The sequence below is a fragment of the Streptococcus sp. LMAG:39 genome, assembly GCF_008680485.1.
Lineage (GTDB): Bacteria > Bacillota > Bacilli > Lactobacillales > Streptococcaceae > Streptococcus > Streptococcus pasteurianus.
The window spans coordinates 1,220,001-1,412,500 of the sequence record NZ_NALE01000001.1 but is presented as its reverse complement, the minus strand read 5'-3'; the positions used below and the strand labels follow the sequence as shown (position 1 = coordinate 1,412,500).

The 192,500-nt window shown below is 38.5% G+C and carries 187 protein-coding genes, 2 tRNA genes, 2 rRNA genes, 1 other RNA gene and 10 pseudogenes (2 of these 202 cut by a window edge); 60 read left to right on the top strand and 142 right to left on the bottom strand.

Features of this window, described 5'->3' with window-relative positions:
* The 3 genes from CCC20_RS07230 to CCC20_RS07220 form a co-directional block, all read right to left on the bottom strand.
* Positions 1-1,431 (bottom strand): 23S ribosomal RNA (locus CCC20_RS07230) (it extends 1,470 nt beyond the left edge of the window).
* A gap of 144 nt (positions 1,432-1,575) precedes the next feature.
* Positions 1,576-1,648, bottom strand: a tRNA-Ala gene (locus CCC20_RS07225).
* Between the two features lie 55 nt (positions 1,649-1,703).
* Positions 1,704-3,252: ribosomal RNA gene (locus CCC20_RS07220) — 16S ribosomal RNA — on the bottom strand.
* The 16S and 23S rRNA genes sit together here with 1 tRNA gene alongside, the layout of an rRNA operon.
* 523 nt (positions 3,253-3,775) lie before the next feature.
* On the opposite strand from CCC20_RS07220, the pseudogene CCC20_RS07215 reads away from it, so the two are divergent.
* Positions 3,776-4,027: pseudogene (locus CCC20_RS07215) on the top strand (IS3 family transposase); the annotation flags it as partial.
* Here CCC20_RS07215 and CCC20_RS07210 read toward each other — a convergent pair.
* The 8 genes from CCC20_RS07210 to CCC20_RS07175 are packed head-to-tail and all read right to left on the bottom strand — an operon-like array spanning position 4,005 to position 9,555.
* Positions 4,005-4,256: a hypothetical protein gene (locus CCC20_RS07210; RefSeq protein WP_058692715.1), complete on the bottom strand. Its 252-nt coding sequence runs from the start codon at positions 4,254-4,256 to the stop codon at positions 4,005-4,007. The pseudogene CCC20_RS07215 and the gene CCC20_RS07210 overlap by 23 nt on opposite strands.
* A gap of 4 nt (positions 4,257-4,260) precedes the next feature.
* On the bottom strand, positions 4,261-4,914 hold the full coding sequence (locus CCC20_RS07205; RefSeq protein ID WP_058692714.1) for an HAD family hydrolase: 654 nt from the start codon (positions 4,912-4,914) through the stop codon (positions 4,261-4,263).
* The gene (locus CCC20_RS07200) at positions 4,898-5,977 is read right to left on the bottom strand and encodes an SIS domain-containing protein (protein ID WP_058692713.1); all 1,080 of its coding nucleotides are present in this window, start codon (positions 5,975-5,977) and stop codon (positions 4,898-4,900) included. Before CCC20_RS07200 ends, CCC20_RS07205 begins: the two co-directional genes overlap by 17 nt.
* A gap of 56 nt (positions 5,978-6,033) precedes the next feature.
* Positions 6,034-7,032, bottom strand: coding sequence for an SIS domain-containing protein (locus CCC20_RS07195; RefSeq protein ID WP_058692712.1), 999 nt, complete (start codon positions 7,030-7,032; stop codon positions 6,034-6,036).
* Between the two features lie 28 nt (positions 7,033-7,060).
* On the bottom strand, positions 7,061-7,879 hold the full coding sequence (locus CCC20_RS07190) for a PTS system mannose/fructose/sorbose family transporter subunit IID (protein ID WP_069789201.1): 819 nt from the start codon (positions 7,877-7,879) through the stop codon (positions 7,061-7,063).
* Positions 7,866-8,642 (bottom strand): PTS mannose/fructose/sorbose/N-acetylgalactosamine transporter subunit IIC, encoded by a 777-nt coding sequence (locus tag CCC20_RS07185; protein ID WP_069789200.1) that lies wholly within the window; start codon positions 8,640-8,642, stop codon positions 7,866-7,868. The genes CCC20_RS07190 and CCC20_RS07185 overlap by 14 nt, the downstream gene beginning before the upstream one ends.
* Positions 8,643-8,652: 10 nt before the next feature.
* The gene (locus CCC20_RS07180) at positions 8,653-9,120 is read right to left on the bottom strand and encodes a PTS sugar transporter subunit IIB (protein WP_069789199.1); all 468 of its coding nucleotides are present in this window, start codon (positions 9,118-9,120) and stop codon (positions 8,653-8,655) included.
* Positions 9,121-9,135: 15 nt separating this feature from the next.
* Positions 9,136-9,555, bottom strand: a complete 420-nt coding sequence (locus tag CCC20_RS07175) for a PTS sugar transporter subunit IIA (protein ID WP_069789198.1) — start codon at positions 9,553-9,555, stop codon at positions 9,136-9,138.
* Between the two features lie 114 nt (positions 9,556-9,669).
* Between CCC20_RS07175 and CCC20_RS07170 the strand changes: the two are divergent.
* Positions 9,670-9,975 (top strand): annotated as a pseudogene (locus CCC20_RS07170) (tyrosine-type recombinase/integrase); the annotation flags it as partial.
* 141 nt (positions 9,976-10,116) lie between these two features.
* Here the strand turns inward: CCC20_RS07170 and rpsI are convergent.
* The 15 genes from rpsI to rpsO all read right to left on the bottom strand — a co-directional run bounded on the left by rpsI (position 10,117) and on the right by rpsO (position 24,402).
* A complete protein-coding gene (gene rpsI / locus CCC20_RS07165; RefSeq protein ID WP_003063193.1) occupies positions 10,117-10,509 on the bottom strand; it encodes a 30S ribosomal protein S9 in 393 nt (130 codons plus the stop codon).
* A gap of 22 nt (positions 10,510-10,531) precedes the next feature.
* Positions 10,532-10,978 carry a 50S ribosomal protein L13 gene (gene rplM, locus CCC20_RS07160; RefSeq protein ID WP_003063191.1) on the bottom strand — a complete coding sequence of 149 codons (447 nt, stop codon included), beginning with the start codon at positions 10,976-10,978 and terminating at the stop codon, positions 10,532-10,534.
* A gap of 201 nt (positions 10,979-11,179) precedes the next feature.
* The gene (locus CCC20_RS07155) at positions 11,180-12,136 is read right to left on the bottom strand and encodes a ketopantoate reductase family protein (RefSeq protein ID WP_117567442.1); all 957 of its coding nucleotides are present in this window, start codon (positions 12,134-12,136) and stop codon (positions 11,180-11,182) included.
* A 130-nt stretch (positions 12,137-12,266) separates the two neighbouring features.
* Positions 12,267-13,127: a DegV family protein gene (locus CCC20_RS07150; RefSeq protein ID WP_069789196.1), complete on the bottom strand. Its 861-nt coding sequence runs from the start codon at positions 13,125-13,127 to the stop codon at positions 12,267-12,269.
* Positions 13,128-13,289: 162 nt separating this feature from the next.
* Positions 13,290-13,802, bottom strand: a complete 513-nt coding sequence (locus CCC20_RS07145) for an NYN domain-containing protein (protein WP_117567440.1) — start codon at positions 13,800-13,802, stop codon at positions 13,290-13,292.
* 50 nt (positions 13,803-13,852) lie between these two features.
* Complete coding sequence (rlmB, locus tag CCC20_RS07140) at positions 13,853-14,602, bottom strand: 23S rRNA (guanosine(2251)-2'-O)-methyltransferase RlmB (protein WP_117567438.1); 750 nt, start codon at positions 14,600-14,602, stop codon at positions 13,853-13,855.
* Positions 14,603-14,664: 62 nt separating this feature from the next.
* The gene (locus CCC20_RS07135) at positions 14,665-15,069 is read right to left on the bottom strand and encodes a Mini-ribonuclease 3 (protein WP_058692700.1); all 405 of its coding nucleotides are present in this window, start codon (positions 15,067-15,069) and stop codon (positions 14,665-14,667) included.
* A complete protein-coding gene (gene cysS / locus CCC20_RS07130) occupies positions 15,062-16,408 on the bottom strand; it encodes a cysteine--tRNA ligase (protein WP_003063177.1) in 1,347 nt (448 codons plus the stop codon). Before cysS ends, CCC20_RS07135 begins: the two co-directional genes overlap by 8 nt.
* 83 nt (positions 16,409-16,491) lie before the next feature.
* Positions 16,492-17,085 carry a serine O-acetyltransferase gene (cysE, locus tag CCC20_RS07125; protein ID WP_058692698.1) on the bottom strand — a complete coding sequence of 198 codons (594 nt, stop codon included), beginning with the start codon at positions 17,083-17,085 and terminating at the stop codon, positions 16,492-16,494.
* A 15-nt stretch (positions 17,086-17,100) separates the two neighbouring features.
* Positions 17,101-17,856: an SseB family protein gene (locus CCC20_RS07120; RefSeq protein WP_058692697.1), complete on the bottom strand. Its 756-nt coding sequence runs from the start codon at positions 17,854-17,856 to the stop codon at positions 17,101-17,103.
* A gap of 44 nt (positions 17,857-17,900) precedes the next feature.
* The gene (gene pnp, locus CCC20_RS07115) at positions 17,901-20,084 is read right to left on the bottom strand and encodes a polyribonucleotide nucleotidyltransferase (RefSeq protein WP_058692696.1); all 2,184 of its coding nucleotides are present in this window, start codon (positions 20,082-20,084) and stop codon (positions 17,901-17,903) included.
* A 212-nt stretch (positions 20,085-20,296) separates the two neighbouring features.
* Positions 20,297-20,530 (bottom strand): GlsB/YeaQ/YmgE family stress response membrane protein, encoded by a 234-nt coding sequence (locus tag CCC20_RS07110; protein ID WP_003063169.1) that lies wholly within the window; start codon positions 20,528-20,530, stop codon positions 20,297-20,299.
* A gap of 11 nt (positions 20,531-20,541) precedes the next feature.
* Positions 20,542-20,895 carry a hypothetical protein gene (locus tag CCC20_RS07105; RefSeq protein ID WP_058692695.1) on the bottom strand — a complete coding sequence of 118 codons (354 nt, stop codon included), beginning with the start codon at positions 20,893-20,895 and terminating at the stop codon, positions 20,542-20,544.
* Positions 20,896-20,967: 72 nt separating this feature from the next.
* Positions 20,968-23,649, bottom strand: a complete 2,682-nt coding sequence (gene adhE / locus CCC20_RS07100; protein WP_013851441.1) for a bifunctional acetaldehyde-CoA/alcohol dehydrogenase — start codon at positions 23,647-23,649, stop codon at positions 20,968-20,970.
* 483 nt (positions 23,650-24,132) lie between these two features.
* The gene (gene rpsO / locus CCC20_RS07095; RefSeq protein ID WP_003063161.1) at positions 24,133-24,402 is read right to left on the bottom strand and encodes a 30S ribosomal protein S15; all 270 of its coding nucleotides are present in this window, start codon (positions 24,400-24,402) and stop codon (positions 24,133-24,135) included.
* 313 nt (positions 24,403-24,715) lie between these two features.
* Between rpsO and CCC20_RS07090 the strand changes: the two genes are divergently transcribed.
* Together CCC20_RS07090 and CCC20_RS07085 are read left to right on the top strand one after the other, a co-directional pair.
* Positions 24,716-25,561, top strand: coding sequence for a Cof-type HAD-IIB family hydrolase (locus CCC20_RS07090; RefSeq protein ID WP_058692694.1), 846 nt, complete (start codon positions 24,716-24,718; stop codon positions 25,559-25,561).
* A 17-nt stretch (positions 25,562-25,578) separates the two neighbouring features.
* The gene (locus tag CCC20_RS07085; protein ID WP_013851439.1) at positions 25,579-25,962 is read left to right on the top strand and encodes a VOC family protein; all 384 of its coding nucleotides are present in this window, start codon (positions 25,579-25,581) and stop codon (positions 25,960-25,962) included.
* Positions 25,963-26,078: 116 nt separating this feature from the next.
* On the opposite strand, the gene CCC20_RS07080 is transcribed toward CCC20_RS07085, so the two are convergent.
* Together CCC20_RS07080 and CCC20_RS07075 are read right to left on the bottom strand one after the other, a co-directional pair.
* A complete protein-coding gene (locus CCC20_RS07080) occupies positions 26,079-26,933 on the bottom strand; it encodes a MurR/RpiR family transcriptional regulator (RefSeq protein ID WP_069789190.1) in 855 nt (284 codons plus the stop codon).
* A gap of 12 nt (positions 26,934-26,945) precedes the next feature.
* Complete coding sequence (locus CCC20_RS07075; protein ID WP_003063152.1) at positions 26,946-28,106, bottom strand: MFS transporter; 1,161 nt, start codon at positions 28,104-28,106, stop codon at positions 26,946-26,948.
* Positions 28,107-28,199: 93 nt separating this feature from the next.
* Between CCC20_RS07075 and CCC20_RS07070 the strand changes: the two genes are divergently transcribed.
* The 3 genes from CCC20_RS07070 to CCC20_RS07060 all read left to right on the top strand — a co-directional run bounded on the left by CCC20_RS07070 (position 28,200) and on the right by CCC20_RS07060 (position 30,022).
* Complete coding sequence (locus tag CCC20_RS07070; protein WP_003063150.1) at positions 28,200-28,844, top strand: cyclic nucleotide-binding domain-containing protein; 645 nt, start codon at positions 28,200-28,202, stop codon at positions 28,842-28,844.
* 67 nt (positions 28,845-28,911) lie between these two features.
* The gene (gene def, locus CCC20_RS07065; protein ID WP_285394904.1) at positions 28,912-29,526 is read left to right on the top strand and encodes a peptide deformylase; all 615 of its coding nucleotides are present in this window, start codon (positions 28,912-28,914) and stop codon (positions 29,524-29,526) included.
* Between the two features lie 256 nt (positions 29,527-29,782).
* On the top strand, positions 29,783-30,022 hold the full coding sequence (locus tag CCC20_RS07060; protein ID WP_285394906.1) for a hypothetical protein: 240 nt from the start codon (positions 29,783-29,785) through the stop codon (positions 30,020-30,022).
* A gap of 123 nt (positions 30,023-30,145) precedes the next feature.
* On the opposite strand, the gene CCC20_RS07055 is transcribed toward CCC20_RS07060, so the two are convergent.
* The 12 genes and pseudogenes from CCC20_RS07055 to CCC20_RS07000 form a co-directional block, all read right to left on the bottom strand.
* The gene (locus tag CCC20_RS07055; RefSeq protein WP_003063143.1) at positions 30,146-30,691 is read right to left on the bottom strand and encodes an NADPH-dependent FMN reductase; all 546 of its coding nucleotides are present in this window, start codon (positions 30,689-30,691) and stop codon (positions 30,146-30,148) included.
* A gap of 106 nt (positions 30,692-30,797) precedes the next feature.
* On the bottom strand, positions 30,798-31,250 hold the full coding sequence (locus CCC20_RS07050; RefSeq protein WP_003063141.1) for a MarR family winged helix-turn-helix transcriptional regulator: 453 nt from the start codon (positions 31,248-31,250) through the stop codon (positions 30,798-30,800).
* A gap of 108 nt (positions 31,251-31,358) precedes the next feature.
* Entirely contained in the window at positions 31,359-35,753 is a 4,395-nt protein-coding gene (locus CCC20_RS07045; protein WP_285394908.1) for a PolC-type DNA polymerase III, read from the bottom strand.
* A gap of 178 nt (positions 35,754-35,931) precedes the next feature.
* On the bottom strand, positions 35,932-37,788 hold the full coding sequence (locus CCC20_RS07040) for a proline--tRNA ligase (protein WP_003063137.1): 1,857 nt from the start codon (positions 37,786-37,788) through the stop codon (positions 35,932-35,934).
* A gap of 161 nt (positions 37,789-37,949) precedes the next feature.
* Entirely contained in the window at positions 37,950-39,212 is a 1,263-nt protein-coding gene (gene rseP, locus CCC20_RS07035) for an RIP metalloprotease RseP (protein WP_009853340.1), read from the bottom strand.
* 100 nt (positions 39,213-39,312) lie between these two features.
* A complete protein-coding gene (locus tag CCC20_RS07030; RefSeq protein WP_003063131.1) occupies positions 39,313-40,107 on the bottom strand; it encodes a phosphatidate cytidylyltransferase in 795 nt (264 codons plus the stop codon).
* 12 nt (positions 40,108-40,119) lie between these two features.
* Positions 40,120-40,869, bottom strand: a complete 750-nt coding sequence (gene uppS, locus CCC20_RS07025) for an undecaprenyl pyrophosphate synthase (protein ID WP_003063129.1) — start codon at positions 40,867-40,869, stop codon at positions 40,120-40,122.
* A 153-nt stretch (positions 40,870-41,022) separates the two neighbouring features.
* Positions 41,023-41,394: a preprotein translocase subunit YajC gene (gene yajC, locus CCC20_RS07020; RefSeq protein ID WP_058692687.1), complete on the bottom strand. Its 372-nt coding sequence runs from the start codon at positions 41,392-41,394 to the stop codon at positions 41,023-41,025.
* A gap of 108 nt (positions 41,395-41,502) precedes the next feature.
* Positions 41,503-42,362: pseudogene (locus CCC20_RS07015) on the bottom strand (GNAT family N-acetyltransferase).
* A 59-nt stretch (positions 42,363-42,421) separates the two neighbouring features.
* A complete protein-coding gene (gene galE, locus CCC20_RS07010) occupies positions 42,422-43,420 on the bottom strand; it encodes a UDP-glucose 4-epimerase GalE (protein WP_003063121.1) in 999 nt (332 codons plus the stop codon).
* Positions 43,421-43,429: 9 nt separating this feature from the next.
* The gene (gene galT / locus CCC20_RS07005) at positions 43,430-44,899 is read right to left on the bottom strand and encodes a UDP-glucose--hexose-1-phosphate uridylyltransferase (protein WP_270619688.1); all 1,470 of its coding nucleotides are present in this window, start codon (positions 44,897-44,899) and stop codon (positions 43,430-43,432) included.
* Positions 44,900-44,918: 19 nt separating this feature from the next.
* The gene (locus tag CCC20_RS07000) at positions 44,919-46,091 is read right to left on the bottom strand and encodes a galactokinase (protein WP_117575443.1); all 1,173 of its coding nucleotides are present in this window, start codon (positions 46,089-46,091) and stop codon (positions 44,919-44,921) included.
* Positions 46,092-46,242: 151 nt separating this feature from the next.
* Here CCC20_RS07000 and CCC20_RS06995 point away from each other — a divergent pair, with 151 nt between their 5' ends.
* Positions 46,243-47,241: a LacI family DNA-binding transcriptional regulator gene (locus CCC20_RS06995; RefSeq protein WP_058692685.1), complete on the top strand. Its 999-nt coding sequence runs from the start codon at positions 46,243-46,245 to the stop codon at positions 47,239-47,241.
* 56 nt (positions 47,242-47,297) lie between these two features.
* Here the strand turns inward: CCC20_RS06995 and dexB are convergent, their stop codons facing one another.
* The 6 genes from dexB to CCC20_RS06965 form a co-directional block, all read right to left on the bottom strand.
* Positions 47,298-48,908 carry a glucan 1,6-alpha-glucosidase DexB gene (dexB, locus tag CCC20_RS06990; RefSeq protein ID WP_058692684.1) on the bottom strand — a complete coding sequence of 537 codons (1,611 nt, stop codon included), beginning with the start codon at positions 48,906-48,908 and terminating at the stop codon, positions 47,298-47,300.
* A gap of 116 nt (positions 48,909-49,024) precedes the next feature.
* Positions 49,025-50,470: a sucrose phosphorylase gene (gene gtfA / locus CCC20_RS06985; RefSeq protein ID WP_058692683.1), complete on the bottom strand. Its 1,446-nt coding sequence runs from the start codon at positions 50,468-50,470 to the stop codon at positions 49,025-49,027.
* 387 nt (positions 50,471-50,857) lie between these two features.
* On the bottom strand, positions 50,858-51,691 hold the full coding sequence (locus CCC20_RS06980) for a carbohydrate ABC transporter permease (protein ID WP_058692682.1): 834 nt from the start codon (positions 51,689-51,691) through the stop codon (positions 50,858-50,860).
* Positions 51,692-51,703: 12 nt separating this feature from the next.
* On the bottom strand, positions 51,704-52,570 hold the full coding sequence (locus tag CCC20_RS06975; RefSeq protein WP_009853329.1) for a carbohydrate ABC transporter permease: 867 nt from the start codon (positions 52,568-52,570) through the stop codon (positions 51,704-51,706).
* Positions 52,571-52,582: 12 nt separating this feature from the next.
* The gene (locus CCC20_RS06970) at positions 52,583-53,854 is read right to left on the bottom strand and encodes an extracellular solute-binding protein (RefSeq protein WP_058692681.1); all 1,272 of its coding nucleotides are present in this window, start codon (positions 53,852-53,854) and stop codon (positions 52,583-52,585) included.
* Between the two features lie 11 nt (positions 53,855-53,865).
* A complete protein-coding gene (locus CCC20_RS06965; RefSeq protein ID WP_058692680.1) occupies positions 53,866-56,028 on the bottom strand; it encodes an alpha-galactosidase in 2,163 nt (720 codons plus the stop codon).
* Positions 56,029-56,137: 109 nt separating this feature from the next.
* Here CCC20_RS06965 and CCC20_RS06960 point away from each other — a divergent pair, with 109 nt between their 5' ends.
* A complete protein-coding gene (locus CCC20_RS06960; protein WP_058692679.1) occupies positions 56,138-56,971 on the top strand; it encodes an AraC family transcriptional regulator in 834 nt (277 codons plus the stop codon).
* A gap of 359 nt (positions 56,972-57,330) precedes the next feature.
* Here CCC20_RS06960 and CCC20_RS11495 read toward each other — a convergent pair.
* The 13 genes and pseudogenes from CCC20_RS11495 to lacA form a co-directional block, all read right to left on the bottom strand.
* Positions 57,331-57,613: pseudogene (locus tag CCC20_RS11495) on the bottom strand (glycosyl hydrolase 53 family protein); the annotation flags it as partial.
* A 10-nt stretch (positions 57,614-57,623) separates the two neighbouring features.
* Positions 57,624-59,303, bottom strand: coding sequence for a PTS lactose transporter subunit IIBC (locus tag CCC20_RS06950; protein WP_058692677.1), 1,680 nt, complete (start codon positions 59,301-59,303; stop codon positions 57,624-57,626).
* Between the two features lie 241 nt (positions 59,304-59,544).
* Entirely contained in the window at positions 59,545-59,856 is a 312-nt protein-coding gene (locus CCC20_RS06945) for a PTS sugar transporter subunit IIA (RefSeq protein WP_003063087.1), read from the bottom strand.
* Positions 59,857-59,868: 12 nt separating this feature from the next.
* Positions 59,869-61,269, bottom strand: coding sequence for a 6-phospho-beta-galactosidase (gene lacG / locus CCC20_RS06940; protein ID WP_003063084.1), 1,401 nt, complete (start codon positions 61,267-61,269; stop codon positions 59,869-59,871).
* 10 nt (positions 61,270-61,279) lie between these two features.
* Positions 61,280-62,116 carry a PRD domain-containing protein gene (locus tag CCC20_RS06935; RefSeq protein WP_117575441.1) on the bottom strand — a complete coding sequence of 279 codons (837 nt, stop codon included), beginning with the start codon at positions 62,114-62,116 and terminating at the stop codon, positions 61,280-61,282.
* 195 nt (positions 62,117-62,311) lie between these two features.
* The gene (locus tag CCC20_RS06930) at positions 62,312-63,208 is read right to left on the bottom strand and encodes an aldose 1-epimerase family protein (protein WP_003063081.1); all 897 of its coding nucleotides are present in this window, start codon (positions 63,206-63,208) and stop codon (positions 62,312-62,314) included.
* Positions 63,209-63,317: 109 nt separating this feature from the next.
* On the bottom strand, positions 63,318-64,718 hold the full coding sequence (locus CCC20_RS06925) for a PTS galactitol transporter subunit IIC (RefSeq protein WP_003063078.1): 1,401 nt from the start codon (positions 64,716-64,718) through the stop codon (positions 63,318-63,320).
* A 35-nt stretch (positions 64,719-64,753) separates the two neighbouring features.
* On the bottom strand, positions 64,754-65,056 hold the full coding sequence (locus CCC20_RS06920; protein ID WP_003063077.1) for a PTS sugar transporter subunit IIB: 303 nt from the start codon (positions 65,054-65,056) through the stop codon (positions 64,754-64,756).
* 13 nt (positions 65,057-65,069) lie between these two features.
* Entirely contained in the window at positions 65,070-65,543 is a 474-nt protein-coding gene (locus CCC20_RS06915; protein ID WP_287179751.1) for a PTS sugar transporter subunit IIA, read from the bottom strand.
* Positions 65,544-65,555: 12 nt separating this feature from the next.
* The gene (gene lacD / locus CCC20_RS06910) at positions 65,556-66,533 is read right to left on the bottom strand and encodes a tagatose-bisphosphate aldolase (RefSeq protein WP_287179749.1); all 978 of its coding nucleotides are present in this window, start codon (positions 66,531-66,533) and stop codon (positions 65,556-65,558) included.
* 6 nt (positions 66,534-66,539) lie between these two features.
* A complete protein-coding gene (locus CCC20_RS06905; protein WP_003063073.1) occupies positions 66,540-67,472 on the bottom strand; it encodes a tagatose-6-phosphate kinase in 933 nt (310 codons plus the stop codon).
* 11 nt (positions 67,473-67,483) lie between these two features.
* On the bottom strand, positions 67,484-67,999 hold the full coding sequence (lacB, locus tag CCC20_RS06900; RefSeq protein WP_003063071.1) for a galactose-6-phosphate isomerase subunit LacB: 516 nt from the start codon (positions 67,997-67,999) through the stop codon (positions 67,484-67,486).
* A 16-nt stretch (positions 68,000-68,015) separates the two neighbouring features.
* Positions 68,016-68,441: a galactose-6-phosphate isomerase subunit LacA gene (lacA, locus tag CCC20_RS06895; protein WP_013851430.1), complete on the bottom strand. Its 426-nt coding sequence runs from the start codon at positions 68,439-68,441 to the stop codon at positions 68,016-68,018.
* A 305-nt stretch (positions 68,442-68,746) separates the two neighbouring features.
* Between lacA and CCC20_RS06890 the strand changes: the two genes are divergently transcribed.
* A complete protein-coding gene (locus CCC20_RS06890) occupies positions 68,747-69,517 on the top strand; it encodes a DeoR/GlpR family DNA-binding transcription regulator (RefSeq protein WP_013851429.1) in 771 nt (256 codons plus the stop codon).
* Positions 69,518-69,651: 134 nt separating this feature from the next.
* Here CCC20_RS06890 and CCC20_RS06885 read toward each other — a convergent pair whose 3' ends face one another.
* The 7 genes from CCC20_RS06885 to CCC20_RS06855 all read right to left on the bottom strand — a co-directional run bounded on the left by CCC20_RS06885 (position 69,652) and on the right by CCC20_RS06855 (position 76,959).
* Positions 69,652-70,785, bottom strand: a complete 1,134-nt coding sequence (locus tag CCC20_RS06885; protein ID WP_003063066.1) for an ABC transporter ATP-binding protein — start codon at positions 70,783-70,785, stop codon at positions 69,652-69,654.
* Positions 70,786-70,885: 100 nt separating this feature from the next.
* Positions 70,886-71,734, bottom strand: coding sequence for a helix-turn-helix domain-containing protein (locus tag CCC20_RS06880; RefSeq protein ID WP_013851428.1), 849 nt, complete (start codon positions 71,732-71,734; stop codon positions 70,886-70,888).
* A gap of 88 nt (positions 71,735-71,822) precedes the next feature.
* Positions 71,823-72,266, bottom strand: coding sequence for a D-aminoacyl-tRNA deacylase (gene dtd / locus CCC20_RS06875; protein ID WP_003063063.1), 444 nt, complete (start codon positions 72,264-72,266; stop codon positions 71,823-71,825).
* 59 nt (positions 72,267-72,325) lie between these two features.
* Entirely contained in the window at positions 72,326-74,545 is a 2,220-nt protein-coding gene (locus CCC20_RS06870; protein WP_013851427.1) for a RelA/SpoT family protein, read from the bottom strand.
* Positions 74,546-74,697: 152 nt separating this feature from the next.
* Positions 74,698-75,339 carry an SGNH/GDSL hydrolase family protein gene (locus tag CCC20_RS06865; protein WP_020916052.1) on the bottom strand — a complete coding sequence of 214 codons (642 nt, stop codon included), beginning with the start codon at positions 75,337-75,339 and terminating at the stop codon, positions 74,698-74,700.
* A gap of 9 nt (positions 75,340-75,348) precedes the next feature.
* On the bottom strand, positions 75,349-76,212 hold the full coding sequence (locus CCC20_RS06860; RefSeq protein WP_058692671.1) for an ROK family protein: 864 nt from the start codon (positions 76,210-76,212) through the stop codon (positions 75,349-75,351).
* 33 nt (positions 76,213-76,245) lie between these two features.
* The gene (locus tag CCC20_RS06855; RefSeq protein WP_020916050.1) at positions 76,246-76,959 is read right to left on the bottom strand and encodes a GntR family transcriptional regulator; all 714 of its coding nucleotides are present in this window, start codon (positions 76,957-76,959) and stop codon (positions 76,246-76,248) included.
* Positions 76,960-77,424: 465 nt separating this feature from the next.
* Here CCC20_RS06855 and CCC20_RS06850 point away from each other — a divergent pair.
* Positions 77,425-77,676: pseudogene (locus tag CCC20_RS06850) on the top strand (cellulase family glycosylhydrolase); the annotation flags it as partial.
* Between the two features lie 54 nt (positions 77,677-77,730).
* Here the strand turns inward: CCC20_RS06850 and CCC20_RS11490 are convergent.
* The 4 genes and pseudogenes from CCC20_RS11490 to celB form a co-directional block, all read right to left on the bottom strand.
* A pseudogene (locus tag CCC20_RS11490) lies at positions 77,731-77,817 on the bottom strand (transposase); the annotation flags it as partial.
* 97 nt (positions 77,818-77,914) lie between these two features.
* Positions 77,915-78,865, bottom strand: coding sequence for a mannose-6-phosphate isomerase, class I (gene manA / locus CCC20_RS06845; RefSeq protein WP_058692886.1), 951 nt, complete (start codon positions 78,863-78,865; stop codon positions 77,915-77,917).
* A 73-nt stretch (positions 78,866-78,938) separates the two neighbouring features.
* Positions 78,939-79,664 carry a GntR family transcriptional regulator gene (locus CCC20_RS06840; RefSeq protein ID WP_020916047.1) on the bottom strand — a complete coding sequence of 242 codons (726 nt, stop codon included), beginning with the start codon at positions 79,662-79,664 and terminating at the stop codon, positions 78,939-78,941.
* Positions 79,665-79,716: 52 nt separating this feature from the next.
* On the bottom strand, positions 79,717-80,985 hold the full coding sequence (celB, locus tag CCC20_RS06835) for a PTS cellobiose transporter subunit IIC (protein ID WP_058692669.1): 1,269 nt from the start codon (positions 80,983-80,985) through the stop codon (positions 79,717-79,719).
* A 158-nt stretch (positions 80,986-81,143) separates the two neighbouring features.
* Between celB and CCC20_RS06830 the strand changes: the two genes are divergently transcribed.
* Positions 81,144-82,544, top strand: coding sequence for a glycoside hydrolase family 1 protein (locus CCC20_RS06830; RefSeq protein ID WP_058833280.1), 1,401 nt, complete (start codon positions 81,144-81,146; stop codon positions 82,542-82,544).
* 173 nt (positions 82,545-82,717) lie between these two features.
* Here the strand turns inward: CCC20_RS06830 and CCC20_RS06825 are convergent, their stop codons facing one another.
* Both CCC20_RS06825 and CCC20_RS06820 read right to left on the bottom strand, forming a co-directional pair.
* Entirely contained in the window at positions 82,718-83,035 is a 318-nt protein-coding gene (locus CCC20_RS06825; RefSeq protein WP_270619670.1) for a PTS cellobiose transporter subunit IIA, read from the bottom strand.
* 16 nt (positions 83,036-83,051) lie between these two features.
* Positions 83,052-83,366 (bottom strand): PTS cellobiose transporter subunit IIB, encoded by a 315-nt coding sequence (locus CCC20_RS06820; protein ID WP_013642654.1) that lies wholly within the window; start codon positions 83,364-83,366, stop codon positions 83,052-83,054.
* 241 nt (positions 83,367-83,607) lie between these two features.
* On the opposite strand from CCC20_RS06820, the gene nrdI reads away from it, so the two are divergent.
* The gene (nrdI, locus tag CCC20_RS06815; protein ID WP_270619669.1) at positions 83,608-84,096 is read left to right on the top strand and encodes a class Ib ribonucleoside-diphosphate reductase assembly flavoprotein NrdI; all 489 of its coding nucleotides are present in this window, start codon (positions 83,608-83,610) and stop codon (positions 84,094-84,096) included.
* Between the two features lie 84 nt (positions 84,097-84,180).
* Here nrdI and CCC20_RS06810 read toward each other — a convergent pair whose 3' ends face one another.
* The 5 genes from CCC20_RS06810 to CCC20_RS06790 are packed head-to-tail and all read right to left on the bottom strand — an operon-like array spanning position 84,181 to position 89,820.
* On the bottom strand, positions 84,181-85,647 hold the full coding sequence (locus tag CCC20_RS06810) for a glycoside hydrolase family 32 protein (protein ID WP_202902962.1): 1,467 nt from the start codon (positions 85,645-85,647) through the stop codon (positions 84,181-84,183).
* 17 nt (positions 85,648-85,664) lie between these two features.
* Complete coding sequence (locus CCC20_RS06805) at positions 85,665-86,753, bottom strand: ABC transporter ATP-binding protein (protein ID WP_058692666.1); 1,089 nt, start codon at positions 86,751-86,753, stop codon at positions 85,665-85,667.
* A gap of 5 nt (positions 86,754-86,758) precedes the next feature.
* Positions 86,759-87,610, bottom strand: coding sequence for a carbohydrate ABC transporter permease (locus tag CCC20_RS06800; RefSeq protein WP_058692665.1), 852 nt, complete (start codon positions 87,608-87,610; stop codon positions 86,759-86,761).
* 1 nt (position 87,611) lies between these two features.
* On the bottom strand, positions 87,612-88,487 hold the full coding sequence (locus CCC20_RS06795) for a carbohydrate ABC transporter permease (protein WP_058692664.1): 876 nt from the start codon (positions 88,485-88,487) through the stop codon (positions 87,612-87,614).
* Entirely contained in the window at positions 88,474-89,820 is a 1,347-nt protein-coding gene (locus tag CCC20_RS06790) for an ABC transporter substrate-binding protein (protein ID WP_058692663.1), read from the bottom strand. Before CCC20_RS06790 ends, CCC20_RS06795 begins: the two co-directional genes overlap by 14 nt.
* A 180-nt stretch (positions 89,821-90,000) precedes the next feature.
* Here CCC20_RS06790 and CCC20_RS06785 point away from each other — a divergent pair, with 180 nt between their 5' ends.
* Both CCC20_RS06785 and CCC20_RS06780 read left to right on the top strand, forming a co-directional pair.
* Positions 90,001-91,023, top strand: a complete 1,023-nt coding sequence (locus tag CCC20_RS06785; RefSeq protein WP_058692662.1) for a LacI family DNA-binding transcriptional regulator — start codon at positions 90,001-90,003, stop codon at positions 91,021-91,023.
* 67 nt (positions 91,024-91,090) lie between these two features.
* Entirely contained in the window at positions 91,091-92,128 is a 1,038-nt protein-coding gene (locus tag CCC20_RS06780; protein WP_287179739.1) for a M42 family metallopeptidase, read from the top strand.
* Positions 92,129-92,180: 52 nt separating this feature from the next.
* Here CCC20_RS06780 and CCC20_RS06775 read toward each other — a convergent pair whose 3' ends face one another.
* The 7 genes and pseudogenes from CCC20_RS06775 to CCC20_RS06745 form a co-directional block, all read right to left on the bottom strand.
* Positions 92,181-92,351, bottom strand: coding sequence for a DpnD/PcfM family protein (locus tag CCC20_RS06775; RefSeq protein WP_020916034.1), 171 nt, complete (start codon positions 92,349-92,351; stop codon positions 92,181-92,183).
* A gap of 205 nt (positions 92,352-92,556) precedes the next feature.
* On the bottom strand, positions 92,557-93,372 hold the full coding sequence (locus CCC20_RS06770; protein WP_009853287.1) for an endonuclease/exonuclease/phosphatase family protein: 816 nt from the start codon (positions 93,370-93,372) through the stop codon (positions 92,557-92,559).
* Positions 93,373-93,475: 103 nt separating this feature from the next.
* Positions 93,476-95,659, bottom strand: coding sequence for a PTS transporter subunit IIBC (locus CCC20_RS06765; protein WP_287179738.1), 2,184 nt, complete (start codon positions 95,657-95,659; stop codon positions 93,476-93,478).
* Positions 95,660-95,923: 264 nt separating this feature from the next.
* A pseudogene (locus CCC20_RS06760) lies at positions 95,924-96,940 on the bottom strand (LacI family DNA-binding transcriptional regulator).
* A 702-nt stretch (positions 96,941-97,642) separates the two neighbouring features.
* Positions 97,643-98,386 carry a 16S rRNA (uracil(1498)-N(3))-methyltransferase gene (locus tag CCC20_RS06755; protein WP_101774281.1) on the bottom strand — a complete coding sequence of 248 codons (744 nt, stop codon included), beginning with the start codon at positions 98,384-98,386 and terminating at the stop codon, positions 97,643-97,645.
* On the bottom strand, positions 98,387-99,340 hold the full coding sequence (gene prmA, locus CCC20_RS06750) for a 50S ribosomal protein L11 methyltransferase (protein ID WP_287179737.1): 954 nt from the start codon (positions 99,338-99,340) through the stop codon (positions 98,387-98,389).
* A gap of 270 nt (positions 99,341-99,610) precedes the next feature.
* Positions 99,611-100,081, bottom strand: a complete 471-nt coding sequence (locus tag CCC20_RS06745; RefSeq protein WP_058692658.1) for a DUF3013 family protein — start codon at positions 100,079-100,081, stop codon at positions 99,611-99,613.
* A 63-nt stretch (positions 100,082-100,144) separates the two neighbouring features.
* Between CCC20_RS06745 and CCC20_RS06740 the strand changes: the two genes are divergently transcribed.
* From CCC20_RS06740 to CCC20_RS06725, 4 genes are all read left to right on the top strand, one after another.
* Positions 100,145-100,639, top strand: coding sequence for a GNAT family N-acetyltransferase (locus CCC20_RS06740; protein ID WP_101774283.1), 495 nt, complete (start codon positions 100,145-100,147; stop codon positions 100,637-100,639).
* A complete protein-coding gene (locus tag CCC20_RS06735; protein WP_058692657.1) occupies positions 100,629-101,897 on the top strand; it encodes a replication-associated recombination protein A in 1,269 nt (422 codons plus the stop codon). Before CCC20_RS06740 ends, CCC20_RS06735 begins: the two co-directional genes overlap by 11 nt.
* Positions 101,898-102,018: 121 nt before the next feature.
* Positions 102,019-102,210: non-coding RNA, 6S RNA (ssrS, locus tag CCC20_RS06730), on the top strand.
* A gap of 1 nt (position 102,211) precedes the next feature.
* A tRNA-Lys gene (locus CCC20_RS06725) sits at positions 102,212-102,284 on the top strand.
* Between the two features lie 126 nt (positions 102,285-102,410).
* On the opposite strand, the gene CCC20_RS06720 is transcribed toward CCC20_RS06725, so the two are convergent.
* The 4 genes from CCC20_RS06720 to CCC20_RS06705 all read right to left on the bottom strand — a co-directional run bounded on the left by CCC20_RS06720 (position 102,411) and on the right by CCC20_RS06705 (position 107,617).
* Positions 102,411-102,635, bottom strand: a complete 225-nt coding sequence (locus CCC20_RS06720) for a DUF4649 family protein (RefSeq protein WP_101774284.1) — start codon at positions 102,633-102,635, stop codon at positions 102,411-102,413.
* Positions 102,636-102,850: 215 nt separating this feature from the next.
* Positions 102,851-103,882 (bottom strand): aldose epimerase family protein, encoded by a 1,032-nt coding sequence (locus CCC20_RS06715; RefSeq protein ID WP_101774285.1) that lies wholly within the window; start codon positions 103,880-103,882, stop codon positions 102,851-102,853.
* A gap of 255 nt (positions 103,883-104,137) precedes the next feature.
* The gene (gene leuS / locus CCC20_RS06710) at positions 104,138-106,639 is read right to left on the bottom strand and encodes a leucine--tRNA ligase (RefSeq protein ID WP_101774286.1); all 2,502 of its coding nucleotides are present in this window, start codon (positions 106,637-106,639) and stop codon (positions 104,138-104,140) included.
* A gap of 132 nt (positions 106,640-106,771) precedes the next feature.
* Positions 106,772-107,617, bottom strand: a complete 846-nt coding sequence (locus tag CCC20_RS06705; RefSeq protein ID WP_003062997.1) for a patatin-like phospholipase family protein — start codon at positions 107,615-107,617, stop codon at positions 106,772-106,774.
* 110 nt (positions 107,618-107,727) lie between these two features.
* Here CCC20_RS06705 and CCC20_RS06700 point away from each other — a divergent pair, with 110 nt between their 5' ends.
* A complete protein-coding gene (locus CCC20_RS06700) occupies positions 107,728-107,955 on the top strand; it encodes a hypothetical protein (RefSeq protein WP_003062994.1) in 228 nt (75 codons plus the stop codon).
* Between the two features lie 55 nt (positions 107,956-108,010).
* Here the strand turns inward: CCC20_RS06700 and nusG are convergent, their stop codons facing one another.
* From nusG to pbp2a, 4 genes are all read right to left on the bottom strand, one after another.
* Positions 108,011-108,550 carry a transcription termination/antitermination protein NusG gene (gene nusG, locus CCC20_RS06695; protein WP_013851412.1) on the bottom strand — a complete coding sequence of 180 codons (540 nt, stop codon included), beginning with the start codon at positions 108,548-108,550 and terminating at the stop codon, positions 108,011-108,013.
* Between the two features lie 199 nt (positions 108,551-108,749).
* The gene (gene secE / locus CCC20_RS06690; RefSeq protein ID WP_003062989.1) at positions 108,750-108,926 is read right to left on the bottom strand and encodes a preprotein translocase subunit SecE; all 177 of its coding nucleotides are present in this window, start codon (positions 108,924-108,926) and stop codon (positions 108,750-108,752) included.
* A gap of 71 nt (positions 108,927-108,997) precedes the next feature.
* Positions 108,998-109,150: a 50S ribosomal protein L33 gene (gene rpmG, locus CCC20_RS06685; protein ID WP_003062986.1), complete on the bottom strand. Its 153-nt coding sequence runs from the start codon at positions 109,148-109,150 to the stop codon at positions 108,998-109,000.
* Positions 109,151-109,201: 51 nt separating this feature from the next.
* Positions 109,202-111,526, bottom strand: coding sequence for a penicillin-binding protein PBP2A (pbp2a, locus tag CCC20_RS06680; protein WP_287179733.1), 2,325 nt, complete (start codon positions 111,524-111,526; stop codon positions 109,202-109,204).
* 184 nt (positions 111,527-111,710) lie between these two features.
* On the opposite strand from pbp2a, the gene CCC20_RS06675 reads away from it, so the two are divergent.
* A complete protein-coding gene (locus CCC20_RS06675; protein ID WP_003062980.1) occupies positions 111,711-111,908 on the top strand; it encodes a hypothetical protein in 198 nt (65 codons plus the stop codon).
* Between the two features lie 57 nt (positions 111,909-111,965).
* Positions 111,966-112,826, top strand: coding sequence for an RluA family pseudouridine synthase (locus CCC20_RS06670; RefSeq protein ID WP_117508770.1), 861 nt, complete (start codon positions 111,966-111,968; stop codon positions 112,824-112,826).
* A gap of 89 nt (positions 112,827-112,915) precedes the next feature.
* Here the strand turns inward: CCC20_RS06670 and CCC20_RS06665 are convergent, their stop codons facing one another.
* The 20 genes from CCC20_RS06665 to CCC20_RS06570 form a co-directional block, all read right to left on the bottom strand.
* Positions 112,916-114,535, bottom strand: coding sequence for a zinc ribbon domain-containing protein (locus tag CCC20_RS06665; protein ID WP_117508771.1), 1,620 nt, complete (start codon positions 114,533-114,535; stop codon positions 112,916-112,918).
* A 1,123-nt stretch (positions 114,536-115,658) separates the two neighbouring features.
* Positions 115,659-116,564: a helix-turn-helix domain-containing protein gene (locus tag CCC20_RS06660; protein ID WP_013851410.1), complete on the bottom strand. Its 906-nt coding sequence runs from the start codon at positions 116,562-116,564 to the stop codon at positions 115,659-115,661.
* Between the two features lie 169 nt (positions 116,565-116,733).
* Positions 116,734-118,362, bottom strand: coding sequence for a chaperonin GroEL (groL, locus tag CCC20_RS06655; protein ID WP_003062970.1), 1,629 nt, complete (start codon positions 118,360-118,362; stop codon positions 116,734-116,736).
* A gap of 69 nt (positions 118,363-118,431) precedes the next feature.
* The gene (groES, locus tag CCC20_RS06650; protein WP_003062968.1) at positions 118,432-118,716 is read right to left on the bottom strand and encodes a co-chaperone GroES; all 285 of its coding nucleotides are present in this window, start codon (positions 118,714-118,716) and stop codon (positions 118,432-118,434) included.
* A gap of 211 nt (positions 118,717-118,927) precedes the next feature.
* Complete coding sequence (locus tag CCC20_RS06645; RefSeq protein WP_058692648.1) at positions 118,928-119,731, bottom strand: ABC transporter ATP-binding protein; 804 nt, start codon at positions 119,729-119,731, stop codon at positions 118,928-118,930.
* Positions 119,731-121,707 (bottom strand): ABC transporter substrate binding protein, encoded by a 1,977-nt coding sequence (locus tag CCC20_RS06640; RefSeq protein WP_058692647.1) that lies wholly within the window; start codon positions 121,705-121,707, stop codon positions 119,731-119,733. The genes CCC20_RS06645 and CCC20_RS06640 overlap by 1 nt, the downstream gene beginning before the upstream one ends.
* 568 nt (positions 121,708-122,275) lie before the next feature.
* Positions 122,276-122,563, bottom strand: coding sequence for a hypothetical protein (locus CCC20_RS06635; RefSeq protein ID WP_003062957.1), 288 nt, complete (start codon positions 122,561-122,563; stop codon positions 122,276-122,278).
* A gap of 69 nt (positions 122,564-122,632) precedes the next feature.
* Positions 122,633-123,466 carry a PTS system mannose/fructose/sorbose family transporter subunit IID gene (locus CCC20_RS06630; RefSeq protein ID WP_013851407.1) on the bottom strand — a complete coding sequence of 278 codons (834 nt, stop codon included), beginning with the start codon at positions 123,464-123,466 and terminating at the stop codon, positions 122,633-122,635.
* Position 123,467: 1 nt separating this feature from the next.
* A complete protein-coding gene (locus CCC20_RS06625) occupies positions 123,468-124,316 on the bottom strand; it encodes a PTS mannose/fructose/sorbose/N-acetylgalactosamine transporter subunit IIC (RefSeq protein ID WP_003062954.1) in 849 nt (282 codons plus the stop codon).
* A gap of 211 nt (positions 124,317-124,527) precedes the next feature.
* Positions 124,528-125,022, bottom strand: a complete 495-nt coding sequence (locus tag CCC20_RS06620; RefSeq protein ID WP_058692644.1) for a PTS sugar transporter subunit IIB — start codon at positions 125,020-125,022, stop codon at positions 124,528-124,530.
* Between the two features lie 15 nt (positions 125,023-125,037).
* The gene (locus CCC20_RS06615; protein ID WP_003062950.1) at positions 125,038-125,466 is read right to left on the bottom strand and encodes a PTS sugar transporter subunit IIA; all 429 of its coding nucleotides are present in this window, start codon (positions 125,464-125,466) and stop codon (positions 125,038-125,040) included.
* 166 nt (positions 125,467-125,632) lie between these two features.
* Complete coding sequence (locus CCC20_RS06610) at positions 125,633-126,937, bottom strand: ABC transporter substrate-binding protein (RefSeq protein WP_003062949.1); 1,305 nt, start codon at positions 126,935-126,937, stop codon at positions 125,633-125,635.
* Positions 126,930-127,613 carry a response regulator transcription factor gene (locus tag CCC20_RS06605; protein ID WP_003062946.1) on the bottom strand — a complete coding sequence of 228 codons (684 nt, stop codon included), beginning with the start codon at positions 127,611-127,613 and terminating at the stop codon, positions 126,930-126,932. Before CCC20_RS06605 ends, CCC20_RS06610 begins: the two co-directional genes overlap by 8 nt.
* Positions 127,610-128,935 carry a sensor histidine kinase gene (locus CCC20_RS06600; RefSeq protein WP_370695861.1) on the bottom strand — a complete coding sequence of 442 codons (1,326 nt, stop codon included), beginning with the start codon at positions 128,933-128,935 and terminating at the stop codon, positions 127,610-127,612. Before CCC20_RS06600 ends, CCC20_RS06605 begins: the two co-directional genes overlap by 4 nt.
* Complete coding sequence (locus tag CCC20_RS06595) at positions 128,926-129,891, bottom strand: sugar ABC transporter substrate-binding protein (protein WP_013851405.1); 966 nt, start codon at positions 129,889-129,891, stop codon at positions 128,926-128,928. The genes CCC20_RS06600 and CCC20_RS06595 overlap by 10 nt, the downstream gene beginning before the upstream one ends.
* A 153-nt stretch (positions 129,892-130,044) precedes the next feature.
* A complete protein-coding gene (locus tag CCC20_RS06590; RefSeq protein WP_058692643.1) occupies positions 130,045-130,851 on the bottom strand; it encodes a Cof-type HAD-IIB family hydrolase in 807 nt (268 codons plus the stop codon).
* Positions 130,852-130,969: 118 nt separating this feature from the next.
* Positions 130,970-131,365, bottom strand: a complete 396-nt coding sequence (locus CCC20_RS06585; protein ID WP_013851404.1) for a single-stranded DNA-binding protein — start codon at positions 131,363-131,365, stop codon at positions 130,970-130,972.
* Positions 131,366-131,459: 94 nt separating this feature from the next.
* Positions 131,460-132,086, bottom strand: coding sequence for a YtpR family tRNA-binding protein (ytpR, locus tag CCC20_RS06580; protein WP_003062937.1), 627 nt, complete (start codon positions 132,084-132,086; stop codon positions 131,460-131,462).
* Between the two features lie 8 nt (positions 132,087-132,094).
* Positions 132,095-132,412 (bottom strand): thioredoxin family protein, encoded by a 318-nt coding sequence (locus CCC20_RS06575; protein ID WP_009853246.1) that lies wholly within the window; start codon positions 132,410-132,412, stop codon positions 132,095-132,097.
* Positions 132,405-132,698, bottom strand: coding sequence for a DUF4651 domain-containing protein (locus tag CCC20_RS06570; protein ID WP_041974068.1), 294 nt, complete (start codon positions 132,696-132,698; stop codon positions 132,405-132,407). Before CCC20_RS06570 ends, CCC20_RS06575 begins: the two co-directional genes overlap by 8 nt.
* 448 nt (positions 132,699-133,146) lie before the next feature.
* Between CCC20_RS06570 and CCC20_RS06565 the strand changes: the two genes are divergently transcribed.
* From CCC20_RS06565 to CCC20_RS06475, 19 genes and pseudogenes are all read left to right on the top strand, one after another.
* Positions 133,147-133,656, top strand: coding sequence for a GNAT family N-acetyltransferase (locus CCC20_RS06565; protein ID WP_058692642.1), 510 nt, complete (start codon positions 133,147-133,149; stop codon positions 133,654-133,656).
* A gap of 42 nt (positions 133,657-133,698) precedes the next feature.
* Positions 133,699-134,313 (top strand): annotated as a pseudogene (locus CCC20_RS06560) (zinc-binding metallopeptidase family protein); the annotation flags it as partial.
* Positions 134,314-134,617: 304 nt separating this feature from the next.
* Positions 134,618-137,662 carry an SrtB-anchored collagen-binding adhesin gene (locus CCC20_RS06555; protein ID WP_287179723.1) on the top strand — a complete coding sequence of 1,015 codons (3,045 nt, stop codon included), beginning with the start codon at positions 134,618-134,620 and terminating at the stop codon, positions 137,660-137,662.
* A gap of 234 nt (positions 137,663-137,896) precedes the next feature.
* Entirely contained in the window at positions 137,897-138,223 is a 327-nt protein-coding gene (locus CCC20_RS06550) for a YdcP family protein (protein WP_004843348.1), read from the top strand.
* Between the two features lie 15 nt (positions 138,224-138,238).
* Entirely contained in the window at positions 138,239-138,628 is a 390-nt protein-coding gene (locus CCC20_RS06545; protein ID WP_009319862.1) for a YdcP family protein, read from the top strand.
* Between the two features lie 69 nt (positions 138,629-138,697).
* A complete protein-coding gene (locus tag CCC20_RS06540; protein ID WP_117508783.1) occupies positions 138,698-139,114 on the top strand; it encodes a 2-thiouracil desulfurase family protein in 417 nt (138 codons plus the stop codon).
* 82 nt (positions 139,115-139,196) lie between these two features.
* Entirely contained in the window at positions 139,197-140,582 is a 1,386-nt protein-coding gene (locus CCC20_RS06535) for an FtsK/SpoIIIE domain-containing protein (protein WP_445585637.1), read from the top strand.
* Positions 140,583-140,765: 183 nt separating this feature from the next.
* Positions 140,766-141,962, top strand: a complete 1,197-nt coding sequence (gene mobT / locus CCC20_RS06530) for a MobT family relaxase (RefSeq protein WP_119362474.1) — start codon at positions 140,766-140,768, stop codon at positions 141,960-141,962.
* Positions 141,963-141,974: 12 nt separating this feature from the next.
* A complete protein-coding gene (locus CCC20_RS06525; protein ID WP_117578419.1) occupies positions 141,975-142,088 on the top strand; it encodes a DUF3789 domain-containing protein in 114 nt (37 codons plus the stop codon).
* 21 nt (positions 142,089-142,109) lie between these two features.
* Positions 142,110-142,331, top strand: coding sequence for a hypothetical protein (locus tag CCC20_RS06520; RefSeq protein ID WP_002323342.1), 222 nt, complete (start codon positions 142,110-142,112; stop codon positions 142,329-142,331).
* A gap of 100 nt (positions 142,332-142,431) precedes the next feature.
* The gene (locus tag CCC20_RS06515; RefSeq protein ID WP_117508872.1) at positions 142,432-143,091 is read left to right on the top strand and encodes a hypothetical protein; all 660 of its coding nucleotides are present in this window, start codon (positions 142,432-142,434) and stop codon (positions 143,089-143,091) included.
* Between the two features lie 89 nt (positions 143,092-143,180).
* Entirely contained in the window at positions 143,181-143,477 is a 297-nt protein-coding gene (locus tag CCC20_RS06510) for a conjugal transfer protein (protein ID WP_117508871.1), read from the top strand.
* Positions 143,396-143,899 (top strand): antirestriction protein ArdA, encoded by a 504-nt coding sequence (locus CCC20_RS06505; protein ID WP_117508870.1) that lies wholly within the window; start codon positions 143,396-143,398, stop codon positions 143,897-143,899. The genes CCC20_RS06510 and CCC20_RS06505 overlap by 82 nt, the downstream gene beginning before the upstream one ends.
* Positions 143,900-143,919: 20 nt before the next feature.
* Positions 143,920-144,420, top strand: a complete 501-nt coding sequence (locus CCC20_RS06500; RefSeq protein ID WP_445585638.1) for an antirestriction protein ArdA — start codon at positions 143,920-143,922, stop codon at positions 144,418-144,420.
* Positions 144,421-144,537: 117 nt separating this feature from the next.
* Positions 144,538-144,936: a conjugal transfer protein gene (locus CCC20_RS06495; protein ID WP_111920363.1), complete on the top strand. Its 399-nt coding sequence runs from the start codon at positions 144,538-144,540 to the stop codon at positions 144,934-144,936.
* Positions 144,911-147,364: a conjugal transfer ATPase TcpF gene (gene tcpF, locus CCC20_RS06490; RefSeq protein WP_390137708.1), complete on the top strand. Its 2,454-nt coding sequence runs from the start codon at positions 144,911-144,913 to the stop codon at positions 147,362-147,364. The genes CCC20_RS06495 and tcpF overlap by 26 nt, the downstream gene beginning before the upstream one ends.
* A complete protein-coding gene (locus CCC20_RS06485; RefSeq protein ID WP_119362477.1) occupies positions 147,364-149,574 on the top strand; it encodes a CD3337/EF1877 family mobilome membrane protein in 2,211 nt (736 codons plus the stop codon). The genes tcpF and CCC20_RS06485 overlap by 1 nt, the downstream gene beginning before the upstream one ends.
* Entirely contained in the window at positions 149,571-150,578 is a 1,008-nt protein-coding gene (locus tag CCC20_RS06480) for a C40 family peptidase (RefSeq protein ID WP_095890686.1), read from the top strand. The genes CCC20_RS06485 and CCC20_RS06480 overlap by 4 nt, the downstream gene beginning before the upstream one ends.
* 16 nt (positions 150,579-150,594) lie before the next feature.
* Positions 150,595-151,506, top strand: a complete 912-nt coding sequence (locus CCC20_RS06475) for a conjugal transfer protein (protein ID WP_095890687.1) — start codon at positions 150,595-150,597, stop codon at positions 151,504-151,506.
* Between the two features lie 55 nt (positions 151,507-151,561).
* On the opposite strand, the gene CCC20_RS06470 is transcribed toward CCC20_RS06475, so the two are convergent.
* The gene (locus CCC20_RS06470) at positions 151,562-151,924 is read right to left on the bottom strand and encodes a helix-turn-helix domain-containing protein (RefSeq protein ID WP_021414781.1); all 363 of its coding nucleotides are present in this window, start codon (positions 151,922-151,924) and stop codon (positions 151,562-151,564) included.
* 149 nt (positions 151,925-152,073) lie between these two features.
* Between CCC20_RS06470 and CCC20_RS06465 the strand changes: the two genes are divergently transcribed.
* Entirely contained in the window at positions 152,074-152,298 is a 225-nt protein-coding gene (locus CCC20_RS06465) for a sporulation initiation factor Spo0A C-terminal domain-containing protein (protein ID WP_009319960.1), read from the top strand.
* Between the two features lie 19 nt (positions 152,299-152,317).
* Positions 152,318-152,671, top strand: coding sequence for a hypothetical protein (locus tag CCC20_RS06460; RefSeq protein ID WP_021414777.1), 354 nt, complete (start codon positions 152,318-152,320; stop codon positions 152,669-152,671).
* A 37-nt stretch (positions 152,672-152,708) separates the two neighbouring features.
* On the opposite strand, the gene CCC20_RS06455 is transcribed toward CCC20_RS06460, so the two are convergent.
* The 4 genes from CCC20_RS06455 to CCC20_RS06440 are packed head-to-tail and all read right to left on the bottom strand — an operon-like array spanning position 152,709 to position 156,066.
* Positions 152,709-153,587, bottom strand: a complete 879-nt coding sequence (locus CCC20_RS06455; RefSeq protein WP_021414776.1) for a sensor histidine kinase — start codon at positions 153,585-153,587, stop codon at positions 152,709-152,711.
* Positions 153,588-153,613: 26 nt separating this feature from the next.
* On the bottom strand, positions 153,614-154,435 hold the full coding sequence (locus CCC20_RS06450; protein ID WP_004611593.1) for an ABC transporter permease: 822 nt from the start codon (positions 154,433-154,435) through the stop codon (positions 153,614-153,616).
* The gene (locus CCC20_RS06445; protein WP_021414783.1) at positions 154,428-155,345 is read right to left on the bottom strand and encodes an ABC transporter ATP-binding protein; all 918 of its coding nucleotides are present in this window, start codon (positions 155,343-155,345) and stop codon (positions 154,428-154,430) included. The genes CCC20_RS06450 and CCC20_RS06445 overlap by 8 nt, the downstream gene beginning before the upstream one ends.
* 55 nt (positions 155,346-155,400) lie before the next feature.
* Positions 155,401-156,066: a response regulator transcription factor gene (locus CCC20_RS06440; RefSeq protein ID WP_004611595.1), complete on the bottom strand. Its 666-nt coding sequence runs from the start codon at positions 156,064-156,066 to the stop codon at positions 155,401-155,403.
* A 395-nt stretch (positions 156,067-156,461) separates the two neighbouring features.
* On the opposite strand from CCC20_RS06440, the gene CCC20_RS06435 reads away from it, so the two are divergent.
* The 6 genes and pseudogenes from CCC20_RS06435 to proC all read left to right on the top strand — a co-directional run bounded on the left by CCC20_RS06435 (position 156,462) and on the right by proC (position 160,504).
* Positions 156,462-156,881 carry an RNA polymerase sigma factor gene (locus CCC20_RS06435; protein ID WP_021414782.1) on the top strand — a complete coding sequence of 140 codons (420 nt, stop codon included), beginning with the start codon at positions 156,462-156,464 and terminating at the stop codon, positions 156,879-156,881.
* Between the two features lies 1 nt (position 156,882).
* Positions 156,883-157,131 (top strand): helix-turn-helix domain-containing protein, encoded by a 249-nt coding sequence (locus CCC20_RS06430; RefSeq protein WP_004613734.1) that lies wholly within the window; start codon positions 156,883-156,885, stop codon positions 157,129-157,131.
* A 439-nt stretch (positions 157,132-157,570) separates the two neighbouring features.
* Positions 157,571-157,765, top strand: coding sequence for a hypothetical protein (locus CCC20_RS06425; RefSeq protein ID WP_004614488.1), 195 nt, complete (start codon positions 157,571-157,573; stop codon positions 157,763-157,765).
* Between the two features lie 104 nt (positions 157,766-157,869).
* A complete protein-coding gene (locus CCC20_RS06420; protein WP_021414780.1) occupies positions 157,870-159,090 on the top strand; it encodes a tyrosine-type recombinase/integrase in 1,221 nt (406 codons plus the stop codon).
* 124 nt (positions 159,091-159,214) lie between these two features.
* Positions 159,215-159,673, top strand: a pseudogene (locus CCC20_RS06415) (zinc-binding metallopeptidase family protein); the annotation flags it as partial.
* A gap of 60 nt (positions 159,674-159,733) precedes the next feature.
* On the top strand, positions 159,734-160,504 hold the full coding sequence (gene proC / locus CCC20_RS06410; protein WP_058692640.1) for a pyrroline-5-carboxylate reductase: 771 nt from the start codon (positions 159,734-159,736) through the stop codon (positions 160,502-160,504).
* Between the two features lie 43 nt (positions 160,505-160,547).
* On the opposite strand, the gene CCC20_RS06405 is transcribed toward proC, so the two are convergent.
* From CCC20_RS06405 to pbp1b, 17 genes are all read right to left on the bottom strand, one after another.
* The gene (locus CCC20_RS06405; RefSeq protein WP_058692639.1) at positions 160,548-161,183 is read right to left on the bottom strand and encodes a CPBP family intramembrane glutamic endopeptidase; all 636 of its coding nucleotides are present in this window, start codon (positions 161,181-161,183) and stop codon (positions 160,548-160,550) included.
* 11 nt (positions 161,184-161,194) lie between these two features.
* Entirely contained in the window at positions 161,195-161,647 is a 453-nt protein-coding gene (locus CCC20_RS06400; protein ID WP_058692638.1) for a hypothetical protein, read from the bottom strand.
* A complete protein-coding gene (locus CCC20_RS06395) occupies positions 161,638-161,844 on the bottom strand; it encodes a hypothetical protein (protein WP_058692637.1) in 207 nt (68 codons plus the stop codon). Before CCC20_RS06395 ends, CCC20_RS06400 begins: the two co-directional genes overlap by 10 nt.
* A gap of 9 nt (positions 161,845-161,853) precedes the next feature.
* Positions 161,854-162,054 (bottom strand): helix-turn-helix transcriptional regulator, encoded by a 201-nt coding sequence (locus CCC20_RS06390; RefSeq protein ID WP_058692636.1) that lies wholly within the window; start codon positions 162,052-162,054, stop codon positions 161,854-161,856.
* 166 nt (positions 162,055-162,220) lie between these two features.
* On the bottom strand, positions 162,221-163,420 hold the full coding sequence (locus CCC20_RS06385; protein WP_058692635.1) for an acetate kinase: 1,200 nt from the start codon (positions 163,418-163,420) through the stop codon (positions 162,221-162,223).
* Between the two features lie 37 nt (positions 163,421-163,457).
* On the bottom strand, positions 163,458-164,429 hold the full coding sequence (locus CCC20_RS06380; protein ID WP_117479470.1) for a class I SAM-dependent methyltransferase: 972 nt from the start codon (positions 164,427-164,429) through the stop codon (positions 163,458-163,460).
* A 54-nt stretch (positions 164,430-164,483) separates the two neighbouring features.
* Positions 164,484-164,834, bottom strand: a complete 351-nt coding sequence (gene comGG, locus CCC20_RS06375) for a competence type IV pilus minor pilin ComGG (protein ID WP_238374707.1) — start codon at positions 164,832-164,834, stop codon at positions 164,484-164,486.
* Entirely contained in the window at positions 164,788-165,255 is a 468-nt protein-coding gene (gene comGF, locus CCC20_RS06370) for a competence type IV pilus minor pilin ComGF (protein ID WP_058692632.1), read from the bottom strand. Before comGF ends, comGG begins: the two co-directional genes overlap by 47 nt.
* Positions 165,209-165,502, bottom strand: a complete 294-nt coding sequence (gene comGE, locus CCC20_RS06365) for a competence type IV pilus minor pilin ComGE (RefSeq protein ID WP_081048608.1) — start codon at positions 165,500-165,502, stop codon at positions 165,209-165,211. The genes comGF and comGE overlap by 47 nt, the downstream gene beginning before the upstream one ends.
* Positions 165,456-165,887, bottom strand: coding sequence for a competence type IV pilus minor pilin ComGD (gene comGD / locus CCC20_RS06360; RefSeq protein ID WP_058692630.1), 432 nt, complete (start codon positions 165,885-165,887; stop codon positions 165,456-165,458). The genes comGE and comGD overlap by 47 nt, the downstream gene beginning before the upstream one ends.
* Positions 165,871-166,164, bottom strand: a complete 294-nt coding sequence (gene comGC, locus CCC20_RS06355) for a competence type IV pilus major pilin ComGC (protein ID WP_003062921.1) — start codon at positions 166,162-166,164, stop codon at positions 165,871-165,873. The genes comGD and comGC overlap by 17 nt, the downstream gene beginning before the upstream one ends.
* Positions 166,164-167,207, bottom strand: coding sequence for a competence type IV pilus assembly protein ComGB (comGB, locus tag CCC20_RS06350; protein ID WP_003062919.1), 1,044 nt, complete (start codon positions 167,205-167,207; stop codon positions 166,164-166,166). Before comGB ends, comGC begins: the two co-directional genes overlap by 1 nt.
* On the bottom strand, positions 167,131-168,072 hold the full coding sequence (gene comGA / locus CCC20_RS06345) for a competence type IV pilus ATPase ComGA (RefSeq protein ID WP_003062917.1): 942 nt from the start codon (positions 168,070-168,072) through the stop codon (positions 167,131-167,133). Before comGA ends, comGB begins: the two co-directional genes overlap by 77 nt.
* A gap of 70 nt (positions 168,073-168,142) precedes the next feature.
* On the bottom strand, positions 168,143-168,505 hold the full coding sequence (locus tag CCC20_RS06340) for a DUF1033 family protein (RefSeq protein WP_058692629.1): 363 nt from the start codon (positions 168,503-168,505) through the stop codon (positions 168,143-168,145).
* A 165-nt stretch (positions 168,506-168,670) separates the two neighbouring features.
* A complete protein-coding gene (gene rpoC / locus CCC20_RS06335; RefSeq protein ID WP_003062914.1) occupies positions 168,671-172,309 on the bottom strand; it encodes a DNA-directed RNA polymerase subunit beta' in 3,639 nt (1,212 codons plus the stop codon).
* 176 nt (positions 172,310-172,485) lie between these two features.
* On the bottom strand, positions 172,486-176,058 hold the full coding sequence (gene rpoB, locus CCC20_RS06330) for a DNA-directed RNA polymerase subunit beta (protein ID WP_058692628.1): 3,573 nt from the start codon (positions 176,056-176,058) through the stop codon (positions 172,486-172,488).
* A 342-nt stretch (positions 176,059-176,400) separates the two neighbouring features.
* On the bottom strand, positions 176,401-178,725 hold the full coding sequence (gene pbp1b, locus CCC20_RS06325) for a penicillin-binding protein PBP1B (RefSeq protein WP_058692627.1): 2,325 nt from the start codon (positions 178,723-178,725) through the stop codon (positions 176,401-176,403).
* A gap of 159 nt (positions 178,726-178,884) precedes the next feature.
* On the opposite strand from pbp1b, the gene tyrS reads away from it, so the two are divergent.
* On the top strand, positions 178,885-180,141 hold the full coding sequence (gene tyrS / locus CCC20_RS06320; protein WP_058692626.1) for a tyrosine--tRNA ligase: 1,257 nt from the start codon (positions 178,885-178,887) through the stop codon (positions 180,139-180,141).
* 75 nt (positions 180,142-180,216) lie between these two features.
* Here the strand turns inward: tyrS and CCC20_RS06315 are convergent, their stop codons facing one another.
* The 7 genes and pseudogenes from CCC20_RS06315 to CCC20_RS06290 form a co-directional block, all read right to left on the bottom strand.
* A complete protein-coding gene (locus tag CCC20_RS06315; RefSeq protein WP_003062905.1) occupies positions 180,217-181,035 on the bottom strand; it encodes a metal ABC transporter permease in 819 nt (272 codons plus the stop codon).
* Positions 181,025-181,735, bottom strand: a complete 711-nt coding sequence (locus tag CCC20_RS06310) for a metal ABC transporter ATP-binding protein (protein WP_058692625.1) — start codon at positions 181,733-181,735, stop codon at positions 181,025-181,027. The genes CCC20_RS06315 and CCC20_RS06310 overlap by 11 nt, the downstream gene beginning before the upstream one ends.
* Entirely contained in the window at positions 181,732-182,178 is a 447-nt protein-coding gene (locus tag CCC20_RS06305) for a zinc-dependent MarR family transcriptional regulator (RefSeq protein WP_003062900.1), read from the bottom strand. Before CCC20_RS06305 ends, CCC20_RS06310 begins: the two co-directional genes overlap by 4 nt.
* Positions 182,179-182,253: 75 nt before the next feature.
* Positions 182,254-183,102 (bottom strand): 4-(cytidine 5'-diphospho)-2-C-methyl-D-erythritol kinase, encoded by an 849-nt coding sequence (ispE, locus tag CCC20_RS06300; protein ID WP_003062897.1) that lies wholly within the window; start codon positions 183,100-183,102, stop codon positions 182,254-182,256.
* A 313-nt stretch (positions 183,103-183,415) separates the two neighbouring features.
* Positions 183,416-183,660: pseudogene (locus CCC20_RS11485) on the bottom strand (IS30 family transposase); the annotation flags it as partial.
* A 326-nt stretch (positions 183,661-183,986) separates the two neighbouring features.
* Positions 183,987-184,265: a hypothetical protein gene (locus CCC20_RS06295; RefSeq protein ID WP_058692624.1), complete on the bottom strand. Its 279-nt coding sequence runs from the start codon at positions 184,263-184,265 to the stop codon at positions 183,987-183,989.
* Between the two features lie 6 nt (positions 184,266-184,271).
* Positions 184,272-184,778: a hypothetical protein gene (locus CCC20_RS06290; protein ID WP_029186897.1), complete on the bottom strand. Its 507-nt coding sequence runs from the start codon at positions 184,776-184,778 to the stop codon at positions 184,272-184,274.
* A gap of 276 nt (positions 184,779-185,054) precedes the next feature.
* Here CCC20_RS06290 and CCC20_RS06285 point away from each other — a divergent pair, with 276 nt between their 5' ends.
* The 10 genes from CCC20_RS06285 to CCC20_RS06240 all read left to right on the top strand — a co-directional run bounded on the left by CCC20_RS06285 (position 185,055) and on the right by CCC20_RS06240 (position 191,752).
* Entirely contained in the window at positions 185,055-185,336 is a 282-nt protein-coding gene (locus tag CCC20_RS06285; protein ID WP_058692623.1) for a hypothetical protein, read from the top strand.
* A 231-nt stretch (positions 185,337-185,567) separates the two neighbouring features.
* Positions 185,568-186,932, top strand: a complete 1,365-nt coding sequence (locus CCC20_RS06280) for a P-loop NTPase family protein (RefSeq protein ID WP_058692621.1) — start codon at positions 185,568-185,570, stop codon at positions 186,930-186,932.
* A 101-nt stretch (positions 186,933-187,033) separates the two neighbouring features.
* Positions 187,034-187,348: a hypothetical protein gene (locus CCC20_RS06275; RefSeq protein WP_024403292.1), complete on the top strand. Its 315-nt coding sequence runs from the start codon at positions 187,034-187,036 to the stop codon at positions 187,346-187,348.
* A gap of 41 nt (positions 187,349-187,389) precedes the next feature.
* A complete protein-coding gene (locus CCC20_RS06270; RefSeq protein WP_270619660.1) occupies positions 187,390-187,779 on the top strand; it encodes a hypothetical protein in 390 nt (129 codons plus the stop codon).
* A gap of 9 nt (positions 187,780-187,788) precedes the next feature.
* Positions 187,789-188,112, top strand: coding sequence for a hypothetical protein (locus CCC20_RS06265; protein WP_058692619.1), 324 nt, complete (start codon positions 187,789-187,791; stop codon positions 188,110-188,112).
* 24 nt (positions 188,113-188,136) lie between these two features.
* A complete protein-coding gene (locus tag CCC20_RS06260) occupies positions 188,137-188,898 on the top strand; it encodes a metallophosphoesterase (RefSeq protein ID WP_058692618.1) in 762 nt (253 codons plus the stop codon).
* An 11-nt stretch (positions 188,899-188,909) separates the two neighbouring features.
* Complete coding sequence (locus CCC20_RS06255) at positions 188,910-189,431, top strand: metallophosphoesterase (protein ID WP_058692617.1); 522 nt, start codon at positions 188,910-188,912, stop codon at positions 189,429-189,431.
* Between the two features lie 181 nt (positions 189,432-189,612).
* Positions 189,613-190,395, top strand: coding sequence for a rolling circle replication-associated protein (locus CCC20_RS06250; RefSeq protein WP_058692616.1), 783 nt, complete (start codon positions 189,613-189,615; stop codon positions 190,393-190,395).
* Positions 190,396-190,408: 13 nt separating this feature from the next.
* Positions 190,409-190,615, top strand: coding sequence for a DUF3173 domain-containing protein (locus CCC20_RS06245; RefSeq protein ID WP_018368484.1), 207 nt, complete (start codon positions 190,409-190,411; stop codon positions 190,613-190,615).
* Between the two features lie 3 nt (positions 190,616-190,618).
* Positions 190,619-191,752 carry a tyrosine-type recombinase/integrase gene (locus CCC20_RS06240; RefSeq protein ID WP_058692615.1) on the top strand — a complete coding sequence of 378 codons (1,134 nt, stop codon included), beginning with the start codon at positions 190,619-190,621 and terminating at the stop codon, positions 191,750-191,752.
* On the opposite strand, the gene CCC20_RS06235 is transcribed toward CCC20_RS06240, so the two are convergent.
* Positions 191,749-192,500 carry the 3' portion of a DUF2971 domain-containing protein gene (locus CCC20_RS06235; RefSeq protein WP_058692614.1) on the bottom strand. 31 nt of this gene lie beyond the right edge of the window, so the window shows 752 of its 783 coding nt (coding positions 32-783); its start codon lies off the right edge, out of view — the gene reads right to left on this strand; the stop codon is at positions 191,749-191,751. The genes CCC20_RS06240 and CCC20_RS06235 overlap by 4 nt on opposite strands.

Sequence of the window (192,500 nt, the reverse complement as noted above, 5' to 3'; positions counted from 1 at the left end):
GTACAGGAATATCAACCTGTTGGCCATCGGATACACCTTTCGGTCTCTCCTTAGGTCCCGACTAACCCAGGGCGGACGAGCCTTCCCCTGGAAACCTTAGTCTTACGGTGGACAGGATTCTCACCTGTCTTTCGCTACTCATACCGGCATTCTCACTTCTATGCGTTCCAGCGCTCCTCACGGTACACCTTCTTCACACATAGAACGCTCTCCTACCATACCTATAATAGGTATCCACAGCTTCGGTAATATGTTTTAGCCCCGGTACATTTTCGGCGCAGGGTCACTCGACTAGTGAGCTATTACGCACTCTTTGAATGAATAGCTGCTTCTAAGCTAACATCCTAGTTGTCTGTGCAACCCCACATCCTTTTCCACTTAACATATATTTTGGGACCTTAGCTGGTGGTCTGGGCTGTTTCCCTTTCGACTACGGATCTTAGCACTCGCAGTCTGACTGCCGATTATATCTCATTGGCATTCGGAGTTTATCTGATATTGGTAATCCGGGATGGACCCCTCAATCAAACAGTGCTCTACCTCCAAGAGACTTAACATCGACGCTAGCCCTAAAGCTATTTCGGAGAGAACCAGCTATCTCCAAGTTCGTTTGGAATTTCTCCGCTACCCACAAGTCATCCAAGCACTTTTCAACGTGCCCTGGTTCGGGCCTCCAGTGAGTTTTACCTCACCTTCACCCTGCTCATGGGTAGGTCACATGGTTTCGGGTCTACGACATGATACTAAAGCGCCCTATTAAGACTCGGTTTCCCTACGGCTCCGTCTCTTCAACTTAACCTCGCATCATATCGTAACTCGCCGGTTCATTCTACAAAAGGCACGCTCTCACCCATTAACGGGCTCGAACTTGTTGTAGGCACACGGTTTCAGGTTCTATTTCACTCCCCTCCCGGGGTGCTTTTCACCTTTCCCTCACGGTACTGGTTCACTATCGGTCACTAGAGAGTATTTAGGGTTGGGAGATGGTCCTCCCGGATTCCGACGAGATTTCTCGTGTCTCGCCGTACTCAGGATACTGCTAGGGTTTAAGATTATTTCGATTACGAGGCTATTACTCTCTTTGGCTTACCTTCCCAGGTAATTCTTCTATAATCTTGCGTCCCACAACGCAGTCCTACAACCCCGATGTGTAAACACATCGGTTTGCCCTCTTGCCGTTTCGCTCGCCGCTACTAAGGCAATCGCGTTTGCTTTCTCTTCCTGCAGCTACTTAGATGTTTCAGTTCACTGCGTCTTCCTCTTCATTACCTTAACAGTAATGAGTGACATGCTTCACATGCCGGGTTCCCCCATTCGGACATCTCTGGATCAATGTTTACTTACAACTCCCCAAAGCATTTCGTCGTTAGTCACGTCCTTCATCGGCTTCTAGTGCCAAGGCATCCACCGTGCGCCCTTATTAACTTAACCTTATTTTGGTCTATTGACCTTAAACTCATTAAATCACAGCGTTTCGGTTTATTTCTTGTTACTTTCTACAATTATTTCTAATTGTGGAATTTGATATAGATATTCAATTTTCAATGGACAATCACTTTGAATCTTTCGATTCAATGGAGCCTAGCGGGATCGAACCGCTGACCTCCTGCGTGCAAAGCAGGCGCTCTCCCAGCTGAGCTAAGGCCCCACAAGACCTCTCAAAACTAAACAAGACTACCAAACGTGCTTCCGTTTTTCCTTAGAAAGGAGGTGATCCAGCCGCACCTTCCGATACGGCTACCTTGTTACGACTTCACCCCAATCATCTATCCCACCTTAGGCGGCTGGCTCCTAAATGGTTACCTCACCGACTTCGGGTGTTACAAACTCTCGTGGTGTGACGGGCGGTGTGTACAAGGCCCGGGAACGTATTCACCGCGGCGTGCTGATCCGCGATTACTAGCGATTCCGACTTCATGTAGGCGAGTTGCAGCCTACAATCCGAACTGAGATTGGCTTTAAGAGATTTGCTTGCCGTCACCGACTTGCGACTCGTTGTACCAACCATTGTAGCACGTGTGTAGCCCAGGTCATAAGGGGCATGATGATTTGACGTCATCCCCACCTTCCTCCGGTTTATTACCGGCAGTCTCGCTAGAGTGCCCAACTAAATGATGGCAACTAACAATAGGGGTTGCGCTCGTTGCGGGACTTAACCCAACATCTCACGACACGAGCTGACGACAACCATGCACCACCTGTCACCGATGTTCCGAAGAAACTTTCTATCTCTAGAAATAGCATCGGGATGTCAAGACCTGGTAAGGTTCTTCGCGTTGCTTCGAATTAAACCACATGCTCCACCGCTTGTGCGGGCCCCCGTCAATTCCTTTGAGTTTCAACCTTGCGGTCGTACTCCCCAGGCGGAGTGCTTAATGCGTTAGCTGCGGCACTAAGCCCCGGAAAGGGCCTAACACCTAGCACTCATCGTTTACGGCGTGGACTACCAGGGTATCTAATCCTGTTTGCTCCCCACGCTTTCGAGCCTCAGCGTCAGTTACAGACCAGAGAGCCGCTTTCGCCACCGGTGTTCCTCCATATATCTACGCATTTCACCGCTACACATGGAATTCCACTCTCCCCTTCTGCACTCAAGTTTAACAGTTTCCAAAGCGAACAATGGTTAAGCCACTGCCTTTAACTTCAGACTTATTAAACCGCCTGCGCTCGCTTTACGCCCAATAAATCCGGACAACGCTCGGGACCTACGTATTACCGCGGCTGCTGGCACGTAGTTAGCCGTCCCTTTCTGGTAAGTTACCGTCACTGTGTGAACTTTCCACTCTCACACACGTTCTTCTCTTACAACAGAGCTTTACGATCCGAAAACCTTCTTCACTCACGCGGCGTTGCTCGGTCAGGGTTGCCCCCATTGCCGAAGATTCCCTACTGCTGCCTCCCGTAGGAGTCTGGGCCGTGTCTCAGTCCCAGTGTGGCCGATCACCCTCTCAGGTCGGCTATGTATCGTCGCCTTGGTGGGCCGTTACCCCACCAACTAGCTAATACAACGCAGGTCCATCTACTAGTGATGCAATTGCATCTTTCAAGCATCTAACATGTGTTAAACACTGTTATGCGGTATTAGCTATCGTTTCCAATAGTTATCCCCCGCTAGTAGGCAGGTTACCTACGCGTTACTCACCCGTTCGCAACTCCTTCTACTCTAGCAAGCTAAAGTAGTCAGCGTTCTACTTGCATGTATTAGGCACGCCGCCAGCGTTCGTCCTGAGCCAGGATCAAACTCTCATTTAATCTTGTTCTCATTCTGTCACTGACAGATTTATTTCTTTACAGGTCGATTTCTCAACCCGCACGTTTGGTTCGTCTTGTTCAGTTTTCAAAGGTCTTTGTCTCTCGTGAGACAACTTCTATATTCTATCAAATCTAAAACAGATTGTCAACTATTTTTTAAGTTTTTTCAAATCTGTTTCATTCTGATTACTGCCGACCATCTCGGACAACAGCTATATTAGTGTATCATCTCAAACTTACTTTGTCAACATCTTTTTTAGATTTTCTGTAAGCCTGACTCCTGCTCTCTTACGACAGCTCAATTAGTATACTAAACTTAAGATAAACTGTCAACTACTTTTTGCATTTTTTACTGTAGCGATATTAACTCCTAGTGGTATGCTCAACCCTTAACGGCAGTTATATCTTCCTATATTTGATTTTTTCCTATCATAAAATATTATGCACCACAGAGGACTTATATTGTGAACTGCACCCCAAAAGTTGGACAGAAAAAAAATCTAACTTTTGGGGTGTTATTTTTATGAAATTAAGTTATGAAGATAAAATCAAGATTTATGAACTACGGCAAAGTGGTCAGTCTATCAAGTCCTTGTCAAAGCAGTTTGCTATCGCAGAATCCAGCGTAAAATATATGATTCGATTGATTGACCGATACGGAATAAACATTATCCAGAAAGGGAAGAACACCTATTATCCTCCAGAACTCAAGCAGGAAATGATTGATAAAGTTCTGATTGATGGTCACTCTCTCAATCAAGTAGCTCTTGAGTACCTATTTGTTTATCATCCTTTAGTTTTAGATAAACATTTAAAAGTAAGTATTCTCTATTAAATGGAGGAATACATATCTTAGCTAGTTTAGTTGCTATTAAGTCTTCTATTGCCTTAATATCATTGTTTTGAAGTAATGCAAGACAGATTTTTAGGAGTTTCTTTCTGATGATCACTGGAATAATTCCAATAACAGCAATCACTATAACAGCAACTAACATAGCATTCATACTTTTATGCCCCTTTCTCAATCAACTTTATAATATCATTTAATTCATCAATAATTATATCTGCTTGGCTTTGATCCAAGCCAAACTTATCATCTTTTAAAGCCAATACCTTAATACCAGCTCTATTGGCAGCTAATATTCCTTTAGGTGAATCCTCAATAATAATACCTTCATCTTTATTCACATTCAATTCTTTGATTGTATGTAAATATATTTCTGGATTGGGTTTACTTTCTTTGAATTGTTCACCACTTACTATAAGTGTGAAATACTTTCTTAAATCAGCTTGATCTAATGCAGTATTAATAGTATTTAAACTTGAAGAGGACGCTAACGCAATTTTATAATGTTCACTTAAGCTTTCTAAAACAGAATAGATCTGTGGTCTAACGACTGCTTTATAATCACAATCAAATGAACGAAAATATTCTTGAAGCATATTTTTAAATGTAATGAAATCTGTTTTGTTGTTCCACATTGTGTATGCTTGTTCATAATATAATTTACTATCAATACCAATAAGAGGAATACAATCACTTACTTGTATTTCTATATCATGTTGTTTAAAAAATCTTATCAAATCATTTATATACATGGTTTCACTATCAAAGATGACACCATCCATATCAAAAATTATCGTTTTAATCGTCTCCATCATAATTCACAAAATTCTCCGTTTTTGCAGCTGCGATAGCCTTAAATTCTTTTAATAATGGATGTTGATAAATAGAGTGTAAGTCATTTGAAACAATATAACTTAATAATTGTACAAATGGTAGATACACAAGTGGACTTAATTCACTTGATACCGTATCACTCAAACTTAAAACATGCTCATCACTCGATAATTGAGGGTTGTTTGAAATCAAATAAACTCGATTTGTGACTTTTCGTGTAGCCTTATATACTTGTTCTACACGTCGACTTGCACCATCGTTTCCATCAAAGAAAATCACATTGTATTGTGGCGTTAATTGAAGGTTTGGTCCATGGATATACTCTTCAATTTCATAACAGCAACTTGGAATATGAATGGTTTCACCCATTTTTAATGCACTTTCAAGTGCTGTTCCATAATTAGCACCCGCTCCACAACTGTAAACCCAGGACATAGATGAGAAATTCTTATAATGTTGCTGAATAAAGTTTGTAGCCTGATCAATCATTTCTTCATTTAAATCAGCTGCTTTCTTTAATTCATCCAAATACTCCGTCTTTCCAGAATACGCAATTGCGAATAAATCTAAGAATAACGCAAGTGAAGAAACACCCTTTGTAACATAGCCAACTAATTCTTCACCAACGCCATATTCAATCACAATATCCGCAACATCTTTTACATCGCTGTTTTTATTTCCTGTTAAACAAATAGCTCTACATTCTTTTTTCTTTATGATTTTTAATGCTTCTATTGCATTTGTACTTAACCCACTCTGTGTAAGCACTAAAACTAAGTCGTTCTCCTTAATGTTATTTTCATAATACGTAAACGTGTATGGCGTAATGATTCTTACTTCTAAACCACTTACTTTTTCCACAAAGCTTCTTGCACAATAACAAGCATTATGACTTGATCCGGAAGCTACAAGTAAAATACGTTTGATTTCCTTTTGTTGCACTTCCTTCATCAATGGTTCAACCAATGTAGTATATTGTTCAATATTCGTTCGTAATACGCCTGGTGTTTCTTTTACATAGTCAAGCATTGTTAATTTTTCCATAATGTACCCCTCTAATCATTAATACATAAAAGGTGGAATAAATCCACCTTTGTATTTTAGTATTCTAATCTTCTGTAGTAACGACGGATTTCCATTGGGTGACGAGTTTCGATTTCCATGTGAACATCAATTCTGTTGTTTACAGCATGCATTACGTGGTGAGATAAATGTTTACGATATTTTTCACTGATTCCCTTTAATTCGTAATCTTTAGAGTCAATAATTGTGTAGTTTTCACAAATTCTTGGAATAAAGTTGGCTACACGTTCAGATAATGGACGTTGAGCATCTTCACCGATATAAATTGTAACTGGTGTTTCTTTCGTTACGATTTCAAACATACCGTGGAAGAATTCATTAGATGTGATTGATTTAGTTTTTAACCATAATTGTTCTTCCCAATAGCACATTGCGTATGAATAAGTAGCTCCCCATTGATTTCCAGCACCTACAAAGTAGTGCATTTCATCATTCCAGTGTTTTTTAGCAAATTCAACAGCAAATGGTTCAGCTTTCTTCTCTACTTCTACTAATGCTTGTGCCAAGTGTTCTTCGAATTCTTTATACATATCTTCGTAGTCAGCAAATTCGCCATTATTGAACATGAAGCGGTCAGCAACCATGAAGAACTTTAATTGCTCGTTAACTGGGTAAGAGATCTTGTAGTCTCCTAGGTCTAATAAGATTGCTTCTTTAGCATCAACAAATGAGATAACTGTAGCGCCAACTTCTGCTTTGATCTTTTTAATAGCATCAACTACTTCTTTAGTGTTTCCAGTTACTGAAGAGATAATAACAACTGTATCTTTAGTAATACGTTTGTTTCCTGTAGTTAAGTATTCAGCAGCATTTTCTGCCCAAGTTTCAATAGCACTCATTTCTTTCATGTGTACTGTAGCCTGCATAGCACTTGCCCAAGTACCACCAACACCTAACCAGCAGATGTTTGAATATCCACGTTCGCAGATTTCATCAACGATTTCGTTGATTTGAGGGCGTAGAGCCAATGCTCCATTTACGCTATCGATTTTTTCTTGTTCATTAAATTTAATCATTTTATTGTCCTCCATATATTTAAATTTATTAACAACCTAAGATACCAAAGAATGATCCGACCAATCCGATCACAACACAAATTAACAACAATGTAGTTGTCTTAATATTTTTCTTCTTCAACAAATAGTAAACCAATAATGTGAATAATAATGGCATCAAACCAGGCATGATATTGTTGAATACATCATTTAATGTAGTGGCTTCATCACCAGAACCAAATGCCAATGGGAATTTGATTGAAACGTTTTCAGCTGTCATACCACCAACAACCATCAATCCTAAAACGCTTGCTGCATAAGTAAGTTTTGACATCAATCCATTTTCCTGGATCTTAGCCAAGAATCCACTACCTAATTTATAACCAGCGTTCATTAAGTAATAACGTAATCCTTGAGCAGGAATATTGAAAATCAATAAGAATAAGATAGGTCCTAAGATATTTCCTTGATTCGCTAATGATAGACCCACACCCGTAGCGATAATACGTAATGTTCCCCAAATGAATGAGTCACCAATACCAGCTAAAGGTCCCATCAATGAAACTTTTACACTGTTGATACTTTCTGTATCAAATTCAGGATCATTTGCATTACTTTCTTCCATAGCAGCACTAATACCTAAAATTAATGTTGCCAATTGTGGAGTTGTATTGAAGAATTCCAAGTGACGCTTCATAGCTACAGCCTGGTCTTCTTTATTTGAATATAATTTTTTAATTACTGGCAACATACTGTAGCAGTATGACATATTCATCTGTCTTTCATAGTTCCAAGACCATTCCAATCCAAATGAACGCCAGAATACTTGATTTAATTCCTTTTTAGTTAATTTATTAGAAGTCGTCATCTTCGTCTAATCCTCCTTCTGTAGCTGTTTGAGCTGAATTGCTACGTAATTGAGTTAATACGATGGCAATAATAGCTCCAAAAATTGCGATTGCAGTTACTGGAATTCCTAAGTATACGCTTAATGCGAATCCTAAGAAGAAGAAACATGCAACTTCTTTGTCCATAATCATCATCAACAATAAACCGAATCCAATTGCAGGTAATAAGCCCATTGTGATTTGTAAACCATTTGAAATCCATTCAGGAATTACATTTAATAAAGCCTGTACAGCAGGTCCACCAGCATAGTAACCACATGCTACGATAACACCGATAATTAAGTTAACACCGAAGAATCCACCTAATAAGTGCATTCTCGCAACTCCAACCATATTTCCTTCAGCTGCATATTTATCTGCTTTGTGAACAAATGGAGGTAAAATGAATACCATTCCAACGTTTTTTGCGATCAACACTAATGAAGCAACTGGTAAACCTACAGTTAATGCAGTTTCTGGTCCCGCTCCTGTTGTAATTGTGAAAGCTGTTCCTAATACAGTTCCTGAAATCATTTCAGGTGGAATACTAGCACCGATTGAGAAAGCTCCCATAAACGCTAATTCTAATGTTGCACCTAAAGTAACACCTGTTTGAACATCACCAAGTACAATACCTGTTAAAGTACCCATAACCAATGGTCTTGACAGCAAACTTGTACCGAACAAATACTCAGCATTTCCAAGCATTGCTACCAAGCCAAGTAAAATCGCTTGTAGTAACATATTTCTCCTCTTATAATACTTTTTCTACATTTACTGGACTATCTTCTGGAACCATCTGAATTGTTACATCCACACCTGATTCACATAATCCTTTTAAAATTGTTTCTTCTGCTGGAGTAATATTCATTGCCTTTGAAATATTACGAGTTTCCGCAGTAGCCTTAGTACCACCAAGATTTAATTTGTTGATGTTGCACTCTTTACACAATCTTTCAGCGTCCTTAATAGATTCAACGACAGCCAATAATTTGTATTTGTCTGTAACACCACTGTTGATCGCATTCACTGCATCATCCATACTTTTAATAACTAATTTCACACCACTTGGCTTTGCCATCTTGATTGATGTTTTTCTTAAATCATCTTTCATAACTGCATCACACGCAATTAAGATACAATCTGCTTCAACTGCATTTTTCCAAGAAAAAGCAACTTGACCATGTAACAATCTGTGATCCACTCTTAATAATTTAATCATTTTCTTCTCCTCCTATTAGAAATCTTCATCATCTTCATCTTCGCTTGTCATTCCATTCATAACAGTCATTCCATCTTTAGCTGCTTCGATCAAATCGTTCGCTTCTGCTAGTTCAAGTTTTCCGTTCAAGCCTTTCATTACTGCATCTAATACTAGTCCCATGTTCATTCCTGAAAAGACCAGTACATTATCTAATATTGCAAGTTTAGATAATGCTGTGTGAACACTTCCACCTTTAATATCACACAAGATTAAGATTTGTTCTTCACACTTTTTTGCTTCTTTCAAAACTTCTTGATAAAAATCTTCAGGATTTTGTCCAGGAAGCAAGCTATATGTTTCTATATCCCTAGCTAAATCTCCAACAATCATAGAAACTGAATCTTTCATCCCTTTAGATAATCCTCCATGCGATGCAAGTATGATTTTTGCCATATTCTCTACACTCCTTTCTTTTTCATTGAATAGTGTCAATGATTTTTTCACCAAATTGGACATCTTTATTTTAATACTATTATCCGTGAATTGCAAGCGATTTCGAAAAAACTTTCTAATGAGTACATGTTTACCTACTTGACAAACTCGGACCAGATTGAACCTTTACATGCGGACTATCTCAATAATACCCTCAAACGGATTATCAGAAAATACAAGTTAAAATCTATCAGTCCACACGGATTTCGATATACTCATGCTACCCTTATGACAGAAATCGGAATTGACCCAACTAATACCTCTAAACGTTTAGGGCATGCAAGTAATCAAATGACACTTGATATTTATACCCATACAACAAAAACTGGAGAGCAAAACTCCATCAAAAAATTTGCGGAGTATCTCAATCAAGCAAAATAATATCTCTTGATTGAGATTTTTTCTAGAATAAAGTTTCTAAAGGGTTATCAAAAAGGTTATCACAAGTTCAAAAACATCAAAAAAAGCACCCTGCGAAATCTTCGCAAAGTGCTCTGAAACGTTGATATAGAGCGATTTTGATTAACGTTTTGAGAATTGACTAGCTTTACGTGCTTTCTTAAGACCTGGTTTTTTACGTTCAACCATACGAGCGTCACGTGTAAGAAGACCAGCGCGTTTCAATGAATCACGGAAATCTGGATCTACTTGAAGCAATGCGCGAGCGATACCGTGACGGATAGCTCCTGATTGACCTGCGTAACCACCACCTACAACGTTAACGAAAACGTCGTATGAACCTTCAGTTGATGTAACTGCAAATGGTTGGTTAATAACAAGACGAAGGTCAGCATGTGGGATGTATTCTTCTACATCTTTTTTGTTAACTGTAATTTTACCAGTACCTGGAACTAAACGTACGCGTGCAACAGCATTTTTACGACGACCAGTACCTGTGTATTGTGCTTGTGCCATTTAATAGATGCTCCTTTCTCTCTTAGATAAGTCCTTTGATATCAAGTACTTCTGGTTGTTGTGCAGCATGTGTATGCTCGCTACCTACGAAGACTTTCAATTTCATGCCTTGTGCACGTCCAAGAGTGTTGTGTGGAAGCATGCCTTTAACTGATTTTTCAATCAAGCGAACAGCATTTTTAGAACGAAGTTCACCAGCTGAAATTTGTTTCAAACCACCTGGATACATTGAGTGAGTGTAGTAGATTTTATCAGTTGCTTTTTTACCAGTTAATTTAACTTTTTCAGCATTGATAACGATAACGAAATCACCTGTATCAGTGTGTGGTGTAAATGTTGGTTTGTTTTTTCCGCGAAGTACGCTAGCAACTACTGCAGAAAGACGTCCAAGAGGTACATCTGTTGCGTCAACAACGTACCATTTACGTTCAACTTGGCCTGGTTTAGCCATGAATGTTGTTTTGTTCATGAGTTCTCCTATACGAATTCGTTTTTGTTTACAAAGTGTGGATGTTCCGGTCCACGAGTTATTTGAAAGGTTCCGGGGCCTTACAAATGGGGTAAACAATACCGTTTATTATAATACCAAAAAAAGTGGTACCAAGTCAACACTTACCTACCATCTTTTCTAAGTTTTTTGCGATTTTTTCTTCTTTTTCATAGAAAACGCTTAGCGGAATTTACGGGTATTTTCTGCTAAGTGAACTAAGTGGCGTAAAAAGTCATGCGTTTTTGCTTGGTAATCATAAGTCCTGCCTAAATCATAGATATAACCATTGATATAATCAACTTCTGTCTGACGTCCTTTGTTCATATCTTGGTACATTGACGGATAATGCAGAGGACTTGTTTCCGTGCTAACATACCGAATGATCTCCCATTCTTCATCACGACTATTCAGAGGAGTAATGCCAGCTAATTCGGCAACGTTATAAGCTTCATCAATTAATTGACGTCCTAGTTTTTCGGCACCTTCGTAATCAATGAATTGTCCCATACGAATTTCAAAAAGGGTGCAAATGGTATTGATGACAGAATTGAACACTACTTTTGTGTAAAGTGTTCCTAAAAAATTATCAGTCAGATTTGGATTGAGGTTTGAGGATTCAAATTCAGTTATTATCTGCTTTTGAATATCATCGACCGTTCCTGATTGAGCGGCAATATTAATAGAACCAGCACCTGCTTTTCCAATAAAATCAACATTTCCTGCGTCTTTCAAGACCGTTCCAATCAGACAAGTTCCTGCTAAAACTTTTTCAGGCGCAAAATAGCGATTGATTTTCTCGATATGTCCCATGCCGTTCATTCCTGTGAAAACATATTGATTTTTGTGGAAGAAATGCTTACTTCGTTCGAGTAATTGCGACAAATTCATTTGTTTATCAAAAATGATAAAAACATCTGGTTTTCCTTGGTATTCTTCTGGTGTCTTAATGCTAATCGGAATCAGATGACAATTTTTACCATCACGTGATTGATAAACACCACCTTGTTTTCTAACCGTGTCGATTTGCTCTTCCCACGTATCAATAAAATCTACTTGAGCACCGAGGTGTTCTTTTAATAGCAGCCCAAAACGTAGTCCCATTGCACCACTTCCAAGTACAGCATAAGTCAAAGCCATGTCTTTTCCTCCTTTGATTTTAAAAATTATATCACTTCATCAGTCGAATATCGAGGAAATCAGGTATAGAATTTTCTTATGGCTAGCTATAAATAAAAAGGCTAGAACTTACGATTCTAGCCTTTCTCTATTATCTTGCTTCTTTTCCGACTGAAAAGACGGCTAATGTTCCTGGTCCTACGTGGGCAGAAATGACTGGTCCTAGTGGCATGATGAGGACATGGTCAACATCTTCATGTTCTAGTAATGATTTTTTGAGTGTTTCAGCACCTTCGATGTCATTAGCATAGGCAACAACGGCTGTGTCATGTGCTAATGATTGTGTTGCTTGGAAAACGACTTCTTTCAAGGCTTTTTTGCGGCCACGAACTTTGGTTAATGGAACTAACTTTCCAGATGGATCAATCCACAAAAGTGGCTTGATATTTGCTAAACTTCCCATAATAGCTGACGTTTTTGATAAACGTCCTCCACGCATAAGATGATAAAGGTCATCAACCAAGAAATAGGTTCTTAAACGTGGCAAAATATCAATAATCATTGCTTTGGTTTCTTCAAGAGATTTTCCTTCATCACGCGCTTGCGCTGCTAAAATAGACAAGTAACCTTCACCACCAGCAGCAGCCAAAGTATCAACAATTTCAATAGTAGCTTGCGGGAATTCTTCCAAAACGATATCACGCGCAATCATAGAGCTTTGATACGTTCCTGAAAGAACAGATGAAAATGCCAAATAAAGCACTTTGTCCCCATTTTGAGCATGACGTCGGAAGCTTTCTTCAAATTGTCCCACATTAACTTGACTAGTGGTTGGTTTGCCACCATTTTTCATGCTTTCAAGCAATACTTCACTCGTTAAACGGTTCTCACCGACAGTTTCGTATGTTTTTCCGTCTAATTGAATGGTTAATCCTAAAATTTCAACATCGTGAGCGTTTGCCCATTCTTCATCTAAATCAGCTGTTGAATCTGTTATTAATTTAAAAGTCATAATTCTTCCTTTACTATCAAACACTGATTTTTCTGACATTTTACCGTCAAATCAGTTTTCATTTCCAAAATAATACTTTGATAATCAAATGATTTTAAATTATTATACCAAAAAAGCTCACACTGCGCGAGCTTCTTTTTTAAAAGTCTGTTTCTGATTAAACTACATATCGTCTAGCAATTGCTTCAATTTATCCAATTGTCCGTCGTTCCAAGGGCGTAATTTGGGTGTTGTTAAATCAATATGTTGAGACATTTTATCCAAATCTGATTTGACTGTATTAACACGTTGTTCGAGTTCACGGGCCGAGACGCGTAAAGCTCCCTGCGAGAAAACTGTCCACTGCTCATTCAAATCACTGGTTGCAACTTCAACAAGATTACGGGGTGTGTTTAATTCAGCGACGGTACGTTCAATGTAAGAATCTGCAGTCTCGTCTTCTTCTGTAAAGATGACTTGAATTTTATATTGGTCATAGCGTTGACGAACTCCAGGGACATATTGCGCATCAAAAACACAGATGATGTCAAGATTTTCAAAATGAGCGTAGTTATTTAACTTACGTAGCAAGATATTTCTGGCTTCGTCTAGTTGATTTTTCTTAAACAGTTGACGTGTTTCCTGCCAAAAGGCAATCATATTATAACCATCAACTAAGAGGATTTTTTTCTTCAATTGTTCTAGTCCTTTCATAGATGGCTAGCTTTTTTCGGCTTTACAAGGTTTTAGTTGATTTTATGGCGGAAGACTTCGTACATTAATACTGCCGCAGCGACGCTGGCATTTAAACTTTGCACATGACCGTTCATCGGAATGGTAATCATTTCATCAACTTGTTTTTTGACGTTTTGTGAAATGCCTTTTCCTTCGTTTCCGATGATTAATGCTAATTTACCTGAAGTATTCCATTTGTGAGATGGGGTTCCATTCATGTCTGTTCCAAATACCCAAAAGCCCTGTTCTTTTAATTTATCAAGGGTTTGGCTGAGATTTGTCACACGTGCAATCGGCACATGCTCAACGGCACCTGTTGATGTCTTGGCAACAACTGGCGTAACACCAACCGCACGGTGTTTTGGAATGATAACACCTGTCACGTTTGTTGCATCAGCTGTTCGCAAGATTGAGCCAAAATTATGTGGGTCATTGAGTCCGTCCAAGATAAGAATGAGCGGATTTTCTTCCTGCGCAGCTTTATCCAAAATCATGTCCAATTCTGCATAGGCGAATTCTGAAACACGCAAAACAAATCCTTGGTGAACAGCTCCATTTGTCATATCGTTAAGTGTTTTTTTAGGCATCCAAGAGATAGATACTTTTTTCTCTGCTGCTAAGTTTTTTATCTTATCAACATTTTTTCCGCGTAAATCGTCTTGAATGTAGAGTTTATTTCCTGTATTAGCCGTCAAACTCTCCGTTACGGCATGAACACCGTAAACAATGTCATTAGTTTCATTAAATTCTCTGTTTTTCATAGTGTTATTATATCACGAAAACCAGCTCTCATGCGAGAACTGGCTGTTATTTTTATTTATAGCTAGTCTTCTATTTTCTCAATGGCTTGAATACACCAGTCGATTAGTTCTTCGAGGCGTTCGATTTGGCCAGTCATATGAAGATATCCCATGACTGCTTCAAAGCCTGTTGACATGCGATAAGTCACGACATCCGCATTTTTGGCTTTGGTGTGGCTATTTGTGTTGCGACCGCGTTTATAGATGTCTTCTTCTTTTTCGGTCAATAGCTGAGCTTCTAACATAAGATTAATTAGCATAGCTTGCGCCTTAGCAGAGACATATTTGGTTGCTTTGCGGTGCAATTGATTTGGCTTTGTTAATCCTTGAAAAATCAAGTGCTTACGAATATACATGGAATAAACCGCGTCACCTTCAAAAGCAAGGGCAATACCATTAATTAGATTGACATCTACCTTGTTAGTCACGTGTCCACCTCACACCATCCTTGGTATCAAGAAGCTTAATACCTTGCGCTGCTAATTGGTCACGAATGGCATCTGCTGTTGCGAAATCTTTATTGGCACGCGCAGCTTGGCGTTTTTCAATAAGTGCTTCAATATCAGCATCCAAGACTTCTTCTTCAAACACAATACCAAATACAGCAAGCATCTTAGCAAAGGTATCTTTGACTGCTTGATTATAATTACCTGAATTAATCCATTTTGCCATATCAAAAATGACTGTAATACCATTTGCCGTATTGAAATCATCATCCATAGCTGCTTCAAAATCAGCTTTAAATTTTGCCAATTCAGCAGCATCGGCTTCTTCAGTAAGTGGCAATGTAAAAGTATTTTTCAAATATTTAAGATTAACAGAGGCGTCATGAACAGCTTTTTCAGTGAAATTCACTGGCTTGCGGTATTGTTGTGTCGCAAGGAAAAATCTTAAAACTTGTCCATCAACGTTTTTTAACATATCATGAACAGTTACAAAATTTCCAAGAGATTTTGACATTTTTTCATTATCCACATTTACAAAACCATTGTGCATCCAATAATTGGCAAATGTTTTTCCTGTTTTGGCTTCAGATTGGGCGATTTCGTTGGTATGGTGAGGAAATTCCAAGTCGGCTCCACCACCGTGAATATCAATCGTATCACCAAGAATGGTTGTCGCCATAACCGAACATTCAATATGCCAACCAGGGCGTCCTTCTCCCCATGGGCTTTGCCATGAAACCTCGCCTGGTTTGGCTGATTTCCAAAGGGCAAAGTCTAAGGGATTCTCCTTGATTTCTCCTTCGCCATCAACACGACCACTAGCTCCAACTTCTAAGTCAGCAAGTGTTTTATTAGCGAGTTTTGCATAGTTTTGGCTTTTTGCAACGCGAAAATACACATCACCATTAGCTTCGTAAGCAAAACCTTTATCTACCAAAACTTTCACAAAGTCAATAATTTCATCCATATAATCAATGACACGAGGATTTTTAGTTGCTGGTTTCACACCGAGTTGTTTGACATCTTCCATGAAAGCGGCGATAAATTTATCTGAAAAAGCTTTGGTGTCCATACCAACTTCAGCAGCTCCTTTGATGATTTTGTCATCAACATCTGTGAAGTTAGAAATGTAGTTAACCTTGTAGCCTCGGTATTCAAAATAACGACGAATGGTGTCAAACGCCACAACGCTACGAGCATTTCCAATATGAATGTAGTTGTAAACCGTTGGTCCGCAGACATACATATTAACCGTATTTTCAGTAATCGGCACGAAATCTCGCAAACTTCTGGTCATTGTATCATAAATTTTAATTGTCATGTCTGTTTCTCCCCTTTTATAGTTCATTCTTAAACTATTGTTTAAACTGTTCATATTGTCTAAATTTTTGAGGAATGCAGGCTTTAATAGCGTGATTCTTCAAGTTTAGACGTGTAATATTCACGATTTTCTTCCATGTTATGAATAGCATCCACGTCTTTCTTACCGTGGACACGAACAACTTTTGCAGGAACCCCGACAACTGTGACATCAGCAGGAACATCCGCAACTACAACGGCAGCAGCACCTACCCTAGCATTTTTTCCAATTTCAATAGGACCAATGACTTGAGCGTGAGCAGAGACAAGCGCTCCTTCACGAACGGTCGGATGACGTTTTCCCACATCTTTACCTGTTCCACCAAGGGTTACACCATGATAGAGCATAACTCCTTTTTCCACGATAGCTGTTTCTCCAATAACAAGCCCTGAACCGTGGTCAATAAAAACTCCTTCAGCGATTTCAGCTCCTGGGTGAATTTCAATTTGTGTCCAAAAGCGCCAAAATTGACTGTGCATACGAGCAATTAATTTAAAACTATGTTTCCACAAAAAGTGCGATAAACGATGTGCAGCTAGTGCTTTAATACCGGGATACGTTAAGATAATTTCCAGAGAGCTACGAGCCGCTGGATCATTTTTCTTAACAATGTCTATGGTTTCTTTCCACCAACCCATATCTTCTCCTTTCCTTTATTCGTCTTCGTCAATTTCAGACCAATCCACTAAGATTTGTTGGTCGTCAAATGGATTAATCGCAACTCCTACGGTTTCATCAATGTCATTTTCGCCATGTCCTGGTTGGTAAATATCTGCCAAACGCCACGTTAAAACACTTCCTTGTGCTTTACGGAATGGCAAACCAAAATCGTTGTGGTTATACCATTTAGCAAAACTTTGAAGGTTTGAGAAAGCAGGCACATAGCTTTTGCCTTCTGGTGTTGACATTGTTGGAAACATGCGATCAAAACTTTTGTCATCACGTGGGTGAACAAAAGCAGGTACTAAATAATATTTATCCAAAACATCTGCGGCGAGATTTTCTTCTCCCATGAGTTTGTTTAGGATAGTTGTGTAAACATTCAAAAATTGAATCAATTCACTGCTTTTAAAAATGGTTGAATTGCCAAAATCACCTGTCTTTTTGAGGTTAAAAACAAGTCCTGTCAATCCTTTTTCAACAACTTCTCTCAAAACATCTAGCGTTGAACGTTCCACCCAATTTTGTTGTAGAGCACTAGCTTGTTCTGTTTTAAATGTTTCAAGGTCATCTTTGTCTGAAAAAACAGGTGTCACCTTTTGCCCATCAATTTCAAGAGTATAAGGCTGATCACTGGCTAAGACAGAGTTGTTATGCAAGGCATTAACAAGAGCAACACTATCTAAAAAATTGTCTGGTGCGTTAATAAAGGCACGCAAACGGATATCAAGTTCATTTGTATTTGTCATGATAAAACTCCAAAATTATAAAGAATGATCTTTAAGACAGACAATCAGTCGATTTTGTCATGCTTTTCTTTACGATCACGCAAGTGTCCACCAAATGGTGAATGTTCTTTGTATTCTTTCTCAGATCTTGGTGGACGTGGTAACAAAGCCTTCATTGAAGCATCAACGCGACCTTTATCATCAACTTTAATGACTTTAACATCGACTTCTTCACCGACTTCTAAAACATCAGAAACATTAGCCGTACGTGACCATGAAATTTCTGAAATGTGAACAAGGGCATCTGTTTTATCAAAGAGATTAACAAACGCACCGAATTTTTCAATACGAACAACTTTGGCATGGTAAACTTCACCAACTTTAGCCTCGCGAACTAAACCAGCAATGATTTCTTTTGTGCGGTCAATTGCAGCTTGGTCAGATGAATAAATAGATACATTTCCTTCATCGTCAATATCGATTTTAACACCAGTTTCTTCGATAATTTTATCAATCGTTTCGCCACCTTTACCGATGACAACTTTGATTTTATCAACGTCAATCTTGATTGTATCAATTTTTGGTGCTGTTGGAGCCAATTGAGCACGTGGTGCTGGGATAGTTGCTTCAATCAAATCAAGGATTTCAAAACGAGCTTTTTTAGCTTGAGCAAGAGCTTCTTTTAAGATTTGAGGGGTGATTCCTTCAATCTTAATATCCATTTGAAGCGCTGTAATTCCTTCACGTGTACCAGCAACTTTAAAGTCCATATCACCAAAGTGATCCTCAAGACCTTGAATGTCTGTCAAGATTGTGTAATTGCTACCGTCTGAAATTAATCCCATGGCAATACCTGCTACTGGAGCTTTGATTGGTACACCACCAGCCATAAGAGCAAGAGTACCCGCACAGATTGAAGCTTGTGAAGATGAACCATTTGATTCCAATACTTCAGCTACAAGACGGATTGCATATGGAAATTCTTCTAAGCTAGGAAGAACTTGCGCAAGAGCACGTTCACCAAGGGCACCATGACCGATTTCACGGCGACCTGGAGCGCCATAGCGTCCTGTTTCACCAACTGAATATTGTGGGAAATTGTAGTGATGTAAGAAACGTTTCTTGTATTCTGGGTCAAGACCGTCAACAATTTGTGTTTCTCCCATTGGAGCAAGGGTCAAAACTGATAATGCTTGTGTTTGTCCACGTGTGAAAAGACCTGAACCGTGAACTTTTGGTAAATAATCAATTTCAGCATCCAATGGACGAATTTCATCAACACGACGACCATCAGGACGAATTTTGTCTTCAGTAATCAAGCGACGGACTTCCGCATGTTCCATTTGTTCAAGGATTTCAGCAACGTCACGCATGATAGTTTCGTAATTTTCATCTTCAGCGTAGCGTTCTTCGTAAACAGCAATGACTTGTTCTTTCACAGCTTCTGTCGCTGCTTCACGCGCTTTTTTCTCTTCAACTTGAACTGCTTTTTGAAGGTCAGCGTTATAAGCTGCGATGATTTCAGCTTGCAATTCTGGGTCAACTTGAAGCAATTCAACCTCAGCTTTTTCTTTACCAACAGCTGCGACGATTTCTTCTTGGAAAGCAATCAATTCACGAACAGCTTCGTGCCCTTTAAGAAGCGCTTCAAGCATGATGTCTTCTGACAATTCTTTGGCACCAGACTCAACCATATTAATGGCATCTTTTGTACCAGCCACAGTCAACTCAAGAAGTGATGCTTCTTTTTGTGCAGCTGACGGATTGATAATAAATTCACCGTCAATGTAAGCTACTTGAACGCCTGCAATAGGTCCGTTAAATGGAATATCTGAGATAGATAAAGCAAGTGAACTACCAAACATAGCCGCCATTGGCGCACTAGCATCTTCATCGTAAGAGAGAACGGTATTAATCACTTGAACTTCATTACGGAAGCCTTCTGCAAACATTGGACGAATCGGACGGTCAATCAAACGCGCTGTCAAAGTCGCATCAGTCGTTGGGCGTCCTTCACGTTTATTGAAACCACCAGGGAATTTTCCAGCTGCATACATTTTTTCTTCATAGTTAACTTGAAGTGGGAAAAAGTCACCTGTTGACATCTTCTTAGACATGACAGCTGCACTAAGAATGGTTGATTCACCATAACGTACCACAGCAGCGCCATTGGCTTGTTTAGCAACTTGACCAATCTCAACAACAAGTGGTCTGCCAGCAAAAGTTGTTTCAAAAGTTTGTTTTGACATATTTATTCCTCTGATATTTTATTTTGATACGTCCGTTTTCTACAAAAACCAGTCTGTAAAAGACTTATAAACTCGTCTTTGCATAAAACCACGTATCTCTATCATTTTATCACATTTTATGGGAAATAGCAGAGCTTGTAGCATAGTTTTTTAAGAATACTAAAAAGCAGTTGTCAGTTGACAACTACTTCTTACCAAAATATATCATTGTTTTACTTGCCAAAGAATAAATCAACGACTGCAATAACAATGATAGCTCCTAAAATCGATGGTAAAATTGCCATACCAGCTAACGATGGTCCCCAAAAGCCAAATAAACTTTGACCAACAAAAGAACCAACTAAACCAGCAAAAATATTGTAAATGCAGCCCATAGACTCTCCTCTATTGGTAATTGCACCAGCCATCATCCCAATAAGCGATCCGACAATTAATGACCAAATCATAATATTCTCCTTTAAATCGTTGTCCCACTAGAAATATTTGAAAGAACTCCACTAATTATCCAAAAGACGATTAGATAAAATACCAAAACCAAAATAGCCACGACAAATAAAGCTATTCGACTCCGTTTGCTAAATCGATTCGGGCAAGTAAATCCCATTCCAAAAGAACCTAGTATCATCAGTATTAAAAAAACAATTGTTTGTTCTGCCATGAAAATAAAGGAACTTAAAAACACAATTCCGAATGCTAGTGACAAAAGCCACATATATTTCCAACGGTGACCAATTGACAAACTCAAACCAAGAAAAATCAACCCTAGCGGTCCCATTAAAACAAAACAAAATGCTAAAATTCCAAATATCATACCCTTATTGTAACATAAAAGCCTCCCAAATGGAGGCTTTTATGGTATTGACTGCTAACTAAACAACTAATATTAGAACATATCAATCAAAAGTTGTTTCAATTCTGAAATGTATGGTTGACGTGGGTTTGCTGGAGTACATTGGTCATCATATGCCAAACTTGCCAAACGATCAACTGCTGCATCAAAGGCTTCTTTTGTAACACCATTAGCAGAAAGTTTTGGTTCAACGTCAACAGCATGCATCAATTTATCAATGCGATCGCAAAGTGCTTCAACTAATTCTGCATCATCTTTACCTTTAAGACCAATATAACGCGCAATATCTGCGTAATCTTTTTGAGCACGGTATTCTTCATAACGTGGGTAAACTGAGCGTTTAACATTACCAGATACAGCGTTATAGCGGATAACATGTTGCATTGCGATTGAAATAGCTAAACCGTGTGGAAGTCCAAATTCACCACCTGTTTTGTGAGCAAGTGAATGGTTGATACCTAAGAAAGCATTACCAAATGCCATACCAGCAATAGCTGCTGCATAATGCATGTTTTCTTTAGCTTTTTCACCACGAAGTGTTGGGTTCTTAGGATCGTAGTTATAAGCATCTTCAAGATTTTCAATAATCAACTTGATAGCTTCAAGAGACCATGGACGTGTAAAGTCAGATGCCATAACTGATACGTAAGATTCAAGAGCATGTGACAAAGCATCTAATCCTGACCAAGCTGCTGTACGTTTTGGCACAGTCATAACAAATTCTGGATCAACAATAGCAACTTGTGGTACCAATTCATAATCAGCAAGTGGGTATTTCACGTGTGTATAATCATCAGTAATAACCGCAAATGGTGTTACCTCAGCACCTGTACCAGATGTGGTTGGGATACAGAAAAGGCGTGTTGTTGTTTGATGTTTAAATTTCACAATACGTTTACGAATATCAATGAATTTTTGTTGCAATTCAAGGAAAAATTCGCTAACAGCATCATAACTATCAAGGAATTCATCACCACGGTCAAGATAAACTTCATAAATTAAACGTGCAATTTTAGATGCATCAATAGCAGAGCCACCACCAATTGCAATGACTGTATCTGGTTTGAAATCACGCATTTGTTTTGCAATTTCGATTGTTTGTCCAAGAGTTGGGTCTGGTTTGATTGTTCCGTAAATTGATGTTGCGACTTTTTCATCACGCAATGCCAATTGAGCAAGGACAGTGTCAACAAAGCCAAATTGAACCATACCTGGGTCTGCTACAATTAAAGCACGTTGCATTGGTTCATATTCATCTTGCAAATATGAGATAGCATTCTTTTCGTAGTAAGTTTTTTCTGGTAAGCGAATCCATTGTGGACGGTTACGACGTTTCGCAACAGTCTTGATATTTAAGAGATCGCCAGTTGAAAGATTGTGTGACAATGAATTTTTCCCCCATGATCCTGTTCCAAGTGTTAAGCTGGCTTTAAGTGCGTCTGTATAGACATCACCGATACCTCCGACTGAATCTGGTTGGTTAACCAAGACACGTGATGCTTTCACGGCATCGCCATATGTTGCTACAAATGGATCTGCTTGTGAACCAATTTGGATACCGGCATTGTGTCCTGCACCTTGATAATCAAGAAGCGCTTCAACAATTTCGATACCTTCTTCACGATCTTTAGCTTTGTATACTGAAAGGAGTGGAGACAATTTTTCTGATGATAGTTTTTCACCGATGTTTTGCTTGTCAAGTTCAAACAAGAGAACGTCCTTGCCTTCTGGCAATTTCACACCAGCTTGTTCACAAATCCAAGTTGCTGGCATTCCGGCAACAGGACCGTTTACACCATGGTTGTCATTGAAAACAAAGTCTTCAATTTTCTTGTAGTCCTTCTTAGGTACTAAGTAAGCACCTTTATCTTGCATTTTTTGCAACCATTCCTTGTAAATTGGCGCTTCAACGACTGCTGAATTTTCAGTCGCACAAATCATACCATTATCAAAGCGTTTTGATAACAGCAAGTCTTCCACAGCGCGGTCAATATGAGCAGTTGCATCAACATAGATAGCACCATTACCTGCACCAACACCCATTGATGGGTTACCTGATTTAAGGGCTGCATTTACCATACCAGGTCCACCAGTTGCCAAAATAGAAGCAATTTTCTTGTTTTGGATAAGGGCTGTTGTGTTAGCGATTGATGGTGTTTCAATCCATTGGACAATATTTTCCGGAGCACCAGCTTTCACCGCAGCATCGTAAAGAATTTTTGCTGCATGAGCTGAACATTTTTGTGCTTGTGGGTGGAATGCAAAAACAATGGCATTACGTGTTTTCAACGCCACCAAAATTTTAAACATTGTTGTTGATGTTGGGTTTGTTGTTGGGACAATACCTGCTAAAACACCGAGAGGGGCTGCAATTTGAATACTTCCAGAAACCCTATCTTCACCAATGATGCCAACTGTTTTTTCATTTTTGATACGTTCATAAACGTATTCTGTTGCGAAGTGGTTTTTAGTATCTTTATCCTCAACGACACCACGACCAGTTTCGGCATGTGCTTCTTTTGCCAATTCTAGCGAAGCTTCAGAACCTGCGAGAGCCATAGCTGCTACAATTTTATCAACTTGTTCTTGTGAATAAGTTGCATAAACGCGCTCAGCTTCAAGAGCTTTATCGACAAGAGCCCCTGTGTACTGCTGAGCTACTTCTTCAGCGCTCAACTCGTTATTCTTTACATCTGCATTTGTTGCTTTAGCCATTAAGAAAACCTCCATATAAGTACCCTTAAAATAAGTGCCTCAATTTTTAAGAAGAACAATGAATGAATGACACCAAGATAAAAACAAAGCCTGTATAGTCGTCTAAAACCTCAACAGAGGTCAAAAAACTCTCTTCACTACACAAAATCAAAGGTTAAGTTCTTCAACTATCAATCATTGTGATATTCTTCACCAACTATATTAAACTTTTTTCAAAAAAAGTCAAGTATTTTTTGTAAGCTTTTTCATTTTTATTATAAAAGCATTGTAAGGGAATACAAATAAAACGCCACAAACCTTATTCCATTAATTTTTTTATCACTTTTGACACGATTATCTCATTTTATTTAATCATCTCAAGGTTATTATTGTTTGTTTTCATCTTTTGTGAAATTTACCATTTTAAAGGAGAAATCATTTTGGAAAATACAAAAAAGCCCCTTGGAAAAATCCAAGAAGCTTTTAGTTGACTTGGGCGTCTGATTAACGACGAAGTCCGAGTGATGCGATCAATTCGCGGTAACGGTTAACATCTGTGCGGCGAAGGTATGCCAACAAGTTACGACGGTGACCGATTTTTTTCATCAATCCACGGTAAGTTGCGTGGTCTTTTTTGTGTTGTTTAATGTGCTCGTTAAGATGGTTGATTTCCCAAGTAAGAACAGCTACTTGAACTTCAACTGAACCTGTGTCACCTTCGTGACGTGCGTATTGAGCAATGATTTCATTTTTTTTCTCTTTTGAGATTGCCATAATATTTTTCTCCTTTATATTGCTTCATCCGAGTCGTAGGTTTTTGGCGTCTCCTACAACCAAGAAAAAGTTACTTGTCATACGACAGTCCTTATTGTAGCAGATTACTGCTGCTTTTGTCAAAGGTTTTTAATGTTTTTAGCTAAGGTCATCTAAAAGTTATTTGGAAGTCATCTGTTTGAAAAACTTTTTTCAAAAATTTATCAAGAACGTCAGAAAAAATGACAAGAACATTCTAAACAACGCTCAGCTATTTTCATCTTTTCCAAAATCAACTATACTGAAATCAAACAACAAGAAAGTGAGAACTCTTATGACAAAATCTTTAATTATCATGGATATTGACGGAACATTGACAAACAGCGAGAAAAAAATCACTCCTAAAACAAAAGAAGCTCTTTTAGCCGCTCAAGAACAAGGAGCACGTCTCATCTTGGCTTCTGGTCGTCCTGTAAGTGGTATGCAGGATTTTGCTAAAGAATTAGCAATGGACAAGCACCACGGGCTTTTAGTGGCTTATAATGGCGCTGTGGTAGTGGATTGTGAATCTGGCGATATTCTTTTCAATCAAGCCATGACAGTTGAAGAAGGACAAGCAGTTCTTGAACACGTGAAACAATTTGATGTCATCCCAATGATTAGCAAAGGGGATTATATGTACGTCAACGACGTCTATAACAACATGGTTCATTGGGAGAAAAAGAATCTAGACATTAATATCATTGAATACGAAGCACGTGGCGGTAAATATTTGCTAGCTGAAAAGCGTGATTTGGCTGCCTTTGCTGATTTCCCGCTCAATAAAATCTTATTGGCTGGCAGTAGCGATTATCTTGCTACACATTACAAAGAAATTGCTGCACCATTTGAAGGCAAACTCAGTTCAATGTTTACGGCAGATTTTTATTATGAATTTACTGCTCAAGGAATCGACAAGGCAAAAGCCTTGGATACTGTTTTAGCACCGCTTGGTTATCAACCAGAGGATATGATTGCTTTTGGTGACGGACAAAACGATGCTAGTATGCTGACTTATTCTGGAACTGCGGTAGCAATGGCAAACGCTGTGCAAGAATTGAAAGATATTGCCGATATTATTACCCTTTCTAACGACGAGGACGGTATCGCTGAAACGTTACGAGATTACTTTACCATTTGATTAAACGGGAGATAGAAATGATAAAAATTGAACACATCGGTGTTTGGGTACGTGATTTAGAAACGATGAAAGAGTTTTTTGCTAAATACTTTCAAACAACGGCATCCAAACGCTATCACAATCCACGAACAGGTTTTTCTTCCTACTTTTTAAGCTTCCCTGACAATGCTGCTCGATTGGAATTGTGTCATCGCGAGGACATTTCTGAAGGCGTTGATGAGAGTCTTGGCTTTGCTCATTTAGCCATTTCACTTGGTAGTAAAGAAACCGTTGATCAGTTAACGGCACAGCTTGAAAACGATGGCTATCATGTTTTAGGTCAACCCCGAACAACTGGTGACGGTTACTACGAATCCGTCATTTGTGACCCCGAAGGGAATCGTTTAGAATTGACCGTTTAATAGACTTTGCTGTGGGTAGATTACCTATCCAGCATTTGCGAATCTCACCTATAGCAAACAAAAAAGCTTGGGCTAAATCCTAGTCAGATAGGGATTAGGAGTAGTTACCAAGTTTTTTATTCTTTTTTCGTTTTGGTCATTCGCTCGTAAGCTTCCAATTTGAATGCCAAATTTTGGTCGTAATTTAATTGGAAATACAAAGAGTACAAACTATCTAACAAATAAAGTAAGGTCATTCGTGTCGAAAATGACGACATCTTATTGTAGTGATTTTCAGAAGAAGCCATGTAAATAATATCGTCAGCATAAGCTGTCAAGGGATTTCCTTGTGTTGATGTCAAGAGAATAATAGGTACCTGATTTTTCTTCAATATCTTGCAAAAGGCCTCCATTGAAGAGCCACGACCACCAAACGAAATCACGAAAGCCAAGTGACTACTATCACTGTTTGTCGCTGTCAAACTCTTGATATAGTCGTCTTTTGGTACCGTCACCAGCTGATTAATCTCCTGCATTTGAAATTGAAAATTCTCCGCAAAATACAAATTCGCTGATGAAGTATAAATGTCGATGATGTTTGCTTTTGACATTTTTTCAACGGCAGAAACCAACGTTTCTGGGTCTGCTAAACCCAAGGTATCCTCGATTGTTCGCTCATAAACCTCTTTTAACCGCAACATCACTTCATAGTGCGTATCCGTTTCTAAAATTGGAAAATCAATATCTGAGACTTGGTGATTTTGACCTTGTTGGAGATCTGTTCGCAAAAGTAATTTCAAGTCATTGACCCCACGCAATCCCAGCTTATTAATCAAGCGGTAAATGGTCGAAACAGAAATAAAAAGTTTATCTGAGACTTCCTTTGGTTTTAAACCAATAAATTCTTCTGGATTTTCTTTTAAATAATCTACTAAAATCTGTTCTGTTGGTGTTAGGTGTTCTAGTAATTGTAACCTTTGTATCATTTTCATAGGTTTATTGTATCATTTTTGACTTAAAAAGCGTGTTTTAAACATCAAGATAAGGCTGATTATTAGGCTAATAATAGCATAAATCACAAAGGCAAAACCAGGTTGTGGATTGATTTTTGAAAAAAGACTGAGGACAATGGCTGCGCTAGCTCCGCCAAAATTACAAAATAACAGAACCAAAGTTGTCGCATGTCCAATCAATTGTGGCGATATTTTATTTGACACATTGCTAAAGACGCTTGTAACCACAATGCTGTACCAGAACCCTGAAAGCATTGTTCCGATAAGCATTAACCAGAGATTGTGTGCCACACCAAGCATAAACAACCCAAGAGCAAATGGAAGCAAGGAAACAATTATCAGCTGTTTCTTAAATCGTGCTAATAAGCCTTCAAAGCAAATACCAGAGAGAATTCCCATTAACATCATGCCGCTCAAAATTAAACTAGCTTGGCGTGGACTTCCAAGGTGCAGTTGGTCAACGATAACTGGAATTCTAAGGCTATTAGCACTATTAATATTAATCACAAATCCTGCCAATAAAGACAATCCGACAATATACACAATATCTTTTTTCGTAAATTTAGCTGATGTTTTTTGGCTAGCCACTTCCGCTACAACGGCTCGTTTTGGAGCAAACAGCAAATAAAACAGTAAAATAGGTAAGGCAAAAAGATAAACGATAAACGCCCATGACCATCCAAACGGCACTAAAAAGCCTACCAGAGCTGTTAAAAAAGCATTGCCTAGCACTTCAAACGACCCACGAAAGCCAAGCATTTGTGCGCGCTCATTTCCTTGGTAATTTTCGCTAATGATACTAATCGCACGCGCGTTAATCAGACCAATTCCCATTCCTAGAAGCACACGTGAGACAACAACCAACGCATACGTTTTGCCAACAACAGGCAAACTTCCACCAAATGCAATGAATGACAGCCCTAAAATGATACTGCTGCGTTCTGACAGAAAACGGTCCAAGAATGGATTTATCACCAACATTCCCATAATGGCAAAAGAGGAAATGGAAAACAGCATTTCAACCTGACTTGCAGCATAGCCTTGTTGCTGAAAAGTTGAAATCATTTGCGGCAGAGCTGTTGACGTCGAAAAGGTCGAAACCAACATAAGAGACAGCGACAAAAGACTAAGTTTCTCCAAAAGTGCTTTCATACGAACTCCTTACTTGTTTTTTTCATCAAATCAAGTATAATCAAAGTTAACGCATAAAAATATGACTTTTGTCACAATTAAAAGGAGATATACGTGTCATTAGAAGCCTATATTAAAGAATATCAGCTAGAAAAAATCTTCCCTACTCATTATTTTGATAAATTGCAAGTCTTGCAACTATCTGCTGGGGATGCCATTTGTCATCAAGGCGAATCATTAACAGCACTCTCTTACTTTGCCAATGGAAAACTCAAAATCGTTCGCCGACTTTTTAACGGAAAAGAACACATTCTTGACATTAAAGAAAAGCCAACCTTAATTGGTGATATCGAGTTATTAACAGACCAGCTTGTCGTATCATCTGTCATCGCTCTTGAGGATACTCTCATTATCCAATTACCTTTAGCTGGTATTCGTGAACAATTGCTTTCTGACAATGCCCTACTTTTAAACTTGAGCAAGGGCTTAGCACAATCTCTCTACGAGCAAAATATTCGCGCATCAACGAATTTAAATTACACATTGAAAGAACGCCTAGCAACGCATATCTTGGCTATCGAGGAAAAAGGTGTTTTCAAATTAGAATTGACAAGCCTTGCTGATTCATTTAGCGTCAGCTACCGTCATTTACTGCGTGTCATTCATGAACTGATTGATACAGGAATCATTGAAAAACGCAGACCCTATTATTACATCAAAGACATGACACAATTGATTGACCTAAAAATCACTAATTAAGCCTTTAACTTTCTCGTTCCGCATTTTTGTGCTATATTGTTATTATAGAATAAATTGAGGAGAAAATATGTCAGTTATTGAAAAATTAGCAAAACCAAGTCATTTAATCAATATGGATGACATCATTCGTGAAGGCAATCCGACACTTCGTGCGGTTGCCGAAGAAGTAACGTTTCCTTTGTCTGATGAAGAAATTATTCTAGGCGAAAAAATGTTGCAATTCTTGAAAAACTCACAAGACCCTGTGACAGCTGAAAAAATGGGCTTGCGTGGTGGTGTTGGTCTAGCAGCCCCACAATTAGACATTTCAAAACGCATCATTGCTGTTCTCGTTCCAAATCCTGAGGACAAAGACGGTAATCCACCAAAAGATGCTTATAGCTTACAAGAAGTCATGTACAATCCAAAAGTTGTGGCACATTCTGTTCAAGATGCTGCGCTTGCTGATGGTGAGGGATGCTTGTCTGTTGACCGTGTTGTCGAAGGCTATGTGGTTCGTCACTCGCGTGTAACCGTTGATTACTTTGATAAAAATGGTGAAAAACATCGCATGAAACTCAAAGGTTATAATTCAATCGTCGTTCAACACGAAATCGACCACACCAACGGTATCATGTTCTACGATCGAATCGATGAGAAAAATCCATTTGCCATTAAAAAAGGTATGCTAATTATCGAATAAAACAAAAAGCTCATTGTCTTTCGCAGAAATTGATAATGAGCTTTTTTGTGGCTAAGGTGAGCTTAAATACCATTTTAGCAAAACCATTCGTAATAAAAAAACATCTTCACTTAAAAGTATATATTTATTTTTTGAATATGAGATTTTTGGGGACATAAATTTCATATTTGAGAATATCGTAAATCACACCTTCGTTGTGATAGAGTTAGCTTATTAGTATTAGCAATAAATAATACTATTCAAACAGAGAAAGCTCTTGAGGAGAAAAGTTTATGGTGAACATAATCAAATGTTACTCTTGTCCCTTGCTTTGACGGCAATGAGTTGGTTGTCACTTAACCTGATTAGCTTGCTAAGTCGCATAGGTACCCATGGTATTATCTCTAGCGCTGTCACCATAATCGGTGTTATCGCTGGCATTGGTGGCTTTGTCTCTGGAATCGTGGCAATTGTGTTGTTCCTTGTCGGGCAAAAAAACAACACTACTCTCTATTAATTAATAATTTGATATAGAATATAGTTGTTAATATCATCAATTTGATATTTCGATGTATCCCCAATATAAAAAAGCTCATTATCAACTATTACGGCTGACAATGAGCTTTTTATATGACTTGACTTAGTCGATTGCTGATAGAAGGGCTTGAGCTTGTTTGTCAAGGTTTGCAAGAACTTCTTCTGTTGGAACGAACACACCATCTGCCCAAGCTGAATCATTTACGCGTGTCGTTGTGATTTCATCGACAAATTGTGTACGAATGAATGGAAGCAAGGCACGATAGCTTTCTGCTACTTGTTCGTGACCACCATTAGCAAGAATAGAAACCGTAGTTACTTTTTCGTTTATTGCTGATGGACCTGTTGGATCTGAAAGATCAATAGCACGTGACAACCAGTCTAGCAAGTTTTTCATAGAACCTGGGATAGCAAAGTTGTAAACAGGTGAGAAAATCCAGATAGCATCAGCTTCTGAAACAGCTTGACGAGCTGCCTGAACAGCTGCTGGAATATTAGCTTCTAAATCTTGTGAAAAGACTGGTACTTGTGACCAATCAAGATAGCTAATCTCTGCTTTTCCTTCAAGCACTTTTTCAGCATTTTTAGCGAATTGAGCATTGAATGAACCGCTACGTAATGAGCCAACAACAAATAGAACTTTTTTCATATTAGTCTCCTTAAAAAGGTTATTTATTTAGTAATGATTAATTTTAAAGAAATCAAAGTATCATTTATCACTAAATAGTGCTTTTTATATGCTGCCATTGTACACTTTATTTTTGATTTTGTAAATTATTTTGCTCACAAGGTTTAAATTTTTTCAAAAGTCGAATGAGTTCTGCTTGTTCGTCCTCTGTTAGCACTGAAAAAGTTTCCTCAATTTTAGCAATATGAAGCGGTAGAGCGTGTTCAATGACCTGGCATCCTTGCTCTGTTAATCCAACTAGATAGGCTCGTTTATCGTGAGGGCAAGTGGTACGTGTCACCCAACCTTTTTTCTCCATATTTCTGATGACAACCGTCATATTGCCAGAAGTTGCCAACATACTGTCTAGTAGTTCTGCGATTTTCATCGGTCCTTTGGCATAAAGAACGTCTAAAACACCAAATTGAGTCGGTGTCAAATGGTCAACTTTAAACGACTCTGATACTCTAGCATCAATCGTGCGAAAAGCTTTTCGCATCACAACCATTGATTTTACAGCATTATTTTTGAAATTCGCCATTTCGTCTCCTTAAAAATTCCCCTTTATAAATGTCATAAGAAAACGAACAAACCACGTCCGTTTTTCTGAAAGCAATTTGTTCGTTTCTATCCTAGTTAAGTTTCTATCTTAAAAGAAATCATCAAATAGACTTAATTGGTTATCTTCTGGCATATTGCCGAGGATTCCCATTTCGTCCATTTTTTCAACTAATGTGGCTGAAACGCCACCACGTTTGCGGAGTTCCATTTTTGAGAGGAATTCTCCTTCTGTACGTGCTTTAACAATTTGCTTAGCAACGTTTTCACCAAGACCGTCCATCGCTACGAACGGTGGAATAAGCGTATCACCGTCGATGATAAACTCGATTGCATCACTACGGTAAAGGTCAAGTTGACCAAATTTATAACCACGTTCGAGCATTTCATTGACAATTTCAAGTGTGGTGTATAAATCAATTTCAACATTTGAAGCTTCGTTATTCTTACGCTTATTAGAAATATCAGCCATGCGTTCTTTCACCGCATCAAGCCCAGCACTCATTGTCTTAATGTCAAAGGCCTTAGCACGGATTGAGAAATAAGCACAGTAGTAGTAAATCGGATAATGTACTTTAAAGTAAGCTACACGAAGCGCCATTAAAACATAGGCTGCCGCATGGGCTTTGGGGAACATGTACTTGATTTTACCACAGGATTCAATGTACCAGTCGGGCACATTATTTTCTCGCATAGCTTCAATGTATCCATTACGTTCTTCGTCAGAGATTTTAAGCCACATTCCCTTACGCACACGTTCCATAATAGTAAAGGCCATTTTTGGCTCCAAACCTGCGTGCATGAGGTAAACCATGATGTCGTCACGACAACCGATAACGGTTTTCAGCGTAGCAATTCCTTCTTTAATCAAGTCTTGAGCATTTCCTAGCCAAACGTCGGTACCATGAGAAAGCCCTGATAACTGGAGCAATTCGGCAAATGTTGTTGGGTGAGTTTCTTCAACCATACCACGAACAAAGTTTGTCCCAAATTCTGGAATACCAAGCATTCCTGTCGGCGTTCCGATTTGTTCAGGGGTGACACCAAGCACTTCTGTGCCTGAGAAAAGCGCCATAACGTCTGGGTCATCAGCTGGAATATCCTTAGGATCGATACCAGATAAATCCTGCAATTTACGAATCATGGTCGGATCATCATGACCGAGAATATCAAGTTTCAAGACGTTTTCATCGATATCGTGGAAGTTAAAGTGAGTGGTTTGCCATTCTGCTGATAAATCGTCCGCTGGGTATTGAACAGGGGTAAAATCATACACATCCATGTAGTTTGGAATAACAACGATACCACCTGGGTGTTGTCCAGTCGTACGTTTAACGCCAGCTGCACCTTGTGCCAAGCGTTCCACTTCTGCTTCTGGATAGAATTTGCCATAATCACGCTCGTAACCTTTAACAAATCCGTAAGCAGTACGGTCTGCCACCGTACCTACGGTTCCAGCACGAAAGGCGTATTGTTCACCAAAAATATCACGAACGTCCAAGTGAGCTGACGGTTGGTCATCACCAGAGAAGTTCAAATCGATATCGGGAACCTTGTCGCCATCAAAACCAAGGAAGGTTTCAAACGGAATATCGTGTCCATCTTTCTTGTAACGTGTGCCACATTCTGGGCAATCCTTGTCAGGCAAATCATAACCAGAACCGACAGAACCATCGGTGATGAATTCTGAATGCTGACAATTTGGACAGACATAATGTGGTGGCATTGGGTTAACTTCGGTAATCCCAATCATGGTTGCCACAAAACTTGACCCAACCGAACCACGCGAACCAACCAAGTAACCACGGTCGTTGGAACGAATTACCAACATCTGCGAAGCCAAGTAAATCACGGCAAATCCATTACCCAAAATTGACGTTAATTCTTTTTCAATACGTAAATCGATGATATCAGGAAGTGGATTACCATAGATTTCAAAGGCTCTTTGATAGGTCATTTCAGCGACACGTTCTTCTGATTTTTCAAGGAAAGGTGTGTACAAGTCTTTCTTAACAACCTCGACTTCCTCGAAACGGTCAGCAAAATCATTGGTATTCTTAACAACAATTTGATACGCGACATCTTCGCCAAGAAAGGCAAATTCATCTAACATTTCATTGGTTGTACGGAAATGCGCTTTTGGTAACGGAGCAGGTTGGGCATTTTCACCACGACCAATCGGACGGTTAATCGGTGCCCCTTGCCCTAAACTACGGACAATGATTTCACGGTAAATCTCATCTTCGGGCTCGATATAATGGACATTCCCAGTCGCCAAAACAGGCTTGTTCAGACGACGTCCAACCTCAAGCAAATCTCGGATGACTTGTCGAATACCTTCTTCATCTTTGATTGTTCCTTGCGCCAATAGCGGAGCGTAAAGCGCTGGTGGCATAACTTCGATGAAATCATAATATTTTGCTACTTTAACCGCAGCATCTACCCCTGAAGATAAGACCGCATCAAAAACTTCGCCCTCTGAGCAGGCTGTTCCTAGCAAAAGCCCTTCACGGTGAGCGTCAAGAACCGTTCTTGGAATGCGAGCTACACCTTCAAAATATTTGACATTAGAAAGGCTGACGAGTTTGAAAATATTTTTCAAACCTGTTTGGTTTTGAACATAAATCGTCGCGTGTTTGACACGTGCTTTCTTGTAAGAATCCTCAGCAACTAATTTCGTATTCAAATCCATCATGTTAGCTAAACTGTGGTTTTCACGTGCTTCTTTCAGGAAAATAAAGAGCAAGCGCCCCGTTGCTTCCGCATCATAGTTCGCCATATGATGGTGTTCTAGCGAAACTTGGAAACGTTTGGTCAATGGTCCCAAACCATGACGTTTGTATTCTGGATAGAGATTTCGAGCAAATTCCAAGGTATCAATGACAGGTTGTGTAATAATTGGCATGCCATGACGTTCATAATTGGCATTCATAAAGCCAACGTCAAAGGTTGCATTGTGGGCAACTAGCACAGTATCCTGACAAAAATTTTGGAACATTTGAAGGACTTCTTCAATCGGTTTAGCATTGCGAACATGATTATCCGTAATACCAGTCAATTCCGTTGTAAAAGCTGATAAATGATGACCTGGGTTGATGAACTCATCAAACTGCTCAACAATATTTCCCTTGTACATTTTTGAAGCCGCAATCTGAATCAAGTCATTATTAACCGCAGAAAGCCCAGTCGTTTCCACGTCAAATACGACGTAGGTAGCTTCGTTTAACTCAATATCTTGAGGATTGTAGGCAATCGGCACTTTGTCCTCAACGATATTAGCCTCTAAACCAAAAATCGCCTTAATACCATTTTTACGTGCTCTGTGATAACCGTGTGGAAAACTTTGCACATTTCCGTGGTCAGTAATAGCAACAGCCTTGTGCCCCCACTTCGCCGCTGTATCAATTAATTCTTCAACCGTTGGCAAAGCATCCATGGTTGACATATTCGTATGGGCATGGAATTCCACACGTTTTTGACCTTCTGGCATTAAATCCTTGCGGTCATGATGAACAATCTCTTTGACATCTTGTACATTCATGGTCAATGCATGGGTGAAATTATTATTTTCAACATTCCCACGAACTCGAAGCCATGCCCCTTTGGCGATCATATCGTATTTTTTCAACTCATCATCATCTTTTGCCCATTTCTGCATGGCAAAACTTGATGTGTAGTCAGTCATTTTAAAATTAATAATGTGACGTCCTGTACGAGTTGTTTTCTTCTCAACGTCAAAAACCATCCCCTCAAAAACAATTTGGTTTTCTTCTGTTGTGACTTCAACCATTGGTGTGATTTCGGCATTTTCAAAACCTGCACGGCGCTGTTTGGCACGTTCTTTAAAATCAAATTTAATTTTTGGTGTTTCTTCATCTGGAGGCATAGAAGCTTCCAAAGATTTAACCGCCTCACGATTTTCTTGCACCGCTTTTTCCACCATAGCTTCGCGATTTGACGTAAAATCTTCTCGTAAAGCTTGCGTCATCGCTTCATCAGAAACCATGTCTATGGTAAGCTTGCCAAAACCAAACGCTTCAAACTGACGCGCTAGATTAGGTAGATGATTTTTGCGAAAATGGTCATTATTAACAAATGCTGGTGCTTCAATCAATAATTTGGTACCATCATAAGAAACCTTCAATTTGCTAAAAGAAGCCTTGAAACTGGTGCTATCACACGGAGCATGCTCAAAAGCCTCTTCATAGTAGGTTTGCAATAAAGGTTGTGAAAAATCGACAGTTTCTGCCTGAATATCAAAAGTCACTCTGATATCCGCTTGTTTAAAAGTGTTCACCAATCGATAAGACAATTCACGATAGATTTCAATTGGCAAAATTTCCGCAAATGAAAAATGGAACTCCCAGAGGCGAGATACAGAATGTACCTTAACTTCACGAATATCTGCAGATGAAAAAGCAGAAGATTGTCGCATGTCAAGCGGCATATCGATTTGCTCCATCAATTTTTTAAATAATTCTGACATAATGCGTAAACTACCTCAATTCCAAAAACTAAATTTATCTACTAAGGCAAAATACACCTCTTGGTTACCCTATTTTGCCTTCTTTTCTAGTTACGTTATCTCTTAATTTTACCACAAATGAAATCTTTTTTCGACACAAAAGAAAAAGGTCAGAACTGACTGCCTGACCTTGTTATCATTAATTTTCTTTTGTCAAAATTTCAAGAGTTTCGATAAGGTTTTCTGCGTTAACTTCGATAGTATCGCCAGTTGCTTTAATTTTCACTTCAACGATACCGTCAGCAGCTTTCTTACCTACTGTGACACGAATCGGGAGACCGATAAGGTCGCTGTCTGAGAATTTAGAGCCGACACGTTCGTTACGGTCGTCAACCAAGACTTCGTAACCTTTAGCAACCAATTCAGCTTCAACTTTCGCTGTCAAAGCTTGTGCTTCTTCATCTTTCACATTGACAGTGATGACGTGTACATCAAACGGTGCCAATTCTTTAGGGAAGTTGATACCCCATGCAAAGCGGTAAGCGCCTTTTGGTGTTTTAGAAACAAAGAGACGGGCATGTTGTTCAATAACAGCTGACAAGATACGGCTAACACCGATACCATAGCATCCCATAATAATTGGAATAGCACGTCCATTTTGGTCAAGGATTGTTGCTCCCATGCTTTCTGAATAGCGAGTACCGAGTTTGAAGATGTGTCCAATTTCGATACCACGAGCAAATTTAAGAACACCTTTACCGTCTGGTGAGATTTCACCTTCTTTAACTTCACGAATATCAACGTATTCCGCTTCAAAATCACGTCCTGGGTTAACACCTGTCAAGTGATAGCCGTTTTCGTTTGCGCCAACAACTGCATTGGCAACATCTTGCACTTTGCGGTCAGCAACGATGCGGACATTTTCAGGAAGGTTAACTGGTCCAAGTGAACCAAAGTTAGCACCAAAGACTTCAACAGCTTCTTCTTCGCTTGCAGGTTCAAGGAAATCAGCTCCAAGATAGTTTTTCAATTTAACATCATTGACTTGGTCATTTCCGACAAGAAGAGCAACTACTGGTTCATTATCAGCAACGAAGAAAAGTGTTTTGATTGTTTGTTCTTCGTCAACTTTCAAGAATGCAGCAACATCATCAATTGATTTGCAATCTGGTGTTTCCACACGTTTGACATCTTCTTGAGCGACAACTTTTGTTGTTGGTTTATATTCATTGCTTGCCATTTCAAGGTTAGCAGCGTAGCTTGATTCTGTTGAGTAAGCAATGGTATCTTCACCTGAAACCAACCATGATGCCAATTCTTTTTTGATATCTTCTAAAACATCAGCTGGAATTTCATCAATTGAAGCGATTGATTTATCAAGAACCAACCAACGGTCAAGGTCTGTACGGTCTGGAGTGATAGCCATAAACTCTTGAGAATCTTTACCACCCATGGCACCACCGTCACCAATGATACCTTTGAAATCAAGACCAGCACGTGTAAAGATAGCTTCATATGCTTTACGGTAATCTTCGTAAGTTGTGTCCAATCCTTCGTAGTCAGCGTGGAAACTATAACCATCTTTCATGATAAATTCACGTGTACGAAGAAGTCCATTACGAGGACGTTTTTCATCGCGATATTTAGATTGGATTTGATAAAGGTTCAATGGCAATTGTTTGTATGATTTTACCGCATCACGGACAAGACTTGTGAATGTTTCTTCGTGTGTTGGACCAAGAATGAAGTCTGATTTATCACGGTTTTTAAGTTTATAAAGGTCTTCACCATAAGTTTCGTAACGACCTGATTCACGCCAAAGATCAGCATTCAAAAGTGCTGGGGCAAGCATTTCAACCGCACCAATTTTTTCAAATTCTTCACGCATGATTGCTTTGAATTTTTCAATCGTACGGTTAGCAAGTGGCAAGTAAGCGTAAATACCTGCTGAGACTTGGCGAACGTAACCAGCACGTACCATAAGGGCATGACTGATAACTTGGGCATCGCTTGGCATTTCGCGAAGCGTAGGGATAAGCATTTGTGATTGTTTCATAACAAAATATAACGGTCAAATCATGAAAATAAGTAAGCTCTTCAATCAAACAAGTAGCTCACTTATCTTCTTTTTATAAAAGGCCGTATAAATTCCTTTCTAAAAAATAGGTTTTATTTATAAATTATTGTACTACATCATTTAGGCGTAACCAGATATATCTAAAAGAAAACTCGCATAATATCGTTCCAAGTGACAGCAATCATCAAAACAAGCATGATAACAACGCCAACTAGGGTGATATAAGTTTCGGTTTCTTGTTTAAGCGGTTTACGACGAACAATTTCGATAAGGTTCATCAAAATTTTTCCGCCATCCAAAGCTGGAATCGGAATCAAATTCACAATTCCTAAGTTCATTGACAATAGCGCCAATAAGTAAAGAACTGAAGTCAATCCATTTGAAGCAGCTTGACTTGAAGCTTGGTACATAGCAACAGGACCACCTAATTTATCCAAACTAAAGTTTGAAATCAAGCCTTTCAAAGCTGTCAGAATAGCGGTCGCGCTTTGCCAAGCCATTTGGAAGCCACCAGTGACCTTGTCCCAGAAACCTGTTTTCAATTCTGGCGAAACACCGATATAATAACTACCATTATTTTCTTTCGGTGTTATATCAAGCGTTTCAGTCTTTCCTGAGCTGGTTTCAACGGTTACGGAAATCGTATCACCACTTGAAATATTTTCAGTTGCTTTTGTGACAGCCTCCGTCAAATCAGACCAATTAGAGATGTCATAATTTTCGATGGATAAGACACGGTCACCACTTTCAACACCAGCTGCCTGCATGGCACCACCGTCAGTTACTTGAATAACATTCGTTGACGTATCTTGAACACCACCTTGCATGAAAACAAGAAGGATAAAGACAATTGTTCCCAAAATAAAGTTATTCAACGGACCAGCAAAGTTTGTGATTAAACGTCCCCAAACTGTTGCATTTTGATATTGTACATCTAGCGGTGCAATACGGATTTCTGTACCATCTTCCTCGACAATAGTCGCATCATGGTCAACAGAATAGGTTTTCGTTTCATCAAGCACTAGACCTGTGATTTCCAACTTATCCTCTAAATCATAAGCTGTGACATTCATCGGAAGAGCGGTGTTGTCCAACTGCTTTTGTGATAAATTAATACGTGTCACTAAACCGTCTTGATTTAGTGTCAAACTGGCAGGCGTTCCAGTCTTGATTTCCGTCGTATCATCACCCCAACCAGCCATGCGTACATAGCCACCCAGAGGTAGGATACGAATTGTATAAGCGGTACCCTCTTTATCAATATGCGAAAAGATTTTCGGGCCCATTCCGATAGAAAATTCTCGTACTAAGATGCCAGACTTTTTAGCAAAGTAAAGGTGCCCAAATTCATGGACAATAACTAAAATTCCAAAAACGATAATAAAGGTTAAAATTCCGAGCATTTTACTCCTTTCCATACCAGTAAATTTGATATTATCCTAATAATCATTCACTAGCCATTAAGCGACAAGAGTGACTTGTCAGCGTTAACTCACAATCAAATTAGAAAAGACCAAGGAGATGCATCATTGGAAAGACAAAAATCATTGAATCAAAGCGGTCCAAAATACCACCATGACCAGGGATTAATTTGCCTGAATCTTTCACGCCAAAGTGACGTTTGATAGCACTCTCAACCAAATCACCGAATTGACCAAAAACACTAAACAACACAACATAAATAAGCATTGCAAAAAGATTATGCGGTGTATAGACTGCCTTATCAACAAGCATGAAAATCAAAGCAACAATAACAGCACAGACAATTCCTCCAAGGCTACCTTCAATTGTTTTATTCGGAGAAACTTTCGGTAACAATTTACGACGTCCAAAACGACGTCCAATCATGTAAGCACCGATGTCAGTCGCCCAAACGATAAACAAAGCAAATAAAACTTTATCTAAACCGCTGATACGAGCATTAACAAGGTTTTGAAAACCGATGCCGACGTAAAGACTAGCCGCAATCGGATAAGAAACATCGTCAAATGAATAATCATCACTGTTTAAAACAGTTCCAGCCAAGAGTAGAAAAACTAGCAAGCCATAAACTGAAAAACTTGAGTCCAGCGGTAGCGATGTAAAATAATTATCCAAAGGCACAGTAAGAACAAAAGCTCCCAACATCGCTAAAACACCTTCAATTGAGAAAAATTCTAGACGTTTCATGCGCAACATTTCTGCCACACCAATCATCGCTAAAAGACCAGCAAAAACTTGGAAAGATAAGCCTCCTGACAACAGAAACGGCAGTAAAATTAGTAAGGCAATCGCCCCCCAAATCACACGTTGTTTCATGACATTTCCTTTCTATATTCCACCAAAACGACGATGACGTCGATTGTATTCAGCAATTGCCTTAATCAGCTCATCTTTTTTGAAATCAGGCCATAAAACTGGTGTGAAATAGAATTCACTATAAGCTGACTGCCAAGGCAGAAAATTACTTAGGCGAAGCTCACCGCTTGTTCGAATAATCAAATCAGGGTCACGGTATAAATACGGTAAGTGGTTTGTCATCAAGTGGTTTGAAATCACATCTTCTGTAATGTCATCAGGATTGATTTTAGCTTCAAGCACTTCTTGGGCAATGTTTTTTACTGCTTCTGTGATTTCTGAACGTCCACCATAATTAAGCGCAAAATTCAAAATCAAACCAGAATTGTGCTTTGTTTTCTCGCAAGCACGTTTCATCGCATCAAAAGTATCTTTTGGCAGGCGGTCTGTTTCACCAATAACTTGAACTTTGACATTATTTGCGTCCAATTCAGGGACATATTTATCAAAGAATTCGACTGGTAAATTCATAATGAATTTAACTTCATCTTCGGGACGAGACCAATTTTCAGTTGAAAAGGCATAGACCGTCAAAACTTTAACACCAAGTTCAGAAGCCGCAATAGTGACGTCTTGCAGAGCATCCATTCCTGCTTTGTGTCCCATGACACGTGGTTGCATACGCTTCTTCGCCCAGCGACCATTTCCATCCATGATGATTCCGATGTGTTTTGGAATCTTTTCAAGGCTTATCGCCTTTTCTTTTTTTCTAAATTTAAACATAACATTTCCTTAAAAGCATACTCGCTATAATATTTTATCATAAATCAGCAATTTTTTCTCCACTTATTACACGCTTTTAAGCAGATTATGCTAGAAAATTCTCCAAATATTGCATTTAAAAAGCCAGACGTTTTTCACATCTGACTTCATGTATTAATCTTTACTTTCAATAGCAGCATCTGTGCTTACTTCCTCAGCAGCTTCTTCAACAACTGCTTCTGTTTCTGTTACTTCTTCGATAACAGTTGTTTCAGGTTCAACAGTTTCTGGTTCTGCACGGTTAATAACACGTTTCAAAGCGCTCAATTCAAATGTCAAGTAAACACCATCAATGTCTAAAACCATTTTTTGGTTATCTTCATCTACTTCGTCAATGACTCCGTAAAGACCACCGATAGTTACAATTTCATCACCTTTAGCTAGTGCTTTAAGCTGATTTTGACGTTCTTGAGCTTGTTTCTTTTGTGAACGTTGCATGAACCAAATCATACCAACCAACACAACCAACATAATAATTGTTCCCATATGTTTCCTCCAAATTTATAATGTCAAAATTTACTATACCAAATTTAAGTTATCAACGCAAGAATTGACCGTTAAATATAGTAATAAAGCAGGGGTTCAACGTGTGAACTATGTCAATGTTTTCACATAAAACACTTGAGTCTGTTCTTTGAATCCTAATTTTTCATATAGATGCTTAGCTGCAATGTTGGCTGACTCAACTGCAATCTGAAAGGCTTTCTCATTTTCAGCAATCAATTGATTCACCAACCTTTTCATAAAATAAGTGCCAATTCCTTGACCGCGACAATCCTCAACCACCGCAAAACCGTAAAAATAGTTATAATCCGTGCTAAAATCAACTGTACAAGAGGACAAAACTGTATCTCCTCTCATGACAGTATACAGCTTGCCATTCTCATCTTCCAAAGCCCCTTTGGCATAATGAAGCGCTTGTTCTTTCGATTCTTTAAAAGCCTTCATTTGGAAATCAGCAATAACTTCAATATGTGCTGTACTAGCCTCAAGAACGGTTAAATCCGTGCGTTCTTCTAAAGGATATGGTTCTCGCTCACGTATCAACCAATATTCAAAAATCAGGTTCTAACACCATGCCCAAATGCCTGATTAAGTAAGGATTTTTGTCTAAAAAAACACTTCTCAGTCATGATGATTGGTCTTAGTTGATAATCACGTCTAATCTCATCAAATTCACGCCAGAGCGCCTTTGCATACCCCTTTCGACGATGATTTGGGTGAACCAAAATAGCAAGCTCGGCTTCTTGGCAATCAGCATAAACGGTTAATAAAACCACTAATTTTCCCTCATCATAACCCAAGAAAAACGCTGGCATATCCGCATCAAAATTAAGCTGATTAGACAAATACGGTGTGCGATGTGTCTGGTCAAACGCTTGAACAACCTTGATAAGTACATTAGCTGCCAACAATTCCTCATCTGTTAAAACATTAGTCCTAATAATTTCCATAATATCTCCTTTTATAATCAAGAACAGGACACCAAGTTGAACTTGGTGTCCTATTATATTTATCTGTCATTATAGCCATTTGGGTGGCTTGAGTGCCATGCCCATGCTGAGGCAATGATTTTTTCAATGTCGTCAAATTGTGGTTTCCAACCAAGGACTTCACGCGCTTTGTCAGATGACGCGATAAGAGTATCTGGGTCACCAGGGCGACGGTCAGCCAGTTCAGCTGGAATTTCTTTGCCAGTCACTTTACGAGCTGCTTCGAGAATTTGAAGATTTGAAAATCCTGTTGAAGAACCAAGATTGAATGCCGTTGACGGATTACCTTCACGAAGGTATTTAACCGCAAGTAAATGCGCATCTGCTAGGTCAAATGGGTGAACATAATCACGGACATTTGTGCCATCTGGCGTGTTGTAATCATTACCAAAAATCATGATTTTTTCACGTACACCTTGTGCCACTTGCAAAATAATTGGTAACAAGTGTGTTTCTGGACCGTGGTCTTCACCGATTGAACCGTCTGGTTTTGCACCAGCAACATTAAAATAGCGAAGCGGTACAAATTTAATACCGTAAGCTTGGTCAGACCATTTCATGATTGTTTCCATCATGAGTTTACTTTCGCCATACGGATTGATTGGGCGTTGTGGTGTTGTTTCTTTGATTGGAATTTCATCTGGAATGCCATAAGTTGCTGCTGTTGATGAGAAAACAATGTGCTTCACGCCAAATTCATTCATCACTTCAAGCAATTTGACCATGCCTGCTGTATTGTTATCAAAGTATTTTAAAGGTTTTTCCATTGATTCAGCAACCAATGAATAAGCCGCAAAGTGAATGACAGCATCAATATCTGGATTTTCTGTAAAGACTTTACGCATAAAGTCTTGGTCAGCAAGGTCGCCTTGATAAAATATCGCATCAGGGTGAACCGCAGCACGGTGCCCTGTCACCAAACTATCAACCACGACGACTTCTTCGTCACCTTTTTCAACCAAACGGTCAACCATGTGAGAACCGATATAACCAGCCCCACCAAGCACTAAAATTGACATGTATTTCTCCTATTCTAACCCCACGCTATCTACAAAACGCATAAAGGCAGCTTGACCTTTTTCATCACGTTTGTAAACACCTGCGTCTTCTAAAACACGAACAAAAACTTTTCCGACTTCCTCTTGTACAATATTATACACTGATTTAGCCGTAATATCCGTACGTTTTTTAATATTATCTGCCCAATCTTTGTGATAGTCAGCGATTTCATTATACTGGTTCAAAAGATATTTTTCAACTTCTGACAGTTCATCTTTCAGACGCGGAGGTAAAATAGCTAAGCCCATAACCTCAATCAGACCGATATTTTCTTTTTTGATGTGTTGCACATCAGCGTGCGGATGATAAACACCGTCAGGAAATTCAGCAGTCGTGTGATTGTCACGAAGGACAATGTCCAATTCAAACAAGCCACGACGTTTACGAGCAATCGGGGTCACGGTGTGGTGCGGTGTGTCTCCTGTATAGGCGACAACATCAACGCTATCATCAGAATAATCACGCCAAGCCAAGCGAATGATTTCAGCTAGTTCAACCAAACGATTTTTATCAGCGCTACGCAAACGAATAACAGACATTGGCCAGTCGACAATACCAGCTGTCACATCAGAAAAGCCTTTGAAATGAAACTCACGGTCTAGCTCTGCTATTTCCATAGGAAAGACATGATGCCCACCTTGATAGTGATTGTGTGTCAAAATTGACCCACCAACAATTGGTAAATCAGAATTTGACCCTGCAAAATACCCTGGAAAAATATCAACAATGTCCAATAATTGCGCAAAAGTATCCTTGCTAATAACCATTGGCACATGCTCAGTATTTAAAATAATGCAGTGTTCATTGAAGTAAGCATAAGGTGAATACTGGAAGCCCCATTTTTCATCACCTAACTTCATACGGATAATGCGGTGGTTAGCACGGGCAGGGTGGTTAATCCTACCTTGGTAACCTTCATTTTCCATGCAAAGTTGGCATTTTGGATATGAGGAAGCTTTGACCAGTTTAGCTTGTGCAATAGCTTTGGGGTCTTTTTCAGGTTTTGATAAATTGATTGTGATTTGAATATCGCCATATTGTGATGGTGTTGTAAAGGCAATATTTTTTGCGATTGCAGCAACTTTAATGTAATCGTTGCGTTTGCTGAGGGCGTAAAAATCTGCGATAGCTTGTTGAGGAGATTTTGCATAAGTATCCCAGAATTCACGGTTCACCTGACTTGGAACAGGTGTGATAAAATTCATTAACTCAGCACCCAAACAATCTTTTTCGGTCACCAATTCACCAACCTTGCCATTTTGCACAGCTAGGTCAACCAGTTCATCTTTGAGGGCAATAAGTTCTGTTTGCTTCGTTTCTTGCTGTGAGCCTTCTTCGCCAACAAGGGCAAGGACACGATTACACAAGTAAAACATATCATCTTCTGTGTAGTCGCTAACTGCAATAACTTTAGCAACAAAAGTATCTAAAAGTTTCATTTTTCTTCTCTAATCTTACTTATTTTCGAGACAAGACACGTGAGCCACCTGCAATTTCGGCAATGTAGAAAGCTGGCGCATAGCCAATGGTTTCTGTATAAGCCTTGCCGACATTTTGGGTGAATTCATCAACTTTATCTTTAGCGACAATGGCAATACCGCAACCACCAAAGCCCGCTCCTGTCATACGAGCTCCAAGGACACCTTCTTGTTTCCAAGCGGTATGAGCAAGGGTATCAAGCTCAATACCAGTCACTTCGTAATCATGCTCAAGTGACACATGTGAGGCATTGACCAAACGACCAAATTTTTCAAGTTCACCTGCAATCAAAGCTTCTTTGGCTTGAAGAGTGCGTTGATTTTCCCAAACAGCGTGACGAGCACGTTTGAGACGATTAGCATCTTTAATGAGGTAACTGTATTCATCAAAAGCTTGCAAATCAAGTTCACCAAGTGTCTTGATATCAAGCACTTGATTCAATTCTTCAACGGCTTTTTCACATTCGGCACGACGTTCATTGTATTTTGAATCAGCCAATTCACGGCGTTTGTTAGTATTCATGATAACAATGACATTGTCACCTAAATCAAGCGGCACAAGGTCGTATTCTAATGTGTTGGTATCAAGGTAAATAGCTTGTTTGTCAGCTCCCATACCAATAGCAAATTGGTCCATGATTCCTGAATTAACGCCGATAAATTCATTTTCCGTTTGTTTACCAATTTTTACTAAGTCAAGACGGTCTAAGTTGAGGTCAAATAATTCTTCAGCAACAATTCCGACCAAGAGCTCTAACGAAGCTGATGATGACAAGCCTGAACCGTTTGGAATATTCCCATTGACGTAAAGGTCAAAACCAGTATTAATCGTATACCCAGCTTCTTGCAAGAATTTGATAACTCCTTTTGGATAATTCGTCCAGCTGTCTTTTGTATCAAAGACAAGATTAGCAAGGTCAACCTCGATAATGCCTAAATCAGCAAAGTTTGCTGAATAAAAACGAAGTGTTTGGTCATCACGTTTGCGAGCTGCACCGTATGTTCCAAGGGTGATAGCCGCTGGGAAAACATGACCACCATTGTAGTCTGTATGTTCACCAATCAAATTGATACGTCCTGGTGAGAAAAAGGTTGCGTCTGCTTCATTGCCAAATACGGCTGTGAAGGCTTCTTTTAATTCTGTAACTTTCATGAGGGTCTCCTTTTTTTACTTCTTCTATGATTACGGTTTCATTGTACACCTAATGATGTTCCAAGTCAATAAATTTTACTAAAGTTTTACTTAAAATTTTCTTTATATTAATTTTTGTGCTATAATAAAGATAAGAAAGAAGGGATGACTTATGGCTACATTAAAAGACATTGCAAAGTTGGCAAAGGTTTCATCAGCAACCGTTTCTCGGGTGCTTAATCAAGACGCTACCCTTTCTGTTAGCGAGGAAACACGGCATCGCATTTTAACCGTTGCTGAAGAGTTGGGGTACGAAAAGCACAAACGCAGCACAAATATCTTACAAGAACGGCAAAAAATTGCTATTGTGCAATGGTACAGTGAGCAAGAAGAACTCAATGACCTCTATTATTACAGCATTCGTATCGGACTCGAAAAACGCGCTCAAGAGTTGGGTTATGATATTGTTCGTTACTTTAATAATGATACTTTAACGATTTCTGAAAACATCTGTGGTATTATTGCCATTGGTAAATTTTCTAGCGCACAAATTTCAAAACTCGAAAAATTGTCTCAAAATCTTGTGTTTGTTGACAGCGACACACTCAATGCAGGACACCCTTGCGTGACCACTGATTTTGATAATGCTGTTATCAAGGTGCTTGATTACTTTATGGACCAAGGGTTCACAAAAATCGGGATGATTGCTGGCGAAGAACGCACAACCGACCAACAAGAACTCATTGTTGATCAACGCTTCCGTACTTTCAAAAATTACGTCTATGAAAATAATCTCTACAATCCTAACTACGTATTTGTCGGAGATTTTTCAGCACAAGCAGGATATGAATTAATGAAAAAAGCCATTACCGAACTTGGTAATGACCTCCCTCAAGCTTTCTTTGTTGCCAATGACACCCTTGCAATCGGTGCGCTTCGCGCTCTCCAAGAAGCTAGTATCATTGTTCCAGACCGTGTTAGCCTCATCTCTTTTAACGACACCCCACTAACTAAACAAGTCTTTCCAGCCTTATCAAGCATCACTGTCTATACTGAAGAAATGGGACGGACTGCCGTTGACATCCTTAACCGCCAACTTATCAACCATAACACTATCCCAACAATGACAAGACTTGCAACCACCCTAACATTGCGAGATAGCACGAAATAAAAGACGTTAATAACGAGCTCCAAATTTAAATTTGGAGCTCGTTTTATTTCATATTTTTACCCAACTTTAACGCAAAAGGCATCCCATGGTTGAAGTTGATGATTTTCAAAATCAGCAAGTTCTGCGGTATTGCTGATAATAGTTGCTTGGTAGCTAAGGTCGCATTCAAATGGTTGCACTTGGTTCGATAGGTTAGCCACAACAAGATAAGTAGCGTCCGCAGTTTTTCTGAGATAGGCAAAGACCTTATCTGCTGTCTCTAAAAGTTCAAAATCCGCATCAATCAACCACTCATTTTCCTTGCGAAGCTTGATGAGTTTTTGATAAGTATAGAAAATAGATTCTGGATTGTCTAAAGCAGCTTGGACATTGATGTCCTGATAGTTTGGATTAACTGGCAACCAAGTCTTATCAGCTGTTGAAAATCCTGCATTCTTGCTACTATCCCATTGCATTGGCGTTCTAGCATTATCGCGTCCAATCATGCGAATACTGTCTAGCACTTCTTCTGACGTCTTACCATTTTCAAGCGCTTCTTTGGCAAAATTGAGTGACTCAATGTCATCAATTTCTCCTAAATCCTTGAAAGGATAGTTAGTCATGCCGATTTCTTCTCCTTGGTAGATGTAAGGCGTACCACGCATTAGGTGCAAGCAAATCGCTAGCGCTTTGGCTGATTTTTCACGATAAGTGTCTGTGTCTCCCCAAATTGATAAAACACGTGGCAAATCATGATTGTCCCAAAAAAGCGAATTCCACCCCTGACCAAGCTCAAGCTCTGTCTGCCACTTGTTGAAAATGGCTTTGAGTGCGGGAACATTTAATTCTTTTTCGTATTCCCATTTTGAAGCATTTGGCTTGTGTTGCAGACCGATATGTTCAAATTGAAAAACCATTGATAATTCTTTTTCATCTGGGGATGAGTACTGCTTAGCAATTTCTGGTGTTGCGCCCCAAGTTTCGCCAACCGTTAACAAATCCTTTCCAGCCAAGGTTTCTTGATGCATTTCTTTGAGATAATCATGCAATTTTGGTCCATTATTAGAAATTAATTGGTCTGGCATTTTCCCAATCATGTCAATCACGTCCATACGAAAGCCAGAAATACCTTTGTCAATCCAGCGATTCATCATGTCGTAAACAGACTTGCGTAATGCGAAATTTTCCCAATTCAAATCTGGCTGTTTCTTGCTGAAAAAGTGCAAATAATATTGCCCAGTTTTGCCATCATATGCCCAGGCAGAGCCACCAAAAATAGAATCAAGCTCATTTGGTTCATCACGCCAAATGTAAAAATCACGGTATGGGCTGGCAGGATTTTCACGCGCTTCAACAAACCAAGCGTGTTCATCTGATGTGTGATTAACCACCAAATCCATGATAATGCGAATACCACGCGCTTTTGCCTGCGCTAGCAATTCTTCCATGTCAGACATATCTCCAAAAATATCCGCAATCGCCTCATAATTTGAAATATCATAACCATTATCATCCATTGGAGACTGATAAACGGGAGAAAGCCAAATCGCTGTAATACCAAGCTTTTGTAAGTAGTCAAGTTTACTGATAATCCCTTGCAAATCACCAATCCCATCACCATTTGAATCCTTAAATGATTTTGGGTAAATTTGATAAATGGTTGCTTTATGCCACCAATGTTTTTCCATAGTACACCTCTATTTTGATTTATTTGTCTTTATTTTAACGCTTTCTTGTTATTTGCGCAAGCGTTTGCGTTATAAAAATAAAAAGGAAGCTAGGAGTTTGCCCAGCTACCTTTAGATTATAAGAAAGTAACTTCTTCCCCGTTTTCTTTAACTGCGTAGCTTAACTCTTTTAAATTAATTTGGGCTTCCGCAACCACACTGCTACCTTGATTACGGCGAGTGATTACAAGCGTATTTTCATCTAATATCTCTACATCAATACTGCCATCAAGGTCAAAAGCAGCTGATTGATTTCGAAAAGTAAAGAGTTTGAGCAAAGCTTGAACTACTGGGCGTCGGACTTCTTCAGCAATTTCTTCATTCGTGTAATAATGACGATTGATGTTGCGGCCTTCTTTTGTTTTTTCTAACAAATCAAGATCATTTTTTCCTGCTAAAAATCCAACATAATAAACTTGTGGAATACCCGGGGCAAAAACCTGAATCAAGCGTGCTAAGAAATATTTCTTGTCATCATCACCAAGTGCAGAATAATAAGTCGAATTAATCTGATAAATATCGAGATTATTGTATTCAGCAGATGAGTATTTACGTTTGACATTAGCACCAACTTTATAAAGTTCACTGGAGGTATAATCAATTTCATCATCTGTCAAAATATCTTTGACATCAACCACACCAATTCCATCATGTGTATCAAGCGTTGTAAATTGCTTCATCGGCGACATTTTCAACCATTTTGCCAAACGGTCAACTTTTCTGCTATATAGGCTATAAAGCGTCACCATTGGAAGTGCAAAATCATAGACATAATAGTCATGCTCAGCAATCTTAAACTGGATTGAATAGTGCTCATGAATTTCTGGAAGCAATTCTGTGCCAGATTCCGCTGCAATGCTACGCACTTTATCAAGTAATTCCCAAATGTCTGGCTCCACAAAGAAATCATTGGTATCCAATTTCTTAACTGCATAAGCAAATGCATCTAGACGAATGAGGTCACATCCATTTTCTGCTAGGTGTTTGATGGTTTTTCGAATGAAATCTATGGTCACTTCTTTTGTCACGTCAAGGTCAATTTGTTCCTCACCAAATGTATTCCACAAATGCTCAACCGAACCATCTGTAAAATGAATTTCTTGTTTTGGTGCGCGGTCTTTACGCTTGTAAATCAAGTCCACATCAACTTGTGTCGGACGATTTTCTGGCCAAAATTTATCCCAGTTAAGAAACATATCCTTGTAAGCACTAGCTTCGTGTTTTTCTTGATAATCTTTGTAATATTTTGATTGACGAGAAATATGGTTAATCATGAAATCAAACATAAGATAATAGTTTTCACCCAAGCCTTTCACATCATCCCAAGTACCAAATGTAGAATCTACCTCATCATAATCGACAGGGGCAAAACCACGGTCACCAGTTGACGGAAAGAATGGCAATAGATGGATACCACCAACTGCCTCCCCGAAATACTTATCAAGATTTTGTTTAAGTTCTTTTAAATTTTTACCCAGACTATCCGAGTAAGTGATTAACATTGTTTTATTTTGAATTCCCATAGTTATTCCTTTATTTTATTTTCATCATTTATATTGTGATATCGTTGAACTCGGGCTACGGGCTTGGTGAAAAAGATGAGCCTCCTTGTGCCTTAATGACACCGTGTCACTTCCTTATTTTTTCACTGTCCCCGCTATACGCCTTATATATTACGACGTGAGAAAACAAAATCGATAATATTTTGTTTTCGAGCTAGTAAGGTGGTTAGCTAAGCCGCAATAGCGGTTAGCGTTAGTTGATGAGTTGCTTTAGCAACCATCAACTATACCAAGTTAAGTTGAACACGACCTACGAGCAGTGCAAAAAAGATAATTTTTTCCTAGAACGTACACGTTCTTCGTCAAAATTCCTATTTTTGCTACGCTCGCTATACGGCCTCTGTATCCTTACTTCACTGCGCCATTGCTCATTCCTGAGATGATGTGTTTTTGGAAGATAAGATAAACAATTGTGATGGTAATAATACCGACGATATATGAGGCAAAGCTTGGTCCGTAATCGCTGAGGTATTGTCCTGTGTAGTTGTATTGGAAAAGCGGCAATGACCATGACTCTGAAGATTTATTCAACATTAAGAGGGGGAGCATAAAGTCATTCCAGAACCAAAGGGCATTAATAATCAAAGTTGTGGCATGCATTGGTTTTAACATTGGAAAGACCACTTTGCGGTATGTGGTAAATTTATCAGCTCCGTCAATTTCAGCAGCTTCATCCAAACTTTCAGGAACACTTAGCTTAATGTAACCAACATACAAGAATAAAGTTTGTGGTACAGCATAAGTCAGATACAAGATAATCAAGCCCCAAATATTTGTCAAACCAAGTCGGCTCATCATAACTGTGATTGGAATCATGATAACTTGAAATGGCACGAAAATTCCCAAAATTAGCAAGCTATACATGATGTTAAAAGCGCGTTTTTTGCTCATGTTACGCGCAATTGAATAGGCTGCCGCAGGAATAAATAGGGTTACCAAAATCACCGAAACAACTGTAATAATCGTTGAATTCCAGAAATAATGTCCAATACCGTCAGCCAACAAGCGTGTGTAGTTACTCAAGGTGACAGGATTTGGAAAAGCAAAGAAATGTTGCATGATATCTTTAGTCGTCTTAAATGAACTAAAGACTGTTGCTAGCAATGGAATCAAAATCAAAATTGATCCCATGACTAAGAGCACATATTTCCAAAAAGTATGATAACGTTCTTCTTTTTTCATATTTCACTCCATTTATACTTCGAAACGACTTGATAATTTCAATTGCAACACTGATACCAAAACAATAATAGCAAAGAGAATCAAGGCAATGGCGTTAGCATAACCATATTGGTTACTTGAAAAGGCGTAATTGTAAACCAAAAGCCCAATTGAAGTTGTTGAATTGCTTGGTCCACCACCAGTCAAAGCAAAGATCTGGTCAAAAGCTGTCAAACCAGCTTTAAGCGCCATGATAAAGACCATTGAAATACTTGGCAACAAATATGGCAATTCAATATTCCAGAACGTTTGTTTGCTATTTGCACCATCAATTGCTGCTGCTTCTGTGATTTCACTTGGGATAGTTTGAAGCCCTGAGAGGAAAAGGATAATTGGCATTGCGACACCTTGCCATAGCATGACAAAAATTGCTGCAAAAATGGCGCCGCCAGATGTCCCTAGAAGACTTGTTTTCAAGAATTCAATGTTCAAAACTTCACCAATGGCAGGTAATCCATAGTTAAATACTTGTTTGAAAATCAAAGATACTGTTAACCCTGATAAAACAGCTGGGAAAAAGAACCACGCTCTAAAAAAAGTTTGTCCTTTGATTTTAGCATTCAAAGCTCGCGCTACCCAGATACCAATGACAATTTCTCCCACAATTAAAGCAAGAGTTAAAATTAAGGTAAACCCAAGCGCCTTAAAGAATTTGCTATCAGTCATCAAAATTTTATAGTTATTAATCCCTACAAAATCAAAATTATAAGTCAAGCCAGTCCAGTTCGTAAAACTATAAAAAGCTCCCTGAAACATTGGAAAATAGAAGAAAATAGCTTGTAACATTAAAGGAATAATCAGAAATGTCCAGCCCCAATACTTATTTAAAAATTTTCGCATTCTATTCTCCTCCTATTTATTTACGTCAGCTTTCATTGGATTGAAGAATGCATTTAACTCACTAACATATTGATCAGTATCTTGATTCAAAACATAGTTAGCTGTCAAACTAAAGAAATCATCTTCGCTTGTCCAATTTTCACCAAGCCAAACATAGTGTTTATCTGTAAATGCTAGCTGATAAAGCGGAGCAAGTGGAGAATTGTCATCTTCAACCACACCCTCTACAGACACTGGCGAACCATCAACATCATAATATTTTTGCATAGCCTCAGCTGACGCCATATAAGAAATAAATTTTTCACATTCTTTTTTGTGCTTTGTTGATGATGAAATTGATAGCGCCAAATCTCCCGCTCCAACTGTAGCTTCTTGACCAGTTTTTTCACCAGGAAAGGCAAATGTTGAAATTTCAAAATCAGGATCTTGTTGTTTAATCGCCGCTAATACCCATGAACCACCTGGTATCATCAAGGCTTCTTCAGTCGCAAATGCCACAACAGAATCGTTGTAAGAAGCACCTTCCCAATTACTTTGCTGGTTCCCCTTATCAGCAAGCAAATCCAAACGAGTTAGAACTTCCTTAACTTCATTATCAGAAGTTGAGATAGAATTAACGGGAGAAAAACGAAGGTAATCATTTGCCTTATCACCACTACCAGTCACGCTAATGTAAGCCAGTTGATGATAACCATTTAAAGTCCAACCTTCACTACCAGCAAGCGCAAATGGTGTTTCACCGTCAGCCTTGATTTGTTTTACCAAAGTTGCAAATTCATCCCAAGTTTCTGGAACTTTGAGTCCTAATTCGTCAAATTTTGTTTTATTAAAGTAAATTCCTGAAACATTGGCTGATAAAGGCACGCTATAAATTTTTCCATTTACTGCATAGTTTTCTGCATAGTTATTTTTGATATTCTCAAGATAAGACTTACCTGTCATATCTTCAAAATAACCAGCTTTTGCCCACTCTTTAAAATCCACATTCTGAGGATAAATGTTAATGACATCTGGGACGTCACCTGCAAGCATACGTGTTTTTAGAACTGTTCCAGGACCTGGAACATTTGTCATTTTAACGTGGATGTTAGGATTTTCTGCTTCAAAATCCTTAATGATTTCTTTTAACGTATCCGCCATTTCTCTCTTTTGATTGAAATATTCAATAGTTACCTTGCCAGCAGCCGATGTGTCATCCTCTTTTGAACACGCCGTCAATATTAAACCAGCAGCGGTAGCTAAAGCTACTATGCCAGCAGCTATCAATTGTTTACGCCATTTCATTGAAAACCTCCTTATTGTTTCACAAAATAGTATTGTTTGCTGAGATAGTCACCTTGTGGGAGAGTTACGGTCAAACCTGCATACATGAGTTCAGCCCCGGAGAAAACTTGTCCTGTTTCTTGTAAGCGATAGGTATCTGCTTCCTCTAAACCTTTCAGTTTGAGCGTCGTTTCAATTGTTTCAATCATTGAAAGTGTGCGAACGTAAGTTACAACGACTTTATCTTCATAGACAAATTGCACAGCCGCTTCATTTGCGCCTTGTTCTGGATTGATAAGACGATAATGCTTCCCAAATTGGACAACTGGACGAATATCTTTGTAGTGAGAAACCTGAGTAGCAATCACTTCTTTGTCACTTTCTGGTAGGCTTGTCAAATCAAGTTCGTAGCCAAGATTTCCCATCATAGCAACATTTCCACGTGTTTCAATTGGTGTTGTGCGTCCCATTTGGTGATTTGGGCTTGCTGAAACATGGGAACCCATAGAGATAGTTGGGTACAGATAGCTTGAACCATATTGAATTTGCAAACGAGAAATGGCATCTGTATTATCACTAGCCCAAACTTGTGGGAAATAGCGCATCATACCAAGGTCATTTCGACCACCGCCACCTGAGCAAGATTCAAAGAGAATGTTACTATGCTTTTCTGTCAAATAAGACACCAAATCATACAAGCCTAGCATGTAAGCATGAGATTGCATTTGGGTCGCAAGATAAGTATCACCATTTCCGATATTTGTGATGTTACGGTTATAATCCCATTTAACATAATCAATAGCATTTTCTGTCAAGATTTCATCGATAGCTAATTTAATATAAGCTACCACATCAGGGTTGGCAAGGTTAAGTACTAATTGATTACGAGAATAAGTATGAGCACGACCCTCAGCTTGAATAGCCCAATCTGGATGCGCACGATAAAGGTCACTATCAACAGAAATCATTTCTGGTTCAAACCACAAACCAAATTTCAAACCTTTGGCATGCACTTCAGCAATCAAGTCATTCAAAGGTCCACCGAGTTTTTCTTCGTTGACAACCCAGTCACCAAGCGCACGATTATCATCAAATCGATTACCAAACCAACCGTCATCAAGAACAAAAAGCTCGATACCAAGTTTGCTTGCTTCGTCAGCTAAATCAAGCAATTTTTCTTTTTTGAAATTAAAATAAGTCGCTTCCCAATTATTGATAAGAATCGGACGCTCAACATGAGCAAATTGTTTTGGCATGATATGATTTTGCACAAACAATTGACTTTCTTGGCTCAAGTGTGTCAAACCTTTTGCCGAATAAGTCATCAAAGCCACTGGCGTTTCAAAACTATCACCTGCTGCTAATTGCCAAGCAAAGTTATCATCATTAATACCAATCCCTAAGCGAACTTCATTCAATTGATTTTTTTGAACAAAAGCTTGAAAATTACCACTATAAAGCAGTTGCAAAGCAAGGGCACTGCCAGCATCCTCCGTCGCTGTCCTATCACACAAAATCACAGCTGGAGTCTGAGCATGACCTGAAGCACCGCGATTTGAAGCAACTGTGAAAATACCTTGTTCAACTTTTTGACGACGAACCGTTTTTTCACGTGCATAAGCACCTTGCAATGTCACCACATCATAATCAGAAGCTGGCACATCAAGCATGGTTGACAAAGCACGATTGATAACAACTGCTTTATCTGATAAATTTCGAACCTCAGCATGAGTTGAAATAGTGCTGCAATCAGCATAAGCAGTGTAGTAAAGTTTTAATTCTAGCGAAGCGACTTTGTCTTCAAGTGTCAAAACTAAAGTTTCGGCATCTTCTGTTGAATGTGGATTAGGTAATCCTGTTGCTTCTTTTGCACCATGTAAAATCTCACTAGATGTTAACTTAAATTGTGTCAATTCGTTATTAGCGTGTGCTATTTTTAGAGATGGTTGTCGGAAATCTCCGAACCCGTGAACGCCAAAAACTTGGCGTTGGGTATCATAACTAAAGGTGCGGTTATCTGGAGTTGGATTTCCTGAAAAAGCGTGGTCCTTCTCCAAAATAGCGTTTGAGCCGTGGTATTTGGCGATTTTGCCTCCAATATGACGAAGAAGCAAATCCCCTTCTTTATTTTCTATAATCATTGACATCTCTTTACTTTGAATGTAAAAAAGATTTCCTTCGATGCGAATTCCCATGATAATTCCTCCCTTTGTTTACTAAAATTTTACCATCATTTATTTACCTCTTGAATGGTATCATGTTGGGCAAATATGGTAAAATGTTGTTTATAAAGGAGTTGATACTTTGAATATTCTAAATACCTACAACGAATTTGGCACGAATAATTTTGACCTGAACGTCGACCATTATGGTGCTGAGATTTGTGATAAAAACTACTCTTTTGGACCTACTGTTAGGGATAACTACGTCCTTCATTTCATTGTTGATGGCAAGGGAACTTTCAAAATTGATGGCACAACGACCGAACTTAAAACAGGTGATATGTTCATTTTGCCAAAAGGAAAAGTGACCTTCTACCAAGCTGATAGCAAGCACCCTTGGACTTATCTTTGGGTTGGATTTAGTGGCTCAAAGGCTGAAAGTATTTTAAGTAAAACTCAGCTACTAGAGCAATACTTCTGTCATTCAACACTTAAGTCCAGGGTTCTTGATCAAATCGTCAAATTAACTCAATTTCGCGATCAAAAACTTGATGACGTGACTGAACTCCAACTGATTGCTGAACTTTACAAACTACTTGCTTACCTAATAGAAGAATCTCCCAGTAAAGCAATTTCTGATGGTAGTATTCTTATTCAAAATTATATTAGACAAACTAAAAAAATAATTCATTCACAATATGGAACTTCTTTAAAAGTGGGAGAAATTGCTGATAAACTCAATCTCAACCGCAGCTACCTCTACAAGATTTTCAAAGAAGAAACTGGCTATTCGATCAAAGATTATATCATCCAAGTCCGCATGAAAAAAAGTGCTGATTTACTTACCAACACTACTTTTCATATCTCAGAAGTCGCAAACGCCGTAGGCTTCACGGATGGTCTCACATTCAGCAAAGCCTTCAAAAAATACTTCAACCAAAGCCCAAGCAATTACCGCAAAACACTAAAAAATTAAGCAAAAAGCGTTAGGATTTTCTTACCTAACGTTTTTTTACAACACCCAAAATCCCCAAGGGACTAAGCTCTTGGGGGTGAAATGAAATATATAACTAATCGACTTTAACAAGTCTGACGTTATCGATGTTTAACCATTTGTTAGCAGAGGCATTGACGTAAATGCCGATTTCACATTGTCCGTTTGTGATTTGGATGTTATCAATCGTGTACATTTTGAGTCTTTTAGGGAGATGTTTTGCTCACTGCCGCCATAGTTTTTGATATAAAGCTGAGCAGTCTCAAGGCTAGTGTCCCTCATGGTGTCAATGCTTAATTTGTAAGTACCTGAGCTGAGGTTGCTAATCGTTTGATAAATGGAACTTTTTTGTTATAACGCTCGCTGATATTATCCATATTTTCAGAGAGTTCTGCTAATGTGCCATGCCAATATGGGGAATAGGAAATGCCGACAATATCAAAATCAACGGATTGATTGGTAATTTCATCAAGCCACCATTGGAAAGTTGCTTTGTCACCACCGTCTGCTAAATGGATCATGATAGGTGTTATTACTTGTCTGCGTATCTTTCACAGCTTGAACACCAGATTTTAGGAAAGTTGCTAGGCGAGTGAATTCTTGACCATCACCACCCCAGCTTTTCTAGAATAGGTTAGGCAAAATAAGACATTACGAAGGCTACGGCACCTTCTGGGTCACGTGTTAATTTAATGTATTCAGCACCTTTTGTAGCTGCTAACTTAATACCAAGCGCATCCGTATCTTTCTTAATATCTTCGTAGAATGAATTAACTTGCGGAGCAAGTACAATCATGTCAAAATCTTTCATAATCTCATAATGTGAACCGTAAGCACCTGCTGACGCTGTGATGTTTGCACCTGTGGCAGCGGCACCTTCAGTAAGAGCATTAGCAAGCATAGCACTTGTACCAGCACCAGCACAAAGGACCAAAACGTTGATTGGTTTGTCAGTTGTGACTTTAACAGCTGGTTTTTCCTCAACAACTTTTTCAGCTGCAGCTTTTACTGGAGTTGCACTTTCAGCAGCAGTTTCTTGCGCAGCAATTTCAGCTTCTTCTTCAAGAAGTGATGCATCATAAGCTTTAATGAACGGGAAGTAGATAATCGCATCAACAGCGATTAAAACAAGGACAAGAACAACAGCTAGAAGGCTAACGCCTGTACCAAGAATAAGTCCGATTGGCGCTGGTGTTGCCCAAGGAAGAACATACATGAAGCTATTCATCTGAAGCACATCAACAAAGAATTTGAAAATCCAAACGTTGGCAATTGGTGCCAAAAGGAATGGAACAAAGAAATAAGGGTTAAGAATAATTGGTGTTGCAAAAAGCAAAGGTTCGTTAACGGCGAAGCTGACTGGGATAAATGAAGCTTTACCAACAGCTTTCAATTGTTTTGATTTGGCAAATAGCAAGAAGAGATATGGAACGACAAGTGTTGCACCAGTACCACCCATAGTACCAACGAAGTTACCAAGACCAACAGTCAAAACGTTTGAAGCATGTTCACCAGCTTTGAATAATTGAAGATTCGTTTCAACATTAGCATAGATAATAGCTGCGATAGCTGGCTCTACGATTGACGGACCATGCACACCAACGAACCAGAAGAGCGCCATAGCACCCCAGATAATAGCAATTCCAAGATAACCGTCTGCTGCTGTAAACAATGGTTGAAGAAGTGTAATAACAGCTTCTGCAAATGATGCTCCAAAGAAATAACGAATGATAGTATCAATGATAACAGCTGCAAATACGGCAAATGAGAATGGGAAGATATCACGGAATGTTTGCGAAATCGTTCCTGGTACTTCTTTTGGCATCTTGATAGTGATGTCACGAATAACACAGAATTTGTAAACATTAACAGTGATAAAGGCGGCTACAAAGGCGGCGAGGATACCTTTTGTCCCCATATAACCACTAGCAAAACCACCGTCAAGCTCATCAGCACTCAACATCAAGAAGCTGACAATTGAGGCAAGCATAACAGAAACCGCATTGATTTTCTTATTACCTGGCATCTTACGGTTAACAGATTCTGCCAAGCAACGTGCAGTTGTTGCTGAAACCAGAAGCGCAACGACACCCATTGAGTAGTTATAAATCTTCCAAAGCCAATTTGAGAAATCTTCTGGCAAAGTCACTCCGAACACATCTGGAATCGATGCAATCAAGATAAAGATACTAGAAAAGAGAATCGCTGGCATTGCCGCAAGGAAACCATCACGAATGGCACCTAAATAAATGTTACGAGAAACTTTTTCAAAAAAAGGTTTCCCTTTTTCAATTTGTTGAATGAGTTTGTTCATGATACAACTCCCTAAGAACCTAGGCTTGGCTAGTCATCTCTAATACGTCTTAAGGGTAAGCAAGACCTGTCAGAAATGACTATTGAGAATAAGGATACTCACTGAAAATCGAAGTCAGGCTAGGCGATGCTGATACAGATTAAACTGAAGTTCATCAAATCAAGTCAACAACGCCTGCATTTGATTTTCAAAGAGTGTAAGATTTTACCAAGCCATGTTCCGTCCTTTCTTTTTTCAAAAATTAGCGATTTTTATATAATTCAATAAAATCCGTAATGAGGTCACGTAGCAACAAGGTTGTCATCAAGTGGTCTTGACCGTGAACAAAGATGAAACCAAGTTCCAAATCTTCACCGCCTGCTTCTTGTGCTAACAATTGTGTTTGAGCATTGTGAGCTTTAGCCAAATTTTCGTCAGCATCTTTAATCGCTTTATCAACATTATCAAAGTTGCCAGAGCGAACTTCCTTAAGCAATTGAAGAAGTGTGCTCCTTGCATCACCTGAGTAAGCCACAATTTCAAAACCTAACATTTGTAATTCTTTTTTATCCATTTTCTAAATCTCCTATTCTACAATTTTTGTATCGCTAATGTGTTTATACCAGTAAGCTGACGCTTTTGGATAACGTTTTTGTGTTTCAAAATCCACATAGAACAAACCATAGCGTTTATTATAACCATTTGACCATGAGAACAAATCCATCAATGACCAAAGGAAATAACCTTTAACATTAACCCCAGCATCAATTGCTTTGGCAAGAGATTGCAGGTAAACTTTCAAATAATCAATACGCGGTTGATCTATGATGATACCATCGTCAAATTCATCTTTATAGCCCATACCATTTTCTGTGATATAGATTTTATTGTAATGTGGGTAATCTGCTTTGATACGAAGAAGCAAGTCATACAGACCTTCTGGATAGATAATCCAATCCCAGTCCGTTCTTGGAATACCTTCTTTGTAAATGCGTTCGCCAATACCTTTAACTTTGTAAACAGATGTTCCTTTGTCACCTGTACCGTTGTGATGAATGGCATTTTCGCCATTGTAGGCTTTAACAAAGTGACATTGGTAATGATTGATACCAAGATAATCGTTGCGGTGACTGGCTTTTTTCATTTCCTCAAAGTCACTATCAAGGAAATCGTAGCTGGCATTGTTAGCTGCGCAGATTTCGTTAAGCGCTTCCATTGTTTCGTTTGAATAATAACCTAAATAAGTTGCATCCAGTAAAAATCGAATAGAAAGAGCATCATCTAAGAAAGCAGCATGTTTATCTTCTTTACTATCTGTTGCTGGGTATTTTGTTTCAAGAGAATGTACCACACCGATTTCACCTTGGTAGCCACCATCTTTGAACAAATTAACCACACGCGCATGCGCATACATCATATTGTGCAGACATTGAATGACTTTTGACAGGTCATATTTGATTCCTGGTGGGAAAATACCAAGCAAATATTGGTTGGTTGCTACTGGGTAAATTTCATTGAATGTACTCCAATGACGAACTTCTGTAAATTCTTCAAAACAGAATTTTGCATAGTTAACAAAAGCTTCAATCGTATCACGGTTTAAAAAATCACCATTGTCAAACAAAACTTTTGGCGTGTCAAAGTGATGAAGCGTGACAAAGGCTGTGATGTTACGTTTTTGACATTCCGCAAACACTTTGTGGTAATAATCAACTCCTTCTTGGTTGACCTCACCAGTACCATTTGGGAAGATACGGCTCCAAGCAATGGATAACCGAAGTCCGTTGACACCAAATTTTTCACAAAGTTCAATATCTTGTGGGTATTGATGATAAAAATCACTAGCAGGGTCTGGACTGAAACGCCCTTGTTCTGCTAAGAAATCATCCCAAGCTACTGGACCTTTACCGCCTTCTTTAGTAGCTCCTTCAACTTGGTAGGCTGCTGTTGCACCACCAAAAATAAAATCTTCTGGTAATTGATACATAATTTTCTCCTTATTTCAATAAGCGTTGAATGTGAATCACAAGGTAAACACGTTCACTACGCGATAAATCTATTTTTAATTCTTGTCCAATCAAATCATAAATGGCTTGCCCAATTTGATAGGCTTTCGGATAATCTGTTTTCACATATTCTTCCAAATTAATCAACGATGCATTGTCTTGCTGGTTCATCTGCAATCGATTAATAAGGTAGGTTAAATGAATCATCAAACGGTCGTAAAGATTACTATTTTCTGTGCTCCGCTTGATATTATTTTTTGCCAATTTGTCCTCAATCAAAGCTAGTACTTTTTTAGTTGCATCCTCTTTGTTATTATCAGAAACTTCGTAATCACCTTTAGCATTAATGAAATGCAGAGCCATTCGTCCGACTTCATCATCTGGAAAAGTTACTGACAACTTTTGACCTAAAATAACAACAGCTTCTTGCGCCATTTGAAACTCGGTAACATACGCCGCTGAAATATCTGGTAAATGACTTTCCTGATAAGCTCCCTTTAAAAGCTTTTGATATACCGAATAAACGTGGTCGGTAAGGGTTACATACAGGTATTCCTGAACCGGAAAATGATATTTGGCTACCAAATCATCAATCATATTATAAGTCACCGTTAGAATATCAAGCGGAATATTTTTCAAAAGGGTTAAAAAATTTTCTTTGGATTCCTCTGTTTTCAAAAGGAAAACTTTCTCGACTTTGCTTGGAGTGATTAAATCACCTTTTTTCTTTTGAAAGACTATCCCTAGCCCCATGACAACGGCTTGTTCATCCTGCTCATTTTTTACCAGAGCAACATTATTGTTGAGCGCTTGTACAATCCGAAACATTCTACTCTCCTCACGTGGTTCCTAGACAAATAAAAAAACCACAAACAAACTAGAATTTTCCCTCCTAGATCATTTGCGGTCTTGCCTAATGTCTTAGTTACAATCCACTCTATTAATTTCTACGGTTATAATATAACACACAACTTTAATTTTGTAAACCCTTTCTTTGTATTTTTTTGTTTATTTTAAACAAATTCAAAAAATCGTAATATCAAAGGATTTTTCACTCATTTCGCCACTCGCCACAAAAGTCACTTGGCGTTTATCTTCTAAAATATCACTTTCATCAAGTGACGTTGACAAGCCGCTCCACGGCTCTAGAGCAATAAAAGGACTCTTATTGACGGTTGACCATAAAATCAAATTTGGAAAATCTTCAAAATCCAAACGCAATCCTTTTTCGTGTTTATGAGATTTCAAAGAAACGCTGCGTGAAGCTAATTTATCCAAAGTAACAACGTCTTTGGCAAACAAAGCATAATCCAAATTTAGAATGTTTTGCTTTTCCAAAAAAGGCGTACGCTTGTTCACATCAAGAAGCCCTGTTTCTGGAAACGATTCTGGAACAGTACAAGTTTCCTCTTTTTCAAATTCGAGATAATAATCTTCATAACATTCATCAGCAAGCAATGGGCAATTAAACCCAGGGTGCCCACCAATAAAGTAAGGCATAGCCTTTTCTGTCTCACGATTGGTCACTTGGTAACTTGTTTTAATCGTCTTTCCAGTCAAAGTGTAAATGATTTTCAACTCAAAATCATAAGGATAATTTGCCAACATTTCCGCATCAGGGGTGATTGAAAAAGCAAGGCTATTTTCAGATAATGGTTCATAAGTAAAAGTCTTCTTACGCACCAAACCATGTCGCGGTATCACACCTGTAAAATGGGGACGGCTACTAGGACGATAAATAGCTTCATCATCACGTAAGCTCCCACAAATCGGAAATAATACTGGTGCTTGTGAACTCCAATACTCTGGATTTCCTTGCCACAAATATTCGACGCCGTCTTTATCTTTTATGGATGACAAAGCACCACCAAATTCCTTAAACTGAACTGTTAAGAAATCATTTTTTAATTCAATAACCATTATTTTCTCCTAAATAAAATGAGAATGAACAGCTTCATAACTGCCATTCTCATCACGCGTAAAAACAAAATAATAAAAGAAGTTTTAGTGAGTTAGATTAGATGTATTACTATTTGGCTTCTTGATAAGCTTGATTACGTTTTTTCATTTCTCCTTTATACCAGAAGAAGAGTAACGTGTAAACAACTAAAGCAATTGCTGCATAAAGAACGTAAGTCAAATCACCAGTTGAAGCTTTACCAACAAAGAATGCCAAGAATTTTTCAATTGGACCTTCCATTGTTGTATGAGAAATCATGGTCGAAGCATCTAAACCACTTGGAAAGGCACCCACTTTTTTAGCAGTTTCTGTGATAAATGGTGCAATCAACGTTCCTGACCACAAGAATAGCGGTAATTCAATAGCACCAATGACAATCATGCGGATTAATTTACCACGTGTCACAACTAGCAAAGCTGGAGTAACCCCCATCGCAATAATACCTGCGAGCGGTAATAATTTATTTCCTGGTAAAACAATTGCTTCTAACAACATAATTGGAGCTAAAATATTAGCGGCAGCCCATACTTCTGCACGACCTGCAATGAATGGCCAGTCCAAACCAATATTTAATGTGCGTCCTTGTAATTTTGAAGAAGCAAAGTCAGTAATACCTTGAGAAAGTGGTTCAACAGAAGCGATAAACCATGATCCAATCAATGAGAACAATTCCAAGCAGACAGCTGCTGTAAAAGCTAAAGAAGCAATTTCTGTTGGTGTTTGACCTGCTAATAGGCCAACAAAGATTCCTAAATAAATACCAATTGCAAATTTTGAACCCCAGAAACCAATTTTAGCATTTAATTTAGCAGCATCGAAGTCATATTTATCAAGCCAAGGGAAAAGCTTGTCAAAAATTTTATCGAATACCATAATAATTGGATTCATCATGTAGTTCATGTGAGTTGTTGTCATCGGATTTTCATCACCAGCACCCAATAAATCATTAAAAGTAGGTTTCATAAGGTCTGAATTGATAATTTTTAAAATACCGATAAAAATAACCAAAATCGTTGCAATCATGAGGTTTGCTCCACTATAAATAGCAAACAAGCCAACAATTGATAAGTGCCAAATATCGAAAATATCAACATCAAGCGTATTGGTTTTATTCAATACCAACATAATGATATTTACAATGACCATTACCATCAAAAAATATAGGGTATAAGGTGAGCCCCAAGTGATAGTTGCCAACGGTGCCCAACCAACGTCAGTGATATTTAATTCCAAACCAGTTCGGGCAACAAAGTCAGCCATAGCACCCGAAAATGCCGTTGACAAGATATTGATAATTGCGCTAATACCTGTTAAGGCAATTCCTAGTTTAATACCGCCTTCTAATGCTCTAGTGAATTTCACTTTAAAGAAGAGGGCAATGACAGTCAGGATGATTGTCATTAACGGAGCGGCGCCAAGATCAATAATTGGTTGGAAAATCGTATTTGCAAAGTCGATAATTACATTCATTTCATCTCTTACCTTTCTTTCGAAAGCGCTTTAATTTATTTGTTTAAGCTATTAATAACGTCTTCCATTTTCTTATAAACAGGTTCTGCCATTGCTGGAATACGATAAAGAATAGCACCAGCATCAACAACTGGAAGCTTAACATCAAAACCTAAATCAGTCTTAGAAATTTGTGCAAAGATGTCATAATGCGATAACAATTCTTCATTAATATCTTTAATCATAACAGCATCACACGACACTTGATAACCACGTTTAGTCAATTCTGTTTCTAGGGCGTTTTTAATTTGATGGCTTGAGTTAACCCCGGCTCCACACGCTGCTAAAATTTTAATCATGAGAAATTCCTCCTTAAAAATTATTTTTCAAAAATTGATAAATTCTTTCTGTATTTTCAGAATTAAAAAATTTAATTAATGCTTCCTTATCTTGTCTATTAATAAAATCCATTATTGCTGCCAATAAACCAGCTTGCTCTTTTTCTTCATTGTTTAAAATCATGAACAAAAATGAAACCTCTAGTTTTTCATCTGGCAAAATCATATTATGAAATGTTATCGCATGTTCCAGTTTAACTGGAACAATACGAGTAACATTTACAAACTGACTTTCTGTATGTGGAATAGCAATATTAGGAAGACTCGAATCAATTGGACTTAACGGTAAGGCAGTCGGATAATTTTCCTCTCTATCGATTAAATTATCCAAGTATTCTTCTGTTACAAGAGCTTTTTCAAATAATTTCTGAGCAATTTCTTTAAAAACACTTTTTTGATCTTGTTGTTCAGATATATATACCGTATCTTCTGCAAATAATTGAGTCATTTAATCACCTTCTTACACTTTCTCAGTCCAAGAGCTAGCTGTTTTGGCAAGGACTTCATTAAGTTCTTCAATGTTTTTACGTCCTTGTGTTCTTAACCAATCACGGGCTGCTGCTTCGCCTTCTTCGATATACACTTGTACAGAGCCAGCCCAAGTAGCACGTCCACAAAGGACACCGTTGAATTTTGCACCTGACTCAGCCGCAAATACCAACGTTTCTTGGAAAAGTTTTGCTGAAACACCCGCGCTAAGATAGATATATGGCAAATGACTTGCTGCTTCTTGATCTTTGAAAGCTTTAGCGGCTTCTTCTTTAGTGTAAACCACTTCACCTTCCGCAAAACCTTCAACATATGTCATGTTGACAGGGACTTCAACCTTGAGCACATCAATACCAAAGCGGGCATCAGAGAAAACTTTCATGGCTTCGTTAACTTTGTGAGGTTTTACTTTGGCAAAGGCTGCGCTTGTATTGTCAGAGATACTTTCATCATAAGTTAAGATTTCAAGGAAGAATGGCACATCTTCAGCTTTACACTCTGCACCAATGCGTTCGATATAAGCTTGTTTTTGAAGATTAACGTATTCGTCACCATCAACGTCATAATAAAGCAAGAATTTCACTGCATCAGCTCCCGCTTCTTTAAGACGTTTAGCTGACCATTCTACCAAACAATCTGGTAAACGACTTGTTGTTGTCGCATCGTAACCTGTTTTTTCATAAGCTAACAAGAGACCTGAATCCGCATCACGAACCTTACTTGCTGGCAAACCATACTCAGGGTCAAGAAGAATAGATGACGCATACGGTGTCAATTCTTCTGAAACCAGGGCTTTCAATTGTTCGATTTGTTCAACACTTGGTTCTTCTGTTTGATAGTTTGCCATCATGCGTTTAAGTGCTCCTCGTTGGTCAAATGCCAAAGCAGAAATCACGCCATCACGACTAAGCTTTTCAAGCAAGTTACGTTTTTCTTGTGTTAATACCATGTTTTCTTATACCTCTTCTACCTGAATCTGATTAAATAAGTTTTCGTAATTTGTCATATTGACATGACCTGTCATTTTTTCTTGAGCATTTAGCATGCCGAGGGCATTCGCATGACGTAAGAAATCTTTGTCGGAAAGATTATGAACAATCGCTGACGCAATACCAGCCACCGTTGAATCACCAGAACCAACAGGATTGACCACATTGATTTTTGGAATGATAACACGGTAATAGTGGTCACCATGTTTCGCAAAAGCTCCTTTGCTGCCTAGTGAAACAACCACCCAATCAATCCCTGCAAACAAATCATCTTGCAAGATTTGTTTTAACTCATCCACATCATCGCTCACTTCTCTTCCAACAAGTTGTGATAATTCTTCTGTGTTTGGCTTGATAACAAACGGTTTATCATTACCTGTTAAAACAGCTTCCAAAGCCTTACCAGAACAATCTAGCACTACTTTTTTGCCTTGGGAATTAGCAAGTCCAATGACTTTTTGATAATAATCGCTTTCAAGCCCCGCTGGAAGGCTACCCGAAATTGTGATGACATCATAAGACGGGCAAAGGTAACGAAAATGATTAAGAAAACCATCTGCCTCATCTTGGTCAATCATCGGACCTGCTTCCAAAACTTCTGTCTGCAAGCCTTCATGCAAAATCGCAATGCAATTGCGGGTTTCCCCATGAATCGGAAAGAAACGATGTTGGATACCATTTTGGTCAAGCCTACTTGTTAAAAAGTCACCTAGCTTTCCACCGATAAAACCTGTCGCAGTCACATTATCGCCAATTTCTGACAATACACGTGTGACGTTCAAACCCTTACCACCTGCTGTTTTTTTAACCTCGGAAACACGATTGACCGTATCCAAAGTTAGCTCATCAAGCGGATAAGAAATATCAATTGACGGATTCAATGTTACAGTAAGAATCATCTGATTTTCTCCTAATCCTGATATTCGCCACGATTCCATTTTTCAAGAAATTCATCAAAGAAATCTGGTGATGTTTGGTCCTCATTGACCGTTTCGACTTGTGCAATTTTTTCAATCAAAGCTTTATTTTCTGCTGTTGGTTTGTATTCAGCTTTGATAAATGCTTCAATAATGTCGCACATGAGTAATTCACCTGTGATTTTACCACCAAAACCGATGACATTAGCATTTAATTCTTCTTTGGCGTAAATCGCTGTTGTCATGTCGCGAACCAAAGCTGAGCGAATACCTGGAACTTTGTTGACAGAGTTGTTGATTCCAACACCTGTTCCACAAATACAAACACCTAGGTCTGCTTGACCGCTTGTCACCGCTTCACCGACTTTTTTACCAAAGATAGGATAATGTGTGCGTGTGTGGTCATATGTTCCACAATCAATAACCTCATAACCTTTTGATTTCAAGAAATCTGACACTGCCATTTTTTCTGTTGTTACGATATGGTCACATCCAATTGCAATTTTCATTTTATCTTCCTCGCTCCTAACACATTTTATTCAACATATCAACACGGATTTGGTGACGACCACCGTCATAGTGACCTTCCAAGAACCCTTTGGCAATATTTTTAGCTAATTCAACACCGACAATTTCTGCCCCCATAGTAATCATACGAGCATTGTTGTGAGCACGTGTCATGTAAGCAGAGCGTTCATCTGAAACTTCCGCTGCGACCATCCCTTTGATTTTAGTTGCTGTCATAAAGCTACCAGCACCATAAGCATCAATCATAATGCCAAGATTGCCTTCAGCCGCATTGACACCCGCTGCAACAGCAAGCGTATTATCAACAAAATCTTTAGTCACATCTGTCACATCATTAACATCATAATCATTTGCAAGCAAGTATTCTTTGATAATATTTTTCAAAGTTTCACCTGCGGCATCTGAACCAAGAATAACTGTCATTTTAACACCTCAAAATTCTTCTTTTATCTAGATAATTTTTAAAAACGTTTTTTTATATTTATATAATAAAACCAAAACAAACATTTGTCAACACATTTGTTTAATATTTTTTGTTTTGTTTGTTGTTTTATGTTTACCAATAATGTAATTATATCCACAAAACTAATGATAACATCAGAGTTATCAGCTTTATTACAGTTTTATTTCGTAGTGTTTCTTTTTTTCTTATTTGTTGAGTTCGTCTATTTTTTATGATAATATGGAAGTAAGATATCATTTATTATGCAAATGGAAAGGAGATTATTATGCTAAAAAAAGAACGCCTCCAGTGGATTCTTGAAAAAGTCAATGTCAAAGGCATCATTACCGTTAATGATGTCATTAAAGAGCTTGGCGTTTCAGATATGACTGTCAGACGAGACTTGGATGAGCTTGATAAAGACGGCTTACTTATCCGCATCCACGGTGGTGCACAGAGCATTGATAGCCCAAAAATCAGAAGTAAACACGAAAAATCAAACACTGAAAAACAAGAACTTCAAATTGAAGAAAAACGTGCTATCGCTAAATTCGCTAGTCAGCTTGTTCAAGAAGGAGAAACAATTTTTATTGGACCAGGAACGACACTCGAACATTTTGCAAGTGAACTCGTCGCCAAAAATATTCGAGTTATTACAAACAGTTTGCCTGTTTTTAACATTTTAAATGAAAATAAAAACACCGATTTAATCTTAACTGGTGGAGAATATCGTGATATTACAGGCGCTTTTGTCGGATCTTTGACTGCCAACTACCTCCAAAACCTAAAATTCTCAAAGGCTTTTGTGAGTGCCAATGGTGTATTTGGTGATTCTATTGCCACATATAGTGAGAGTGAAGGAGAAATTCAACGTATCGCACTTGATAACGCCATTGAAACATTCTTGCTCGTTGACCATGAAAAATTCGACAAATACGACTTTTACGATTTCTATCGCATTAGCGATATCAATCATCTGGTAACCGATTCTGCTATTACCAGCGACACCAAAGAAAAATTCGGTCCACTAACCGATATTATCGTTGCCACAGACTGATTTTAGTCACAAAGAAACTGCTTATCCCCTGATAAACAGCTTTTTTATGAATTTATCAATCAACAAAAAATCCCTACACTTGCTGGTGTAGGGATTTTTATATTGTATTCTAGAATAGTTTTGTTTTGGAAAAATTAGCGAATAGCTGCTTCTGTTTCAGGGTCGAAGAAGTGACCTTTAGCCACATTTAAAGTCAATTCAACTTGTTCACCTGGTTCATAAGTATCACGCGCATCTGTACGTGACACGAGTTCAACATCACCAGATTTGACATAAAGCATTGTTTCAGCCCCAAGCAATTCTGACACAGTTACTTCTGCTTTGATTGTTGCACCAGGATAAGTATCGCGGACCAATGGATTGTTTGAAATATCTTCCGGGCGAATACCAAAGATAACTCTTTTACCATTATACCCTTTTGTTTCAAGCAATTTCTTTTGACCTTCTGGCAAAGTTATCTTGAAGCCAGCATCATTGACCAAAGCATCGCCTTCAACCATTGCTTCAAAGAAGTTCATGGCGGGGCTACCGATAAATCCTGCAACAAATTTATTAGCAGGACGGTTATAAAGTTCTTGTGGTGTACCAATTTGTTCGACACGACCAATTGTTCCTGAACCGTCAGGATTTTTTGTAGAACTCATGATAACAATACGGTCAGCAAGTGTCATGGCTTCTGTTTGGTCGTGAGTAACGTAGATTGTTGTTGAACCAATACGACGGTGGATTTTGGCAATTTCAGCACGCATTGACACACGCAATTTAGCATCCAAGTTTGACAAAGGTTCGTCCATCAAGAACACTTTGGCATCACGGACAATGGCACGCCCCATGGCAACACGTTGTCGTTGACCACCTGAAAGGTCAGCAGGTTTACGTTGAAGAAACTCTGTCAAGCCAAGAATTTCAGCAGCTTCACGAACACGTTTGTCAATGTCATCTTTTTTATATTTTCTAAGTTTTAGCCCAAATGCCATGTTATCGTAAACAGTCATGTGTGGGTAAAGGGCATAGTTTTGGAAAACCATGGCAATGTCACGGTCTTTTGGTGCTTTGTCATTAACAACTTCACCATCAATTTTAAGTTCACCTTCTGTGATGTCCTCAAGACCAGCAACCATACGAAGTGTTGTTGATTTACCACAACCTGAAGGTCCTACGAAAACGATAAATTCTTTATCTTTGATGTCAAGATCGAAATCTTCAACAGCATAATGACTTGCATTTGGATATTTTTTGTAAATGTGGTTAAGGTTTAATTCTACCATTTTGTAACTCCTTTAATCTATGTGGCTTTATTATAACAAAGATAACGCTTACATACTATAGACAGAAATGACAAGATTTTTTGTGCAAAGTGCCCAAAAATTATGGCATCATGATTAGGAGATAGCAAAAAGCAAGGCTATCAAGATTTTTCAAATTCAAACCAGACAACAATCGAAATTTTTCTAATTTATATTGAAGTGAATTTCGATGAATATAAAGACTTTGTGCCGTTTTGGCAAGATTTCCCTGCTCCTGCCACATGGCAACAATGATAGCTCGAATATCCTTGCTATCATCAATAGATTGCAATATTTTGTGTTTTATCGTTGGAATATCAAGATGACGTGCAAAGTCTAACAACAACATTTCAGAAAACGTCGCCACCCGTTCGTTACCACGATAGTGACTCACATCAGAAAAAAGCTTGGTTTCTTCATCGAAATAAGCCTGCAAATCATTTGCTTGCAATTTACTCCAGCCATTGCCAAAGAAAACAGTCAATTTAATCCCAAAATCATTTTCCAAAGTTGGTAAAACATCTTTTACCAATTCTTCTACCTCAATCAGCTCTGATTGATCCAGCAAAAGAATGGTCCGATTATCTGAAAGACTGACTTCTGTAATCATATTTGGTAAAAGAGTTGCTAAAAAATCAACCAATTCTTCTGGTAATCGATATTGATGGTCAATGTAAATCATCTGAAGGCGTTTGTACTCTTGGGGTAAACTGCCCTTTTTTTGCACCAAATACTGATACCAAGGATTTTCAGAAACACGACTAGCTGAAATCGTCATCTTTTTAAGCGTCAGCAATGCTTTTTCACGCTCACTAAGACTGGCTAGAGGAAGATAATAAGACGTTCCATTTTCTTCTAAAATAAGCCATTCTTCTGGATTTTGGATATTTCCTTTTGATGTCGCTTCAGGAAACAATTCATCTAGTGACATGATTTACCTCCATTTTTAATAACTGTTGCGAAATTAATACCAGTTTTATATTAATTCAATGCAATAAGTCTCTACTTCAATCAAGGGATTAGCGTGCCTTAGTATCCAAGATAATGGTAACAGGACCATCATTGACAAGACTAACATACATATCAGCTCCGAAAACGCCTGTTTCAACAGGAACGTATTGCGCTAGTGCTTCATTGAAGGCATTGTATAATTGCTCGGCTTTGTCAGGTTTGGCAGCACCAGTAAAGGCTGGTCGGTTACCCTTTTTCGTATCCGCAAACAAGGTAAACTGTGACACCGATAAAATGCTTCCCTTGACATCTTGAACAGATAAATTCATTTTTCCCATATCATCTGAAAAAATCCGCATATTCGTGATTTTTCGCACCGCATAATCAAGGTCCTCTTGCTCATCATCTGGACCGACCCCAACCAAAAGCAACAAGCCTTGTTTAATATCACCGACAAGCTCCTCATCAATCACGACTTGGGCTTTCTTGACACGCTGAATAACAACTTTCATATACAATCCTTTCTAAAAAAGCGGGCTGACAAAGTCAACTCGCTTGAAAAACGCACTCATTACCCATTTGTTCGTTTGACAGAGTAAACATCTGGAATAATTTTGATTTTATCAACGACAGTTGTCAATGCTGTTAAGTTTGGAATGGCAAAGCTGACGTGAATATTAGCAAATTTCATATCTTTACTTGGTTGGGCATTGACAGTTGAAATATTCTTAGTGGCATTTGATAACACTTGAAGCACATCATTGAGCAAACCTGAACGATTAAGTCCGTAAATGTCAATTTCAGCCAAGTAATCATTGCTGGCACTAGTATCATCCCATTCAACTTCAATAAGACGTTGTTCGTAACCCTCTTGGCTCTTGATATTATGACAATCTGCACGGTGAATAGCCACCCCACGCCCCTTAGTGATATAACCTTCGATTGGGTCTCCTGGGACTGGGTTACAACATTTGGCAATACGCATCAAGAGACCTGAAGCTCCTTGGATAATAACGCCATTTTCGCTACGAACTTTCAGAACATCTTTGTTTTCGGTTTTAACTTCGCCACCGTTCATCAGTTCTTCGGCTTCAGCTTTCGCCTTCGCACGTTCTTCTTCACGGCGTTCTTTTTCTGTCAATCGATTAAAGACAGAAGCAGCGCTAATTTCACCAAAACCGACAGCAGCGTACAAGGCTTCTTCGCTACGAACGCTAAAGCGTGGCAAAATTTCTTCAATATGCTTTTTATCAAGGTATTTGTTAGCCACATAGCCTTGCTCTTGGAAATAATCCACTAAAAGCTCGCGACCTTTATTAATTGAGGTTTCTTTATCTTGATTTTTGAAAAATTGGCGAATGCGATTGCGAGCTTTATTGGTTTTGACAATTTTAATCCAATCACGACTTGGACCAAATGAATTAGGATTAGTGACAATCTCAACCACATCACCTGTTTTCAATTTAGCGGTCAGTGGCACCATACGTCCGTTAACCTTAGCACCAACTGCTTTTTCCCCAACCTGCGTATGGATAGCATAGGCAAAGTCAATCGGACCTGAATCTTTTGGCAATTCTTGCACGGCACCTGTTGGTGTAAAGACATAGATACGTTCTGAGAAAATATCCTGCTTAACCGAATCAACGAAATCAACCGCATCACCGTTTGAAGCGTCTTGCAATTCCACCAATTCCTTAATCCAGTTCATGCCGACGGCTTGTTCTTGGTTGTCAACTTTCCCTTTGATACCTTGCTTGTAAGCCCAGTGAGCAGCAACCCCGTATTCGGCAACTTGGTGCATTTCTTTGGTACGAATTTGAATCTCAATCGGACCTTTTGGACCATAAACTGTCGTATGAATAGATTGGTAACCATTAGCTTTAGGCGCAGCAATGTAATCCTTAAAACGACCAGGCATTGGACGCCACAATTCATGAATATAGCCGACCATGGCATAAACATCGCTCGGCGTTTCCATAATACAACGAATGGCAATCAAATCGTAAATTTGGTCAAAACGTTTTTTCTTGTCACGCATTTTGCGATAAATCGAGTAAATGTGTTTTGGTCGTCCGTAAACTTCACCATAAAGCCCTTGTTCTTGCGTGTAATCCTTGATTTTCTTAACAATTTCATCAACCAAAGCTTCACGTTCACGACGCTTTTCTTTCATCATGTGAGAAATCTTGTAGAACTCAATTTCATCAAGATAACGGAAGGACAAATCTTCCAATTCCCACTTGATACGGCTAATCCCCAAACGATGAGCTAGGGGTGCATAGATTTCCATTGTTTCTCGTGAAATACGCTCTTGCTTATCTTTACGCAGATGTTTTAAAGTGCGCATATTGTGGAGACGGTCTGCCAATTTAACCAAAATAACACGAATGTCCTTAGACATCGCCATCAACATTTTACGGTGATTTTCTGCCAATTGTTCTTCATGTGATTTGTACTCAACTTTACCAAGTTTTGTAACACCATCGACAATATCACGAACATCTTTGCCAAATTCCGCTTCAATGTCATCTAAAGTAACTTCAGTATCTTCAACAACATCATGCAAAAAACCGCAAGCTACCGTCACCACATCAAGATGCAAATCTGCTAAAATACCTGCAACTTGGATAGGGTGAATAATGTAAGGCTCACCTGATTGCCTAACTTGAGAAATATGTGCTTTTGTTGCGTAATCCAATGCCTTTTGAACAATTGCCACATCAGATTCGCTCATGTATTGGGCTGTGAGTGCAACCACCTCTTCGCCCGTTAAATTCACAGTTTTTGCCATAAAGACCTCTTCTTTTCTCTCGCATACAGATTTATATTGTTACTATTTTAACACTAAACGCCCCAAAATACCAATGCATTAGATAAAAAGACCTGAACCAAAAACTGTTCAGGTCAACTTTTTAGTTTTCAACCAAAATCTGGTGCATTATGTCAGTAAACAAAAGTCAGGCGTTTTAAAATTTCTTGAGCGATAACGGTTGCTCCTGCCAAGGTTGGATGAACACCGTCTTCACCTGTCAGTTCGCGTCTGCCATTAAGCAAAGCTTGCTCATTCATCAAACCATCAAGCGGAACTAATTTAAGACTGAATTCACGCGCCAAGTGGCGGACAATCTGAATCTTTGGATCAAGGTCTTTACGCCAAGTCATACGGTCTTCTGGGTAATCTAGAACATAAGGTTCCATCAGCAAAATTCGCTCAACTCCCGCACTCTTCAAACTTTGCAACAATTGTCGATAAATCGTCTCAAAACGCTCTTGCTCGCTATCGCTAGCAAAACCATCTTTACCAACTAAATGCCAAACATCGTTAATCCCAACCATTAAAATCACAACATCTGGCTTCAAAGAAAGGCAGTCAGTATCAACGCGGTCCAACAAATCTTGAACTTTATTGCCACCGATTCCTCGGTTGAAACATTGTAAATGAAAATCTCTATGATGCTCCAACAAATCAGCTGCTACTAAGCTCACAAAGCCAGTTCCGAGACTTACTGGGTCCGCTTTGTCACGTCCCCACTCAGTGATACTATCACCAAAAAAGACAATACGGTCATTCTTTCTAATTTCCATATGGCTGCCTCACTTTGTGTTTAAAAAGTTAGAAACAGCTCCAAATAGATTGGCATCATTCCTAAATTGACAGACTTTTAATTGATAGTCTAATTCACGCGCATTTGTTATTTCAATTAAAGCTTTGATACGTTTATCAAGCTCTGGCACCACATCTTCACGCGCAGAAATACCGCCACCAATACCAACCAAATCAGGGTTAATGCTGACAAGGCAGTTGAAAATACCGATAGCAATGACATCATACATTTCTGACAAGGCAGCCTTAGCATCACTATTGCCAGCATCTGCTAAATCAAATAAATCTTTGCCAGTAAAATCAGTCAAGCCATGCTCTTTAGCGTATTTTTTAGCTACGGCAACGGGACTAGCTAGGTTACTAAGCGTAATGCCGTCTTTGATAATCATGAAACCAAATTCACCACCGTAAAGACTACTTCCTTTGTACAATTTACCATCAAGGCAAACTGCACCACCAATACCTGTCCCAAGAATGAAATAAATTGATTTTTTGCTATCTTTTCCGATACCAAATTGACTTTCAGCAAGGCCAGCACAGTTAGCATCATTTTCGATAGTCACAGGTAGGCCAAACATAGCTTCCAATTCATCAATAATCTTGAAGTTATGAATGTATGGAATAGCACTAAATCCTTTAATCACACCTTCTTCAGTATCCACAGCACCAGGGCTTGAAATAGCAACCCCTTTGGTATCTGCATCTGACAATTCTGTAAAGACACGATGCAAGTTTTCTTTCATTTCTTCCCAAGTTTTGGGAGTTGGAAAGGAACCTTTTTTATCAATGGCACTATCTTGGTAACGGCCATATTTCACAGAAGTTCCACCAATATCAAACACGACTAAATTCATTTTCTTCTCCATTTCTACCTAGCAAAAACACTGCTAGCGGTGTGTTAAAACAATCTCTAATGAAAATTCATCATAGCGATGTGTACTAATTGAATATTCAAACGCAGCACCATTTGTTAAATAACCCGTTTGAACAGCTACTGCTACTGGGTCACCTTTTTCAAGTGACAAGTAATTAGCTTCCTCATCCGTCGTACGACGAACAGTAATCGTACGGTGGCCTGATTGAATTTTTAAACCAAGATCATTTTCAATATAATCATAAATCGAATTTTCCACATGCTCGATTTTCAAACTTGTAATCAAATCGATTGGCATGTAAGTTTCTTCGATAACCGTTGGTTTATCATCAACTAAGCGGACACGATGAATTTTATAAACGAAGCTTGTTTCCTTAATTTTTAGTTTTTCTGCAATTTTCGCATCTGCTTTCACAACCGTAAAATCAATCACGCGACTTGTAATTTTTTTGTCTGGATAAAATGCTGTTGTCCCCATCATTTGGATATCCATCAACATTTTCTTCATTTTTTCAACTGACAGGTCCATAACAAAAGTCCCTGCCCCACGACGTTTGTAAATCAAGCCTTCTGTAACGAGAATATCTAAGGCTTTTTTGACCGTCATCTTACTAACCTTGTACGTGCGACAAAAATCTTTTTCAAAAGGCAGTTGTTCATTCGGTTGATAAACACCTTCTAAAATTTTCTTACGCACATCATTTGCAATAAGGTTATATTTTTCCATTACTTCTCCTCTAAATCTAATATATAAACTAATGCATATTATTATCTATATTTTAAACTAGAAGAGCTAAAGTTCCAAATGTTAATTGATAATTTCTTGCAAATGATACATTTTCCCATAAAATGTAACCATAAAAAATCAAAACAGCCCAGGAGATTTTAAAAGTTGCTCTGATTTTTATGGTTAACTAATAAAATTTTTCAATTATCGGATAATAAATTTGTCAATCAATAAGCTATTCGCCACCTCTTTCTTTTGACAGCTCCATTTTATCATCTTATTTTATAAAAGTATATATTTTTACAAAAAATTATGTTATGCTTTTTTTGAATGCGCTTCCTGAAACTTTTTTTGATTATTTTTATACAATTACTTTATTAACCGCGGAAAAAAGTTACATTCAAAACATAAGGGCCTAAAACTTTTTTAGGGGGAGAAAACTAATAAAACTGTATTCGTATCGTTATGGGAGACGGGCAGCAATACAGCAAAACTTCACTAACAGAAATTCAAAAACTCATCACACTTTGTAAAGACAACCACTTGATTGCTATCGTCGAAGCACACGATGCTACTGGTTCAGAGAACATTCAATATTTGGAAAATACTGCTAATTACTGGATGGAAATGAAAGATGCTCTCATTGGAAACGAAGACCACGTCATCTTAAATATTGCCAATGAATGGGGCGGAGCTTGGGATAGTTCAAACTGGGCAGCAGGTTATCAACAAGTTATCCCCAAACTTCGTAACGTTGGAATAAAAAATACCATCATAGGTTTGACCCAGCTGAGGCCAAGACACACCTTGTTTTCTGAGTTTATAGATTTCTAGTTTATCTTCATAAGTTAATTTCATACAAAAAGCACCCCAATCGTTAGATTTTGTGTCTAACTTTTGGGGTGCGGTTCAGAATGTCTCTCGGATTTTTTATTTCACTCATGCTTACGAACATTTATTTTTCATTTGGATGGCTAGCGATAATTTCTAAATCGCCATTAAGTTGCCATGATTTTACATCGTTTGGCAAGATGAAATGATCACCTTTTTTAAGGTTATAAACACGGTTATCCACAGTCAAGCTACCTTGACCTGAAAGAACACTTACTAACAAATATGGCGCTGTTTGGGTAAAGTTTACGGCACCTGACACAACCCATTTGTAAACAGCGAAGAATTCATTTGACACCAAAAGGCTTGAACTCAAGTTATCCACATCTACAGTCACAGGTGTGCTGTTTGCAGGTTCACCAATTGTTAGAACATCAATTGATTGTTTAATGTGCAAGTCGCGAAGGTTTCCAGCCGCATCACGACGGTCAAAATCGTAAACACGATAAGTTGTATCACTTGATTGTTGTGTTTCCAAAATCAAGATACCTTTACCGATAGCGTGCATTGTACCACTTGGTACGTAGAAGAAATCACCAGCTTTGACTGGAACTTTTGTCAACAAATCGTCCCATTTGCCTGCTTCAATCATCTCAGCAAGTTCTTCTTTTGATTTGGCATTATGACCATAAATGATTTCTGAATCTTCATCAGCAGCAATGACATACCAACATTCTGTCTTACCGAGTTCACCTTCATGTTCAAGGGCATAAGCATCATCTGGGTGAACTTGTACACTAAGCCAATCGTTAGCATCAAGAATTTTTGTCAATAATGGAAAGACTTCTGATTTTGGACTTCCAAAAAGTTCTTTGTGCTCACGATAAAGTTTATCTAAACCTTCACCTTTATATGTACCATTATCCACAATTGAAACACCATTTGGGTGAGCTGAAATAGCCCAATATTCACCAGTCGTTTCAGTCGGAATATCGTAACCAAATTCGTCGCGAAGTTTTGTTCCGCCCCAAATTTTATCATGCATTTGTGCTTTTAAAAATAATGGTTCTGCCATAAAAAATTTCCTTTCTTCAAGCAAATCTGCTTGTCTACCACGAAGAAACCCAAAGTTCTTTTGGGTTTCCCAGCTAAATATTCTTAACATCCAACAGTGAATATCCGCGTACATCATAACGATTTCTCGTGCGTGAATACTCAATTGGTCTACCATTTTCCAAATAAACAACTTGTTCCACTTGCAAAATAGGATCATCATCCCGACAAGCTAAATGGTCTTTATCGTATTGATCAGGTTTTTCAGCAGTAATATGACGATAAGATCCAGCAAATTTAAGATGCAAAGTGTTCCAAAGATAATCATAAACCGATGCCAACAAAATGCTATCATCCAATCCAGGAACCAAGTCACACGCCATATAAGTATGCTCAAGAGCATATGGTTTACCATCTAGCAAACGTAGACGAATAATTTTGTAAACTGGTGCTGATTGTTCGACCTGAAGACGTTCAGCAATCTCCACATCAGGAAATTCAACGGTAAATTCAATGATTTTGCTCGTTAATTTGCGAGAATCATCCTTCATGTCGTGGCTTAAGCCATTGTAGTTGTTCAATCGAAATCTCGAATCCTCTTTATCCCAAAACGATGAATTTAAAACTTTCGTTCCATTACCTTGTTTTGAAAGGACCAAACCTTCAATGGTTAACATCTCAATAGCTTTTTTGATAGTCATTCGACTTACCCCAAATTCTTTTGCCAAGTTAGATTGAATCGGCAGCATCGAATCAATTGGGTAAGTTCCGTCTGAAATCCTTGTTCGAATAATCCCTGCAATCTCTTCATATTTTGACATAGATCGCTCCTATTCCACTTATATAGACTAATTTTTAAAACTTATAGTCTTATTATAGCGCAGAATCAGGTTGTTTGTCCAGCATATGCAAGAATGGTAGCCAGATAAATCCGACAATCAAGCAGTCAATAATTTGAAGAAGACCGCCAGCAAGTGAGTTTGTCGCAATTATACCACTAAAGAAGACTGGCACAGTCCAAGGAACAGATACTCCTGTTGGTGCAGGAACAAGGCCAATTGCCATTACGAAGTAGTTAAGAGCTGTAACGATGATTGGTGAAATCACCCAAGGAATAAGAATTGTAGCATTCAAAACGATTGGCAAACCAAAGATAACAGGTTCATTAACGTTAAAGATACCAGCACCAAGTGCCAAACGACCAACGTCACGGTATTGTTTTTTCTTCATGATAAATGCCATGATGATAACGACCGCAAGAGTCATCCCTGAACCACCAAGACCAACAGTGAATGTTTCCATGAATGGTTTTGAAATAATGTGAGGAATATGTTCACCTGCTTTATAAGCATCCAAGTTATCATACATCAAAGTGTTCCAAATTGGGTCCATAACAGAGTTAACAAGGATTTGTCCGTGAAGACCAAAGAACCACAAGAATTGGATAAAAAAGATGGCAATAAGTGTCGCCCAAATACTACTACCAAGACCAACCAAAGGCATTTGGATAACATTATAAATCACATCGTGAAGGTTTGTATTGAAAGCACCTGTTACGATTGCATTAAGCGCTGTGAAGATTGATAATGTCAAAACTGCTGGAATCAAAGCAGCAAATGATTTTGCAACTGCAGGTGGCACGCTGTCAGGCATTTTAATTTGCCAACCTTTTTTGCTGACGCGGCAGTAAATTTCAGTTGCGATAAATGACACAATCATTCCTAGGAACATGCCTTTTGCCCCTAAGCGATCTAGGCTAAGAACGTTAGATACTTCTTGACCTTTATCTGTCAAAGTGTAAAACGGTGTTAAAAGAAGGAAACTTGCAAATGCAATTGCTCCGCCAAAAATACCATCTTCATCATATGATTTAGATAGGTAGTAACCAATTCCCCAGGTTACAAAGACGGTCATAATCGACATTGTCGCATTTTGTGCATTACCAAACAGATTTGATAAAAGCGCTTTCGTGCCATCGTTTAAAAAAGGAAGGTTAGAAATAACGACAACAATTGATCCAAACATGGTCAACGGGAAGGCAAGCATGAAGGCATCACGTAAAATCGACAAGTAGCGATTGGAAGCCAATTTGTTTGCCAAAGGCAAAAGTTTGTCACTGATAGCATCTAGAAACTTGTTCATAAACACTCCTCTTTCCATTAAGTTTGTTTTTACATTATCATTATAACTTATTTTTTATAAAAGTCTAGTCTTTTTATATAAAAATATTGTCTTTTATTTTAAAAAGTGTATAATTGTACTTGTAAAATCAAAAAATATATATTTTTAAGGAGAATCTTATGGCAACTTACACATTTCCAGAAGACTTCTGGTGGGGAGCTGCGACATCTGGTCCTCAAAGCGAGGGTCGTTTCCATAAAAAACATGCCAATATGTTTGATTACTGGTACGAAATAGAACCTGAAGCTTTTTACAACCAAGTTGGTCCAGACACAGCATCAAACTTCTATAATAGTTACAAAGAAGACATTGCTTTGATGAAGAAAATCGGTCTCAACAGTGTTCGTACTTCTATTCAATGGACACGCTTGATTGATGACCTCGAAAAAAATACCGTTAATCAAGATGCAGTAGACTTCTATAATGACGTTATTGACTGCTTCATCGAAAATGGCATTCGTCCAATTATGAACCTACACCATTTTGATTTACCTGTCGAGCTTTATCACAAATATGGAGGTTGGGAATCACGCCACGTGGTTGACCTTTATGTTGGTTTTGCTGAACAAGCTTTCAAGGCTTTCAGTGACCGCGTCAAAGACTGGACAACTCACAACGAACCAATGGTTGTTGTCGACGGTGAATACCTCTATCAATTCCACTATCCAAAATTAGTTGATGGTAAAAAAGCTGTTCAAGTTGCCTACAACTTAAACATCGCTTCAGCAAAAGCCATCGCTAAATTCAGAGAACTTGGTTTAGACAAAGACGGTGGTCGCATTGGTACAGTTTTAAACTTAACACCAACTTATGCTGCTTCTGATTCTAAAGAAGACCAAGCTGCTGCACACTTTGCTGAACTTTGGAACAACAAAATGTTCCTTGAGCCAGCAATCAATGGGCATTTCCCAGAAGAACTTGAAGAAGTTCTCAAAAAAGATGGCGTCATCTGGCAAACAGAACCTGAAGATGCTCAAATTTTTAAAGAAAATACCATTGATTTCTTAGGTGTTAACTTCTATCACCCAAATCGTGTGAAAGCACCAGACATCGCACCAAATTCTGTCGGTGCTTGGATGCCAAATCGTTACTATGACGAATACAACATGCCAGGTCGTCGCATGAACATCGACAAAGGTTGGGAAATCTACCCAGAAGCCATTTACGACATCGCCATTAACATTCGTGATAACTATAAAAATATCCCTTGGTTTGTCTCAGAAAATGGTATGGGTGTTTCTCGCGAAGAACGCTTCATGGATGAAAATGGAAAAATCCAAGATGATTACCGCATCGACTTCATCAAAGAACACTTGGCTTGCCTTCACCGTGGTATCCAAGAAGGTTCAAACTGCTTTGGCTATCACCTTTGGACACCAATCGATTGCTGGTCTTGGATGAATGCTTACCGTAACCGCTACGGTTTCATCTCAAATAATATCCATACACAAATCAAAACTATTAAAAAATCTGGTGAATGGTTCAAACAAGTAACCATCGATAACGGATTTGAAGATTAATTCACTACCTTAATCCCAGTAGAATTCAACAATTCCTAGCTCTACTTACTCCTCAAAGAAGAGCTTTCCTCATAAATCCTTTTATTAATTTCACAAAAACACCTTATCAGATAACGATAAGGTGTTATTTAATGCAATTCATTTAAGAAAACACCATCAAAGATGGTGTTTGTTTAAGCGTTGATTTTTTTGTACATGTGCATCATTTCGATGGCAACTTCTTTCAAAGTCATTGTAGTCATCAAATGATCTTGTGCGTGAACCATAATAATCTCGATTTTAACTTCGGTACCGCTTGCATATTTCTGTAACAAATCAGTTTGAGCATGATGTGCTTCCAAAAGTTCTGCATCAGCAGCATCTAGTTTTTCTTTTGCTTCGTCATATTTGCCTTCTTTCATTGCAGCAAATGCTTCGTGAACAGAAGTGCGGGCGTTACCGCTGTGCAAGATAATTTCAAAAGCAGCAAGTTGCAATTCTTCTTCAGTCATCTCTAACAACACCTCATTAAATGTTTTCTACGATAAGATTAGCCATTTTCTCAACACCCATTGGGATTGGAACATAAGCTTGTGGCGGAACTTTAACAACTGGACGACCTGATTTTTCACCAGCAGCTGCAAATTGGTTATAGTACATACCAGCTTGTGGGCTAACTAGATATAAATCGTAAGTTGCGTCAGTAATAACTTGTTCACCTTCGTTAGAGCTGATAGCTTCAACAGTGATGTCTTTACCTTGGTTTTTGAAAAAGTCTGTTGTTTTTTGGGCCATTAGTGATGATGACATTCCAGCTACACAGATAATCAATGCTTTTGACATAGTCATTCTCCCTTTTAAAATATAAAATAGTTGTTTAAGATGTTTTACGCTCCCCAACATCTTTACTAAAAGTATATCACAGACTTTTTGAAATGTCTAGTCTTTTCTTTTTAAAGTGTAAACTTTTTAAAAAATTTAAACGCTTTCTAAATCATCTAAATTGCAGAGCTAAATTCTTGTTTATAACCATATATTGTGTTATATTACTATGAGAAGCACAATATATAGTAGGATGGTTATTATGTCACAAGAAAAAAGGTTAGCTCCGTTGAGCATTGTTTATATCAGTTTAAGCGGTAACACACAAAGCTTTGTAAAACGATTAACTGAACACTTACTGAACCATTATTCCCTAGATACACAAACCATTAATATCAAGGAACTCAATCATGAAACATTTCCAATCACGACACCTTTTGTTGCTGTATTGCCAACCTATCTTGAAGGTGGTAATGGTATTGATTCAGGTGATGTTGAAATCTTGACGAATCCGCTAGGTGATTTCATTGCTGCTCATGACAACTACAAACATTGTTTTGGTATTATTGGTTCTGGCAATCGTAATTTCAATGAACAGTATTGCCTGACAGCCAAACAGTACGCCAAACGTTTTGGTTTTCCGATGTTGGGTGATTTTGAATTACGAGGAACAAGTGCTGATATTGAGTGCCTAGCAAAGATTATTGTAACAGCACAAAAAGAAAGTGAAATCTATCCAAGGGGATTATGAGTCTTGGATGTCTCACTTTCTTTTTTCTATGATTAAATTATCTACCTTGAGGAGATTAAGATTATAGATAATTTAGCCGAAAGGTTAAGGAATAATATCGTGTTTCACCAAAGAGAGTTTGGTTTCACCATCACTGAAGAAACGAATTGATTGTGAATCAAGCGGCGTTTGAATCTCTGTCGACATGACTTTTTCACCATCATTAACAAATAACTCAATCGAATGGCTATCCAAAATGAAGCGTAACTCAATGCTATCAGCAGATGAAACCGTCATTTTGCGTTGGCAATTCAAATCAGCCTGCAAGCCAGAATAAGTACGGTCAACCTCAATCGTATTAAGACTGCGATTGTAAGTAAATCGTGTATAATGATTGACACCAACTGCCAAATCAATGGTAAATGATGTATAAGCAGTTCCAGATAAACGCAAGGTCATATCAATCTGGCGACCAGAAACCCCTTCAATCATTTTAAACGACTTGCCAATAACTCCTGAAAATTCAAGCGTATTGGCATGGTAATCAGATAATTCGCGAATTGGTCGTTGGACGAGTTGGCCATTTTCAAGAGATAATTCACGTGGAAGAGTCATCATGCCATGCCATTCTTGCCCATCAGGAATAGCTAGCGAATCCCATGACTTCATCCATGCCACCAAGATGCGACGACCATCTGGCAATTGAGTCGTCTGAGGCGCATAAAAATCTAAACCATAATCGAGCGCACGTGGGCAACCTTTGTCAAAGGTGTGTGTGTCTTCATCATAATCACCAACAAAATAAACCGCGTTGTGTCCATTATGAAATTCATACGCTGTCGCTGACATGTTTTGTGGCGAAGTGATTAAGACATGTTTTCCATCTAATTTGAAAAAGTCAGGACATTCCCACATTTTTCCGATAACACCATCTTCATCGCCTGCCAAAACATTTTCATACTGCCAGTGGCGTAAATCGTCACTCGAAAAGAGAACAATCTGTCCATGCTTTTCTTTGCTTAAATTACCTGCAACCAACCAATATTTACCATCTTCGAACCAGACTTTAGGGTCTCTAAAATCTGATTGATTGAAGCCTTCTGGGAGTTGGTTGCCAAGGATAACAGGGTTTTCGGGAACTTTGTGGTAATTTTCGCCGTCACCGATTGCAAGAGACTGTGTTTGGTAAGCAGTTTTATTGCCAGTGTCATCTTCTTTTTCTTCGACACTTGTGTAGATAAGAACATGTCCTTCTGGCGTTTCCAGAGCACTTCCTGAAAAAACACCAGCATGGTCGTAAGCTTGGTCCGGCGCCAAAGCAACAGGGCGCTCTTCCCATTTAATCATATCAGAGCTAACAACATGCCCCCAGTGCATTGGTCCCCAGTTTGTCGAATAGGGATGATATTGATAAAACAAATGTACTTTATTTTGGTAAGTTGAAAAACCATTTGGGTCGTTAATCCAGCCAACCGGTGCCGTCACATGAAATGCTGGGCGCTTTCTTTTATCAATACGATTTTGTTCAATATAACTTTGTGCTTCTTCAAGCGTGTGCATAAATTTAAACAATCCTTCCTACTACTTTTCTAAATCACTTCTTCAGTTTCAATGTCAAAGAAATGCAATTTATGTGGCATGAAGACAAATGTTATGTCGTCACCAATTTGACTGACGTCGTATTTTGTCACACGTGCAACAGTAGTTTCACCACCAAATTCAAAATAAAGGTTATTTTCATTTCCCATAATCTCAGTGTTGTTGATAACAGCCTTTTGTTCATTTCCTGCATAAACTTCAAGGTTTGCTGGGTCAAATTTGATATCTTCACCGCGGATTCCCATAATCACGCGCTTGCGACCAGCTAATTTCTTAGCAATAACCTCAGGGATTTCCATGCTATTGCCATCTTCAAATACAATGGTTTGACCATTAACAGACACATTGTAAAAATTCATTTGTGGTGCGCCAATAAAGCCAGCAACAAATTTATTAACAGGATGTTCGTAAAGATCCATCGGTGCCCCAACTTGTTGAACAACTCCATCTTTCATAATAACAATACGGTCTGCCATAGTCATCGCTTCAACTTGGTCATGGGTAACATAAATGGTTGTTGACCCCAATTTACGATGAAGTTTACTGATTTCATTGCGCATGCTGATACGCAATTTGGCATCCAAGTTAGACAACGGTTCGTCCATCAAGAAAACTTTTTGGTCTTTGACAATCGCACGACCAAGCGCTACACGTTGGCGTTGACCACCAGAAAGATTTTTCGGTTTACGTTTGCGATATTCTTCAAGTCCCAAAATATCAATCGCCCAATCAACTTTTCGTTTGATTTCATCGGCAGGTACTTTCATATTTTTAAGACCGTAAGAAATGTTTTTTTCAACTGTCATGTGAGGATATAGGGCATAGTTTTGGAAAACCATTGAAATCCCACGATCAGCCGGCGCCACTTCATTCATACGTTTGCCATCAATGTACAAATCACCGCTAGTAATTTCTTCAAAACCAGCCATCATACGAAGCGTTGTTGATTTTCCGCAACCAGAAGGCCCAACAAATGCAATAAATTCTTTTTCATCAACATCCAGTGTAAAATCAGTCACTGAATTTTTATCATTACCTTTATATTTTTTTGTGATATTTTTAAATTCAATAAAACTCATAAGATTTATCCTTCCTTAGATCCTGTTGAAATCACACCTTCGACAATATATTTAGAGAAGAATGAATAGATGATAATAACAGGAATGGTAACAAGTGTAATCACAGCAAGAGTTTGACCAACAGTTGTTGCATCATTTGATGTAATCGCATTTAAACCAATTTGTGCTGTTAATAAGTCGCTTGATGTAAATACCAATGATGGCCAGAGATAATCATTCCAAACACCTAGGAAAGTAAAGACGCTGACCGTTGCAACTACTGATTTAGACATTGGCAAAACCATGGTAAAGAAATATTTGACCGGTCCACAATGATCCAATTGAGCAGCTTCGTAGACATCATCAGGAAGTCCAACAAAGACTTGGCGGAAAAGGAAAATATTAAACGGTGACACAATCATCGGTAAAATATAACCAAGCATGGTGTTCAAAAGCCCTGCTTTAGCAATAATCAAGAAATGAATAGTGATTGTTGTTTCCATTGGAACAATCATCAAAGCTAGAATGATTAATAACCATTGGTCTCTAAATGGAAATTTTATTTTAGCAAGCGCATAGCCGGCAAGTCCGTTAACAACGATACTAAGCACAATCAAAATCGCTGCATAAAATAATGTATTCACCATGTAACGAATAAACTGTGTATTAAAGAGAATGGTCACATAATTATCAAAAAATGAACCTGTTAATGCTGGTGGTACAAAAGCTCTAAAGGCATTCATATCAGCGGTGATAGCCGCATCACCTTTAAAGGAATTAGCCAACATCCAAATAACTGGAAAGAGGAAGAACAAGGACAAAATGAGCAAAATTATTGAAAATATCCAACTCCATCTCTTTTGCTTTTGTGTTAACATATTATTTTTCCTCCTTGTCTTTGGTTAAGATATTTTGGATAACAGTTAAAATGATAACAAAGACAGCAAAGACAATTGCCATAGTTGAAGCAAGTCCCATTTCCCAGTTAACAGTACCCGTTTCGTAAATATCGTACACAACAGTATAAGTTGAATTAGAAGGACCACCACCAGTCATAACCATTGGTTGAACTAACATACGAAAGGCTCCAATTGTTACTGTAATTAAGACGAAAACAAGCAATGGTTTTAATTCTGGTAAAGTAATATCCTTGAATTTTTGCCATGGTGTCGCATGATCCATTTCAGCTGCCTCATAAAGTGATGGGCTGATTCCTTGAAGACCACCAAGGAAGATAATCATTTGATAACCAACACCTTGCCAAGCACTCATGATGGCAATTGAAGGTAGCGCTTGGTCAGCACTATTGATAAAAGGCTGAGCATCAATACCAAAGAATCCTAAAATAGCATTAAGAATTCCTTCTGGGCTATAAATTTGAATCCACAAGGTTGATACAACAGTCAAAGACATAACAACCGGAACAAAGAAAGCCACCTTGAAATATTTTTTAAAATGGGTAACCTTGTTAATAATCAAAGCTAGTAACAAAGCACCGCCACCCTGTAGTGGAACAATGATTAAAACAAATTTAACCGTGTTCCAGAAGGCCTTGCGGAAAGTATCATCTTTAAAGACTTCTTTAAAATTATCCAGACCAACAAAGTGAGTCATACTCGGATTTAATGCAAAGAAATCCGTAAAACTAAAGACAAACGTCAAAATCAAAGGAATGAATAGGAAGACCGATAACAAGACCAGAGCTGGGCCAAAGAAGGCCATCCCCATAATAGATTCAGCTTTATTCTTTTTCATTTTCTTTCTCCTCAAGAACATAACGCTTCAATTTAGCATCGATTTTATCAACTGCGTAATTAAGTTCTTCCTTGGCATCTACACCAGAGAGAACACTATCTTCTAGAACCGCCTGAACACGGTCACTAACTTGCGGATAAACCGGTGTGATTGAGCGAGGATGTCCATAATCTTTCAATTGGTTATAAAGTGCGGCATAGTTTGCATCTTCAGAGAATGTACTGATATGATTGTAAGCTTCGTAAGTTGAAGGGAAACCCTTGGTTTTATCCCAAAGACGTTCGCCACTTTCAACGCCACTCATCCACTTAACCAATTCTGTTGCCCCTTTAATATTTTTTGTCGTTTTAGAAGCTGCAAATGCCCAAGCTCCTGTTGGCGTGTAACGACCACCATCCCAGTTATCTGAAACAACGTATGGAGCAACACCAAGATTTAATTTTTCATAACTTGTATAAACCGAATTAACTTCCCACGCGCCATCGATTTTGAAGGCTGCACGTCCACTTTCAAATAAATTACTAATAGCAACTTTTGACATGTAGCCATTTGCTAGAATTTGTTTAAAGTAGTTAACCGTTTCTAGATTTTCTTTTGAATTAAAGATGCCATCAACTTTCAAACCACTCTTGTCAACAAAGTCACCTCCATTTGACCAGAAAAACGGTGCATAAAAATAAATCGTTGTCTCACCCGTTGGGAAAGTCATATCCAAAGGATACCCCCCTTTTTCTTCACAAATCGGTTGAACTTTCTTCAAGACCTCTAAAAACTCTGACCAAGTCCATGGGTGATTAGCGTCAGGTACACTAACACCAGCCTCAGCTAAAATATCTTTATTGTAATAAAGCCCCACGCTAGACTCTATAGCTCCCAGAGCGTAGAGTTTATTATCATAAGTTCCTTGAGCAATGATCGAGTCAAGATAAGCACTCTTTTCCTTATTCGATAATTTTGCCAAAGGTTGAATAATACCATTTTCTGCATAAGCTGCGATATTGGGACCATCTACCGTCAACACATCAGGTAATCCTCCAGACATAACAGAGGCATTGATTTTATCAGAATAACCACCACCGCTATCATTTCGAGGAATAAATTCAATATCTGCAAAATATTTACCGTCGTATTTTTTATTGAAGGCATTGACCGATTCTTTATAAGCCTGTCCTTCATCGGTATCTTCAATTGAATGAACCCAGATTGATAGATACTCTTCTCCCTTGTCATACCCCTTTATACTGCCAACTTCAGGTTTGCTGCTGCCGCATCCTGTTAACAAAAGCCCTGCAGAAAGTGATACCATTAATGTTTTTAAGCCCCTTCTACACATAACACCCTCCAAAGTTATTCTTAATGTAACCGGTTACTTTAACTAAAGTTTACACCTTAATTATTTCCTTGTCAATAGTATTTTTAAAAAAGTTCTAAAAAATATAACCGGTTACTTCTTTGACTAAAAAGGATTTTAGAGATATACTGTAGGTTATAAAGAAGACTTAAGGAACACTGTATGAGCAAACAAAAAATCACTTTTTCCGATATTGCAAAATATACCAATTTTTCAAAAACAACAATCTCGCGCTATTTTAACAACCCTGACTCACTGACTGAAAAAAACCGTAGCATTATCAAAAAAGCGCTTGATGATTTGGGGTACCAAGAAAATAAAATCGCTCAAGTTCTAGCTAAGGGACAGACTGAATTCATCGGAATCATCATTCCAAACCTCTACTTTCACTATTACTCAGCCATTTTAAATCAAATTTTGACTAGCTACTCAGATAATCATTATAAGTTTCTGGTCTTCCTTGGCGATGATGATATCGAGGTAGAACGTCAGTATATCCAAGAACTCCAAGCCTACAACATTCAAGGCTTGATTACCCTTAGTCATACGATTCCATCAGAAGAACTAGCATCCTACAATATCCCTATCGTTAGCATCGAGCGCGAAGCGCAATTTATCAGTAGCGTCAATGCCGACAACTACCTTGGCGGGGTACAAGCAACCAGCCATTTGATAAAAAACAATTGTGATATTCTCATTCACATCAATAACTTCGTCGATGAGAGCATCCCTGCTTATGGTCGTATCGCTGGATTTAAAACCATTTCTAGCGATAGCGACATTCCTTATCAAATCTATCAAAAAGACCTTGGTAGCAACTACAGCGCAATCAGTCAAAGTATCACTCGTTTATTTAAAGAAATCGATAAAAACTACGCTGGCAAACGCAAAGGAATTTTCCTAGCCAATGATACTTATGCCAACATTTTCTTAAATGCTGTTTTCCAAAAATACGGTTACTTGCCAGACGATTACAAAATCATCGGTTTTGACGATTCGCCAATCGCAAGCGAAGCTATTTTACCTTTATCAAGTATCAAACAAGACATCTCTAAAATCACAGAAACTGCCCTTGATATTTTACAAGATTTAATCCAAGAACACCGTAAAACCAAAGGCAAACAGCAGACGATTCAACATAGAGAAGTTGCACCAAAACTAATCAAACGAAATACAACTGATTAAGAATACCTAAAAATTAACAGAAAAATGGTATAATGAGGTCAGTTATAAGAAATGTATTGGAGAACTCATGAAAACTACGGTTGATTATATTACAAAACTTGCAAATATTCCTTCACCTACTGGCTACACAAGCCACATTATGAATTACGTGATTGCTGAGCTTGAAAGTTTCGGCTATGCGCCTGTCCGCACAAATAAAGGTGGCGTTATGGTCACTGTCACTGGTAAAGATGACAGCAAACACCGCGTGGTCACAGCTCACCTTGATACCCTTGGTGCCATGGTTCGTGCTGTCAAACCAGATGGCCGCCTTAAAATGGACCTTATCGGTGGCTTTGTCTACAACGCTATCGAAGGTGAAAATTGTACTATCCACGTTGCCAAAAATGGTAAAAAAATTAGTGGTACAATCCTTATGCACCAAACTTCTGTTCATGTCTACAAAGATGCTGGAACTGCTGAACGCAATCAAGCTAACATGGAAGTTCGTCTGGACGAAAAAGTAACCAACGAAAAAGAAACACGCGCCCTTGGTATCGAAGTTGGAGACTTTATCTCATTTGACCCACGCGTGGTTGTTACCGAATCAGGTTTCATCAAATCACGTCACTTGGATGACAAAGTATCAGCAGCTATCTTAATTGAATTGCTTAAAGAATATAAAACGCAAAACATTACTTTGCCATACACGACACACTTCTACTTTTCTGCTTTTGAAGAATTAGGTCACGGAGCAAATTCGAGCATCCCAGTTGAAACCGTTGAATACCTTTCGGTCGATATGGGAGCAATGGGTGATGACCAACAAACAGATGAATACAGCGTTTCAATCTGCGTCAAAGACGGTTCTGGGCCTTATAACTTCGAACTTCGCCAACATCTTGTTGCCCTAGCTGAAGAAAATAAAATTCCATACAAATTAGACATCTACCCATACTATGGTAGTGACGCCTCTGCTGCTCTTCGTGCAGGTGCCGAAGTCAAACACGCCCTCTTTGGCGCAGGTATCGAATCAAGCCACTCATACGAACGCACACACATCGACTCTGTCCAAGCAACAGAACACCTCGTTGATGCTTACCTAAAAAGCCCAATTGTGGAATAATGACTAAAATTATATAACAATAAGAGCGGTCATAATGTCCGCTCTTATTTTATTAATCTGAAATCACCCTAATTTCATAACCTTTATAATCATTTTCATTCAAAACAATCTCTTCTTGTCTGTAGCGTTCACTTATCAATCTCAATGCTTGAGCTTTATCTTCTGCCTCAACTTCTACAACCCTTTGAAGGACTTCTTCGATTTCTACATTAAATACTACCATATCTTCTCCATATAATTAATCTCTTTATTTTAATACTCTCACAGCGGATCCATTATATCACACAATAACCAAATCGCATGCTACATTTTACTACTTCATCAGAGAATTTTTTAATCAATAAAATCCATACTTTTACACATCAAAAGCGCCCCGGGACAAGGGCGCTTTTTATAAAAACAAACAAATAAATTAGGAGGTAGTGTTATTAGTAGTTGAGCTCAACGGCAAGACCGAAATGGTCACTGACGATTGGCGCTTCACCGCCGTCAAATGTGACGGTTGATGATAGAATATCAATATCTTTACTTGTGAAAACATGATCAACTTTGAGGGATTGTTTATTGCCCTCCCAGCCGTCAATGTCTTCAATAATCGTGTGGTCGCCTTGGACTTTCTTAGCCACTTTGTGGCTGTCTTGTAAATCAAGTGGGCTGTTTAAAATCATATCATAGCCAGCAGTATCCGTTGGATTGTTAAAATCACCCATGAGTACCAATGGTTTGGGGTAATCAAGCAGCGCTGTCTCCAGCTTTTGCCATTCACTTTCAAAGCCTTTACCAAACCAAGACATGTGTAAGCTGACAACCGTAATTGGTTTCTGGTCAATTTCTGTCTCCGCAACGAGAACACGTCTTGTGTGAAAATCAGTTTCGTCATCAACATCAGATACCAGAATATCATTCACTTTGATAGGTGTTTTTGATAGAATAACAACACCCTCATTGTACTTTTCGTATCCAATATGATTATATGCCCAAGACCAATAATAATATCGTCCTTGACTTCTCAGATAATTCACGAGTTGTAAAGCGTAGTTATCGCGATGCAAAGCTGGGCTGCCTGGTAATTTTTCATAGCCATCAACTTCTTTGGTTAACAGTCCACGAATATCTTGGTTAATTTCTTGAAGGCAAATGACATCATAATTTTCACTATAAATCGTTTCTGCCAAGTCGAATAATTTCTTTAATGAATTTGCCTCCAACCAAGAATGCGTATTAAGTGTTAAAAATTTAGCCATATCTGTTCCCTTCAAGTCAAAGGAGAGTCCGTGATTCCTATCTCAGACTCCCTTTTATTTAGATTTAACCTAAACATCTCTTATTCATATGCGTAATATTAGCTTAAAGTTCTACTTTGGCAACAGGTGTGTTAGCAGAAACTTTTCCTGTTTGGGTTAAATTGACTGCTTTGATTTCTGCTGTATTTGTGAAGGCAACAATAATTGTTGTTTCACGACCTGCTGAACGAATAGCTGCTAAATCAGCTACCACCAAAAGCTCACCAGCTTGAACACGTTGACCTTCTGTAATCTTAACTGAGAATGGTACTCCATTAAGAGCAACAGTATCTAAACCAATGTGAACAAGAACTTCAAGTCCATTGTCTGTTAATAGACCAAAGGCGTGTTTTGTTGGAAAGACGCTTGTTACAATACCTGAAACTGGTGCGTAAACATTGCCATTTTCTGGTTCAACAGCGAAGCCATCACCCATCATTTTACCAGCAAAGACTGGGTCTTTAACTTCTGTGATAGGTTTTACATCACCGTCTGCAACTGCATTGACATCTTCTGTCACACCTTTATAAGAAACTTTTGTAACATCGTTTCCTTCAACTTCTGACAAGTTGACAGTTGGAATTTCTACACCAGAATCAAGAAGGTCTTGGATATCAGATTTCAAAATATCTGCTTTTGGTCCATAAACCGCTTGAACACCTGAGCCTTTGATGATAAGTCCCATAGCGCCAGCTTTTTTCCAAGTGTCCTCATCACCGACTTTAGCGACATCTTTGACTGTAACACGAAGTCGAGTCATACAAGCATCAACATCTTCGATGTTATTGCGTCCACCAAGGAGATTAATGATTTGAACGATTTGTGAGTCTGCAGAGACACTAGCACCGTCTGCTGATGCACTAGCTTGGTCTTCATCCATATCGTCATAATTACCATTACGACCTGGAGTAGCAAAGTTGAATTTCTTAATCATGAAGTCTGCAATAAAGTACATCACAACTCCTGATAAAATACAACAGATGACAAAATTAATCAAATCACCGCCAAGTCCAGCTTTGAGAGCCATAGGCGTACGTGTTAAAAGTTCAATATTACCAAATGAATGAAGACGAAGGTTAACTAAATCAGCTAAAGCAAATGTCACCCCTTGAACAACTGCATAAACAACGTAAAGTGGCATTGCAACGAACATAAACATGTATTCGATTGGTTCAGTAACACCTGTTAAGAATGTTGCTGCTGCTGTTGAGAGGAACATAGCAGTGTATTTTTTCTTCTTGTCAGGGTCAACATTACGGTACATAGCAAGACTAAGTCCCATAAGTGTACCAGTTGCACCAATCATTTGCCCAACTTTAAAGCGAGCTGGTGTTACATTTGTTAAAAGTTCTTGGTATGCTGAAGCATTAGACCCTTTCAGATTGATAAGGTCTGTTACCCATGCTAACCAAAGTGGGTCTTGACCAAAGACTTCTGTTCCTTTTTGAGCACCTGTCAAAATTTCATAAGTACCACCAAGTGATGTGTAGTTCAGTGGGATAGTAATCATGTGGTGAAGTCCAAATGGAAGAAGCAAGCGTTCCAAAGTACCATATAAGAATGGTGCTAAAAATGGTGCTGAATTTTGTGAAGATGCAATCCACATACCAAATCCATTGATTCCTGATTGGATGATTGGCCAAACAAGTGACATAAACAAACCAACAAGAACTGAACGATAGATAACAACGAATGGTACGAAACGTTTACCATTGAAGAATGAAAGAACGTCTGGCAATTTGCGGTAGTTATAGTATTTATTGTAAGCTGTTGCCCCAACAAAACCAGAGATAATACCGACAAACACACCCATATTAAGGGCAGGTTGACCAAGAACGTTGACAAAGTAGTCAGCTACAAGCATTTTGCCACCAAGAACATTGTGAACCGTACTTGTACCATCGGCAATCATATCAAGTGAAATACCGTAAACGTGACCTGTGATAAGGTTGATGAGAATAAATGCGATACCTGCTGCAAACGCACCACCAGCACGTTCTTTTGCCCAACTACCACCAATTGCTAACGCGAAGAGGATATGAAGGTTATTGATAATTCCCCATCCGATTTGAGCAATAACATTACCAACCGTAGCAAGAAGGGCTGAGTCTGCATTGATTAGCGGAAGTGAGTTCCCAATACTAACCATTAAACCTGCTGCTGGCATAACAGCAATAACAACCATCAAGCATTTTCCGAATTTTTGCCAAAATTCGAAGCTGGTTAAATTTTTAAATGCCTTCTTCATGAAATACTCCTTAAACCATTTTATAGGAAACCAATTGCTTTAATTTATAAAAAATAATGCCACTTCTATTTTCAAACTCCTTTAAAGTATTGGTTTGAGCTTTGTTTTAAATTTACGCAAACGTTTGCGTTGTTTTGATGATTTTATTATAACACATATTTTTAATTTGTAAAGCGTTTTCCGTAATTTTTTTAAAAAAAGACATCTCAACAAATACCTCCTTGGCAAAAAAACTCCAACGGAGGTTTTAGTTAGTAAAAGCTGTTAACCCAAATCTGGTGTTGATTCGCGTTCAATGATTTTATGTGGAATAACAATCGTTTGTTCAGTTAAATTTTTAGAGTCAGCTAATAATAATTTGGCGGCATTCTCCCCCAGCTCATATGGAAAAATATCCACGGAAGTCAAGGCAGGGCTCGCAATTTCTGTAATCAATGAATTGTTAAAACCAATCATAGCATAATGATTTTCAAGGTCACTATCCTTAAATAAACGTTGCAAACGAATCGCCATGATGTCATCACAGGCAACAAAAGCTTCTGTTTTGGGATTTTCAGCAAGAAACGTCTGCAACTTCACCGCATTTTCCTCGTCGCTTAGGCGTGATAATTGCAATGTACTCCCTTTTTTACCGTATTCTTGCAAGGCTTCACAGTAACCTTGATAACGTTCGGTTTGCACTAATTCATCCATATCAGTATAGGCAAAAACAAGATGATTATAGCCTTTGGCTAACATGAATGTCGTTGCATCTTTACCAGCTTGGTCATTATTATTATCGACAAAACGCACCGTTTTTTGCGGAGCATCTTCGTAAGAACGACCAACGACGACACAAGAAACCTTCTTTTTTTGTTTGACAAATTCAAAAACTGGATCTGCTTTTCTTGAATAAAGAAAAATAAGCTTAGTGATGTTGCCGCTACGAATTAAGGTTTGGATATTTTTTTGCAATTCGTCATCTGTTCGTCCTGTTGCCAAGCTGACCATGTAGTCATTCTCGCTACACACGCTTGAAATACCTTGAATAATTTGCATGAAAAATGGGGTATTTCCAAGTGAATCCTGACTTTCTCGCACAGGCAAAATAATCCCTATTGTATTGGTTGTGCGATTGACTAGATTTTATGCCGAATAGTTTGGAGAGTAATCCAGTTCTTTCATCGCACGACGCACACGTCTTTTAGTCGCCTCGCTAATCATACTACTATCATGTAGAGCACGTGAAGCTGTCGAAGTTGATACCCCCGCAACCCTTGCGACATCCTTAATTGTTGCCATTATATTATCCTTATCTGTAATTTGTATATATCTAGAATAAAAACTTTTTAAAGCGCTGTTAACCCAAAACCTTCACAAGCACCAGTAAAAAATAAGTAAAATCAAGTAGGGGCTAACATGTAGCCCCTCTCACACCACCGTACGTGCCGTTCGGCATACGGCGGTTCCATTAAATTTAAACAAGAGTTTTAGTGATAGCTCTCTCACCTATTCACTAAGCTTCGTTCCGCTTGTGCCGTCTTATATGGGTGAACAGCCTCTTTCGTCATACGTTACGCGAGTGCCGTCGCTTCAAACCAGGTCTATTAGGGCAGACAAAACTATAGGTTCTAGGTATTCTCTAATAGTTCACCCCTTCGCTCCCCTTCCATTACGGAAGTTTCAACGCTACTATGGGTTCGGCTGACTTCTCATTGTTCGTTGTTACTAGGAGTACCTCCTCAATGAGACCTCACGGGATAAGTCATACATCTTTCATCGATTACTCTCGTGATTTACGTCAACAGGTTACGACTACCTTTTGGGACTTTAGTGTTTTTAGCTGCCTCACGATAGTCAGGCTTGGGAGTCGCTATTGGGTTCACCGGTAGCAGGTGCCCCAGAGGACTTGCACCTCAGATATACAACATGCCCGTCGTACTAAAAAGAAAACACCTATAACAGTGTTTTCCATTATAAATTGTTAACAACCTAGGTTTCTAGCTACTTCATCAATTCCAAGGCATAGCTAACGCTCGCTAAAGCATATAGCGGTGCGGTTTCAGCGCGCATGATACGTGGTCCTAAACCGATTTTCAAACCACCTTTTAATTCAAATGTTTCGATTTCTTCTGGCGAAATGCCGCCCTCTGGTCCAAAGATAAAAAGAATTTTCTCTCCTGCTTTCATTTGTGACAATTCACGCGCTAGAACAGCCGTCTCACCTTCCTTGGCTGATTCCTCATAAGCAATAAAAATCCTGTCAAATTGCTCAAGTTCTGCTAAAAAAGCTTCTTTTTTCTCAAAAAGAGTAACTTCTGGAATCACATTACGTTTGCTTTGTTCCGCAGCACCTAGTGTGATTTTTGCCAGCTTATCGGCTTTTTTGGCTAATTTTTTGCCGTCCCATTTGACCACTGACCAATCCGCTGGAAATGCCCAGAGCTTTGCCATACCAAGTTCAGTCCCTTTTTGTGCTAGAAATTCCAATTTATCACCCTTTGGAAATCCTGCGACAATCGTCACCTCAACAGGCAATTCAACATTGCTATCTAGTTCTTCAATGATTTCAAAACGGTGTTCAGCACTATCAATGACTTTTGCCAAACGCTTCACGTGGTCATCAAAGACAAGGACAACTTCGTCGTTTTCTGTCAAACGCATGACGTTAAACATATGCTTAATCGTATCTTTATCTGTGATTGTAACGACATCTTGAGCTTGTCCTGCTACAAAATACTGTTGCATTTATCCTCCAATTACACCTGAAATATCATCTGTTTTTTTGAAAACACAAGCATTCCATTCGCCTTGAACCATGTGTGTTTCAAGGAAGAAACCTGCGTCCTCAGCTGATTTACGAACCATATCCCATTTATCAGAAATAATGCCTGACATGATAAGGTAACCTTCATCTTTAACAAGACGATAAGCATCTTCTGTCATATTGACCAAAATGTCCGCAAGGATATTTGCCACGATAACGTCTGCTTGAATGCCAACACCTTGCAAAAGATTTCCAGTAGCCACATGGATATTTTCAGTATTGGCGTTAAGGTCAATGTTTTCTTGTGCCACGCGCACGGCTACTTCATCAAGGTCATAAGCATAGATATCTTTTGCCCCAAGAAGTGAACTTGCAATCGAAAGCACACCTGAACCAGTACCCACATCAATTACAGTTTCACCACCACGAAGCACCTGCTCGAGCGCAAAAAGACTCATTTTTGTGGTTGGGTGAGTTCCTGTACCAAATGCCATACCAGGGTCGAGACGAATTATTTTCTCACCCTCGCTAGCTTCATAATCAGTCCAACTTGGAACGATTGTCAAATCATAGCTGATACGCGTTGGTTCATAATATTTTTTCCAGTTTTCTGCCCAATCCTGCTCTGCCAATTCTTGCGTTGCGTAGTGAACATCACCAGCATCAACGCCAAAATCAGTCAATTCCGCTAAGCGGTCAGCCACTTCTTTTTCAACAGCCTCAATATCAACATTTTCTGGGTAGTAAGCTGTGATTTTAACAGTTTCCACTTGTTTGATTTCTGGAAATACTTCGCCATATTTGCCAACATGACCGAAATAGTCCGCACTATCATCAATCGCCACACCTTGACTACCTAATTCAATCAAAATATTCGATGCAGCTTCTTCTGCATCACGTAAAACCTCAACAGTTAACTCTTGCCATTTGTCCATAATTAAGATACCAAGCCCGTAAAATACAAAACCAAAATAGGAAAGTCACCGATGACGCTTGCGTCTAGGGGAACTTTATCTTTTTGGCACAGTATTTCGGGCGGGTTCAGTTTAAAATTACCTGCCCCTTTTTCCTTTCTATCTGTATTAAAAGGTCATAAGTTCGTGCTCAAAGCAAACACTTATCCTTTTCCTTTCTTGCTTTTTATTTGAAATATATTCAGTTCGAGATATTAACTAACCCTTCCCTGTGTTTTATCCGATTACACCTCAATACCTCGGATAGGCAAAGTATTCTGTTTCTTTCAGAGCTACTTTCCCATTTTCAAAGCTTTTAGCGTCCCATTCGAGCGCAAAGTCAGTCGTATTTTCGTCTGCTAAAAAGTCCATTAAATCATCAAGACCTTTGGTTGCTACGTCGTTCAATGTTTCAGCAAAATAAGCTAAAAATTCACGTGAAAAGCCTTTTTTGGCATCAAATGGAATAGTCACCAAATAATCATCTTCATCAACTTTTGATTTTGCTTGATTGTAAAAAAGCACATAATCTTCAAAAACGATGTCGTCGTTGTTGATTTCACCTTGGTCATCCACAGTTTCAACCGCAGATTGATTCTGCGCTTCCAAAATAAAAGTCACTTCCACCGCATGATTTTTCTTATTCCAATCAATAGCATAATCAAACGTGAAGTACTTGTCCATTTCTTCTTCTAATACTGATAAAAAGCCAAATTTAGCCATTAAAAATTTCTTCCAATCTTCTTTTGTGTTACAATTATTTTATCATACTTAAGGGGAAATGACATGCAAATACGACCAATGGAGCTAGAAGATGTTGAACAAGTGGTTATACTAGAAAACCAAACATGGAATGCAATTAACACACCAGCTCCACTACCTATTGCAAATAAGGATAAAATCATCAAAGATTTTGAAAATGGAACACATTATCTTGTCGCTGAAGAAAATCAGGATATTTTAGGTGTTCTTGATTACCATACTTATTATCCTTTCCCTAGCGGTCATCACGTGGTAACCTTTGGCATTACCATTTCTGAAAAAACGCGCGGTCAAGGTATCGGACGCAAACTTATCCAAACTTTCTTTGATATAGCAAAAGCTGACGGCTACCAAAAAGTTCTCATTCATGTGCTATCATCAAATGAAAAAGCCTGCATATTCTACGAAAAATTAGGCTTTAAACAAGAGGCTATTTTGAAAAATCAATTTTACCTAAACCATACTTACGTTGATGACCTCGTTTACAGTTATTATCTGGAGGATAGCCATGCCAAATAATCTCGCTTTGCGAATGCGCCCTAAGAATATTGACCAAGTGATTGGGCAGAAACATCTAGTCGGTGAAGGAAAAATCATTCGCCGTATGGTGGAGGCCAATATGCTGTCATCAATGATTCTCTACGGTCCTCCTGGTATCGGGAAGACCTCAATCGCTAGCGCTATCGCAGGAACAACCAAATACGCTTTTCGGACGTTCAACGCTACAACAGATAGCAAAAAGCGTCTGCAAGAAATTGCCGAGGAAGCTAAATTTTCTGGCGGTTTAGTCCTACTGCTCGACGAAATTCACCGCTTAGATAAAACCAAGCAAGATTTCTTGCTACCTTTACTTGAAAATGGCAATATTATCATGATTGGGGCAACAACTGAAAATCCTTTCTTTTCGGTGACGCCAGCCATTCGCTCAAGGGTACAAATTTTTGAATTAGAACCCTTGTCAACAGATGACATAAAGACAGCTTTGCAAACAGCTTTATCTGATAAAGAGCGCGGATTTGACTTTGATGTTGATATTGATGCCGATGCGCTTGATTTCATTGCAACGGCAACCAACGGCGACCTACGCTCAGCTTTTAATTCGCTTGATTTAGCGGTCATGTCAACCAAAGCAGATGATAACGGGCTGCGCCACATTAGCCTTGACACCGTTGAAAATAGCTTGCAGCGCAGTTATATTACCATGGATAAAGATGGTGATGGTCACTATGATGTGCTGTCAGCTTTGCAAAAATCCATTCGTGGCTCTGATGTCAATGCTAGTCTGCACTACGCTGCTCGTCTGATTGAAGCTGGTGATTTGCCAAGCCTTGCTCGCAGGCTGACTGTGATTGCTTACGAGGATATTGGGCTTGCTAATCCTGACGCTCAAATTCATACGGTTACGGCCCTTGATGCTGCCCAAAGAATTGGTTTTCCTGAAGCACGTATCTTAATTGCCAACGTCGTAATTGACCTTGCCTTATCACCAAAATCAAATTCTGCCATTACAGCGATTGACAAGGCTATCAGCGACCTTCATCAAAACGGAAATTTGCCAATTCCACGCCATCTACGCGACGGACATTACGCTGGCAGCAAAGATTTGGGAAACGCACAAGGCTACAAATACCCTCATGATTATCCTGAAAAATGGGTTAAACAGCAGTATTTACCAGATAAGTTAGTCGAAAAAAATTATTTTGATGCTAACCAAACCGGGAAATACGAACGTGCCCTCGGTGCTAACAAAGAGCGAATTGATGAACTGTCTAAATAATGATAATATGGTACTTTCTCATTTTAATAGTTTTCATTAATGCTTAAAAAGAAAACCGCTTTCTAAAAAATAAGATTTGCCCTTGAAATATTTTTTAAAAATGCTATTATAGATATATAGATTATTGCTGTGGCATACGAATTCACATCAATGTGTTGACCGACTAAATATTTGTATTTCGGGAAACAGTAGTCTTTCTCCAGTATGCAGGCCGTTACACGCGGAAGCAACTAAGGAGAAGCGAGTTGCCCACCTGCTTGTAGATTGCGGGTTCAATACAAATCGTGAATCACGGTGCCAATACAGCTTCTTATCCTTCCTTAGCTCAGTTGGTAGAGCAGTGGACTCTTAATCCATGGGTCATAGGTTCGAGCCCTATAGGGAGGATTAAATATCATAAGAAAAAGCCCTTTGTTTAGGGCTTTTTGCTTGTTCTAAAATCGATTTGTTGCGATTTTATCATAAATTTTTGACGGTCTACTGGTCGTCTTTATTCAAAAATGAAAAACGTCGTTAAATACGATACTGTGTTAAATCTTGTTTTAAAAAGTAGTAAAATAAGTTGCCATAATTTCCTGAATAGTCCAGTACATGACCATTATAAACGACCTTAGTGACTTTGTAATAGTCAGCAATATCGATTGAGCAAGCTTGCTGTGAACGTTCGAATTCCTCGTATGAGTCAAACATCACCACTCGTTCTTGGTTTCCTGCGTTTAAAAATGTAATTTCAATCATTATTTACATTTCCTTTCTAATTCGTCATACTATATTACTTCGATGTTGGAATACAGTATGTAGAATTGTATAACGCTATGCTACTACAAAGTGTGTTTTCACACAACTATTTTGCTCTGACTGGATTTTTTCAATCATAATGCAAGAATCAATTATAAATAATAAAAAGAGATTCCAAACAGAAATCTCTTTTTAACTGAGTTTGTAAAACGATATTATCCTTTATGATACTCAAAAGCGATTGTGTAGCTTTTCTCCTCATTTGCTTGCAGGGTAATGTCACCAAAATTATCATGATTAATAGCATCTGGGAGAAATTGTGCTTCAAGTGCTAAGGATTCAAATTCTTTAGCCATTTTGCCCTTATCACGCGCTGGATAAATACCTTCAGGAATACCACCCATGCTGTAAACGACCCAAGCATCACGGTCAGAATAAAGGTGAACAGAATCGCCACTTTCCTCATCTTTCAATTCTCCACAAGGTTTATCAAGCGAAGCATTTACCAAGAAAGCATCGTCAAGCCCGCCTGTATCAGCGATAGCCTCTCCAAGGTTTTGCCCAGTTTGAAAATCATAAGCTGTGCCAGCAACGTCAATGAATTTTCCTGTCGGAATCAAATCATCACGAGTCTCTAAATAATGGTCTGCTGCCAAAGTGAAGGTGTGCTGACTTAAATCTTGACGATTTCCCAAGTTAAAATAAACATGGTTGGTTGGGTTAAAAAGCGTTGTTTTAGTAGCATTTTTGCCCGTATAAACAATCGTAAAACGATTTGCATTGTCTAGCGTAAATCGTACTTCTACCTGCATATCTCCTGGGAAATGGTCAATTTCCTCTTTAGCGTCATAAGTCATCACCACACTAAGCGCATTTTGACCAGCTTCGATAAATGCAGTCCAGATTTGCTGATGAAATCCTTGAGGTCCACCGTGAAGAGTGTTTCCTTTTTCATTTTGTTGTAGCTGAATTTCTTTGCCATCAAGGTTAAATTTCCCTTGATTAATACGCCCTGCAACACGTCCGATTGATTGACCTGCACATAAAGGATTTTTCAGATAATCACTTGGCTTATCAAAACCAATGATAAGATTTTTCTGACCTCCTTTGTCATCTGGCACTAAAAATTCTTGCCAAGTTGCTCCCAGCGTTAGTAAACCAACTTGGACACCATTATCATTAATAATAGTGTATTTTTCAACCTTTTGCCCATTAATTGTCTCAACAATTTCTTGTTTGACTTCCATTTTTTGCCCTCTTTCTTAGATTCTTTCTTTTATTTTACTCTTTAGCTAATTTTTTGTAAACGTTTACCATGAGGTTTTACCAAGTTTTACCAGACATCATCTTCATAAACCAAAAACTCCTACCCATTGGACAGGAGTTTTTGGTTATATATAGTGATTATTTTACCACGAGATTCAAGTTTGTTAGGCACTGCTCAAAAGCTCTGGGAGAGGGGGTGAGGTTGGAAATAAAGCTAACAAACTTGTATCAAAAATCTATTTCACAACAATATTTACAAGTTTGTTAGGTACCGCAATTACTTTAATAATGTCTTTGCCAGCGATTTCTGTTTGGATTTTGTCGTTAGCAAGGGCAAGTTTTTCAAGTTCTTCACGGCTTGAATCTTTTGGTACAACAAGTTTAGCACGTACTTTACCTTTGATTTGGATAACAATTTCAACGTCGTTTTCAACGAGTTTTGCTTCGTCCCATGTTGGCCATGCAACGTATGAAATTGATTCACCTGATTGTGTCAATGTTTGCCACAATTCTTCAGAAAGGTGTGGTGCAAATGGTGCTAACAATTGTACAAATCCTTTAGCGTAGTCAGCAAAGAGTTTGTCCTCTTTGTTAGCAGCGTTGACGAATACCATTAATTGCGCAATAGCTGTATTGAATTTCATGGCTTCAAGTTGTTCAGTTACAGCTTTGACTGTTTCGTTGTAAACTTTATCCAAATTGCCATTGTTTTCTGCAACAATTTCTTTTGTTGTCAACAAGCGATAGACGCGGTCGAGGAATTTACGTGAGCCTTCAAGACCTTCTTCAGACCATGCGATTGAGGCATCAAGTGGTCCCATGAACATTTCGTACACGCGAAGTGTATCTGCACCATAATGTTCAACCACATCATCAGGGTTAACAACGTTTTTAAGTGATTTAGACATTTTCGCTGGTGCTTGTTCAAGTTCTTCACCAGTTTCAATGTGGAAGAATGAACCGTCACGTTTTTCAACTTTGTCAGTTGCCACAAGTGCACCACGGTGATCGCGGTAGCTTGTTCCCAAAATCATCCCTTGGTTAAAGAGTTTTTGGAATGGTTCTTTGGTTGGAACAACACCTAAATCATAAAGGAATTTATGCCAGAAACGAGCATAAAGAAGGTGAAGCACAGCGTGTTCTGCACCACCGATGTAAATATCAACTGGCAACCAAGCTTTTAGAAGCTCTTCATCAGCCAATTTTTCATCGTTGTGTGGATCAATGTAACGCAAGAAGTACCAGCTTGAACCAGCCCATTGTGGCATTGTATTGGTTTCACGGCGACCTTTAACGCCGTCTTCGCGTGTCACTTCAAGCCAATCAGTCAAGTTAGCAAGTGGTGATTCACCTGTACCTGAAGGTTTGATGTCTTTTGTTACTGGCAATACAAGTGGTAATTGCTCCTCTGGAACAGCTGTTGTTGTACCGTCTTCCCAGTGGATGATTGGGATTGGTTCACCCCAATAACGTTGACGTGAGAAAAGCCAGTCACGCAAGCGATAAGTTACTTTCTTGTTACCAACGCCTTCTGCTTCAAGCCATTCAACCATTTTATCAATAGCTTGCGCTTTATCAAGTCCATCTAGGAAACCAGAATTGACGTGAAGTCCGTCTTCTGTGTAAGCTTCCTCTTCAACATTTCCGCCTTCAAGAACTGGAATGATTTCCAAGTCAAATTGTTTTGCGAATTCCCAGTCACGTGTATCGTGAGCAGGAACAGCCATGATAGCACCAGTACCGTAGCTTACAAGAACATAATCAGCAATCCAGATTGGCATTTCTTTACCAGTTACTGGGTTAATGGCATAGCTACCAGTCCAAACACCTGTTTTTTCTTTAGCAAGGTCTGTACGAGCAAGGTCAGATTTAAGGCTTGCTTGGTGTTTGTAGTCAGCAACTGCTTGCGCTTGTTCTGGTGTTGTAATAGCTTCAACAAGTGGGTGCTCAGGCGCTAAAACAGCGTAAGTCGCACCAAATAATGTATCTGGACGAGTTGTAAAGACGGTGAAATCTTTATCCGTATCTTTGATTTTAAAAGTAACGTTAGCACCAGTTGATTTACCAATCCAGTTACGTTGCATATCTTTGATTGATTCTGGCCAATCAAGGTCTTCTAAATCTTCGAGCAGACGTTCAGCGTAAGCTGTGATTTTAAGCATCCATTGGCGCATCGGTTTACGAACAACTGGATAACCACCACGTTCAGATGTCCCGTCAGGCAGCACTTCTTCGTTGGCGATAGCTGTCCCTAATTCTTCAACCCAGTTAACTGGTACTTCAGCTTCGTACGCCAAGCCTTTTTCGTATAATTTTGTGAAAATCCACTGAGTCCATTTGTAATAATTAGGGTCAGTTGTGTTCACTTCACGATCCCAGTCATATGAGAAACCAAGTGAGTTGATTTGGCGTTTGAAGTTTGCAATGTTTTTAGCTGTAAATTCAGCTGGGTCATTACCTGTATCCATTGCGTATTGTTCGGCAGGAAGTCCGAAAGCATCCCAACCCATTGGGTGAAGAACGTTGTAGCCTTGAGCGCGTTTGAAACGGCTAAGAATATCAGTCGCAGTGTATCCTTCTGGATGTCCTACGTGCAGACCAGCTCCAGATGGGTAAGGGAACATATCCAACGCATAAAAATTTGGTTTATCAGCGTCTGTTCCTGTTTTAAACGTATGATTATCAGCCCAATAGGCCTGCCATTTTTTCTCAATTTCTTTATGATTATAAGTTGCCATGTCATTCTCCATGTTCTTAGTGTTGGTTACTATTATACCACGAAAAGAATAAAGAAAAAAGGCGAAATCACAAGGGATTTCATGCCTGTTTTCAGTTGATAAGAAGAATTTTTAGTCAAATCAAATGCTCATTTAGTCATTTGCTAAATAATCTTTCAATTGTTCCATGATTGCTTTGGTATCTTTGACACCGATTTGGTAAATTTCTTCGTATTTGTCGGGGTTGGTTTCAAGTCGTCCGATTTCCAGATTTTGGCTTGGGCGAATGGCAAAAAGTTCGCCTTCATTTTCCAAATTGCTAATGTGTTCAATGGTGTCGTTATAGTGTTGATAACGTTTTGAAGCGACTTCTACAAACTTAGGGTATTTTCTGTAAAAAAGTTTATAGACACGACCATTACTTGGCTTTTTACGGTAATCAATTGGACGTGTTAAAACAACAATCAATTTATCAAAACCAAGGCTTTTGGCAAAATCGACTGGAATACTGTCTGACAGACCACCATCAAGGTATTTATTGCTTTGCCACTCAACGATTTTTGACGCCAAAGGCAATGCTGAACTCGCACGAAGTAACTCCATTTGTTCAAAGACATTGTCAACCTTATGATACTCAGCTTTTCCTGTTGCTAAATTAGTTACTGTTACATAGAAAGGTACACCTGATTTTTCAAAAGCTTCCTCGTCAAAAATATCCAGTTCCATCGGAACTTTGTAGTAGGCAAATTCTTTATTGACCACATTTCCTGTTTTCAACCATGAACGAAGTCCCATGTACCCCGGATTTGTGGCATATTTTTTATTGTAACGGAGGGCTCTGCCTTTTTGTTTTGACAAAAAATTCACCCCAAAAAGGGCCCCAGCAGATACCGAGACAACACCATCCACCTTAATTCCCGCATCTAAAAAGGTATCCAAGACACCAGCGGTGTACAAACCGCGCATGCCGCCACCCTCTAATACTAAACCGACAGCCATCCTTATTCTCCGTTCTTTCTCACTTTGTTACTTAATTATAGCAAAAAACATGCTATTTAGAGTGTTTTTGCTATGTTTATAATAGTCCTAACAACATCAGGGAAACATTTATGAAAAAACAGCTTTTTGATATTATCAAACCTTCTGATAACCTAGCAACCATTGAAAAAATTTACGATGTTTTTATGGTTTGTACTATTGTGATTAACTTATTGCCACTAACAAGCAAGTCAACAACGTCATTTTATATCACGCTTGATACTATCACGAAGAAATCGAAAAAGAAGATATTGAATCAAAATAGCATTCAAATACAAAAAACGCCGAATTCCGTCTAAGAGTTCAGCGTTTTAGAATGTAAGCCAATATACACGTTAGGCTTGTGAAAAATCATTACAATTCAGCGATTTGGTAAAGCTCCAATTCAGCTTGTGTTTCAGTTCCGAACATGTTAATCATCAATTTCACTTTGTTGTTTTCGATTTCAACAACACGTCCTTCTTGTCCTGCAAAGGCGCCGTCAATGATTTGAACCACATCACCTGGTTTGATGTTTGTGTCAATGACATCAACAGTTTGTCCCATTGAGATAAGAATTGAACGGATTTCTTCTTCCAAAAGTGGTGTCGGTTTTGAACGGTTACCGTGTGACCCAACAAATCCAGTAACGTTTGGTGTGTTACGAACAACGAACCAAGCTTCGTCTGTCATCACCATTTCAACTAAGACATAACCTGGAAAACGATTTTCTTCAACTTCTTTGACTTTCCCATTTTTTTCAACATTAACTGTTTGTGTTGGAATTTCAACGCGCAAGATGTTATCTAACATATTGTAAGTTTGCGCACGTTGCAACAATGTTTCTTTAACTTTGTTTTCGTAACCAGAGTAAGTTTGTAAAACGAACCAACCCTTATCAAATGAATCTAACATAATTTCCTCCATTATAAAAAAGCCCCGCAAGGCTCTTTGGGTGTTTTTCTTTATTTTATTATAGGAAAAATAATAAGCGCTGTCAACGAATTGATGCCAAATGTGCACAAAAAAGCCTGAGAAAGGACTTCTCAGACTTCTTTTGACTTAATCATCAATCAGAAGCTTGCTATTGCAAAACCTCCAATCAAACTCAATCTTAAAAACGATTCAATAAATCTGTCACTCCAAGTGAGAGCAATTTATCGAAAATGAAAATAACAATGGTAAAGAATGCTGTATATTCAAGTACAGAAATAAAATCTTTCCAACGTTGTTTACGATTTGGCCATGTTGTGTCTTTTAAAATCGTAAAAACTCCCTTAATGAATGCCACGGGCGCCTCCTTTTTCTATCATCTCCGCTCATTACTCTAAAGCTGAGAATGCCAGTTGCTACATAAAATGATTAACGTGTTTCTTTATGTAGTGTGTATTTTTTACAATGTTTACAAAATTTATTAACTTCTAGTCGTACAGGCTTTGGATTACTACTAACTCCGATAGAGTAGTTACGGCTTCCACATTCTGTACAAGCTAAACTTGCTTTTTTCTGTGCCATAATGCCTCCGAGTCCTTATTTTATCATGTTTTTGATAAGTTGGCAAGTTCGTTAGTTCGTCTGGCTGTTAAACCAACTTGAGAAACTATCCCAAGCGTCTTTAACCGCTCGTCCAATCGTGTCGCCAGCGTTTTGTGCGGATTCTTGCACTTTATCAAGGATACTGTCAGAGCTTGATGACGAACTGCTACTGCTTGTATCTGTTGAATCATCGGTGCTATAAACTAAATCGTATCCATTCTGGCTATAAGCATTTTCGACGGTAAACTCTGTTCCTGCCGTATATGGTAAAATGCTACTTGCTACCGCACTAAAGATGGTCGATGCCGTTCCCGAACTTGCGTCGGTTAGGTAGTGATTTTCATCAGTCGAATCATAACCAATCCATTGAGCAATAACGACATCAGGCGTATAGCCAATTACCCATTGGTCACTTGTCAAGTCTTCATTGAAGCTTGCTTCCACGGTACCTGTCTTACCTGCCATCGTGTAACCATAAGCATTAGCGTTAATAGCAGAGCCGTTTGAAAATGTTCCAAGCATCATGCTTGTCATCTTATTTGCTACGGATTGACTAATGACACGTTTATTGGACTGTTTAAATTCTGCAATCACATCACCACTAGCATTTTCAATTTTGGTAATCAAATGAGCTTTTGGCATCACACCACCATTAGCAAAGGTTGAATAGGCTTGCGCCATTTCAAGTGGATTCGTTGTGACACCACCACCGAGTGCAATACCCAATTCCTCGTTGACGTTGTCCATGTTGAGGCCAAATTTCTTACCGTAACCAATTCCCTTACTGATACCAATTTCATTTAATAGGTAAACGGCAGGGATATTGTAAGAATTAGCTAATGCTTGATACATCGGCAAATCGTCTGTCTCAATGCCACCATAGTTTGTTGGTGCATAGCCATCGTAGTCCTGAACCGTATTTGGCAATTCAGTTGTAATTGAATAACCTGAAGCAACTGCTGGTGAATAAACCACCAGAGGTTTGATGGTTGAACCAGGGCTACGTGATGCTTGTGTCGCATAATTGAAACTTCGGAAGATTGCAGAGGTTGAGCTAACACGCCCTACCAAACCACGAACAGCCCCCGTTGATGGATCCATAGCAACACTTGCACCCTGGGCGCTTTCACCGTCATAATCTGATGTTGGGAAGTAAGAAGTATTATCAAAAACAGCCTGCATATTGGCTTGATAATTTTGGTCAAGCTCTGTGTAAATTTTATAACCATTATTGACAATATCATCTTCTGATAAGCCATATGTTTCCTCAGCTTCCTGAATAACCGCATCAAAATAAGAAGCGTATTGGTAATCATCAGAAGTCCCTGTATAGGTATCGTTAAGCTCGCTGGAAATATCAACTTGCTCAGCTTCATCAGCTTCTTCCTGCGTGATTTTACCGGCATCAACCATAACATTTAGAACCGTATTACGGCGATTTGTCGCATTTTCAATAGAATAATAAGGATTGTAAATTTCAGGACCTTTCAACATCCCAGCAAGAATCGCTGATTGTTCAATGGTTAAATTTGCTGCGCTAGTGCCAAAATATTTTTGACTTGCGTCCTCAATCCCCCAGACCGAATTTCCAAAATAAGCATTGTTCAGATACATGGTCAATATTTCATCTTTGGTGTATTTTTTGGTTAACTCGAGCGCGAGGAAAAATTCCTTGGCTTTTCGGGTGATTGTCTGTTCTTGACTCAGATAAGCATTCTTAGCTAATTGCTGGGTGATTGTCGAACCACCACCAAAGTGCCCAAAGGTGAACAGAGCCAAGAAAAAACGTGAATAATTAATCCCGCTATTTTCATAGAAAGTTCGGTCCTCGGTTGCAATAACCGCATTTTTCATGTTATCACTAATAGCGTCTAATTCGACATACGTTCCTTTTTGACCTGAAAGCGAACCAACTTGATCACCATTTTGGTCATAAATGACAGTTGTTGCTTTCAAAGCATCTTGCAAATCCGAAACATTCGTTGATTTGGCGACAAAGTAAAGGTAAGAACCAATCGCTAAAACACCAATTCCCGTTAAAATAAGCAGAATTTTTCCGATACGGTAGCGACGCCAGAAACGTCGGATTGGATTTTTGGTGGAGGGCATGAAGCGAGTGATTTTTTGCACCCAAGCAGGTGATTTTTTCGCCTTTTTGTGGTGTCCTTTGCTTCGCTGATACGTTGGTGTTGCTTCTTTCTCTTCCGTTTTGTCTGTTTCAAATTCATTGACAGTAGCACCTGATAACTCCTCCTCAGATGAGTTACGCTTACTGTGATTGTGAGAAGATATTCTCTCCTTGATGTCGTTAAACAAAGAAAGAATTTTTTCTTTAATCATTTTTAATTTTGTCATAGCTACATTATATCAATTTCTTTTAAAATCGTCAGAGATAAAGGGATTTCTTAAATAATACAACGTTTTCATTTCATTTTAGTCTTTTTGTGATAAAATAAAAGCATAGAAAAATAGGCACAACTGGTCTCAAACAGCCACTCATTCCCACAATACTTCTACGATTATTAGAAAGGATTTCACGATGAACAAAGGATTTGAAGCATTTAAAAAAACATTGTCACACGAAAGTTTAAAAGCCGTTTATGATGAAACAAAAATTGAAGTTTCTGAAAGCGAGGCCGAAGGCACTGAAGCCTATTCAATAGCAGTCGCAACTCAAATGGCAGTTAATTTGTTGGAACAATACCACGATTGGTTGCATGAAAACGACAAAAAATAAACTACCTACGCACCAAACAAGGTGCGTTTTAACTTGTAGTCATGCTATAATAGAGCTATGACTTTATCATTTACGCTTAAAAATTCTTATCCAGACTGCACGGTCAAAGAACTTTTAGAGGAACATTTGCTCATTCCACGAAAAATTCGCCACTTTTTGCGCACTAAAAAACATCTTCTTATCAACGGAAAAATGATTAATTGGCAAAGTTTGGTCAAAACTGGTGACACGATTCATTTAATTTTTGATGATGACGATTATCCCCAAAAAGAGATTCCTTTTGGACAAGCTGAGCTGGTTGATTGTCTTTACCAAGACGAACACCTCATCATCGTTAACAAACCAGAAGGCATGAAAACCCATGGCAACGAACCCAATGAAATTGCTCTGCTTAACCACGTCTCTGCCTATGTCGGACAAACGTGCTATGTGATTCACCGTTTAGACATGGAAACTAGCGGAGCTGTCATGTTTGCCAAAAATCCTTTTGTTTTGCCAATCCTCAATCGCCTGCTAGAAAACAAAGACATTGCTCGCGAATACTGGGCTTTGGTGCAAGGAAAATTCGAACCCAAACACCAAGTCTTTCAAGATAAAATTGGGCGCGACCGTCATGACCGTAGAAAGCGCGTGATTGACCGCAAAAATGGGCAAACTGCCTTAACCATCGTTGACCGACTCAAAGTTTTTCCAAATGGAACTCTGGTCAAATGCCGCTTAAAGACGGGACGCACTCATCAGATTCGTGTGCACTTATCAGCTCACAACCATGCCATTATCGGCGACCCACTTTATAGCAAAATCCCTGCCAAACGTCTTATGCTACATGCGCACAAATTAAGTTTCACCCACCCATTTACCCTTGAAAAAATCAGCGTTGAAGCCAAATCGCAAACCTTTGAAGCAGGCTTATCATAAAACAAAAGCACCCCAATCGTTAGATTTTGTGTCTAACTTTTGGGGTGCCGTTCTTTGTGCGCTTTTCAACTGTTAAACAGAATAACTTTCTATTTTTTCGTTAATGTGTTGCCGTAAAGTGGTTTACTGTAATCAAAATCGTCATTTGTTCCAGTTTGCCAAAGGACTAATTTCAAATGTGACCCATCAATTTTAATACCGAAGGCATATTTGACACCGATACCGCCAATACCGCTAGTAATAAAGGCTGATGTATCGGTACCGTCATCGTAAACATAACGATAAATATTATCCCCCTCTTCTTCAAGTTTAGTAACTTTTGCTGTTTTGACTTCGTTATCTTTCGTTGTTTTAGTAATCATACCGTCAGCCTCAAACTTGAAAGTGATGTCATCCTTATCATCAACCTTCCATGTTCCCAAAATTTTTTCTGGGAAGACTGAATCTGATTTTACTTGATTATTCTCACCTGTCACGGTGATATTTTTTTGCCCAGAATTAGCCACAACATAGCTTGAACCTGATTTTTTCAAGGTCATCTTGCCTTCCAAGGTCTGAATAACATCACCAGATGTATTTTTCTCGCTATCTGTTGATTTATCATAATAAAAATCATAAGTTGCTGAAAAGTTAACGAGATAGGACTCCTTGCCAATCTGAGACAGACTCGTCAGCGTGATGGCTGGCACAGTCAGACTTGACGCCTTACGAGTATCTGTCTGCATTTTCGCCTTAATGCTCTCTTTTAAGCCTTTATAAAACTCATTATTCGCTCCATCTTCAAATACCGTAGAGACAGTTGATGAATCTTGACCCGTGCTTAAATACGAAATCAATTGGTCAAAAGCTGACACAAGAATCTGACCAGCACTTGCTTCATCTAAGAGATTTTCAGCATCTAAAGCCACCGTATCACCATCAGAAATGCCAGAAAGAGCCTGCTTTTGTGATGTCAATTCTCCGTCTGAATAATTCTTTTTAACATAAGCTTGTGCAGAATCCGTCAAAGGATAATCACTCACATCATACTCACCATTTGACAAAGTCCCAATGCGTGTGTCATCAAAATAAAGCTCACCGTCAGTCAAATTACTTGTTACTTTGAATGTTTTAAAACTAACAGTCAAATCCAACAAGCTATTCTCACCGTCATAAGCCTTACTTAGCTCTACTGACTTCCCATTGTAAGTGCCTGAAATACTCGCCGTATAATCCGCAATTGGTAGACGCTCAAGTGTCAGCGTATAATCTTCCGAATCACTAACCGCTACTTTTTTCTCGTTTAAAAGAACATCAACCTGATTAATATTTGTCTTAATGGTTAAACTCATTGGTTTTAAAGCTACTCGGTAAGCGGGGAAAAAGAGAAATCTTCGCCCCACTTTTTTAATGTAGGAATCATCCGAACTGTCTGCCTTCTCTAGCGTCTCTGACAGTTTTTGGGCTTCACTTTTAGAAAGCTTTGTAAACATCGTATATTGCGCTTGGTCATTCGTCACTTGTTGATTGGTATCCGACCAGACGACATATCCCTTGATATTTTCAAACGTATCGCCAGACTGACGGTAAGCGGAGACATATTCCTCAATCAAATGTTTCTTTGAATAATGAAAACTCCCCCACACCAAAAATAGTACCAAAGCAAGTCCTAAAATAAGACTAGGTATCCAAACTTTTTTTAATCTTAAAATGCTTTTTATCTTTTTCATGACTTTTCTCCATTATTCTTACTATTTCACATATTATATCAAAAATTCTTTAACTTCTTGTTACAAAATAGCCACACCACATTACAGTAAAAAACAGAAAAAACGACTCAAAAAGCCGCCATTAGTCAAAAATCATCTTTATTATCACTCCTAACAATATAAATAGCACCCAAAACAGCACCAACAACACCTAACCAAAAGAACATAAGCTTACCCCTTTCACCTCAAAAACTCCTACACTCACGAGTAAACTGTTATTGTTGCTTTTAGTATACTACACCTTCTATTATTTTTCGACCATTTTAATGCTTCGTGGAAAAATTGATGCAAAAGAAAAACGAACCCCACCAAATCAAAAAGTTCGCTTTTTCTTTAAGTTTTTTAGTGTAGCTTATCAGTCTTTTCAGAAGGTAATCATTCATCAAGCTGCACCAACATATTTTCAGCTGCCCCCAACCGAAAATACGGTATCAAATAAATATAAGGTCTACGAGGATGTCTAGGTTAGCTATCAATACTTTTATTAGGTGAACAATCATGTCTAAAACAAACCTTATAAACCGTTCTTAATGTTATCATACCTCATGGATATACTAATTTGTAATTGAGTAAATAATACTACTACGAATACTACAGATGGTGTCACTCAATTGAAAAAGGTATGATTTGTTAACTTGAACCGGTCATTGTTCAAGTCTTATTTAGCAATTCTGCTAATTTTCTCCTAGGAAAGTCCAATTCCCTTAGAACAATATCTTGGTTTTCGAGTATGCTCCCAAAATCAAAAGCTCCCAATCAATTGATTTTCATACTTGAAACTTCTTACATATAAGAACGACATGGTTCCATTAAGCATTAATCAAAATACTTATGGATATAATATATCATAGAAAACTGCCGATATTAAAAATTCTCAAATACGAAAATTTAAAAATATTTTTTTCATATTTGAGAATTTTAGCTTTTTTTCTTATTTTATTCTATAATAAATAGAAAAGGGAGGTAATGTTATGCTCAAAAAATTGATTGCTGTAGCAGCTGTTCTTCTAACTTTTAGAATTTGGCCATTTTAATTAGTGCCAACTATTTCCGAACACAGAGAGTAGATAACAATTATCCACTATTAGGTTAGCGGTGGTTGTTTATCTGCTCTTTTCTTGTCTTTTAGGCAAAATGCTTCTAACCGTTCTCTTAACACCAAAGCAGTTGTAGGGTTACCTAGTTTTTCTACCATTTCAATATATTCTTCCATTGGTTCGGTCGTTGTTATTTCACCTTTTAAATAAGCTAGAATTTGCCTTAAGAAATTTAAAACAACAATCGCAAACATATCTTGATAATTTAATAATTTTTCCAGTTTATCAATAAAAAAAGTGGTGTAATAAAACTCTTCGCGATCAATTAGCGCAAAGATGATATTTAAAAAAGTTAGCTCTGCTGTTTTTTTATGCTGCGGCAACGATAAATAAAACTTATCACGTTCTGCAAAAGCTTTCCCTAAGAAAATCAAATCTGCATCTGACAAAATAGCCATTGTATTTCCAAAAATGTACAGCTCATACTCCGTCCATTCTTCTATACCATAAAGATAGTCTGTCAAAAACTTCTTGTCCTCATCGGCGATTTCATAATTTGGGTCTAGTGAATGAATAGCGCTAGCGACATCTATCCTATTTAGCCGGTTATAGGTGTCAAATGTTTCCGTATCTTCCAAAGTGTTCAGCAATTGTTTTAATCCTTCAACATCACCCTTTAACTGTAATTTTGCAATCTGTTTACCAACAGCAAAAAAAGGGCTTTCTTGATAATGATTTAAAGCATGCCCGAACTCGGCGAAACTCATGTGAATACCAGAAATAGCTACTAACAATTTATCAGCTGCTAACATTGTTTGCCCATTTTCAAATTTTGATAATTGTGAAAGAGACACATTGCCACGTGCCACATCTTTTAATTTCAGCCCACGCGCCACTCTGAGTTCCCGATAAAGTTCACCTAAATTCATTAATTCTTTTTCGTTCAATATCATTTTTCTCCATAATTAATGAGCGCTAGCTCTTTTTCACGTTATCTATACTTTGCCTTATTATATCAAATTTTGTTATAAAACTCTTAAATAAAGACATTGCTTTCAAGGCAAATGAAAACTCCTCAGAATTTGAGGAGTTTTCGTTATTTTTAATAATCATTTATCTAGCTTAGAAGCCACCCATCATTGATGGATCCATACCTGGAGCTGCTGGCGCTGGTGCAGCTGGTTCTGGATGATTAGCCACAACGGCTTCAGTTGTCAAAATAAGACTTGCAACTGATGCGGCATTTTGAAGGGCTGAACGTGTTACTTTAACAGGGTCAATGATACCTGCTTCAACCATGTTTACCCATTCACCATTGGCAGCGTTAAATCCTGTACCAACTTCTGAGTTTTTCAAGTGTTCGATGATAACTGAACCTTCGTAACCAGCATTGAATGCAATTTGACGAACCGGTTCTTCAAGAGCACGAAGAACAATGTTACGACCAGTTGCTTCATCACCGTCAAGTTCAAGTTCAGCAACTTTTGAAATGACATTGACAAGTGCTGTACCACCACCTGCAACAATACCTTCTTCAACGGCAGCGCGTGTGGCATTAAGCGCATCTTCAATACGCAATTTCATTTCTTTCAATTCTGTTTCTGTCGCTGCACCAACTTTGATAACAGCTACTCCACCAGCTAATTTAGCCAAACGTTCTTGTAATTTTTCACGGTCAAATTCTGATGTTGTTGCTTCGAGTTGTGATTTAATCACATTGACACGATTAGCGATAGCTGAAGCCTCACCAGCTCCTTCAACAATAACTGTGCTATCTTTATCAACAGTTACTTTAGCAGCTTGTCCAAGAGCTGTCATGTTTGCATCTTTCAAATCAAGACCAAGGTCTTCTGTGATAACAGTACCACCAGTTAAAATGGCAATATCTTCAAGCATTGCTTTACGACGGTCACCAAATCCAGGAGCCTTAACAGCTACAACGTTGAAAGTACCACGAATTTTGTTAAGCACAAGTGTTGGAAGAGCTTCACCATCAACATCATCCGCAATAATAAGAAGTGGACGACTAGTTTTAAGCACTTCTTCAAGAAGTGGCAAAATATCTTGAATGTTTGAGATTTTCTTATCTGTAATCAAGATGTATGGATTTTCGAGGTCAGCAACCATTTTTTCATTGTCAGTAACCATGTATTGTGAAAGGTAACCACGGTCAAATTGCATACCTTCAACAACGTCAAGTTCTGTTTCCATACCACGTGATTCTTCGATAGTGATAACACCGTCGTTGCCAACTTTTTCCATAGCTTCTGAAATGTATTCACCAACTTTTTCAGAACGTGATGAAACCGCAGCAACTTGAGCAATCGCTTCTTTATTAGCAACTGGTTGAGCAATAGCTTTCAATTCGTCAACTGCAACAGCAACAGCTGATTCGATACCACGACGGATACCAATTGGGTTTGCACCCGCAGTAACGTTTTTAAGACCTTCACGAACGATAGCTTGCGTCAATACTGTGGCAGTTGTTGTACCATCACCAGCGATGTCGTTTGTTTTTGAAGCAACTTCTGATACAAGTTTAGCTCCCATATTTTCAAAATGGTCTTCTAATTCGATTTCTTTGGCGATTGTCACACCATCATTTGTGATAAGTGGTGAACCAAATGATTTTTCAAGAACCACGTTACGACCTTTAGGACCTAAAGTTACTTTAACGGTATCTGCCAAAATATCCACACCACGCATCATGCTTGCACGTGCATCTGCTGAAAATTTAATATCTTTTGCCATGATTAGTTTCCTCTATTTTTATTTCTATTTGATAAATTTTCTAAATAAACATTAATAGCACAATTTCTCTTATGCTAGAATAGCCAAAATATCTGCTTCACGAACGATAGTTACTGTGTTATCGTCGTCTTTGACTTCAATTCCAACACCGTTTTCAATAATGACTTTATCTCCTGCTGCAACACTTGGCGCTACCAGTTCACCTGTCAAGGTACGAGCACCGTCACCGACTGCTACAACAGTTGCTACTTGAGTTCTTTCTTTGCTTGCGCCAGCAAGGACAAAACCACCAACTGTTTGCTCTTTTTCTTCCTCAACTTTCAAGACCACACGGTCACCTAATGGTTTTAACATGCTTTTGCCTCCAATTATCTCTTAATTTTTGTTTGAAAATAGCAGAGCTAAATTCTTTTTTAGCACTCTAATATAACGAGTGCTAATTCCTACAAAAACTATTCTAACACTTGGTCATAAATAGTCAAGAAAAAAACACTAATTCTCAGAAAAAGAAAACTGAGTTGAAATTGTTCCTATTATGAAAGTAATTTTTCTCAATTAATCTATGTCACCCCAGCACTAGGGCATCGTCGTTTAGGGCTTGACCGCTATTTTTGTGGAAGAGGTCCATGAGTTGAGCAACGGTGAGGTTTTTCTTTTCATCGCCACGAACATCAACCACGATTTTGCCATGATAAAGCATGATAAGACGATTACCATACTCGATAGCGTGTTCCATATTATGAGTAATCATTAGGGTTGTTAGCTCTTGTTCTTCAACGATTTTTTTCGTTAAATGCATAACCATGTCACTTGTTTTTGGGTCAAGGGCTGCTGTGTGTTCATCTAAGAGAAGAATTTTGGGGCGTACCAAGGTTGCCATAGCAAGCGTTAGTGCTTGGCGTTGACCACCTGATAAGAAAGCCGCATCTGTTTTCATACGATTTTCCAGTCCTAAACCAAGTTCTGTCAACGTTTCTTTGAACAATTCACGTTCTTGTTCGGTGACAGATTTTTTGAAGAAGCTGCGCTTTTTACCACGACGGTAAGCAATCGCCATATTTTCTTCAATCGTTAAATTGGTTGCTGTTCCCATTCGTGGGTCTTGGAATACACGGCTAATATCTTTTGAACGTGCGGCAACAGAAGCTTTACGAATAGATTCTCCTTCCAGAAGAATGTCTCCTTCGTCAATGTCAACGACGCCAGCAATGGAATTCATAAGTGTTGATTTCCCAGCACCATTTCCTCCAATGACAGAGATGAAATCACCTTGTTCAATGTCTAAATCTAAGCCACGCAAAACGTGATTTTCGTTAACAGTTCCTTTTTCAAAGGTTTTATGAATATTTGATAATGTTAAAAGTGCCATTAATCTTTACCTCCTGGAGTTAATGTTTTTGAGGGTTTGATATGAAGTTTGTTGCGAATTTCTGGAACATAGAGAATCAAGGCAAGCAGAATCGCTGACGCTAATTTGAGCATTTGCGCATCGACATTCATGGCTAGAATGATAACAAGCACCAGACGATATAAGATTGAACCAAGAACAATTGACCAGAGACGTTTGCCAAGTGGCAAATATTTCACGATAACTTCAGCAAGGATAATAGATGCCAAACCATTAACAATCGTACCTGTTCCCATATTCATATCCGCGTAGCCATTATTTTGCGCCAAAAGTGAACCAGCAAGGGCAATCAAACCATTTGAAATCATGTAACCCAAAATCTTCATGCGGTCAACCTTGATACCATTAGCCTCACCCATAGCAATATTATCACCTGTTGCACGAAGCGCGAGACCGACTTGCGTATTTAACAGAACCACCAGCAAGATAATGACTAATGCGACAAAGATAACACCAATCAAAATCACAGCATATAGTTTCGACAAGTTAAGTGCTGATGTCATTAAGGTCACGAGTGTTTCTTGACCTGCTAACGAAACATTGGCACTACCTAGCACCAAAAGATTGATAGAATAAAGTGCCGTAAGGGTAATAATCCCTGTTAACAGAGCTGGAATTTTCATCTTGGTGTGCATGAAACCAGACACTGCACCAGCAACCATTCCTGCAACAAAACCACCAATAGTAGCAATTAAGGGATTAATGCCATTGACAATCATAATCGCTGTTGAAGCTGCCCCGAGTGGGAATGAGCCTTCGGCAGAAAGGTCAGCAATATCTAAAATACGGAAAGTAATAAAGACACCAATTGCCATGATTGACCACAAAAGACCTTGTGAAATTGCCGATAAAACAATATCAAGCCAACCGTTCGTACTTGATGAATCTGACGTTTGTGTTGACGTGCTTGATGAACTGGTTTTCGTTGTGCTTGAGCTTGCTGATGTGCTTGTTTCGGTCGTATCAGAAGACGATTCTGTCGTGTCGTTCTCAATACTGCTTAAATCAATTCCTAAAGTCTCAGCCATTTCATCATTAGTAACGACGTTTAGTGTCTCTGGGTATTCCGCAGCAACATCACTAACATCTTCACCTTCAAGGATACGAATGGCTAATTTTGCCGTTTGACGACCAAGGGCTTCGTAATTGGCACCGTACGTAAAAAGGACACCTTGTTCCACAACATCTGCTGAACCACCGACAACTGGGATTTTTGTTTCTTTCGATAATTCTGTAATGAGCGAGATAGCACTAACAATCATGTTATCCGTTGGGATAAATAGAACTTCTGTCTGGCTCATCAGGCTTTTAGCGGTATCTTGAACATCGTTCGTTGATGAAATACCTTTGGTAATGGCCTCGATACCTGCCTTAGCAAACGCTTCTTTTGCTTCTTCAACTTGAACTTCGGAATTGCGTTCATTTGTCGTGTACATGATGCCAACTTTTGTTACATTCGGCATAACTTTTTGTAATAATTCGACTTGTTTTGAAATAGGTGACATATCGCTTGTCCCTGTTGCAATACCCCCAGGATTTTTCATTGAATCAACTAATTTTGCTGATACTGGGTCGGTAACTGCTGTAAACAAGACTGGAACGTCGGTTGATAAATTAGCCAAGGTCTGTGCGGCTGGTGTTGCAATCCCTAAAACAAGGTCATTATTAGCAATCAAATTGGTTGAAATGGTTTGTAAATTTGACTGGTCACCTTGTGCATTTTCATAATCAATGACAATATTATCCCCGTCAATATACCCTTCTTTTTCTAATTCATCCACAAATCCCTTGCGAGCTGCTGTTAGCGATTGATGTTCAACATACTGAAGAATCCCAATATGGACACCATCGTCACTAGTACTTTTTGATGATGAACATCCAAATAATGTGAGCACAGCTAACATCAAAACCATAATAGTTGCCATGTTTCTTTTCATACTACTTACCTCCGCTTTTCTTGCTCCCAATCTTGCTGTCGAAATTGGAAAACTTTCTCAATATTAGAACTGCCTAGTTCTACATCAGCCACAATAAATAAAACCAGCTAGGCTCAAAAGTCTAACTGGTTTCCAATACATGCGTAAAAACATATCTTACTTGCCAATTAGAACTCAAAGTATCTAATCGGCTTTTCTCAACAGTAAAATGCTTTAGCTTCATAGATACAAACGGTATGACGTTTGCATCCATGATTGGCTACAAACGTCTATCTAAAGAAACTAAAGTAATAGTAATGATTTAGTTTTTCAGTCATTACAGACGCCTTTTTCAGCATATTTCCTCCTGTTAAGTTGTAAACCATGAGACATTTCACATGGCTTACTATCATTGTTTTTGATTGTTTACAGTTTACCCTTATTTTTGCTTTCTGTCAATATATTTTTAAAATTCAGAAAAAAGAGTTATTAAAAAAGTCCCTAGCAAAGAGATTATGTACTAGAAACTTTTTGTTTTTGAATAAGTATTGTAATGAGATTAAAAAGGTATCTTTAAAGGAATTTATATTTAAAAGGATTGGAGTTTCATTTCAAAATCATCAATGAGTTTGGCGACATTCTGTTTGCCACGGTAAATGCCGTAACCAAAAAGCAACATTCCCGAAACACCGACAAAAGCTAGGACGTAGCCAAGAATAGATAAAATGAGATTGGTTTGACGAAAGAAATATACTAGCAAAAATCCAATACTTGCTACTAAAAAGAGCAAAGTTAGCCAACGTCCGAGATTTTCAATCATATGTTTTTGGTAGGCTATTTCTGTTTGATAACCATTAAGCACTTCTGATTTTGTCATGAATTTTTCCTCTTTTGATTGATATGATACGCAAGAAAGCCCTAGTAAGGTTGATATTTCTAAAGCGTGTTAGTAAGACAAACCTGGATCGAAGAATCCAACGAGAACACCAACAAAGGCAATAACGACAAGTAATAGCATGACTTTAATTGGTGAGATATTTTTCTTAGCCATTAGCCACCAGCAAAAGACGATGAAGATTGCTGTTAGCAAACCTGGATAAACAGCGTCTAATTTATCTTGAAGAACCAAGTACGGATTTTTAGCACTACCAAGTTGGAATGATGTTTGGACAGATACCCAAGTGGCAGCAACACCACCGACAACCATACCACCAACGATAGAAACGGCTTTACGAATGGCTTGACCTTGAGCACCGACGAGAAATTCAACAGCTTTATCACCGAGTTCATAACCTTTGAAATAGGCAAATCTCATACCGAGATAAGCTAACAAGTTCCAAACGACAATGTAGAAAACGGCACCGATTGGTGAGCCACCAGTGGAAAGACCAAGGGCAATCCCTAAAATAACTGGAATCAAAGTTCCAACAACAAGTGAGTCACCGATACCAGCCACGGGTCCCATAAGCCCTGCACGAAGTCCGTTAATGGTTTCGTCATCAACCTCTTCAGAACCATTAGCACGCGCTTCTTCAAGACCTGCTGTGATTCCGACAATGAGTGAACCAAGCTGTGGTTCTGTATTGAAAAAAGCTGTGTAAGTTTGCATTGAACGCGCTTGGTCTTCTTTATTGTCATACAATTCTTCCACGATTGGAAGCATTGATGTCAAATAACCAAAGGTTTGCATATGCTCTTGTGAGAAGCAAGTAAGGTTACCATAATACCAATGATGGAAAGATTTCATCAAGGTTTTCTTTGTTAATTTCTTTTGAGCCATTTTAGATATCCTCCTCATCATCGTCATCAAAGTCATCAGCTGCTGTGGCTGTTGCTCTTACAGTTTTAACCATTTCAAGCTCATAGAATAATACGGCAAAGATTAATGAAATCACTGCACATGAGACCAAATTCAAACCAAGTGAAGCTGCCAAAGTAAAACCAACAAAGAATGGAATAAAGTCAGTCACTTTTTCAACAATTTGTTTCAAAAGAATGGCAATTCCGACACATGGTAACAAAGCCCCTACTGTAAAGAGGGTTTTCATTGGAATACCATCCATTGGAAGTGCATCTTTCATTGCTGTAACAGCAGTCGCACCAAGTTTACACATTACCAATGTTGGGATAAATGAGAATACAAAATGTGATACCCAAGGATAGAGCCAGTCAACTTGATAAAGTTTTCTAAATTGACCTTTTTCTACCGCACGCCAACCAATGTGTTGCCAAATAAGATTCATGGTTGCTGTTCCGTAGAAAAGAACCGTACCGACAGTACCAACAAGCGTACCCATTGATTTAGCCAAGTTAGCCGCATCAGCTGAATCAGCTGATAAACCTTGAGAATGGATGGCTACCATTGCCAAAGGAATACCGATATAAGACACCGCACGCACGTCAGCTGAAACAGTACCACCAGGTGTTACAAGGGCAATGTAAACCAACTGCATAGCAACACCACAAATGATTCCTGTTTTAACATCGCCAAGAATAAGTCCACAGACAAGGCCACCGACAAGAGGACGACCAAGCGTATAGTTACCAATGGTTGTACCACCAAGACCTGGCATTGAAGACAAACATGCAAACAACCCTAACAAAGCTGCTTGAAACCAAGAAATTGTCATAATACATCTCCTATACTAAGATACAAAGAGCGTCAGCGAGCAAAGGGAAAATAGGAGTTTTGACGAAGAGTCGCTAGACTCTAGGAGAAACTATCTTTTTGACACAGCTCGCAGCTCGTGTTCAATTAACAAGATACAAAGAGCGCAAACGAGTTTTGGCATCAAAAATAGCTATGCCAACTCACTTTATTCGCTGCTAAGTAACAATAAATTAATAACCAAATTTTGATTTGAAATCTGACCAGTAACCGATTGAAACATCTGGCAATAATTGGAATTTCACTTTGTATCCAGCTTTTTCAATTGCTTCAAGGGCATCTGCTTCTTCTTGGGTGATAGATTGATTATTCCCAAGCTTGACAGCACCTGGTCGGTCATTACATGGACCAACGATAATTTCTTTTACATCACTAGGAACAAAACCTTGGTCAACCAGAATTTTTTTCATGTCAATTGGATTCTTGGTAATCACAAAATAGCGCGTGTCAGAATCCAATACTTTTTGAGATTTTTGTCCAAAAGCATCTACCGACCAAACAAAGGTTTTCTTGTCCGAAGCTCCTTTGTAAGCTTGGGTTAAAACTTTGTTTTTTGAAGCAGCATTGTTTACGGCAATCAAACCGTCACAAGGGTATTCTTTTGCCCAACGTGTTACAGTTTGCCCATGAATCATGCGGTCATCAATACGTACAAATGATACAGTCATTTTTTATCTCCTTTTTTAAATATCATCGTCATCATCATCTGAAGTGATTTTGAATTCTTGAAGAGCCGCTTGAGCTTCTGGCAAAACGGCTTGTACAAAATCATCGCCCTCAAGCATATCTTTCATCACTGCAGAAGTAATTGCCATTGGTAAATTCATACCACCTAAAACAACAGCATTTTCCAATTTTCCGAGTTCGTCCAAGACGTTACAAGCAGTTGTCAAAGGGCTACCGCCAATAATATCAGCAAGAACAACAACGGAATCGTCAGCTGTTAAACCTGAAATAGCTTGTCTGAAATCTTTTTCAAAGTCATCAACTGTTTTGCCATTTTTTAGACCGACAGCGATGACTTGATCAATTTTATCTTCCGCAAACATCGCCAAAGACGTTTTTAGACCCGTCGCAAAGTCTCCATGACTGACTAGTAGTAAATACTTCATAGAACTTATCTCCTTATCTGCCTTTTATTTTAGCTTTAAATAAAACGTTTTCACACTCTCGTTTGTCACTTTATTCTGATGACATTTATCACCTCGAATATGACATTTGTCATTTTGAAAACAAACAAAAACATCTGGAGATCAAACTCTCCAGATGTCATCAAGATTATTTCAAACTGTCTTCTATTGTCTTTTGGATTGTAAATAAATCTGTCTCGATACTGTTATTGGCAATAGATTTGGTAATCAGATAGTCTGCTTGTTCCAGTACGGTGTTATACGTTTTAAACGTTGGCTGGGTAATTCCTTGGCTAAGCATTGAATCTAATGTTGAAACCGTCAAAGAATCTGAACCAAAACCATCCTCTTTTAGTTTTTCTTTCGTGGCGTCACTTTGCATCACACTTTTCAAAACAGATGCCCCTTGCGAATAATCAAAGACTGATTGTTGAATGTCTTCATCGGTACAGAGTAATTGCAAAAATTCCCACGCCAAGGTACGGTGTTTGGTTTTTAAGGACATGGCATAAAGCGATGTTGCGACTTGCGTTGCATCGCCGTCCTCACTACTTGCTGGCATTGTCACACAAGACCATGAGAAGCTAGAATATTTCGCAACATGATAAGGATAAGGCTTATAAGTGCGATATTCTGCCAAAGTCATTGGCAAAAAAGCAACCTTTCCTTCGTCAAAATCTTGTGAAGTGACCTCATAATTTCCACTAAGAGCATTGAGTTGCGTAATCAAGGAAAGGGCATTTTTCACGTCATCACTGTCAAAATAAGCTTTCGTTCCCGTTGTGTTAAATAGCTTCGCACCATAGGCAGCGACAGCTTGTTGCCAAGTGTAGCCTATACAACCATACTGGTCAATCACCCCATCACCGTCAGTATCCTTAGTCACTTGCTTGCAAATATTGTAAAAGTCCTCTAAAGTCCACCCAGAATCTGGAATCGAAATTCCCTCTTTTTCCAAAAGGTCAATATTAATACACATCATGGTTGGATTGCTTTCAAATGGCAAAGCGTACTGCGTATTATTATAATTTCCTGCCTTATAAGAGGATTCATAAAATATCGAATCATCAAAGCTTGTACTAATATGCTCATCTAACTTGGCAAGTACGCCTGTTGATGACAAGAGGTTAAAGTCATCTTCTGGCACGATAAAAACATCTGGTTGTGTTCCTGCAACAATCTGGTCTGTTAACCAATCAGAATAATCATCCTTTGAAATACCACTCTCATAGACCACCTCGACATTTGGGTACAATTTTTCAAAGCGTGAAATCGCAGTATCAATGACTTTATAATCATTTCCATTCGGCACATCCCAGCTACTTCCTGCATAAATGCCGATTTTTAAAATGATTTTCTGGTGTGTTTGATGATAAATAAAAGCAGCACTCCCAACGACAATTACTAGTAGTGGTAGCAATAACCATTTGTAATATTTTTTGAGTTTAGTCATGGTCATCTTCCTCAAATGATTTCAAGGTGACACCTGTCTGCACCGCCCAAATAGCAAGCTGCGTACGGTCACGTAAATTCAACTTAGAAAGGATGCTAGATAGATAATTTCTAACGGTTCCTTCTGACAGATACAGTTTGGCAGCAATTTCTTTATTGGACAATCCAAAACCAATCTGCTGTATAATACGCCACTCCATTTTACTAATGTCGGTCGTTAACGCATCATCAACTTGGATAGCAAAGTTTGATTGCGCCATTTGTGAAAAAAGTTTAAAAACTTTTGTGGCAATATCTGGATTTAGCATGGCACGTCCGTCATTAACCGTCACCACCGCATCATGCAATTCATCCATCGAAGTTCCCTTCAGCAAATAACCACTGGCACCATATTTTAGAGCGCTATAAATAAAATCATCATCATCAAAAGTCGTTAGGATAATCACCTTCGTATTTGGGAAATGTTCTTTAACAGCTTTGGTACACAAAACACCGTCCATTTTTGGCATACGAATATCCATTAAAACCACGTCTGGTTTGCTAGTCGGTAGAGCTTCCAAAACCTCTGTCCCATCACTCACCGCGCCAACAACTTCGATATCAGGATAGGCAGACAAGACAATTTTTAACGACTCTCTAATCAATTCTTGGTCGTCAGCAATTAATACTCGTATCATTCTTCTTCTCCTTTTATTTTAGGGATATGAATCGTTGTGGCAAAACCATCCTCACCTGAAAATTGGACACAACCACCAATAATGGCTAAGCGTTCCGTCATTTGGGTCAACCCAAAACCGTATTGAATCGTTTCACTCCCCACTCCATTATCTTTAATGAGCAAAACGTAATCATCTTTATTTAGCATACTAATCTTAATTTCAGTTGCTCGTCCATGACGCAAAGAATTGGTCACAGATTCTTGAATGACACGGAAAATGACATCTTCTTTTGTTTTGTCAAAATCAACATTATCCCACTGATAATTCAAATCAATCTGCAAATGCGATAATTCTTGATACTCGGCAAGCATTTTTTCAATAGCGTCTTTTAAACTACGATTTTCCAGAGCACCTGGACGCATTTTATTCAGCGAGCGTCTAACATCAACAATCCCTTCTCGCACAACGTTGGAAACATTGGTCAATTGCTTTTTAGCGTTATTTGGGTCAAGGTCAATCAAGACAATCACCGCATCAATTCCTGCAGAAATGCCTGTCAAGGCATGACCAATAGTATCGTGAATTTCACGCGCAATACGCCTGCGTTCCCTATCCTCAGTAATTTTTTCAGACACCGCCACGTATTCTTTCAAACGCGTATTTGCCTGCGAGGCCATGAGCAATTCTTCCTCAATCTTATGGTTTTCAGTCACCGAATAAACAATGTAAGTCACTAAAGAAATAATGAAAATGATAATATTTAGCGACACCAGACAATTTTTGATGAAAAGAATCACTAAACGCGTGCTTGCAGGGAAAAATCCGATATAAACATCCAAATCAGGCGTTCTAATCAGAAGCGACAAGACGTCATAATTTGACAGCAAAAGCGCACCGAAACTAGCGACAATAAAGAGCAACCATGACTTTTTCTCACGAAACGTGTAAAAATCCGTGTAAGAGAAAAAGATATCCATAAAAACAAGCAAAATTAAACCGTTATAGGAAAATTGCAGCGCTACAAAGGTAGCTAACAACAAGAGCACCTCAAAAATCGCAAACCAATCACGCGCCGTTGTCCCTTTTTTAAACTTTTGATTTCTGATATAAATAACAAGTAAAAGCCCTGCAAAAAAGAGATTTGACAACCAAAAAATTCGCTCTGGTGAACTTGGAATGACGCTAATTTCTTCTAATAAAGAACGACTCAAACCATTGTCAATAATGTACTTTGTAGCTGACAAATAAACTGAGCTATAAAATAACACCGCCAAGAAATTAATAATAATCAGGGCACGTTTTGCAAAATCAATATTTTTCAAAGCTTTCATCATTGCCACCCTGCTAAATCAAAGTCAGAAACGTTCTCACTAGTCATAAATTCAACTGGAATGACAATTTCCTTATCTACTGATTTGTTGTGATATAGCGAGTAACCCGCCTGAATCGCTCGTTTACCGATTGTTAACGGCGATTGCGCTACTGTTGCTTGAATCGAACTCGTCGTTGCCAATAAATTTTTCATATCTGGCGAACCATCTACACCATAGATTTTAATCGATGTTGTCACATTTGAATTTTCAATTGCAGCCAAAGCTCCGATAGCCACTTGGTCATTAAGCGCCATCACCGTGTCAAATTCGACCCCTGAAGCGATGACCGATTCCACTTGCGGCATCGCTATTTCGGTTTGCCCTAAGCAATCCTTGCGGTCAACCACTTGATAGGTATCATTTCCTTCAATCGTATCTAAAAATCCATTGATACGATCTACTGCTGATACTGCATTTTGATGTTCCAATAACAAAATTTTGGCACTTGATTGCGTCTGCATTAAATTTTGAGCGCATAAAACACCAGCTTGATAATTATCCGATACAATTGTCGTATCTACTGAAGAATCATCTGATAGTTGACTATCGACAACAACAATTTTTATCCCAGCTCTTTTCGCTTTCTTCAAAGCTTTTATTAATTTTTGACTGTTTGCATCAACAGGATTGATGATAATGATATTAACACCCTTTTCAATAAACGATTCAACCTGTTGCGTTTGTTTATCAACGTCCAAAGCAGGGTCTCTAGTGTACAAAATATCATTATTTTCCTCAACAATTTTTTCAACCTCGTTGTTTAATACCTTGTAAAAATCATTGTTCATGGTCATGTAGGTCGCACCAATCTTAACCTGATTTTCATTTGAAGGAACCATTTTATAGTTCCAATAAACTCCCACAATGGCAAGAACCCCAATAAAAGCGCTTACCAAAACACCGACATATTTCCGTTTTTTCATCTCATACCTTTTCAATAAAATCAAGAGACCACTGATAGCTATATTTGCCTTAATTATAACACGTTTAAATTGTACAGACAATTCAGTCAGAAATAGCCCCTCATTCTATCTAACGAATTTAAAAAACACCCGCAGGTGTTTTTTATACTCTATTTATTCGAAACTACTTATGCCAAGTTTTTCCAGAACTAAGGCAATACCGTCATGATTGTGACTAGCTGTTACGTGTCCGACTTGCTCCTTGACTTCTTGAGGCGCATTTGCCATAACATAAGCTTCACCTACTGCCTCTAGCATGTCTAAATCGTTAAAATTGTCACCAAAAGCAAGCGTATCTGCCATATCAACCTCGTAATGCTGCGCCAAAGTCTGGACTGCCCTTCCTTTATGAATCCCACTTGCCATAATTTCAATATAATAAGGCAGCGACCTTGCAATTGATAAATCTGAATAGAGACTTTTTAGCTTATTTTCCAAAGCTTCCATGCGTTCTGGTTCACCCATTAACAAGATTTTATGAACTTCTGGCAATCGACCGATTTGTTCCAAGTTCGCTTCCTTAGAGGCTAAGTCCACCACGCGCTCTTCACGTGAAATCCAACGATTAGCACGGTTTTGGGACAACCACTTTTCACCGCTGTAAACATTCCAAGCAACGTCAGAGACTTCTTTTTCTAAATACTGACAAATCGCTTGCGCTTCTTGTGGACTCATCGGACAACTATCAATTACTTGCCCTTGTTCATCTTGGATGAGGGCACCATTATAGGAAATCATGGGTACATCAGGTAAAAAATCTTTCAAAATTGGCTTAATCGCCTCTGGCATACGCGCCGAAACTGGAACAAATAAAATACCTGTATCAACAGCATGACGAAGGGCTTGGCGTGTCCTAGGCATCACTTTTAAGGCATCATTAATAAGAGTGCCGTCAATATCACTAAAAATTATTTTTACCATTGTACTTTTCCTCCTATTTTCTCTCAGTATAGCATTTTTTGAAAAGGTTTTCAAAAAAACTATTTCCTGATAATAACAAAAAAAGCTCAAGTCAAAAACTAACTCGAGCTTGGGTTGGTTAAAATGGTAATTCTTCCTCTTCCAAAACTAAATCAGCGAGGTCGTTTGCCACATTATTTTCTCGCATAGCACGTTGGGCACGGCTTTCTAAAAGTTGGAAAGAATGGCAAAGCACTTCTGTCACATAATTCGTGTGACCATCTTTTTCATATTTGCGTGTGCGAAGCTCGCCATCAATCGAAATCAGACTTCCTTTTCCAGCATAAGAAACAAGAGTTTCTGCTAAACGTCCCCAAACCACAATTGAAATAAAATCAGCCTCACGCTCACCATTTTGCGATTTAAAACGGCGGTTAACTGCTAATGTTACACGTGTAACAGATTTCTCATTTGACGTCGTCACAAGCTCAGGCTGCGCCGTCAAACGACCAATCATAATAACTTTATTGTACATCATTACCTCCTTATCTTATTATTCGAAAAAGAATCTAGAAAACAGTAAATTAATGTAACAAAAAAGTCCTAGTTTCCTAGGACTTTCCTATTTCTTACCCTTTCCAGTGTTTTTCTGGGTTAAAGGCTTCGCCGACTAGGGCTGTGTCATCAAGTTCGATGATACCACGTTTTTGTGGGGCGTTTGGAAGGGCTAATTCGCGAGGTGAGCACATCATACCAAAGCTCTTTTCGCCACGAAGGGCACCTGGGAAAATAAGGCTTCCGTTTGGCATCATAGCACCTGGAAGGGCTACGATTGTCTTCAAACCAACAGCGGCATTTGGCGCACCTGCAACGATTTGAACGATTTTGTCATCTGAGATTTGTACTTGGCAAATGTTCAAGTGGTCGCTGTCTGGGTGAGCAACCATTTCTTTGATTTGACCAACAACAAATTTTGGTGAAGGCTCATTTTCCAATTGTTCGCTAAAACCTTCTTTTGTCAATTCAGCGTTCAATGTTGCAACGTCTTGGTCAGATAGAGTGACTTGACCAACACCTTCAATTGTAACCAAGCTTGACACTTCAAAAATATTCCAAGCAACTGTTTCACCATTTTTCTCAAGGAAAACGCGTGAGACATTGCCTTTGCGTTCATAGTCAAGTTTAGCACCTTTGCTATCTTTGACAATTACCATGAGGACATCACCGACATGTTCTTTGTTGTACGTAAAAATCATTTTCTCTCCTATTTCAATCCAGCTAAAAAGCTGTTAATTTCTGCTTTGGTTTTGCGTAATTTATTAACCAAACGACCAATTTCTTTTCCATTTTCAGTCACCACAAAACTTGGAATCCCAAAAATATTCCAGCGTTGTGCTACTTCCATGAAATCATCACGATCCACACGGACAAAGGTGAATTCTGGATTTTCTGCTTCAATTTCAGGCATGACTGGATAGATGAATTGGCAATCTGGACACCAATTTGCCGTAAAAAAGAAAACCACTTTTTCAGGTTTTTCTAGATAGGTAGCCATTTCTTCATAGGATTTTGGGCTAATCATTTTTCTCCTCCTCATAGCTAATCTCACCATTTTGGTAAACGAATTGAAACGTCCGACCGTCCTCTAAAACAAGACCACCAGTCGTTCTCTCCTTATCAGATTCAAAAGCATTTACATAAAGCACCGAGATATTGTCAAATCGACTAAAATAATCACGAATGGCTTGCTTAATTTTTTCTTGTCGCTTTTCTTCGCATTGTTTTTTTAGGATTGCTCCCAAAATGATGACACCACCGACTCCCACTAAGCTAAAACGTGACAGTAAGTTTCTTTTTTTGTTTCTCATACGCTTTATTTTAGCATATTTCCTAGCAGATTTCCAAAGAACAAGACATAGGATTTTGAGTCGAAATGCTGCAGTTGCCATTACTAAGACATCTAACCTAGCAGTCACGGTAGGTGATTGCTACCACTTCAGCACTATATAAGCACTAAGATTAAACAAATCTACTTGGTTAAGATTGAGACTGTCAGACTTTCACAGAATATGATATAATGCAGTCACGTAGAAACAATTACGACAAAGTTAGCCACTGGTTCAGACTATCGGATTTCGTAGCATCGTTATGGTAGAGGGATTCTCAGTTAGTATCTTGTTTGCCTTTGACTGAAGGCTAAGAAGAACGCCGACCAACAAACTGTTACTCAATGTCAACCTGAATTTGCCATAGTTGCTACTGATAATGCTTACCAAAGGCTATAGTTACAGGATACAAGAAGCACAAGGAGAACGCATGTTTATTAAACAAGAGCAAGCATCAGATATTACTGCTGTTGATCAGGTTATCAAGAAAGCATTTGCACCCCTACCTTATTCTGATCATCAAGAACATTTACTTGTCCGACGACTACGCCAAAGCAAAGAATTCATTCCCGAATTGTCTTTGGTTGCTGAGCTTGACGGTCAGATAGTCGGTCATATCTTATTCACCAAAGCACAGGTCAATCATACTACTGTCCTAGCTTTAGCTCCCCTCGCTGTCCATCCCGATTATCAACAGCAAGGGATTGGATCCGCCCTAGTTAAGAAAGGGCATCAATTAGCGCAAGCTCTACAGTTTCCTTATAGTATTGTCTTAGGTGACCCTCAATATTACTCAAGATTTGGCTATCAAGCAGCAAAAAACTGGGGCATTTTCCCTCCCTTCGATGTTCCGAGCAATCATTTTATGGGGATTAAATTGATTCAATCAGCTCCTCCGTTGCATGGCACATTAGCCTATTCTGAGGCATTTGGAGTTTAAATCAAAAAATAACTATTCATTTATGAAAGAATCGAGGTTTTTATGTCAGAATTATTTTCAAAAATAAAAGAAATCACAGAACTGGATAGTATTGCAGGATACGAACATAGCGTTCGTAACTATCTTCGTTCAAAAATCACACCGCTCGTTGATGACGTGCAAACTGACGGTCTTGGTGGTATTTTTGGTATTAAAAACTCTGCTGCTGAAAATGCACCACGCATCATGGTTGCCGCTCACATGGACGAAGTTGGTTTCATGGTCAGCGACATCAAAGCTGACGGTACCATGCGTGCTGTTGGTATTGGTGGGTGGAATCCTTTGGTGCTAAGCTCACAACGTTTTACTCTTTACACACGTGACGGTCGCGCAATTCCAGTCGTTTCTGGTTCTGTTCCACCGCATTTCCTTCGTGGAGCAAATGGCTCTGCTGCTCTTCCAAAAATCGATGACATCATTTTCGACGCTGGATTTACAGACAAAGCTGAAGCAGAAGCATTTGGCATTCTTCCAGGCGACATCATCGTACCAAAATCTGAAACAATTCTCACAGCCAACCAAAAAAATGTTATCTCTAAAGCTTGGGACAATCGCTTCGGTGTGCTTATGGTAACCGAATTGCTTGAAAGCCTTAAAGGGCAAAAACTTGATAACACTCCTCTTGTTATTACAGCGTAGCTTTTGTCTTAGTTCATAGAGTGCCGTAAAGTGCCTATTTACAGGCTTTTCACGGGTTTTATGAATTTATCACATTTCATCAAAAATCGTCAATGTACAAAAATTTGGTGTCAAAATTGGTGTCAAATAACCTTGATTTGAGATTTTGATGAGTAACACATCAGTATAAAAAATTGAATATTTCATAGACTATGGAACGCCTAACATGACGTTCCTTTTCTATTTCCAGCCGTTCTTATTGGACGGCTATTTTATTACCCAAAATGAAAGGAGCATTAGATTTATGAAAAAGACATGGAAACGATTGTGTACGGGCTTCTTAGCTCTTGCAACTGTCGTTACTGCTTTACCGACTACACCCGTTCATGCAGAAAGTAAGCAATACTGGACGGAGTCAAAAGAGCGTGTCGGTATCGTTGAAAAAGTAATGAATGACGGTTCGATTGGTTCTACCTTTAATGAGGGACATTTAACCGTTGAGGGCGAGGACGCTTACTGTATCGACATCAATACAGATTTTAAGAATGGCTACAAGACCAGAGCTGACGCAAGCTCACGCATGAGTATCGACCAGATAAGCGACGTTGCCTTATCTATCGAATATGTAAAACAGTACACAGACAGCCACAGCGGAATAAGCAAAAATCACGCTTACCTTTTAAGACAGCTTGTAGTCTGGCAGAGATTGAGCGTACATCTTGGCTGGCAATGTGATAACGTGCGAGCTTCTTATGATGAAATTCCAAAGGCTACGCAGGACGAAGTTTTCGCTGGTGCAAAAGCCTTTGTCAAAGAGAATAAGGGACGCTATGAATGTGGCGGTTATATCTACTCTGGCGAGGGGCAGGAATTGGGACAATTCTGGGCGAAGCTGAATGTCGGAAATGCGAAACTGCAAAAGACTTCCAGTAATACCAGCATTACAGACGGTAACGGAAATTACTCTGTCGCTGGTGCGACATACGGTGTCTTTTCTGATAAGGACTGCACGAAACAGCTTGCCACCCTTACGACTGATGAAAACGGAAATACAGATATTGTAGAGGTAAAAGCAGGCACAGTCTATATCAAGGAATTATCCGCACCAGCAGGATATAAAGTGGATAAAACTGTATATTCCTTAAAGGTTGAAGCTGGAAAGACAGCAACCTTGAAAGTATCAGATACACCGAAAGTAACGGACACGTTGATTGAGCTTTTCAAGATTGATATGGAAACACAGAAAGACAATCCGCAGGGGAACGCTTCTTTAGCAGGTGCGGAATTTACATGGAAGTATTATGCTGGCTTCTATAACAAAGACAATCTCCCTGCCGAAGCTACTCGTACATGGGTTACAAAGACAATCGCTGAAACTGACAGCGACGGGACAACTCATTACATCACAAAATTAACGGACGCATACAAGGTATCTGGCGACAGCTTCTATATGCAGGACGGCAAAGCGGTTCTTCCACTTGGGACACTAACCGTTGAGGAAACAAAAGCTCCAAACGGTTACTTGTTAGACGGTGCATATATGCAGGCTGGCGATAAGTCCGAACAGATTAAGGGCTTATATGTAACACAGATTACCGAGGACGGCGACCTTGCCGTACTATCTGGAAGTAACCAGTTTTCCGTATCAGACAAGGTTATCCGTGGCGGTGTGAAAATTCAGAAACGAGATTTAGAAACGAGCGATACAAAGCCACAAGGAAGTGCCACTTTGAAAGATACTGCTTTTGACATCATTTCCTTAAATGATAATTCTGTTTTGGTTGAGGGCAAGTTATACAAGAAAAATGAAGTGGTAAAGACTATTCATACAGACCTTGAGGGTGTCGCTTCTACTTCTGCTGACCTTTTACCTTATGGAAACTTCCGTATCGTTGAAAGTGAAGCTCTCGACGGTTACTTAACTGACGGTGCGAAACCGATTGATTTTACAATCACAGAAAACGGAAAAATCGTGGACTTAACCGACGAAGCCCATTCTATCTACAATCAGATTAAGCGTGGAGATATTGAGGGTGTAAAAATCGGTGCAGGCACACACAAGCGTCTTGCTGATGTTCCCTTTAGGATCACAAGCAAGACAACGGGCGAAAATCATGTTGTGGTAACTGATGATAACGGGCAGTTCTCCACTTCTTCTGAATGGGCTTCACATAAGCACAATACTAACGCAGGCAAGACAAGCGAGGACGGTGTATGGTTTGGAACTTCTGAACCAGACGACAGCAAGGGTGCATTACCTTATGATACCTACATCATTGAAGAATTACGCTCTGATAGTAACAAAGGCTTTGAACTTATCCCACCTTTTGAAATCGTGGTATCAAGAAATAACCTTGTGATTGATTTAGGAACGCTGACTGATGAATACGAAAAAGAAATTTCTATCCATACCACAGCGACCAGCAAGGACGGCGAAAAAACTATCCTTGCAGGAAAAGAGATTACGATTGTTGATACTGTAAAATTGGACGGACTTACAAAAGGCACAAAATATCAGCTCAAAGGCTGGCAGATGTTAAAGGAAGAAAACGCAGAACTTCTTATTGACGGGAAACGTGTAGAAAACGATTATACCTTTGTCGCTGATGATGAGGAAATGAAAGTGGAAATTTCCTATACATTCAATGCGTCTGCTTTAGGTGGCAAAAACCTTGTTACCTTTGAAGAATTGTATGATTTAAGCAATCCAGACGAACCCGTAAAAGTTGCAGAACACAAAGACATTGAGGACGACGGGCAAACGGTACTTATCACAGAGCGTATCATCAAGATACATACGACCGCTACCGATAAGGACGGCAACAAAGAGCTTGAAGCAGGAAAAGACGTTACAATCATTGATACCGTAACCTTAGAGGGCTTAGAAATCGGTACACAGTACAAACTTGTGGGCTGGCAGATGTTGAAAGAAGAAAATGCAGAACTTCTTATCAATGGAAAGCGTGTGGAAAGCGATTATACGTTTACCGCTGACAGCAAAACTATGAAAGTGGAAGTTGCTTTTACGTTTGACGCTACTTCTCTTGACGGCAAACAGCTTGTAACTTTTGAAGAATTATATGATTTGAGCAATCCAGACGAGCCGAAGAAAGTTACCGAGCATAAGGATATTGAGGATAAGGGACAGACGATTACCTTTAAGGAAAAGTCAGAAGAACCAGAAAAACCCGAAACGCCACCGACACCAGAAAAGCCTAACAGACCTAGCGACAGTCCCAAAACGGGCGATAACACCAACCTTTACGGACTGCTTGCACTTCTTATGACTTCTGGTGCTGGGCTGGCAGGTATCTTCTTCTACAAACGCCGTAAAATGAAGAAATCATAAGGCAGTAACGGTATGAAGAAAGAAAAATCACGCTCTCCGCCGAATCGGTCAAACGGCAGACTTCCGCTTATTCTGGCTTGTCTGCCAACAACCTGCAAGAACACGGATAGTCAAGGGTGCGTAAGCATTGATTTTACCCTTTACTATCTGTGGGATTGCTGGTACTTCCCAAACCGCCAGAATAAGAAATCACAATCAATTTATCAAAAATAGAAAGAAACGAGGTAAAACAATATGGAAATGAAATATGTCGTGCCAGATATGGTACAGTCTTTTGGAACTCTTGAATTTGCAGGCGAAAGTGAGCCAGTCTTTGAAAGAGATAAAAATAACCGCAGGGTCTTAGCAAGACGAAGCTATAACCTTTATTCTGACGTACAGAAAGGCGAAAATGTTGTGGTAGAAATTCCCGTGCAGGCTGGCGAAAAAAAGTTCAAGTATGAACAGAAAGTAAAACTTGTCAATCCGAAGTTATACGGCAGAGGTTATGCAATCGGGGATATGGGACATACCGATTATGTGTTAGTTGCTGATGATATTGTAGCAGTTGAAGAAAAGTAAAGGAGTGAAGAATTTATGAGATTATCAAACGGGTTTGTTATTGACAAAGAGAAAACATTTGGAGAATTAAAATTTACAGCGGTGCGTGATGTGTTCTTGCAGAATGAGGACGGAACACCGAGTACCCAGCTTAAAAAGCGTATCTATGATTTGAAGTGCAGTCTGCATGGTGGAATTATCCCCGTGTCTGTACCGCCAGAAGTACCGTTAAGGGAATTTCCTTACAATGCAGTCGTGGAGCTTGTCAATCCCGTAGCCGATACGGTATCAAGAAAGACGTTTGGTGGTGCAGATGTGGACTGGTATGTAAAGGCAGAGGATATTGTCTTGAAGAATAAAGGCAACCAGAACGCAGGCAATCCACAGAATAATAACACGCAGGGACAGCCGAAAAAACAAAATTAGAGATTAGATTTTTATTGTGAGGTAATTCGTTGAATGATATAATTAGGATAAATTGTGAGGTGCTTATCTATGAAAGTATTAGTTAGTTCATGTATCATGGGAAAAAACTGCAAATATAACGGTGGGAATAATCTCAATCCGAAAGTTGTAGAGTTTCTAAAAGACAAAGAGGTTATCGAGATTTGTCCAGAATTATTAGCGAATATGCCTACACCACGTCCTAGTGCGGAAATAGTAAATGGTATTGTCATGGATATAAATGGAAATATTGTTGATGAGGAATATCGTCATGCGGTACAGTTGGCTTTAAATGAAATAAAAAGTGTGGAAATAGACTTAGTTATTCTGCAATCAAGAAGCCCAACTTGTGCAGTCAAAAATATTTATGATGGTAGTTTTACGGGAAAATTGATAAAAGGTCAAGGTCTGTTTGCACAAGCGTTAATTGAGGCTGGATATAAAGTGTTGGACTCAGAAGATTTTTAATGAATAGTAATGAAAAAGCAGTTAGTCTTAGGATTGACTGTTTTTTTCATACCCAGAAAGGAGTGATTGATTTATGCGTAAGATTTGGAACAAAGGACACCGTATCAGAGCCAGCGACAAACACCTTGTCTATCATTTTTCCATAGGGACGCTTCTGTTTGTATTCGTGGCGGTTCTCTTGTTACTCAATATCAAACAGCTCATGTGTACCGATTGGGAGCATTTCAGCTTGTTAGAGAACGGCTTGACGCTTTCCCCTTACAACTTCATAACCATACTGATAGCGACTGGTGTTTGTGCATTGGTCGCTTTTCTATATTACCGCTTTTGTTACGACGGTTTCAAGAAGCTCCTGCACCGTCAAAAGCTGGCAAGAATGGTACTGGAAAATAAGTGGTATGAAGCTGATACCGTACAAGACAGCGGTTTTTTTACTGACCTGCAAAGCAGATCAAGGGAAAAAATCGTCTGGTTTCCAAAGATTTATTATCAAATGGAAAAGGGACTGCTTCATATCCGCTGTGAAATTACGCTGGGGAAATATCAAGACCAGCTTTTACGGTTAGAGGATAAATTGGAAAGTGGCTTGTATTGCGAACTGACCGACAAGACCTTACATGACGGTTATATCGAATATACCCTGCTTTATGATATGATAGCGAACCGCATTACCATTGATGAAGTACGGGCAGAAAACGGCTGTCTTAGACTGATGAAAAATCTTGTCTGGGAATATGACGCACTCCCTCACGCTCTGATTGCTGGTGGGACTGGTGGCGGTAAAACGTATTTTCTGCTGACGCTCATTGAAGCCTTACTGCATACTAACGCTGTCCTTTACATCTTAGACCCGAAAAATGCGGACTTAGCAGACTTAGGAACAGTTATGGGAAATGTGTATCACACCAAAGAAGAAATGATAGACTGTGTCAATGCCTTTTATGAGGGCATGGTACAGCGAAGTGAGGAAATGAAGCAACACCCGAACTATAAGACGGGCGAAAACTATGCCTATCTGGGACTGCCACCCTGCTTTCTTATCTTTGATGAATATGTAGCATTTTTTGAAATGCTGGGGACGAAAGAAAGTGTGAGCTTACTTAGCCAGTTAAAGAAAATCGTTATGTTAGGACGACAAGCAGGTTATTTCCTTATCGTTGCCTGCCAGCGTCCAGACGCAAAGTATTTCTCGGACGGTATCAGAGATAACTTCAATTTCCGTGTGGGCTTGGGGCGTATCAGCGAATTAGGTTACGGTATGCTGTTCGGTTCAGATGTGAAAAAACAGTTTTTTCAGAAGCGTATCAAGGGGCGTGGCTATTGTGATGTGGGAACAAGCGTTATCAGTGAGTTTTACACGCCTTTAGTCCCGAAAGGACATGATTTTTTGCAGACTATCGGCTCTCTTGCACAAGCAAGGCAGGACGGGACGGCGACGTGCGAAGCGAAAGGCGACGGCACGGACTAGCCGTTGCTGGTGTGGCGTAAGCCACGCCAGCAGGTAAAACCCCTCGGTATCTAACAGAGGGGTACGTTTGCAAATAGACAATAGACAAAAAACATAGGAAACATAAGGCTTCTGACATGGTTTTCTAGTAAAAATCGACTGTGAAGTCGCCTTAAAAAACTTCACACTTTACAGATTGGGGGTATGGTTCTGAATGAAGAACAATGGATAAAAGAATTACGGGAGAAACGGATTGCTTACGGTATCTCACAAGGCAGGCTGGCGGTGGCTTCGGGTATCACAAGGGAATATCTCAACAAGATAGAAAGTGGAAAAATGAAGCCGTCAAAGGAACTTCTGGAAACTCTGCATAAAGAACTGGCAAGGTTCAATCCAGAAGCACCGCTTACCATGCTGTTTGATTATGTGAAAATTCGTTTTTCCACGCTGGATATACAGCACATCATCAAAGATATATTAAAACTGAATATCAATTATATGCTCCATGAAGATTACGGACATTACAGTTATGCGGAGCATTATTCTTTAGGGGACATCTTTATCTATACGTCGGCTGACGAAGAAAAAGGTGTCCTTTTAGAATTAAAGGGGCGTGGTTGCCGACAGTTTGAAAGTTACCTGCTGGCACAGCAAAGAAGCTGGTATGACTTCCTCATGGACGCACTTATAGACGGTGGCGTGATGAAACGTATCGACCTTGCTATCAACGACCATACGGGCATTTTGGATATTCCAGAGCTTGCGGAAAAATGCAGAAAACGGGAATATATCGGAAAGTCCAGAAGTTATAAGTTTTACCAGTCTGGCGAACTTATCAAGCACAGAGAGGACGACAGAGAATATATGGGACGTACACTTTATCTTGGTTCGCTGAAATCAGATGTGTATTTCTGTATCTATGAAAAAGACTATGAGCAGTACGTCAAGTTAGGGACACCGCTTGAAGAAGCCGACATTATCAATCGTTTTGAGATACGGCTTAGAAATGAACGAGCCTATTATGCAGTACGAGATTTGTTGACTTATTATGACGCAGAACAGACTGCTTTTTCTATCATCAACCAGTATGTGCGGTTTGTTGATGAAGAACCAGACAAGCGAAAAAATGACTGGAAGCTCAATGACCGCTGGGCTTGGTTTATCGGCGATAACAGACAGAGCTTGAAACTGACGACAAAGCCAGAGCCTTACACCTTAGAACGTACATTGCGTTGGGTACAAAGGCAGGTAGCACCAACCTTGAAAATGCTGAAAAAGATTGATAAGGGAAACGGTACAGACTACATGGAAACAATCGAACAGCAGGCAAAGCTCACAGAAAAGCATGAAATGATAATCAAACAGCAGACGACCCCTGCAAAAGATTTGGTGGAAAGTTAGGAGTGATAAAAAATGTGGGTATTAGTAAAAGACTTCCTGCTGGTATCTATGGGAATGGGTATCGGCGTAGTCTTGATGTGTATTTTGAATGTCGGCAAAGAAGCTGACTGTGAAATGAAACAATGAAAAGAAAGCGAGGACAATTAAATGAATTTCGGACAAAATTTATATCAATGGTTTTTATCAAACGCACAGAGCTTAGTGCTTATGGCGATCGTGGTTATCGGTATCTACTTAGGGTTCAAGCGTGAGTTTTCAAAGCTCATTGGCTTCTTGGTAGTTGCCTTGATTGCTGTCGGTTTGGTATTCAACGCTGGCGGTGTGAAAGATGTACTGTTAGAGCTGTTCAATAAGATTATTGGGGCGTAATTTAAATTCCTCCTTTGTCGAAAAACTATTTTATTCATTTGTACAAGATAAAGGTGTATGATATACTATAACACAAATAATCTAAGAAAAGAGGAATAAAATGAGTAGTATAGATAGTGATGTAAAATTTCCAGATATGAAATACTATAATATGAGTAAAGCGGGTGATATGGCATTATATCTAGCTCATTGTGATTTTTACCCTTTTAGAAGTGTGATTGAAAATAACAAAATTGCTTTAGATGCGATAGCTGAAAGTTATCGAGATATAGCACAGCAAGCTCGTCAAAATGATGATTTTGTAACAGAAAGTTGGGCAATGACAAGTGGTTCACTCCATAGTTGTCGTGTAGACCTTTTAACACAATACTCCTTATTATTAACAATGGTTTCATTATTAGAGGAATCAGTAAATACACTTTGCCGAATATATCACGATACTGAACATCTTACAAAAGAGTTAAAGGATATAAAAGGTAGTGGATTAGAAAGAGCCGCTAAATACCTAAAAAACGAAGTAAATATTAAGGGGTTTTATGAAAATAAGAATTGGGAATACATTACAACAATTCGTGACGCTAGAAACATGGTTGTTCATAATGGTGGTAGGCTAACAAAAGGCTTTGAGAAATTTGATAAGTTTGGAATTGGCTACCGTGAAGAAGATAAACAACTTTATTTGGAATATCAAGATATTGTAAAAATGTACGACGCAATTATGGATTTCATGGAAGATTCTTTTAGAAAAGAACCACTATAATTATTTTGGTTTTATAACACGTATATCAGCAGTAAATCATAACGGTTTACTGCTTTTTTCTTACCAAAATTTCAGATTGGAGTGATGAAATGAACGATATTTTTAAGAATATGCAGTCAAAAGTCGGCTGTGATTATATTTCTGACCTGCCCTCTTACAAGCGTAAGGTATGGCATGAAATGAAACGACTGAACCCTGCCGACTATGAAGAAAAACAGTTAGAAGATTTTTCTAAATATGTGTTTAGTATGTCGTACCAGACCATAAAAGATGTGATAAAACAACAGAAAGGACGTGAGGAACAATGCAGGAAACAAGGGTGCTGGTGGAAACGAAAGGAACAACTGGCGAAGAAACAATATCATACTGGTTCGACCTGCCGATAGATGTTGCAGAGTTTGAAGAAAAGTTAGGTATCGGTGCAGAAAGTGGGGATTACCGCATTATCGAAAAGGTGTTGCCTTATGCTGATGAAGTTCACGAACATACAAGCGTGTACCAGCTCAACGAATTCGATTTTATGTACCGCCAGCTTTCAAGCGATATGCAGGAAGAATATACAGCACTTCTTGCGGTGTATGAAAATTTAGAAGCACTTTATATTTGCAGGAACGTGATTACGGTTTATCCCGACTGCAAAAGCATGATAGATGTTGCAAGGCAAAAGCTGATGAATGACCCGACGTTCAAACATTTATCCGAGGACTGTCAAGAATACTATTTTGACTTTGAAGCCTATGCTTCTCACTTGCAGGAACACGGGAAATTTTTAGTAACGGAACACGGTATCTTTGAACTGTCAGAGTAGGAAATGAGGTGGTGCTTATGATTGATGATATGGCGGTTTACATTGCTAATCTTGGCAAATACAATGAGGGCTATTTAGTCGGTGCTTGGTTCACGTTCCCCATTGACGAGGAAGATGTAAAAGAAAAAATCGGCTTAAATGAACAGTATGAGGAATACGCAATCCATGATACCGACAACTTCCCGATTGCGATTGGCGAGTATGTTTCCATTGAAGAACTCAATGATATGTATGAAATGATAGAGGAACTTCCCGACTATATCGTAGAGTGTCTGGACGAATTTATCAGCCACTTTGGGACGCTGGAAGAAGTCGTGGAACACAAGGACGATATTTATTATTATCCCGACTGTGAAACCATGACAGATGTTGCCTACTACTACATAGACGAATTGCAGGCACTAGGGGATATTCCACCCAGCTTGCAGAACTACATTGACTATGAAGCCTACGGGCGAGATTTGGATATGGGCGGTTGCTTCATTGAAACAAGCCGAGGTATGTGCGAGATACCATACTAACGCTGGAAGATCAGCGACAAGCATTGTTGCTACTGACAGCATATTTCTCTTTTAAGGGACAGTCTGAAAATGGCTGTCCTTTTCCATTTAGAAATTTACGAAAGGAGCTGAAAGAACTTGAAAAAGATTAAAAGCTACACGGGTATCTGGAACGTGGAAAAAGTCTTGTATGCAATCAATGACTTTAACTTACCCTTTCCCGTTACTTTTACACAGATTACATGGTTTGTGATTACGGAATTTATCATCATTCTGTTTGGGGATATTCCCCCACTTTCCATGATTGAGGGAGCATTTCTCAAATACTTTGGTATTCCCGTTGCTCTCACTTGGTTTATGTCGCAAAAGACCTTTGACGGAAAGAAGCCGTACAGCTTTTTGAAATCACAGATAACCTATGCGATAAGACCGAAAATCACTTATGCAGGAAAAGCCGTAAAACTGCATAAGCAGATATTGAATGAAACAATCACGGCAGTAAGGAGTGTGAATTATGTTCCCGATAAAATATATTGACAATAACCTTGTCTGGAACAAGGACAATGAGGTGTTTGCTTACTATGAATTGATACCGTACAACTATTCTTTCTTATCCGCAGAGCAGAAATTTATCGTGCATGACAGTTTCCGACAGCTTATCGCACAGTCCCGTGAGGGTAAAATTCATGCCTTGCAGATAGCGACGGAAAGCTCAATCCGCAGTATGCAGGAACAGTCAAAGAAACTGGTAACGGGAAAATTAAAGGAAGTTGCCTGCCAGAAGATAGACGAGCAGACCGAAGCGTTAGTATCTATGATTGGGGACAATCAAGTGGACTACCGCTTTTTTCTTGGCTTTAAGCTGATGGTTACGGAAGAACAGCTCAATCTGAAGAACATCAAAAAATCGGCGTGGCTGACATTCACGGAATTTCTCCATGAAGTGAACCACACGTTGATGAATGACTTTGTTTCCATGCCGAATGATGAAATCAACCGTTACATGAAAATGGAAAAGTTACTGGAAAATAAAATCTCCCGTCGCTTTAAGGTGCGTCGCTTGGAAATCAATGATTTTGGGTATCTCATGGAACATCTTTACGGCAGGGACGGTATCGCTTATGAAGATTATGAGTACCAGCTACCAAAGAAGAAATTGAACAAAGAAACGCTGATAAAATACTACGACCTTATCCGTCCGACAAGGTGTGTGATTGAGGAAAGCCAGCGGTATTTACGATTGGAACATGAGGATAAGGAAAGCTATGTGTCCTATTTTACCGTCAATGCGATTGTAGGCGAGCTTGATTTTCCGTCAAGTGAAATCTTCTATTTCCAGCAACAGCAATTCACATTCCCCGTTGATACTTCTATGAATGTAGAAATCGTGGAGAACAGAAAGGCTCTTACCACAGTAAGAAATAAGAAAAAGGAATTGAAAGACCTTGACAATCACGCTTATCAAGCAGGAAGTGAAACCAGCTCAAATGTGGTGGACGCTTTAGACAGCGTGGACGAGCTGGAAACAGATTTAGACCAGACAAAAGAAAGTATGTATAAGTTAAGCTACGTGATACGGGTGTCTGCACCCGATCTTGACGAGCTGAAACGCCGTTGTGATGAAGTCAAAGACTTTTACGACGACCTCAATGTAAAGCTGGTGCGTCCTGCTGGGGATATGCTGGGGCTTCATTCTGAATTTCTTCCAGCCAGCAAGCGATATATCAATGATTATGTGCAGTATGTAAAATCAGACTTCTTGGCAGGACTTGGTTTTGGTGCGACACAGCAGTTAGGGGAAACTACGGGTATCTATATGGGCTATTCCGTTGATACGGGAAGAAATGTGTACCTGCAACCGTCTTTAGCTTCGCAGGGCGTAAAAGGAACAGTTACAAATGCCCTTGCTTCTGCTTTTGTTGGTTCGCTTGGCGGTGGAAAATCGTTCTGCAACAATCTTCTGGTGTATTATTCGGTTCTCTTTGGGGGACAAGCGGTTATCTTAGACCCAAAATCAGAGCGTGGCAACTGGAAAGAAACGCTCCCAGAGATAGCCCATGAAATCAATATCGTAAACCTAACCAGCGATAAAGACAATGCAGGACTTCTTGACCCATTCGTGATTATGAAGAATGTTAAGGACGCTGAAAGTCTGGCAATCGACATCTTGACATTCCTTACGGGTATTTCCTCTAGGGACGGCGAAAAATTCCCCGTATTACGAAAAGCGGTTCGCTCCGTTACCCAGAGCGACAGTCGGGGCTTGCTCCATGTGATAGATGAGCTTCGCCGTGAAGATACGCCAGTATCAAGAAATATCGCAGACCATATCGACAGCTTCACGGACTACGACTTTGCACACCTGCTGTTTTCAGACGGTACGGTGGAAAATGCTATCAGTTTAGATAATCAGCTCAATATCATTCAAGTAGCCGACCTTGTACTGCCAGATAAAGATACCACTTTTGAGGAATACACGACCATTGAATTATTGTCGGTGTCTATGCTGATTGTGATTAGTACCTTTGCACTCGACTTCATTCACAGCGACCGTTCTATCTTCAAAATCGTAGACCTTGACGAAGCGTGGGCGTTCTTAAATGTGGCACAAGGAGAAACGCTCTCTAACAAGCTGGTTCGTGCTGGGCGAGCTATGCAGGCAGGCGTTTATTTCGTTACACAATCCTCTGGCGACGTATCAAAGGAAAGTCTGAAAAACAATATCGGTTTGAAGTTTGCCTTTCGTAGTACCGACATCAACGAGATAAAACAGACCTTAGAATTTTTCGGCATTGACAAGGACGACGAAAACAACCAGAAACGCTTGCGTGATTTAGAGAACGGACAATGCTTATTGCAGGACTTATACGGGCGTGTCGGTGTGGTGCAGATACACCCCGTCTTTGAAGAACTGCTACACGCCTTTGATACAAGACCGCCCGTGCAGAGAAATGAGGTGGAGTGATGAAAGAAAGGATAAAAGGTGCGTTCACAAAAAAGAAGATTTTTCACTTTCTCAAAATGGCTCTGTTTGTCGTGGTACTCTCCCTTATCCTGCTTTCACTTCTGGGGACGGTGGCTCATGCGACGGGGCTCGTGGACGATACCATAAACGCAGAAAATCTTTACTCAAAATATCCGCTATCGAATTACCAGCTTGATTTTTATGTAGATAATAGCTGGTCGTGGCTTCCGTGGAACTGGCTGGACGGTATCGGAAAATCGGTGCAGTACGGGCTTTACTGTATTACCAACTTTGTCTGGACGATAAGCCTTTATTTAAGCAATGCCACGGGCTATGTGGTGCAGGAAGCCTATAAACTTGATTTTATCAACGATATGGCAGACAGTATCGGAAAGAGCATACAGACCCTTGCAGGTGTTACCGAGAATGGCTTCGGGAGTACGGGATTTTATGTAGGTTCTCTATTACTGATAATTTTAATCATTGGTATTTATGTTGCCTATACGGGATTGATAAAAAGAGAAACCAGCAAAGCGGTTCAAGCAGTTATCAATTTTCTTGTGGTGTTCGTGCTGTCGGCTTCTTTTATTGCCTATGCCCCCGACTACATCAAGAAGATAAATGAATTTTCATCAGACATCAGTACCGCTTCACTTGACTTGGGAACAAAAATCATGCTCCCCAACTCTGACAGCGAGGGCAAGGACAGCGTGGACTTGATACGGGACAGCTTATTTTCTATTCAAGTGGAACAGCCGTGGCTACTTCTGCAATTCGGTAACAGCAATGCAGAGGAAATCGGGACAGACCGTGTGGACGCTCTCGTATCGGCAAGTCCAGAGGACGAGGACGGGAAAACCAGAGAAGAAGTTGTGAAAACAGAAATCGAGGACAATGACAACAACAATCTGACGATACCGCAGGTCGTGAACCGTTTAGGCATGGTGTTCTTCCTATTCATTTTTAATATAGGTATCACAATCTTTGTATTCTTACTGACGGGGATAATGATGTTAAGCCAGATACTTTTTATTATCTTTTCAATGTTTTTACCTATCAGTTTTCTTCTTTCCATGATACCCAGTCAAGAAAATCTGGCAAAGCAGGCAATCGTGAGGGTGTTTAATACCATAATGACACGGGCAGGAATTACACTCATTGTAACGGTGGCGTTCAGTATTTCCAGTATGTTTTATAACATCTCCAAAGATTACCCGTTTTTTATGGTGGCGTTCTTACAGATAGTGTGTTTCGCAGGTATCTTTATCAAGTTAGGCGACTTAATGAATATGTTCTCTTTGAACGCTGGCGACAGTCAAAACATGGGACGCAGGATATTCCGCAGACCATATCTGTTTATGCGACATAGAGCTAGAAGAATGGAGCGACGTATGGCTAGAGCTGTTAGTCATGGAAGTATGGTTGGAGCTGGCACGGGTGCAGTTACGGGAGCTATGCTATCGGGTAATGGTTCTTCAAGGAGTAATCCTCAAAAAGATAAACGTACATTTTCACGAAGCAACACTTCTTCCAGTTTTGGAAATCGTGCAGGCTCAAAGGTGGGTGCTGTCTTAGATACAAAAAATAAAGTGAAAGACAAGGCAAATGCTGTCAAAGAGAATATCAAGGATATGCCGACACAGACCGCTTATGCGGTGTATTCCGCAAAGGAAAAGGCAAAGTCCAGCGTGTCCGACTTTAAGCGTGGAATGGTTCAGGAACAGCAGTCCAGACAGACGGGACGATTGGAAAAGCAGGAACAGCATAGACAAAATATCGCTGACAAGCGTATGGAGCTTCAAAAGGCACAAGAAGCAAGGCAGGCACAGCGAAAGGCTGACGGCTCAGCGACAACGGGAGCTACCCGTCCCCATGAGCGACCAGCCACAGCTTCAAAGCCGAGTGCGGAAAAAACGCAGGAAGTCAAACGTCCTGCCACAGCGACTACTTCAAAAGCAAGTGAGCCAGTCAAGACAAATGTTATCAAAGAGCGTCCGTTATCTTCTGGTGCTTCTGATAGAAAAGCGACCCAGCCTACACAAACAGTACATAGGCAGAATGTAGAAAAAGTGGTATCGCAGGAAACACGCCAGAATTACATCAAAGACCGCAGGACAAAGGTTCAGCAGACCCAGAGCGTCCAGAAGAACCAGCAAACCACAGAGAAAACCCGTAACCTTGTAACGAAGAAAGGGCAGAAGAAAAAATGAAACTGAAACATATCGCTCTCATTGGTAGCCTGTTTCCTATCCTCTTTTCTCTGGTGCTTTTCTTTGGGGTATTGATTAGTGCGGACAGCGACGACGAGAACAGCAATTTTTCTTCTGGCATTACGGGTATGAACTTATCCGCAGAAGTCTTGAAACATCAGCCTATGGTGGAAAAATACGCCAGAGAATACGGCATTTCCGAGTATGTCAATGTGCTACTTGCTATCATTCAAGTAGAAAGTGGCGGTATGGCAGAAGATGTTATGCAGAGTTCGGAAAGTCTTGGTTTACCGCCTAATTCCTTAGATACGGAAAGCTCAATCAAGCAGGGGTGTAAGTATTTTGCGTCCCTGCTTTCTTCCTGCAAAAATCAAGGTATCGACGATTTGAATGTAGCGATACAGTCCTATAATTATGGCGGTGGCTATGTGGGATATGTGGCAGGAAAAGGAAAAAAACACACTTTTAATCTTGCAGAGAGCTTCGCCCGTGAGAAATCGGGTGGAAAGAAAGTAACCTACACCAACCCGATAGCCGTTGCGAAGAATGGGGGCTGGCGGTATGGCTATGGAAATATGTTCTATGTGGAATTAGTCAATCAATATCTGACCGTGGCACACTTTGATAATGCGACGGCACAAGCGATTATGAATGAAGCGTTGAAATATCAAGGCTGGAAGTATGTGTATGGTGGCAGTAACCCGAACACTTCCTTTGATTGTAGCGGACTTGTGCAATGGTGCTATGGAAAAGCTGGTATCTCCTTGCCGAGAACAGCACAAGCACAGTATGACGCTACCCAACATCTTCCACTCTCGCAGGCAAAGGCTGGGGACTTGGTGTTTTTCCATTCTACCTATAACGCTGGTTCGTATGTAACCCACGTCGGCATTTATGTAGGAAATAACCAGATGTACCATGCAGGCGACCCGATAGGATATGCAGACCTAAGTAGTAGTTACTGGCAACAGCACTTAATCGGTGCAGGACGAGTAAAACAATAGAAAGGACTTGAAAAATATGTTTAAGAAGAATAAGAAACAGACAGAAACTATCAAAGAACCAAAAGAAAAAAAGGTGCGTACTGTCAAGGTAGGCACACATAAGAAAACCGTGATTGCGTTGTGGGTGGTGCTTATCGCAAGCGTGAGCTTTGGAGTGTATAAGAATTTTACTGCTATCGACCAGCACACCACCCATGAAAAAGAAATCATTGAACTTCGCTTGCAGGACACCAACGGGATAGAAAATTTCGTGAAGAACTTTGCGAAGTCCTATTACACATGGAATAACAGCAAAGAAACGATTGAAGCAAGGACGCAGGCAATCAGCGGTTATCTGACAAAGGAATTGCAGGACTTGAATATAGATACAATCAGAACCGATATACCGACCAGCTCCACAGTTACAGATGTGATTGTGTGGCATATCGAACAGTCGGGAACAGACACTTTATCTGCTACCTACGAAGTAGATCAGCAGATAAAAGAGGGAGAACAGACAAGCAACGTGAAAGCGACCTATACTGTAAAAGTCCATGTAGACGCTGACGGGGATATGGTAATCGTTCAGAACCCTACCCTTGCACCAGCAGTTGAAAAATCAGACTATGAGCCTAAGACGCCAGAAGCAGACGCAAGTGTAGACGCTGATACCGTCAACGACGCTACCTCTTTTCTGGAAACATTTTTTAAGCTCTATCCAACAGCCACAGAAAAAGAACTTGCCTATTATGTATCTGGAAATGTGCTTGAACCTATCGGCAGGGACTATCTGTATTCTGAATTGGTAAACCCTATCTTTACAAAGGACAGGGACAATGTAAAAGTTAAAGTAGCCGTGAAATTCCTTGATAATCAGACAAAGGCGACGCAGGTATCACAGTATGAGCTTGTACTACATAAGGATAGTAACTGGAAGATTGTAGGATAAATGATATAAAAAGACCGTAGCCTGTAATACACATTTATGTGCTTTACAGCTACGGTTATTTTTGAAATTGATTGCGTATATTCTTGTCTTTACGAAACGCTATTTTAGCAGACTTCATTAAATCTACTAAGAAACGTACTTCGTATTCATCACAGTCTGAAAAAATATCGTTTGCTTCTTTTTCAAAAACGATTTTAGAAGCAATCACATTATCGCATAAAAGAGTATCGACTGATACAGAAAGTGCATTGGCAATCGCAATCAAGGTTGGCAAACTGACTTTTGTTTTTCCTGTTTCTACATTACTCATGTGAGCTGGTGTAATGTCTATAAGGTCGGCAACGGTTTCTTGTGTTACGCCCTTTTTAATTCTTGCAATTTTAATACGCTGTCCGATTGCTTTGTAATCAACTTCCACAGTTTCCTCTCCTTTCCTGCTTTTTTATATTGTAACCATTCGCAGAGTGTAATATAATACTCTGTGTAAATGAATAATTTATACAGTATATATTCGGACTAAAAAGTTTAAAATATGGAAGAATATAAACGCAAAGGGGGTATGTTTATATGTTAAGATTTCGTAAAAAGGATAGCAAAGAGCTTATAAAAAGAATGGCTAAAACAAATGGCTGTTCGGTATCTGAAATTCGCAGAGAAATGCAGTATGCTATTGATGAAGCTAGAAATAGTGATGACCCAAACAAGCAAGCGGAATTTCAACGTTTATTTGGAAATAAGATACCCAGTCCAGAAGAATTTATTTGTGTAGTTAGCAAGAATTTAAAATTTTAGTAAATACGGAGCGTGAACAATGAAAAAAGCAGAAACGCAGGAACAGGAATTTTTGGAAGTTTGTTCTTCTTATGACTATGACCTTTTAACTGGAAAGAGAGAAATGACATTGAAAGACTATGAACGAATTACTTATTTAGTTAGTTCTCTTGGGTATAGTCAATATCTTCAATTCCTTATTGGAAAATATATGGACTTAGCACAAGCTGACGAAGAACGAGAAGAAAGAGAAAATGAAATATATTTGGAATATCCAGAGTATTATGAGGACGAGAGAATTTTGGAAGAAGAAGAAAAATGGCTGGAAGAATTTTTAAATCAACTTCCAGAGAAGAAAAGAGAATATTTTGAAAAACTTATAAAAGAGAGTTAAAGCTACTAAAAAAAGTTACTGTATTCAGATGTTCTGATCACAGTAACTTTTTATCATTATACAAGGGAAAACAAATGCTAACAGACAAAATATTTTTTTCGTAACTTACATTTTCAATTTTACCGTCAATCTTTTTCAGCAATTCCTTTACAATATACAAGCCCAGACCAGAACTTCCTTTGGTGCGTGATTTATCAACAGTATAAAACTTGTTAAATAATAAGTTTACATCAATATCATCAAGGGATTTTGTTGAATTTTTAATTGTGAACACTCCTTTTTGATTGATAGAAACTTCAATGTAATTATCTGAATAACGAAGTGCATTTACAATTAAATTTTCAATAATTCGTTTACAGATAAGGTTATTTCCGTATATCCATACAGGAGTATTTTCTGTTTGAATGGTTGGTTGGATTTCTCCAAATTCATAATACTTTTCAATTAAGCAATCTGTAACAATTCTATTTATGTCAACACGCTCACATTCAACATCAACTTGCTCATTTTCTATCACAGATAAATCATAAAACTCTTGTACTAAATCCGTGAGATAATCTGTTTTTGCCTTAATGATTTTAATGTATTGTCCTTGTTCCTGTTTATCTTCACATTCTTGCAGAAGTGTTAAATAGCCCTGTATAGATGTCAAAGGTGTTCTTAAATCGTGGCTTATATTAGATATAGACTGTTTTAACTGTTCTTCTTCCTGCTTAATTTGAACCTGTAATTTTTTATGTAGATTATCTTTTTGATTGATTGCATAAGCTAATTCTTCAATGTCCCTATTTGATAAAGATACTCGTATTTTCCGTTGTTGCTTTATTTGCTTATTTATGTTGCGAATTGTTCTGATAATAGAGAATAAGGAAAATGCTAATATGAAGATAAAGCAAATCAATAAGAAATATAACATATTCGCATTTCCCCTTTCTGTTATGATTAGCGTATTTCTTGCTTTCTTAGTATCAATGCTGAAACAAGAAATGTAATAATTACAGTTCCCACGAAATAAATCAAAATATTGATTTCTAAATTATTTATCATATTATAAGAACAGGTATTCATCCAGTAATACATAGGATTTATTTTTAAGTATGTTAGAACTCTCCATGATTGAGTTGACATATTATCCCATGTCATCATATAGATAAGCGGTCCGCTAAATGTAAACAATGACATAGCACCTACAACGATTGCCGTATGTTTGAATATTACACATAACATAAGTGTAATTCCGATAAATGCTCCCATAATCATACAATTTAGTCCTGCAATTTTCAGCATAGGAAACAGTTGTATTGGAATATTAAATTTCGCACATTCTATTATAAATGCAATCATAATAAATGAAAAGTATAGAAATATACTGGTAATCGAAATCACAATATATTTCGCAACAAAAAACTTAATTCGGCTTTGTCCGCTTGCGATTGCAATTTTAATTGTTGAATCCGTATATTCTCTTGAAAAGAAAATGACAGAAAATATAAGAACAATCAGCCAGAAAAATACAGTATAAGATGTGGCTGTCCTTATTATTTCTTCAATCAATGGGTGTGCTGTATCGCTATAAGCACGAGCAAGAAATCCAACAGTTTCTCCTATTTTCCATGTTTCGTCTAAACTTGAACTTGATGCCACAAATTGTTGCTGACCGCCTATGGAGAAAATTCCAAAGACTGCTAAAATCAAAGCAAAGGTTAAGTACAATGCCTTTGTATGAAATAACTTATAAAATTCTGCTCTTATTTGATTAAACATTTTTTCGTCCCCCTATTAGATTTTCAAAGTATGTTTCCAAATTTTCTCCTTGCACAGAAATTTCATCAATAATAACTCCGTTACTGGATAGTAATTTAGAAATCATTCTTACATTATCTAAGCACTCGAATATCCGAATAGAATTATCGGGGTAAACGGAGTAATTGTTAATATTTCCCTTTTGCTCTAATAAAAGAGTGGTTTTTTGGATATTATCTGTCCTTAAACAAATATGGCGTTTACATTCTTCGTTCAATTCTTCGGCAGAAATTTGTTTCAAAAGTTCTCCTTTATGAAGAAATCCGTAACAGGTAGCAAGCTGATGTAATTCACTTAATATATGGCTGGATATTAAAATCGTTACCTCTCGTTCTTTTACTAATTTTTTAAGAAGTTCTCTTAATTCAATAATTCCCGTTGGGTCAAGTCCGTTGACGGGTTCGTCCAAAATCAAAAATTCTGGCTCACCTAATAATGCAACACCTAAAGCAAGCCTTTGTTTCATTCCCAAAGAAAAGTTTGCCACTCTTTTTTTACCAGCATTGGATAAACCTATCAACTCTAAAGTATCGGCAATACACTCTTTGTTTGGAATACCACGCTGTATCCTTTGCACCTCTAAATTTTGTGAAGCGGTCATATCCTTGTATAATGCAGGCATTTCAATCGTGCAACCGATTTTTGTCCTTTCATATTGCAGATTATCTGTATGTCCAAACAGGATTATTTCTCCCTCACTCTTAAAATTAAGTCCCGTTAATAATCGGATTAGAGTTGTTTTTCCTGCCCCATTTTCGCCTACAAGACCGTAGATTTCTCCTTTTGGAATAGTTAAGTTCACATTCTTTAAAGCATAGAAATCTTTATATTTTTTGCTTAGATTTTTTGTTTCGCATATAAATTTTGTCATTCTAAACACTCCTTTCTATGCCACTATATCTGATAAGTCTAAAGAAAATCTAAAGTTATTTAATTTTATAACCGATTCCCCAAATGGTTTGTATATAATCTTCATTTGTAATTGCCTTGATTTTTTTACGAATATGACTGATATGGGTATTTATCGTATCATCATCATAAGCATAAGTTTCATTCCAAATGGATTCATATAAATTTTGCTTTGAAAAAATTTTTTGCGGATATTGCAATAATAGTCTTAAAATCTTTAACTCGGTTGATGTAAAAGATACTAATACCTCTTTGATATAAACTAGAGAGTTATTGATTTCAATATCTCTATATGTCAAAGTATCATTTTGGCAGGACGTATTTGAAGTCCTTTTCAAATTTGCCTCAATACGAGCAAGAAGCTCATGCAGGTCAAACGGCTTAGTCATATAATCATCAGCACCTAATTTTAATAAATCTATTTTTGTCTGTACCATTGTTTTTGCGGAAACAACAATGACAGGAGCATTTGTAAATTTACGCAATCGCTGTAATACATCATTTCCATTTAACTTCGGTAACATAATATCAAGTATTATTAAATCTGGAACAAGCGATTTACATAATTCTATTCCCTCTGCACCATTCAAGGCATAATGAACGATATATTTATTATTTTCTAAGAATTTTGCAATCATATTGCAAATGTCTATATCATCTTCAATAATAGCAATTTTATTCATGTGATTTCATCTCCTTTAATTAGACATTGTATCATAAGGTTTTTATGCTATCCACATGAAACAAAGAAGTCTATGGTACATTTAGAAATTATTTAGAAATATACTTTATGATTTTGGAAAATATTTTTGATGTGTAAATTAGGGAGTATGTTTCATGGAATGTTTTAAAGAAATTTATCGGCTATAAATGGAAAAAGCAATCAATAAAATCGTTAATTAGATATATAAATTCATTCGCTCGTGCAAACAGCCTGTTTTGTGCGGGCTTTTTTCATTCTGGAAAAATTTTGGCTTTTTTGAGTTCTCAACTTAACAAATCACACCTGCCGTTCCCTATATGGTGCGGAAAGAGGGAGAACCACTTTTCACGTCATAGCGGAAAGGGGGTGAGATTGATGAAACCGTCTGACTTCCAGAAAACAGTTCAATGCCGTTTTGAAAGTTGTTTGAAGAAAGTTGTCCGTCATGTTGTTAAGGACTACCAGCAGAAATTAAAACGACGACAAGAGAAAGAAACGCTTTTTTGCGAACTCCCAGAAATCGTTGTAGAAAATATGGCTGTCTTGGACGATTATGAAACGGACTATACGATTTTCAATGTATGCGGTCACGATATTCGTGTTTATGATGATGAATTGGCAGAAGCCTTGAAACAGTTATCCGAGCGTAACCGTGAAACTTTGCTGATGTATTACTTCTTGGAAATGAACAACGAAGAAATTGCAAAAAAGCAGAATATTTCCAGAAGCGGTGTATTCCAAAATCGACATAACTCATTGGCACTTATGAAAAAATTACTAAAGGAGAAACAGTAAAATGAAGCAAACATTTAAGAAGCCGTCCTACTATTTGCTTTCACAAGCAATGGACGGGGACGAAAAAGCGATTGAAAAGATACTGGCATTTTATGACCCGTACATATCAAAGTGCTGTCTGCGTCCACTCTATGATGAATACGGTAATGTCTATATTGTCGTAGATATGGAGTTAAAAGGACTTATCCGAGAAGCACTTATCAAAATGATTTTAGGGTTTGATATTGCCTTAGAAATCGAAGAAGAATAACAAGCAGTAACCGCAGAGCATGATTTGTTCAATCCCCCTCTTTCCTGCTCTGCACCTGCTTTTACATGAAAGCAACACGCTTTCGCCACAGCTCTTTGACAACTGAATAAAGCAGACAGATACGTTTGTGAGATAGCGAGCCACGGGGACTGTACGCCACGACCTTTTCAAAAGAAAGCGAGCGACCCACGCAGTGATCCGAGAGCGACTATTGGAAAAGTCGTTTTGCCACGACCTATTCTCACAGAATAATGATACGTCCGCATGGTGCGGTTCTGCCCACAAGAATGGGAATAGTTGAGATACTAACGGAGCTTTCCAAAGCCGTCTGTCTGCTTCTGTAACTTATAAATAGACACACAGTAAAGGGGGTGTTACATTATGTTAAATACTGATGTGTTAAATGATGTGATGTTCCAGCGAGGTAAGGTGTTGGAATATGAATAAAACGAAGATAAGAGCAACGGAACAGCCGATTGCTGTTGATATAGAGGGACTGTCTGCTATGTTATCTTGTGGTCGTGCTACCGCAAGAAAGATTGGTGAGCAGGCAGGAGCAAAAATTGTGATAGGTCGCAGGGTTCTTTATTCCATAGAAAAAGTCAAGAAATACTTGTTATATTTGGAAGAATAGAGCGATTTTCTATTTATGTTCTCTGGCGTGTGTAGTATAATAAGAAAGGACAAAGCACGCTGTGAGAACAAGAAAAGAGGCTTTTTCAGAAAGGAATGGTTCTCATGGCAATTAGTAGAAAAGACCCAAAAGGAAGAAAATTAAGAGAGGGCGAAAACTGGCGTAATGATGGAAGATACAGTTATCGTTATACAGATGTAAGAACAGGCAAGAGATTGACAGTCTATGCACAAGATTTACCAAAGCTTCGAGAAAAAGAGAAACAGATTGCAAAGGATATGGAAGATAACATACTGACAGACGGGGCAATCAAAAAAATGACGCTTAACACGTTGTTTGAGCGTTATATGGCAACTCGTGAGCTGGCTGATACTACAAGAGTTAGTTATGTTCGTGCTTGGGAAAACAGAGTAAAAGACGAGATTGGAAATATTAAAGTTGTTCAGCTTTTACCCTCACATATTAAAGCGTATTATGCGAAACTTTCCAAAGCTGGATATGCTTATTCTACAATCAAGTATATTCACAACCTGCTTTATCCTGCATTAGAAATGGCTGTTGATGATGATATTATCCGAAAGAACCCTGCAAAAAGTTCCATTAGCGATTATGGAAAACCAGCAGAGGAAAAAGAAGCCTTAACTGTTTCTCAACAAGAAAAGTTTATGGAGTTTGTAAAACAGAGCAATGTCTATAACATATATTATCCTATGTTTACCATAATGATTGGTACGGGGTTAAGGTGTGGGGAGCTTATTGGTCTTACATGGAAAGATATAAATATCAAGGCAAAAACGGTTAATGTAGACCACCAGCTCATTTATAAGAATTTAGGCGACGGTTGCAAATTCCATATCTCAACACCAAAAACGGAGTCGGGTATTCGTATTATACCTATGACACAAGAAGTTGCAAAAGCCTTTGAGGAACAAAGGAAAATCAATTTCATGCTTGCAAAGGATAAGAGCATTGAGGTGGACGGGTATTCGGGGTTTGTCTTTACAGCGAAATCGGGCAGACCGCTTATGCCGAATGGCGTAAATAGTGTTTTATATAACATTGTAGACGCATATAACAAAACCGAAGTAGAGAGAGCAAAAAAAGAGCATAGGAAAGCAGAGCTGTTACCGAAGTTTTCAGCTCATGTAATGCGTCACACAGCTTGTACCAGAATGGCAGAGTGCCGTATGGACGTAAAAGTTCTTCAATATATTATGGGACACGCTCATATAGATGTAACAATGGAAGTGTATAACCATATTGGAGAGCTGACAAGGATTGAAAATGAGATTGCAAGACTAGATAGTATGGTGTTAAATGCTTGACACCATAAAAAGAAAAATTGGTGTCAAATTGGTGTCAAAACAGAAAAATCACAATTTCAAAAGAAATAAGATACTGCAAACCACTGATTTTAAAGGGTTTGCAAAAAAATAACAAAAATATTAGCACTCACTTATTGCTGGTGCTAATGTTCAAGAAGAAGTTGGTCTTCGTGGCGCACACGTTTCTGCCACAAAATTCCAACCAGAACTCTTCTTCGCCGTTGATTGCTCACCTGCTGGTGACATTTATGGTAACCAAGGTAAAATTGGCGACGGAACACTTTTCCGTTTCTACGACCCAGGACATATCATGTTAAAAGATATGCGTGATTTCTTACTCACAACCGCTGAAGAAGCTGGTATCAAATATCAATATTATGCTGCCAAAGGTGGTACAGATGCTGGTGCTGCTCACCTTAAAAACGGTGGTATCCCATCGACAACTATCGGTGTTTGTGCGCGTTATATTCATTCGCACCAAAGCCTTTATGCTATGGATGACTTCTTGCAAGCGCAAGCTTTCCTTCAAGCTATTGTTAAAAAATTAGACCGCTCAACTGTTGACCTCATCAAACAATACTAGAAAGGAGCTAGGGGACTCAGGTCATTAAGCATCTCTGTTGCACTTCCCCTTTGTCTTACTATGAAAATTGGATTTATCGGAGTTGGAAAAATGGCAACTGCCATTATCAATGGACTCAACACAACATCGCACGATATCATCATTTCAGGTTCTTCACTTCCTCGCTCACGCGAAATCGCAGAGCAACTTGGAGTTAAAGCAGCCCTTTCACACCAAGAACTCATTGACCAATCTGACTTGGTTATCCTTGGTATCAAACCACAAATGTTTGAACCAGTCCTTGCTGGACTTCACTTCCACCAGCCCATTCTTTCAATGGCGGCAGGGGTAACATTGGAACGCCTTGGCAAATTAACAGACCCAAATCTTCCATTAATTCGTATCATGCCAAACCTCAATGCTCAAATTCTAAAAAGTACAACAGCGATTTGTACCAATGACAACGTTTCTGCAGAACTCATAGCAACCACCAAAGAAATCACTAACAGCTTTGGTTCAACCTTTGATATTCCTGAAAAAGACTTTGATACTTTTACAGCTCTTGCAGGCTCTAGTCCAGCTTACATTTACCTATTTATCGAAGCTCTTGCTAAAGCTGGTGTCAAATATGGTATTCCAAAAGAAAAATCACTCGATATCGTGACACAAACGGTCCTTGCTAGTGCTGAAAATCTTCTTCAAGGTTCTGACAGCCCACATGACTTGATTGATAAAATCTCAAGCCCTGGTGGAACAACCATCGCAGGACTTCTCGACCTTGAAAAAACAGGATTGACAGCAAGTGTCATCTCAAGCATCGATGCCACTATCGATAAAGCAAAAGCTTTGTAATTAAAAAAGCACTGAATAAAATCGTTCAGTGCTTTTCTTTACCTCACAAGATCATAAAAAGTACTCCCAATGCATTATTAATAAAATGGATAGCTATTGTATATTCCAGTTTCTGTGTCTTATGATAAACAACAGCAAGTACCAATCCCATACCACCATAAATAATCCAACTTCCAATATTAGTTGGTATATGCAATAAACCAAAAAGCAGAGAACTAAGGATAACACCAAGGTAAGAATTATTAAAGAGACGTCCTAAGATAAGTCCACGCATAACCGTTTCTTCCACAATTGGCGCTGCAATAGCTGTCAAAACAACTAACAAAAGAGGTGACATACCAAGTTGCTCAAGCGCTGCTTGATTTTCTGTATTTGCCCCAATACCATTTTCTAAAAGTAAGACAACACCACCGATATACTTGACAATAGTTAGCACAACAAAACCAACCAAAATGGTTTTCCAAGCTTTCCATGTTTTTAATTCTTCTAAATGACTCAATAGTTCAACTCGTTTAGCAACATAGACTGTAAAAACAGCAACTACCAAAAGAGCTAAAGTAATTAATACAGACTGCCAGAATGGTTGGTCTGCTGCAATAAATGCTGTTGGCAATTGCTCCAAGAAAAGCAATCCCAGAGCCAAAAAGAAATATTTTAAAGCTGTTAAAAGTTTTTTCATGATATCACCTCTTATAAAATTCTTGTAAATATTAGTTTAAAGAAAACAAATCCCCAAAATAAACTATACAACCAAATCAGCAAGACTATCGGATAAGTCAATACAATACCTATAAAAGCATACAAGATAATCAACATAAAATTCTCTAAAAATAAGAGAATCAGCGTTGATAAAGCCGTCACTCGCAAGATGAGCTGATTGCGTTCATCGTAAGCGGCAATATAAGCTGCTTTTAAACGATTCGGTTGCCTTGTCAAAGTTACATAATAGATAGCAACTACTAATCCTGCTACTCCTCCACCTAGTAATAAACCAGCCGCAAAATCATTGGTCTTGATAAAAAATGAAGTCAGTAAACATGAAGCAGCAACAAATAGAAAACTTAGGGATATCGTCATCATATAATGACGATATTCTTCCAATGTCTTTTTCCGAGTCATACTTATTAAAGCTTTTAAAACCACAATTTTCTCCTTTTATTTCCCCAAAATTTTATCTTGAAAAAAGTAATAGATAATACGTTTAACATGATACTCATTGCTAGTAGAAAACCTGATAAAAAGTCACTCAGATTAGCCACCAATACTGTAAGTAACAATAGTTGCCCTAAACTTACCGTAGCAAAACCAACGTTTTTCATAGTCTCATAAAGTGTGTTCATCTTTTTCTCCTACTTTTCATCGTCAAAAATAAAAATCTCTTCAATTGTTTTCCCAAAGTATTTAGCGATTTTATGAGCTAACTCCAAAGAAGCATTATAACGTCCCTTTTCAAGTGAGATAATCGTCTGCCTTGTCACGGCTAACGCTTCTGCCAGTTCTGCTTGACTAATTTTATTTGCTTTGCGTAGTTCTTGGATTTTTGTTTCCATTTCCTCCTCCATATCGCATCAATTAGTAAAGGAGACTTTACATTTTTAGCATAGTATAGTTTACTTTACATTTTTTGTCAAGTTTATTTTATATTTTTTATAAAATAATCAAAAAAGCTGACCCATTCAGGTCAACTTTTCTGGTCTTATCATAATATTTGATAACTTAATTAGTAGAATTTTTAAAACGTTCAACGTCACGCGCAATCACAAGTTCTTCATCAGTTGGGATAACCATAGTTTTCACACGCGCTTTATCTGTTGAAATAACGCCATAGGCTCCTGACACATTCTTAGCTGGATCCGTATCAACACCAAACCAAGTCATGCCAGAAATAATATCCTCACGAACAACGCTTGAATTCTCACCGATACCTGCCGTAAAGACAATAGCATCAGCGCCATTCAAAACCGCAAAATACTGTGCAATGTATTTTCGTAAACGATCAATATACATGTCATAAGCTAACTGACATTTTTCATCGCCCTCTTCCTTCCCAGCAAGAATATCACGCATATCACTTGATTTCTCAGAAATACCAAGAAGACCTGAATCGCGATTTAATACCGTACGAATTTTTTGAGGGCTATTAAGGTTTGGTTCACACTCTAATAAATACGTAATCACACCAGGATCAATGCTTCCTGAACGTGTACCCATCATTGTTCCACCAAGTGGTGTCAAGCCCATTGAAGTATCAACAGATTTACCGTCCTTGATAGCAGTCACGGACACCCCATTACCAATATGGCAAGTAATTAATTTCAGATCTTCCAAGGGTTTTCCTAAAACCTTTGCCGCTTCTTGCGCGACATATTGGTGACTTGTTCCATGGGCACCATATTTACGAATCTTATAATCAGTATAATAACGATTTGCAATCGGATAGCGGTATGCTACTTCAGGCATTGTTGCATGAAAAGCAGTATCAAAAACAACAACACTTGTAATGTCAGGCAAAAGGTCTTTAAAAGCTCTAATTCCAAGAGCTGCTCCAGGATTGTGAAGCGGTGCTAATACGGATAACTCCTCAACTTGTTGAATGACTTTATCAGTTACCAAAACCGAATCTTTGAAGTACTCACCCCCAGCAACAACACGATGTCCAACACCCGTGATTTCATCATAACTAGCAATGATGTCCATTGAAATCAAATCATCCAAGAAAATTTTAACAGCTGCTGTGTGGTCTGGAATATCCTTGGTCTCAGATTTCGTCTGTCCATTAAATTTAACCGTAGAAATACCATTGACAAGACCAATACGTTCAATTAGCCCTTTTGCAATAACTTCTTCTTCTGGCATATTATACAATTGCCATTTCAGACTTGAACTTCCTGCATTAATAGAAATAGTTTTCGCCATAAATTTACCTCTAAAGCGCTTTCATGTTATACCTCCATTATATCACATTTTTTTTAAAATTCATATTATCAACTTTCCATTTTTGAAATTTTCCAATGAAATCGGTCAGAGTTTCACGACTTTGTAAGTCAGAAAGTGGATAAACAAAGGTTTCTGGCGTCTGCGCAGCCTGTTTTTTCAAAACAAAAATTGATTTCGCATTCGCTACATTGCCAAAAATAGATTCTGGCAAAGTAATCACGGCGATAATATCCGCGTAATCTTTCAACCATTGTTTCAATAAATCACTCTGTTTGCTTGTCAAAAGACTAACGGGCGCCAAAAAGACTGCAATACCATCTTTTTTGAGATATTTTAACGATTGTTCCATTAACAAATGGTGGGCATAGGTATGCTCATCAGAACTTGCCACTTTATAACGTTTTGCAATGTCATCATTAGGATAGAAACCCACTGGCAAATCACTAATAATCACATCACTTTCTTGTAGAATTTGTGGACGCACAGCGTCTTCTTGAATAAACCGAGCATCAGAATCCATCACTTCTGCAATACTTGCTGATAAATCAATCAACAAATCGTCAACTTCAATACCAAGATAATTTAATTCTTTAGACGAATTATTTAAGAATGTTTGAGCAAGGTTCCCTGTCCCACTACCAATTTCTAAAAGGTCAATTTTATCTGAATCTGTCAGATTTTCAATCAAGAACAGCAAAATAAAACCAATAGCATCTGGTGTAAATTGATGATTGGCTTGCAGTTGCTCTGTTTGACCAGCTTTGATAAAGATAAATTGGAAAGCTCGACGCCACTCTTCTTTGGTCAATGCAAGCTGACGCAGTTTCTCATTGTTGGCAGCAACTTCTTCACTGGCACCTTCAGCACCCAAGTAAAAAGAGTTCTGTTCAATAAGCGCATCATAAATATGAGTTTTTAACTCATTTTCAATTAATTGGATATTTTCTAAAATCAGCTCATAGGCTGTTTCAATTTTTTCAAAATTCATCTTGTCCTCCGCAACCCTATCATATCAAAAAACGCAGGAAATGAAAAGAAAGCCCTAATTAGCTTTCTCTTTCTGAACACTTTGGAAAACAAAGTCAAATTCTTGTTGATTAGGCAGTTTGACCATCACCTGCAATCGATTATCTTGGAAGTTGTAGTCAGTTACTCCTTGGTCAAATGTAAGATGACCAGTATCCTCTTTTGCCAAATCTTTTGTTAATTCTGCCATTAAATAAGCCTGACTAGCAGATAGCTGCGCTTGGTGTTGTCGCTCCATTGCCACGACACGTCCTAGATAAAATTGCAAAAGCAAGGCAAAAATTGCTGCCATAAGCAAAGCATAGATTAAAATCCCTGCCTTAACTTGCTGTTTCAAAAGTGTAAACAAATGTCCTCTCCAAACCATTCTCTAAATTCAATGTCATTGTCACCTTCTGACCATCTCTAGAAATAGCAGAAGATTTTACTCCAAATATCATTGGCTGATAGCCTTGACCAGATGCATTTGTTTTACGAAAATCATCAGCCTTTGACTGTCCAAATGCCAACTTTTGACTGGACTTCGTCACATATAGCTTGTTATTTTCAACCTTATCTAATTGACAATTGGCAAGTTCCGCACGCAGCTGTTGTGAAAACAAAAGCCAGTTTTCCTCTTGATTTTCCGACAAATAATGCACATTTGCAGAAATAGATTGCGTTAAGCCATTGTAAACAAGAATAGCACCCGAAATTATCAATAAAGAAACCAAACATTCTATGAGGGTGAATGCCTTTAAACTAGTCTTTTTTAACGTGTAATATTTCCGTTTTCCCCTCATAAACATAGACCTCTCCATCTTTTTTGATAATCTCAACCTCAATACCATTCATCTTCAAATGATTTTGCCCTGTTTGCACAGCCATTGTTGCCACATTAAGAACTTCCTGCTGCCGTAAACTTTCTTGCATAAACTGCCTATTTTTATCAATTTCCCCTAAAACAATACTCGTAATCATCGCTAACAATCCTAGTGCTATCAAGCTCTCAAGGAGTATGTAAGCTTTTAGTTTCTGTCTTTTTATATTTACCACTCCCTAAATATAATTGATAGTTGAACTCTTTATCTGACGTTTGAAAGGTTAATTTTGCCAAGGACGAATTGCCTCCTGCTTTGTCAAAATTGACTTGATAAGTTTTATCAACTTTGACCGATGGAGGGAGTTTTACCGCTGAGAAATCAGTAGATACTTCCTCTTGCGAAACAGTCAACGTAAGACTTTGTTGCCTAGCATTAGCTAATTTTTGCGTATCACAATAGAGATTTTCAAACGATAAAAAGAAAATCTTTTCTTCCACATTTTGAAAAATGCCATTCAAAGAGCCTGACAACATCATGATAATAAAACAGGAAATTCCTAGTGTTAATAAACTTTCTAAAAGGGTAAAAGCTGAAACTGTTTTATTTTTTAGCTTCATTGTAAGTTTTTGCTTGTTCAGAAGTGATGTATCCAACTTCAACTAAATCATCAACAGTCGGTTTATCTCCCGTTTTCAGTTCGTACAAATCCATCTGGCTTTCAACCACTTTCACAACAGCAGCATCGCCTTTTTCACGAACAACGTCCTTTTGCTTACTCAAATTCGGTACAAAAAGCAACATTAAAACACTGATAATAAGAAGCACAATCAACATCTCCACAAGTGTGAAAGCAGCCACAGACTTTTTACGTAATTTTTTCCAAATCTTTTTCATTAAAAATTTCCTCCCATATTTTGATACATTGGCAACAGCATTGCCACATAAATTAACACAATAATCAAAGCTACAAAGACAAAAACAAGTGGTTGAATGAGCTGTGTTGCTTGAGTCAATTTGCCAAAAAAGCTCTGCCATGTTTCCTCAGCATAAATGTCCAACTCACGCCCAAGCTTTGATTTGATCTCACCATATTCAATCATCAAGCTCAATTCTCGCAAAAAGAATGGATAATCCAGAACTTTTTGATGAAAAGCTTGCCCTGAAAGCAGCGCTTCTTCCATATCCTTTCCAATCTCTTGAAATAAGAGTGACTTTTGCTTTTGCATGATTCCCACGATTGCCATTAATTCAATACCTTGCCCAATCAAATTTCCCCATTCACGCGCATAGTAAGCTGTCAAATATAACCTAACATAGTTTCCCACAAGTGGAATCCGGCTTATTCGACTATATAAATCAATCTGCGATAAACGCCTAGCATAAAATGTCGTACAAATAAGCAACACTCCAATCGAGAAAATACTTAACAAAAAAATCGTTGGAAAATGCGCAATAATCTGCGTTGCCACATTTTGGCTTTCCAGCTGCGGCAGTAAATAATTCTTCAACCCCAGCATAATCAAAATAAGAAACAAGAACAAAATCAATGGATACGTTGCAACTTCAATTAACTTTTTTCTGACGACAGTCATGCTAGAAAGGTAAGACTCAATTTTTAGCAGACTTTTCTGACTGTTTCCATGAACATCAGCCAAAGCAATTTGTGTGACAATATTGTCCGAAAACCCTAAATCTACCATCATTGCTGCTAGACTAGCACCATTTAACAAACTTTCTTGCATCCTCTCAACATAAACCTCTGACAACAATTGACTTCTTCGGAGAAAAAACACAATTTCTGTTAAATTAAACCCACTTTTAAAAAGATTATTAAAGAGTTGGATAACCTTGCGCTGTTTTTTAAATGGCAATTTTTTCGATTTTTGCTTGTTCAGCTGTGATATGTCCGTCTTTAACAAGACTTTCAATTTTTGCATTCCAGCATTCTGGTCGGTGACTTTCAAAGTTTTCTTTAACAAAATCAATCACACCTCCTCCACCAATTAAGCGTTGATAAACAATGGCACGCAAACTATTTTCCAATTCTTGCTTACTAACACCCAATTCCAAAAGACGTTCGTAAACGCCAGGGATACTTTTCGCATGAATGGTCGAAAACACAATAGCTCCTGTCAAACTTGCACGAACGACTGCACGCGCTGTCTCGCTATCACGAATTTCTCCAATAATCAGAATATCTGGTCTATGGCGAAGCGATAATTTAATTAGCTCATCATAAGTCATCCCAATATCACTATTTAACTGCAACTGCAACATTTGTTCTTGTTTGATTTCAACAGGGTCCTCAATTGTAATGACTTGCTTATCAGGAAATTTTTCACGAACCAATTGGTACATGAGAGTGGTTTTTCCACTCCCTACTGGTCCCGAAAAAAGGTAAAGTCCCCTACTATCAATGGCTTCTAAAATATTTTTCATCCCATCAAACCAATATTGCAAGTCATGACGGCCAGAATAAAGCAAGCGAATCACTAAACTTTCTCGTCCACGATAATCACCAACACTCGACAAGCGAAGCGAAATCTCTTCCTCATCTGCAAATTGATAATCACAAGAACCTAACTGACTGCGACGTTTCTCACCAACATTCATACCAGCCACAAATTTAAAATGACTAATCAAGCTAGTCATCTGCTCTATCTCAAAATAATCAACAAATCGCCGTTGGTCTCCTACGCGTTGATACACTTCATAACAATCTTCTCTAGGTAAAATGTAAATATCTTGCGCATTAACTTCAACAGCATCTTTAATGAGTTGCTTTGCTTCTTCCTGAATCATCTTGACCTCCTACTTTTCTATTCGTAAATTAGTCATAAAAAACAAAAAAATCATGGAAAAAATTCCATGATTACGATTCGAATTTACAATTTTGGGGTCTTGACTCATCATTTTGAACGTTAAAATGATAAGAAAAAGTCCCTTCAGGCAATTCTTTACCGTCTTTGAGCATTAAAATGGAATGGTACTGTTGCAGATAATCCCCACAATTCTCACACCAACGTTGATCTGTCTTATCCCAGAAAGCCGCCTGAAGATTATCATGATATTTACAACTTGGTAAAGTCGTTTTAAGAGATAACCATTCTGTTTTGTAAAAGGAGAAAGCATCCTCAAAATACTCAAAACGTTTTTCTTCTATAATATCTTTTTGCCAATCTTTCAAGAACCACCACGGCTCATAATCCCCATACATTTTTATCACTTGATACATTTAACACACTTCCTTACGGAGTTTATTATATAAAAATCAAAAGCTTTTTAAAAAGAATTTGCTTATTTAGAATTATTATCAGTAAAGTTCGGTGATAATAAGCACAAAGGTCTGAGATGAAAATCTCAGACCTTTTCATTTATTAGCATAAAATGTGAACTAACCTTATTCAGCACCTGTTGAAACGGTTGCTTCAACTGTTTCTGCTTCTTCACTTATTTCAAGTTCATTAACAGCTTGTGGTTCAAGGTTACGGTAACGAGCCATACCTGTACCAGCTGGAATGATTTTACCGATAATAACATTTTCTTTAAGACCAAGAAGATGATCTTTCTTACCACGGATAGCAGCATCTGTAAGAACACGAGTTGTTTCTTGGAATGATGCGGCTGACAAGAATGAGTTAGTTTCAAGCGAAGCTTTTGTAATCCCCATAAGCACTGGACGTGATGTTGCAGGGATACCACCAGAGATAACAACATCTTTGTTAGCATCCGTAAAGTCTGCAATATCCATAAGTGTGCCTGGGAGAAGTTCTGTATCACCTGGATCCATGATACGAACTTTGCGAAGCATTTGGCGAACCATTACTTCGACGTGTTTATCACCGATTTCTACCCCTTGGCTACGGTAAACTTTTTGTACTTCAGCAAGAAGGTAAGTTTCAACTGATAATGTGTCACGAACTTCAAGGAGACGTTTAGGTTGGATAGAACCTTCAGTAAGTGGAGCACCACGGTGTACCTCATCACCAACAGCAACTTTCATGCGGGCAGTGAATGGTACCACGTATTCACCCATACCAGTTTTACCTTGAACGTAAACTTTCTTAGTACGTGTAGAAGCATCTTCTTCGATGTCAACAACAGTACCTTTAACTTCAGTAATAACGGCTTCCCCTTTAGGATTACGAGCTTCAAAGATTTCTTGGATACGAGGAAGACCTTGTGTGATATCGGTATTTGACGCAACACCACCCGTGTGGAAAGTACGCATTGTAAGCTGTGTACCAGGTTCACCGATAGATTGAGCGGCAATTGTACCAACTGCTTCACCAACTTCAACCGCATCACCTGTTGCAAGGTTGACACCATAACAGTGACGGCAGACACCATGACGAGTGTTACATGTGAATACTGAACGGATTGTAACTTCTTCAACACCAGCTTTAACAATTTCAGCTGCCATATCTTCAGTAATCAATACATCTGAACCAACAATAACTTCGCCAGTTTCAGGATGTTTAACAGATTTCTTAGTGTAACGACCAACAAGACGCTCTTCAAGAGTTTCTGTCACCTCTTTACCGTCAGTAATGGCACGAATAACAAGACCACGGTCAGTTCCACAATCATCTTCACGAATGATAACATCTTGGGCAACGTCAACCAAACGACGAGTAAGGTAACCAGAGTCGGCAGTCTTAAGGGCTGTATCGGTCATACCTTTACGAGCACCGTGAGTTGAGAAGAACATTTCCAAGACAGACAAACCTTCACGGAAGTTAGATAGGATAGGCAATTCCATGATACGTCCGTTCGGAGCAGCCATCAAACCACGCATACCGGCAAGTTGTGAGAAGTTAGAGATGTTACCACGAGCTCCTGAGTCCATCATCATAACGATAGGATTCTTAGGATCTTGTGTTTCAATCAGACGTTGTTCAAGTTCTTCTTTAGCTTCACGCCATGTTGTTGTAACAGCAACATAACGGTCATCATCAGTCATCAAACCACGACGGAAGGCTTTGTTGATTTGTTCAACTTTGCTGTGAGCTGCATCGATAATTTCTTGTTTGTTATCGATAACTGGGATATCGGCGATACCTACTGTCAAACCAGCAAGAGTTGAATGATAGTAACCAAGGTCTTTCAAGCGGTCAAGGAAAGCTGATGTTTCTGTTGTACGGAAACGTTTAAAGATTTCCGCAATGATATTTCCAAGATTTTTCTTCTTAAATGGTACATTGATTTCCAAGCTGTCAATAGCAGATTGAATATCTTGTCCTGGTGCTAAGAAGTATTTATCTGGAGTTTTTTCTGTTAAGTTAGCATTGTTTGGCTCTTGAAGGTAAGGTAAATCCTCAGGCATGATATCGTTGAAGAGAATCTTACCTACAGTTGTAACCAGGATTTTATGTTTCTGTTCGTCAGTCCATGGTTTATTTGGCATGCTATCAACGGCAATACCCACACGAGTATGCAAGTGAACATAACCATTACGGTAAGCCATAACTGCTTCATCACGGTCTTTGAAGATCATTCCTTCACCTTCACGACCTGGTTCTTCCATAGTAAGGTAGTAGTTACCAAGAACCATATCTTGAGATGGTGTTACGACTGGTTTACCATCTTTAGGGTTAAGGATGTGTTCTGCGGCAAGCATAAGAAGACGTGCTTCAGCTTGTGCTTCTTCAGAAAGTGGTACGTGGATGGCCATTTGGTCACCATCGAAGTCGGCATTGTAGGCTTCACAAACAAGTGGGTGAAGACGAAGTGCTTTACCATCGATAAGGACTGGTTCGAAGGCTTGGATACCCAAACGGTGAAGAGTCGGTGCGCGGTTAAGTAGTACTGGATGTTCTTTGATAACTTCTTCAAGAATATCCCAAATACGTTCATCACCACGTTCAACCATACGTTTCGCTGCTTTAACGTTACCAGCATAGTCACGCGCAACAATTTCACGCATTACGAATGGTTTGAACAATTCGATAGCCATTTCACGCGGCACACCACATTGATACATTTTAAGTGTTGGACCTACGGCGATAACTGAACGTCCAGAGAAGTCAACACGTTTACCAAGCAAGTTTTGACGGAAACGACCTTGTTTACCTTTAAGCATGTGGCTCAAAGATTTAAGAGGACGGCTACCAGGACCAGTGATTGGACGACCACGACGACCGTTATCGATAAGAGCATCAACAGCTTCTTGCAACATACGTTTTTCATTTTGCACAATGATACCTGGGGCATTCAATTCAAGCAAACGAGCCAAACGGTTGTTACGGTTGATAACACGACGGTAAAGGTCATTCAAGTCAGATGCAGCGAAACGTCCACCATCCAATTGAACCATTGGACGAAGATCTGGTGGAATAACTGGCAAGATGTTAAGTACCATCCATTCTGGTTTGTTACCAGATTTGTAGAAGGCATCAAGCACGTCCAAACGACGGACAGCTTTGATACGTTTTTGCCCTGTTGCTGTTTTCAATTCTTCCTTAAGTTCAGCGATTTCAGATTTCAAATCAACGCGTTTAAGAAGATCTTGGATAGCTTCAGCACCCATTTTCGCAACAAATGAGCCTTGTCCGTATTCTTGTAATTTTTCACGATATTCACGCTCAGTCAAAAGTGATTTTGGTTCAAGCGGAGTATCTTTTGGATCGATAACTACGTAAGCAGCGAAGTAAATAACTTCTTCAAGAGCACGTGGACTCATATCAAGAGTAAGTCCCATGCGTGATGGAATACCTTTGAAGTACCAGATGTGTGATACTGGAGCTTTCAATTCAATGTGTCCCATGCGTTCACGACGAACTTTAGCACGTGTTACTTCAACACCACAGCGGTCACAAACAATTCCTTTATAACGAATACGTTTATATTTACCACAAGCACATTCCCAGTCTTTTGTTGGTCCAAAGATTACTTCATCAAAAAGACCTTCACGTTCTGGTTTGAGCGTACGATAGTTGATTGTTTCAGGTTTTTTAACTTCACCATAAGACCATGAACGGACTTTACTTGGTGAGGCTAATGTGATTTGCATACTTTTAAAACGATTTACGTCAACCACTAGTTTTACCTTTCTTTATTGTTCTTTTGAAAATAGCAGAGCTACTTTCTAACTTGTCACGACTTACAAATTTTTGTCTGCAAGACATTATTTATCGTTATAGGACTCATTCAAACAATCTGACTAGGAAAGGCAAGGTTGGCTTGCACTTTCCATGTCTAAATTGTTATTTCCTATTATTTATTTTCTTCAGCAGAAACTTCTACTTTTTCAGCAGATTCAGTTTCTTGCTTTTGACGAGCTTTTTCAAGGTCATCAACGTGCATAACGTCGTCGTCTTCACCTTCATCAAGATCACGAAGTTCTACTTCGTTATCATCTTCATCAAGCACACGCATATCAAGACCAAGTGATTGCAATTCTTTAACAAGCACTCGGAATGATTCTGGTACACCTGGTTTTGGAATTGGTTTACCTTTAGTGATAGCTTCATAAGCTTTAAGACGTCCAGTCACATCATCTGACTTGTATGTCAAGATTTCTTGAAGGACATTTGATGCACCATAAGCTTCCAAAGCCCAAACTTCCATTTCACCGAAACGTTGTCCACCAAATTGTGCTTTACCACCAAGAGGTTGTTGTGTAACAAGTGAGTAAGGACCAACTGAACGAGCGTGAAGTTTATCATCAACCATGTGGTGAAGTTTGATCATGTACATGATACCAACAGAGACACGATTATCAAATGGTTCACCTGTACGACCGTCATAAAGAACTGTCTTAGCGTCGCTATCCATACCAGCTTCACGAACAGTATCCCAAAGGTCTTCTGAAGTTGCCCCGTCAAAGACTGGAGTTGCAATGTGAATACCGAGGTTACGAGCTGCCATACCAAGGTGAAGTTCCATAACTTGTCCGATATTCATACGAGATGGCACCCCAAGAGGGTTCAACATGATATCAACTGGAGTTCCGTCTGGAAGATATGGCATGTCTTCAACAGGAACGATACGAGAAACAACCCCTTTGTTTCCGTGACGACCGGCCATTTTATCTCCGACTTTGATTTTACGTTTTTGTGCAATGTAAACACGAACGAGCATGTTGACACCTGATTGCAATTCATCACCGTTAGCACGTGTGAAGATTTTAACGTCACGAACAACACCGTCTCCACCGTGTGGTACACGAAGTGATGTATCACGTACTTCACGAGATTTATCACCGAAGATTGCGTGAAGAAGGCGTTCTTCAGCAGAAAGGTCTTTTTCACCTTTAGGTGTTACTTTACCTACAAGGATATCACCTTCTTTAACTTCAGCACCAATACGGATAATACCCATTTCGTCAAGGTCTTTAAGAGCTTCTTCACCAACGTTTGGAATTTCGCGAGTGATTTCTTCAGGGCCTAACTTAGTATCACGTGTTTCTGATTCAAATTCTTCCAAGTGAACTGATGTGTAAACATCTTCTTTAACAAGACGTTCGCTCATGATAACGGCATCTTCATAGTTGTAACCATCCCATGTCATGTAGGCAACGATTGGGTTTTGACCAAGTGCCATTTCACCTTTTTCCATAGAAGGTCCGTCAGCAATGAAGTCACCTTTTTCAACAATATCACCAACTTTAACAAGTGTACGTTGGTTGTATGCTGTACCTGAGTTTGAACGACGGAATTTAGTAATGTGGTAAACATCAAGTGAACCATCTTCACGACGAACTTCAACTTTTTCAGCGTCTGAGAAGACTACGCGTCCATCATGTTTAGCGATAACAGCGGCACCAGAATCGTGAGCTGCTTGATATTCCATACCAGTACCAACATATGGTGCATGTGGGTCAATCAATGGCACCGCTTGACGTTGCATGTTGGCACCCATAAGGGCACGGTTTGAATCATCATTTTCAAGGAAAGGAATACATGCTGTCGCAACGGCAACTACTTGTTTAGGAGAAACATCCACGAAGTCAACGATGTTTGATGGGAATTCTTGGTTATTACCTTGATGACGTCCCATAACAATTTCTTCAGCGAATGTTCCATCTTCGTTAAGTTTCGAGTTAGCTTGCGCTACCGTGTATTCATCTTCTTCATCGGCAGTCAACCAAACAATTTCGTTTGTAACCACACCAGTAGTACGGTCAACTTTACGATATGGTGTTTGGATGAAACCATATTTATTAAGATGTCCGTATGTTGACAAGTTATTAATCAAACCGATGTTAGGTCCTTCAGGAGTTTCAATCGGACACATACGACCATAGTGAGTGTAGTGCACGTCACGAACTTCATAACCAGCACGGTCACGAGTCAAACCACCAGGTCCTAAGGCTGACAAACGACGTTTGTGAGACAATTCAGAAAGTGGGTTGTGTTGGTCCATGAACTGTGACAATTGAGAAGAACCGAAGAATTCTTTAACAGCCGCAGTTACAGGACGAATGTTGATGATTTGTTGTGGTGTCAACACTTCATTGTCTTGAACTGACATACGTTCACGAACATTACGTTCCATACGAGCAAGACCAATACGGAATTGGTTAGCAAGCAATTCACCAACGGCACGAATACGACGGTTACCAAGGTGGTCGATATCGTCAACTTTACCAAGACCTTCAGCAAGATTAAGGAAGTATGACATTTCAGCCAAGATGTCTGCTGGTGTAAGTGCACGCACTTTATCATCAGGATTTGCATTACCTACGATTGTAACAACGCGGTCTGGGTCAACCGGTGACACAACTTTGAATTTTTGAAGAACGACAGGTTCAGTGACAACAGCGTAATCATTTGGTGTGTAAACAAATTTGTTAAGGTCACCATCTAATTGTTCAGCAATTGAATCAATCACGTCACGTGTCATTACTGTACCAGCTTCAACAAGAATTTCACCAGTTTCAGTATCAACCAAGTTTTCAGCTATAGTTTGGTTCAAGAGACGAGTCTTGACGTTAAGTTTTTTATTGATTTTGTAACGTCCAACAGCTGCCAAGTCATAACGACGTGGGTCAAAGAAACGAGCTACAAGCAAACTACGTGAGCTATCGGCTGTTTTTGGTTCACCTGGACGAAGGCGTTCGTAAATTTCTTTAAGCGCTTCGTCAGTACGTGAATCTGCTGGATTTTTATGAATATCTTTTTCAATAGTATTACGAACAAGCTCGCTGTCACCGAAGATATCCACGATTTCATCATCACCTGAGAAACCAAGTGCACGTACAAGTGTTGTAAATGGAATTTTACGTGTACGGTCAATACGTGTGTAAGCAATGTCTTTTGAATCTGTTTCTAATTCAAGCCAAGCTCCACGGTTAGGAATTACAGTTGAACCGTAACCAACTTTACCGTTTTTATCAACTTTATCGTTGAAATAAACACCAGGAGAACGAACTAACTGAGAAACGATAATACGTTCACCACCGTTGATGATGAATGTACCCATTTCAGTCATGATTGGGAAATCACCGAAGAAAACTTCTTGAGTTTTGATTTCTCCTGTTTCTTTATTAATCAAACGGAAGGTTACAAAAATAGGTGCTGAATAAGATGCATCGTGGATACGAGCTTCTTCAAGCGTATATTTAGGCTCTTTTAATTCGTAACCAACAAATTCAAGCTCCATAGTATCCGTAAAGTTTGTAATCGGAAGTACATCTTCAAAAACTTCTCTCAATCCATTATCCAAGAAGTCTTTAAAAGAATCCGTTTGAATTTCAATCAAGTTAGGTAAATCAAGAACTTCCTTGATTCTTGAAAAGCTACGACGTGTACGGTGTTTCCCGTACTGAACTTCATGTCCTGCCAAGTTTTTTACTCCTTCATTAAAATACAGAGGTCAATAAATGTCACATAACCCGATTCCCTTCATTTTGACGAGAATCATCATTATTTTTCATTTTGACCTTTATAGTTAGGTTGCTCATTAAAACACCCTGCCAAGTGTGTCGTTGATGTGAATTTTTAGAATCTTTAAATATAGGTTACAACTCCTATTTTTTCTAAAATTAGGCACAAAAAGAGCAGCTAAATCTGACCAGTAAAAGTGTGATTTAACTGCTGTAAACCTTAGTTGGACAATATTTCAACTAAAGCAGACGACAAATAGTTGTTAACATTATACCTTATTTTTTTAATTTTTGCAAGTATATTAGTTACTGCTACTTGTTGTGATAGATGAATTACTCAACAAACTTTCCCAAGCTTTTGTATAATCACTATCTGTCCCACCAATAGCAAATTTATAAGTCATTGTACCTGCACCATTCTTAGCCCAATAACTTGTCGTTGTTTCACCACTCACAGTAAGCGAACGACCATTGACCGTCACCGTACCAGGCTGTAAACCTGTTGCTTTAAGAACAGTTGATTTGATAACACTTGAAGACAAACTATATTTCTTACCAACACCTAAGACACTTGAATCAGCGTTATAGATGGCATTAACCAAATAAGCCATGTACTGCGCATTATAAGAATATCCTGCTGCATCAGGTAAGGAAGTATTGTCGTCATTACCTGCCCAACCACCAAGCGTTACTTTCGGTGTTGATAGCACAAGCCACACGTCTGTATAATTGTCAGTTGTACCGGTTTTACCTGTCCAATCCGCACTAGCGGCTGTCGCATTTAAACTCTTCAAATCTGCATAAAATTTTGTCGTACCACCACCAGTGATAACTTCTTTTAATAACTGATTTAAAATGCTAGCCGTTGCTTCAGAAAAGACACGTACAGGATTAGCTTTATGTTGATAAATAACATTGCCTTGACTATCTGTGATACTGTCAACCATGTAACCTTTCAAGTAAACACCACCATTTGAAATCATTTGGTAAGCATTAACTTGTTGAAGAACTGTTGTCTCAATTCCTCCACCTAAAGGCAAGCTTTCAATAGAATAATCATCAATATCATATCCCATTTTCTTCATGTAAGATTCAACATCAACGTCATCATTGAGCAACATTTGATACGTCCAATAAGCTGGAATATTCCATGACGTATTCAAAGCTTCTTGGAGAGTAACCATTGCCGTTCCTTCTTCACTACCGTGCATGATTGACTGACCACTAGAGAAAGTTGTCGGATAGTTAGATAACATACTAGCACTACCTAAAAGCCCTTGGTCAATAGCAATCCCATATGCGATAATCGGCTTAATACTTGACCCTGGCGACCTCGCAGTATCAAACGCATGGTTGTTCTGGTTAGTTGAATAATCCCGTCCACCAATAAAGCCTAGAATAGCTCCAGTAGAATTATCCATCAAGACATTACCAACCTCAACTGTTTGAGAGCTTCCTTGGTCAAGCGTGCTACCATACTGTGCCACAGCATTCTGCATGGTATTATAAACATCTTTATCAATCGTTGTTTTAACGGTATACCCCCCCTGTTGCAACGCTTCTAAAGCCAATTTTTGGTAAGATTCCTTCGTTGAATCATTTTTTAGTTCTTGTTCAGAAACACCATTTTGCTCAACCAAATAATCATACATGATATCCTGAGCTTCTTCTAAAACAGCATAATAAAGGAAATCATGTTCACTCGTTGTCGTCGATTCAGGTTGAATGAAATCCTGACTAACATCATAAGCCTTATATTCCTCATATTCAGCTTTAGTCAAATAGCCTGCGCGATATATATTGTAAAGGACATCTTGCTGACGAGACAAACCATAAGCCATATCCTCCTCGTCTTTCAACTGCCCTGTAGCTGTGTATGGGGAATAGACAATCGGACTTTGTGGCAAACCAGCCAAAAATGCCGCTTGTGGAATTGTCAAATCACTGGCTGAAACGCCAAAAATACCTTGCGCTGCTTCCTCAATCCCAGCAATATTTTCACCTTTATTATTACGTCCGAATGGAGAGACATTAAGATAATCAGTCAAAATCTCATCCTTACTCAAATAACGTTCCAGCGCTAATGCGTAGATAATTTCGCGTGATTTACGTCTAAAGGTTGGATCGTCTCCCAAAATTTGTTGTTTAATCAACTGTTGCGTAAGAGTTGATCCACCACTTGTCTCACCCAAACCAAGCACTGAAGCCAAGGTTGCACGAAAAACAGCTTTTGGAACAACACCATCATGGCTCTCAAAATTTTCATCCTCAGTCGCAATAATGGCTTTTTTAACATTGTCTGAAATCTCGTCGCTTTCAACAGGTGTTCGCAACAAATCAGTATCAATACTTGCAATCGAACTACCATCAGAATACGACATCTCTGAAATCCTAGTCAAAGATGTTACCTGACTAACCAGACTTTCCTTGCTAGGAACTTTGACAGAATCAATCTGACTCGCAAGATAACCAAAAGCAGTACCCGCCCCTAACATCCCAAACAGGATAATAATAATATAAAAAAAGTCGGTTAATAATTTCACTGTTCTTAAAGCAACCGAACCCAAATCTATAACACTAAGTTTCTGGTGACTTGTTTTTTTCTTTTCCTTGTTTCTCTTAAACATTCTAATACCTCATTAATATTATACCAAACTTTGATAAAGCTTGCATAGAAGTACCGCTTTTTGATATAATAGCCTGTAAACTACAATATATCATTGAGGTAGAGTTAACTTAGCTAGAAATTACTATTAACCTCAAAATTTTAAGTAAGGAGAAAGCTCGTGAACATATTCGAAGAACTCAAAGAACGTGGCTTAGTTTTTCAAACTACTGATGAAGAAGCCCTTGTCAAAGCATTAACAGAAGGGCAAGTATCCTATTATACTGGTTATGATCCTACAGCTGATAGCTTACACCTTGGTCACCTCGTTGCTATTTTAACATCACGCCGCCTGCAATTAGCAGGGCATAAACCATATGCTCTTGTTGGAGGAGCTACTGGACTTATTGGCGACCCATCATTCAAAGATGCTGAACGCAGTCTTCAAACTAAAGAAACTGTTGACGGCTGGGTAACTAAGATTCAAAATCAATTATCACGTTTCCTTGATTTCGAAAATGGTGACAACAAAGCCGTTATGGTAAACAACTATGATTGGTTTGGCAATGTCAGTTTCATTGACTTCCTACGTGATGTCGGAAAATACTTTACTGTCAATGCTATGATGAGTAAAGAATCCGTTAAAAAACGTATCGAAACTGGTATCTCATACACTGAATTCGCCTACCAAATCATGCAAGGTTACGATTTCTATGAATTAAATGACAAATACAACGTTACCTTGCAAATCGGTGGTTCAGACCAATGGGGAAATATGACTGCTGGTACAGAGTTGCTACGCCGCAAAGCTGATAAAACAGGTCATGTCATGACCGTACCACTCATCACTGATTCAACAGGTAAAAAATTCGGTAAATCTGAAGGAAATGCTGTTTGGCTTGACGCTGAAAAAACATCTCCATACGAAATGTACCAATTCTGGCTCAACGTTATGGATGACGACGCTGTTCGCTTCTTGAAAATCTTCACATTCCTTTCACTAGAAGAAATTGCTAAAATAGAAGAAGAATTCAACGCAGCTCGTCACGAACGCTTAGCACAAAAAATCTTAGCACGCGAAGTTGTCACACTTGTTCACGGCGAAGCAGCTTACAAACAAGCCCTTAAAATCACTGAACAACTCTTCGCCGGAAACATCAAAAGCCTTTCAGCAAAAGAATTGAAACAAGGTCTAAACAATGTTCCTAACTACTCTGTTCAAGCAGACAATAACCGCAATATCGTTGAAATTCTTGTAGCCGCAAAAATCTCACCATCAAAACGTCAAGCACGTGAAGACGTTCAAAATGGTGCCATCTACATCAATGGTGAACGTATCCAAGATTTAGACTACACACTTTCTGACGACGATAAAATCGATAACGAACTAACAGTTATCCGTCGCGGTAAGAAAAAATACTTCGTGTTAACATACTAATTAGCACAATCTTTACAGGCACCGTTGGGTGTCTGTTTTTTATAACAGCAAAAAAAGAGGGGTGGCTCCTCTTTTTTAGCTATTACGATGAAGAATCATATTAAATAAATTCACCAAAAGGAAAATTCCCACAAAAATAACCGTAATGGTTGCACTCGCAGGTGTTTCCCAGTAGTAAGACGTGATAATACCAGCCACCATACCAATAAAACCAACGATTACGCCAATAAGAATGACTGATTTAAAATTCTTCCCCAAGCGCATAGCAATACTTGCTGGCAAAACCATAATCGTTGAAACTAAAAGAGCTCCAGCCGCAGGAATTGTCAAAGCAATCGCAATCCCTGTCACAATATTAAAGAGAACAGACATTAAACGGACAGGCAAACCATCAACAAAAGCGGTCTCCTCATCAAATGTCAAAATGTACATCGGTCTAATAAATAAAATCGTTAGAAGCACAACAACAACTGCAATGGCAAACAACGCAATTACCTGCACCATATTTATCGTAATAATCGAACCAAACAAATATTGATCCAAATTAACACTACTACCATTTTCAGACTTACTCGTCACAATCAACGAAATCGCCAAACCAAGCGACATTAAAATAGCTGTTGAAATTTCAACATAATGCTTATAAACCGTCTGCAAGTACTCCAAAATAACCGCAGCAATCGTGACAACAAGAATCGTTGACCAAGTTGTTGAAGTCCCAAGCAAAATGCCTAAGGCAACACCGGCCAAAGAAACGTGGCTAAGCGTATCACTCATTAAACTTTGATGACGTAGGATAAGGAAAATTCCTAAAATCGGGGCAAAAATACTAATAGCAATTACTGCCATAATAGCACGTTGCATAAAATCATAAGAAAATATTTCAATCAACATTAGTAGCCCCTTTCACATCAGTACCATGCACATTAAAACAACGCCATGGCATCTTTTGATTACGTACCAAATGAATGTTACGGTCAGCATAATGTTTTACCTCATCTGGATCATGAGTAATCATCAAAACAGACTTTCCATGTTTATGCGCACTATGATGCATCAACTCATAAAAAGTTTCTGTCGTTCCAGCATCCATACCAGTAGTTGGTTCATCCAAAATAAAAATATCAGGATCAGATGCAAAAATTCTAGCAATAACAACACGCTGTTTTTGCCCACCTGACAAACTACCAATTCTCTTATGACGATTTTCCCACATACCAACAGATTCTAAGCTAATCTTGACATGCTCGTCATCATGCTTGGTCAGACGACGAAACCAACCATTCCTTGGATAACGCCCTGATTTCACAAATTCATAAACCGTTGATGGAAAACCTGCGTTAAAACTCGCAATTTGCTGTGGTAAATAAGCAATGCGGAGCTTCTTCCCCTCTTTATTCGTTTTTGAAATGGTTACTTGACCACTCTTTAGTGTCAAAATACCTAATGTCGCCTTTACCAACGTAGATTTGGCAGCACCGTTTTCACCTGTTAAAGTGACAAATTCTCCACTATCAAGATGATAGTTAATTCCTTCTAAAACTGGCTCGTTATCATATTGAAAAGACAAATCTTCTACAGTAATATATCTCATTCTCGCCCTTCTAACTCATCTGAAAAGACCTTCAAAAATCGTGCAATAACGTCTTGTTCGTCTTCAGAAAATTGGTTAAATAAATTTTTGTAAACAGCCAATGTTGCATCATGATGATGAGTATGCTCCTTGGCAACTGGCTTAGCAATGTCTGTCAATTCAAAATAGGTCACTCGCGCATCCTCTTTATTTTTCACAGACGCTAACATTCCTTGACTCACCAAATACTTAATTGCCTTCGTTACTGCCGCCTGACTAATATTCAAACGTTTTGCCAAATCAGAATTTGTCAAACGTTCATGTGACAGAAGCATTAAGATATGCTCTTGAGTATTTGTTATGGCTACACCACTCTGACAATCACCAAACAACAATTCATGCTGATTTTCTGATTTCAACAAAATTTGATTTACTAACTTATCTACTTGCTTCTCTAGCTGCATATTTCACACCTCATTTCATTAACCAGTTAATTATATCAAAAACTAAAAAAAGAATCAATGACTTGACTCTTTCCTCTATAAAATACGAACTTTGTAAACTTCCTTACAAAAACCACGCATACTATTGACCAGACGGTCGGCTTTTTTTTCCGAACGACACAAAGCATAAACTGTCGGACCACTTCCCGTCATCAAAGCAACATCTGCCCCACAACTCATCATCCGATCCTTGATTTTTTGAATAAATGGCTTGCGCTTAATAGTAATATCCTCCAAAGAATTTCCCATATATGCAATCATTTTTTCGTAATCCTTAGCAAGCACCGCCTCTCGTAACGAAGCAATGTCTACACGTGAAATCGTCTTACAATCAATCTCGGGAAAAACCGTACGTGTTGAAACACCAAACTCAGGTTTCACCAAAACAACCCAAGCTGATAATTGATAATCAAGACATTCTACAATCTCTCCCTTACCAGAAATACACGCACAGCCTGCCTCCAGACAGTACGGAACATCACTCCCTATTTGAAATCCAACATCAATCATTTCATTCTTAGAAAGATTAAGCTGCCATAATTTATCCAAAGCTCGAATTGTAGCAGCAGCATCTGTTGAACCACCACCTAGACCAGCACAAATAGGAATTGATTTTTTCAATTCAATCTTAACTCCTGAATCAATCTGACAAGCCTCACGAATCAATTTAGCAGCCTTAAAAACGTCATTTTTACCATTTAAGGGCATTTTATGATTATCAGACTCAACCACAATCTCACTTCCATCAATTTCAGAAACCATAATATAGTCATTCAAATCAACACTAACCATAATCATAGATAAATCATGATAACCATCTGGTCGTTTTCCTATAATATCTAGCCCCAAATTAATCTTAGCTGGTGCCTTTTCAATAATAGCCATTCAATAATCCTTTTAAAATATTACATCTATTATATCAAATAATTTTAGAAGATAACAAAAATATCCATATTCATTCCAAGCCATAAATTTTTATGGTATAGCAATAAAATTAGCAGTAACAATTTTAAGACTTAGGTACTCATATTTTAAGCAACTGACACCCTTACAAAGATAGAATTTTCAGTATTAAGAACATACCATATTTTAAAATTAAACATTAAAAAAGCGAGAGCAAACTTTGCTCTTGCTAGAGCTCAAGTCCCATCATATACTATAATTGACAAAATTTTAAAAATAATTCAATCTTATCCTCTTCTTCAGGCAACCATTGGTAATCAAGAAAAGAGGTTTGACGGTATCACTTAACACGAGATCTGGTTCTAATTTCTTTTTTGTCCACAGTGTGATTTAGTAAGACGATAGACTGTTTGTGCCCTACTAGGTGAATAGTTGCCTTGTTTTGAATGACGTTGCCATTCTTTGAGAAAAGGTTATCCCTTGAGTACGATAACTAAGAATACTTTCACGCTCATCTATGGTAAAATGGTGATAGCTCATAAGATTTCCTTTCGTAATAAGAGGTTTGGTTAAGTCTATTTTACTAGAAAATCTTATGAGTTTTTATTATGCACTTATATTGTAAATTCAAGAATAAAAAATCCCATTATTCTTAACAAATAACAGAAAAATAGCAAAAAGTCCTAACCTATAGGACTTTTTGCTATTTTATACCGGCGGCCGGGGTCGAACCGGCACGTCCTTGCGGACACTGGATTTTGAGTTTGGCACTCGAAGTTTTAATAGGATAAAAACCGATAAAATCGGCATTATAAGCAACTACTTCTATCAAAAAAATGGTAGATTTTTTTATTTTTAGTAACTTTTTAGGATTTACTTTTCTTCAATTTATCCATTATTTCCTTACTTAACTGATTAAGTTCCTCGTCTGTTCCAAGTTCTTCTCCAAACAGCTTACTGAAAGTAAAAGATTTATAAACTTTACCACGACTTTCCTCAGTACCATCATCAAGTAATTTCAGATAATATTTAAAATCTCTAACTGCTCTTTGCTTTACTGTCTCAAAATCTTCATCTTCAGTAACTGAATAATTAACAGGTCTCCATTCCTCAACCCATTGGATTACATCATCCCAATATCCCATTTTGTCTCACTTTCCAATTATTATTTTACTATGTGTTGAAAACGAAAATTCTTCCAACGGACTATAGATACCCTGTATTTCCACTATCTTATTTTTATATCCTTCAAATATCTCTTCAATCTGCTGATTAGTATAATCATAATTAGGTTTATAGGCGGTATTTGCTATCGAGTTCATTGTTCCAAACACTTTACTAACTCTTGATTCAGCAATTGTTCTAAAATTATCGTTTTTTTCATTTTCCAATTTTGGAGATGAAAAATGAAACGAAGCAGATAAATTACGTTTTTTTTCATAAAACTCTGTTCTTGAGTTTGAATATTCTACAAAAAACCTTTTTATTTCATTTCCTTTATCTAATAATTTGAAAAACAACTCATTAACTTCCTCATCACTATACTCATAATATCTTGTATTTGATAAATTTCCTATTAGCGACAATGTTTTATAAACTTGTGTCATTCTTCTTTCTACTACAATAACAAAATTATTTGCTTTATCTACTGTTGTCATGTTAGTCCTCCAACTAACTATTATAACACGGTCAATCTTTTTTGTCTAAAATTATGAAATAAACGGTTTAATACCAATTATTTTTCAAAATTCTATATTTCTGCTTGACAGCATGTGTATGTAGTGATATTATACAAAGTGTAAATAAATATTTCAGAAACCGTATAGAAAGGATAGTTTGTCACACGAGTGCTACTCGAGCTTCACCGATAAAATAAGAGTCGTCCCAAGCCGTGGAAAAATACCACATGAATACATAGAGAAAAGGAAAAAATTATGTTCCAAACACTAATCGAATTCATCTATTCCGCAACAGATGAACAATTCAAAGCTTTTCAAACAAAAGCTAATGCATTGACAGGAAATGTCACAATCTCCCAAAATGTGGCACCTATTACAGATGCCTTGAAAAATCGTTTTGGTCTTAAGACTATCCAAACTGCTTTTGCACGCAAGCTTGCATATGCTTCTACTCGCCACCATTATAAAGACGGCAAAACCATGATGGAGGATATTTTAGATGGTAAAACACGTCGCCGTGCTAATAGTTATAGATAGTAAGTTGGGGACCTTCCCCCGCTTACTATTTAAAAAGGAGTTCGAATATGAAAATATATAAAATGCTGTTCTATCTAAGTTTTATCTGCTTAAGTGTAGCCTTGTTTATCATTAATTTTTTGATAGATATACAGTCCCCTCTATTTGAAACTAGTCATACTATTTTAGCTTTTAGTGGAATAATCTTTTTAATTATTTGTATAGATATGATAATTTCTGAAAGGGATAACAATGAAACTACTAAAACTGAAACAAACAGTACGGGTAAAGTTTAACCCTTACATCATAACTTCTCGAAGAATTTCTTGTATCAGAGTAGGAATGGAATTTTTCTTCGGTATTTTATTGATAAACACTTGGGTTTCTCCATGCTCAATCCCTGTTAAATCAGTGCTTTCATTGATATTTATTGGAATGATTTACTCCATCAAAAAAATTTTCAGGTCTACTTTTATTAGAAAAATTCAAAGCGTATTATATGTCAGAGAATCTCTATTTGATATGCTGATTGGCCTAAATTTATACGAAGAAAGTGATAATGTAGTAACCAATAGTGCAACATTAAACTTTGAAATCTTGCCCAATAATATTGTAATGGTCGAAGTACCATTGTTTGGGAACAAGTTTTTAAAACTTCTAAAAAATCTTGAAGAATATCTTGTTCCAACCTTGGGTTTACCTCTACTATCCAAATATGAATTTCCTGACCATGTTATTTATAAACTTGGAAAGATGGAAGAAATTGAGCAGTATATATTCAATAGCCAAACATTGACTAGAGATTTTTTTGAAGACATACCTACGCCAATAGTTAAACTATCCAATACTCAGCAATTTTCTCTAAAACAGAATACTAATTTAGGAATATATGGAAGGACGGGTACAGGGAAGACAATAGCTCTACAATGGTACTTATTTAATGCACTAGCTAAAGGTTGTGGCACTAATGATAATACTTACCTAGGAATAGTGGACGGTAAGGCAGCGGATTTATTTGCACTTGGAAAACTTCTCCAAGAAGACTTAGGGGAGCAAATAGCAGTCGGCTCTTCACCTCAAATGTTAGCGAAATTATCAAGAGAATTTGTTGAGATTATGAATGAACGTTTTGAAATTATTGAGCGAAACAGCACACTAAATGCTGATGCTTATGATTTAGAGATGACTCCTAATTTTCTCTTTGTTGATGAGTTAGCTTCTATCCGTGACAGTTGTGGTTCTAGTAAACAAGGTAAGGAGCTGTGGAATGAAATTCTGCAAAACTTAGGCTTGATTGCACGCAAAGGACGGCAGGCAGGTTGCCACCTCTGCCTTAGTACCCAAGACCCAAATGCAGAGAATATTCCTGTTGAACTTAGAAACCAAATATCAGCAGTTTTATACCTCGGAAATATAGGGAGCGACCGATTGAAAATGGCTTTTAGTATGTGTGAACTGGAAAATGTTCCTACAATTTCAGATAGAAAAGGCGAAGCACTCTTTTATGCTGACGGATTAAATTCTGTTGAGCCTGTACTAACAATCGTTCCGTTCGTCGATATTAAAACTAAACAAGAATTTTTGCGTGTAGTTAAGAATTTATTACCAAATCAATAATTGCGGTCTTTTTCTCTGTTGGAATAGGAAGTCTTTTCAATAGAGAAAAAGAGCAAACCGACTGCTCCGCAGGAGGTCAAAAGAAAGGAAGTTATCTTATCATGAAATTAAATGATTTTTTGAAGCCAGAATTATTAGGTAATCGGTTCCTTGCTGTAAAAGGCTATACCGAAGTCCTAGACCGTGAAACAAATAAGCCGACTGCTTTACGCCTAAATGTATCCATTCAAGATGAAAACTCAGATTTCTTTATGGAAATGATTCAAGTCAAGGTCAATACTTTAACACCTACTGCTTCTGTTCAAGAGATGGCAAATAACAAAACTTGTCCTGTTGCACTTAAAGATTTGAACGTTGGACAATTCAATGGCAATCTTTGGTTTGCTTGCTCTGATGTCTTACCTGTAACAAAATAGTTGTGATAGAATACATAATAAAACAATAAAGGAGTACCAAAATGCAAATCTTCACTTACAGAGACTTCCTAAAGGATAAAAGTTCCCTAACTTTCGAACAAGCAGAAAAGATTTATGATAACTTAATCCGCTCGGTTAATATACATGACCCTAAATTTCAAGAATACTGGAAAAAATTGATTGAACTTTGTGCCCAATATTCCGAAGCACGTGGAAAATGGTTTACCCTAACTCGAGAAGAACAACATTCTTTTGATGGTGCACGAACTATTCTTCATAATGACATTAGAAAATTATTATTAGATATCAGAGTATGGATACAGGAACAAGATGGAGATGTATCTTGGTACACCGAATTTAATGACGATAGAAAACGAATGGGTGATTTTGCTAATTACTTAAATTATGTCTACGCAGTAAATGCAAGATAGGAGAAACCAATGATTGAAGATGTCAACTCCTATTCTCATCCTCCTGGAAAATATTCCGATTCAGAATTACAAGCAATAAAAGATTTATTAGAAGTAATGATATTTTTTATTGATGATACTCCTCATACTAATAATAAACGAATTTGGTTTGATACACTTAAATATTGGGAAAGTACAAATTATATAAGGTTCACACACCAAATTGACTTTCATTCTTTACATCGTATCGCTGAAGAAGATTTAAGTTGGGAAGGTGGATATAAGTTCAAACCTCAACAAATTGAAGATATATTAAAGTGGATGCAAACTCAAGAATGGATAAGAAATGAGTAAGAAGTCATTTCAGTAGGAGGTTATATGTCTAAAATTTATGCCATGTCCGATATTCATGGACATTATGATGAATTTATTGAAAGCCTGTCAAAAGTGGATTTATCTGATACGGACAATCGACTTATATTGCTTGGCGACTACATAGATGGCGGTACACAATCTTTTCAAGTTATCGCAAAAATCATTGAACTAGAAAAGAAGTTTCCTGACCAGGTTATCACTTTATTAGGAAATCATGAAGAATATTTTTCTGAGTGGTTATTTGAGGAAGACGGAGCTTCTAAATATACTTCCTATGATACTATAATTAGTTTCATTGGTCAGAATAAGCGAAAAAATATCGTTGATACAGTTATTTCAGATTTTTCTCTTTCTGATGAAGAATGCCTAGCCCAAATTAACAAGAAAATAAGAGACTGTGTTACTTCTGAATATCCTGAAATAGTAGATTGGTTTAGAAATAAATATTTTAATTCAGAACGTTTTTATGAGACAGATAATCAAATATTTGTGCATGCTGGAATTGATGAAGAGTTCGGAGAAAATTGGAAATTGTATTCTAATCCTGATATTTTTACTAACAAATTTCCAGCAAGTATCGGATTTTTTTATAAGGATATTATTTCAGGACACATTGCTTCTTCAGAGGTCGCAAATGACCCAAGCTATCTTGGGAAAATCTACTATGACCAAAAAAGTCATTATTTTATTGATGATTGTGTTGGCAAAAGTCATATCATACCCATTCTTTGTTATAATACCGTCACTCAATCATATGACTACTAGGAGGGGTACCTATGCAATATTTTATTGCTGACACTCATTTTTTTCATGAAAATATTATTTTATCTTGTGATAGACCTTTTTCAAATGTGGAAGAAATGAATAACACTATGATTACAAACTGGAATAATAGAATCAAAAATAACGATGATGTGTATATTCTTGGAGATATGTTTTTCCGTGCTGATATTAAAGAAATCAATAATACCCTAAAACAACTTAAGGGGAAAAAATATCTGATTCATGGAAATCATGATGATTATATAAATCACCCTGATTTTGATACATCTGAATTTGTATTTATAAAGCCCTACTATACATTTAAACACAACAAAAGAAAATTTATCTTATTCCATTATCCAATACTAGAATGGGAGGGTAAAAAACAAGGAAGTGTTCTTTTATACGGTCATGTTCACAATGATTGTCCTGATTACTATTCAAAAGTTTTGGGGAACAATGCGATAAATGTAGGGGTTGATGTAAATGATTTTTGTCCAATAAGTTTAACCGAAATATTAAATAATAATACATAATTACTTCTAATCATGTACCTAGGCAAAACTGCCGACTGGAGGTCGGCAAGCTGGAAGCGTGTTTAGCGGAGCGGTGCTTAGGATCACATGATAGAAGTAGGGAGGAGCTTTGCTCCTCCTAGTTTATTTATTATATAGACAATCTTTTGGCGAAAAGCCAAGCTAAAAGGAACTATTTTTTATGACTTCATATAATAAAAAAATAGTCCGCACTTCTTCCTATATTGAAATTTGGGAATATGAAAAGCCAATGTTTTCAAAGGGAAAATCAATTTTAGATACTAATGCTGAAAACAAGGAAAAATCAAAACGCAGAACATTTGACGAACTAACACCAGAAGAACAAGAACAACGTCTTGAACGCATGAAGAAAACTCGCTTAGAAGCAAAGTGGAATTTACTCCGTCTAGTCGATTGTAATTTTGACGATACGACTTCTTTTCTCACATTAACCACTAAAGAAAATATCAGCGATAGAAACCATTTCAAAGACTTACTCAAAACCTTTATTAAACGCTTTAATTATCACATATTTAAGACTAAGAAAAGCCAATTGAGATATATAGCAGTATTAGAAAAACAAAAACGTGGGGCATGGCATGCTCATATTCTGCTTTTCAGCGTTCCTTATGTTCCACACCGTCAACTCTTGGAACTTTGGGGACATGGGGCAGTACGGATAAATAAAGTTGATGTTGATAGCAAAGAAAATCGCGGTCGATATGTTACTAAATATTTTGAAAAAGGTATCGGCCAAGAGCTATTAGAAAACTTCGGTAAACAAGCCTATTTATCATCACGCAACTTGAAAAAGCCTGATGAAGATAAATTTTACACTTACGAAGATTTTAACTATGATAGTTCGGTCGTCCTATATGAAACGGAATACACGAGTAAGGTCTATAAAGACGGTCAGTATTTCGATAATCATGTAAAGTATAAGAAAATAAAACTAGATGAATAAAGGAGTAAGTCACATGATAGCAACTGTAACTAAGAATGACTTAGTTGCCCTCGGTTTCTCCGAGGGAACATCTAAACGTATTATCCGCCAAGGAAAAGAACTACTGATAACACGAGGCTTTACAGTCTATCAGAACAAGCGAATTGGCACAATCCCTGCTACCATAGCTACCGAACTACTTGGTTTTGATGTTCAGAACAGTGCCCTTCCCAAGGAGTAAGATATGGCAATTAGAAAAGGAAAAGACGGTAATTGGATAGTTGATATTAGCAACGGTTTTGACCCGATAACACTAAAGCAACGTAGACTAGTTAGAAAGGGCTATAAGACAAAAAAAGAAGCTACCGAAGCAGAACACTACCTACGAAGTGTAGAGCTAAAAGAACGCTTCTATGGGGCTAAAATAACTGTTTATATGCTCTATGAATTATTAAAAGAAGAAGATAGGATAAATCATCGGAAAATTAGCTATATCAACACACAAGAAAATAACTACAATAGACACATTAAAAATTATTTTTCAAAAGTTGATAATGTCGGAAAATTAACCTATGAAGACATTTATCAGTTTAGAGAACATCTTAGGCAAAAAGTTGCTCAAAATTCTGATAACCCCTTAAGCACAAATACTATCAATAAAATTATGATTTTGCTTAAAAAGATTTTTGATGTCGGCTTGCGAAAAGGATATTACACTACAAACCCAGTAAAGCTACTCAAAAAATTACCAATTGAAAAGACTAAAATGCAGTTTTGGACAGTCAAAGAATTTCAACAGTTTCTAACATTGTTTGAACCAGAAGAATACAATATCAAATTACTATTTACTCTTCTATTCTTTAGTGGGTTAAGACTTGGAGAAGCACTGGCACTAACATGGCAAGATATCGACTTTTCAACTAATACAATTCATATCACAAAATCTGTATATGTTAATAAAGGGGTAAGCTATATCAGTTCAACTAAGACTAAAGCAGGAACAAGAAGAATTATCATCAATAAAAAATTAAGTCAAGAACTGCAATATTGGCAACAGCAACAAAAGCATCTATTAGAGCAATTTACAAGTGATAGCATGAGCCTACAAGTGTTTCAAAGTAGTCCCATTATGATTACAAAAAATTCAATAGAAAAGCAGTACAAAAAAATTCTTGAACGTGATGCGACTCTTAAAAAGATACGCATACACGATTTTAGGCATTCACACGCTTCTCTATTGATAAATCAGGGGGAAGATTATTTAGTTGTGAAAGAAAGGCTAGGACACGCTTCTATAACAACTACAATTGATACCTATTCTCACTTGTATCCAAGCAAGCAGAAAGATTTAGCTGATAAATTAGATGACCTAATTTAAGGCTTTATATTTACAGAACTATCAAATAAAGGAATATGGAATTTATTATCTTCTAAAAATTTTGATACTTTCAACTTATCTTCAGCAGAGCATCTTTTACCAAAAGTAATTGTCATATTATTGAATATAGTCGGATTTAAATCTAAATCAAAGTATTCTTTAGGTTTAACAGAAATAAAACTATTAATTATTTCAGTCAAATCTCCTTTATTTGTATTCATTGATTCCAAAACTAAATCTATTGGTAATGGAAAAATTTGAAAAGAAAATCTTTGCTCATTTTGAAAACTCCACTCAGTTGTCTTATAGATACCATTTGAAGCTAAATTAATAGTTGTGAATTTATCATCTGAAGAAACTACTCGAGGAGTAATCAATGAAGCATCATCAGTATACCGTATTTGTTCCAAAGAAGGTACATATTTATTGTTTGTAACTAATAAGCCTGATTTTAAAGGATGTAATGCATTTACCATATCAATTGGTTCAGAAGATTCAGATAAAGAAAATTTTTCCGTTAAAAAGACATCAGTTTCTCTGTCAAAACTAATTCCTATACACACTCCTGTCATATTATCAGAATACATTGTCCATTGTGGAATACTATTAGGAGTATCAGTCCAACAAGACACATACTTAAATCCACCTAGATTACCAAAGTCTGAAGTTGAAGGTTCTAATGGGTCGTCAACATAAAGTAAACTTTTGAATCTCAATGTTTTATAATTTAATATCAGAAGCAATGTTT

What these genes read in the sequence shown, in the direction of transcription:
- CCC20_RS06565 (WP_058692642.1), top strand. Translation starts at nt 133,147, where the DNA reads ATGTTTATTAAACAAGAGCAAGCATCAGATATTACTGCTGTTGATCAG.
- nusG (WP_013851412.1), bottom strand. Translation starts at nt 108,550, where the DNA reads ATGTTAGATTCATTTGATAAGGGTTGGTTCGTTTTACAAACTTACTCT.
- comGG (WP_238374707.1), bottom strand. Translation starts at nt 164,834, where the DNA reads ATGGTTTGGAGAGGACATTTGTTTACACTTTTGAAACAGCAAGTTAAG.
- CCC20_RS06790 (WP_058692663.1), bottom strand. Translation starts at nt 89,820, where the DNA reads ATGTGTAGAAGGGGCTTAAAAACATTAATGGTATCACTTTCTGCAGGG.
- yajC (WP_058692687.1), bottom strand. Translation starts at nt 41,394, where the DNA reads ATGGGAACAATTATTATGTTGGTTGTGTTGGTTGGTATGATTTGGTTC.
- CCC20_RS07055 (WP_003063143.1), bottom strand. Translation starts at nt 30,691, where the DNA reads ATGAAAAAAGTTCTATTTGTTGTTGGCTCATTACGTAGCGGTTCATTC.
- CCC20_RS06880 (WP_013851428.1), bottom strand. Translation starts at nt 71,734, where the DNA reads ATGTCACTAGATGAATTGTTTCCTGAAGCGACATCAAAAGGAAATATC.
- CCC20_RS06885 (WP_003063066.1), bottom strand. Translation starts at nt 70,785, where the DNA reads ATGGTAGAATTAAACCTTAACCACATTTACAAAAAATATCCAAATGCA.
- CCC20_RS06870 (WP_013851427.1), bottom strand. Translation starts at nt 74,545, where the DNA reads ATGGCAAAAACTGTGAATTTAACGGGCGAAGAGGTGGTTGCACTCACA.
- pnp (WP_058692696.1), bottom strand. Translation starts at nt 20,084, where the DNA reads ATGTCAAAACAAACTTTTGAAACAACTTTTGCTGGCAGACCACTTGTT.
- celB (WP_058692669.1), bottom strand. Translation starts at nt 80,985, where the DNA reads ATGAACAAGTTTCTAGATGCTATCAGTGACAAACTTTTGCCTTTGGCA.
- CCC20_RS07045 (WP_285394908.1), bottom strand. Translation starts at nt 35,753, where the DNA reads ATGTCAGAATTATTTAAAAAATTGATGGAGCAAATCGATATGCCGCTT.
- CCC20_RS06510 (WP_117508871.1), top strand. Translation starts at nt 143,181, where the DNA reads ATGAACGATATTTTTAAGAATATGCAGTCAAAAGTCGGCTGTGATTAT.
- CCC20_RS06890 (WP_013851429.1), top strand. Translation starts at nt 68,747, where the DNA reads ATGCTAAAAAAAGAACGCCTCCAGTGGATTCTTGAAAAAGTCAATGTC.
- CCC20_RS06905 (WP_003063073.1), bottom strand. Translation starts at nt 67,472, where the DNA reads ATGATTCTTACTGTAACATTGAATCCGTCAATTGATATTTCTTATCCG.
- CCC20_RS06610 (WP_003062949.1), bottom strand. Translation starts at nt 126,937, where the DNA reads ATGACTAAACTCAAAAAATATTACAAATGGTTATTGCTACCACTACTA.
- CCC20_RS06825 (WP_270619670.1), bottom strand. Translation starts at nt 83,035, where the DNA reads ATGACTGAAGAAGAATTGCAACTTGCTGCTTTTGAAATTATCTTGCAC.
- CCC20_RS06605 (WP_003062946.1), bottom strand. Translation starts at nt 127,613, where the DNA reads ATGATACGAGTATTAATTGCTGACGACCAAGAATTGATTAGAGAGTCG.
- CCC20_RS06615 (WP_003062950.1), bottom strand. Translation starts at nt 125,466, where the DNA reads ATGAAGTATTTACTACTAGTCAGTCATGGAGACTTTGCGACGGGTCTA.
- CCC20_RS06425 (WP_004614488.1), top strand. Translation starts at nt 157,571, where the DNA reads ATGAATAAAACGAAGATAAGAGCAACGGAACAGCCGATTGCTGTTGAT.
- CCC20_RS06945 (WP_003063087.1), bottom strand. Translation starts at nt 59,856, where the DNA reads ATGGATAAAAAAGAATTACAAATGTTAGGTTTTGAAATTGTGGCTTAC.
- CCC20_RS06260 (WP_058692618.1), top strand. Translation starts at nt 188,137, where the DNA reads ATGTCTAAAATTTATGCCATGTCCGATATTCATGGACATTATGATGAA.
- CCC20_RS06270 (WP_270619660.1), top strand. Translation starts at nt 187,390, where the DNA reads ATGCAAATCTTCACTTACAGAGACTTCCTAAAGGATAAAAGTTCCCTA.
- CCC20_RS06315 (WP_003062905.1), bottom strand. Translation starts at nt 181,035, where the DNA reads ATGTTGATTGAAATATTTTCTTATGATTTTATGCAACGTGCTATTATG.
- CCC20_RS06770 (WP_009853287.1), bottom strand. Translation starts at nt 93,372, where the DNA reads ATGGCTAAATTTTTAACACTTAATACGCATTCTTGGTTGGAGGCAAAT.
- CCC20_RS06635 (WP_003062957.1), bottom strand. Translation starts at nt 122,563, where the DNA reads ATGACAAAATCAGAAGTGCTTAATGGTTATCAAACAGAAATAGCCTAC.
- CCC20_RS06240 (WP_058692615.1), top strand. Translation starts at nt 190,619, where the DNA reads ATGGCAATTAGAAAAGGAAAAGACGGTAATTGGATAGTTGATATTAGC.
- CCC20_RS06395 (WP_058692637.1), bottom strand. Translation starts at nt 161,844, where the DNA reads ATGAACACACTTTATGAGACTATGAAAAACGTTGGTTTTGCTACGGTA.
- galE (WP_003063121.1), bottom strand. Translation starts at nt 43,420, where the DNA reads ATGTCAATTTTAGTGCTTGGTGGGGCTGGTTATATCGGTTCTCACATG.
- CCC20_RS06310 (WP_058692625.1), bottom strand. Translation starts at nt 181,735, where the DNA reads ATGAGATATATTACTGTAGAAGATTTGTCTTTTCAATATGATAACGAG.
- CCC20_RS06620 (WP_058692644.1), bottom strand. Translation starts at nt 125,022, where the DNA reads ATGACTGTATCATTTGTACGTATTGATGACCGCATGATTCATGGGCAA.
- CCC20_RS06950 (WP_058692677.1), bottom strand. Translation starts at nt 59,303, where the DNA reads ATGAACAAACTCATTCAACAAATTGAAAAAGGGAAACCTTTTTTTGAA.
- rpsI (WP_003063193.1), bottom strand. Translation starts at nt 10,509, where the DNA reads ATGGCACAAGCACAATACACAGGTACTGGTCGTCGTAAAAATGCTGTT.
- mobT (WP_119362474.1), top strand. Translation starts at nt 140,766, where the DNA reads ATGGTTCTGAATGAAGAACAATGGATAAAAGAATTACGGGAGAAACGG.
- CCC20_RS07105 (WP_058692695.1), bottom strand. Translation starts at nt 20,895, where the DNA reads ATGATATTTGGAATTTTAGCATTTTGTTTTGTTTTAATGGGACCGCTA.
- CCC20_RS06385 (WP_058692635.1), bottom strand. Translation starts at nt 163,420, where the DNA reads ATGGCGAAAACTATTTCTATTAATGCAGGAAGTTCAAGTCTGAAATGG.
- def (WP_285394904.1), top strand. Translation starts at nt 28,912, where the DNA reads ATGTCAGTTATTGAAAAATTAGCAAAACCAAGTCATTTAATCAATATG.
- CCC20_RS06525 (WP_117578419.1), top strand. Translation starts at nt 141,975, where the DNA reads ATGTGGGTATTAGTAAAAGACTTCCTGCTGGTATCTATGGGAATGGGT.
- CCC20_RS06840 (WP_020916047.1), bottom strand. Translation starts at nt 79,664, where the DNA reads ATGTCAAAATATGAAGAGATTGCAGGGATTATTCGAACAAGGATTTCA.
- CCC20_RS06640 (WP_058692647.1), bottom strand. Translation starts at nt 121,707, where the DNA reads ATGAAAAGAAACATGGCAACTATTATGGTTTTGATGTTAGCTGTGCTC.
- CCC20_RS06290 (WP_029186897.1), bottom strand. Translation starts at nt 184,778, where the DNA reads ATGACAACAGTAGATAAAGCAAATAATTTTGTTATTGTAGTAGAAAGA.
- lacD (WP_287179749.1), bottom strand. Translation starts at nt 66,533, where the DNA reads ATGGTATTAACACAAGAAAAACGTAACTTGCTTGAAAAGCTTAGTCGT.
- CCC20_RS06855 (WP_020916050.1), bottom strand. Translation starts at nt 76,959, where the DNA reads ATGGAAAAATATAACCTTATTGCAAATGATGTGCGTAAGAAAATTTTA.
- uppS (WP_003063129.1), bottom strand. Translation starts at nt 40,869, where the DNA reads ATGTTTAAATTTAGAAAAAAAGAAAAGGCGATAAGCCTTGAAAAGATT.
- dtd (WP_003063063.1), bottom strand. Translation starts at nt 72,266, where the DNA reads ATGAAAGTTGTTATTCAGCGTGTCAAGAAAGCCCAAGTCGTGATTGAT.
- CCC20_RS06645 (WP_058692648.1), bottom strand. Translation starts at nt 119,731, where the DNA reads ATGGCACTTTTAACATTATCAAATATTCATAAAACCTTTGAAAAAGGA.
- CCC20_RS06405 (WP_058692639.1), bottom strand. Translation starts at nt 161,183, where the DNA reads ATGAAAAAACTTTTAACAGCTTTAAAATATTTCTTTTTGGCTCTGGGA.
- nrdI (WP_270619669.1), top strand. Translation starts at nt 83,608, where the DNA reads ATGTCACAAGAAAAAAGGTTAGCTCCGTTGAGCATTGTTTATATCAGT.
- CCC20_RS06550 (WP_004843348.1), top strand. Translation starts at nt 137,897, where the DNA reads ATGGAAATGAAATATGTCGTGCCAGATATGGTACAGTCTTTTGGAACT.
- dexB (WP_058692684.1), bottom strand. Translation starts at nt 48,908, where the DNA reads ATGGAAAAACATTGGTGGCATAAAGCAACCATTTATCAAATTTACCCA.
- CCC20_RS06435 (WP_021414782.1), top strand. Translation starts at nt 156,462, where the DNA reads ATGAAACCGTCTGACTTCCAGAAAACAGTTCAATGCCGTTTTGAAAGT.
- CCC20_RS07200 (WP_058692713.1), bottom strand. Translation starts at nt 5,977, where the DNA reads ATGGAAAAATTAACAATGCTTGACTATGTAAAAGAAACACCAGGCGTA.
- CCC20_RS06450 (WP_004611593.1), bottom strand. Translation starts at nt 154,435, where the DNA reads ATGTTTAATCAAATAAGAGCAGAATTTTATAAGTTATTTCATACAAAG.
- CCC20_RS07150 (WP_069789196.1), bottom strand. Translation starts at nt 13,127, where the DNA reads ATGACTTTTAAATTAATAACAGATTCAACAGCTGATTTAGATGAAGAA.
- CCC20_RS06715 (WP_101774285.1), bottom strand. Translation starts at nt 103,882, where the DNA reads ATGGAAGTCAAACAAGAAATTGTTGAGACAATTAATGGGCAAAAGGTT.
- rpmG (WP_003062986.1), bottom strand. Translation starts at nt 109,150, where the DNA reads ATGGCACAGAAAAAAGCAAGTTTAGCTTGTACAGAATGTGGAAGCCGT.
- comGA (WP_003062917.1), bottom strand. Translation starts at nt 168,072, where the DNA reads ATGATTCAGGAAGAAGCAAAGCAACTCATTAAAGATGCTGTTGAAGTT.
- CCC20_RS06830 (WP_058833280.1), top strand. Translation starts at nt 81,144, where the DNA reads ATGGCAACTTACACATTTCCAGAAGACTTCTGGTGGGGAGCTGCGACA.
- CCC20_RS06755 (WP_101774281.1), bottom strand. Translation starts at nt 98,386, where the DNA reads ATGCAACAGTATTTTGTAGCAGGACAAGCTCAAGATGTCGTTACAATC.
- CCC20_RS06965 (WP_058692680.1), bottom strand. Translation starts at nt 56,028, where the DNA reads ATGGGAATTCGCATCGAAGGAAATCTTTTTTACATTCAAAGTAAAGAG.
- CCC20_RS06575 (WP_009853246.1), bottom strand. Translation starts at nt 132,412, where the DNA reads ATGATTAGCCCAAAATCCTATGAAGAAATGGCTACCTATCTAGAAAAA.
- CCC20_RS07175 (WP_069789198.1), bottom strand. Translation starts at nt 9,555, where the DNA reads ATGGCAAAAATCATACTTGCATCGCATGGAGGATTATCTAAAGGGATG.
- prmA (WP_287179737.1), bottom strand. Translation starts at nt 99,340, where the DNA reads ATGGACAAATGGCAAGAGTTAACTGTTGAGGTTTTACGTGATGCAGAA.
- CCC20_RS06780 (WP_287179739.1), top strand. Translation starts at nt 91,091, where the DNA reads ATGAAAACTACGGTTGATTATATTACAAAACTTGCAAATATTCCTTCA.
- comGB (WP_003062919.1), bottom strand. Translation starts at nt 167,207, where the DNA reads ATGCAAAAATTGAAAGTCTTGTTAAAGACGGACATATCACAGCTGAAC.
- CCC20_RS06250 (WP_058692616.1), top strand. Translation starts at nt 189,613, where the DNA reads ATGACTTCATATAATAAAAAAATAGTCCGCACTTCTTCCTATATTGAA.
- CCC20_RS06455 (WP_021414776.1), bottom strand. Translation starts at nt 153,587, where the DNA reads ATGTTATATTTCTTATTGATTTGCTTTATCTTCATATTAGCATTTTCC.
- cysE (WP_058692698.1), bottom strand. Translation starts at nt 17,085, where the DNA reads ATGGGTTGGTGGAAAGAAACCATAGACATTGTTAAGAAAAATGATCCA.
- CCC20_RS07050 (WP_003063141.1), bottom strand. Translation starts at nt 31,250, where the DNA reads ATGGCGAATTTCAAAAATAATGCTGTAAAATCAATGGTTGTGATGCGA.
- CCC20_RS06465 (WP_009319960.1), top strand. Translation starts at nt 152,074, where the DNA reads ATGTTAAGATTTCGTAAAAAGGATAGCAAAGAGCTTATAAAAAGAATG.
- CCC20_RS06265 (WP_058692619.1), top strand. Translation starts at nt 187,789, where the DNA reads ATGATTGAAGATGTCAACTCCTATTCTCATCCTCCTGGAAAATATTCC.
- CCC20_RS06305 (WP_003062900.1), bottom strand. Translation starts at nt 182,178, where the DNA reads ATGCAGCTAGAGAAGCAAGTAGATAAGTTAGTAAATCAAATTTTGTTG.
- rplM (WP_003063191.1), bottom strand. Translation starts at nt 10,978, where the DNA reads ATGAACAAAACAACATTCATGGCTAAACCAGGCCAAGTTGAACGTAAA.
- CCC20_RS06720 (WP_101774284.1), bottom strand. Translation starts at nt 102,635, where the DNA reads ATGATTGAAATTACATTTTTAAACGCAGGAAACCAAGAACGAGTGGTG.
- CCC20_RS06920 (WP_003063077.1), bottom strand. Translation starts at nt 65,056, where the DNA reads ATGATTAAAATTTTAGCAGCGTGTGGAGCCGGGGTTAACTCAAGCCAT.
- CCC20_RS06805 (WP_058692666.1), bottom strand. Translation starts at nt 86,753, where the DNA reads ATGAGTTTTATTGAATTTAAAAATATCACAAAAAAATATAAAGGTAAT.
- CCC20_RS07120 (WP_058692697.1), bottom strand. Translation starts at nt 17,856, where the DNA reads ATGACAAATACAAATGAACTTGATATCCGTTTGCGTGCCTTTATTAAC.
- CCC20_RS06935 (WP_117575441.1), bottom strand. Translation starts at nt 62,116, where the DNA reads ATGTTTCGGATTGTACAAGCGCTCAACAATAATGTTGCTCTGGTAAAA.
- CCC20_RS07180 (WP_069789199.1), bottom strand. Translation starts at nt 9,120, where the DNA reads ATGATTAAATTATTAAGAGTGGATCACAGATTGTTACATGGTCAAGTT.
- CCC20_RS06515 (WP_117508872.1), top strand. Translation starts at nt 142,432, where the DNA reads ATGAGTAGTATAGATAGTGATGTAAAATTTCCAGATATGAAATACTAT.
- CCC20_RS06735 (WP_058692657.1), top strand. Translation starts at nt 100,629, where the DNA reads ATGCCAAATAATCTCGCTTTGCGAATGCGCCCTAAGAATATTGACCAA.
- CCC20_RS06820 (WP_013642654.1), bottom strand. Translation starts at nt 83,366, where the DNA reads ATGTCAAAAGCATTGATTATCTGTGTAGCTGGAATGTCATCATCACTA.
- CCC20_RS06255 (WP_058692617.1), top strand. Translation starts at nt 188,910, where the DNA reads ATGCAATATTTTATTGCTGACACTCATTTTTTTCATGAAAATATTATT.
- CCC20_RS06740 (WP_101774283.1), top strand. Translation starts at nt 100,145, where the DNA reads ATGCAAATACGACCAATGGAGCTAGAAGATGTTGAACAAGTGGTTATA.
- CCC20_RS06460 (WP_021414777.1), top strand. Translation starts at nt 152,318, where the DNA reads ATGAAAAAAGCAGAAACGCAGGAACAGGAATTTTTGGAAGTTTGTTCT.
- rpsO (WP_003063161.1), bottom strand. Translation starts at nt 24,402, where the DNA reads ATGGCAATCTCAAAAGAGAAAAAAAATGAAATCATTGCTCAATACGCA.
- CCC20_RS06970 (WP_058692681.1), bottom strand. Translation starts at nt 53,854, where the DNA reads ATGAAATGGCGTAAACAATTGATAGCTGCTGGCATAGTAGCTTTAGCT.
- CCC20_RS06795 (WP_058692664.1), bottom strand. Translation starts at nt 88,487, where the DNA reads ATGAAAAAGAATAAAGCTGAATCTATTATGGGGATGGCCTTCTTTGGC.
- CCC20_RS06285 (WP_058692623.1), top strand. Translation starts at nt 185,055, where the DNA reads ATGTTCCAAACACTAATCGAATTCATCTATTCCGCAACAGATGAACAA.
- CCC20_RS07075 (WP_003063152.1), bottom strand. Translation starts at nt 28,106, where the DNA reads ATGAAAGCACTTTTGGAGAAACTTAGTCTTTTGTCGCTGTCTCTTATG.
- CCC20_RS07205 (WP_058692714.1), bottom strand. Translation starts at nt 4,914, where the DNA reads ATGATGGAGACGATTAAAACGATAATTTTTGATATGGATGGTGTCATC.
- CCC20_RS06430 (WP_004613734.1), top strand. Translation starts at nt 156,883, where the DNA reads ATGAAGCAAACATTTAAGAAGCCGTCCTACTATTTGCTTTCACAAGCA.
- lacB (WP_003063071.1), bottom strand. Translation starts at nt 67,999, where the DNA reads ATGAAAATTGCAATTGGATGTGACCATATCGTAACAACAGAAAAAATG.
- CCC20_RS06975 (WP_009853329.1), bottom strand. Translation starts at nt 52,570, where the DNA reads ATGCGAAAATTTTTAAATAAGTATTGGGGCTGGACATTTCTGATTATT.
- CCC20_RS07085 (WP_013851439.1), top strand. Translation starts at nt 25,579, where the DNA reads ATGATAAAAATTGAACACATCGGTGTTTGGGTACGTGATTTAGAAACG.
- CCC20_RS06585 (WP_013851404.1), bottom strand. Translation starts at nt 131,365, where the DNA reads ATGTACAATAAAGTTATTATGATTGGTCGTTTGACGGCGCAGCCTGAG.
- CCC20_RS06630 (WP_013851407.1), bottom strand. Translation starts at nt 123,466, where the DNA reads ATGGCTCAAAAGAAATTAACAAAGAAAACCTTGATGAAATCTTTCCAT.
- CCC20_RS06670 (WP_117508770.1), top strand. Translation starts at nt 111,966, where the DNA reads ATGACTTTATCATTTACGCTTAAAAATTCTTATCCAGACTGCACGGTC.
- CCC20_RS06280 (WP_058692621.1), top strand. Translation starts at nt 185,568, where the DNA reads ATGAAACTACTAAAACTGAAACAAACAGTACGGGTAAAGTTTAACCCT.
- rlmB (WP_117567438.1), bottom strand. Translation starts at nt 14,602, where the DNA reads ATGAAAAACAGAGAATTTAATGAAACTAATGACATTGTTTACGGTGTT.
- CCC20_RS06785 (WP_058692662.1), top strand. Translation starts at nt 90,001, where the DNA reads ATGAGCAAACAAAAAATCACTTTTTCCGATATTGCAAAATATACCAAT.
- CCC20_RS07210 (WP_058692715.1), bottom strand. Translation starts at nt 4,256, where the DNA reads ATGAATGCTATGTTAGTTGCTGTTATAGTGATTGCTGTTATTGGAATT.
- CCC20_RS06765 (WP_287179738.1), bottom strand. Translation starts at nt 95,659, where the DNA reads ATGAAGAAGGCATTTAAAAATTTAACCAGCTTCGAATTTTGGCAAAAA.
- CCC20_RS06555 (WP_287179723.1), top strand. Translation starts at nt 134,618, where the DNA reads ATGAAAAAGACATGGAAACGATTGTGTACGGGCTTCTTAGCTCTTGCA.
- CCC20_RS06520 (WP_002323342.1), top strand. Translation starts at nt 142,110, where the DNA reads ATGAATTTCGGACAAAATTTATATCAATGGTTTTTATCAAACGCACAG.
- CCC20_RS06745 (WP_058692658.1), bottom strand. Translation starts at nt 100,081, where the DNA reads ATGGCTAAATTTGGCTTTTTATCAGTATTAGAAGAAGAAATGGACAAG.
- CCC20_RS07110 (WP_003063169.1), bottom strand. Translation starts at nt 20,530, where the DNA reads ATGATTTGGTCATTAATTGTCGGATCGCTTATTGGGATGATGGCTGGT.
- comGD (WP_058692630.1), bottom strand. Translation starts at nt 165,887, where the DNA reads ATGAAGCTAAAAAATAAAACAGTTTCAGCTTTTACCCTTTTAGAAAGT.
- CCC20_RS07190 (WP_069789201.1), bottom strand. Translation starts at nt 7,879, where the DNA reads ATGACGACTTCTAATAAATTAACTAAAAAGGAATTAAATCAAGTATTC.
- ispE (WP_003062897.1), bottom strand. Translation starts at nt 183,102, where the DNA reads ATGGCTATTATTGAAAAGGCACCAGCTAAGATTAATTTGGGGCTAGAT.
- comGF (WP_058692632.1), bottom strand. Translation starts at nt 165,255, where the DNA reads ATGTTTATGAGGGGAAAACGGAAATATTACACGTTAAAAAAGACTAGT.
- lacA (WP_013851430.1), bottom strand. Translation starts at nt 68,441, where the DNA reads ATGACAGTTATTCTTGGTTCAGATGCCGCAGGTGAAACTTTGAAAAAT.
- CCC20_RS06930 (WP_003063081.1), bottom strand. Translation starts at nt 63,208, where the DNA reads ATGGTTATTGAATTAAAAAATGATTTCTTAACAGTTCAGTTTAAGGAA.
- CCC20_RS06700 (WP_003062994.1), top strand. Translation starts at nt 107,728, where the DNA reads ATGAAAAAACAGCTTTTTGATATTATCAAACCTTCTGATAACCTAGCA.
- CCC20_RS06390 (WP_058692636.1), bottom strand. Translation starts at nt 162,054, where the DNA reads ATGGAAACAAAAATCCAAGAACTACGCAAAGCAAATAAAATTAGTCAA.
- CCC20_RS06775 (WP_020916034.1), bottom strand. Translation starts at nt 92,351, where the DNA reads ATGGTAGTATTTAATGTAGAAATCGAAGAAGTCCTTCAAAGGGTTGTA.
- CCC20_RS06995 (WP_058692685.1), top strand. Translation starts at nt 46,243, where the DNA reads ATGGCTACATTAAAAGACATTGCAAAGTTGGCAAAGGTTTCATCAGCA.
- CCC20_RS06380 (WP_117479470.1), bottom strand. Translation starts at nt 164,429, where the DNA reads ATGAATTTTGAAAAAATTGAAACAGCCTATGAGCTGATTTTAGAAAAT.
- CCC20_RS06295 (WP_058692624.1), bottom strand. Translation starts at nt 184,265, where the DNA reads ATGGGATATTGGGATGATGTAATCCAATGGGTTGAGGAATGGAGACCT.
- groES (WP_003062968.1), bottom strand. Translation starts at nt 118,716, where the DNA reads ATGTTAAAACCATTAGGTGACCGTGTGGTCTTGAAAGTTGAGGAAGAA.
- CCC20_RS06340 (WP_058692629.1), bottom strand. Translation starts at nt 168,505, where the DNA reads ATGTATCAAGTGATAAAAATGTATGGGGATTATGAGCCGTGGTGGTTC.
- CCC20_RS06475 (WP_095890687.1), top strand. Translation starts at nt 150,595, where the DNA reads ATGTTTAAGAAGAATAAGAAACAGACAGAAACTATCAAAGAACCAAAA.
- CCC20_RS06570 (WP_041974068.1), bottom strand. Translation starts at nt 132,698, where the DNA reads ATGAGAAACAAAAAAAGAAACTTACTGTCACGTTTTAGCTTAGTGGGA.
- cysS (WP_003063177.1), bottom strand. Translation starts at nt 16,408, where the DNA reads ATGACAATTAAAATTTATGATACAATGACCAGAAGTTTGCGAGATTTC.
- CCC20_RS07080 (WP_069789190.1), bottom strand. Translation starts at nt 26,933, where the DNA reads ATGAAAATGATACAAAGGTTACAATTACTAGAACACCTAACACCAACA.
- manA (WP_058692886.1), bottom strand. Translation starts at nt 78,865, where the DNA reads ATGGCAGAACCATTATTTTTAAAAGCACAAATGCATGATAAAATTTGG.
- CCC20_RS06660 (WP_013851410.1), bottom strand. Translation starts at nt 116,564, where the DNA reads ATGATATTGAACGAAAAAGAATTAATGAATTTAGGTGAACTTTATCGG.
- leuS (WP_101774286.1), bottom strand. Translation starts at nt 106,639, where the DNA reads ATGGCAACTTATAATCATAAAGAAATTGAGAAAAAATGGCAGGCCTAT.
- CCC20_RS06865 (WP_020916052.1), bottom strand. Translation starts at nt 75,339, where the DNA reads ATGGAAATTAGAAAGAATGACCGTATTGTCTTTTTTGGTGATAGTATC.
- CCC20_RS07090 (WP_058692694.1), top strand. Translation starts at nt 24,716, where the DNA reads ATGACAAAATCTTTAATTATCATGGATATTGACGGAACATTGACAAAC.
- rseP (WP_009853340.1), bottom strand. Translation starts at nt 39,212, where the DNA reads ATGCTCGGAATTTTAACCTTTATTATCGTTTTTGGAATTTTAGTTATT.
- CCC20_RS06440 (WP_004611595.1), bottom strand. Translation starts at nt 156,066, where the DNA reads ATGAATAAAATTGCTATTATTGAAGATGATATAGACATTTGCAATATG.
- ytpR (WP_003062937.1), bottom strand. Translation starts at nt 132,086, where the DNA reads ATGATTTTTACGTACAACAAAGAACATGTCGGTGATGTCCTCATGGTA.
- CCC20_RS06800 (WP_058692665.1), bottom strand. Translation starts at nt 87,610, where the DNA reads ATGTTAACACAAAAGCAAAAGAGATGGAGTTGGATATTTTCAATAATT.
- CCC20_RS06505 (WP_117508870.1), top strand. Translation starts at nt 143,396, where the DNA reads ATGCAGGAAACAAGGGTGCTGGTGGAAACGAAAGGAACAACTGGCGAA.
- CCC20_RS06705 (WP_003062997.1), bottom strand. Translation starts at nt 107,617, where the DNA reads ATGGCTGTCGGTTTAGTATTAGAGGGTGGCGGCATGCGCGGTTTGTAC.
- CCC20_RS06625 (WP_003062954.1), bottom strand. Translation starts at nt 124,316, where the DNA reads ATGACAATTTCTTGGTTTCAAGCAGCTTTGTTAGGGTTGTTTGCATGT.
- CCC20_RS07040 (WP_003063137.1), bottom strand. Translation starts at nt 37,788, where the DNA reads ATGAAACAATCACAAATGCTTATCCCTACGCTTCGCGAAATGCCAAGC.
- CCC20_RS07155 (WP_117567442.1), bottom strand. Translation starts at nt 12,136, where the DNA reads ATGGCTTTGACTTATGCTGTACTTGGAAGTGGTGCAATGGGACTACGT.
- CCC20_RS07195 (WP_058692712.1), bottom strand. Translation starts at nt 7,032, where the DNA reads ATGATTAAATTTAATGAACAAGAAAAAATCGATAGCGTAAATGGAGCA.
- galT (WP_270619688.1), bottom strand. Translation starts at nt 44,899, where the DNA reads ATGAAACTTTTAGATACTTTTGTTGCTAAAGTTATTGCAGTTAGCGAC.
- CCC20_RS06860 (WP_058692671.1), bottom strand. Translation starts at nt 76,212, where the DNA reads ATGAATTTAGTCGTGTTTGATATTGGTGGAACTTCTGTGAAATATGGC.
- CCC20_RS06675 (WP_003062980.1), top strand. Translation starts at nt 111,711, where the DNA reads ATGAACAAAGGATTTGAAGCATTTAAAAAAACATTGTCACACGAAAGT.
- CCC20_RS06275 (WP_024403292.1), top strand. Translation starts at nt 187,034, where the DNA reads ATGAAATTAAATGATTTTTTGAAGCCAGAATTATTAGGTAATCGGTTC.
- CCC20_RS07000 (WP_117575443.1), bottom strand. Translation starts at nt 46,091, where the DNA reads ATGAAAGTTACAGAATTAAAAGAAGCCTTCACAGCCGTATTTGGCAAT.
- CCC20_RS06915 (WP_287179751.1), bottom strand. Translation starts at nt 65,543, where the DNA reads ATGACTCAATTATTTGCAGAAGATACGGTATATATATCTGAACAACAA.
- CCC20_RS07185 (WP_069789200.1), bottom strand. Translation starts at nt 8,642, where the DNA reads ATGTTACTACAAGCGATTTTACTTGGCTTGGTAGCAATGCTTGGAAAT.
- CCC20_RS06545 (WP_009319862.1), top strand. Translation starts at nt 138,239, where the DNA reads ATGAGATTATCAAACGGGTTTGTTATTGACAAAGAGAAAACATTTGGA.
- CCC20_RS06480 (WP_095890686.1), top strand. Translation starts at nt 149,571, where the DNA reads ATGAAACTGAAACATATCGCTCTCATTGGTAGCCTGTTTCCTATCCTC.
- CCC20_RS06445 (WP_021414783.1), bottom strand. Translation starts at nt 155,345, where the DNA reads ATGACAAAATTTATATGCGAAACAAAAAATCTAAGCAAAAAATATAAA.
- CCC20_RS06420 (WP_021414780.1), top strand. Translation starts at nt 157,870, where the DNA reads ATGGCAATTAGTAGAAAAGACCCAAAAGGAAGAAAATTAAGAGAGGGC.
- comGC (WP_003062921.1), bottom strand. Translation starts at nt 166,164, where the DNA reads ATGAAAAAGATTTGGAAAAAATTACGTAAAAAGTCTGTGGCTGCTTTC.
- CCC20_RS06925 (WP_003063078.1), bottom strand. Translation starts at nt 64,718, where the DNA reads ATGAATGTAATTATCGACTTTGCAAATACGATTTTCCAACCAATTATT.
- CCC20_RS06595 (WP_013851405.1), bottom strand. Translation starts at nt 129,891, where the DNA reads ATGAAAAAACGGAAATATGTCGGTGTTTTGGTAAGCGCTTTTATTGGG.
- lacG (WP_003063084.1), bottom strand. Translation starts at nt 61,269, where the DNA reads ATGTATCAATTACCAGAAGATTTTATTTTTGGTGGTGCAACAGCAGCC.
- CCC20_RS06245 (WP_018368484.1), top strand. Translation starts at nt 190,409, where the DNA reads ATGATAGCAACTGTAACTAAGAATGACTTAGTTGCCCTCGGTTTCTCC.
- groL (WP_003062970.1), bottom strand. Translation starts at nt 118,362, where the DNA reads ATGGCAAAAGATATTAAATTTTCAGCAGATGCACGTGCAAGCATGATG.
- adhE (WP_013851441.1), bottom strand. Translation starts at nt 23,649, where the DNA reads ATGGCTAAAGCAACAAATGCAGATGTAAAGAATAACGAGTTGAGCGCT.
- proC (WP_058692640.1), top strand. Translation starts at nt 159,734, where the DNA reads ATGAAAATTGGATTTATCGGAGTTGGAAAAATGGCAACTGCCATTATC.
- CCC20_RS06485 (WP_119362477.1), top strand. Translation starts at nt 147,364, where the DNA reads ATGAAAGAAAGGATAAAAGGTGCGTTCACAAAAAAGAAGATTTTTCAC.
- pbp2a (WP_287179733.1), bottom strand. Translation starts at nt 111,526, where the DNA reads ATGACAAAATTAAAAATGATTAAAGAAAAAATTCTTTCTTTGTTTAAC.
- gtfA (WP_058692683.1), bottom strand. Translation starts at nt 50,470, where the DNA reads ATGGGAATTCAAAATAAAACAATGTTAATCACTTACTCGGATAGTCTG.
- CCC20_RS07030 (WP_003063131.1), bottom strand. Translation starts at nt 40,107, where the DNA reads ATGAAACAACGTGTGATTTGGGGGGCGATTGCCTTACTAATTTTACTG.
- CCC20_RS06540 (WP_117508783.1), top strand. Translation starts at nt 138,698, where the DNA reads ATGAAAGTATTAGTTAGTTCATGTATCATGGGAAAAAACTGCAAATAT.
- pbp1b (WP_058692627.1), bottom strand. Translation starts at nt 178,725, where the DNA reads ATGTTTAAGAGAAACAAGGAAAAGAAAAAAACAAGTCACCAGAAACTT.
- CCC20_RS06980 (WP_058692682.1), bottom strand. Translation starts at nt 51,691, where the DNA reads ATGAAAAAAGAAGAACGTTATCATACTTTTTGGAAATATGTGCTCTTA.
- CCC20_RS06665 (WP_117508771.1), bottom strand. Translation starts at nt 114,535, where the DNA reads ATGAAAAAGATAAAAAGCATTTTAAGATTAAAAAAAGTTTGGATACCT.
- CCC20_RS06590 (WP_058692643.1), bottom strand. Translation starts at nt 130,851, where the DNA reads ATGGTAAAAATAATTTTTAGTGATATTGACGGCACTCTTATTAATGAT.